The sequence below is a fragment of the Natrinema sp. CRL1 genome, from assembly GCF_059162405.1.
This window is the reverse complement of the sequence record NZ_JBLVOY010000005.1, coordinates 113,774-334,311: the sequence shown is the minus strand read 5'-3', so window position 1 is coordinate 334,311 and position 220,538 is coordinate 113,774. Positions and strand designations below refer to the sequence as shown.

General features: G+C 60.7%; 180 protein-coding genes and 7 pseudogenes (1 of these 187 cut by a window edge). 119 read left to right on the top strand and 68 right to left on the bottom strand.

Annotated features, from left to right (window positions below; all coding sequences use genetic code 11):
• A pseudogene (locus ACJYUO_RS18180) lies at positions 1–95 on the top strand (IS5/IS1182 family transposase); the annotation flags it as partial.
• A 21-nt stretch (positions 96–116) separates the two neighbouring features.
• Here the strand turns inward: ACJYUO_RS18180 and ACJYUO_RS18175 are convergent.
• Together ACJYUO_RS18175 and ACJYUO_RS18170 are read right to left on the bottom strand one after the other, a co-directional pair.
• Entirely contained in the window at positions 117–1,268 is a 1,152-nt protein-coding gene (locus tag ACJYUO_RS18175) for a tyrosine-type recombinase/integrase (RefSeq protein WP_494346746.1), read from the bottom strand.
• A gap of 459 nt (positions 1,269–1,727) precedes the next feature.
• Positions 1,728–2,117 (bottom strand): helix-turn-helix domain-containing protein, encoded by a 390-nt coding sequence (locus tag ACJYUO_RS18170; protein WP_494346745.1) that lies wholly within the window; start codon positions 2,115–2,117, stop codon positions 1,728–1,730.
• Positions 2,118–2,335: 218 nt separating this feature from the next.
• On the opposite strand from ACJYUO_RS18170, the gene ACJYUO_RS18165 reads away from it, so the two are divergent.
• Both ACJYUO_RS18165 and ACJYUO_RS18160 read left to right on the top strand, forming a co-directional pair.
• Positions 2,336–3,283, top strand: coding sequence for an NAD(P)/FAD-dependent oxidoreductase (locus tag ACJYUO_RS18165; RefSeq protein ID WP_494346744.1), 948 nt, complete (start codon positions 2,336–2,338; stop codon positions 3,281–3,283).
• Positions 3,283–3,981, top strand: coding sequence for a class I SAM-dependent methyltransferase (locus ACJYUO_RS18160; protein WP_494346743.1), 699 nt, complete (start codon positions 3,283–3,285; stop codon positions 3,979–3,981). The genes ACJYUO_RS18165 and ACJYUO_RS18160 overlap by 1 nt, the downstream gene beginning before the upstream one ends.
• Positions 3,982–4,230: 249 nt before the next feature.
• Here ACJYUO_RS18160 and glpR read toward each other — a convergent pair whose 3' ends face one another.
• The gene (gene glpR, locus ACJYUO_RS18155) at positions 4,231–4,989 is read right to left on the bottom strand and encodes an HTH-type transcriptional regulator GlpR (protein ID WP_494346742.1); all 759 of its coding nucleotides are present in this window, start codon (positions 4,987–4,989) and stop codon (positions 4,231–4,233) included.
• 437 nt (positions 4,990–5,426) lie between these two features.
• Here glpR and fba point away from each other — a divergent pair, with 437 nt between their 5' ends.
• From fba to ACJYUO_RS18130, 5 genes are all read left to right on the top strand, one after another.
• Positions 5,427–6,431, top strand: coding sequence for a class II fructose-bisphosphate aldolase (gene fba / locus ACJYUO_RS18150; RefSeq protein WP_494346741.1), 1,005 nt, complete (start codon positions 5,427–5,429; stop codon positions 6,429–6,431).
• Positions 6,428–7,936: an FGGY-family carbohydrate kinase gene (locus tag ACJYUO_RS18145; protein WP_494346740.1), complete on the top strand. Its 1,509-nt coding sequence runs from the start codon at positions 6,428–6,430 to the stop codon at positions 7,934–7,936. The genes fba and ACJYUO_RS18145 overlap by 4 nt, the downstream gene beginning before the upstream one ends.
• 4 nt (positions 7,937–7,940) lie before the next feature.
• Complete coding sequence (locus tag ACJYUO_RS18140) at positions 7,941–8,978, top strand: 2-hydroxyacid dehydrogenase (RefSeq protein ID WP_494346739.1); 1,038 nt, start codon at positions 7,941–7,943, stop codon at positions 8,976–8,978.
• An 840-nt stretch (positions 8,979–9,818) separates the two neighbouring features.
• Entirely contained in the window at positions 9,819–10,205 is a 387-nt protein-coding gene (locus tag ACJYUO_RS18135; protein WP_494346738.1) for a DoxX family protein, read from the top strand.
• A 152-nt stretch (positions 10,206–10,357) separates the two neighbouring features.
• The gene (locus ACJYUO_RS18130) at positions 10,358–10,996 is read left to right on the top strand and encodes an NAD(P)-dependent oxidoreductase (protein WP_494346754.1); all 639 of its coding nucleotides are present in this window, start codon (positions 10,358–10,360) and stop codon (positions 10,994–10,996) included.
• Positions 10,997–11,006: 10 nt separating this feature from the next.
• On the opposite strand, the gene ACJYUO_RS18125 is transcribed toward ACJYUO_RS18130, so the two are convergent.
• Positions 11,007–11,642 (bottom strand): TetR/AcrR family transcriptional regulator, encoded by a 636-nt coding sequence (locus ACJYUO_RS18125; RefSeq protein WP_494346737.1) that lies wholly within the window; start codon positions 11,640–11,642, stop codon positions 11,007–11,009.
• A 134-nt stretch (positions 11,643–11,776) separates the two neighbouring features.
• Between ACJYUO_RS18125 and ACJYUO_RS18120 the strand changes: the two genes are divergently transcribed.
• A complete protein-coding gene (locus ACJYUO_RS18120; RefSeq protein ID WP_494346736.1) occupies positions 11,777–12,733 on the top strand; it encodes a DUF7351 domain-containing protein in 957 nt (318 codons plus the stop codon).
• 192 nt (positions 12,734–12,925) lie between these two features.
• On the opposite strand, the gene sod is transcribed toward ACJYUO_RS18120, so the two are convergent.
• Complete coding sequence (sod, locus tag ACJYUO_RS18115) at positions 12,926–13,528, bottom strand: superoxide dismutase [Mn] (protein ID WP_494346735.1); 603 nt, start codon at positions 13,526–13,528, stop codon at positions 12,926–12,928.
• Positions 13,529–13,730: 202 nt separating this feature from the next.
• Here sod and ACJYUO_RS18110 point away from each other — a divergent pair, with 202 nt between their 5' ends.
• The 10 genes from ACJYUO_RS18110 (at position 13,731) to ACJYUO_RS18065 (ending at position 26,937) form a co-directional block, all read left to right on the top strand.
• Positions 13,731–14,486 carry a pirin family protein gene (locus tag ACJYUO_RS18110; protein WP_494346734.1) on the top strand — a complete coding sequence of 252 codons (756 nt, stop codon included), beginning with the start codon at positions 13,731–13,733 and terminating at the stop codon, positions 14,484–14,486.
• A gap of 1,384 nt (positions 14,487–15,870) precedes the next feature.
• Positions 15,871–17,028, top strand: coding sequence for an MFS transporter (locus tag ACJYUO_RS18105; RefSeq protein WP_494346733.1), 1,158 nt, complete (start codon positions 15,871–15,873; stop codon positions 17,026–17,028).
• Between the two features lie 96 nt (positions 17,029–17,124).
• Positions 17,125–18,561 (top strand): SLC13 family permease, encoded by a 1,437-nt coding sequence (locus ACJYUO_RS18100; RefSeq protein ID WP_494346732.1) that lies wholly within the window; start codon positions 17,125–17,127, stop codon positions 18,559–18,561.
• A gap of 99 nt (positions 18,562–18,660) precedes the next feature.
• The gene (locus ACJYUO_RS18095; RefSeq protein WP_494346731.1) at positions 18,661–19,311 is read left to right on the top strand and encodes a helix-turn-helix domain-containing protein; all 651 of its coding nucleotides are present in this window, start codon (positions 18,661–18,663) and stop codon (positions 19,309–19,311) included.
• 116 nt (positions 19,312–19,427) lie between these two features.
• Positions 19,428–21,338, top strand: a complete 1,911-nt coding sequence (locus ACJYUO_RS18090; RefSeq protein WP_494346730.1) for an ABC transporter substrate-binding protein — start codon at positions 19,428–19,430, stop codon at positions 21,336–21,338.
• 14 nt (positions 21,339–21,352) lie between these two features.
• Complete coding sequence (locus ACJYUO_RS18085) at positions 21,353–21,535, top strand: hypothetical protein (RefSeq protein WP_494346729.1); 183 nt, start codon at positions 21,353–21,355, stop codon at positions 21,533–21,535.
• Complete coding sequence (locus ACJYUO_RS18080) at positions 21,532–22,527, top strand: ABC transporter permease (protein WP_494346728.1); 996 nt, start codon at positions 21,532–21,534, stop codon at positions 22,525–22,527. Before ACJYUO_RS18085 ends, ACJYUO_RS18080 begins: the two co-directional genes overlap by 4 nt.
• A complete protein-coding gene (locus tag ACJYUO_RS18075) occupies positions 22,524–23,444 on the top strand; it encodes an ABC transporter permease (protein ID WP_494346727.1) in 921 nt (306 codons plus the stop codon). The genes ACJYUO_RS18080 and ACJYUO_RS18075 overlap by 4 nt, the downstream gene beginning before the upstream one ends.
• On the top strand, positions 23,441–25,543 hold the full coding sequence (locus ACJYUO_RS18070) for a dipeptide ABC transporter ATP-binding protein (protein WP_494346726.1): 2,103 nt from the start codon (positions 23,441–23,443) through the stop codon (positions 25,541–25,543). The genes ACJYUO_RS18075 and ACJYUO_RS18070 overlap by 4 nt, the downstream gene beginning before the upstream one ends.
• A gap of 5 nt (positions 25,544–25,548) precedes the next feature.
• Positions 25,549–26,937 carry a hemolysin family protein gene (locus ACJYUO_RS18065; RefSeq protein ID WP_494346725.1) on the top strand — a complete coding sequence of 463 codons (1,389 nt, stop codon included), beginning with the start codon at positions 25,549–25,551 and terminating at the stop codon, positions 26,935–26,937.
• A gap of 15 nt (positions 26,938–26,952) precedes the next feature.
• On the opposite strand, the gene ACJYUO_RS18060 is transcribed toward ACJYUO_RS18065, so the two are convergent.
• The 6 genes from ACJYUO_RS18060 to ACJYUO_RS18035 all read right to left on the bottom strand — a co-directional run bounded on the left by ACJYUO_RS18060 (position 26,953) and on the right by ACJYUO_RS18035 (position 34,163).
• Positions 26,953–28,494: an ABC transporter substrate-binding protein gene (locus ACJYUO_RS18060; RefSeq protein ID WP_494346724.1), complete on the bottom strand. Its 1,542-nt coding sequence runs from the start codon at positions 28,492–28,494 to the stop codon at positions 26,953–26,955.
• On the bottom strand, positions 28,484–30,544 hold the full coding sequence (locus ACJYUO_RS18055) for a dipeptide ABC transporter ATP-binding protein (RefSeq protein ID WP_494346723.1): 2,061 nt from the start codon (positions 30,542–30,544) through the stop codon (positions 28,484–28,486). The genes ACJYUO_RS18060 and ACJYUO_RS18055 overlap by 11 nt, the downstream gene beginning before the upstream one ends.
• A gap of 2 nt (positions 30,545–30,546) precedes the next feature.
• On the bottom strand, positions 30,547–31,455 hold the full coding sequence (nikC, locus tag ACJYUO_RS18050; protein ID WP_494346722.1) for a nickel transporter permease: 909 nt from the start codon (positions 31,453–31,455) through the stop codon (positions 30,547–30,549).
• A complete protein-coding gene (gene nikB, locus ACJYUO_RS18045) occupies positions 31,452–32,402 on the bottom strand; it encodes a nickel ABC transporter permease (RefSeq protein WP_494346721.1) in 951 nt (316 codons plus the stop codon). The genes nikC and nikB overlap by 4 nt, the downstream gene beginning before the upstream one ends.
• Before the next feature lie 913 nt (positions 32,403–33,315).
• The gene (locus tag ACJYUO_RS18040; protein ID WP_494346720.1) at positions 33,316–33,918 is read right to left on the bottom strand and encodes a DsrE/DsrF/DrsH-like family protein; all 603 of its coding nucleotides are present in this window, start codon (positions 33,916–33,918) and stop codon (positions 33,316–33,318) included.
• Positions 33,918–34,163, bottom strand: coding sequence for a sulfurtransferase TusA family protein (locus ACJYUO_RS18035; protein ID WP_494346719.1), 246 nt, complete (start codon positions 34,161–34,163; stop codon positions 33,918–33,920). The genes ACJYUO_RS18040 and ACJYUO_RS18035 overlap by 1 nt, the downstream gene beginning before the upstream one ends.
• Positions 34,164–34,415: 252 nt before the next feature.
• Here ACJYUO_RS18035 and ACJYUO_RS18030 point away from each other — a divergent pair, with 252 nt between their 5' ends.
• Genes ACJYUO_RS18030 through ACJYUO_RS18020 form a run of 3 tightly spaced genes read left to right on the top strand, consistent with a single transcriptional unit; the run spans position 34,416 to position 36,684 of the window.
• Positions 34,416–35,609, top strand: a complete 1,194-nt coding sequence (locus ACJYUO_RS18030) for an MBL fold metallo-hydrolase (protein ID WP_494346718.1) — start codon at positions 34,416–34,418, stop codon at positions 35,607–35,609.
• Positions 35,610–35,615: 6 nt separating this feature from the next.
• The gene (locus ACJYUO_RS18025) at positions 35,616–36,173 is read left to right on the top strand and encodes a YeeE/YedE family protein (protein ID WP_494346717.1); all 558 of its coding nucleotides are present in this window, start codon (positions 35,616–35,618) and stop codon (positions 36,171–36,173) included.
• Between the two features lie 49 nt (positions 36,174–36,222).
• Positions 36,223–36,684 carry a DUF6691 family protein gene (locus ACJYUO_RS18020; RefSeq protein ID WP_494346716.1) on the top strand — a complete coding sequence of 154 codons (462 nt, stop codon included), beginning with the start codon at positions 36,223–36,225 and terminating at the stop codon, positions 36,682–36,684.
• 56 nt (positions 36,685–36,740) lie between these two features.
• Here the strand turns inward: ACJYUO_RS18020 and ACJYUO_RS18015 are convergent, their stop codons facing one another.
• Positions 36,741–37,586 (bottom strand): universal stress protein, encoded by an 846-nt coding sequence (locus ACJYUO_RS18015; RefSeq protein ID WP_494346715.1) that lies wholly within the window; start codon positions 37,584–37,586, stop codon positions 36,741–36,743.
• Positions 37,587–37,934: 348 nt separating this feature from the next.
• Here ACJYUO_RS18015 and ACJYUO_RS18010 point away from each other — a divergent pair, with 348 nt between their 5' ends.
• From ACJYUO_RS18010 to ACJYUO_RS18000, 3 genes are all read left to right on the top strand, one after another.
• Positions 37,935–38,084: a DUF7512 family protein gene (locus ACJYUO_RS18010; RefSeq protein WP_494346714.1), complete on the top strand. Its 150-nt coding sequence runs from the start codon at positions 37,935–37,937 to the stop codon at positions 38,082–38,084.
• Positions 38,085–39,125: a sulfite exporter TauE/SafE family protein gene (locus tag ACJYUO_RS18005; protein WP_494346713.1), complete on the top strand. Its 1,041-nt coding sequence runs from the start codon at positions 38,085–38,087 to the stop codon at positions 39,123–39,125.
• Between the two features lie 103 nt (positions 39,126–39,228).
• On the top strand, positions 39,229–39,636 hold the full coding sequence (locus ACJYUO_RS18000) for a helix-turn-helix domain-containing protein (protein WP_006433078.1): 408 nt from the start codon (positions 39,229–39,231) through the stop codon (positions 39,634–39,636).
• Between the two features lie 64 nt (positions 39,637–39,700).
• On the opposite strand, the gene ACJYUO_RS17995 is transcribed toward ACJYUO_RS18000, so the two are convergent.
• Together ACJYUO_RS17995 and ACJYUO_RS17990 are read right to left on the bottom strand one after the other, a co-directional pair.
• Positions 39,701–39,859, bottom strand: a complete 159-nt coding sequence (locus ACJYUO_RS17995; protein ID WP_494346753.1) for a hypothetical protein — start codon at positions 39,857–39,859, stop codon at positions 39,701–39,703.
• A 45-nt stretch (positions 39,860–39,904) separates the two neighbouring features.
• Positions 39,905–40,133: pseudogene (locus ACJYUO_RS17990) on the bottom strand (CNNM domain-containing protein); the annotation flags it as partial.
• Between the two features lie 405 nt (positions 40,134–40,538).
• Between ACJYUO_RS17990 and trxA the strand changes: the two are divergent.
• A complete protein-coding gene (gene trxA, locus ACJYUO_RS17985; protein WP_494346712.1) occupies positions 40,539–40,895 on the top strand; it encodes a thioredoxin in 357 nt (118 codons plus the stop codon).
• Between the two features lie 162 nt (positions 40,896–41,057).
• On the opposite strand, the gene ACJYUO_RS17980 is transcribed toward trxA, so the two are convergent.
• The 8 genes from ACJYUO_RS17980 to ACJYUO_RS17945 all read right to left on the bottom strand — a co-directional run bounded on the left by ACJYUO_RS17980 (position 41,058) and on the right by ACJYUO_RS17945 (position 47,339).
• On the bottom strand, positions 41,058–41,444 hold the full coding sequence (locus ACJYUO_RS17980) for a DUF7521 family protein (protein ID WP_494346711.1): 387 nt from the start codon (positions 41,442–41,444) through the stop codon (positions 41,058–41,060).
• Positions 41,437–42,192 carry a DUF7344 domain-containing protein gene (locus ACJYUO_RS17975; RefSeq protein ID WP_494346710.1) on the bottom strand — a complete coding sequence of 252 codons (756 nt, stop codon included), beginning with the start codon at positions 42,190–42,192 and terminating at the stop codon, positions 41,437–41,439. The genes ACJYUO_RS17980 and ACJYUO_RS17975 overlap by 8 nt, the downstream gene beginning before the upstream one ends.
• A gap of 397 nt (positions 42,193–42,589) precedes the next feature.
• Complete coding sequence (locus ACJYUO_RS17970) at positions 42,590–42,721, bottom strand: hypothetical protein (RefSeq protein ID WP_494346709.1); 132 nt, start codon at positions 42,719–42,721, stop codon at positions 42,590–42,592.
• 78 nt (positions 42,722–42,799) lie between these two features.
• Positions 42,800–43,207: a hypothetical protein gene (locus tag ACJYUO_RS17965; protein ID WP_494346708.1), complete on the bottom strand. Its 408-nt coding sequence runs from the start codon at positions 43,205–43,207 to the stop codon at positions 42,800–42,802.
• On the bottom strand, positions 43,204–44,967 hold the full coding sequence (locus ACJYUO_RS17960; RefSeq protein WP_494346707.1) for a serine hydrolase domain-containing protein: 1,764 nt from the start codon (positions 44,965–44,967) through the stop codon (positions 43,204–43,206). Before ACJYUO_RS17960 ends, ACJYUO_RS17965 begins: the two co-directional genes overlap by 4 nt.
• A complete protein-coding gene (locus ACJYUO_RS17955) occupies positions 44,964–45,665 on the bottom strand; it encodes a class I SAM-dependent methyltransferase (RefSeq protein ID WP_494346706.1) in 702 nt (233 codons plus the stop codon). The genes ACJYUO_RS17960 and ACJYUO_RS17955 overlap by 4 nt, the downstream gene beginning before the upstream one ends.
• Positions 45,666–45,876: 211 nt before the next feature.
• Entirely contained in the window at positions 45,877–46,791 is a 915-nt protein-coding gene (locus ACJYUO_RS17950; RefSeq protein WP_494346705.1) for an ArsR/SmtB family transcription factor, read from the bottom strand.
• Positions 46,792–46,901: 110 nt separating this feature from the next.
• Positions 46,902–47,339 (bottom strand): DUF6653 family protein, encoded by a 438-nt coding sequence (locus ACJYUO_RS17945; protein WP_494346704.1) that lies wholly within the window; start codon positions 47,337–47,339, stop codon positions 46,902–46,904.
• Between the two features lie 191 nt (positions 47,340–47,530).
• Here ACJYUO_RS17945 and ACJYUO_RS17940 point away from each other — a divergent pair, with 191 nt between their 5' ends.
• Positions 47,531–48,034, top strand: coding sequence for a DUF8159 domain-containing protein (locus ACJYUO_RS17940; RefSeq protein WP_494346703.1), 504 nt, complete (start codon positions 47,531–47,533; stop codon positions 48,032–48,034).
• 88 nt (positions 48,035–48,122) lie between these two features.
• On the opposite strand, the gene ACJYUO_RS17935 is transcribed toward ACJYUO_RS17940, so the two are convergent.
• Positions 48,123–48,749: a DUF2238 domain-containing protein gene (locus tag ACJYUO_RS17935; RefSeq protein ID WP_494346702.1), complete on the bottom strand. Its 627-nt coding sequence runs from the start codon at positions 48,747–48,749 to the stop codon at positions 48,123–48,125.
• A 175-nt stretch (positions 48,750–48,924) separates the two neighbouring features.
• Here ACJYUO_RS17935 and ACJYUO_RS17930 point away from each other — a divergent pair, with 175 nt between their 5' ends.
• Positions 48,925–49,785 (top strand): universal stress protein, encoded by an 861-nt coding sequence (locus ACJYUO_RS17930; RefSeq protein WP_494346701.1) that lies wholly within the window; start codon positions 48,925–48,927, stop codon positions 49,783–49,785.
• A 313-nt stretch (positions 49,786–50,098) separates the two neighbouring features.
• On the opposite strand, the pseudogene ACJYUO_RS17925 reads toward ACJYUO_RS17930, so the two are convergent.
• Both ACJYUO_RS17925 and ACJYUO_RS17920 read right to left on the bottom strand, forming a co-directional pair.
• Positions 50,099–50,353, bottom strand: a pseudogene (locus ACJYUO_RS17925) (DUF5518 domain-containing protein); the annotation flags it as partial.
• Positions 50,354–50,647: 294 nt separating this feature from the next.
• The gene (locus ACJYUO_RS17920) at positions 50,648–51,751 is read right to left on the bottom strand and encodes a CNNM domain-containing protein (RefSeq protein WP_494346700.1); all 1,104 of its coding nucleotides are present in this window, start codon (positions 51,749–51,751) and stop codon (positions 50,648–50,650) included.
• A 214-nt stretch (positions 51,752–51,965) separates the two neighbouring features.
• Between ACJYUO_RS17920 and ACJYUO_RS17915 the strand changes: the two genes are divergently transcribed.
• Both ACJYUO_RS17915 and ACJYUO_RS17910 read left to right on the top strand, forming a co-directional pair.
• Positions 51,966–52,421 (top strand): DUF8162 family protein, encoded by a 456-nt coding sequence (locus tag ACJYUO_RS17915; RefSeq protein ID WP_494346699.1) that lies wholly within the window; start codon positions 51,966–51,968, stop codon positions 52,419–52,421.
• A 100-nt stretch (positions 52,422–52,521) separates the two neighbouring features.
• Positions 52,522–52,872 carry a helix-turn-helix domain-containing protein gene (locus ACJYUO_RS17910; RefSeq protein ID WP_494346698.1) on the top strand — a complete coding sequence of 117 codons (351 nt, stop codon included), beginning with the start codon at positions 52,522–52,524 and terminating at the stop codon, positions 52,870–52,872.
• A gap of 234 nt (positions 52,873–53,106) precedes the next feature.
• On the opposite strand, the gene ACJYUO_RS17905 is transcribed toward ACJYUO_RS17910, so the two are convergent.
• Entirely contained in the window at positions 53,107–53,514 is a 408-nt protein-coding gene (locus tag ACJYUO_RS17905; RefSeq protein ID WP_494346697.1) for an ArsR/SmtB family transcription factor, read from the bottom strand.
• A gap of 221 nt (positions 53,515–53,735) precedes the next feature.
• Between ACJYUO_RS17905 and ACJYUO_RS17900 the strand changes: the two genes are divergently transcribed.
• Complete coding sequence (locus ACJYUO_RS17900; RefSeq protein ID WP_494346696.1) at positions 53,736–54,320, top strand: response regulator transcription factor; 585 nt, start codon at positions 53,736–53,738, stop codon at positions 54,318–54,320.
• 7 nt (positions 54,321–54,327) lie between these two features.
• On the opposite strand, the gene ACJYUO_RS17895 is transcribed toward ACJYUO_RS17900, so the two are convergent.
• From ACJYUO_RS17895 to ACJYUO_RS17880, 4 genes are all read right to left on the bottom strand, one after another.
• Positions 54,328–55,959, bottom strand: coding sequence for a bacterio-opsin activator domain-containing protein (locus tag ACJYUO_RS17895; RefSeq protein WP_494346695.1), 1,632 nt, complete (start codon positions 55,957–55,959; stop codon positions 54,328–54,330).
• Positions 55,956–57,047 carry a sensor histidine kinase gene (locus ACJYUO_RS17890; protein ID WP_494346694.1) on the bottom strand — a complete coding sequence of 364 codons (1,092 nt, stop codon included), beginning with the start codon at positions 57,045–57,047 and terminating at the stop codon, positions 55,956–55,958. The genes ACJYUO_RS17895 and ACJYUO_RS17890 overlap by 4 nt, the downstream gene beginning before the upstream one ends.
• A gap of 528 nt (positions 57,048–57,575) precedes the next feature.
• Positions 57,576–58,001, bottom strand: a complete 426-nt coding sequence (locus ACJYUO_RS17885; protein WP_494346693.1) for an EamA family transporter — start codon at positions 57,999–58,001, stop codon at positions 57,576–57,578.
• A gap of 149 nt (positions 58,002–58,150) precedes the next feature.
• Positions 58,151–58,315 (bottom strand): hypothetical protein, encoded by a 165-nt coding sequence (locus tag ACJYUO_RS17880; protein ID WP_494346692.1) that lies wholly within the window; start codon positions 58,313–58,315, stop codon positions 58,151–58,153.
• A 1,576-nt stretch (positions 58,316–59,891) separates the two neighbouring features.
• On the opposite strand from ACJYUO_RS17880, the gene ACJYUO_RS17875 reads away from it, so the two are divergent.
• Positions 59,892–60,362 carry an ABC transporter permease subunit gene (locus ACJYUO_RS17875; RefSeq protein WP_494346691.1) on the top strand — a complete coding sequence of 157 codons (471 nt, stop codon included), beginning with the start codon at positions 59,892–59,894 and terminating at the stop codon, positions 60,360–60,362.
• A gap of 66 nt (positions 60,363–60,428) precedes the next feature.
• On the top strand, positions 60,429–62,087 hold the full coding sequence (locus ACJYUO_RS17870) for an ATP-binding protein (protein ID WP_494346690.1): 1,659 nt from the start codon (positions 60,429–60,431) through the stop codon (positions 62,085–62,087).
• Positions 62,088–62,213: 126 nt separating this feature from the next.
• On the opposite strand, the gene ACJYUO_RS17865 is transcribed toward ACJYUO_RS17870, so the two are convergent.
• Positions 62,214–62,459 carry a TM2 domain-containing protein gene (locus ACJYUO_RS17865; protein WP_494346689.1) on the bottom strand — a complete coding sequence of 82 codons (246 nt, stop codon included), beginning with the start codon at positions 62,457–62,459 and terminating at the stop codon, positions 62,214–62,216.
• Between the two features lie 576 nt (positions 62,460–63,035).
• Positions 63,036–63,836: an SDR family oxidoreductase gene (locus ACJYUO_RS17860; protein ID WP_494346688.1), complete on the bottom strand. Its 801-nt coding sequence runs from the start codon at positions 63,834–63,836 to the stop codon at positions 63,036–63,038.
• 167 nt (positions 63,837–64,003) lie between these two features.
• On the opposite strand from ACJYUO_RS17860, the gene ACJYUO_RS17855 reads away from it, so the two are divergent.
• Complete coding sequence (locus ACJYUO_RS17855) at positions 64,004–64,600, top strand: helix-turn-helix domain-containing protein (RefSeq protein ID WP_494346687.1); 597 nt, start codon at positions 64,004–64,006, stop codon at positions 64,598–64,600.
• Positions 64,601–64,810: 210 nt separating this feature from the next.
• On the opposite strand, the gene ACJYUO_RS17850 is transcribed toward ACJYUO_RS17855, so the two are convergent.
• Positions 64,811–65,203, bottom strand: a complete 393-nt coding sequence (locus ACJYUO_RS17850; RefSeq protein WP_494346686.1) for a hypothetical protein — start codon at positions 65,201–65,203, stop codon at positions 64,811–64,813.
• Between the two features lie 212 nt (positions 65,204–65,415).
• On the opposite strand from ACJYUO_RS17850, the gene ACJYUO_RS17845 reads away from it, so the two are divergent.
• The 6 genes from ACJYUO_RS17845 to ACJYUO_RS17820 all read left to right on the top strand — a co-directional run bounded on the left by ACJYUO_RS17845 (position 65,416) and on the right by ACJYUO_RS17820 (position 69,432).
• Positions 65,416–66,000, top strand: coding sequence for an LURP-one-related family protein (locus tag ACJYUO_RS17845; protein WP_494346685.1), 585 nt, complete (start codon positions 65,416–65,418; stop codon positions 65,998–66,000).
• Positions 66,001–66,107: 107 nt separating this feature from the next.
• Complete coding sequence (locus ACJYUO_RS17840) at positions 66,108–66,608, top strand: hypothetical protein (protein ID WP_494346684.1); 501 nt, start codon at positions 66,108–66,110, stop codon at positions 66,606–66,608.
• Between the two features lie 11 nt (positions 66,609–66,619).
• The gene (locus ACJYUO_RS17835; protein WP_494346683.1) at positions 66,620–66,907 is read left to right on the top strand and encodes a hypothetical protein; all 288 of its coding nucleotides are present in this window, start codon (positions 66,620–66,622) and stop codon (positions 66,905–66,907) included.
• Between the two features lie 106 nt (positions 66,908–67,013).
• Entirely contained in the window at positions 67,014–68,144 is a 1,131-nt protein-coding gene (locus ACJYUO_RS17830; protein WP_494346682.1) for a hypothetical protein, read from the top strand.
• Between the two features lie 88 nt (positions 68,145–68,232).
• On the top strand, positions 68,233–68,667 hold the full coding sequence (locus ACJYUO_RS17825; protein WP_494346681.1) for a DUF5518 domain-containing protein: 435 nt from the start codon (positions 68,233–68,235) through the stop codon (positions 68,665–68,667).
• Positions 68,668–68,766: 99 nt separating this feature from the next.
• The gene (locus tag ACJYUO_RS17820) at positions 68,767–69,432 is read left to right on the top strand and encodes an HD domain-containing protein (protein ID WP_494346680.1); all 666 of its coding nucleotides are present in this window, start codon (positions 68,767–68,769) and stop codon (positions 69,430–69,432) included.
• A gap of 201 nt (positions 69,433–69,633) precedes the next feature.
• Here ACJYUO_RS17820 and ACJYUO_RS17815 read toward each other — a convergent pair whose 3' ends face one another.
• From ACJYUO_RS17815 to ACJYUO_RS17805, 3 genes are all read right to left on the bottom strand, one after another.
• Complete coding sequence (locus ACJYUO_RS17815) at positions 69,634–70,305, bottom strand: hypothetical protein (protein WP_494346679.1); 672 nt, start codon at positions 70,303–70,305, stop codon at positions 69,634–69,636.
• A 261-nt stretch (positions 70,306–70,566) separates the two neighbouring features.
• Complete coding sequence (locus ACJYUO_RS17810; RefSeq protein ID WP_494346678.1) at positions 70,567–70,812, bottom strand: DUF6199 family natural product biosynthesis protein; 246 nt, start codon at positions 70,810–70,812, stop codon at positions 70,567–70,569.
• Positions 70,813–70,924: 112 nt separating this feature from the next.
• Positions 70,925–71,404 carry a hypothetical protein gene (locus ACJYUO_RS17805; protein WP_494346677.1) on the bottom strand — a complete coding sequence of 160 codons (480 nt, stop codon included), beginning with the start codon at positions 71,402–71,404 and terminating at the stop codon, positions 70,925–70,927.
• Positions 71,405–71,692: 288 nt separating this feature from the next.
• Between ACJYUO_RS17805 and ACJYUO_RS17800 the strand changes: the two are divergent.
• Positions 71,693–72,995: pseudogene (locus tag ACJYUO_RS17800) on the top strand (RNA-guided endonuclease InsQ/TnpB family protein).
• Between the two features lie 81 nt (positions 72,996–73,076).
• On the opposite strand, the gene ACJYUO_RS17795 reads toward ACJYUO_RS17800, so the two are convergent.
• A complete protein-coding gene (locus ACJYUO_RS17795) occupies positions 73,077–73,658 on the bottom strand; it encodes a helix-turn-helix transcriptional regulator (RefSeq protein WP_494346676.1) in 582 nt (193 codons plus the stop codon).
• 145 nt (positions 73,659–73,803) lie between these two features.
• Here ACJYUO_RS17795 and ACJYUO_RS17790 point away from each other — a divergent pair, with 145 nt between their 5' ends.
• Both ACJYUO_RS17790 and ACJYUO_RS17785 read left to right on the top strand, forming a co-directional pair.
• A complete protein-coding gene (locus tag ACJYUO_RS17790) occupies positions 73,804–74,526 on the top strand; it encodes a hypothetical protein (RefSeq protein WP_494346675.1) in 723 nt (240 codons plus the stop codon).
• 331 nt (positions 74,527–74,857) lie between these two features.
• A pseudogene (locus ACJYUO_RS17785) lies at positions 74,858–75,379 on the top strand (IS200/IS605 family transposon protein TnpB); the annotation flags it as partial.
• A gap of 747 nt (positions 75,380–76,126) precedes the next feature.
• On the opposite strand, the gene ACJYUO_RS17780 reads toward ACJYUO_RS17785, so the two are convergent.
• Positions 76,127–76,834 (bottom strand): creatininase family protein, encoded by a 708-nt coding sequence (locus tag ACJYUO_RS17780; protein ID WP_494346674.1) that lies wholly within the window; start codon positions 76,832–76,834, stop codon positions 76,127–76,129.
• A gap of 200 nt (positions 76,835–77,034) precedes the next feature.
• Positions 77,035–77,712, bottom strand: a pseudogene (locus ACJYUO_RS17775) (IS6 family transposase).
• Between the two features lie 299 nt (positions 77,713–78,011).
• Here ACJYUO_RS17775 and ACJYUO_RS17770 point away from each other — a divergent pair.
• The 9 genes from ACJYUO_RS17770 to ACJYUO_RS17730 all read left to right on the top strand — a co-directional run bounded on the left by ACJYUO_RS17770 (position 78,012) and on the right by ACJYUO_RS17730 (position 90,376).
• Positions 78,012–78,305 (top strand): HalOD1 output domain-containing protein, encoded by a 294-nt coding sequence (locus tag ACJYUO_RS17770; RefSeq protein ID WP_494346673.1) that lies wholly within the window; start codon positions 78,012–78,014, stop codon positions 78,303–78,305.
• Between the two features lie 524 nt (positions 78,306–78,829).
• Entirely contained in the window at positions 78,830–80,338 is a 1,509-nt protein-coding gene (gene pabB / locus ACJYUO_RS17765; protein ID WP_494346672.1) for an aminodeoxychorismate synthase, component I, read from the top strand.
• The gene (locus tag ACJYUO_RS17760; protein WP_494346671.1) at positions 80,338–80,907 is read left to right on the top strand and encodes an anthranilate synthase component II; all 570 of its coding nucleotides are present in this window, start codon (positions 80,338–80,340) and stop codon (positions 80,905–80,907) included. Before pabB ends, ACJYUO_RS17760 begins: the two co-directional genes overlap by 1 nt.
• 584 nt (positions 80,908–81,491) lie before the next feature.
• Positions 81,492–81,872, top strand: a complete 381-nt coding sequence (gene tnpA, locus ACJYUO_RS17755) for an IS200/IS605 family transposase (protein ID WP_494346670.1) — start codon at positions 81,492–81,494, stop codon at positions 81,870–81,872.
• Positions 81,869–83,143, top strand: a complete 1,275-nt coding sequence (locus tag ACJYUO_RS17750) for an RNA-guided endonuclease InsQ/TnpB family protein (RefSeq protein WP_494346669.1) — start codon at positions 81,869–81,871, stop codon at positions 83,141–83,143. Before tnpA ends, ACJYUO_RS17750 begins: the two co-directional genes overlap by 4 nt.
• A gap of 434 nt (positions 83,144–83,577) precedes the next feature.
• On the top strand, positions 83,578–84,471 hold the full coding sequence (locus ACJYUO_RS17745; protein WP_494346668.1) for a bifunctional methylenetetrahydrofolate dehydrogenase/methenyltetrahydrofolate cyclohydrolase: 894 nt from the start codon (positions 83,578–83,580) through the stop codon (positions 84,469–84,471).
• Positions 84,472–84,650: 179 nt separating this feature from the next.
• Positions 84,651–87,203 carry a GcvT family protein gene (locus tag ACJYUO_RS17740; protein ID WP_494346667.1) on the top strand — a complete coding sequence of 851 codons (2,553 nt, stop codon included), beginning with the start codon at positions 84,651–84,653 and terminating at the stop codon, positions 87,201–87,203.
• Between the two features lie 27 nt (positions 87,204–87,230).
• Entirely contained in the window at positions 87,231–88,469 is a 1,239-nt protein-coding gene (gene ilvA / locus ACJYUO_RS17735) for a threonine ammonia-lyase (protein ID WP_494346666.1), read from the top strand.
• A gap of 278 nt (positions 88,470–88,747) precedes the next feature.
• On the top strand, positions 88,748–90,376 hold the full coding sequence (locus ACJYUO_RS17730) for a BCCT family transporter (RefSeq protein WP_494346665.1): 1,629 nt from the start codon (positions 88,748–88,750) through the stop codon (positions 90,374–90,376).
• 474 nt (positions 90,377–90,850) lie between these two features.
• Here ACJYUO_RS17730 and glyA read toward each other — a convergent pair whose 3' ends face one another.
• Positions 90,851–92,101, bottom strand: a complete 1,251-nt coding sequence (gene glyA, locus ACJYUO_RS17725) for a serine hydroxymethyltransferase (protein ID WP_494346664.1) — start codon at positions 92,099–92,101, stop codon at positions 90,851–90,853.
• A gap of 139 nt (positions 92,102–92,240) precedes the next feature.
• Here glyA and ACJYUO_RS17720 point away from each other — a divergent pair, with 139 nt between their 5' ends.
• Both ACJYUO_RS17720 and ACJYUO_RS17715 read left to right on the top strand, forming a co-directional pair.
• Complete coding sequence (locus ACJYUO_RS17720) at positions 92,241–92,621, top strand: Rid family detoxifying hydrolase (RefSeq protein WP_494346663.1); 381 nt, start codon at positions 92,241–92,243, stop codon at positions 92,619–92,621.
• A gap of 228 nt (positions 92,622–92,849) precedes the next feature.
• Positions 92,850–93,011: a hypothetical protein gene (locus ACJYUO_RS17715; RefSeq protein WP_006433187.1), complete on the top strand. Its 162-nt coding sequence runs from the start codon at positions 92,850–92,852 to the stop codon at positions 93,009–93,011.
• A gap of 165 nt (positions 93,012–93,176) precedes the next feature.
• On the opposite strand, the gene fdhF is transcribed toward ACJYUO_RS17715, so the two are convergent.
• From fdhF to ACJYUO_RS17695, 4 genes are all read right to left on the bottom strand, one after another.
• Positions 93,177–96,512, bottom strand: coding sequence for a formate dehydrogenase subunit alpha (fdhF, locus tag ACJYUO_RS17710; RefSeq protein WP_494346662.1), 3,336 nt, complete (start codon positions 96,510–96,512; stop codon positions 93,177–93,179).
• Complete coding sequence (locus ACJYUO_RS17705) at positions 96,509–98,035, bottom strand: NADH-ubiquinone oxidoreductase-F iron-sulfur binding region domain-containing protein (RefSeq protein WP_494346661.1); 1,527 nt, start codon at positions 98,033–98,035, stop codon at positions 96,509–96,511. Before ACJYUO_RS17705 ends, fdhF begins: the two co-directional genes overlap by 4 nt.
• 223 nt (positions 98,036–98,258) lie before the next feature.
• On the bottom strand, positions 98,259–100,025 hold the full coding sequence (locus ACJYUO_RS17700; protein WP_494346660.1) for an aldehyde ferredoxin oxidoreductase family protein: 1,767 nt from the start codon (positions 100,023–100,025) through the stop codon (positions 98,259–98,261).
• A 109-nt stretch (positions 100,026–100,134) separates the two neighbouring features.
• On the bottom strand, positions 100,135–102,708 hold the full coding sequence (locus ACJYUO_RS17695) for a GcvT family protein (protein WP_494346659.1): 2,574 nt from the start codon (positions 102,706–102,708) through the stop codon (positions 100,135–100,137).
• Between the two features lie 450 nt (positions 102,709–103,158).
• Here ACJYUO_RS17695 and ACJYUO_RS17690 point away from each other — a divergent pair, with 450 nt between their 5' ends.
• The gene (locus ACJYUO_RS17690; RefSeq protein ID WP_494346658.1) at positions 103,159–103,602 is read left to right on the top strand and encodes a GlcG/HbpS family heme-binding protein; all 444 of its coding nucleotides are present in this window, start codon (positions 103,159–103,161) and stop codon (positions 103,600–103,602) included.
• A gap of 206 nt (positions 103,603–103,808) precedes the next feature.
• Here ACJYUO_RS17690 and ACJYUO_RS17685 read toward each other — a convergent pair whose 3' ends face one another.
• Positions 103,809–104,546 (bottom strand): creatininase family protein, encoded by a 738-nt coding sequence (locus tag ACJYUO_RS17685; protein WP_494346657.1) that lies wholly within the window; start codon positions 104,544–104,546, stop codon positions 103,809–103,811.
• 79 nt (positions 104,547–104,625) lie between these two features.
• On the opposite strand from ACJYUO_RS17685, the gene ACJYUO_RS17680 reads away from it, so the two are divergent.
• The 4 genes from ACJYUO_RS17680 to ACJYUO_RS17665 all read left to right on the top strand — a co-directional run bounded on the left by ACJYUO_RS17680 (position 104,626) and on the right by ACJYUO_RS17665 (position 109,099).
• Positions 104,626–105,576 (top strand): succinylglutamate desuccinylase/aspartoacylase family protein, encoded by a 951-nt coding sequence (locus ACJYUO_RS17680; RefSeq protein WP_494346752.1) that lies wholly within the window; start codon positions 104,626–104,628, stop codon positions 105,574–105,576.
• Between the two features lie 273 nt (positions 105,577–105,849).
• Positions 105,850–107,133, top strand: a complete 1,284-nt coding sequence (locus ACJYUO_RS17675; RefSeq protein ID WP_494346656.1) for a DUF8073 domain-containing protein — start codon at positions 105,850–105,852, stop codon at positions 107,131–107,133.
• A 411-nt stretch (positions 107,134–107,544) separates the two neighbouring features.
• A complete protein-coding gene (locus ACJYUO_RS17670) occupies positions 107,545–108,678 on the top strand; it encodes an aromatic ring-hydroxylating oxygenase subunit alpha (protein ID WP_494346655.1) in 1,134 nt (377 codons plus the stop codon).
• Positions 108,679–108,739: 61 nt separating this feature from the next.
• Positions 108,740–109,099 (top strand): hypothetical protein, encoded by a 360-nt coding sequence (locus tag ACJYUO_RS17665; RefSeq protein ID WP_494346654.1) that lies wholly within the window; start codon positions 108,740–108,742, stop codon positions 109,097–109,099.
• 93 nt (positions 109,100–109,192) lie between these two features.
• On the opposite strand, the gene ACJYUO_RS17660 is transcribed toward ACJYUO_RS17665, so the two are convergent.
• The gene (locus ACJYUO_RS17660; protein WP_494346653.1) at positions 109,193–109,990 is read right to left on the bottom strand and encodes a hypothetical protein; all 798 of its coding nucleotides are present in this window, start codon (positions 109,988–109,990) and stop codon (positions 109,193–109,195) included.
• Positions 109,991–111,127: 1,137 nt separating this feature from the next.
• Entirely contained in the window at positions 111,128–111,775 is a 648-nt protein-coding gene (locus ACJYUO_RS17655) for a helix-turn-helix domain-containing protein (protein ID WP_494346652.1), read from the bottom strand.
• A gap of 334 nt (positions 111,776–112,109) precedes the next feature.
• Here ACJYUO_RS17655 and rdfA point away from each other — a divergent pair, with 334 nt between their 5' ends.
• Together rdfA and ACJYUO_RS17645 are read left to right on the top strand one after the other, a co-directional pair.
• A complete protein-coding gene (gene rdfA / locus ACJYUO_RS17650) occupies positions 112,110–112,718 on the top strand; it encodes a rod-determining factor RdfA (RefSeq protein WP_494346651.1) in 609 nt (202 codons plus the stop codon).
• An 80-nt stretch (positions 112,719–112,798) separates the two neighbouring features.
• The gene (locus tag ACJYUO_RS17645) at positions 112,799–114,757 is read left to right on the top strand and encodes an archaea-specific SMC-related protein (protein WP_494346650.1); all 1,959 of its coding nucleotides are present in this window, start codon (positions 112,799–112,801) and stop codon (positions 114,755–114,757) included.
• Positions 114,758–114,808: 51 nt separating this feature from the next.
• Here ACJYUO_RS17645 and folP read toward each other — a convergent pair whose 3' ends face one another.
• Complete coding sequence (folP, locus tag ACJYUO_RS17640) at positions 114,809–117,223, bottom strand: dihydropteroate synthase (protein ID WP_494346649.1); 2,415 nt, start codon at positions 117,221–117,223, stop codon at positions 114,809–114,811.
• A gap of 321 nt (positions 117,224–117,544) precedes the next feature.
• On the opposite strand from folP, the gene ACJYUO_RS17635 reads away from it, so the two are divergent.
• From ACJYUO_RS17635 to ACJYUO_RS17625, 3 genes are all read left to right on the top strand, one after another.
• Positions 117,545–118,750, top strand: coding sequence for an alanine--tRNA ligase-related protein (locus ACJYUO_RS17635; RefSeq protein WP_494346648.1), 1,206 nt, complete (start codon positions 117,545–117,547; stop codon positions 118,748–118,750).
• Between the two features lie 318 nt (positions 118,751–119,068).
• Positions 119,069–120,046, top strand: a complete 978-nt coding sequence (locus ACJYUO_RS17630; protein WP_494346647.1) for a formyltetrahydrofolate deformylase — start codon at positions 119,069–119,071, stop codon at positions 120,044–120,046.
• 293 nt (positions 120,047–120,339) lie between these two features.
• Positions 120,340–121,470: a CobW family GTP-binding protein gene (locus ACJYUO_RS17625; RefSeq protein WP_494346646.1), complete on the top strand. Its 1,131-nt coding sequence runs from the start codon at positions 120,340–120,342 to the stop codon at positions 121,468–121,470.
• A 228-nt stretch (positions 121,471–121,698) separates the two neighbouring features.
• On the opposite strand, the gene ACJYUO_RS17620 is transcribed toward ACJYUO_RS17625, so the two are convergent.
• From ACJYUO_RS17620 to ACJYUO_RS17580, 9 genes are all read right to left on the bottom strand, one after another.
• Positions 121,699–122,856: a glutathione-independent formaldehyde dehydrogenase gene (locus ACJYUO_RS17620; RefSeq protein WP_494346751.1), complete on the bottom strand. Its 1,158-nt coding sequence runs from the start codon at positions 122,854–122,856 to the stop codon at positions 121,699–121,701.
• Positions 122,857–123,653: 797 nt separating this feature from the next.
• Positions 123,654–124,664 (bottom strand): aromatic ring-hydroxylating oxygenase subunit alpha, encoded by a 1,011-nt coding sequence (locus tag ACJYUO_RS17615; protein WP_494346645.1) that lies wholly within the window; start codon positions 124,662–124,664, stop codon positions 123,654–123,656.
• 430 nt (positions 124,665–125,094) lie between these two features.
• Positions 125,095–125,589, bottom strand: coding sequence for a DUF7970 domain-containing protein (locus ACJYUO_RS17610; RefSeq protein WP_494346644.1), 495 nt, complete (start codon positions 125,587–125,589; stop codon positions 125,095–125,097).
• On the bottom strand, positions 125,586–126,428 hold the full coding sequence (locus ACJYUO_RS17605; RefSeq protein ID WP_494346643.1) for a ParA family protein: 843 nt from the start codon (positions 126,426–126,428) through the stop codon (positions 125,586–125,588). Before ACJYUO_RS17605 ends, ACJYUO_RS17610 begins: the two co-directional genes overlap by 4 nt.
• Before the next feature lie 1,196 nt (positions 126,429–127,624).
• Positions 127,625–128,875: an RNA-guided endonuclease InsQ/TnpB family protein gene (locus ACJYUO_RS17600; RefSeq protein WP_494346642.1), complete on the bottom strand. Its 1,251-nt coding sequence runs from the start codon at positions 128,873–128,875 to the stop codon at positions 127,625–127,627.
• A 174-nt stretch (positions 128,876–129,049) separates the two neighbouring features.
• Positions 129,050–132,139: an FAD-binding and (Fe-S)-binding domain-containing protein gene (locus tag ACJYUO_RS17595; RefSeq protein ID WP_494346641.1), complete on the bottom strand. Its 3,090-nt coding sequence runs from the start codon at positions 132,137–132,139 to the stop codon at positions 129,050–129,052.
• Positions 132,140–132,916: 777 nt separating this feature from the next.
• Positions 132,917–134,014, bottom strand: a complete 1,098-nt coding sequence (locus ACJYUO_RS17590; RefSeq protein WP_494346640.1) for a Gfo/Idh/MocA family protein — start codon at positions 134,012–134,014, stop codon at positions 132,917–132,919.
• Between the two features lie 252 nt (positions 134,015–134,266).
• A complete protein-coding gene (locus ACJYUO_RS17585; RefSeq protein ID WP_494346639.1) occupies positions 134,267–135,091 on the bottom strand; it encodes an IS5 family transposase in 825 nt (274 codons plus the stop codon).
• 462 nt (positions 135,092–135,553) lie between these two features.
• A complete protein-coding gene (locus ACJYUO_RS17580) occupies positions 135,554–136,318 on the bottom strand; it encodes an IclR family transcriptional regulator (RefSeq protein ID WP_494346638.1) in 765 nt (254 codons plus the stop codon).
• 282 nt (positions 136,319–136,600) lie between these two features.
• On the opposite strand from ACJYUO_RS17580, the gene ACJYUO_RS17575 reads away from it, so the two are divergent.
• The 5 genes from ACJYUO_RS17575 (at position 136,601) to ACJYUO_RS17555 (ending at position 141,407) form a co-directional block, all read left to right on the top strand.
• Positions 136,601–138,085 (top strand): extracellular solute-binding protein, encoded by a 1,485-nt coding sequence (locus tag ACJYUO_RS17575; protein WP_494346637.1) that lies wholly within the window; start codon positions 136,601–136,603, stop codon positions 138,083–138,085.
• Positions 138,086–138,170: 85 nt separating this feature from the next.
• A complete protein-coding gene (locus ACJYUO_RS17570) occupies positions 138,171–139,130 on the top strand; it encodes a carbohydrate ABC transporter permease (RefSeq protein WP_494346636.1) in 960 nt (319 codons plus the stop codon).
• Positions 139,123–140,040 (top strand): carbohydrate ABC transporter permease, encoded by a 918-nt coding sequence (locus tag ACJYUO_RS17565; RefSeq protein ID WP_494346635.1) that lies wholly within the window; start codon positions 139,123–139,125, stop codon positions 140,038–140,040. Before ACJYUO_RS17570 ends, ACJYUO_RS17565 begins: the two co-directional genes overlap by 8 nt.
• 4 nt (positions 140,041–140,044) lie before the next feature.
• Complete coding sequence (locus ACJYUO_RS17560) at positions 140,045–141,223, top strand: ABC transporter ATP-binding protein (RefSeq protein ID WP_494346634.1); 1,179 nt, start codon at positions 140,045–140,047, stop codon at positions 141,221–141,223.
• Positions 141,224–141,230: 7 nt separating this feature from the next.
• Complete coding sequence (locus ACJYUO_RS17555) at positions 141,231–141,407, top strand: DUF8005 family protein (protein WP_494346633.1); 177 nt, start codon at positions 141,231–141,233, stop codon at positions 141,405–141,407.
• Positions 141,408–141,558: 151 nt separating this feature from the next.
• On the opposite strand, the gene ACJYUO_RS17550 is transcribed toward ACJYUO_RS17555, so the two are convergent.
• Entirely contained in the window at positions 141,559–143,607 is a 2,049-nt protein-coding gene (locus ACJYUO_RS17550) for an RICIN domain-containing protein (protein ID WP_494346632.1), read from the bottom strand.
• A 151-nt stretch (positions 143,608–143,758) separates the two neighbouring features.
• Here ACJYUO_RS17550 and ACJYUO_RS17545 point away from each other — a divergent pair, with 151 nt between their 5' ends.
• From ACJYUO_RS17545 to ACJYUO_RS17525, 5 genes are all read left to right on the top strand, one after another.
• Positions 143,759–145,423, top strand: coding sequence for a glycoside hydrolase family 28 protein (locus ACJYUO_RS17545; protein WP_494346631.1), 1,665 nt, complete (start codon positions 143,759–143,761; stop codon positions 145,421–145,423).
• Positions 145,424–145,513: 90 nt separating this feature from the next.
• The gene (xacF, locus tag ACJYUO_RS17540) at positions 145,514–146,953 is read left to right on the top strand and encodes a 2,5-dioxovalerate dehydrogenase (protein ID WP_494346630.1); all 1,440 of its coding nucleotides are present in this window, start codon (positions 145,514–145,516) and stop codon (positions 146,951–146,953) included.
• Positions 146,954–147,119: 166 nt separating this feature from the next.
• Positions 147,120–147,632: an LUD domain-containing protein gene (locus ACJYUO_RS17535; protein WP_494346629.1), complete on the top strand. Its 513-nt coding sequence runs from the start codon at positions 147,120–147,122 to the stop codon at positions 147,630–147,632.
• Positions 147,632–149,857, top strand: a complete 2,226-nt coding sequence (locus ACJYUO_RS17530) for an LUD domain-containing protein (RefSeq protein WP_494346628.1) — start codon at positions 147,632–147,634, stop codon at positions 149,855–149,857. Before ACJYUO_RS17535 ends, ACJYUO_RS17530 begins: the two co-directional genes overlap by 1 nt.
• Positions 149,858–149,929: 72 nt before the next feature.
• Positions 149,930–150,766 (top strand): fumarylacetoacetate hydrolase family protein, encoded by an 837-nt coding sequence (locus tag ACJYUO_RS17525; RefSeq protein ID WP_494346627.1) that lies wholly within the window; start codon positions 149,930–149,932, stop codon positions 150,764–150,766.
• A gap of 3 nt (positions 150,767–150,769) precedes the next feature.
• On the opposite strand, the gene ACJYUO_RS17520 is transcribed toward ACJYUO_RS17525, so the two are convergent.
• Positions 150,770–151,639: an amidohydrolase family protein gene (locus ACJYUO_RS17520; RefSeq protein ID WP_494346626.1), complete on the bottom strand. Its 870-nt coding sequence runs from the start codon at positions 151,637–151,639 to the stop codon at positions 150,770–150,772.
• 200 nt (positions 151,640–151,839) lie between these two features.
• Positions 151,840–152,871, bottom strand: coding sequence for a zinc-dependent alcohol dehydrogenase (locus tag ACJYUO_RS17515; RefSeq protein ID WP_494346625.1), 1,032 nt, complete (start codon positions 152,869–152,871; stop codon positions 151,840–151,842).
• Between the two features lie 297 nt (positions 152,872–153,168).
• Here ACJYUO_RS17515 and ACJYUO_RS17510 point away from each other — a divergent pair, with 297 nt between their 5' ends.
• From ACJYUO_RS17510 to ACJYUO_RS17495, 4 genes are all read left to right on the top strand, one after another.
• The gene (locus ACJYUO_RS17510) at positions 153,169–154,374 is read left to right on the top strand and encodes an enolase C-terminal domain-like protein (RefSeq protein WP_494346624.1); all 1,206 of its coding nucleotides are present in this window, start codon (positions 153,169–153,171) and stop codon (positions 154,372–154,374) included.
• Positions 154,375–154,377: 3 nt separating this feature from the next.
• Positions 154,378–155,409 (top strand): LLM class flavin-dependent oxidoreductase, encoded by a 1,032-nt coding sequence (locus ACJYUO_RS17505; protein WP_494346623.1) that lies wholly within the window; start codon positions 154,378–154,380, stop codon positions 155,407–155,409.
• Positions 155,410–155,613: 204 nt separating this feature from the next.
• The gene (locus tag ACJYUO_RS17500; protein ID WP_494346622.1) at positions 155,614–156,759 is read left to right on the top strand and encodes a mandelate racemase/muconate lactonizing enzyme family protein; all 1,146 of its coding nucleotides are present in this window, start codon (positions 155,614–155,616) and stop codon (positions 156,757–156,759) included.
• Positions 156,760–156,817: 58 nt separating this feature from the next.
• Positions 156,818–157,123 carry an L-rhamnose mutarotase gene (locus ACJYUO_RS17495; RefSeq protein WP_494346621.1) on the top strand — a complete coding sequence of 102 codons (306 nt, stop codon included), beginning with the start codon at positions 156,818–156,820 and terminating at the stop codon, positions 157,121–157,123.
• Positions 157,124–157,639: 516 nt separating this feature from the next.
• On the opposite strand, the gene ACJYUO_RS17490 is transcribed toward ACJYUO_RS17495, so the two are convergent.
• On the bottom strand, positions 157,640–158,569 hold the full coding sequence (locus ACJYUO_RS17490) for a dihydrodipicolinate synthase family protein (protein WP_494346620.1): 930 nt from the start codon (positions 158,567–158,569) through the stop codon (positions 157,640–157,642).
• A 143-nt stretch (positions 158,570–158,712) separates the two neighbouring features.
• Here ACJYUO_RS17490 and ACJYUO_RS17485 point away from each other — a divergent pair, with 143 nt between their 5' ends.
• The 6 genes from ACJYUO_RS17485 to ACJYUO_RS17460 all read left to right on the top strand — a co-directional run bounded on the left by ACJYUO_RS17485 (position 158,713) and on the right by ACJYUO_RS17460 (position 168,828).
• A complete protein-coding gene (locus tag ACJYUO_RS17485) occupies positions 158,713–159,789 on the top strand; it encodes a glycoside hydrolase family 88/105 protein (protein WP_494346619.1) in 1,077 nt (358 codons plus the stop codon).
• A 99-nt stretch (positions 159,790–159,888) separates the two neighbouring features.
• Complete coding sequence (locus ACJYUO_RS17480; RefSeq protein ID WP_494346618.1) at positions 159,889–160,731, top strand: NAD-dependent epimerase/dehydratase family protein; 843 nt, start codon at positions 159,889–159,891, stop codon at positions 160,729–160,731.
• 122 nt (positions 160,732–160,853) lie between these two features.
• Positions 160,854–161,276 carry a GlcG/HbpS family heme-binding protein gene (locus tag ACJYUO_RS17475; RefSeq protein WP_494346617.1) on the top strand — a complete coding sequence of 141 codons (423 nt, stop codon included), beginning with the start codon at positions 160,854–160,856 and terminating at the stop codon, positions 161,274–161,276.
• A gap of 1,217 nt (positions 161,277–162,493) precedes the next feature.
• Positions 162,494–164,749, top strand: coding sequence for an NADP-dependent malic enzyme (locus ACJYUO_RS17470; RefSeq protein WP_494346616.1), 2,256 nt, complete (start codon positions 162,494–162,496; stop codon positions 164,747–164,749).
• 191 nt (positions 164,750–164,940) lie between these two features.
• Entirely contained in the window at positions 164,941–166,635 is a 1,695-nt protein-coding gene (locus ACJYUO_RS17465) for a thiamine pyrophosphate-binding protein (RefSeq protein ID WP_494346615.1), read from the top strand.
• Between the two features lie 933 nt (positions 166,636–167,568).
• Positions 167,569–168,828, top strand: a complete 1,260-nt coding sequence (locus ACJYUO_RS17460; RefSeq protein WP_494346614.1) for an orc1/cdc6 family replication initiation protein — start codon at positions 167,569–167,571, stop codon at positions 168,826–168,828.
• A gap of 689 nt (positions 168,829–169,517) precedes the next feature.
• Here ACJYUO_RS17460 and ACJYUO_RS17455 read toward each other — a convergent pair.
• On the bottom strand, positions 169,518–170,942 hold the full coding sequence (locus ACJYUO_RS17455; protein ID WP_494346613.1) for an orc1/cdc6 family replication initiation protein: 1,425 nt from the start codon (positions 170,940–170,942) through the stop codon (positions 169,518–169,520).
• Positions 170,943–171,921: 979 nt separating this feature from the next.
• Between ACJYUO_RS17455 and ACJYUO_RS17450 the strand changes: the two genes are divergently transcribed.
• The 18 genes and pseudogenes from ACJYUO_RS17450 to ACJYUO_RS17365 all read left to right on the top strand — a co-directional run.
• Entirely contained in the window at positions 171,922–172,935 is a 1,014-nt protein-coding gene (locus ACJYUO_RS17450; RefSeq protein ID WP_494346612.1) for a sister chromatid cohesion protein PDS5, read from the top strand.
• Between the two features lie 279 nt (positions 172,936–173,214).
• Positions 173,215–174,345 carry a FecCD family ABC transporter permease gene (locus ACJYUO_RS17445; protein ID WP_494346611.1) on the top strand — a complete coding sequence of 377 codons (1,131 nt, stop codon included), beginning with the start codon at positions 173,215–173,217 and terminating at the stop codon, positions 174,343–174,345.
• The gene (locus tag ACJYUO_RS17440) at positions 174,346–175,266 is read left to right on the top strand and encodes an ABC transporter ATP-binding protein (protein ID WP_494346610.1); all 921 of its coding nucleotides are present in this window, start codon (positions 174,346–174,348) and stop codon (positions 175,264–175,266) included.
• Complete coding sequence (locus tag ACJYUO_RS17435; protein WP_494346609.1) at positions 175,263–177,152, top strand: ABC transporter ATP-binding protein; 1,890 nt, start codon at positions 175,263–175,265, stop codon at positions 177,150–177,152. The genes ACJYUO_RS17440 and ACJYUO_RS17435 overlap by 4 nt, the downstream gene beginning before the upstream one ends.
• Positions 177,153–177,226: 74 nt before the next feature.
• Positions 177,227–178,411: an ABC transporter substrate-binding protein gene (locus ACJYUO_RS17430; protein ID WP_494346608.1), complete on the top strand. Its 1,185-nt coding sequence runs from the start codon at positions 177,227–177,229 to the stop codon at positions 178,409–178,411.
• Positions 178,412–179,554 (top strand): ABC transporter substrate-binding protein, encoded by a 1,143-nt coding sequence (locus ACJYUO_RS17425; RefSeq protein ID WP_494346607.1) that lies wholly within the window; start codon positions 178,412–178,414, stop codon positions 179,552–179,554.
• The gene (locus tag ACJYUO_RS17420; protein WP_494346606.1) at positions 179,555–180,742 is read left to right on the top strand and encodes an ABC transporter substrate-binding protein; all 1,188 of its coding nucleotides are present in this window, start codon (positions 179,555–179,557) and stop codon (positions 180,740–180,742) included.
• Positions 180,743–181,912 (top strand): ABC transporter substrate-binding protein, encoded by a 1,170-nt coding sequence (locus ACJYUO_RS17415; protein ID WP_494346605.1) that lies wholly within the window; start codon positions 180,743–180,745, stop codon positions 181,910–181,912. It abuts the gene before it with no gap.
• Entirely contained in the window at positions 181,909–183,087 is a 1,179-nt protein-coding gene (locus tag ACJYUO_RS17410; RefSeq protein WP_494346604.1) for an ABC transporter substrate-binding protein, read from the top strand. The genes ACJYUO_RS17415 and ACJYUO_RS17410 overlap by 4 nt, the downstream gene beginning before the upstream one ends.
• Entirely contained in the window at positions 183,084–184,277 is a 1,194-nt protein-coding gene (locus ACJYUO_RS17405; protein WP_494346603.1) for an ABC transporter substrate-binding protein, read from the top strand. The genes ACJYUO_RS17410 and ACJYUO_RS17405 overlap by 4 nt, the downstream gene beginning before the upstream one ends.
• On the top strand, positions 184,274–185,473 hold the full coding sequence (locus ACJYUO_RS17400) for an ABC transporter substrate-binding protein (protein WP_494346602.1): 1,200 nt from the start codon (positions 184,274–184,276) through the stop codon (positions 185,471–185,473). The genes ACJYUO_RS17405 and ACJYUO_RS17400 overlap by 4 nt, the downstream gene beginning before the upstream one ends.
• A 2-nt stretch (positions 185,474–185,475) precedes the next feature.
• On the top strand, positions 185,476–186,657 hold the full coding sequence (locus ACJYUO_RS17395; RefSeq protein ID WP_494346601.1) for an ABC transporter substrate-binding protein: 1,182 nt from the start codon (positions 185,476–185,478) through the stop codon (positions 186,655–186,657).
• Positions 186,658–187,842 (top strand): ABC transporter substrate-binding protein, encoded by a 1,185-nt coding sequence (locus ACJYUO_RS17390; RefSeq protein ID WP_494346600.1) that lies wholly within the window; start codon positions 186,658–186,660, stop codon positions 187,840–187,842.
• Entirely contained in the window at positions 187,843–188,016 is a 174-nt protein-coding gene (locus ACJYUO_RS17385; protein WP_494346599.1) for a hypothetical protein, read from the top strand. It begins immediately after the preceding gene.
• A gap of 9 nt (positions 188,017–188,025) precedes the next feature.
• On the top strand, positions 188,026–189,159 hold the full coding sequence (locus tag ACJYUO_RS17380) for an ABC transporter substrate-binding protein (RefSeq protein ID WP_494346598.1): 1,134 nt from the start codon (positions 188,026–188,028) through the stop codon (positions 189,157–189,159).
• On the top strand, positions 189,156–190,067 hold the full coding sequence (locus ACJYUO_RS17375; RefSeq protein ID WP_494346597.1) for an NAD(P)/FAD-dependent oxidoreductase: 912 nt from the start codon (positions 189,156–189,158) through the stop codon (positions 190,065–190,067). Before ACJYUO_RS17380 ends, ACJYUO_RS17375 begins: the two co-directional genes overlap by 4 nt.
• A 218-nt stretch (positions 190,068–190,285) precedes the next feature.
• Positions 190,286–190,642 (top strand): metal-dependent transcriptional regulator, encoded by a 357-nt coding sequence (locus ACJYUO_RS17370; RefSeq protein ID WP_494346596.1) that lies wholly within the window; start codon positions 190,286–190,288, stop codon positions 190,640–190,642.
• A 133-nt stretch (positions 190,643–190,775) separates the two neighbouring features.
• Positions 190,776–191,000, top strand: a pseudogene (locus ACJYUO_RS17365) (IS6 family transposase); the annotation flags it as partial.
• A 300-nt stretch (positions 191,001–191,300) separates the two neighbouring features.
• Here ACJYUO_RS17365 and ACJYUO_RS17360 read toward each other — a convergent pair.
• The gene (locus ACJYUO_RS17360; RefSeq protein WP_494346595.1) at positions 191,301–192,155 is read right to left on the bottom strand and encodes an IS5 family transposase; all 855 of its coding nucleotides are present in this window, start codon (positions 192,153–192,155) and stop codon (positions 191,301–191,303) included.
• 127 nt (positions 192,156–192,282) lie between these two features.
• Here ACJYUO_RS17360 and ACJYUO_RS17355 point away from each other — a divergent pair, with 127 nt between their 5' ends.
• Positions 192,283–192,711, top strand: a complete 429-nt coding sequence (locus tag ACJYUO_RS17355; protein WP_494346594.1) for a universal stress protein — start codon at positions 192,283–192,285, stop codon at positions 192,709–192,711.
• A gap of 387 nt (positions 192,712–193,098) precedes the next feature.
• On the opposite strand, the gene dpsA is transcribed toward ACJYUO_RS17355, so the two are convergent.
• Positions 193,099–193,644, bottom strand: a complete 546-nt coding sequence (dpsA, locus tag ACJYUO_RS17350) for a DNA starvation/stationary phase protection protein DpsA (protein ID WP_494346593.1) — start codon at positions 193,642–193,644, stop codon at positions 193,099–193,101.
• Positions 193,645–194,838: 1,194 nt separating this feature from the next.
• Between dpsA and ACJYUO_RS17345 the strand changes: the two genes are divergently transcribed.
• On the top strand, positions 194,839–195,909 hold the full coding sequence (locus tag ACJYUO_RS17345; RefSeq protein WP_494346592.1) for a glucose 1-dehydrogenase: 1,071 nt from the start codon (positions 194,839–194,841) through the stop codon (positions 195,907–195,909).
• Between the two features lie 1,006 nt (positions 195,910–196,915).
• Positions 196,916–197,983 (top strand): Gfo/Idh/MocA family protein, encoded by a 1,068-nt coding sequence (locus ACJYUO_RS17340; protein ID WP_494346591.1) that lies wholly within the window; start codon positions 196,916–196,918, stop codon positions 197,981–197,983.
• Positions 197,984–198,016: 33 nt separating this feature from the next.
• On the opposite strand, the gene ACJYUO_RS17335 is transcribed toward ACJYUO_RS17340, so the two are convergent.
• Positions 198,017–198,814 (bottom strand): HpcH/HpaI aldolase family protein, encoded by a 798-nt coding sequence (locus ACJYUO_RS17335; RefSeq protein WP_494346590.1) that lies wholly within the window; start codon positions 198,812–198,814, stop codon positions 198,017–198,019.
• 231 nt (positions 198,815–199,045) lie between these two features.
• On the opposite strand from ACJYUO_RS17335, the gene ACJYUO_RS17330 reads away from it, so the two are divergent.
• The 7 genes from ACJYUO_RS17330 (at position 199,046) to ACJYUO_RS17300 (ending at position 206,507) form a co-directional block, all read left to right on the top strand.
• On the top strand, positions 199,046–199,504 hold the full coding sequence (locus ACJYUO_RS17330; RefSeq protein ID WP_494346589.1) for a universal stress protein: 459 nt from the start codon (positions 199,046–199,048) through the stop codon (positions 199,502–199,504).
• Between the two features lie 268 nt (positions 199,505–199,772).
• A complete protein-coding gene (locus tag ACJYUO_RS17325) occupies positions 199,773–200,774 on the top strand; it encodes an ABC transporter permease (protein ID WP_494346588.1) in 1,002 nt (333 codons plus the stop codon).
• Between the two features lie 5 nt (positions 200,775–200,779).
• Complete coding sequence (locus ACJYUO_RS17320; RefSeq protein ID WP_494346587.1) at positions 200,780–201,547, top strand: ATP-binding cassette domain-containing protein; 768 nt, start codon at positions 200,780–200,782, stop codon at positions 201,545–201,547.
• A gap of 193 nt (positions 201,548–201,740) precedes the next feature.
• Positions 201,741–202,805 carry a substrate-binding domain-containing protein gene (locus ACJYUO_RS17315; RefSeq protein WP_494346586.1) on the top strand — a complete coding sequence of 355 codons (1,065 nt, stop codon included), beginning with the start codon at positions 201,741–201,743 and terminating at the stop codon, positions 202,803–202,805.
• Positions 202,806–203,161: 356 nt separating this feature from the next.
• Positions 203,162–204,232, top strand: coding sequence for a 2,3-butanediol dehydrogenase (locus ACJYUO_RS17310; protein ID WP_494346585.1), 1,071 nt, complete (start codon positions 203,162–203,164; stop codon positions 204,230–204,232).
• A 313-nt stretch (positions 204,233–204,545) separates the two neighbouring features.
• Complete coding sequence (locus ACJYUO_RS17305; protein WP_494346584.1) at positions 204,546–205,301, top strand: hydroxypyruvate isomerase family protein; 756 nt, start codon at positions 204,546–204,548, stop codon at positions 205,299–205,301.
• Positions 205,302–205,409: 108 nt separating this feature from the next.
• Positions 205,410–206,507: a Gfo/Idh/MocA family protein gene (locus ACJYUO_RS17300; protein WP_494346583.1), complete on the top strand. Its 1,098-nt coding sequence runs from the start codon at positions 205,410–205,412 to the stop codon at positions 206,505–206,507.
• A 351-nt stretch (positions 206,508–206,858) separates the two neighbouring features.
• Here the strand turns inward: ACJYUO_RS17300 and ACJYUO_RS17295 are convergent, their stop codons facing one another.
• Positions 206,859–207,662 (bottom strand): sugar phosphate isomerase/epimerase family protein, encoded by an 804-nt coding sequence (locus ACJYUO_RS17295; RefSeq protein ID WP_494346582.1) that lies wholly within the window; start codon positions 207,660–207,662, stop codon positions 206,859–206,861.
• 1,092 nt (positions 207,663–208,754) lie between these two features.
• Positions 208,755–209,522, bottom strand: coding sequence for an IclR family transcriptional regulator (locus ACJYUO_RS17290; protein ID WP_494346581.1), 768 nt, complete (start codon positions 209,520–209,522; stop codon positions 208,755–208,757).
• Between the two features lie 208 nt (positions 209,523–209,730).
• Here ACJYUO_RS17290 and ACJYUO_RS17285 point away from each other — a divergent pair, with 208 nt between their 5' ends.
• The 7 genes from ACJYUO_RS17285 (at position 209,731) to ACJYUO_RS17255 (ending at position 219,971) form a co-directional block, all read left to right on the top strand.
• Entirely contained in the window at positions 209,731–211,233 is a 1,503-nt protein-coding gene (locus ACJYUO_RS17285; protein ID WP_494346580.1) for a CoA-acylating methylmalonate-semialdehyde dehydrogenase, read from the top strand.
• A gap of 701 nt (positions 211,234–211,934) precedes the next feature.
• Entirely contained in the window at positions 211,935–213,173 is a 1,239-nt protein-coding gene (locus ACJYUO_RS17280) for a mandelate racemase/muconate lactonizing enzyme family protein (protein ID WP_494346579.1), read from the top strand.
• Between the two features lie 128 nt (positions 213,174–213,301).
• A complete protein-coding gene (locus tag ACJYUO_RS17275; protein WP_494346578.1) occupies positions 213,302–214,351 on the top strand; it encodes an LLM class flavin-dependent oxidoreductase in 1,050 nt (349 codons plus the stop codon).
• A gap of 338 nt (positions 214,352–214,689) precedes the next feature.
• The gene (locus tag ACJYUO_RS17270) at positions 214,690–215,931 is read left to right on the top strand and encodes an RNA-guided endonuclease InsQ/TnpB family protein (RefSeq protein ID WP_494346577.1); all 1,242 of its coding nucleotides are present in this window, start codon (positions 214,690–214,692) and stop codon (positions 215,929–215,931) included.
• A 67-nt stretch (positions 215,932–215,998) separates the two neighbouring features.
• The gene (locus ACJYUO_RS17265; RefSeq protein WP_494346576.1) at positions 215,999–217,741 is read left to right on the top strand and encodes a thiamine pyrophosphate-binding protein; all 1,743 of its coding nucleotides are present in this window, start codon (positions 215,999–216,001) and stop codon (positions 217,739–217,741) included.
• A 111-nt stretch (positions 217,742–217,852) separates the two neighbouring features.
• The gene (gene iolM, locus ACJYUO_RS17260; RefSeq protein ID WP_494346575.1) at positions 217,853–219,007 is read left to right on the top strand and encodes a scyllo-inosose 3-dehydrogenase; all 1,155 of its coding nucleotides are present in this window, start codon (positions 217,853–217,855) and stop codon (positions 219,005–219,007) included.
• Between the two features lie 160 nt (positions 219,008–219,167).
• Positions 219,168–219,971 (top strand): sugar phosphate isomerase/epimerase family protein, encoded by an 804-nt coding sequence (locus ACJYUO_RS17255; RefSeq protein ID WP_494346574.1) that lies wholly within the window; start codon positions 219,168–219,170, stop codon positions 219,969–219,971.
• Between the two features lie 179 nt (positions 219,972–220,150).
• Here ACJYUO_RS17255 and ACJYUO_RS17250 read toward each other — a convergent pair whose 3' ends face one another.
• Positions 220,151–220,538 carry the 3' portion of a Gfo/Idh/MocA family protein gene (locus tag ACJYUO_RS17250; RefSeq protein ID WP_494346573.1) on the bottom strand. The gene runs 305 nt beyond the window's last position, so 388 of the gene's 693 nt are visible here — the last part of the coding sequence; its start codon lies beyond the right edge, outside the window; the stop codon is at positions 220,151–220,153.

The following is a 220,538-nucleotide window of genomic DNA, read 5'->3' as shown; positions in this document are numbered from 1 at the left end:
GCGACGCCGTGCGTGCGCGAACCTGGTACGGAGAATTTCGTGAACTCGTCCTGATGTGTGCGGTTCACAATATCAAGCAGTCGCTGAACCCGTGAAATCAAGCTACGTCTGGCGATTCACCACGGCCCTTCGATCCGATCCGCGAGCCGTTTCACGGCGTCGTCGTACGTGCGGTACCAGAACCGTCGCCCGTACTGTGGCGTCGCCTTTTCACCCACGCCAGCCCGCTCTGCGAGTGCGTTGAACCGGGCCGTGATCGTATTCGGAACGAGATGGCCACTCTCGGCAATCGCGCTCGGAAAGAGATAGCCGTTCCACCCGTCGCGGTCGACGAGTTGGCCCCACCGATCGGCGAGCGTCTCGAGGCCGTACTGGACCGAGACGCGTCCGGGACCGTTCTTTCGGCTGTCGCCGAAGATGATTCGCGGGTCTGCAGCCTCGAAATCGAAACTTCCGTCCTCGTCGATCGGTTTAAACTGGTCGGCCGAGAGCGCGGCGACCTCCCCGCGTCGAAGCCCCCATGCACACGTCGCGACGACGAGCAAACGCTCTTCGACCGACTCGCACGCATCAGCCATCGCCCGGACGTCTGCGGCCTCGAGCGCAGGCGGATTGCGATCGTCGTCATCCGGCGTTGCTCCCTTCCAGCGGTTCTCGTGGGGCGCGCCGAGCGCCGGGTTGTACGCCGCGTCGCGATCTGTCTCGAGCCAGTCGTAGAAGACGCGGACGTCAGTCGCATGCTTGAACTTCGATTCGGGGCTCGAGAGTTCGTTCTCGAAGGTATCGTAGACCGCCCGAACGCGCTGTTTCTCGTCGCGTCGGGGGATATCGTCTTCGCGAACGCGATCGACGATGTTTGCGGCGTCGTGGAGGGCAGCATAGGTCCGGACGTACCGCGCGAGCCGAGACCGTTTCGACGTGATCGTCGTCTCGGAGTGGCCCGACCGCTCGAGGTAGGTGTGCAGATACAACTCGAGCTCGTGGATCGTCGTCTCGTCGTCGATCCCCCACTCATAACCCTGGTCTTCGCCGGGGTCGGGGCCCGGATAGCCGACCGTCGCGAGAAACTGCGAGAGCGTGAGGTCGTGGTGTTCGCGCAGCGCACGCGCGATTCCCGAATATCCCGCGTCGGTGATCTCCTCGTAGGTCGGCCGCGTCTCGAGGTCGAGGCCCTCACGAGCGAGGGCCGGTTCGATATGAGCGTTCCAAAATGACTGGAGCTCCTCGAGTGACTTTCGAGACCAGTTGATCTGTTCTCGCTGGCTCATGCTCTCACCGGCTCGAGAAGCCTGTTTTCTCCGTCATGGACCGATTCTAAGAGCCGCATTTTCGTACGTTTCGATGATGCTGACAGACACATAATACTACCGCTTAGTTACTTGTCTCGTGTAGACAAACAAGATAAGCGATATCGCGGGGCTGTCGCCAGCAAACTTCATAAACCAATTAATGCTATATCAAATCCGAGATGCGGATGATTACACAATTTCAGAGAATGGGGCCATTTTCGCATGGTTACACGGCTAATTGTGGCATGAATGGCTTATATTGACGGTGCATGAACCACCTCTCTCGGTGAGCTGTCATCGAATACACGAAAACAGCGTGAACTACCCCACCCCAGAACGTCTCAACTTCATTGGGTCGACTGAGAGGTTCGTCGCAAAGACCGCTGTTCCCTCTCGTCTTGTCCTGCTGCCAAATATCATATATGAAGACAAATTGGCCTATTCTGGAGAATGGTCTTCGGGATACGTATCACGGAACTCCTGAATAAGTTGTCCAGTTTCAGCGTACCACTGGTTGAGCATTCGTTGGAGTTCGTCCGCTATCTCGTCCGGGTCAGCGGCTCGATACACGTGGTGATAGCCTCCTTTTGGACAACTTTCCTGTTCTTGCACGACAACTCCGGTCTCTTCGAGCCGTTTGACCGAACGGTACGCGGTCGTCCGCTCTTTCTCGATGAACTCTGCAATGTGATCCACAGTAAGCGGTTCAGAAGATTCCGCTAACAGTCTAAAGACTCCTCTGTCGAGTTTGTTCAATCCGAGCATACTGTCAAGAAGGTCCTCCCACTCCCGCTCATTCTGGAGTTGCTTTTGTACGGCGTCTGGCATTGTTGTCGAGGATTGGTACTACCCCAACATAAAGTTTGCACTAATAGTGCAGTCTTTTACAGACATCGATTCCATCTGAGCAATTGTATAGACTCACCGAAATCGAATACACCATTGAATTCTTCCGCCATAGGCGATGTAATCACGATTCAATTCATTTGACGACTTTCATCGCCGATGGCGACAACCTTATTGCTGCCGTCCTCATTGCACTAGACATGCAAATAACTGATGGCGCGGATTTGGAATGCGACGCTCTCATCATCGGAGGCGGGCCTGCGGGCTTGAGTGCAGCCCTCCAGTTAGGACGCTCACTCCGCAGTGTCTTGGTCTGTGATAACGGCGAACCGCGTAATGGCCCTGCAACTGAAGCCCATGGGTATCTGACGAGAGATGGTATTCCCCCGGAGGAACTCCGTCGGCTCGGTCGTGAGGAAGTTGTGAAATACGGAGGCGAATTCAGAGAGACGAAAGTAACGGATGTCAGTAGAGACACCAACGGATTCACCAGTACCTTAGATTCCGGTGAGACCGTCACGAGCCGGAAGGTCGTACTAGCAACTGGTGTCAGGGACAATCTTCCAGATATCGACGGATTCGAGGAGTTCTGGGGGAGTGGCGTGCATCACTGTCCCTACTGCCACGGCTACGAAGTTCGTGGTGAACCCCTCGGCGTGATGGTCACGGACGAGCACATGGTCCACTATGCGAAGCTCATCTACAACCTAAGCGATGATCTCGTTGTGTTCACTGATGGGCATGACGTCTTCGATGAAGAATCACGGTCGGAGTTCGTCGAGCGAGGAATCGAAATCGAAGACGAACCGATTACCGCACTTAACGGCTCTGATGGCGATCTCGAAAGCATCGCCCTCGCGGATGGCCGCGATGTAGCCCGCCACGCGCTATTCTACCCTCCGCCAATGGAGCAACACAGCGAGCTCCCAGAACAGCTCGGTCTCGAAGTGAATCAGGCCGGGCTCGTCGATGCAACGCAGTCTCAACGTGGAATGGGGTTCACATCGGTCGAGGGGCTGTTCATCGCTGGCGACGCCTCTAGCGGGGGTCCTCCGTCTATCCCGTCCGCCGTCGCTGATGGATACGCAGTCGGCACGACCGTGAATATGGAACTGTCCACGGAAGACTTCGAACAGGGGTGGCAATAATGGACGAATCCCTCGAGGACCTCGCCGATCGCTTCTCACAGGTCGCTGAGCACTACGACGACAAGCACGGCAGCGAAGAGAAGCCGATCTACAATGCATGCGCCTCACTCGTCATTGAACTCGCTGACCCTCGCCCCGACGATGTCGTCCTCGATCTCGGAACGGGGACGGGCCTAATTGCGCTCGCGTTGGCTGAGGAAGCTGGTCACGTCGTCGGTCGAGATATCAGCGACGGGATGATTGAACAGGCCCGGTCGAAGGCCGCCGACAGCGGTCTCGAGAACGTGGAGTTCGGCTACGGTGAGTTCCGTGACCCGCACTACGACGGTGAGGTAGACACCGGGTCGTCGGAGACGCCCCGAGCCGACGCTCGCGATGCTCGCGTCGACATCGTGGTCTCGAATTTCGCTCTACACCACCTCTCCGATGAGGAAAAATGCGAGGCGATCGAGGCCATCGCCGATCTGGGCGCGCGTAGATTCGTCCTCGGTGATGCGATGTTCTTCGGATCGCCCGACCCTGAAGAACCACTATTTGACCATGGGGTCGATGGGGCTACCGTCGGGATGCTCGTGGACAGACTCACTGCTGTCGGATTCGTGGTCACGGCAGTCGAGCGTGTGCATGACCAGGTGGGCGTCTTGGTCGCCGAACGAAGTGATGAAGAGTCGGCTTACGACTCTCAAGAGGATCAATAACCCCGATGTGTCGAATGTTCGTGTTGCGGGGCACCGTTAGCTGTCCGGTATAGGAATCGTTGACGAATGCCGACCAATCGCTTCAACGGCTGAGCGGGGTTATTCCATCCTCCGAGGTTGTGGATGATCGGACGAGACACCCGATAGACGGACAGAGGACGCAGATTCCGGCAGATCAGGGGACTGAAGACCGAGCGAACCGACAGTCGGGCGTTCGAATGCAACCGCGATGAGGCCTCACCGCCGCTGTCACGAGTCCGCGTTGTCGACGATTTCGACCCCCGCTGCAGCGAGTTCGTCGCGGATCGGTTGCGAGACGTCCGCGTCGGTGATGAGCGAATCGATCGAGGAGTGGGACGCGAACTGAAATGCGTGTTTGTCACCAAATTTTGAGTGATCAGCGACGAGGACGATACGTTTCGCGTTGGCAATTAGCGTACGCTTGCTCTGTGCTTGCTGGACGTCTCGAGCGGTCACTCCCTCCTCGTCGATTCCGTCGGTGCCCAAGAAAAGCAGATCCGCGTTCAGTTGTCGAACGCGTTCTTCCGCCCACGGCCCGACACACGAGTGGCTCTCGGTCTGGTACGTTCCGCCGGTGAGGTGCACCTCGTGGCCCCGTTCGGAGAGTTCGGACGCGATCGCGGGCATTCGAGTGACCGGCGTAATCGACAGCTCCGACGGGACACGCTTCGCTACCTCGATGAGCGTCGAGCCGCTGTCGAAAGAGACGACCTGTTTCTCGTGGATTTCCTCGATGGCTCGCTCGGCGATAGCACGCTTCTGGTCGATGTTGTACACTTTCCGTTTCTCGTAGGGCTTCCCGTGGCTGACGACCGGCGTCGCGCCCCCGTGGGTCCGTTCGATAAGACTCCGTTCCTCGAGATCGCGGAGATCGCGACGGATCGTCGCCGCCGAGACGCCGATCTCGTCGGCTAACTCGTCGACGGAACAGCCGTTCCGGTCGTTGACTAGATCGACGATCGTCTGTTGTCGTTGTTTCGGGAGCATACGGGACCAATCGGGTCCGGCGGGATATACTTTTACGGTGTGTTTCGCTGGAGACATCGGTATCGCGATCGAACCGGATATTTTGTGTATCAGTGGGTTGGATTAATATATAGAAATCAGATCTATTCCGCGGAGTTGTTTACTACCCTATTTTTGTAAATCTCCAATCGAAGGCTAGCAAACAGCTGGGTAAAACGAGACAATACTGCGACTCGAGGCAACCACCGATTCGATCGCTTTCGAACAGCTGTGTTCATTTCCCCCATACAGGGAATGGTATCTCTTGTTCTAATCAGAAATAAAAATTCGGCTCTAACGTACAAATGGCATTGCCAGGCCCATTCAGTGGCCAGACGAGATGGCAAGACGAGACGACACGGCCTCGAGAGCGTCGTTCGAACGGTAACGATAAGGGATCCCGCCGGTATGTACCCGGTATGTCACGCGAGTCCGCACCGACGCTACGCGAGTGTTACGCACAGGCCAGAGACGGGAGCTACGGGTTCTTCGCGAGCAACGTCACGCACTTCGATATCCTCGTCGGACTCCTGCGGGGGAGCGCAAGCGTCGACTCGGATCTCGTCGTCCAGCTCGGCGAAGAAGAAGCGGCCTTCTTCGGCGACGGCGATCCGGCGCTCGGCGTTCGCGTCTTCGGGGCGTGTCTCGACACGTTCGCCGAACGCTACGACATCGAAGTGTTCTGTAACATCGATCATATCCACCTGCCGGACAGCTTCGATTTCCTCGAGGCGGCGGTCGACTCCGGGGTTCCCGACTCGGTGATGGTCGACGCCTCCGCGGAATCGTTCGAGCGGAACGTCGAGTTGACGGCCGAAGCCGTCGACCGAGTCGACGGGGACGTACTCGTCGAGGCCGAACTCGGACGGATCGCCGGCGTCGAGGGCAGTACCGATACGCCCGCCGACGAGGCGTTCTATACCGACCCCGAGGCCGCCGTCGAGTTCGTCGACCGAACCGGGTGTGACCTCCTCGCGGTGTCGATCGGCACCCAACACGGCGTTGCCGCGGGCCGCGACCTCGATGTCCGCCCGGATCTGGCCGCCGACATCAACGACGCGCTCGTCGACGCCGGTCACGACACCGCACTCGTCGTCCACGGCGCGTCCGGGCTCTCGGACGAACGGATCGAGGAACTGCTCGAGGCCGGCGTCTGTAAGTTCAACAAGAATACGCGATACCAGTACGAGTTCGCGCGGACGGCCGCGGACTTCTACCACGAACACGCGGAGGCGATTCGGCCGCCCGAGGGCGTCGACGACGACCGGGAGGGGTTCTTCGCGGACAGCGACTGGGAGCCCGAAAAGGCGTCGTTCCATCCCCACGTCGTCTCGGAGGAAGCCCGGGATCGCATCGCGTCGGTCATGCGCGACCTCTGTGAACTGACCCGAAGCGCCGGGAAGACGATGCACGCCGACACATGAGTGACGCGCGCCCCGTCCTCGTCGGTGTCGACGCCGGCCTCACCAACATCACGGCGACGGCGTTCGACGACGCGGGCGGCGAACTCGCGAGCGCGTCGCGGGCGACGCCGACGGTCGAGGCGGCTCGCGGTCGCGACGAGCAGCGCCACGACCGACTCTGGGACGCCGTCTGTGAAACGATCGCTTCGGTCCTCGAGCACGAGGCCGTCCTGACGGACGCCATCGCGGGCGTCGGCGTCGCCGGCCACGGGCACGGACTCTACGGGCTCGACGCCGACGGAGAGCCGGTCTGTGGCATCAAATCGACCGACAACCGCGCTCTCGATACCTTCGAGGAGCAGCCCCCGGCGGTCCGCGACTCGGTCGTCGACCGACTCGGCTGGACGCCGTTCGGTGCCGATCCGCTGAGCCTCCTCGTGTGGCTCCGCGAGCACGAACCGAGCACGTACGACCGCCTCGAGACGGTGTTGTTCTCGAAAGACGTGCTCACCTACCGGCTTACGGGCGAGCGGTCGACGGACCCGTCGGAGGGGAGCGTGTTCTACGGACCGAGCCCCGAGTACGACGAGCGGGTGTTCGCCGACCTCGGCATCGAGGCTGCGTTCGACGCGCTCCCGCCGATCGACTCGAGTACCGGCGTCTGCGGGACGGTCACGGAGACGGCGGCAGCCCGGACCGGCCTCCCGGCGGGCACCCCGGTCGCCACGGGACTCCACGATGTCGCCGCCTGTACGTTGGGCGCGGGCGTGGTCGAGCCCGGAAACGGGCTACAGATCCTCGGCACGTGGGGACAGAGCGTCGCCGTCTTGGAGTCGTCTGACGACGGCGACGACGGCCTCCCACGGCGGTACTTGGACGGATGGCTTCGCTACAAGGGCATCAGATCCGGGGCAGCCTGCGTCGAATGGTTCGTCGAGAACTGCGGTAGCGACTGGCGTCGGGAAGCCGACGAGCGCGGCGTCTCGCCGTACGTCGTCTACGAGGAAGCAGTGACGGACGTGCCACCCGGGGCGGACGGGTTACTCTTTCACCCGTTCCTCAAGGGATCGACCGACAACCCGAACAGCACCGGCGGGTTCTACGGGCTCCAGCTGGAGCACACGAGCGCACACATGCTTCGGGCAATTTACGAGGGCATCGCCGTCACGCAGACGAGCGCACTCGAGTCGATAACGACCGGCCTCGAGTCCGTTCGGTTGACCGGCGGCGGCGCACAGAGCGAGGCGTGGGCGCAGATGTTCGCCGACATCTCGACGCTCCCTGTGACGATTCCGACCGAGCGCGAGACCGGCGCGCTCGGCGCAGCGCTCTGTGGCGGCATCGCCGCGGGCGTCTATCCCGACGCCGAGACGGCGGTCGAGCGGACGATCGGGACCGCAGCACAATACGATCCGAATCCGGAGACCGAACCGCGATACCGAACGCTTACCGACACGTTCTCACAGGTGAGCGACGCGATGGAGCAGCCGTGGGAAACACTCAAGACGGTTGGTGAAAAATCATAGCTCGATGCAGGTACTACTCTGTGGGGACCCACAGCAGCCAAGCGAGTACATGTACGAAGCCCTCGGCGGGTTAGAAGAACACGGCGTGACGTTCGACCGCATGGACTGGCTCGGCGACGCGTCGCCGACCGAGTTCCGCAATGTCACGATGGACATGGAGTCGCTCGGACCGGGCAGCTACGATACCGACGAGATCGCCGCGAACCTCGATGGCGTCGACGCCCTCGTCGTACACAAAGCGCCGGTATCGCGTGAACTCATCGAGGGTGCCGACCTCTCGCTCGTTGCCGCGGCTCGCGGCGGGACCGAAAACATCGACCTCGAGGCGGCGGCCGACAACGACGTGACGGCCCTACACGCGCCGGGCCGCAACCGAGACGCCGTCGCGGATTATGCGGTTTCGATGCTGCTCTCGCGGCTCCGCGAGATTCCGTTCACCCACGCCGACCTCTCGGACGGCGAGTGGAACCAGGTCTTCGATCCCGACCAGCTGCCGCCGGACGTCAGAACGACGACCGTCGGGATCGTCGGTTTCGGCCACATCGGCCGCGGCGTGGCTCGCCGACTCGCCGGGTTCGACCCCGAACTGCTCGTCTACGACCCCTTCGTCGACGACGACGACATCCGCGAAGCCGGCGCGGAGCCGGCCGCCCTCGAGACACTTCTGAGCGACTCGGACGCCGTCACGCTGCACGTCCGCCTCTCGGAGGACACCGAGGGGATGATCGGACGCGAAGAGTTCGAGCAGATGAACACCGACGGCTACCTCGTCAACACCGCCCGCGGCGGCCTCGTCGACACCGACGCCCTCGTCGACGCCGTCTCGAGCGGGAGCATCGCCGGCGCGGCCCTCGACGTATTCGAGGAGGAGCCGATTCCGGAGGGACACCCGCTGTTCGACCTCGACGGCGTCGTCCTGACGCCACACGTGGCCGGCTCGACCCGCGACGCGGTCCTCGGCGGCCCCCGCATCATCGCCGCGCAACTCGAGGACTACCTCGACGACGAAACGCCGGCACACGTCGTCCAAGCCGACCGGTAAGCGCCGAATTTCGTCGCCACACTCGCCGCTGTGACTCGAGGCTAGGCCGGTGGCGCACTGAACGACTTCGAGTTTCGTATTACTTATATGTATATCATTTTCGAGAGGTGAAAATTCAGGCAGAGCGAGGTATCTGAGTATCGAAAAAGTATTCGAACAGCTATTGTTCTGGTAAATAGTCTGCAGACCGAGATATCTTCAGTAACGGCGCATCCGCACAAAGATGACTGGTTCGAGCTATCGAACGATGGATTCTCCATCGCGGTGCTGAACAGTTTGAGAGCGAAGAGCGACAGTACGAGGTTGTGCAAAAACGACCTAAAAGCAGCCAGAATTGCTAATTAGTTGTCTCTCTCGTTGAGGACGGACCGAGAACGATATCCCCTCACCGCTGACGATCCAGTTGACGATCGGATTTTCGACCCCGTTGTCGGTGGATAGCTGAGCACTTTTTAGGCGGACACCTAGAGTACTCGAACAGCATTCAAAGGAGACACATTTTAGCATAATAGCGGATTTCGATCGTCACTGTCGACACGATTTTGATATATAAAATTCTGGACTGGATCAGTCAGTCTTCAGTCCACGCTGTCGAACGCGGAACTGACGCATAGTGTGGAGTCGAGTCTGACTCGACTGAGAGGAGCAGAACCGGCTCCGAACCGAGACTCGAGCGGTTCGGTATCGCCGGCACCGATCCTGCGGTCGGGTATCCGGGTCCAATCGCCCGGAGAATACGGTAGTGAATTTAAGAAAGAAGAAAATATCTTGGTATTCGGACTCATCACAGTTGCCTCGGGAAAAGAAGAGTTAACTCGACGGAAGCCATCGAACACAGTGATGTCTGAAACGACGGACGATAGCACGCCGTCTCGGCTCGGCCGACTCCTCTTTGCAGGTGGGCTTGCACTACTTGCAGTTCGAAATCTGATGAATCTTGACGGGCGCATCGCCTATGCCGACGCCAAGGGTGTTCCGTTCGCAGAGACGCTCGTTCCGGCCTCGAGCGGACTCCTCCTCGGCGGCAGCCTCGGAATCGGCTTCTGGAAATCCCCGAAGCTCTCCGCGGGAAGCATCGCGACGTTCTTCGCGGGAGTCACGCCCGTCATGCACGACTTCTGGGCCGTCGATTCGGAATCGCGCGACGAGGAATTCACCTCGTTCCTGCAGAACCTAACACTTCTCGGTGCTGCGATCGCCTTCTTCCGGCGAGCAAGCAAAACGTAACGGCGGCCGCGTACCGGCGATGATAGCTGATACGATTCGATCGATTCGGACCTAACTCTTTTGGGTCTGTCTCCCGCCGAAACCCGCAAGGGAATCTGGTTGGGAAAGGGCTATTGCGCCATCGGCGCTACTAACACGCGATGAGCGAGTCCATGGACGTCTTGCTGTTGGGCGCGAGCGGACGCATCGGCAACCGAATCGCGGACGAGTTACTCGACCGGGGACACCGAGTGACCGGCGTCTCGCGCAGCGGGACGATCGAGGGCCTCGAGGACCCCGAACTGGTCACGATCGCCGGCGATGCGACCGACGCCGACGATATCGCGAAACTCGCGACCGGTCACGACGCGGTGGCGTCCGCGCTCGGACCGAGCGACGACGAGTCCCCCGAAATCCTCACAACAATGATGAAGTCCGCCATCGAGGGGCTGCGACGCGCCTCGGTCGACCGGCTCGTTTGGACCGGCGGCGCCGGCGGGCTCAGGATCGGCCCCGAGACGCGACTCATCGAGAGCGATGACTTCCCCGACGAGTGGGAACCGGTCGCGCGAGCGGCGATCGACGCCTTCGATATTCTCACCGACGCCGACGACCTCGAGTGGACCTACCTCGCGCCGGCCGCGATGATCGAACCCGGCGAGCGAACCGGAGAGTATCGCACCGCTGCGGGCGAACTCGTCGCCGACGAGGAGGGAGACAGCTACATCACGATGGAAGACTTCGCGATCGCCTTCGCCGACGAACTCGAGGAGGCGAACGCGGTGCATACCTACCTCGGAACCGGGTACTGATCGGCCGGAATCACGCTCGGTTGTCCGAAGCGGACTGCGGGCGAAGCGCGGGGAAGACGAACTCGTCGACCGCACGCAGCGCCTGTTCGGGGGCATCGTCGTGCCCGAGCGAGATTTTCCTGGCCCGTGCGGCGTGGATGACATCGGTGATGAGTTGTGCCATGTCTGCGACATCAACATCACGAAAGTCGCCCTGCTCGATGCCGATGCGAAGCACTCGAGCGATGTTCTCCCGGAGTTCGTCGTAATGTTCGTTGAACGCCTCGCGGTGGCGGTCGTTGTGCTGGGCCTGCGAGAAGAGTTCGTGGTAGACTTTCATGCGCTCCCAGTGGTCGAACTCCGCGCCGAGGTCGGGCCCGAAGAGACATTGTTCGATACGGACGTGTAACGCCGCCCATGGATCCGCCGTTTCGTCCACGTCGGGTTGGTCCTCGTACTGCTCGACGAGGTACTCGAGAAACGAGGAGATGAGATCGTGTTTCCCGTCGAAGTGGTAGTGGATGAGCGTTCGGCTCTTGTCGAACTCCGCACCGATATCCCGCACGCGCAGGTCCGTCGAGCCGTGCTTGCTAAGCGCTCGGAACGTCGCCTCCATGATCGCCTCTCGCGTCTCGAGAGACGCATCCGGGTCGCGTGACGAGGTCATACCGACGGATACGAGCGAGTGCCTTATCAGTCTCGTGGGACGCCGCTCGGAGACGGCGTTCCGGATGGCTGACCACTACCGACCCCGGAGCAGGTTTCGGTATCCTTTACCGATCGGTCAACGAATTCGTCTCTATGAGCCAGTTCGATCGAACCGCCGACGCCGGGACGGGAACAGAGGGGGACATCGACCGCGACGGCGGCGGCAAACCGGTCGCCCGGACGGAGTCACAAATGGTCCCCGCGGACGTATTTGCCGTCCTCGGGAACGACACGCGCGTCGAAATCCTCCGTGCACTCCTCGAGCTCGGTGCCGACGACGCTCCCGTCCGCTTTACGGAACTATTCGAACGGGTGGACATCACGGACAGTGCGAACTTCAACTACCACCTCCAGAAGCTCACCGGCCACTTCATCAAGCAGAGCGACGACGGCTACGCGTTCCGCTACCCTGGACGGAAAGTCGTCAGTTCCATCTTTACCGGGACGCTCACCGAGCGCGCCCAACTCGGTTTCTTTCCCGCCACCGGCTCCTGTTACGCCTGCGACGGTCCCCTCCACGGCTGGTACGTCGACGACACTCTCACCATCGGCTGTACCGACTGCGGCACCATCCAAGTGAGCTATCCGTTCCCCTCGGGCGGCCTCGACGATCGCACGACGGACGACCTCCTCCAAGCGTTCCATCATTACGTCCGCCACCACTACTGTCTCGCCGCCGACGGCGTCTGCCCGGAGTGTACCGGCCCGGTCGAAACCGACCTCGTTCGCGATCCCGACGATGAAGACCTCGAGGTTGCCGTCGAGCACGTCTGTCAGCGCTGTAGTTACCGGCTCCAGTCGACGGTCGGCGTCACCCTTCTCGACAACGCCGAGGTTCTCGTCTTCCACTCCGAACGCGATGTCGATCTGAACACCGAACCCTTCTGGCACTTCGACTGGTGCGTGAGCGATAGCCGGACGACAGTCACCGAAACGGACCCGTTGCGCGTCCGAGTGACCATCCCCTGTGGGGACGACGAACTGCAGGTTCTCCTCGACGACTCCGTCTCGGTCATCGACACCGCTGTCGTCGAGCAACTCCCCGAATAGGGCGCTCGGTAGAGGGAGGCCTCGAGCGAGCGTGTGACGTGTCGTTGTACAGGCGGTCTCTCGACTCAACTGTACTCGAGTACAGAAAACGTCCGCAACGCGGCCAGCGGACGAAAGCCCACGGGACCCATCGATTTCTCGATGGGGTGGCCTCGATAGGCCGGGAACCGCGCGATCGTCGCGTGTAGCCGCTTATTCGAAGCGTTCGACGGCCGCTTCGTAGCGGCTCGAAGGTTCGTCCCAGTCGACGACGTCGAAGAAGCTCTCGACGAAGTCGCCGCGGGCCGGCCCGTAATCGTGGTAGTAGGAGTGCTCCCAGACGTCCAGTGCGAGAATCGGGTGGCTCCCCCAGAGCGCACCTTGGTCGTGCTTGTCTACGACGACGTTTCGCAGCTGTTCGCTGTGACTGTCGTAGACGAGCAGCGCCCAGCCGCCCGCGGCGGACGCGGCGGCCTCGAATTCGCCCTTCCAAGCCTCGTAGGAACCGAAGTCCTCGGCGATGCGGTCAGCGAGGTCGCCCTCGGGCTCGTCGCCGCCCTCGGGGCTCATGGACTCCCAGAAGAGCGTGTGCAGTACGTGTCCGGACCCGTTGTGGGTGACGTTGCGGAGCGCGCCCGCAGAGGAAGAGAAGTCGCCCGCCTCGCGGTTCTCCGCGAGCGTTTCCTCGGCTGCGTTCCAGCCGTTGACGTAGCCCTGATGGTGCGTGTCGTGATGCCAGGTCAGTACCTGTTCGGACAGGGCCGGCTCGAGTGCGTCGTAGTCGTACGGCAGCGGCGGTAGTTCGTAGTCGCTCATGTTTCCGATCATGGCTACACACGCCGTAACTATGAACGTTCTCTGTATCGTGTTCAAGTAATCGAACTGGTATTCCGTATTGTCCGTTACAGGCCACAAATACTCCGCATGAGACAAAACGAAGGAAACGGTATATTTTCACTGACCGGATTTCGATTCCGCATACGGGATGCTTATCAGGAGTGAGAGCGTCGGGTCGTATATGACAACAGATGAGGCCGAGCAGCGTGTCGACGAACCGCTCCCGGGCCAACGCGTCCAGCACGGAACGGGCGTCAACTCGAACCGCGCGTTCCCGACGAACGAGTACCAGGCGAACCTCGACCCGTTCGTGCTCTTCGAGCGCTTCTATATCGACCCGGACAAGGGCTTCCCGATGCACGCCCACAAGGGCTTCGAGATCGTCTCCTACATGATCGAGGGCGGGATGGACCACGAGGATTCGCTGGGCGTCGAGCACACCGCCTACGAGAACGACGCCATGCGCATTACGACCGGTAGCGGGATTCAACACTCCGAGTTTCCCGCAGACGGCGCGGCCTGTAACGGCCTCCAACTCTGGGTGAACCTACCGCGCAATGAGAAAGAAGCGGACCCGGACTACATCGACGCATCGGCGGAGGAACTCCCCACCACAGCGGTCGACGGCGCGACCGTAACCACCGTCGTCGGCGACGGCTCGCCGATCGACCTCCACACGGAGATGGAGTACTTGGACGTCCGCGTCGACGACACGTGGACGTGGACGCTGCCCGACGGCTGGTCCGGCTTTCTCTACGGCGTCACCGGAGCAGGTACCGTCGACGGAGACAACTTCGAGGAAGGCGATGTCCTCCCCGTCACGGACACTCGAGAGATCGTCATCGAGAACGACAGCGACGATCCGTTCCGTCTCGTCGCCGTCTCCGGGCTGCCACACGAAGAGCCGATTCGCCAGCAAGGGCCGTTCGTCTTCTGATCACTCGGTGAATCGGGTTTGCGGTGGGTGTTTTCCGTTTCGTTCGTGGACTGATCCCTTCCGCGAGAGCGATTTGCCTCGCGCCCGATCGACTCCCCGAGATGGGAGAGCATCGAGTTTCCGAACGTTACAGGAGAGCATCAGCAGTCTCGTATTGAACCGAACCCGCTTCGTTCCGTAGTCACCTGGCCCACAGCAGCGTTTCGAGGACTTCGATTGCCTGGACCCCGGACGATTTCGACTCGGTTTTGACCAAATGGTACATCTCGGATTTACAACTGTAGGGGTGTACAGCGAGAACTCGTCAACGGAAGAGGATGAAATACCCATCTCCCATCTCGATTATCCCTGTAATAGAATTATACCGATGGGGAAGACGATAGTACTGCCCTCGAGAGAACGACGAGATGTGATACTCGAGTGCCATACCGAAACACCACTATCTGTTGAAACAGTCTGTTTCATATATTACTCTGAATTTTTATGAATTGGGTAGTAGTCGGAATCGGAACGGCAGTCGTCTTGGGTCCGTGAGATCAGCAACGGTTGGTGGTGGCGGGTCGCTGACTAACGGGTTGATCAATCAAATACTATTTAGCTTCCGTCATAGCAGCAGACACGGCACCTTCAACAAAAATGTGATTTTCTACCGGAGACGACTCAATTCGGCAACTCTGGGTATGTTTATAGAACGTGTTCTGTACAGATATCTCGACCGAGGACATCTCGAGGAGCCGTACCCACCGACGAAACGGTGCGGGAGTATGCTCTCGAGCGCAACCGATACGGATTCCGACAGCGGTCGTGAACGGGGAAGATCCAATTCGCTCTTGGTCTATATTCTATCCGAGAAGATATCGATAGTATATTTTCCCATATGTATTTTTTCGTACGAAGGCGATGGCTGCTCGATAGGAATATGAAACTCCGCTGCCAGGGAATGAGACGAGATCGCGATAGTCACACTACCCAGTCGAGCTAGCAGACGCGTTCAAGAAACGCCGAGCAAGCGATTGTGACGAAGCGGTGGTGAAATCCTTGAGGAGTAAAGCGACAGGTCGACGGTGGGAGGGGGACCCACCGTCGGGGCCACAGTAGGGTGATGGTAGGTGGCTGATTGGATCGCGGTCTGTCGCGCACAGCGGGTTGCGCGACGAATAACATGTTCGGGGATGCCCTTATCAACTTCTATCCGATTCCCAGTTACTCGAAATCGTCCTCGCCGACGACTGACTCGTTTCTGATGAGGGCTGCAGGGCGAGAACTGCGCTCGAGTAGACGGCTCCTCGAATCGGACTCAAGGGCCACCAGCGGAATCGGGAGATACCAGCGGAAGACAGTCCGGATTCGGAACGCTTGAGACCACCTGTCGGAAAGAGCGACTGTGACCCGCGCTCGACTCTTCGGTTCCCTCTGTGGATTCGTCTTCTTCATCAATCTCGCGAGGATCATCTTCGCGCCGTTGCTGGACGTGTTCATCGCCGAGTTCCCGATTGGCGAGGCAACCGCGGGGCTGATCGTGACGCTCGCGTGGGTCGGGAGCGCGTCCCTTCGACTGCCCACCGGTTGGCTACTCACGAAAGCCCCGCGACACCACGTCGTCGTCGCGTCCGGAATCGTGCTCTCCGTTTCCGCCGGCATCGCCGCGACCGCGACGACGGTCCGCTCTCTCATGATCGGTGCCTTCCTGATGGGGATCGCCTCGGGGATCTATTTCGTCTCGGCGAACCCGCTTTTGAGCGAACTGTATCCCGCGCGGGTCGGGCGCGTCATGGGAATCCACGGCGCTGCCAATCAGCTCGGCGCGGTGGCCGCCGCCCCGTTCGTCGCGGTTACGCTCCTCGTCGATTGGCGACTCGCCTTCTGGATACTCGCCGGTGGCGCGGCGCTGGTGACCGGGTACACGTGGATCGTCGCTCGCCGGACCGAGATCCCGAGGGCGGGCCGCGACGATCGCGACTTCGTCGCCGGCGCGCTCTCGGAGTGGCGACTCATCGTGACGGCGTTGGCACTGGTCGGACTCGCCTCGTTCGTCTGGCAGGGCGTGTTCAACTTCTACGAACTGTACATGCGATCGAAGGGGCTCTCGGATCGGGCGGCAGGGACGATGCTGACGATCGTCTTCGCGGCCGGTGTTCCCGCATTTTACGTCGGTGGCGATCTCGGCGACAGGCTCCCGCACGTCCCGTACCTCCTCGGAATCGTCAGTCTGTTCGCCGTCACCCTATTCGTCGGCACGCTCGTCGACGGCCTACTCGCGCTGATCGTCCTCTCTGCCGCTCTGGGCTTCGTCACCCACGCCTTGTTTCCAGCCACCGACACCTATCTCCTGGACACACTCCCGGATTCGACGCGCGGCAGCGCCTACGCCACGTTCAGTTCGATGTGGATGCTCACACAAGCGCTCGGCTCCTCCGCCCTGGGCATCGTTCTCGAGCGCGGCCACTCGTACGGCTCGGTGTTTCGCACTGCGGCCCTCGTCCTCGGAGCGGTAGTCGCTCTCCTGTTCTTCCTCGAGCGATCCGGGCGATTGCCGAGTTGAAACGGCGACGGACAGTTCCCGGGGTGGGGGTGACGCCGAACAGCAGCAGTCGCCGTGTCACCACATTCTTCAGCGGAAACGGCAACGATAGCTGTAATGAGGGATTGGCTCGAGGGACGGTCAGGAGGAAAGACGAGACTGCCATCCCGGCAAGCAGTGGGACTTCTCGTCGCGGTTTGTGTTCTCACCGGCGGCGCGACGCTTTCCCCGCCGCCAGCGCTGACCGTGGACGGACAGCGCACGCTGGCAGTTTTCGTGGCCGCGCTCGTCCTGTGGCTGACCCGACCCGTCCCGTACGTCGTCTCGAGCGTTCTCAGTGTCGCGTTGCTGTTCGCGTTGGGGACCGTCGATTCGTTTTCCGCGGCGGCGACGGGATTCACGTCGACGCTCGTCTTCTTCCTACTGTTGCTGCTCTTGTTGGGAGATGCGACGGCGAGCGTCGATCTCGACCAGCAGGTGGCGCGGCGACTGCTAACCGCGGACAGTACGCCGCGTGGAACGCTGCACTCGGTCGCCGGGAGTCTGCTCGCCCTGGCGCTGGTGATGCCATCTGCGATGGCCCGCGCGGTAACGTTCATTCCGATCGTGAACCGACTCGGCGGTGCGTTCGAAGTCGAAACAGACGAGCGGTTCAAGCGTGGGGCGTTTCTCGTTCTCGGCCACGTCAACCCGATCGCGTCGATGGCGCTCATGACCGGCGGCGGAATGGCGTTGGTCACCTCCGAAATCGTTGGGACGACGGTTCGACCGATAACGTGGGTCGAGTGGGCCGTGTTGATGGTGCCGCCGACGATCCTCCTCTACGCGTTGACGACCCTCTGTGCGGGCCTGTTCGCGTCAGTCGACGGCGAGGCGACGATCGGCACGGACAGCGAGATGCGACTGGAGACCGACGGCAACGGAACGTCTTCGCTGACTCGTGAGCAGCGACTCGTCGGGATCGTCCTCATCGGTGCTGTCGTAAGCTGGATCGTCGGATCGTTCGTCGGGATTCCAACGGTACTCCCGGCTGTCGCCGCGGTTACGGTGCTCTCCGTGCCGTCCGTCGGCGTCATTACGGCGGAAGATATCGCGGGGGTGAACTGGGGGATCATCTTCCTCATCGGCGCGATGTTGTCGATCCTCGACGTACTGGACACGACCGGCGCGATCGAGGCTGTTATCGACGCCCTCACGCGGTGGGTTCCGTTCGAACTGCTCGTTCACTGGCAGATCATTGCGGTGCTAGTCGCCATTGCCGTCGGGATCAGGGTCATGTTCTCGACGGGGTCGGCGGCGATCGTCGTCGCGCTCCCGATCGTCCTCGAGTTCGCGGACGCGTTCGGCATCGACCAACTGCCGCTCGCGCTGACCGTGTTGCTGGTCGTCGGTTCGACGACGATCCTGCCGTTCAACACGACGGCGGTGCTGGTCTCGATGGATCGAGGGCCGCTATCACACCGCGATGTCGCTTCGTTCGGCATCGTCACGATGGTACTATCAGCGGGGGTCGCCGCCCTGTCGTGGCTCGTTTACTGGCCGCTGATAACCTGATCCGGACAAGCGTGAGCTATATATGGCCGGACCGGACTCTTCCCAATAGGTTGGTCGCCAATTCTACGCGTTGAGTTCACTACTGTCCCGACGGGCGTGATGGCGAAGCTCCAGCGGGAGCTAGACGACGTCCGAAGCATCGAGCTCGACAACGCGTTCTACGTCGAGGACGGCACGTGGATCGAGTCGCTAACCGTCGCGTCGAACGCCGGGTTCGACCCCGAAGCGGTCATCGAAGACATCCCCGGCGCGACCCTGTTCTACAGCAGCGAGATTCCGACCGGATCCGACGAACTCGAGATTCGCCGGCTCACGATCCTATCCAACGAGTCGTATCCGTTTATCCTGAGTCTCGTTCTGCGCCAAGAGGCGATTCCGAACCGCATCGTTCTCCAGAACGGCGTCTTCGAAGTCGTGACGACGACGCGCGACTGGGACCAGTTCCGGTCGATGGCCGACGAAATCCAAGAGACACTCGGCGAGTTCGAACTCCTGTCGGTGACCCAAAACGAGGAGCCGGGCGAACCGCTCGATAGCGGACGATTGACCGAGGTCCTCGTCTCGAAACTCACCGACGAACAGTTGGCGGTGCTCGAAACGGCGTACAACAGCGGCTATTTCGATGTCCCTCGAGAGGCGTCGGCGACGGATCTCGCCGACGAACTCGACGTCGCTCAGTCGACGGTGAGCGAACGACTTCGGACCGCCGAACGAACGTTGCTCGAACTAATCTACGGTCCCCGAGAGTAATCGGATAGCCGCGTTCGCTTCGAGAGCGCTATTTGTCCGCCCCGATATAAAGTATGATAGCTATCGAGGGCGATAGGGAGTAAACCGAACCTAGTGAGCCCGTAACGTGGGGCTGGATGACGACGCAAGAAAATCATGAGGGTTCGGCCACAGGGGTTGGCAGCGGACTCACGCGACGTGGCTATCTCGTCACGGCTGCCGGGGCGCTCGGAACGAGCGTACTGGCCGGCTGTAACGCCAGTCGCGGTGAGAGTCTCGAGCCGGAGGTTCCCGAGGGCGTCCCGGAAACCGTCGGAACGAAGTACTGGCGCGAGTGGGAGACCATCGACGCGGACTCGCCGCCGCTGGACTACAGCGCGACGGCCGGCGCGGTGCTCGACCGGTTCCCCGTCGAGTTCTCGAGCGAAGACGACCCGTGGATGCGCGAACACGCGCTGATGGTCCAACGCGGTCTCAACGATCTCGGGATCGCCGTCTCGCTCAACGACCGCCCGTTGAACCAGCTGTACGCACAGAGTTGGACGGTAGCGGGTCTCGAGGCGGTTATCTCGATGAGCACGCACGGGCCCGACCCGCAGCGGGGGCTCGATCCGAACCCGCTGTTGATGCGCGCAACCGAGGGATCGCTTTCGAACTACGACAATTACTACAATCCCGAGTTACAGGAAGTCCTCACGGAACAGGCCCAGACGACCGATCGTGAGGAGCGCGAAGAACTCGTCGACCGCGCACAGGAACTGTTCGCCGAAGACGTCGGGGCGCTCATCACGCTGTACCCGAACATCATCACGGCGGTGAACACGGAGCGCTGGAGCGGCTACGTCGAGACACCGGGCAACGGCCCGACGATGGACTCGTTCGTCTGGACCGAAGTGAACCTGCAACCCGAGACGGACAGTCGAACGTACGTCAAGGGCGTCACCACGTCGATGAACTCGCTGAACCTGCCGTGGGCTGCCGGCGGCGCGGAGGCGAAGCGACTCACGTTCATTTACGACGGCCTGTTCGACGCGACGCCGGATCTCGACGTGGTCCCCGCGCTGGCGACCGGCGGCGGGTTCGTCGACGATACGACCGTCGAACTCGAGCTCCGCGAGGGCGTCGAGTGGCACGACGGCGAGGCGTTCACCGCCGAAGACGTGAAGTTCACCGTCGAACTGTACGACGAATACGCCTCGACGAGTCAGGTGCCGTTCTACGAGCCGATCGAATCCGTTGAGGTGCTCGGCGATCACGAAGTGCGGTTCAACCTGTCGAACCCCGACGCCTCGTTCATGACCCAGCGGGTCGTCCGGAGCGTGATCCTCCCGAAACATCGGTGGGAAGACGTCGATAACCCGTCCCAACACAACCCGGACGCTCCCGTCGGAACCGGCCCCTTCCAGTTCGAAGACTGGGAACAGGGAACTCGGTTCGAGGCCTCGCGCAACGACGACCACTGGATGTTCGACGACGACTGGCGGGCCGACGCGCTCGGCGAGCAGGCCGAGCGCGGCCCCGGCGTCGAGAGCGTCATCTGGATCAACGTGAGCAACGTCGACGCGCTGATCGGCTCGCTCGAGAGCGGATCGATCGACGCCATCGGGACGAACCTCTCGGACCTGCAGGCCGACCGCGCGGCCAACACGGACGGGATCGAGAAGATGTCCGTCGGGAGTTACGCGCCGCTGAACGCGAAGCTCATGTTCTCCTGTCCGCCGATCCGGGACAAGGAGTTCCGCGTCGCGCTGGCGAAAGCGATCGACTCGGAGGGGTTCGTCGAGGACTTCCTCCAAGGGCAGGCGACCGTACCGAACGGCGAGAACCTGATCTCGTCGCTCACCCAGTGGCACAACCCCGACACGACCGACTACAGCTACGACGTCGAGGAGGCGCGAACCATCCTTGAGCGAGCGGGCTACACGTGGGACGGCGACGGTAATTTGCGGTTCCCCAACGGCGACGCGTGGGGCGCGTTCGTCGAGCGACTCCAGCCCGAAAACACCAACGAGCGCCGCTCGGACCTCGACCAGCCAAATTTCTCATGAACGGCCAGACACCAATGGACCACACCACCGACCGCGTCCCGCGACCGCCGCGGGGGCGGACCCGATTCGAGGCGAACCGACACCCCGACCGCACCGCCGCTCGAGCCCCGTCAGAGCGCACACCGCTCAAGCGCGACGGCGCGGCCGGTGCAAAGACGCGGCCGGCGACCGGTATCGGAGGAGGTGCGAACCGATGAGCAAATTCCAGCGGTTCCTGCTCAAGCGGCTCGCGATCTCGGTCCTCCTGACGCTGGTCGCCGTCTCGGTCATCTTCGTCGTTCTCCGGCTCCTGCCGGGGAGCCCCTTCGAGGCGCTCGTCACCTCGGGGAACCTCAATCAGGAGCAGATCGACGAGATCCGGGCGATGTACGGGCTCGATCAGTCGATCTGGAAACAGTATATCAACTACCTCGGGAGCCTGCTGACCTTCCAGTTCGGCTACTCCATCCTGCGGAGCCAGCCGGTCTGGGAGGTCCTCGAGCCGCGGCTGATCAACTCGCTGATCCTGCTCGTGCCGGCGCTGGTGACCACGGCGATCCTGAGTTCCGTGTTGGGGATGTACGCCGGCTGGAACCGGGGCAGCCGCCTCGAGAAGGCGAGCATCGTCTCGACGACGCTGCTGCGCTCGACGCCGGTGTTCATTACGGCGATCTTCTTCATCATCGTCTTCGCGTACAATCTGGAGATCGTCCCCGCGCTCGGAATGCGGTCGATCCGGGCGACGCCGGACGGCTACCTCGAGACGTTCGTCTCGCTCGACTTCCTCCATCACTACCTCTTGCCGTTTACCGTCGCCGTCCTCTACTACAGCGGCGACTTCCTGCTGTTGGCCCGCAACGGCGTCGTCGAAAAACGCGGCTCGGAGTTCCTCAAACTCCATCGGGCGAAGGGACTCACCGAGATGGAGCAACTGGCCCGCGCGGGTCGCAATTCGATGCTGCCCATCCTGACCTACTTCACGCTCCGACTGGGCATGATCTTCCAGGGGTTGATCCTGCTCGAGGTGGTCTTCAGCTGGCCCGGTATCGGTCGCGAACTCGTTTTGGCCATCCAGCAACAGGACTACCCGCTGGTCCAAGCAGCGGTCTTCATCATGGCGCTGGCGGTCATCATCGCGAACCTCGCCGCCGACGTCCTCTACGCGTACTTCGATCCGACGGTGTCGACTAGCGGAGGTGGCTCAGCATGAGTACCGAAACGAAACCCAAGGCGGAGCTGTACAAGCGCGTCGACGCATTGTGGACGACGGTTCGGGATCAGTTCGCGTTCCTGCGGCAGGATCCGATGGCCTTCGGCGGCATGCTCGTCGTCGGAGCGTTCGTGTTCCTCGGGCTGTTCGGGCCGTTCCTCGCCCCTCACGATCCGATCGAGCACACCGTTCGCGGCGACGGCGGCTCCGTGCTCCGACTCGCCGCTCCGAGCGCTGACGCGTTCTTCGGGACGACGGCCTACGGCAAGGACGTGCTGAGCCAGTTCCTCGCCGGTGCGCGGCCGACGCTCATCGTCGGCCTGTTCGGCGGGCTGGGCACGGGCGCGCTCGGCTTCACCGTCGGCGTCGTCAGCGGCTACTACGGCGGCTGGGTCGACGAACTCCTGATGCGACTGACCGACCTGACGTTCTCCCTGCCGTTCATGCCGATGGCACTGTTGCTGCTAACCTTTATGACGCCGAATATCTGGCTGATCACGGCGATCATCGCCGCGTTCCTCTGGAAGATGCCGGCGCGAGTCGTCCGCTCGGAGGTGCTGTCGGTCCGCGAGCGAACGTTCGTCAGGTCCGCCCGAGCCAGCGGCGCGAGTAATCTGCGGACGATGCTGTACCACGTCGCGCCGAACGTGTTGCCGATCGGGTTCCTCTACACCGCCTACGGCGTCGCGTGGGCGATCGCCGCGCAGGCGAGTCTCGCCTTCCTCGGCTTCGGCGATCCGACGATGACCAGCTGGGGTCGGATGCTCCGGCAGGTGTTCGCATCGGGCAACATGCGCGTCGCGTGGTGGTGGGTCCTGCCGCCCGCGATCGGTATCGCCGCGATAACGACCTCGGTGTTCCTCATCGGCCGCGCCTACGAGGAAGTCATCAACCCCGAAATCCAGACCGACCAATGACGCTACTCAACGTCGAAAACCTGAAAGTCACGTACGCGACCGACGACGAACCAGTCCATGCCGTCAACGACGTCTCGTTCAGTATCGACGAGGGCGTCAACTACGGCCTCGCCGGGGAGTCCGGCTCCGGGAAGTCCACCGTCGCGGAGGCGCTGCTGGGACTGCTGCCCGGCAACGGCACCGTCGAGAGTGGGACGATCGAGTTCAACGGAACCGACCTCACCTCGCTCTCGGCGGCCGAACGACGTGATATCCTCTGGGAGGATATCGCCTACATCCCCCAGAGCGCAATGGACTCGCTCGATCCCGTGATGTCGACTGGCGACCAGATCGCACAGGCGATCCATACCCACCGCAACGTCAGCGATACGAAGGCTCGCGACCGCGTCCGCGAACTGTTCGAGATGGTCGGTCTCGATCCCGATCGGATCGACGACTACCCCCACGAGTTCTCCGGCGGGATGCGCCAGCGGGTCACCATCGCGATGGCGCTGGCCCTCGAGCCGGATCTCATCATCGCCGACGAGCCGACGACCGGGCTGGACGTCATCGTCCAGGACAAGATCATCGACAAGATCCTCGAGATCCAAGAGCGGATGGACAGTTCGCTGTTGCTTATCACCCACGAGATCGGCGTCATCGCCGAGACCTGCGACGAGCTGTCGATCCTCTACGGCGGGAAGGTCATGGAGCAGGGCAGCGTCGACAACGTGCTCGTCAATCCGACCAACCCCTACACGATGGGGCTGAAAAACTCCTTCCCGGAGATCGAAGAAAACGAAGACCCCGTGGCGATTCCCGGCTCCCCGCCGAACCTGAACGGGGAGCCGACGGCGTGTGTCTTCGAGGATCGCTGTCCGTTCGCCACCGAGGAGTGCGGACAGTCCCATCCCGAACTGGTCGATCTCCCCAACCGGAACCACCGCTCGGCCTGCCACCGGGTCAAGGAGGCGGCCCAACTCCGGCGGGACGCCGACGAACCGGAGACGTGGAACATTCCCGACGAAGGCGAGGCCGACTCCGACCGCGGCGAGGTCATCCTCGAGACCGACGACCTCGAGAAACACTACGAGCAGAGCCAGCCGCTGCTCGACAAGGTCCGCGGCGAGGATCCCGACTACGTCAAAGCCGTCGACGGCGTCTCGCTGTCGGTCCGCCGGTCGGAGGTGCTCGGGGTCGCCGGCGAGTCCGGCTGTGGGAAGTCGACCCTCGGCGAAACGATGGCCCTGCTTGAGGAGCCGACCGGGGGCGAGTTCACGTTCGACGGGGAACCCTACGAGTACTATCAGGGCGGCAACCTTCAGGAGTTCCGACGGAAGGTCCAGATCATCTTTCAGGACCCGTTCGATTCGCTGAATCCACGCCAAACCGTTCGGAAACTCGTCGGCGAACCGCTGACGATCCACGACTACCGCACCGACGAGAAAGAGCAAGCCATCGTCGAGACCCTCGAGAAAGTGGGACTGACCCCGGCCGAGACGTTCCTCGATAAGTACCCCCACGAACTCTCCGGTGGACAGCGCCAGCGCGTGGCGGTCGCAAAGGCGCTGGTACTGGACCCGGACTTCCTGATCTGTGACGAACCGGCGTCGATGCTCGACGTCTCGCTGAAGGTCAACCTGCTGAACCTGCTGCGAGGATTGGCCGACGCGGAGGACATCGGGATCGTCTACATCTCCCACGACCTCGCGAGCCTGACGCAGGTATCCGATCGACTGGCGATCATGTACCTCGGCCGCGTCATCGAGGAAGGCGAGGTCGACCGCATCGCGACCCAGCCAGAGCATCCCTACACGGCGTCGCTGCTCTCGGCCGCACCGGAGAAGGACCCGACGGCCGATCGAACGCGTGTCTTGCTCGAGGGGGAGCCGCCGGACCCGGTCGACCTGCCCTCGGGTTGTGCGTTCGCCCCGCGCTGCCCGAAGGCTGAGGAGTCCTGTTGGGAGACCGAGCCGGCCATCGACGAAACCGGCGACGAGGGCCACCGAGCGGCGTGTTACTTCCCGGAGAGCGAGGACGGTCCCGTCCCGACGGAGGCGTCGGCAGGAGAGGAAACAGAGTTCCCGGGGTCGGCGAACACCGACTCAGTGGGTGACTGACTGCCATGTCCGGCCTCGAGACCGCGGTGGGGACTGCTCTCGTCGACGGCGATAGCGCGGCGCTCGTCTCGGGAGCCGTCGGCGTCGACCCGTCAACGAACCTCGTGGCCGGTGTCGGCATCGGAACGCTGCTGGTGTTACTCGTGCTGTCGGGGTTTTTCTCGTCGGCGGAGATCGCAATGTTCTCGCTGGCCCATCACCGAATCGAGGCGCTCGTCGAGGAGGGGAGACCGGGTGCAGGGACCGTGCAGGCGCTCAAAAGCGACCCCCACCGGCTGCTGGTGACGATCCTCGTTGGGAACAACCTCGTCAACATCGCGATGTCGTCGATCGCGACCGGGCTGTTCGCGATGTACGTCGGACAGGGGCAGGCGATGGCGGCGGCAACCTTCGGCGTGACCGCCGTTGTCCTCCTCTTCGGCGAAAGCGCGCCGAAATCCTACGCGATCGAGAATACGGAGTCGTGGGCCCTCTCGGTCGCTCGACCGCTACAGGTCTCGAAGTACGTGCTGTACCCGCTGGTGGTCACGTTCGATACGTTGACCCGGCTGGTCAACCGCCTGAGCGGCGGCGGAACCGCCGTCGAGTCGTCGTACGTGAGCCGCGAGGAAATCCGGGAGTTGATCCGGACTGGCGAGAACGAGGGAATCATCGAAGCCGACGAACGCGAGATGCTCCAACGGGTGTTTCGGTTCAACGACACCATCGCAAAGGAAGTGATGACGCCGCGGCTGGACGTGGCCGCCGTCGCCCGCACGTCGACGGTCGACGCCGCCGTCACGAAGTGCGTCGAGAACCGCCACACCCGCCTGCCGGTCTACGAGGGCGACCTCGAGACGATCGTCGGCGTTGTCGAACTCGGCGACCTCGTTCGCGACGATCGGTACGGCGAGTCGGACGACGACGCCTCGCTCGAGGCCCACATCGAGGAGACGTTACACGTGCCGGAGAGCAAATACATTGACGAACTGTTCCGCGAGATGCGCACCGAGCGGGTCGAACAGGTCGTCGTGATCGACGAGTTCGGGACGACCGAAGGGATCGTCACGACCGAAGACATCGTCGAGGCGGTCGTCGGCGAGATACTCGATACGCAGGAAAGCGAGCCCATCGAAGTCGTCGACGAACGGACGGTGCGAGTCAACGGCGAGGTAAACATCGAAGCCGTCAACGACGTCCTCGAGATCGAGTTCCCGGAAGGCGAAGAGTTCGAGACGATCGCCGGCTTCGTGTTCAACCGTGCCGGGCGACTCGTCGACCCCGGCGAGACGTTCGTGTACGACGGTGTCGAACTGACCGTCGAACGCGTCGACGAGACGCGGATCAAACGCGTCCGAATCGAGGAACCCGATCCGTCGATGGCCGACGATTCGAGTGTCGCTGCCTCGAGTTAGCGAACCGGTTCCCCGTCACTCGTTTTCGAGGGAGACAGACTCGAGTCCGTACTGCAATTCCGTCGGGTGAGGGGTGTAGCCGGTGACTTCGGCCGCGGTCGCGATGACGGTAGTGTAATCGGTGATGACCGCGATCGGGACTTCTTCGGCGATGATAGCCTGGATCTCGCGGTAGCGCTCGCGCCGGGCCGCGTTATCGTCGAGCGCCCGCGCCTCCTCGAGAAGCGTATCGACGCGATCGTTCTCGTAGCCGTGGTGTAGCGTCGCCGCCGTCGAGTGGACCATCTGGGTGAGGCGGTCGGGATCGGGGTACCAGAGGGTACCCCACGACGTGAAGTAGGCGTCGAACGAACGCTGGTCGACTCGATCGGCCATCGCGCTGTACTCGAGGACCGTCACGTCGACGTCGATCCCGACGTCGGCGAGGTGGTCTTGCATCACTTCGGTGATGATCGGGAGGTTTCTGGCGTCGAACGTGAGGAACTCGACGGAAAGCGACGTTCCGTCGCGGGTTCGGACGCCGCTGGAGCCGTCGATCCACCCGGCGTCCGAGAGCAACGTCCGGGCCCGCTCCGGATCGTACGGATTCCGGTCGAGATCCGGATTCGCCCACTCCGTGATCGACGGGGAAAACGGGGACGCGGCGGGGTCAGAGATGCCGCCGAGGATCGACGCCGTGATCGCCTCCCGGTCGATCGCGAGCGAGACGGCCCGCCGAACCCGCTCGTCGTCGAACGGCTCCGAGTCGGTGTCGAACGTGAGAAAGCGAATCCGGGGAATCTCCGGCGTGTAGACATCGATTCCGTCGGTCGACTCGAGCGAGTCGACCATCTCGTGGGGAAGAATCCGCGCCATCTCGAGTTCGCCGTTCTCGAGTTTCAGCCGACGGGTCTGCTCGTCCGCGACGACCTCGTAGCGGACGGACTCGAGGGTGGGCGACTCCCCGTAGTAGTCGTGGGGGACGGCCCGAATCTCGGTTTCGGGTTGGAACGAATCGACGGCGAACGGGCCGGTAGAAAGCAGGTCGGTGACCGATCCGTCCGCGTCGACGGCGTCGGGGCTGACGATTACTGCTTCGTTTCGCGAGAGGTGTGCCGGCAGGGGAGCGAACGGCGTCGCCGTCGTCACGGCGACGGTCGTTTCGTCGACCGCCTCGACGGTCTCGATCGGGATGTCCGCGAACGCGGCGGCGTTGGCGGTTCGACGGAGCGAGGCGACGGCAGCCGTCGCGTCGACGGCGGTCCCGTCGTGAAACGTGACCCCCTCCCGAAGCGTAAACTCCCACCGCCGGTCGTCGAGTCGCTCCCACTCGGTCGCCAGTTCGGGAGCCGGAGCGGCGTCGCCGTCGACGCCGACGAGTGCCTCGGTGATGCCGAGTCGGCGAAGCATGCTGCCGCCGTCGAGGGGGTCCCGGGTCGGCTTCCACGGACCGCCGATCCGGAAGTCGGCCGCGGCGGATTCGCTCGAGAGACAGCCGGCGATGGCGATCGTCGCGGTCCCGAGCGTCGTTTGCAGTGCGGTTCGGCGGTCCATCGAGAGTCGTGCGTTACGTGTCATTGCGTGGGAAGTCGTCAGTAGCCGGAATCGCGTCCAGCAGCGTTTGCGTGTAGGGGTGTGACGGCGTCGAGAGCACCGAGCGAGCGCGACCGGTCTCGACGAACCGGCCGCGATCCATCACCGCGACCCGATCCGCGACGTGGTGAACGACCGCGAGGTCGTGGGAAACGAACAGATACGCGAGGTCGAGGTCGGCCTGCAGATCGGCGAGCAGGTTCAGGATCGTCGCCTGAACCGAGACGTCGAGAGCGGCCGTCGGCTCGTCCAACACGAGCACGGACGGCTCGAGTGCGAGCGCGCGGGCGATCGCGACGCGCTGGCGCTGCCCGCCGGAGAGTTGCTTCGGATACCGGTCGCCACAGTCGGGCGAGAGGCCGACCAGCGAGAGCACCTCCGCGACGCGGTCGGTGCGCCGTTGCTTCGACCAGCCCGCCTCGAACAGCGGGTCCGCGATCGACTGGGCCACCGTCCGCTTCGGATCGAGACTCCCACTGGGATGTTGGAAGACGACACCGAGTTCGGCGAGTTGGGCGCTCGTCCGCGCGTCGACGCCGACGACCCGCTGGCCGCGGAGTCTGACAGCTCCGTCGTCGGGTTCCTCGAGTCCTGCGATGAGTTTCGCGAGCGTCGTCTTGCCGCAGCCGCTTTCGCCGACGAGACCGACGGTCTCGCCGGGAGAAAGCGCGAGCGACACGCCCTCGACGGCCGGAATACGCTCGTCCGAACCGAGGAGGCGGTCGAGGAGCGCGTCGGACTGTCGGAACGACTTCGTGACACCCTCGAGTTCGATAATCGGCTCGCTCGAGCGAGCGGACTCTGCAGCGGGCTCTCGGCCGTCGGACTCGGTCATCGGCGAGTCGGCGGTCGCGCGGCCAGTTGCCGGCGAATCGACCGCTGGGTCATCGACGGGCGTGTTCACTGCGGAGGCGGCCGTGCCGCCGTCGACGGCCAGCGCCGACGGATCGGACGGTCCGCTCGACGGCTGCGTCGTCTCCGTCGCCCGTCGCCGGTCGTGAGCCGACTCGAGCGAGGCGTTCCGCGCCGCGGGCACGTCACACCGAACCGTCCGCTCCGGACCGGCCGAGACGACGGGCGGGTCCCGCTCGCGACAGTCTTCGGTCGCGAACGGACAGCGTTCGGCGAACGTACACCCCGCTGTGGGAGCGGTGGCGTCCGGCGGCGTTCCCTCGACCGTCGGAAGCCGTGAGCCGGGATCTGCACGGCCCGGCAGACACTCGAGCAGCGCTTTCGTGTAGGGGTGGGCGGGATTCGATCGGATCTCCTCGGTCGGCCCGCGCTCGACTACGACGCCGTCGTACATGACGACGACCCGGTCACACAGCGCCGAGACGACGTCGAAATCGTGGCTGATCACCAGCATCCCCATCCCGCGGTCCTCGTTGAGCGCGGCCAGTCGCTCGAGGATGGCTGCTTGCGTCGTCGTATCCAGCGCCGTCGTCGGCTCGTCGGCGATCAGCAGGGACGGTCGTCGGGCGAGCGCGATCGCGAGCATCGCCCGCTGGCGCATGCCGCCGCTGAACTGGTGGGGGTAGGCGTCGATCCGCTCGTCGGGACGCGGGATGCCGACGGTCTCCATGAGCTCGAGAACCTCCGACCGGAGGTGCGTCGATCGGAGGCGAGAGCTCATCCCGAGGGCCAACTCCTCGAGGAGCGGCTGGCGATCCGGCTCGCGGTGGATCCGCAGCGCCTCGGCGATCTGCTCGCCGATCGGGTACACCGGGTTCAGCGTCGCCGACGGGTCCTGAAAGACCATCGCGAGCTCCCGACCGCGAAGCCGCCGGAGCGTCCGGTCGTCGGCCGTCGTCAGCTCTCGGTCGCCGTAGCGAACGCTGCCGTCGACGATCTCGCCCGGCGACTCGAGTCGAACGATCGAGCGCGCGGTAACCGACTTTCCGCAGCCGCTCTCGCCAACGAGACCGACTGTTTCGCCGGGTGCGATGTCGAACGATACGCCGTTTACCGCGTGGACGGTGTCGGATCGGGTCCGAAACCGGACGTGGAGGTCGTCGATTCGAAGCGTGTCTGCCATCGTTACGTTCGCCTCCGTTGGCGGTCGTCGAGGTGATCGGGATCTAATACGTCTCGCAGGCCGTCGCCGAGCAGGTTGAAGGCGATGACGGTCAGCATGATCGCAACGCCGGGCGCGGTGACGAGCCACGGTGCCGATCGCAGGTAGGTACGGCTGTCGGCGATCATCGACCCCCACTCGGGCGTCGGGGGCTGGGCACCGAGCCCGAGATACGAGAGGCCGGCGGCCGCGAGTACGACCGTTCCGAGGTTGAGCGTCGCGAGGATCATCACCGGACTCGCGACGTGGGGGAGCAGGTGCCGGCGGACGAGCCGGTGCCACGGCGTCCCGTAGAGTTTCGCCGAGCGGACGAACGGCCGCTCCTTAATCGAGAGGACACAACTGCGAACGACCCGCGCGTACGACGCCCAGCCGACGATCGAAAGCGCGATGACGACGTTTCGCAAGCTCGGCCCGAGGACGCCGGCGATCACGAGCGCGAGCACGAGTCCGGGGAAGGCGAGTTGAATATCGACGAGTCGCATCAGGAGGGTGTCGACGACGCGGCTGCCGGTCGCGGCGAGCAAGCCGACTGTCGTCCCGATCACGAGGCGCACGACCGTCGCCCCGAGCGCCAGCGCAAGCGAGAGGCGGGCCCCGTAGGCGAGTCTGGTGGCCACGTCGCGGCCGAGGGCGTCGGTCCCGAGCGGATGGGCGAGCGACGGCCCCCGTAATCGGGCCTCGAGGACCTGCGCCGTCGGATCGTATGGTGACACCGCCGGACCGACGAGGGCGAGAGCCACGAGCAGGAAGACGAGCCCGCCGCCGACTCGGATCGAGGTGTTCGTCCGCGGGACGAGTCGGCGAGCCCGCTCGAGGAGGGCGGCCAATCGAGTTCGGTCGAGGACGCGCTCGGCGTTCGCGTCGCTCACGGTCGCTCACCTCCGCGTCCGCGTTCGATGCGGGGATCGAGCGCGATGTACGCGAGATCGACGAGCTGGTTGGTTACGGCGAACGCGGCCGCCGTCACGACGACGACGCCCTGAACGATCGGGTAGTCTCTGGCGAAGACGGCGTCGACGAGTAGCGTTCCCAGCCCGGGACGCTGGAAGACCGCTTCGACGATGACCGCGCCGTTGATCACCGTGCCGAACTGGAGGCCGACGATCGTCACGACGGGGACGAGCGCGTTCCGGAGCGCATGTTTGTACACGACGAGCCGCTCGCGGACGCCTTTCGATCGCGCGGTATCGACGTACTCGGCATCAAGGACCTCGAGCATCGACGTTCGAACGAGCCGCGTCACGATCGCGGCCATGCCGGTGCCGAGCGTGAGCGCTGGCAACACGAGGTGACCGAGGGTCCCCGCGCCGCCGACGGGCGTCAGGCCGAGCCACAGCGAACACACGAGGATCAGCAGGTAGCCGAGCCAGAAGTTCGGCATCGAGACGCCGATCAGCGCGGTGATCTGGCTGGTCCGGTCGATCCAACTGCCGTGGTGGACGGCGCTTACCACGCCCATCGGAACGGCGACCGCCACCGAGACGGCCGTCGCCGCCAGCGCGAGCTCGAGCGTGTTCGGCAGCTGTGCGAGCACCAGCGAGGTGACGGGCTCGGACTGATAGTAGGAGGTGCCGAGATCGCCTTGGAGCGCGTCGGTGAGCCACGATGCGTACTGGACGAGGAACGGATCGTCCAGTCCGTGCTCGGCGCGGAAAGCCGCAACTTCGGAGGCCGACGGGGAGCTCTGACGCTGCTCTCTGAGGATCGTGTGCGCCGGGTCGCCCGGCGTGAGAAACACGAACCCGTACGTGATCATCGAGACGCCGACCATCACGGCCGACAGGGATCCGAGTCGGGCAGCGAGGGCGCGCAACATCTCAGTGGGAGGCGTCGACGGACAATCGCGCTCGAGCGCCGCGAGGGGTGACGCGACGGTGGGATCGCGCGGACGCGGTCGTCCGTCGGGCGCGGTCGATTCCGGGCGACCGACGACGGGACCCGTCGCCCGCCGCCGGAGCAGTAGTGAACGGGGAATTCATACAAGTTTGGTTGAAGTACTGAAGGTTTAGTTGTAATGGTTCGGATTTCGTCGCGGCCGGGCCGTCCGATTCGATGATGCGGGTCGGCCCGCATTCGAAACCGGAGGACAGCAGTACGACTCGAGCGGGCTCGTCACACCCGACCGTTCGAGACCGACTGCGGTTGGTACCGGCACAAACCGAGTCGAGCGCTAGTCTGCTCGGGTCCGCGCTCTCGACACGCTCGGCGAGCAACTCGATCGGAGTTGCTATCGTTAGTCCCATTGTTACTAACACTACATTCTTAGAATGGAATTATAAATAACATTTGTATTGAAGTTAATAACTTTCAGTCCAACGGTCGCCGCGGTTCGCCTACGAGAGTACCGGCGGGGAACGCGGTACAAGCCGAGTGTTCGCGAGGCGCGCGCTAACGTCCGAAAGGCGGACGCCGACCGAAATCCGAACCGACGGCCGAACTCATTCGGTGGGTCACTCCCTCCGAAACGGCTCCGTATCCGCAACCTACTCGACGGTCCGCACGGCGAACGTGACTGATACCGATTGCTGTACCGATTTACCGGCGCAACCGCGACCCGGGCGGCGGTTGCGCCGAAAATGGCTTACAGTAAACCGTATGAGAGAATGATTGCGGCCGCTCGCGGAGCTCTATCGAAGGAGAGAGTGGTCGTTTCCTATCGCACCCGCATCGTGCGCGTTTTCGCCGAGCGGTCGGCGCGGCCGGTCATCGAGGCGTAGCGAACTGACGGGTCAAACGAGGATTTGAACGTCCGATTCGGCCATGTGTTGCAGGGCGGTCGCAGCACCGACGCCGACGGTGACATCGTCGTAGAGGTCGTCCTCGTCGTACCCCAGCAGATCGACAGTCATCTGACAGGCCTGGAGATCGACGCCCTGCTCGAGGGAGAGGTCGATGAGTTCCTCGATCGTCGCGGTGCCGTTCTCGTCGATTTTCTTTGCCATCATCCGCGTCGCCAGCCGGTCCATTCCGGGAAGGGCGGCGATCGAGTTCGGCAGCGGCATGTTCGGGTTTCCGACCGCCGACAGCTGCAGTTCCCTCGACTTCTCCTCGTGAAGGATGTCGAGCCCCCAGAACGTGTGGAAGACGACGACATCCCAGCCGAAAGCGGCCGCCGTGCTCGCGAGGATCAGCGGTGGATAGGCCATATCGAGGCTTCCCTTGGTCGCAACGATGGTCATCTTCTTGTGATCGTCACCCGCGTCCGCGCCGGCGAGCGACGCCTCGAGTTCCTCGACGCGCTCGCGCAATGCCTGCAACTCGGCGGCGTCGAATTCGGGGTCGGGCTCCGTGTCCGCCCCGTCGGCCGATGTCGTCGGGTTGTCCGTGCTCATTATTCGGTTTTCTTCACGTAGTGGGTGTAGCGACCATCCGCCTCGACCTGCTCGAGGAGTTCGACGCCGCCGGTGCCGTCGGCCCACCCCTGAATGTCGCTCACGCTGCCCGAGTCCGTCGCGACGACCTCGAGCACGTCACCGGCCTCGAGATCGTCGATCGCCTGCTTGGTCTTGACGACGGGCATCGGGCACGACTGTCCTATCACGTCTAGCGTCTCCGCGGTCTGGTAGTCCGAACTCATTGTTTTGTGCCCCGTATTGGAGCTACCACACAATATTGTTTGCGGCGTTATAAGGACACCGGTTATTGTACAATACACGAACAACACTTCCAATGCCGAAACAAGAATATGCCGCCATAGAGCCCCCTGTTCCGAGCCAAATTAGGTAGGCTAGCATCGATATATGCCCTTAGCGAGCAGATTGTATTGCACATATTGTGAAATACCATGGGAATCCTTAAGTGCCCGTAACCGGTACTGGACTCCGACGACATGGACGACATGGATCTACCGATGCCGGATGCCGAAGTCGAATCGGTCAGCCCGGGCAAGTTGAAAGAGCGTATCGACACAGGAGAGACAATCACGCTCCTCGACGCACGCATGGAATCGGAGTACGACGAGTGGCATATCGACGGCGAGACCGTCGAGTCGATCAACGTCCCGTACTTCGAATTCCTGGACGAGGAGATCGACGCCGACGTTCTTGAACGGATTCCCGACGATCGCGAAATCACAGTGCTCTGTGCGAAGGGGGGCTCGAGCGAGTTCGTCGCCGCGACGCTGCAAGAACGGGGGTACAACGTCGATCACCTCGAGGATGGGATGAACGGCTGGGCGCGCATCTACGAGCGCGTCGAAGTCGAGCGCTACGACGGTGCTGGAACGCTCTACCAGTACCAGCGCCCCTCGAGTGGCTGTCTCGGATACCTCGTTGTCGACGGGACAGAGGCGGCCGTGATCGATCCGCTGCGCGCGTTCACGAGTCGGTATCTCGAGGACGCCGACAACTTCGACGCGGAGCTAACGTACGCGATCGATACGCACATTCACGCGGACCACATCTCAGGGATCCGCGCGCTCGACGCCGTCGGTGTCGAAGGCGTTATCCCCGAGGCGTCGGTCGACCGGGGTGTTACCTACGCCGACGAGCTGACGCTGGCCGCGGACGGCGACGAGTTCGCGGTCGGCGACGCGACGATCGAAACGGTCTACACACCCGGCCACACCTCCGGGATGACCTCGTACCTGATCGACGATTCGCTGCTCGCCACCGGCGACGGTCTCTTCATCGAGAGCGTCGCACGCCCCGACTTGGAGGAGGGTGACGACGGCGCACCCGAGGCCGCCAGTCAACTCTACGAGTCGCTACAAGAGCGCGTGCTGACCCTGCCCGACGACACGCTCGTCGGCGGCGCACACGTCAGCGACGCGGCCGAGCCCGCCGATGACGGCACCTACACGGCACCGATCGGCCAACTCGTCGAGCGGATGGACGCCCTGACGATGGACGAAGCCGAGTTCGTCGAGTTGCTCCTCTCGGACATGCCACCCCGCCCGGCCAACTACGCGGACATCATCCCGACGAACCTCGGCCAGCAGGAAGTCGACGACGAGGCGGCGTTCGAACTCGAGCTCGGGCCGAACAACTGCGCCGCGAGCCAGGAATCGCTCGCCGGTGACTAACGTCCGATGGTAGCTGACCTAGTCACGCTCGAACTGGTCGCCGCGCTGTTCCCCGAGGGAATCAGCCGCTACGCCGTTGGCGGGGTACTCGTGGGCCTCGGCGCGGTCGTAATTTATATCGGGACCGGGATCCCGGCCGGGGCGAGTACGTTCCTCGAGTCGACGCTGTCGTACGCCTCCGAGCAGTCACGTTTCCAGCAATACGTCTCGTCCCGGGACTGGCGCGTCGTGTTCACGCTCGGCATCGTCTTGGGCGGACTGGCGTTCGCAGCGACGGTCCAATCCGGGATGATTGCGACCTCGCTCTACCAGCCCGGAACGACGGGCGAACTGTACGAGGTCGGCGGCGTGACGCTTTGGTCGACCGACGTGCAGGCCTGGCGGCTGTTGATCGGCGGCGTGCTCGTCGGGATCGGCACCCGAATCGGAAAAGGGTGTACGTCCGGCCACGGCGTCTGCGGCGTCGGCTCGGCGTCGAAGACCTCGATCATCGGCGTCGTGACGTTTCTAACGGTCGCGATCGTGACCGCACAGTTCGTCGCGATGCTGGGGGTGAGTCCGTAATGTGCGAGACAATCACATCTCGAGATGGCGAACGGCGAGGTGAGGAGCCGTGAGTCGGAATCGACATCCCCTGTTCATGCCGTTGGTCCTCGTTGGCGGCCTGCTCTTCGGGTTCGGACTCGGGTTCAGCCAGATGGCGCGTCCGGAAGTCGTGCTGAACTTCCTGCAATTCGAGGACTTCGGACTGCTGTTCGTCATGTTCGGCGCGGCAATCGTCTCCGGAATCGCGTTCGCCGTAATGCCCCGGCTCCGAGACAACGCGCCGCTGACGGGCGACCCGTACGAACGCCGACTGAAGCCGTTCGACCGGAACGTCCTGATCGGCGGCGGGATCTTCGGCGTCGGCTGGGGGCTCTCGGGAATCTGTCCGGGCGCTGCCTACGCCAGCCTCGGCGTCGGCAACGTTTCCATCCTGTGGGCGCTTGCCGGCATGTTCACCGGCGCGTACCTACAGGGAGTCTGGCGCAGCAAGCGCGCCGGAGCAGACGCGGCTCCGGCGAGTGCCGACTAACGTCTCTCGTCGCGAGCGCTCGCGGTGTGCCGAAACGATTCGGTTCGTCGCTGGTGTCAGGCCGTTCGCTCCGGCGGGACGAGCAGTACGTTCCCGTGTGCCCGCGCCACGATGTCTTCGGAGACGCTGCCGAGCAACAGCCGGCGGAGCCGGCTGTGACCGCGTGAGCCGACGAGGACCGTCGTCGGATCGTACTCGGCCTCCGCGGCGAGAATCTCGTCGGCGGGATCGCCCCGCCGGACCTCGGTTCGCGTCTCGATGCCCCACTCCTCGAGTCGCGTTGCCAGTTCCGCCAGTCGGGCTTCGGGATCGACAGCCTCCGGAAGCGCCGGATCTTTCGGCGTTTCGACGTGAACGAGCGTCGCCTCCCGCGTCGCGTGACGAAGATACGAGAACGCCTCGAACGCCCGCTCGGCGTTCTCCGAGAAGTCCGTCGCGTACAGCAGCCGTCGGAACAGGTGTTCGCGGAGGATATCCGGCTCGTCCGTCCCGCGTTCGACGCGGTTGACGAGCAGCGGAACGACCGTCGTTCGCGCGAGATTTCGCGCGGTCGAGCCGATCACGCGGTTCTCGAGCGGGCTCTCTCCTCGTGAACCGACGATCGTAAGGCTAGCGCCGATCGCCTCCGCGACCCCGTTGAGACGACGGTGGGGTGTGCCACGGACGACGTGTGCCTCCACGTCGAAGCCCGCGTCTTCGATGACACGACGGTAACGCCCGAGTGACTGCTCGCGTCGCTCTTCGAAGTCGATTCCGGGCATTCCAGCGTGAACGTTCGACGGAATCACGGTCACGAGATGGAGTTCCTCGACGCCGATTCGGCCGAGACACTCGAGGCAGGTCTCGCTCTCGATCGTCGCCTCGCTGGCGGCGGAGAGGTCGGTCGCACAGATCGCTTTCATACGGATCGTAAGAATCAGCGCCATAATATTGTTTGGGTTAGCCAATATTAATTCCGACTCACGATCGGTTCCGATTCGTCGGCTCGCGGTGACGTTCGTCACGACAATCTGTAAGACGCAATAATATTTGGGCCGAGTCGCGTCATCCGCGCCCCAGTAACGGCGACGGTCGACCGTCCGGTACCAGTATTTCCGTAACGTATCCGAATATTCTCGTTGGATAGTCGTGAGATAGACTGCAGTAATATTGTATAGTATTCCCAAAAGCGTTATACCCGTCCTCCGGGTAGACGATACCGAGCAGAAAACCATGCTACGCACACAACCGAACCGTGGTGGTCGATCCCGATGATCGACCTCGCCGCGTCTTCGTCGACAGTACAGGCAAGCGCACTCGTCGGCATCGTCCTCCTCGAAGCGTTCGTCCTCTACATTGGGTACGGCGCACTCGAGTCCGTCGTCGCAGCCACTCTCATCCAAGCGATCGAAGACAAATAGATGGAACTCCTCGGAATCGCACTCACGACGCTCGTGCTATTCGTGGGCTTTGGCTTTATGGTCGGCATTCTGTTCGGGTTCTTCGGAATGGGCGGGTCGTTCCTCGTCACGCCTGCGCTGCTCGTGATGGGGTATCCCGCCAGAGTCGCCGTCGGGAGTGGTATGGCGTTCGTCTTCGGAACCGCCGTCATCGCGACGCTGAAACACCGCGACCTCGGACAGGTCGACTACAAGCTCGGCGCGCTGATGATCGCCGGAACGACGACCGGCATCGAAGTTGGCAGCCGACTGGTCTATCACCTCGAAAAACTGGGGCTCGCCAGCGGCGCGATCGGTGTCACGTACGTCATCCTGCTGGGTGTCGTCGGGCTATTCGTCACCCGGAACGCGATCAAAAACGACGGTGAAGACGACTCGAGCGACGGTACCCACGAGCGGTCGGACGAAGCGTTCGATCCGGACGCAATACCGGATATCGCGAAGACGATTCAGTCCTACCGCGTGCCGCCCATGATGACGGTCGCAGGCGGGATCGAGGTGTCGCTGTGGGTGATTCTGGTCGTCGCGTTCGCGACGGGCCTGCTGTCGGGCTTTCTCGGCGTCGGCGGCGGGTTCATCAAGATGCCCGCGATGGTCTATCTCATCGGCGTCCCGGTTCCCGTCGCAGTCGGAACCGATCTGTTCGAGATCGTCTTCTCGGGCGGGTTCGGGGCGTTCACCTACGGACTCAACGGCGGCGTCGACCTCTCGATCGTCGCGCCGCTGCTCGCCGGGAGCGCGCTGGGTGCCCGGATCGGCTCCGCCGCGACGACCATCGTCGACGAAGACGACATCGAGATCTACTTCGGGCTGATGCTGCTGGGCGGATCGGTCGCCGTGGCGTTCCAGCAGGCCGGCGACTACTTGGCGATCGAGGCGTTCAACACGGTCGGTTTCGCCCTGATCCTGCTCTCGGCGTTTGCGGTCAGCGGGGCCGTAATCTACAGCACCGTCACCGCGGTCCGAAAGCGGTCGAAATCGTCCGCGGCGTCCACAGATTGACGTCACAGCGGACCGCTCGTTGCCGTCCCATGTCGGCTCATTGAGATTGCACAATATTCACACAACCCTTATGCCGGCACGGGCCCTACCACGCGGTAGTAAAATGGCAAACTCGATGGCAGAGCAACTACAACAGGACATGGAGTGTGAGGGGCTGCTGGAGTGTATCCACGGGCTCAAACAACTCGACAAGGACTGCTTTCGCGTGCTGGTCGAGAGCGAGGAAGCGCTGACGATCGACGAGGTCGCCGACCGGGTCGACCGCGAGCGTTCGACCGCGTACCGCTCGATCCAGCGACTGCTCCAGAGCGGGTTCATCCAGAAAGAGCAGATCAACTACGAAAAGGGCGGCTACTACCACGTCTACTACCCGACGGATCCGACCCAGATCGCCAACGATATGCAGCGGATGTTAAACGACTGGTACGCGAAGATGGGGCAACTCATCCAGGAGTTCGAGGACAAGTACGAACACGCCGAGGCCAACACCGAAGTCCCCGCCGAGAGCTGACCGGATCGGCCGCTGAGAAACCGAGCGAGCCACGAAAATACAACCGGTCCGTTTCGATCGGCGCTTATCGGTGCCGATCCGCGACGAAATCCACCGTGTCGAGCGGATCGTCGAACGCGCCGACCAGTTCCTCGAGGGCGTCCGTCGCCGTGAGTAGGCCGACGATCTCGCCGTCGGATTCGACGAGCGCGAGTTCCTGATGGGGCGCTTGGAAGTCGTCGATGGCGTCACTAACGGGCGTCTCGGCGACGAGCGTGTTCGGCGGCGTCGCGAGGGCCGGTTCGGCGACGATGCCGACGGCGATACTCGTCGCACTGATTCCGACTTGACAGCTCGTGAGGTAGATCTCGAGGTCGCCGGAGCCCCGGTTCATCGAACGTCGATTCCGGGTACTGTCTGACCCGAGTGAGGGCGAACTCGATCGCGACGAAGAAGGCGTTCGCGAGTATCAACCCCATTCCGGCGAACAGCCTGAGACCGATTTCGAGGGGGTTCACTCCGGCGGGGCCTCGCCCCAGTGTCGCAAAGAACACCGTCAGTCCCTGCGCTCTGAGAACGCCGTCGCCGGTGGCACCGATCGATCCAACGCGTACACCATGAGTTGCCCGGCATGGACAGCAGTGATGTCCCCACCTGCCTGACGGCAGCGGACTCGAGTTCACCGATCACCGCAGAACGCAGGAGAGTACTGTGTACGATTTGATGCGTAGTTGCTAATTAAACGCACAACAATAGTCGAATTTCGCAAAAAGATGGACCCCGTATTTCACGTTATTGTCCGATAGTACCGCCGTAGTCGTCTCAGTTGCGAACGAAGACAGTGCGCACACGTCAGCTCCCGACGCCACTGTATTGTGCAATACGCACAAACTTTAAGCGCCTTGGGTCCGTACGTGGAAGTGATGACAACTGATACACGCGGCGGTTCTGACCAGTCGATGAACGATCCACTCCCCATCGAGGGCGAAGACCACCTCGAGGCGGTCACGGCGGAACACGACGTGGTTCTCGTCGACTTCTACGCCGATTGGTGTGGTCCCTGTCAGATGCTCGAGCCCGTCCTCGAGGGACTGGCCGACGAGACCGAGGCCGTGGTCGCGAAAGTCGACGTCGACAGCCACCAGCAACTCGCGGGATCGTACGGCGTCAGAGGCGTGCCGACGCTCGCGCTCTTCGCAGACGGCGAACAGGTCGAACAACAGACTGGCGCGCTCCCGGCGGATCGGCTCCGCGGGCTGATCGAGCGCTACACCGAATAAACAGAGTCATCGATCCGAGAGACGAATCCGTCGGTCGGCCAGTACCCGATGCCCGCTCTTATTCTCTGGCACACCTCGACCGTCGTCTCCGTCTCGAACGCTCGTCCGAAAGAATGGGGACCGTGGGGATCAGCCAAATTGAACCAGTTCGTAGAACACTGCTTAGTCGTCATCCCGCGGGTCGTATCTCCAGGCTCGCTCGTCATCGTACGAAACGGCATCCGCCGTCGACGGCGTCGCCGACCCGTGGTGGACAATCGCATAGAAGAGCGCGCCGAGCCCGGCCGCGAACAGGATATCCTCGCTGAACTGAAGGAGTAACAGTTCAGCGAGCGTCAAGTGGCGGTCAACCGATATTCGGAAGAGAAAGACCGGGTCGATGAGCGTTCCCAGCAGAATCAGGGCGAAACCGATGGCCGCAAACCGGTATGACGGCTGCTCACTATTTCGTCGATACGCGAGAACACTCAGCCCGGTCAAGAGACCGCCGGCTACGATCGCCCCCATATTGCTGAGCAGATACGCCCACAGCTCCAGCGAGTTATCCATTATGCGGCTCACTCCAGAAGTGTGGCCAGTCGACCCGATCGTTCGTTCCTCGACTCACGTCTCGATAGGAGTTCGCCAATCCGCCAAGGAATCCATCCAATCGATCGACGGGCGAATCGTCCCAGTCGAAAATGATTGCAAAGACTTGCTCGAGGACGGGATGGTCGACCGGAGCGACCTGCCCGGTGGACGGATCGAAGTCGAGGAGAGACAGTTCCTCGAGTTTCGGGAGATGGACGTGATGGAGCGAACGGGAAATCGCCTCGCTCGAGGGCACCGCAGACCGGACCGAGTCCGGGAACCGGCGGCGAATCGCTCGTGTGAGGTCGGCTCGTGATTGCGTCCGGTCGGCACCGAGTTCCGTCAGGACGATCCGCCGATAGTCGTGAGCCAGCGCCGAAAGGACGGCGTCTAGTTCGTCGGCTTCGAGCTCGAGCAACTGTTCGAACCGCGGGTCATCGAGCGCCGGGTGTGCGGTCGTTCGAACGACGTCGGCGTCTCGGTCCCACGAAACGAAGTTTGCAGCGGCCAAAGCCGGCAGATGAACGTGAGTGAGTCGGGTGTACAGCACCTCGGCCGCTGCGTCGCTGGGCGATGCGGTCCCCTGCGTCGTGGTGGTAAGGTGGGCTGTAAGTTGCTCCGTGGAAACCGCTGATTCCCACCCGTTGAGGGCGCGGAGGCTCTCTCGGCGGGTTCGGGGTGCGATACACTTGAACGTCGGATTTTCCGGATAGACCCCCGTTGTCATTGCACTACGAAGCGATTACATCGGCTAAAACCTTGTCACAGCATACTCATACCGTCGGGATATCGTGTTTATCGGTTCCACTGACAGTACCATCGTAAGGGTCCGAATCGAAACCGAGACACCCGATTACTCGACCATCGTGGTTAAGTCGGGTCGATGGCACGGCCTGTGAGGTGCAAGCGGATACCCAAGCACACCACGCCTCCTTGCGAGGCCCGACGCACTACTCACAAACCACAGCCGAGACCCCGATGGTCTCGGTCAGGGTGCCTTCGGGGACGCACGACCGACGTGCTGTCCCACGAGGGAATCCTCACCCTTCAGGGCAGGGAGGATGTCAATCACGGCGGAAAACAGAGCTGTCAGAACCGGCACCGAGCCGCCGTTTTCGCGGCCGCTACAGCTGGAATTCGAAGCGGGCACCGCCGCTCTCGCTGTCTCGAAGCACGGCGTTGTTGAGCAGGTTTTCCAGCAACGAACTGAGGCGGCTTTCGTCCGCCTCCACCGCGATCGGCTCGTCCTCGAGCACCAGGGTCGCTTGACCCGACTTCGTTTCTGTGCGTTTCGTGTTTCAGTCGGTCAGGTGGTCTCGCGGTAGCCGACGCGGTCAGAACGGGAGGAATCCGAGTCTCGAGAGTTGCCAACTGAACGCGAGTCCCAACAGCGCCAGTATCGTCTGGTGGACGCGTGCGGACAGCGACCAGTACCGATACCGCCACGCGAGTACTGCACCGGCGGTCGTGACGAGCGTGAGGACGCCGATGAGAAACGGGAGAACAAGGGCGATCCGCAACGGGAGCGGGCGCGTGAAAAGCGTGAGTTCGCCGCCGGTTTCCAAGACGACCACGAAGAGCGCGACGAACGCGATCGAAACGCCGCTCAGCCCGACGCCCGCCGCACGGGCGAGCCATGGGAGACTGGTCAGGCGACGGTCGAGGCCGCGCGGAATCCCACTTCGGCCGTCGTTCTCACGCGCACAGCCGAACGACTGCTGTGTGGAGTTCTCGTCGCTCATTGGGGATCCCCCGTGTCCGACTCGTCCTCGCTTCGGGACCCGTTCCAGCGCCGCCGGACGCTCGAGCCGGCCCGCCCGGTCAGGGAGAGCGCGAAGCCGGCCAGCGCCGTTCCGAGGACGCCACCAGTGACGAATCGCCGGTCGTGTAGCGGGACGGGTTCGTAGACGCCGGTGGGGTCGCTGTTCAGGTGTGCCGCTTCCACGTCGCCGTCCGAGACGTCGAAGGCGAGGATGTCGCGGCCGTCGACCTCCCGATAGACGTACGGTTCGGTCTCGACCCACCGCCGAGAGGTCCCGCCGAGCGAATCGGTGACGAGTCGGCCGTCGTCGGCGGGGTCGACGAGCAAGCGCTCGAGCACGTCGACGACTTGGAGCGGGCCACTCTGGGGGAGAGACGTGAGGCTGTACTCGCCGGCGACGGTTGTAGCGCGCTCTCGCCCGCCCGCTCTTGCCGTGGGGCGGGGCGATTCCGGCTCCGGTTGGAGATCGTACTCCGCGACGATCTCGTCGACGACGGCCGCGGGCGGCTCGCTCGAGTTGCTGTTATAGGCCACGAAGATACCGGCGTCGCGGTCGGGAGCGAGCAGCAGGTGGCTCGCGAAATGTACCGTGGCCCCCGAGTGGGCGATCAGATCGGCGTTCGGTTCACCGTACTCGTGGAACCCGTATCGCCAGTTGGTGACTGCCGGGTGACGAACGTGGTGGCGGTCGTGCATTGTATCCGCCGTCGCCGCGTCGAGAATCCGCGCGTTGCCGACCGTGCCGTCGCCGAGGTGTGCGCTCATGAACGCCGCCATGTCCGTGGCCGTCGTGCTCAGCGACCCCGCGGGCCGCATGTCGATGTACACGCCGTCGGCCGGGACGAACGATCGGCCCTCGCGGACGTGTGGTGTGGCACGGTCACCGGGCCGTCCCGATGGAACGGGCTGGGCAAACGTGCTGTGAGTCATGTCGAGCGGATCGAAGAGTTCCGACTGGACGAACGCCTCGAAGGGGGTCCCGTGGGCTTCGGCGACGACGTGTCCCGCGAGCGCCGCGCCGTAGTTGGAGTAGCCGACGCGGTCGCCGGGCGGCCGAACGCGCGAGCGCTGCTGATCGGTAAGAACCGCCTCCAGCGGTGCCAGCTCGTCCGGATCGTCGACAATGCCCGGATCGAGCGTCGATTCGAACCCGGCGGTGTGCGTGCCGAGGTGCCGGAGCGTCACGGGGTCGTCGTACGTATCCGGGACCGTGACGGCGGAGTCCTCGAGGTACGCGTTGACGTCCGTATCGAGGTCGAGCACGTCCCGTTGGACGCCTCGCATGACCGCGGTGAAGGTGACGAGTTTGCCGACCGAGCCGACCCGGAACACCGTCTCGTCGGCCCGGACTGGAACGTCGGCGTCGACGTCGGCGGACCCGTACCCGCGGGTGAGGACCGGCGTCTCTCCGCTGACGATCGCGACGGTCGCACCGGGCGTCACCGTTCCGATGCGTTCGGCCATCGCCTCGTCGACGAACGCCTCGAGTTCGTCCGGGCTCGCGAACGGCTCGTCGTCCGACCGCGAGTCGCCGGCTCTCGGGCTGGTAGTTTCGCTCGGTTGGCCGGCTGCAGTATCGAGACCGACAACTTCGAGGCCACCGAGGCCGCCGAAACCGGCGAGAAACGACCGTCTCGAGGTGCTAGTGATGTCGCCGTTCATCGTGGGATGGGTCGGAAGCATGTGGAGTTGACCGGGTGTCGAGGTTGCGGGGGCGTGTGCATGACATTGGTCGCTCACCTCGGCGTCGCGTCGATAGCGGTGACGAGACCGAAGAACGCGGTTGAGACGTTCTCGACCTCGAGTCCAGCTCGATCGACCGTCGCGAGCGGGTCGTGGTTCAACCGGCAGCCGTTGTGCTCGTACTGTGATTCGGCACGTCGCTCTTGGAGTCGGGCGAGCAGGGAGCGGTCGCTGGGACTGTGCTCGAGCAGTCGGATCTCGCCGTCGGCGGCACAAACTCGCTCCATCTCCCGCAGCGCCGCGATCGGATCGGGGAACGTACACGTCGAAAACGACGAGATGACTGTGTCGAAGCGATCACTGGGGACGGCAAGTGACTGAGCGTCCATCCGGTGGACGGTGCCGTCCAGCCCGAGTCGCTCGAGTTCGTCGCGAGCATGGACGAGCAGTTCGTCGCAGATGTCGATGCCGACGACCTCGCTCGCCGACGAGAGATACCGGAAGTTGCGTCCGATGCCACAGGCGACGTCGAGAACGCGACCGGTCGCGTGCTCGAACTGCCGGCGGCGATAGCGACCGGCGAAGAGCCGGTCGAGGTACCGCCACCGAGCGAGGTCGTCGGCGACCGCCGCGTACGCGTCGGCGATCTCTTCGGCCGACAGCGAATCGCTCCCGCTCGATCGCTGTCGGTCTGGCTGTGGTCTGGCCGTTCGATTCGGCCGGTCCGTCGATTCAGGGGAGTTCCTCGAGTGCATGGTGTGTCTCGTCTCCGTTGACTGCGAGTACGGGTCGGGCCAGCGATACCGATAAAAGTATCGGACATTTGATAATTTGTCGGATTCGATTCAAAAGCAGTATTGAGCGGAAACTCGAGCAACGACGCGCTGCAGATCAGGATGCAGCGGAGCTCCCGCTCAGTGCTGCCAGCCGCTCAACGATGATTTCGTAAGACTTCTGTCACGAACGTCAAAACGCGTCGGTTTCGCGTCGCACGCGCTCGGTCTGCACCACCGTCGCACTCGAGTCGAGGGAGAGCCGAATCGCGTCAGTTCCGTGGCGTAACACGACCTCGTACTCGTCGGGATCAAAGCCGACCCGGTCGGACGTCCAGCGACCCTCGCGGACGTATTCGTGAAACTCCCAGAGACCCTGTGCCGTCAAATCGATCCCGCGATCCCAGTGGAACGCGATCGACGCCGGATGAGAGGCGACGCTGTAGGTCAACGGGCTCGTGTACTCTCGCAGACACGCCTCGCAGGTGCTCGTCACGACAAACGAGTCGGCATCCGGCAGCGGACTCTCCGGCACCGGAACGACGTCGGCCGAAAGGGCTGCCCGACATTCCGGACACATCCCCCGTCGGATCTGCCTGAAATCCACCGTACTCCGGAATTGCACGCTTCGAATCAGTTCGTCACCGTCGCGCGTCTCGACCTGTGCAGGCGTTATCGGCTGCCCCGTTACCTGCTGGTCACAGGCCGTACAGTCGATACGGAAGAACTGGTGGGACAGCCTCGCCTCGAGCGCGTTCGCCCCGCAAAAAATACACGTGCCGGCGACCGGTTCGGGACCGAACGACGCCGGCCGCTCGTAGTTCCGCGAGAGAATGAACCGAACGATCCGTTCTCCGGCGTGGGAAAGCGAATACCCGTCGTCGCGTTTCCGCAGGTAGGTTCCCGCGAGTTCGCCGAGGTGGTACGAGAGTTTCGACGTGTTCTCGACCGCAACCCGCTCGTAGATTTCGGAAAACGCGAGTTCAGCGGCCCCCGAGCCGACCCGCTCCCGTTCGGACTGTGCGACGGCGACGGCGCAAAGAATATCGATCCGGGTCTCGTCGGCGAGCAGGCGAAAGATATCCGCGGCGGAACGATCCTCCGTCATGGGTCTGGTAGTCGCTTCCACTTCCGCGTCGGTATTGAAACCACCTGCCGGTCCCCGATAGACAGCGGCCGCTCGTACAGCGGAGCGACCAGCGAGCGCATCGTTAGGGGCTAACGGTCGGTCTCGGCGTCGTACTCGCGGACGAGTTCGCCGACGTACCAGAATTTGAGCAGCATCGACCCAGCTCCGGCGAGTGCGGTTCGAAGCGGTTGCCGGCGATAGGCTGCGATAATCGCGTAGAGAGTGACCGGGATGTTGACCGCGTTGAGAACGTTCGGATACGTGATTCCGATGACACCGCGGTCTCGGTCCTTCCACCATCGCTCGGCGAGGACCACGCGAGTCATCCACGAGTCGTCGGTTTCCGGCGGCGAAAACAAAAGCGGGTTGAGAATCGTAAAGACCACCGCGGCTGCCGCTATCTTCCACTCCCGGTGGTAGATCGCGTAGAGTATCGCCGGGAGCACTACCGTGCGACTCCACCCGCTCTTCGGATTCGAATGTCGCCGCCAGAACGTCTCCTCGAGTCGGTGTCGATCGGATACCACAGCACTAGTCGGATACCGGCCGGCCGAGCATATATCCCCCTGTCGCCACTGACGACCTGCGCTGTTGGCGAACGGACCTCGAGCACCCAGTTTCACGAATCGATCGGTCGCCGATGACACGCGATCGAACGCACGTTTTTAAACGGTTGAGTCCGTAGCTCAGACAGAGCCGATCGAACGGAGAACATACCGTGCAAGAAAAGCTATCTACCGCGGTCGAGGGCGTATCGCGACGAGCAGTACTGACCGGCGGGGCCGCCGTCGGCGTCGGAACGATTGCAGGGTGTCTCGGTGAGACGGACGAAAGCGGGGAAGGAACCGACCCTGAAACTGATGACGGCGACCAGCGGGGCGATGTCGGAAGCGACGTTAGCGACGAAACGAGCGCGCTCGCGGCGGAGATGGTCGACGCGATCGACGACGATCTCTCGGTAGCCCAATGGCAGCTACACGATATGTTTGTCCCCCAGTACACCGACAGCACCGGCGTCGACGGAGACATCCGGATTCTCGGCGACGCATACACCGACATCGTCGATCAGGGGTTCGACCGGCGGTCGATGCCGACCGCTCTCGATGAAGACGGGATAACGGATTTCATGTTCTATCTCGAGCCCGAATGGGCGACCGCGTATCTCGACGGCGACCTGACGAAAGAAGAGTACTACGCGGAAATCGAAGCATCAAAGCACTGATCGAAACCCGGACCGTGCACCCGGTCGGCGTCGATCCGGGATCACCTCGAGAAGGAAGGTACGGCAGTGAGAGACATGGTCGCGGTCGTCAGTTCTCGTTCCCATCCGAAACGACGAGATTCCCCAACCCGTCTCGGCCGAACCGGACGACGATCGCCGCCCCGAACAGATCGAAGACGAGATCGACGACAGTGTCGAACCGCCCGTAGTGGACGAGCAAGGGTTCGAATCCGACCCGGTCGCCGACTGCGTGGACGACGTACTCGAGTCCCTCCCAGATGATGCCGAGTCCGAGCGTGGTTCCGGCGACGAACGCGGGTCGGGATCGGCTCGAGAGTCGACGCTCCGCGCTGACAGTGGATCGATACAGCACGTCAGCAGCGCCGGCGATGACGACGCCTGAGAGCGTGTGCGCGAGGTGGTCCCACCACCAGATGCGGTCGTACGGGCCGAGCATGCCGAGCGTGTGGACCAGCGCCGCCGTCGAGATCCAGCCCCGCTGCCACGGGCGAAAGCGAACGTCGTACCGGCGCTCGACGTATTTTGGAAGTGAAACGAACAGCAGCGAGAGGACGCCGTTGACGATCACGCTCGGGTCGCGCCGCCGGAGTCCCGCCGCGAGTCCGGCGACGACCCCGCCCTGCAGGAGGCGGTTCGCGACCGTCCAAACGCCGGTGTCGACCGGCAAGCACACCCGCACAGAGGGCAGTGTCATCGATAATTCGGTACCGTTCCGTGGCAGCACCGCGGGCAGCATAATCGTTGGCCGTGTTCCTGCAGTCTCCGGTGAGATCGCGTCGTAGAACGATCCGTCGGCACGCCCTTCGGATGTCGACTCTCCTCCGAGAGGTCAAGGTGTATACCGGACCGGAACGTAGACACCGACCGTCATGTACGACCGCATTCTTGTTCCCGTCGACGGGAGCGATTCGGCGACAGTGGCGCTGGACCATGCACTCGAGGTCGCAGACGACCACGAGTCGACCGTTACCCTCCTCTACGTCGCGGACACGAACGAGCCGAGTCAGACCCGGATCGGGACCAACGTCGTCGACGTCCTCGTGCGCGAGGGCGAGGAAATCGTTTCTGACGCCCGCGAACGGGTAGCGGACCGCGACGTTCCCGTGACCACGGACGTCGTACAAGGCGGGCCCGCTGACGCGATCGTCGACTACGCCGAACGGAAGGATGTCGATCTCGTAGCGATGGGAACCCACGGCCGGGACGGCCTCGAGGGCTACATCATCGGAAGCGTTGCGGAGCGCGTCGTCAACGCAGCGCCGATGCCAGTACTGACGGTTCGTGCGACTGACACCGTCCCAACGTACCCGTACGAATCCGTCCTAGTCCCGACCGACGGAAGCGACCACGCAGGGGTTGCACTGGAGTTGGGCGCGGACATAGCAACCCGAAACGACGCGACCGTACATCTGCTTACGGTTCTCGAGGAGCAACTGGTCGGCTCGCTCACCGATCAAACCGACCGTGAAGATCACGCAGCGGATCTCCTCGCGGACGCCGAATCGACGGCGGCCGATCTGGGCGTCGCCGACGTCGTGACCGCCGTCGAAACGGGATCAGTCCCGGAACAGATCACGTCCTACGCCGATAGAGAGGGAATCGATCTCGTCGTCATGGGGACACACGGCCGGACCGGGCTCGACGAACATTTTCTCGGGAGCATCACCGAACGAGTGCTTCGCAGCGTCTCGAGTCCCGTTCTGACGACGAACCGAGACCCGGACGCCTAGCAGTAGTCGGTAATTCGGTTTCGGTATTCAGGGGAGAGGATGTGAAAATCACGTTCAGTATAGGCTGTGCAGTGGGCACACTACCATCCACTGAACAAAGCGAAGGGGTTCACTGCTGGCGAGACCGGAGAGCGAGCCAGCAGCCTTTTAGCGTAGATTTTTGCGATGAGTGGATCCCGCAGCGAACGCAGTCAGCGAGGAAACCCCTGTGAGAAACAGTAGAGGGAAGTCGTAGCGTGCACTCATTTCACGAAAATCGCTACATGATACAGAGAGTTTCAACAGGGACGATGCTATGCCGCTACAGGTAAATTCAAGCGGATTTCTTCGAGATCCAATGACCAGCAAAGTCTCCGATACCACCGAACAATAAACTCATACCGATCATAAATGGGTAGACTAGGAGGAAACCGAATGCATATTGGAGAACAGTAGACTCCAGCGTGAACGCAGTCGGTCGAGTACCGATACGAAGGACGAGTGCTGCTGGTCCGAAAACGAGAATCGGTAGCCCACCGGCGTATCCACCGACTTTCAACGCGTCTCGCCGCGTACCAGTATGAAGATAGCCAGCAACGACTCACCCAATGATCTGGCCGGACCCAGCCGATGGGCCGGACGGATTAAATAATGCAGCTAGATTGTATTCCAACTCTACGATATTTATTAGCGTACAAAGTACTACGGCCCAAAACATAGTCGCAGGAAACTTCCTATCAAGGACGTAATATTTTATTAAAACCGTGACCGTATCAGCCATGTCTTACCTATTACTGGTAATTAAATAAATCCTGTCGGTGGAAATGAGCCGTACTCGGAGCGGTTGGAGCACCCGCGCTCGCAAGAGTGCGTCGGGTCGCAGTCACTCGAGTTGCCCGTTGTCGAGCGGGTCCTCGAGGTCGCCCATAATCGCTTCGAGGAGGTCCGTCACGGTCACCAGTCCGACGACATCGCCGTCGTCGGACTGCGTCCGACTGCTCGAGGAACGTCGTTCCTCGCTGTCTTCGATCACGAACGCGAGTTCTTGGCGTTCGGTTTGGAACTGATCGATGGCATCGCTAACGTCCGTATCTGGGGAGAGCGTCATCGGCGGTGCGGCCAATTCGGTGAAGTCGATATCGCCGTCGGCCAACTCCTGACGGTGTCTGACGAGGATCGGAGTATAGACGATACCGCGAAAGTCGGTCGGCTCCTCGCCGATCAACGGATAGCGCGTATGCGGCCGCTGTTCCATCTTTCGGAAGTTCGCTTCGGCGCTTTCGTCAGTTGACAGCGCGACGATCTCCTCGGGCGGCACCATCAGTTCGCTGACCGGTTGATCGCCGATCTGGAATGCGTTCAGTACCTCTTCGCGACGCTCGTCGGGGAGATCGCCCTCGTCGAGAACGGAGCCGAGTCGGTTCCGCATATCGGCTCGAGATTCGATCACGTCCCGTTCGGTATCACGCCACGCGCCCGTCATTTCGATACCGAACAGGCCGAGCGTTCCCTTTGCGACTATATCGCCGAATTTGATCGCCGGGGCGAGCACCTTCGCGAACCAGTACAGCGGCCGTGCGCCGTATCGACAGACCTGCTTCGAGCGTTCGACGCCGAGGTACGTCGGCGTCTGTTCGCCGTGCGTGAGATGGATCAGATTGATGAGGGCGAAGCCGAGCAGCGAGCCGGCACCGACTGACGCCAGCGCCGTGTTCGCAAACAGCGGTTCGAACAGGGCCGCCAATCCGGGTTCAGCGACGATCCCGAGGGCGATACTCGTCCCTGAAATCCAGATCTGACACGTCGTCAAGTAGAACTCGAGGTCGTCGGTCATCTCCCACGCGAGTTGCAGGCTCGGGGTATCGAACTCCGATTCGGGGTACTGTCTGGCGCGGGTGAGTCCGAACTCGATCGCGACGAAGTACGCGTTCAATCCGATGAGGATGATACCGGCCAGTATCCGAGCGCCGATCTCGAGTGGTTCCATCACCGACGTATCGAACCTTACGTTACAAAGTAATGTCTGATCAGTTCTGCTGTCTTTTCGACCTGTTAACAAACCGGAAATCGAGAGTCAAGAGAGGGGAGTGTGTTCGGCACGAGATACCGTACTGCATTCTCGTGAGAGTGAGCGAGCGATTCGTATATCTGATGGAGAAACACAGAAGAATTGATATATGCCGAGGGGCACAAGATCGGGTATGGCGTTCGCCGAATTAGGGATCATCGGCGGCTTTGCGACCATCGTTTTGCTGTTCTGGTCCCCGCTCTTAGCGATCAGACAACTTCGGAATTTGTTTCGGTGGCCAACCCGGTGGTTCGTTGCGAACTATCTGCTTCTCGGAAGCGGCCTGATCGTGGCACAGTGTCTTTCGTATCTCGCTGTCGCGCTCCTCGTTGCCGGAACCGGGCCGATCACGGGCGGCAACGCAGCGAGTATCGTCGTCGGCGTCCTCGCCGCCAATGTATTCCTCCCCGCAATCGGAGTATTCGCCGCCGTGCGTTTCTCGTCCGCAAACAGCGATCGAACGACCGAGACGGCGGGACGAAGCGGTCGGATCGCGCTCGCGATCGGGGTTATTTGGTATGCGATCGTCGCGTCCGGAACTTTCGTTCTCGGGAGCTTGGCCATCATGTTTGCGAACCTGCCGACGTGACAGGTTCCGCTGATCGCTCCGTACTTCTAGAGCCGTGCGACCGAGACGAATAGGATAGCTAGCACCGCCATCCAGTGTGACGGGTGGTGTTCTCAGTAGTATGGCTGCTCCCCTCGGAACGTCACAGTCGAAACGCCGAAACGATCGACCGGAAAGAGATGGCCCCACGACGGCTGAACTGCTCGATCTCTTTGGGGATGAATACACCCGCCGCGTGTACGAAGTCATCGTGGAGCAACCACGAGGCGGCCGTGCCGTCGCCGACGCCGCGGAGATATCGCGACCGACCGCCTACCGTCGCCTCAACGAACTTCACGATGCTGGTCTCGCACGACGGGAAACGACGATCTGTGACGACGGACACCACCGGGAGAAATTCGAGGCCGTCGCCGTGTCGCTCTCCGTCTCATTCGACGACGAAGTAGCGGTCGCAGTCGACGTCACAGAATGAAGGGGCGAGGGTCGATTCGTTGCCCAGTGCCGCGAGGATAGCGGTCCTCTGTTTCTCCCTTGTGTTGCGAGGAAGTCGTCGGTACGGCTCGTTCTCGCCGTGCTATTCGAGCAATTTCCAGGCGTACGACCGGATTGCAGCCCTACTCGGTATTAGAATCATGAAAGGGATTGTACAGTTCGGACGGCCCTGTCGTCACTCGCTCCGAATTAGTTACCCAACCGACACATACTCTTAACGGTACACCGTTGAGTCGTTATCGCATCTGCGGTCACCTCGAGCGCTACCCTCGATCGTGAGTCCGTCGCTGTCGAAACCGAGGCGTACTCGATCGACCGCGATACGGTATCGCTGTCGGTGGTGACCGTTTGCCTGCACGCTGATCGAACTCCGGACGATCCCAGCGGACTCGAGACTGTCCAGACGCCGGTACACGGTGGCGCGGGAACTATCCAGACGTTCGACTAATTCGCTCGCCGAACGCGGGGCCTCGCAGAGTTCGTCTACCACGCTCCGGGCATGATCGTCGCTCAGGAGTTCGAGCACCGCCTCCGCATCGATCGTCGGTTCGTCGTTCTCGAACGGGGTTCCGCGTCGCCCGTTCGGTCGTACCCCACTGTGAGACGGCCGTGATCTCGACATCGGTGGTTGTTGGTTGGACGGGACGGTCCCTGTACGATGACGCTACTAGTCCCAACGATGTCACGGAGCCACTCTAGCTATTGGCAGGCGTCCAACCGACTCGATACGCCGTGTCGTGCTCACCGTTCGGTTCGGGGACAGACGACTGTGCGTCGGCGCGTGGTCACCACGTCCCGCTCGTGCCGGGATATTAGTACGGTGACAGTCTACCGACCGGTAGGATGGGAAACGTGATGCGCGTATCGGAGCCCCGGATCCTGATGGTCGACGACGAGAAGAAAGTGGCCGACGCGTACGCGCTCCGCCTCGAGGACGTCGCCGACGTGACCGTCGCGTACGGCGGCGAGGAAGCGCTCGCGGTCATCGACGACGGACCGGTACCCGATGTCGTCTTGCTCGATCGGCACATGCCCGACCTCTCGGGGGACGAGGTACTCGATCGGCTCCGGGAACGGGATCTCAAAACGCGAGTCGTGATGGTGACGGCGATCGATCCCGGGCTGGATATCGTCGATATGCCGTTCGACGACTACCTCTCGAAGCCGGTCGAACGCGAGGATCTCCGCGCGGCCGTCGACCAGCAGTGTCAGGTCCTCGCGTACGAACTCCTCGGCGAGTACTTCCGTCTGGAGTCGACGCGAGCGGTCGTCGACGCCGAACTGCCCGCCGCCGAGATCGAGAGCGACGATCGGTTCGCTGACCTCGAGGCGCGCCGCAACGCCATCGAGGAGCGAGTGCTGGGGCTGCTCCCGGAAAGCGAGGAGTTACTGGCCGAGTTCTCCGGCATCGACCGCGGACGGTATTGACGCCGACCTACCGGTCATCAGTCACGTCCGCGTCCAGATCGGAGGGTCCCGCCCTCGAGTCGGCATCGAAAAAGGCCTCGACGAGTGTTTGCTCCGCCCGCCGGAGGTGATAGAGCATTGTCGACCCAGCGATGTCGAGCGTCTCCGCTACCTCCGCCGAGGTGCTCCCGCGCGGCGAGGTAAAGTAGTCCGACAGGTGGGCGGTCCGCAGCACCGTCCGCTGTCTGTCGGTCAGTTGCTCCTCGAGGGCGTCCCGAAACGCCTCGGCCGACGCTGGCGTTCGAGCGGTCTGCTCCTTGGCGACGAGTCGGGTCTCCGCGACGACGGCGTCGACGGCTTCGATCAGCCGCCGAACGTCCCCGTCGGACGGGAGTTCGGCGACGAATCGGGCCGATCCAGCTCCGTACTCGCCGCCTTTGATCGTCGCACCCCACGCCGCGAGTGCGGTCACGGGCGTGTCGTCGACGACGGTCGCTTGGAGGAGTGGATCCGTCTCCGACCGTATCCGTCGTGCGTCGACAACGCCTTTACGACCGGAAAGCGATTCGGCAACGCCCTCGAGCGACCCGTCGGCGGTAAGATAGCAGACGACGGTACCGTCGCCGCGAGGGATCGCGCCGTCCAACGACAGGGTTCGATCGGCTGCGGTCGCAGCGCCGACGAACGGGACCGTCTCGTCGCGAACCTCGACGGTCACCTCGGTACCTGTGTCAGCGACCAACAGGTCCTCCTGGTGGCCGGCCTTGATCGCGAACCCCGCAACGCTTCCCAGCGTCTCGAGGCCGACCCGTTCCTGTTCGCTGAACCCGTCTTCCTGTCCGGAGTACACCGTTACGACGCCGTAAACAGTACCCTGGTAGGCAAGCGGGACCGCAAGACACGACCGAAGCCCGTGGCCAAACGCCGCTCGACGGATGCCGTGGGGGACGGCGTCGTCCTCGGCAATCGCCTCGACGTGTCTGGTCTCGCCCGATGCGACGGCTGCTTGGCCGGGAAGGGGGTACTCGTCGTCTAGACTCTCGTCGATTCGCTCGCGAAGGTCGGCCGCGTCGCCCGCCGCGGCGAGAACCCGCAGGTGCTCCTCGGAAAACGCCCGGTCGCCGACCCACGCGAACCGGTAGAGGTCGGTCCCGCCCAGTCGCTCGCAGACCGTTCGAGCGATGTCTGAGCGGTCCGACGCGCCGATGACCTGCTGCAACACCGTCGCGACCAGCGAGTTGATCCGCTGGACCCGCTCGAGGTGTCGGTCCAATCGATCGACGGTCTGCTCGAGTTCCTTGCGCGGCGTGTGGTTCCGGACGTAGACGAGCACCCCCTCGTCGACGCGGACGTCGACCGCGAGCCATCGGTCGATCGGCGGGTAGTACTCTTCGAACGACGCGGGGGTCGGCGACGTGCCGTCAAAGGCCTCCCGCAGCGTCCCGGCGGCCGACCGTGGAAACTGCTCCTCGATCGCCGCCCCACACAGTGCGGCCGGGTCGGCTTCTAACAGCCTCGCTGCAGCGTCGTTCGCGTTGACGACGACCCCGTCGCTCGTCGTTTCGATGACCCCGATCGGGGCCTGTCGTAGTCGCTCGTCCATCGCGTCTGTATCGCCGCCGTTGCCCTCCGTATTGATGTCGTTGTGCCGTTCAGTCATCGTTCGCGGATCGGTTGAAACTCGAACTTTGCGCCGCCACGTGACCCCTCCGAGACCGAGACGGTCCAGTCGTGTGCGCGAGCGATCCGTTCGACGATGGTCAACCCGAGCCCGGTTCCATCCCCTGACTCGGTCGACGAATAGCCGGGCTCGAACGCTCGTTCGCGTTCGTCGGCCGGAATTCCGGGGCCATCGTCGGCGACGGAGAATCCGCTGCCGGCGCTTTCGACACGGACTCGGACCGGGTCGGTCGCGCCCTGACTCGCATCCTCATCAGGGCTCGTCGAGCCATGCTCGACGGCATTCCGAAACAGGTTCTCGAGCAGCCGTTGGAGCCGATCGGGATCGGCGTCGACCCGCGGCAGATCATCGGCGACAGAAAGCGACGCTGCTCCCGTATCAACGGTCGTCCACGCGTCCGACGCCACGGCGTCGATTGTGACGCCTTCGGTCACCTCGAGCACGTGCTTGCCGCGGGCCAGTGCGAGCGCGTCCCGAATGATCCGTTCCATCCGATTGTGGGCGGCTGCGACCTGCTCGAAGTGGTCCGCGTCGCCAGTCTCTTCGGCCGCCCGGAGGTGAGCCTTCGCGATGTCGAGCGGGTTCCGGAGGTCGTGAGTAATGACGCTCGCGACGCGGTCGAGTTCGACGGTACCGGCGCTCGTCGGCACTAATTCCGTCACGAAGACGTAGCCATCGACCGTATCGCCGCCATCCGCTCCGTCGGCGGTGCCACCGGTGCTCGAGCCGTCGATGCTGTGAAGTCGCACCGGTCGTCGTTGGGCGTCAGTCTCGGTGGCTGAATGGATGCCGATTTCGACATCGATCGCGTTCCCGTCGGCGAGCCGAGAGCAGGCGTCCGCGACCGTCGCCTCGTCGACCGCGCGGTTCCGAAGCAGCCACTCACGGACGCTGACACCGGTCGATGTCGCGTCGAACGTCGCATCGAACGCCTCGTTCATCGCTGCGATCCGCGGCGTACCGTCCACGGTTTCGTAACCGACAACCGGCTCCGGAACGGCATCGATCGCGACGACATCGGCCTCGAGCGCTCGAGCGTCCTCCCGGTGGTCCGTCACGACGATCACCGGCTCCCGGCCCCGAGAACGACGCACTCGAGACCATCTATACGGAAAATCACGCCTGCCGCCCGAACCGCAGTCCGGCGTACTGCTATCGAGGTCATATGCTCATCGTTGGGCTCTGTACGCATAGACGCACACTCTAGTAATAGCGAAACTCGATCTGAAACGTGTTTCGGGTGTCCGACACGACGCCGCAGCGATCGGAGCCGAACCGGCTGTAGGGGACGGTCTGCAATTCTCCGTCCTCGAGTCTCGTCGATCGCAGTCGTTGGGAATACTGTTTGGCATCCAGAGAGCCGGAAAATCGCAGTCAGTATCGGTAACTGATCAAATCCTGCAGCGCCCATTACGCTTCGTCATGGTTCGAATCCACGAGCGGGTGGCAGCGCTGCATGCCCGGAATTGTAAGGGCGAAAATTCTGCAGGTTAGAATCGACGCAACCGCTATCGAGAGTGCCGTACTGAGGACAGGGAGAAAATCCGACTTGTTTGAGAATCTGCCCGACCGTCCACCGATTGCGGAGGGCATATTTACTGGGTAATCAACACGACACCGATAGCCGCGAACGCGATCCCCGCAAGCCGTGCTATCGTCACTTCGTCTCCGAGGACGACCATACCGATGATAGCCGCGATGACGAAGTACATCGCACCGAGCGTAGAGACGGTTGTCGTTGACCCGCCGGAAAGGCCGATGTACATCGAAATCAGGCCGATCCCGGTGAACAATCCGGCCGTGCCAGCGAGCAGTCCTCCCTTCGCAGTAATGACGAGCGAGGCGTCTGAAACGAGGATGAATCCGAGTGCGAGGGGTCCCGCAACGAGATAGGAGATCGCGGCGGCCGTCCGCGGATCGATAGACTCCGACGCAGCGTTGCCCAGGACGACCCAGATTCCCCACGTCACCATCGTGATCGTTCCAAAGAAAACAGCCGAATCGATCTCAGGGAATCCCATCAGTATGTGCTCTCCATTGCCACTGCAAAACAATTCTCCCTATACTATCTGTGATTGTTAAATAGCCTCTAGTCGAGAGACGCTCGATCACAATTACGTCACTGGACGGTCTCGGCTCCAAACCGTACTACTGGTTGGATCGATTCGGTCTACGCGACGGCGATTCCTGCACCGACGAAGAACGCGACGGCCGCGAGCCCAAGCACCGCCAGAGATCGGTTACTCTCTGTCGGTTCTCGCTCGAACGTCTCCCACTCGAGCAGAGTTCCGAGACCGATGGCGATGGCAGCACAGCCGCCAACGAAACCGGCCATTGGCCATACCGACGCGCCGCTTTGGACGATCGTACCTGCGGATTCGAACGCGAGCAAAATCCCCGTGATCAACGGTGCGGTACCAACTGACTTGCTGGAGGGCATACGAGAAGAATTGTGTTCCAATGACATATAATACCTGTCATTGGATACGTCTCGTTGTCTGGGTTGCGTGCTGTGTATACTCATTTAGCTCTTTGAAATCCTATTCCTCGTATGTATTTTAGCGTAAGATGAATATTCACTACACGTCCGCATATAACGAAATCATAAGGAGACATGATATTGTTGTAATGGTATGGATCGTACCGAATTGTTTCTCGCCCTGATCGTGTACTATTGGCTGCGCTTGTTTACTGTCTGTACCGCTGGAGTACAATCCAGCCGAGAGACACGATTCCAACCAGTAGGAAAGCTACAGCAAAGAATATAAACTGATTACCAAGAAGACTTGAAAGACCGAGTAAATCTGTTCGGTTGATATATCCGAGACCAAAGAATATACCTAAAACTACGGCTGCAGCCCCAATTCGCATTCCCAAGTCCTTCAGGAAATTTCCGAAGTTCAGGTTACGAGCCATCAATTCTGGCGTCTAATTCCGTACACTTGGCCTTGTTGAAATTCTACTTCTCAGATGCGACGCTCGGTGAAATAGCCAATAGATTAGCTCTGCTGTACTTACCGCAGGGGAGGGGAGCCAAACCTATCCTATTTTAAGGATTTCAACAGACTCCGAGCGATAGCTATCCGATTTCGAGTGCATCGACGGCCTCGAGCGGTTCGACGTCGTGATCGATGAGGCGATCGGACCTCGAGGAACGCCGAGCGAGTATGATCTCACAGGGATGGTGGGACGATTCTTGCTCACTCGGAATCGGGGCGGCGTTGATATAGGTCAAGGCGAACATATTCACTGTCGCGTTCCCCACAGGCGCGACACGAAATCAGCACCCAACCCCACCCCAACCATGTCCCGTATCCGCCCGGCGGCCATCCCCCTGTGCCCATCCGGGCGGCCTTCTGAGGTCTTTCTCGAGATAATCAAACAGTGAGCGATGTCTCTATTAAAATCTCATTTTTCATACACACTATGTCGTGAAACGATCACTCACTACACCTGCGAATGGAACGTTGCGGACGGACCCAGAATCCGCGAGCGAAGCGAGCGGTTCACCGCCGGAGCGGGGTGAAACCCCGCGACGGCGGCCTTTTGCCATCAACGGGTTTTGCCGGGGGTTGAGGCTGGCGTCTGCGACGCCAGCCGATTCCTCCGGTAAAAGGTTGCTGTACTTACCGCAAAGGGTGCCAAACCTATCCTGTTCTAAGGATTTCAACAGACCCACTCATTTCCAAATCGAGAACGGCTTTCGTGATTTGAGTTGAAGAAACAAGGCACGGTGTTACTACTGTTACCGCTGGTGTGCAACGGACGGTGTTTCTCAGCGTGACACGCAGCGGCGATCGTTTTTCCCCCGGTGTTCGAAGCCGTGGCTATGACGGCGATCGCTGCCGACGGACTGTCGAAGCGGTACGCAACGGTGACGGCGCTAGATTGGGGTACCGACGCTCCTCGGGTTGTCGATCGCCGGACTCTACGCGGCGCTGCGGTACGGGACCGAGGGCGCGACCGCATATCCGTGGTTTCTGTTTGCGACCGCCCTCTACGGCGCGTCGTTCGTCGCGGTCGCCGTCGCACTCTCGGCATCGACTGCGAACGACCGCCGAATCACCCACGGTGCGGTCGTCGGCTACCTGTTGCTGGTGGTCCTCTGGCGCAATCTCGCTGCGTTCGCCGTGGCGTTTCTCCACCGGTTCGACCCCGGAATAGGGATGCCCGACTGGGCGCTGTTGGTCCAGTTAGCCCAACCCAGCGAAGCGTACGCCCGCCTCTTAGACGTGCGGTTCGATATCGACCGAGCGAGTCGGTACGTCGGAGACAGTGCACCGGCGTTCGTCGACTGGTGGGCCGCACTGGCGATACTCGTAGTCTGGATCGCGGCGTCGCTTGCCGTCGGCTACCGGCGGTTCGAATCCGGAGATCTGTAACCGGATCCGGAACTGTGGATCACTGGGTTCATTACAGTTGGCTGTCAAAACACGGGCGAAAGATCGATGTCGCTCGCCGGGACGGTCGCGGCCGTTGCCCTCGACGCGGTAGCGGTGGCGATACTGGGCTGGACGACGTGGCTCGCCGTCCAGTCGCGAGACCGGCCCAGCGCTCCACCAGTCATCGCCATATTGGGCCTCCTGACGATCATGGGGGTCCTCTCGGTGCTGGCGGAACTGCCCGGCACGTCGGCAGTCCCGTTGCTCTCAGCGATTATCGACCTCGGTCAGTTCGGCGTCGGAATCGTCCTGCCGGGCGCCTGGGTCGTGTATGCGCTCAGTTACACTGGTCGGGGAACGGGACTGACTCGGTGGCGCGTCGCCATGTTCGTGGGCATCGCGATACCGATCGTCCTGAGCGCCGTCGTCATCGCTGTGAGACCGCCGACCGCCGTCCTCGAGCGACTGATCGCGTCGTTCATCGGGACGGAGATCCTATTGCTGCTGGGACTGTTCACGTACGGAACGTATCTCCTGCTCGGGCACGGGTGGAACCACGCCCGCATCTCGAGGGCACAGATCGCGATCGTGATCTCGGCGGGCGCTGCACCGTATCTCGCGGGCGGGATGGGAAGTAGCGAGCCCGTCGCAGACGGCGTGACCGTGGGCCTCCTCGTCGCCGGCGGACTGTTCGCGGTCGCGGTACAGCGCTATCCGGTGATGACTGGCTTCCCCAAGGCCGATTACGTCGCCCGAACGCGAGTCGTCGAGGCGCTCCGAGAGGCAGTCATCGTCCTCGACTGGGAGGGCCACGTACTCGACGCCAACGCGACGACCGCGGAGTTGTTCGACCGGGCCCCTGCGTCGATGATCGGCGAGCCGATACACTCGATCGTCGACGGCCTCGAGGAGAGCGACCTCTCGGCTGGTGCAACGGGGACGGTCACCCTCCAGACGACGAAGGGGCGCCGGCGGTTCCAGTTCAGCGTCTCAGCGGTCGACGATGCCGAAGCCGACGCTGACAGCGGGGCCGATCCGGTTGCGAGGACCGTCCTGTTGCGGGACATCACCGACCGCCGGACCCGCGAACAGCGGCTCTCGGTACTCAACCGCGTCCTCCGACACAACGTCCGGAACGAGCTCGACGTCGTCCTCGCGTACGCCGACCGCATCGACGACGAGGACGTGCGGGACGGCATCCGCGACAGTGCGACAGATCTCGTCGAACTCAGTACCAAGGCCCGGGAGGCCGAGGACGTAATGACCGCGAGCGCGGGTTCGCCGGACCCGGTCGACCTCGCAGCCGTCGCACGGGAGGTCGTCAAAGAGTATCGAACGTCGGACCGTCCGTGCGAGGTCTCGCTTTCCTGCCCGGACGAACTGGTCGTCTCGTCGCACCGATCCGTCATCCGGCAGGTGCTTTCGGAACTCGTGGCCAACGCGATCGAACACGGGGACGCTCCCCACGTCGATGTTACCGTTCGGGCGGATCCAAGCGGAGCCATAGAACTCGTCGTCGCGGACGACGGGCCGGGGATTCCGGACCGAGAACGGACGGTTCTAGGGGACGGGACGGAGACGCAACTCGAGCACGGCAGCGGCATCGGACTCTGGTTCGTCAACTGGGCCGTCACCCAGTTAGGCGGCGAGCTGTCGTTCCGCGAGAACGGTCCGACGGGAAGCGTCGTGACCGTCCGTCTCTACGACGCCGAGTTCGAACCGTGATCCGTCACGGAAAAGCAGTAGGGGTCGGTGACGACTGTGGCAGTCGGGACGGTTCCGGTCCGCCCTCGAGGAGACCGACGATTCGCGTGAACCGTCGGTCGAGCACGTTCCGTAATCGTCCTCGAGTTAGACGCCTCGTTCGTTTCGGGCACCGGTAATGATCGTGTACACGTGGATCGGGACGATCACGATGCCAAACAACAGGTAGTTGAGCGTGAGGAGATTGATCACTGCCAGCTTCGTCCGGCCGACGTAGTAGTACGCGGCCGGCGACAGCACGAGTGCCAGCAGGAGTGCGACGGGCATTGACTTGTCCGCGATTGCCTGTTCGTGGCGTCCGGTGTCATCAGCAGGGGAACTATTCGTCACCATGGATGTCAGAGGTTGCTCGAGCGGCGTCGAGAGAGCGCATAACCGGCTGCGGTCGTCACTGCGACGATGCTCGCAATCCTCGTCTTGGTCACCTCCATGGTGGGTCGGTGGGTCGGCACCCAAATAGGACCCGAGGCAGTATCTCCGACTCGGAAACACGTCTCGAGGATTTCGTACGGGACGCCGACTCTCCGCGATCCTGAGAGGCCGGACAGACTAGTGGCCAAACGGTACAGACACCGATCGCACTCGAAACGCGACTGGTGGTTACTGCTGTGTGTTCGATAGTGGGGGAAGTCACAGAACGGTTCTCAGGGAATCATTTACCCATATGTCATTGAACCGGCCGAGACGTAGGTGTGCAAATTGACCAGTGAGATTATTCCCAGTTTCAGATATTGTCCGGCGAGTCGTGCTGAATACAGAGGGTTTATCAGTCATAGTATTGGTTCGGTCAGCACCACCGCTTCCTCCCAGTCGGAAGACCGGCGCTGCGTCGTGAGCCACGTATGTGCATCCTCAGTCACAGAGGACTGATTACTGCGGCGAGAAGCAGGTCTATCGCCCAATTAGTAGTTACGTGGACGACTGGGTATTGGCAGTCGTTTTTCCTGCCCTACTCTCATACCGCTCCGTGAGCCACTCTTTCCAGGAGACTGTTCCGACAGTATGTTCGGGACAGGTTGCATAACCGGCGCGAAAACTCGCCGCGGTTTCTCCCGGTAGCGGGAACCTGATAATAGGACGTCGGAGGCCACGCACATCGCGGTAGGTCTGTGCGAGTTCCCCCACTGAGTGGACCTTCGGACCACCAACTGGGTCAATTCGACCATTCGATACCAGCGTAGCGTGATCAACAATGACATCAGCAAAGTCGCCGACATCGATGGGCTGAACCTGCATCCTCGTTGGCAGAGGCCATACGGGAAGCTTCGCCACATAACCGAGTAGTTCCGCAACGAACGAATGGAACTGTGTTGCACGAATGATGGTTGTCGGTACACCACTGGCTTCGATTGCCTTCTCAGCGGCGCGTTTGTGTTCGTAGTAGGGGAAGTCAATATTGTCAATTCCAACGATAGAAGGATAGAGGAAGTTCGTCACATCAGCTGCCTCAGCTGCCGCTATAAGTTGTTTCGTCCCTCGGACATCAACCCCTTCCGTGTCTCCTCGTGGGGCCGTCGCAGCGTGAACAACGACATCGATATCTGCGAGCGCTGAATTGACACCTCCGCCGTCAATAAGATCGAGTTCGACCCATTCGATATCTTCGCCGCTCTCTTCCGGAGGTTCACGGCTCGCCGCTCGAACGATGTGATCTGTCGCTGCGAGCCGTGATCGGAGGGCTGTCCCTAGCGTTCCTGTTGCGCCGGTCACCAGTGTTCGAATCACAATTCTTGATTCGTTTCCGAGGCAGAATGGATACTGCCGAAATTGCTCGGCGTATTTAAGTGCAAGTCATCATACTCCCCTCTATGAAACACGTCCGGGTTCGTATCACGGCTCACGGGCGAGAGGGAGACATTCACCCGATGTATGGCGTGATGACTAAGGCTCTGTTCATTGAGCGGGCGACGGCACTGCAGTGGAACTACACCGGTGACGCTTTAGGAATCCTCCACTACGTTGTGGGAGACACCGATGCGCTTGAGGCGGCGATACAAGAGATACCAGAGGTCGTCGGCTACGATATAGAACGTATCAATGAGCAGTCTTGCTACGTGTACGTTCGAGATTCTACAACCGATCGTCTTCAGGAGATGTTTCGCCCCATTTCCACCGGTGGGCTTGTCGTTGTTCCGCCCGTAGAGTATAAAACCGACGGGACGGTTGCGTTCTCGATCTTCGGTCCAGATGAGGAAATCCAGGATGCGGTAACGAATATTTCCGTTCCAGTTGATGTGACTATCGACGCAGTGGGTGGTCTCGCCAGAACGAGGGCTGCCGTTCAGGCACGTCTCACGGAACGCCAGCGAGCCACTGTCAAAACGGCACTAGAACTGGGTTACTATGATATTCCTAAGAAGGCCACTCAGGAGGATATCGCCGCCAAACTCAACTGTGCGCCGAGTACCGCCGCAGAACATCTGCAGAAAGCAGAGTCGCGGGTACTTCGTGCACAGTTCGCCAGAGAGATATAGTCTTCAAATCAGTTTTCCGGAGAAGGAATTGTTGCGAAGATGATGACGGCACCACAACGCCTTTGACTGCACTGAACGATCAGTATAGATGCGAATTGAACTCTATGTTTCTTGCTAGTTTCAGAAGAAGTACGGCAAGTAAGCTGGATACAGGGCGTATAGTTACTATACTGGCAACTACAAGACTATCGAGTTAGTGGTACAAACTGTTCATCGATGAATGAGTGTCCCCGTTGAATCAATACCAAACACCAAGCTCTCATTGTCGTCGTTGTTGGGCGGGTAGTAGTGGATGTGGTCGTCGTCGGTTAGTTTGTCGTTGTTCTCGTACACGCTATACCGGACAAGATACGGACGGGCCTCAGCAATATTCTCCCGTCGTGCCTGCCCCTGTGATTCTACATCAATGCTCGTGTCGTATACCGTTGCCTCACTACGAGACAAGTCATTACCCCCTCTAAAGAGGCTCATTTCAATCGTGTATGGACTGTCAGCGTGACTGAATACAGTTATAGTAAGCATTGAGGAGGAGGACAATGTCGAACAGCCGGCCAGTCCGGTTATTCCAGCCATAGCTCCAAGGAGGACGGTTCGACGTTTCATAGACACGTCATTTTTTACCCTCAATAAGTATCTTTCCGATTTACTAGCTCCCGCTTCTATACCTACCGATCGTTTGGGAGTCACACAGTGTATGTAAATCGGTCTATGACGCCCTCTATCTAATAATATCAATTCCCACAACGGAGACGATGGCGTTTCACGACGAGAGATACCGCGGTCTCTTTCTTGTCGACGCAGCCGTACCGGCGTTTATGGGCACATCGAAATACGATATCGCGGGGCTCGATCTCTCGGACGACCACTACATCGTTGAACAGAATCTCGTTCGAAACAAGTACAAGGCACTGGACAACTGCGGAAACACGGTCCTCGAGGGGAAACAGGAGACATTCAAGCTCAAAGAGAAATTCACGTTTGTCGATGAGAACGGCGAGGACGTATTTATGGTACATGCCCAACAGATCAGGGACTACGAGGGACAGTACGTTCTCACGGACACCCGCAGCGGCGACGATATCGTCGTGCTCGATCACGAGTACTCGCTGCTCGAGCAGATAACAGGAGCGACGTGGCGGATCCGTGACCCCGAGACCGACGCCGAACTGGCTGCAATCATGTCCCGGAAGTTCGTCGGATTGGTTCGACGGGGGCTGCTGGGTAACCTGATTCCTCACTACTACGAGATCACGGACGCCGACGGCGGTCACGTGGGGTCGATCTCGGGTCAGCTGTCGATGAAAGACCGGTACGACATCCGAATCGACGACGCCAGCACCGTCCCGCGGGAACCCGTCGTGGCTGCCGCGATGGTCATCGACGCGATCGAAGGGCACTGACTCCCCAGAGCTACGGGTGCTGACTCCCGCGAAGGTGTTTCTCGTCGAGAGAACCGTCGTCTCCGTTTACTGTACTCCGATCGATTGTTCAGGCCAGGAACGCCAATATGACTGCGCAGATACCCGACGGCGGCGGTTCGCTCTCCAGACGCACAGTACTTACAGCGGGCGCCACAGCGGCACTGGCGGCAACAGCTGGCTGTACGGCCGTGATGGATTTCATCGGGAACCAGCTGCTCGAGCAGGTCAACGTGTTCAACGAAACCAACCAGCGAGTCAGCGGCTCCATCGTCGTCGTCGATCCCGACGGCGACACCGCGCTCGACGAGACGTTCGATATCGCACCATCGGACTCCGAGGACAACGAAAGTAACGGAGACGACGAACAGTCGGTCGCGGTATACGACGACGTGTGGGACGGGGCGGGAGACTACGAGGTAACCGTCGAACTGGACGACACCGAAATCGACGGGGAATCGGGTGCGAGCGAGACGGTGACGATCGACGATCCCGAAGAGGAGATGCTCGCCGTCGCGCTCGGCTCCGAGGAAGTCGACGAACCGATCGGCTTCCGCGTCGGTGAGAGCCTCTCGGACTTCGGACAGTGAGAGGACTGCTCGTGACCGATTCGTCCGTCCCGAGTGCCATCCGGTCTGCGATCGAACGGTACCGCCGACTGTACGCGGCCATCCGCGTTGAGTCGCCGTGGCGGCGAGCAGTCGGCGGCGGGGTCGCGGGACTGTCGGGAGCGATCGCTGCGGAGACGCTTGTCGATGGTCTTCCGCTCCGACTGGTCGTCGTATTCGTCACCACGGCCGCCGTCGCGCTCGTGGTTTCGGCCCTCTGTACCTCTCTATCGCGTCTGCTTGCGGACTGCGTCGGTTTCCTCACCGACCGTCGACGATAATAGTGGTCCCTTCCAGTCGCCGACAGTGGCGATTTCCCGCGAGTGTTTCTGGCGCTGAAATTGTGCGTACGGGTTAATCATCGAACAGTTGCAATCCCGAATCGGAATGGTTCCCCCCACGACGAGACGACGGTACCTCAGCGGACTCGCTATCGCGGCCAGCGCCTCTCTCGGCGGCTGTCTCAGCAATGCTGTGACGAACGACGACGATCCCGACGCGGACGCGGATGACGCGCCGACCGACGAGTCCGAACCCGACAGCGAGACACAACCCTCGTCCGACGACATCTCCGGAACGCCCGAAACGCTGCTCCGACAGTACGTCGAGACCAGCGCCGAGGCGACCGACCCGGCCGAGGTCGGTGCGTACTTCCACCCCATCCACCCGTTCCATCCGGACACCCTCGAGGCCGAAACCGCCGAAGCGTGGCTGCTGAAAGACGATCCCGTGTCCGAGATCGAGACCGAGACCACCGACCGGGACGTGACACCCAGCGCCGTCCTCTCGGCTCCGGTCTTACAGGCCTCGAGCATCGAACGTGACGCGGTCGCCGACGCGCTCGAAGGAGAGCGGACCGCAGTCGTCGATGTCTCGGTGACCGACGAGAGCGGTGAGACGACCGAGTTCAGCGCCGTAACCGTCACGGCAGACGGCGAGTGGACGATTCTCGCACAGGGAATCGAAGCCACCGACGGGTCGAAGACGCCGTCGTCGTTCGATGCGCGCGTCGTCGAGGACATCGAATTCGACCCCGAGGCCGACCGCGCTCGCGTTCAGTTAGTCGACTCACCGGTGGCCGACAGCGTTACCGCCAAAGCGGAGACTGCCTACTCGTCCAGATCGTCGAGTACGCCGACGGTGATCGACTACTTCGATCTCTCGCTCGATCCCGACGGCGACGAAGTCGTTGTCACCGCCACGGTCGACGGCGAAACGCGACCCGTCCACCGCGAGCAGTACCCGGTTGCCGATCGGGCCGTGGACAAGGTTTCGTTCGACGAACGACCCGATACCGAACTGTTCGACGCGACCGCTCGAGTCGAGTTTACGGGCGAGCAGACCGGCGACCGGATCGTCGTCGCATCGACGGTTCAGGGCGACGAAGCGTCGATCGAACCCGCGGACACTGCGACGCACCTCACGGTCGGTATCGACGCGGAAGGCGACGAGATCGTCGTGACGCTGACGGACAGCGAGGAGCGCGGAGAGATCCACCGCGAGCGCTATTACCCGTAGCATGTTCGAGCGGCCCGATCCGTCGACCGATCGACCGCCGAAGTATAAACCCACAAATGTTATACAGACAACTATTGAACACGTGACTATGATTGGATTCCGTTCGAACGAAACGTGGCAGTACGCCCTCCTCGGGGGCCTCGCTTCGATTCCGTTTACTGCAGCCAGTTATTGGCAAACGGGGTCGGAACTGTCGCTCGCACCAGTGTTCTTCGGCGCTCTTCTCGCCGGCTTCCTGGCCGAGCGCGCGACCGGATCGAATAGCGGTGTCGGCGTCCGTGCCGGCCTCATCGGTGGGCTACCGGCAGCCTGGCTCCTCGTCGACCTCCTCGCCGCCTCGAGCGGCTTGGGCGGTCCCGCGTGGTTCGTCGCGCTCGGACTTGCCCTCTTGCTCGGGTTCGCGGCTGTCGTCGGCATACTCGCGTTCGGACTCGCCGCGCTCGTCGGTATCGCTGGCGCACGAGTCGGTGGCTGGCTCGCCGACCGCGGTAGTCGCCGTCGCCCGCCCGCTGCCGGCGGTTGAGACGACATCCTGCCACCGACGCGTCGTTTTGTCACCGGGAAGGTATCCGAACATTCATAGTTACTATACTGTCTGAAGAGTAACTGTTCCTCGTCTCCAATGACGCTGAAGCTCGGCCCCCTCGCTCGAGAGTTGTCCGTCCCGTACTACGAAGATGCCCTCCCGGCACACGATCGATTCCACGCCAAGCGAGTCCGTGATCTGGCGATTCGGTTAGCAAACGAGTGCGAGGAAGACGTGGATCGAGACGTACTGTCGGCAGCGGCCTGGGTACACGACATCGGCCGGCCGCGGGAACGAACTGGAGAGATCGAAAACCACGGGCAGTGGGCCGCAGCTGAAGCGACGGAACTGCTTGCGGCCGAATCAGTCCCGGCCGACGAAATCGAGGCGATCGAACACTGCCTGCGATCGCACAGCATTCGAGCCACCTCCCCGGAGCCGGAGTCGATTGAAGCGAAGTTACTCTTCGACGCGGACAAATTAGACGCGATCGGAGCGCGCGGACTCGTTCGACTGGCCTGTATCGTCGGAGAGCGGTCGGGTCGCGCGGGCGGGGCATACGCCGTCATTGACGATCCGTCGCAACTCGGTATGGAGCCCGCCGACAGACCTGACGTTTCGCTCCTCCGAGAGTGGGCCAAAGAGCGACTCGAGGCCCTGTACACGGAACCCGGTTGCGAACTCGGAGCGTCCCGGTGGGAGTTCGTGACGGAGTTTTTCACACGGTTTAATGCGGAAATCGGTGTCGACGGGGAGCGATAATCCGACGGGTTTCACCGATAGCACGCCGTTGTATACGCCAGCCAAGTCGGTGGCGAAGGCAACGAAAGGAAAGGTGAGATGCCGAGATCGGGGGTTTGGTCGGTTGCGTTGGCGTCTCGCTGGCGACGAGATGACGTACGGCTCAAAGACAGGGGAAGAGAGGTGACGGCCGGTGGTAGCGGCAGTCGATTTCAGTTGTTATCAGCCGGTCTCATCCCCAGGCCCGATCGGAAAGATTTCCTCGATGGACGCATTGGAGGACGTTTCGTCGCCGGTACTGATTTGGATAGAGAACGTTCCCGCTTCGACGGACTCCATCGAACTCTCACTGAGCGAGAGTTCGGTCACCCGGTCGGCGGTATGGTTGGTTGCGTTCTCGTCACCGTTCGCATCATCGTGGTCCGGATCCGGTTCGTGGCCGTCAGCCGACACGATGTCGTAGTCAGTGTCATCGATCGAGGTCGAGTTCATGTCCGAGGCGTCGATCGTCACTGCTTCGTCAACCGACGTGACCGTCCCCTGGTCGATATCGACGTGGGCGATGACGAGCGAGCCTTTCGTCGGGTCTTGTGGCGACACCTCGACGCGGACGATATCGTCGTCAGACTCAGAGACTGAAACCTCGAAGCTGACATCGTCGCCGTCCTCGAGGGCGCTCCGGACGTCGTCGTTCGCCCACGCAGTCTCGATCGCGTGGTCGACCTCCGCATCGCTCACCGCGTCGGGGGTGCTGACATCGACGGTGTAGTTAGCTGGCAATTCGGCTGCCGACGCCGCGTCGGCATTCGGGGAGTCGATACTCGCGGCGGCGACACCGCTTGCACTGAGAGCAAGCACTGCCACGACCGCGAGCGTGAGTACGGTGTTTCGCATGGGTTCGAATTTGGCGGCGAACCGAGACGGGAGAGCCGATCTCCGCGTGTCGGTCAGCGGGGGACCACGGCCGTGTCGTCCCGATTCGCCTCGCTTACACATCGTCTGAAAGACCTCATAGTCCTTGATTGAAAGAGGGACGAAAGCCGTTCAAAACGCGTTTGAAAGCTGTTTTGCTAGCCTACGAGACTGTTGAGTGAGACTAACCACTGGAAAACAAAGCACACCAGATCGCTGGTCGCCGATTCGATCAGTGCTGTTTCAGGGAAATATCACACGACTCCCAAACGCCATGAGGAGAGCGATAGCCGCGACAAAGATGCCCATGAGACGCGTCATGAGAAGACGCATCCGACTCGGTTCGAGTTGTGTAGTACTGTCGGGGCCACGCATCTGCCATCGGGTCAGCTGACGAGGAAACGCAGCCATCGCAAGCGCGAAGACTGCGATGAAGAGGGCTATTAGCTGGAACACTAACTGGAACAATTGGAAGCCTGTAGGGACCATGCCGGTGGGTATTCTATTCAGATAAACAGAATTTTTCGATATACGTTATCAACCTATTCCTTACAATTCAGCCTCTCACACATCAGTAAAAACTCGTCTCGGTTAGGCTGCGTTATTGTGTCTCTGATGGTGTTTGAGTACCGGTGACATCATGAATTTCAATGTATTCGTCTTCTTTTGAGTATGAGGCTTCCACACGGTCGTAGACTTGTGCCTGATTGAAATTATTGCGATCTGTGAAGTCGTTGCGACACCCCGTGGAATCGCCGGTGTCCCACTGGTCGCTACAGACGCCGATTACGTACCAGAGCTGATCGTACGTCTGACGTAATTCGTCGTGAAACATCTCCGAGACTGTCGGTCGATCGGGGTTATCGACGTACTCGGTCCACGGCTCGTAAACGTGGCCGTTCACGCTTTCTTCGCGATCGCTATATGCGATATCCAGTACGGTCTCGTTGCTGCCGTCCAGCCGCCAGCCCTCAATACTTTTGAGTTGGACGTATCCGTTCACAGTGTCGGACGCCAAACAACCCGACACTCCGGTAGCTCCCGCTACGATGCCTGCAAGAACGTCTCGTCTGGAGGGCATACACGGGGGGGTCTATCCGAAGTGCAAAATGTGTTGTTATATTGTAAGAAGGCGGTGGGAGACAGTGTAGTTGGATGGCTGGACACAGCGTCAGTAACAAAGGGAACAGGCTGTCAGTTCCCTCTTAACTGGATATTCAGCATAATTCGAGGTGGAGCCTCCGACCTCAAGGAGCGAGTGAAGCGAGCGAGTAGGTCGGAGAGGAAACCGATAAAGGACGACATAACCGCACGACGGTAGCCACCCGACTCCCAAGCGTATAAGTACCATCCGACAGTAATCTGAAACATGGAGGTTCGTCGAACCGCGCCGGTCAAACTCATTGTTCCCGATGAGCGTCGCAACGACCTCCACGAATCCGCCCGTCAGTTCCTCCACTGTGCCAACCGCGCCGCCGAGTTTTGTTGGTCCAACGCCTCTTACACAGAGTGCATCACGGCCAATACGACCGCACGGGACGCGCTCTACGACGAACTCCGCGAGGAAACCGATCCTCACCGCGAACCTCGTTCAAGAAGCCATTCGACGCGCCGTCCAAGCTGTCAAGGGATGCGTCGAACGGTGGAAGGACGGGAAACGAGTGAGCCAGCCGGAGTTCACGTCATGGAGTATCCTCTATGACAAGCGAAGCGCGACCTTTTACCGCGACCGCGTGTCCCTCTCAACCGTCAACGGGCGCGTCGAGTGTGCCTTTGAACTTCCCTCGGACAGCCCCACACCATACGAACGGTACGTGCTGTCCGAGGAGTTTGAGTTCCGGGCGAGCACACTGCAATACGATAAGGCGACCGACGAGTTCTACTTCCACATCACGACTCGGAAGCACGATTCGGACGATGACGAGTCCGAGGTTTCGGAAGATACTGAGCACCAAACAGTCCTTGGTATCGACCTCGGCGTCAACAGCCTTGCAGTCGCTTCGACCGGGCGCTTCTGGCAGGGAGACGACTACGACCATTGGTGCCGTGAGTTCAAGAAGCGACGCGGTGATCTGCAACAGCGTGGAACGCAAGCTGCGCACAACGCGCTTCTTCGCCTCGGCAAGCGCGAAGAAGCGTGTCGAAAGCAGTACCTCCACACAGTTGCTAACGAGATCGTTACGGAAGCCGTCGAGAACGGGTGCGACGTGATCGTATTCGAGGACTTAACGGACATCCGTGAGCGGCTTCCACAGGCGAAGTGGCACCACTTATGGGCGTTCCGTCGCCTGTTCGAGTATGTCGAGTACAAGGCCGCCGAACGCGGCGTCGCGGCGAAGCAGGTTGCGCCGAACCACACGTCTCAACGCTGTTCTCGGACAGACTGTGGGTTCACACACGAAGCGAACCGTGACGGCGAACACTTCGAGTGCCAGAAGTGCGGCTACGAGGTGAACGCGGACTACAACGCAGCGAAGAATATCGGGCTCCGGTACGCCCGGAAGCGGAAACACAGACTCCGTTCCTCGCCCAAGTCGGGGAGCGGAGACGTCTTGGAAAGCGAAGCTTTCCAATGGTCAGGAAATCGGAGATTTCCTTCGACACCAGTAGACGTGCGTGTGAATGGTGGGATGTTGAACGGCGAGAGTCACCGGCCTATTGCCGGAGACTGATTGTCAGGAGTCCACATCAAAGCCCTCCCCTCAACGAGCGAACCCCCTATGGGGTAAGCGAAGTAGGGTAGGGTAGTTTACTCACTGCAGTCGGATCGTATTCCCCATGCCGTTCCGCTGTCGCTCCACGAGTTCCCGGTACTCGAGTTTGTCGAGGGTGCGGCTAACGGTCGCCTTCGAGAGGTCGGTTTCCTCGACGAGTTCCTGCTGTGGCAGTTCGCCGTCGGACTCGATCAGCACCGCGTAGATGGTTTCTTGATTGTTCGAGAGGTTTTCGAGCGTCTCTTCCCACCGCTTTTCGTCCGCTACCGGTTGCTCGCCTGGACTCTGTGGTCGCTCCGATAGCGTTGTGCCACCGTTCGTCTCGAGACGCGGCTGTGTCCGTGCTCCCGTCGGCGTCCGATCCGGTGAGGCGAGTACGTGTGTCTGATCGTGAACGACGAGGTACGTGCCACTGGCCCCGCAAACGAAGGCAGCAACCACGACGACAGCTACCTCGCGGTAGGTGAAATATTCGCCGACGCTCGTCGCCTGTGCGCCGTTTTCACCGGGCGAGACCATTACCGGAGAGGGAGTAATCAATTGGACGGCCAAAACGAGGACGGCGGCGAGAAAGACGACAGCCGCCAACAAATGTGTCTGTTGGAGGGACCGGAAATCCATGGCGAAACGATTCGATACCGGAACTTTATGTCTACCGATTTATATGGCCTCGAGCAGCCGTGAAACGGGTATGAAACGCGTTTCCAACTGGTTTCGAACGCGTGTATCCCAGCGTTGATGAGGGCTTTCACCCAAAGACGTGAGTATGAACGAAGTCGTTCGCTCGCGCCTGCTGGTTCTCGTCGGGTTGGCCGTGATCGGCGTCGGATTAGCCGGAGTGGGGACTGCCTTGGGCGTGGCCGAACCGCTCGCAACGACGGGAACGTCGGCCGAATTCGTCGTCGCCGAGGACAACGTCACGTTCGCGACGGGTGACGAATCGGAAACCGTGGTGGACGATCTCTCCAACGTGAGCGAGATAACGATCGAAGAGACCGATACCGGCCAGTTCACGGTTCAAACAACCGAAGAGCAACCGCTGACCGACAGTGAACGCGAACGGGCGCGGACGATTGCAATGACGAACGAAACAATGGAAAACGCACTCAACGAGATGGATGCGTACGAACTCTCGGTCGAACCGATTCAGAAGCTGACCGCTGATGATTTCAGTCAGAAATCGTACGATGTCGCCACCGGTATCAACGAAACGGACGGCGAGATGACCGTCATCAACACCACTGACGACAGCGGAGACGGGTCAGTAATCGTCGAGCGCGATCCCAGCTACGTCCAGGATCGTGCAAACGTGCGTATCCGACAGCCCAACGCCACCGATCGCCGCGAGCTACGATATACGGTTGACATCGATTTAGCGAACGGGACGGTCACGGATATCACCGATTGGGACGAGATTCGGCGGGATTCGCCGACGGTCACGATGACTCACGAACTGAATTCGTCGGAGACGGTCGATCTCGAGAACTGACAGCGCCGTTCGAAACCGTCCGAGTTTCGCTTTGCCACGAGGGGCACGTTGTCGGTCGGATCGACCGAAGGGTGACTGTATTTCGATAACGGACACACCGCAAGATCACAGACCGGTGGCTGACGATTCCAGAGGAGGAACCCGACTAGATCGTGGGAGTACGAGAGCCACCCAATCGGGAAACGTACGAGCAGACGAACGGCTCGAGCGAATTACGGAGAATCAAGGAGATGAATCCGACAAAAACGTTCACAATCAACCGACGATAGCAGGGCCGAGTCTCCAACGCTAATCTATACCCTTACAAACCAACATTTCGTATAGATGATTGATGAAGCGAACCAACCAGTTCGATGTTCGCCCTCGCTCCGCGAAAGAGCGGGAGGTGTTTGTTCGCTGGTTGGATGCTTCTGCGAGTCTCTGGAACGAGACAAACTACGCCCGTCGCCAAGCGTTCCTCGAAGACGACGAAAACGTCTGGAACGCCGACACCGGCAGTCTCGAAGGCAAATACAAAGGCGTCCTCAGCAGTTCGGTTGCCCAACAGATCATCCGAACGAACTCGTCTGCGTGGCGGTCATTCTTCAGTAGCAACGAGAAGTACCACGCCGGGAAACTCGATGAACGACCGTCGCCACCGGGATACTGGGGTAACGAGGGAGATGGACGAGTCCTCCGAACCTACGTTCGCAACGACCAGTACACACTCGAATACGGGAAGCGTTCCCGACTCGAAGTTCCGATTGGCTCCGAGTTGAAAGACGAACTGGGGTTGAATCGGAACCAGCGCCTTCGCGTTGAAGTTGCGGGCGACCCGAAATGGCGCGGCGAGCAAGGCCGCCTCGAACTCGTTGACGGGACGGGAGTCGACGCACAAGAACGATCTCCCGCCGCCACGGGATCCCGGTGAAGAACGAACGTATCGGATCGACATCGTCCGCAGGAATTCGGAGACGGTAATCGACTCGATCACAGTCGAACTGAGACGAACCGACGACTGACATCGGACTATCGACTCCGATCCGCTATCGAAAGGACAGCAGACCCGACCGATTCACTGCTGTGAGAGGAGTTTTCGCATATGCAGACCTCGAGTGGACACGGAACTCCGCTGTTCTCGCGTCCGATACGTGTCCCAGTCACGGGAGCAGTCACTGCTCGAGAAGGAACCAGAGCGGGTCCGTCAGAACCACAAAGGCGCCCGGCGGGTCAGGGGTAGCAACCGTCGCCGGGCGAGCTGTGGACAATGCCAGGTGGGATGATGGTTGGATCGGCCGTGTCACGCGGTGAGCGCGACGGTGGATATGTTCGGCGATGAGACTATCAACCCCTTCCCGATTCCGAGTGACTTGGAATCGCCCCTGCATATCACTATACCTACGATACTGTGTGAACCGGACGGTCACTAGAGTCGACAGCGAACACCGAATGCTGCTCGATCGTGCGGAGTAATACGTGTGATTTGGTTCCCGAAAAATCCTGACCACGGGAGGTTCGACTTCGATGCCGACCGACCGTTTCATCCCGGGCGGATCGCCGTTCCAGTATCATCGAACGACCGCTTTGACACCCTCATTAGGTCCAGGTCGGGTCGACCCGGTCACGACTGCTCGGTTGCAACTCGGTCGAGAAACGACACGAGCGCGTCGACTGCGGTCGCAAATGTTTGCTCGCCCTGCTCTGTGGAAGCGCCCGTCGCGTCGCCCACCGCGCCGTTCTCGCTGAACTCATCGGTGAAATGATGGAGGGTCCCGCCGTCGACCGTACTCGCCCACGTCGGTGCGTCGCCGGCGACCGGCTCCCCGACATCGTCGGGACACAGATACAGGAGGATCGATGTCTCGAGGGTCCCCGCGTGCCCGACGTGGTCGTCGACAGCGCGCATCCACTCCCAGCGGAACACGTCCATGTCGATCGATTCCAGTTCGGTCAGCTCTCGAGCGAGATGAGACAGTGTCTCGCCGTTTCCACCGTGTCCGTTTACGAAGACGACCGTCTCGATACTGGCACTCGAGTCCGAGATGGATTCCACGACATCGCGGGCGTACCGGCGAAGCGTCTCCGGCGAGACCGACAGCGTTCCGGGAAACCGACCGTGGTACGGGGCGACCCCGACCGGCAACGGCGGGAGCACGGCCGCGTTCCCGTCCCACTCTCGATCGGCCGCAGCGGCGAGCGAGCGAGCAATGATCGTGTCGGTCCCGACCGGCGCATGGGGCCCGTGCTGTTCCGTGCTGCCGACCGGCAGGAGCGCCGTCGTCGGCGCTGCCGACTCGATCTCCGTCCAAGAATTTCTCTCGAGATCCATCTACATGTGGATTCGATTGGTGACCCGCTTAATAGGTCCGAAGGAGTTTCCCTGCTGTGATTCGGCAGGAGTTCACCGGTCACAGCATATCCACCATGCAACTGCTCCTGCAACCGAAGAACGTCCAGCCACCTACAGTCCGGATCGGTGCCGATGTCCACTATCTTTCTTCGAGGAGAGAATCCCGCCGTTGGTACTGTCTAGTTCAGCACCTCCTCGACTGGTGTCTTTCCGCCGAGAGCTTGATGCGGTCTCTGACGGTTGTAGTAATGCATGGATTGTTCAAGCCACTTGCGAACGCTTGTCCGACTGCCTACCCACGAGTTATGGAAGCGGTCGATCCGCATTTTGAGGGTATGAAACTACTTTTCGATCAGATTTCGGTCGGTATAGTTGGCCCGACCGCTCAATCCTAACCGAGCAAGGGCAGTCCGATAGCCGAATTGATCGACAAGAATCTCAGCCTCGGAGAGATCGTGTTTCTCGTCGAGTTGATGCAGAAACGCAGCCGCTGGATCAGTGCCATCTCGACCAAATAACGCGACATCAAGAATCAGTTTTGTCTCGATGTCTATTGCAGCGTACAACCAAGACAACTCGCCGTTTATTTTGACAGCGGTCTCATCAACTGCGACCCGCTTCGGCTGCGCCTCTGGCAGGTCGCAGCCACTGTCAGCCAGCCGATGCACCCAATTCCAGAACGCCCCATGAGATCGTTCAACGCCTAATTCAGCGAGAATCGTTGTTGTCTCTCGAAGTGAACAGCCAGTTTCGTGGAGGCGGGCGGCGAACGCCCTGACGGGCGTCGCCGTCCGCTCGTTCTCCCACAATTCTTCTAAATCCGCATCATCGCTCTTACTGAGCAGGTCTGCGAGCATCTCTAGACAAGTTACTCAACGACCTGCTCACTTCTCAAACTGACTCAACTAGTGGTTCTTCAGCCGTGAATAGATGCATCAAAACCAGCAGACGAGAGCAGTCCTGTACTTATCGATTGGATCTGGAAGCAACACTAGACAGTGCCGGGTGGCTCGATTTGTTTCCGTTCCAATAGAAGAAGGAATTCGAACAGATGGCAGTTGCAGGCCGACGTTCGGATCCGGTATCGAAACACGTCTTAAACCCCCGTAATATTACGGGTTAATTGTCATTGTTTCTGAATGCGGATGGTATTCGTATGAGTAGCAGACCCAAGGAGCCAGTGACCGACCAAACGACCCATCATCTCCGCCATGAGTGGCAGGGAACAGAATTAGTAAGCGATCAGATCGTGGAAAAGATCGCAGAACACGAAAACGCGGATCCCGGAGAGTTGCCGTCCCTGAGCAAAAGCATCAATCCGACGGCGCTCAATACGGCATTCGAAGCACCCGACGACGATGCGACTATGGCGGGCTGTATAACGTTTTCCTACTATGGCTACACCGTACTCGTTCAGAGTACCGGCCAAGTGCTGATCAAGAAGAGCTAATCAGGATACTGTGGCAGAGAGTCCCCCACGATCATCGGTGGTGACCTGGACTGGCTCCTTGTAGACTGGGTGTACCAACACGGATAGACTCCACGTCACACCGCCTATCTGACACCACGAGTTTTCACTTGGACGGTCCGTGATTCCTCGGCGGTTCTGACCCAGACGATTTGTTTTCCGTCGAAAATCGTTCGGCTATCCGCTCGAGAACGTCGGAGACAAACTGTACTCCCCCGACATCTCGACCCACGAATCACCGGTCGTTGGATTCCAGTACGCGGGTTCGATTCTCCCGAAAGGTATAGTAGCCACTGAAAGTCATTGCACACCTGATTGCACGACTGCGTCGCGATCAGTGTGTAAATCGTTTCAGTGGCTACTATACTGCTTCGGTACCTGTATTGGCTATTGCTCACGTGGGTTTCTAAGTGCGGTCGCGGCAGCACTAACCTTTTAGCCCCCACACCCGCTCTATCCACACCGTACTGCGGGACTGGGAGCTTCCCGGTGGAGGAGACACGCACATGAGCCAACCGACAGTCGTTACCGAGAGGGAGTCGTTCCTCGCTACTGCCGAGGGTGCACTGCCAGAAGCGAGAGTACCGATCGAGGTCCGCGTCTCCGTTTCTGACCCGTTCGCGGCGTATCGGCGCGCTCGAGATGGGTCCAACGGGTTCTACGTGGAGACGACCGGGGGACAGTCGGGATGGGGGTACTTCGGCGTCGCTCCAGTCGAGCAGATTGAGGTCCCTCACGACACCGCATCGGAGGATGACGGAAGCCCGTCGATAGCCGCAATCGATACCGTTCTCGACCGCGAACAGCTGGTCCGCGGAGGCTGTTCGGTCCCGTATCCGTGCGGCGCGTTCGGGTGGCTATCCTATGACATCGCCCGCGAACTGGAGACGCTTCCGGACACCACCGTCAACGATCGAAAGCTACCGCGTCTGCAACTGGGCGTATTCGATCGCGTGGCCGCCTGGCGAGAACCACGGGATGACGGGACAGTCACCCTCCACGTTACCGCGTGTCCCGTCGTCGGCACCGATCCGACCGCCGCGTACGAATCGGGCCTCGAGGATGCGATGGAACTCGCACGGGCGGCGAGAGAGGGGACAGAACGCCAGCGTACGCCACCCACGACGGCGGAGCGGGCCACGTTCGAAAGCGAGTGCGGCAGAGCGGAATTCGCGGATCGTGTCAACGCTATCAAGCAGTACGTTCGCGACGGGGAGACGTTCCAAGCGAACGTCTCTCACAGATTGGTCGCGCCCGCCGCCGTTCATCCGGTCGACGTGTTTAGCGCCGTCCGACAGGTAAACCCCGCTCCATATTCGGGCTTACTGGAGTTCCCTGGGCTCGATCTGGTGAGCGCGAGTCCCGAGCTCTTGCTCGAAGTTCGCGGCGACGAACTCGTCACGGAACCGATCGCGGGAACTCGTCCTCGAGGGACGACGGCCGAAGAGGATCAGACTCTCGAAGCGGACCTCCGGGACGACGAGAAAGAGCGTGCCGAACACGCGATGCTCGTCGATTTGGAACGAAACGATCTGGGCAAGGTGTGTGAGTACGGCACGGTTGGGGTCGACGAATACAGACGAGTAGACCGTTACTCGGAGGTCATGCACCTCGTCTCCGTGGTACGTGGCCGGCAACGAGACGACGCGACCCTCGCCGACGCGGTTTCGGCGGTGTTCCCGGGCGGGACGATAACCGGGGCTCCCAAGCCCCGGACGATGGAGATCATCGACGAAGTCGAAGCAACCCGACGAGGACCCTATACGGGCAGTATCGGTCTGTTCGGATTCGATAACCGAGCAACACTCAACATTATCATTCGAACACTTGTGCGCCACCACGACGAGTACTCGCTCCGTGTCGGTGCGGGGATCGTTCACGATTCCGATCCCGCTGACGAGTACGCCGAAACGTTGGACAAAGCCCGCGCGCTCGTTACCGCTGTCGACGAAGCGCTCGGCGATCAGGCGACGTTCGCTGTCGAAACGGCACCGGGCGTAATGGGGGAACGCTGATGTTCCTGCTCATCGACAACTACGACTCTTTCGTCTACAATCTCGTCCAGTACGTCGGCGAGTTTGCCCCTGTCGAAGTCCGCAGAAACGACGAAATCGACCTCGAGGGGATTCGATCGCTCGATCCGGACGGGATCGTCGTCTCGCCGGGACCGGGGAAACCCGAAGATGCGGGTATTTCTGTCGACGTGTTCGCCGAAACCGACTACCCCGCGCTGGGTGTGTGCCTGGGACACCAGGCGCTGTGTGCCGCTCACAACGTGTCAGTCGGCCACGCCCCCGAAGTGATACACGGGAAGCCGTCCGAGGTACGCCACGACGGTGCTGGACTATACGCTGGCCTCCCCGATCCGTTCGAGGTAGGGCGATACCACTCGCTTGCCGTCGAACAAGGGTCGTTGCCGTCTTGTCTCATCGAGACGGCCTGGACGGACGATGATCGCGAGATCCTGATGGGCGTCCGGCATGCAAACAGACCACACGTCGGCGTCCAGTTTCACCCCGAGAGTATCCTCACCGACGCAGGGAAGCGGATCGTCGAGAACTTTTGCTCGATGGCCGTCCAATAACCGGTCTTTGCTACGGTATCTCGTTCGCTGCGACGTTCACGGTCGCGAATGAATCGCCGACTCCCTATCAGTATTTCACAGTGATATCACTGTTATTCTATCGCCCTCTGGAACAACCGTCTATCTACCGTCGACAGAAAGAGGGCTGCGAGACAGGCGGTCTTCTGTCCCGTTCGATCAACGAGTTCCGTCGCGTGCTGACGGGTGTCGACGACCGTCGACAGCCACTGATCAAAGCGCTCGATGTTCCGAAACACGGTGTTACGGACGACTGGAAAGTTGAGGATCGATCGATGGCTAGGCTATCGCAAGGGCACCGATAGGAGCTACCGAAACGAATCATACACCGATCGAAACGCTGTCTGGCGGTCAGGTGTGTAGTGACGTTCGGTGGCTACGATAGTAGAACGGTTGTTTCGTCGCTACGACTGTGGATGAGGGGGTCTAGTTACGGAAAATGCGAGGCGAAAGCCTCGCCCTTCAGGGCGGGGATGAAGCCGACCAACAGTATTCAACCGCCGACGATGGCATAGACGGGGTTCCAACGCAATCTTTAAGCCGTCCGATCATGATAGTATGCATAGATGGTAAAGAGTACCCGTCATGCGAAATACGAACTCTACTACCACATAGTGTTCGTGCCGAAATATCGGCGTCCGCACCTGACGGGGAAGACGAAGGAACGTCTCGAAACCATCTTCGCGGAAATCTGTGAGGACAAAGACCTCGAACTGGCCGAGTCCGAGGTCATGCCCGACCACGTACACCTGTTCATCGGGAGTCCACCGAAGAACGCCACGTCACTCATCGTCAACTGGGTCAAGGGCATCTCGGCGCGGAAGGATAACCAGCGGTACGACGACCGCGTGAAGTGGACTCGTTCCTACTACGTCGGAACAGCGGGAAGCGCGTCGAAAGGCGCTGTCGAACAGTACATCGCTGAACAGGAAAGTGACGACGAATGAAGCGCGTCAACACCTTCGAGGTGGTTCCACAGACCGAGAACGACAAAGAGTGCCTTCTACGGCTACTCGACGCCTCCGCCTCTCTGTGGAACGAACTGACCTACGAACGTCGTCAGAACTACTTCGGTGACGGCGACGTGTGGGACACCTCCGAGTACCGAGGACGCTACAACGGCGTTGTCGGAAGCGCAACTGTCCAACAAGTCACGCGCAAGAACAGCGAAGCGTGGCGGTCGTTCTTCGCCCTCAAGGAGAAAGGCGAGGACGCCAACCCACCGTCGTATTGGGGCAACGAGGAAGACGGACGCGAACTCCGTACCTACATCCGAAACAACCAGTACACGATTCAGTGGGGCAAGCGTAGCCGTCTCGAAATCCCTGTCGGGCAAGAACTGAAAGACGAATACGGACTCGGATACCACGAACGACTCCGCCTCGAAGTCCGAGGCAACCCGAAGTGGGACGGCAAACAGGGTCGTCTGGAACTTGAGTACGACGAGGTTAGCGACACGTTCAGGGCTTTTCAGCCAGTCACCGTGCCTGATTCTCGACTGGATTCACCACTGGCTTCCGAAGAAGCCGCCCTCGACGTTGGCGCGAACAATCTCGTCGCCTGTTCCACGACCACTGGGAACCAGTACCTCTACGACGGCAGAGAGTTGTTCGGACGGTTCCGCGAGACGACCGACGAAATAGCCCGCCTACAGTCAAAACTCCGAGAGGGACGCTACAGTTCCAAACGGATTCGACGGCTGTACCGACAGCGGACGAAACGCCGTGACCACGCACAGAATGCGCTGGTACGCGACCTCGTTGAACGGCTGTACGACGAGGGCGTGGCGACGGTGTTCGTGGGTGATTTGACCGACGTGCTGGAAACGCACTGGTCGGTCAGGGTGAACGAGAAGACGCACAACTTCTGGGCGTTCAAGAAGTTCATCCACCGTCTCGCGTGTGTCTGTGAGGAGTACGGCATCTCTCTCGAAGCCGAGTCGGAAGCGTGGACGAGTCAGACGTGTCCCGAATGTGGCGACCACGAGGAGACAGTTCGCCACGGGGATACGCTGACGTGCCCATGCGGCTTCGAGGGGCGCGCCGACCTCATAGCGTCAGAGACGTTCTTTCGAGAAAACAGCGATACAGAAGTCAGGCCGATGGCACGGCCCGTGCGATTCGAGTGGGACGACCACGAATGGTCGGGGAAACCACACCCTCACGAAAGTCCCAAAGAAGTGCGCACGAACCCGCAAGTTGCCTCCGTGGGTCGGTAGCCGAACCCCCAACGGAGGAATCCTCGCGCTTTAGCGCGGGGAGGATGTCAACGGGACCCGTGTTGGTCCGTGGCTGAGGAGGGCGCTACGAGATCCGGGACAGTCCGCGGTCGGGAACGACCGTTGGAAGGATCCAGATTCCTCATCCTGTGTAGGCACCGGGTGAGGTGCCATGTCACGTGTTACTCTATTGCTTAAAGTAACTTCACGTGGATAGTGACGGGATTTTATACGATCATGCCGGCAGCGGTGGGCACACCACCCCGCTTTTCCCGCAAACGAGGATGGAGAATCCGGTCGTCCTCGCTACCCGTAAAGTAATTACAGCTACCGAATGACCCTGCAACCGCCGACGCTGCGGGTACCCGCTCAGCGCCGACCGCCAGCTGTGGGTACGGTACGGTCACTGCAGAGTGACACTCGGAGATAAACCAATGACAGAAATTATCGATGGAAACGAGATTGCGGATCGAATCAAAGCAGAATTGAAAGTGTGCGTCGAAACACTCGGCGATCACGGCGTCACACCCGGTCTCGCGACGGTGTTGATGAGCGATGACGGCGCGAGCGAGACGTACGTGAACATGAAACAGCGGGCATGCGAGGAGATCGGGATCGAAGGGCGTCACCACGAACTCGAGGCCGAGGCGTCGTCGGACACGTTGGAAGGTCGGATAGAGGCGTTGAACGAAACCCCGGACGTACACGGCATTCTCGTCCAGATGCCGGTCCCTGACCACGTTGACGAGCAACCCATTCTCGAGCGGATCGATCCGATGAAAGACGTCGACGGGTTCCATCCGGAGAACGTCGGCAAACTCGTCACGGGCGATCCCCGACTCAAACCGTGTACGCCACACGGGATCCAACGACTGCTCGCCGAAACGGGTGTGGAGACGGCAGGAAAAGACGTCACAGTCGTCGGCAGGTCCAACATCGTCGGGAAACCGATGACGAACCTCCTCGTCCAGAAGGACGATCTCGGTAACGCGACGGTGACGACCTGTCACTCCCGAACGGATGCGCTCGCAGAAAAAACGAAAAACGCGGACATCGTTATCGCCGCCGCCGGCGTCCCGGAACTGATCGACGGGTCGATGCTATCGGAAGACACCGTTGTCATCGACGTGGGCGTCAACCGTGTCGACGCCGATACGGAGAAAGGGTACGAACTCGTCGGCGACGTCGAGTTCGAGAGCGCGAAGGAGAAAGCCAGCGCGATTACGCCCGTCCCCGGCGGCGTTGGCCCGCTGACGATTGCGATGTTGCTCTATAACACCGTCAAGGCGGCCAGCCTGCAGGAGAACGTCGACGTTGATCTTCCCTGACCAGCAGTGGCTCGCGCTTCCCGAAAGTAACACATAAACTTCATTTTGTGGACCGTTTGTAACATTTCTAGCTAGTAGTGGAGTCGCCGACCCTATGCCGTAACTCAGTGCCGTCAACCGGTTTTGACTTAAATGACCGTTGCACTTATAAGAGAATCCACCGGATTGGGATGTGTTATATGAGCACAGACAGCGTTCCGTCACGAGCAGATACTGTCGTCATCGGTGCGGGTGCCGTCGGGTGTAGTGTCGCATACCACTTGACCGAACTCGGGGCGGAAGACGTCGTCGCCCTCGATCAAGGACCGCTTCCGGTGACCGGTGGCTCCTCGACGCACGCTCCGGGGATCATGTTCCAGACGTCACCGTCGAAAATCCAGACGAAGACGGCTCACTACACGAGCCGGCTCCTGAAAGACGCCGGCGTGTACACGGAAGTCGGCGGGATCGAAGTCGCACGCTCGGAAGAGCGCATGGACTTCCTCGAACGTCGTGTCGAGTGGGCCAAGTCCTACGGGCTCCCCGATCCGCAACTCCTCGAGCCCGAAGAGGTCGTAGAGCACCTGCCGCTCGTCGACGAGGACGAGATCCTCGGCGGGTACTATTCGCCGACGGACGGGCAAGTGGCCGGCACTGACGCTCTCCAGTGGTATATCAACGAGTCGGCGGCCGACTTCTACGGAAATACCGAAGTGACGGACATCGAGACGACCGACGGCGAAGTGACGGCTATCGAAACGGACCGGGGGCGCATCGAGTGCGATCGATGTGTCCTCGCGACGAACAACTGGGCGTATCAGACCGGACAGATGGTCGATCTCGACCTCCCGATTGCGCCCGTCGAACACCAGTACGTCGTCACCGAGTCGTTGCCGGAACTCGAGGGGAACGCCTCGTCGCTCGGTGACGCGACGGCCGGTCTCGAGGTTCCTGGAGACCGAACCATCACCGAGTCCATGTCCCAGCCTCCGGATCGGCCTGTTGGCCGCGACCAGGATCATTCGCTGTACTTCCGCACGCACGGAGACGGGTACGGGCTTGGGTCCTACAACCACGAATCCTTGGTCGTCGACCCCGAGGAGATGGGGAAAAACACCGACGAGAGTCAGGCATCGGTACACAGTTTCACCGAGAAACACTGGACGAAAGCGACTCATCCAAACCGGGACAAATCACCGCAGCAGGCGTTCGACGAACTCCTCCCCGCCACACAGGACAAAGAGTTCCAGGTTACCGAGAACGGTATCTTCGTCTACACGCCCGACGGAATGCCCGTCATCGGCGAGACGCCCGAGATCGACGGCCTCTGGACCGGCTTAGCGATCTGGTGGACGCACTCGGGCGGGTACGGTCGAATTCTCGCGGAGTGGATGGAAAACGGCGTTCCCCGTCTTCCGTCCGGGCCAGTCGATACCAGTGGCATCCACGTCGCACGGTTTGCACCCCACGCGGGGAACAAGGAGTTCTTCATGGACCGCGGTGGAAAGCGCTACGAGCAGGTATACAGCATCGTCGAGCCTCGCTGGCAACCGGACGAGCACCGAGGACTGCGCGAGAGCCCCTTCTATCCACAGCAGGCGGAACTCGGTGCCGAGTTCTTCCAGAGCGGCGGCTGGGAATCCCCACAGTGGTACGAGTACAACGAGGACCTCGTCGACGAGTACGAAGACCAGATCCCCGAGCAAGACGAGTGGCAGGGGATCAACCGGTCGCCGATCGAGGGCGCAGAGCACCTCCATACCCGTGAGAACGTCTCGATGTACGATATGACGACGTTCAGTTCGATCATGGTGGAGGGCGATGACGCCGGCGAGTTCCTCCAACAGGTCTGTAGCAACGACATGGAGATCAGCGTTGGCCGAGTTCGCTACACCACGCTGCTGAACGAGGGTGGCAACGTGATCGCGGACCTCACCGTGGCTCGCCTCGACGACGACGAATACATGGTGACCACGGGCGGGGGCAACTCGCCGGGGATCCACGGCTCCTGGCTACAGGAGCACGCCCCGGAGACCGTCTCCGTCACCATCGAGGAGTCGGCGAAATGCACCGTCGGGCTGTGGGGGCCGAAGTCCCGGCTGCTGCTCCAGCGAGTCACCGACGCCGACGTCTCGAACGATGACTTTCCGTACTTCAGCTGTAAGCGCATGTACGTCGGCGACGTGCCGGTCATTGCACTCCGGGTGTCGTACGTGGGCGAACTCGGCTGGGAACTGTGGGCCCCATCGGAATACGGGCGGAAGCTCTGGGACACCCTGTGGGAGGCCGGCCAGGATCTCGATGTCAGGCCGATCGGCGACGGCGCGCTCGAGTCGATGCGACTCGAGAAAGGGTTCCGTCTGTGGGGGACGGACATCGACACGGACGTCAATCCGCTCGAGGCTGGCCTTCCCTTCGCCGTCGATCTGGATACCGAGTTCATCGGCAAGGAAGCGCTCGCCGAGGCCAAAGCGGCGGGCATCGACACCGAGGTCGCCTGTCTGACGCTGGACGAGTCGACCGACGCGATGCTCGGCGGTCGACCGGTGCTCGCGAACGGTGAGGTTCTCGGATACGTGCAGGCCGGCGACTTCGGCTACTCGGTCCAGGAGTCGATCGCCTACACGTACCTGCCCAGCGAGTACGCCGAGGCTGGTACCGCGGTCCAGATCCAGTGTGAGGGCGAAACGTACGACGCGACGGTCCGCGACGAACCGCTGTTCGACCCCGGGCGCGAGAAGATCATCCGGTGATCGAACGATGTCGATAGACTCTACACCATGAGCGAATCACGCGAACGGCAGGTACGATACGAGGATATTCAGGAAGCACACGACCGGTTGGACGACGATACGGTCGTCAAGCGCACGCCGGTCGAACAGAGTACGTCCCTTGGCGAGATGGTTGGCGGCGAAGTGTACCTGAAGATGGAACACCTCCAGTGGACCGGGTCGTTCAAGACGAGAGGTGCCTACAACAAGATATCTCGGTCTGTCGAGGAGGGTGTCGATGAGTTCGTCGCAGCCAGCGCCGGAAACCACGCACAGGGCGTCGCGCTGGCGGCGACGGAGTGTGGCGCGGAGTCGACCATCGTCATGCCGAAGACTGCCCCGCAGGCGAAGATCGACGCGACCCGCGGCTACGGTGGGTCCGTCGAACTCGTCGGTCAAGACTTCCAGGACGCGATGTCGTACGCCCAGTCCGAAGCCGAAGGCGGCGACGCGGAGTTCGTCCACGCGTACGACGATCCGCACATCGTCGCCGGGCAAGGGACACTCGGGATCGAGATGGACGAGGACTGCCCGGACCTGGACACCGTCGTCGTCCCGATCGGCGGCGGCGGACTCATCAGCGGGATCTCGACTGCCTTCGCTCACCGGTCGCCCGACACGCGGATCGTCGGCGTACAGGCGGAGGGCGCGTCGACGGTCCACGAGAGCCTAGACAAGGGAATGCCGGTCACACTCGACGAAGTCGACACGATCGCTGACGGGATCGCGACCGGTGGCATCTCTGACTTGACGCTCGATCTCATCGACGCCCACGTCGACGAGATCGTGACCGTCTCCGACACGGAGATCGCAAAAGCGATCTTGCTACTGCTCGAGCGCGCCAAGCAGGTCGTTGAAGGCGCTGCGGCGGCGTCCGTCGCAGCAGTGCTGAGCCCCGAACTCGACGTTCGGGGAGAAACGGTCATGCCGCTACTCTGTGGCGGGAACCTCGACATGACAATGCTTCAGACGGTGCTCATCCACGCGCTCACCGACCGAAAGCAGATCCTTCGGTTGCGCGTCCGGATCAACGACGCCCCGGGAAAGATGGAAGATATCTCCGGAATTATCGCAAACCACGGCGCGAACATTCACGATGTCCGCCATGACCGGGCGGTGGAGAATCTCAGCGTTGGTGATTCCTATCTCGTCTTTCGGATCGAAACGAGCGGTGCCGAACACGCCGAGTCGATCATCCGGGCGATCGAATCAGAAGGATACACCGTCGAAGACATCAACCAGACGTAAAAATAAAATTATACGTAGTGGAAGCATCGCTCCGGAAAGGAGTGGATTCCTTCTGATGTATTGTCACAATGTGTTCAGTGACAGTCACTACCAGGGGTTTATACGCCACTACGAGATTTTAGCAGATGGGAGAGACCCCAATGCTATCACGAGACAAGGGTACCGCGCGAGCGGGTAGACCGCGAAACGAGAATACACGAGCAAACAACGTCGCGAGATCTGATGGATTCGTATCGGGACGGACAACACGTAATCGAGGCAAACAGTGGTGACTGTATATGGTCGATTCTAAGCCAAACGGTCGGTTCGCTCGGTTCACGGACGAACTCGACGGTCCCGTGTTTCTCGTCGGGTTCCTCACAGCGTTGATAGCAGTCGTCGCGTTCGCGCTGACACCGGACAGAGCCGCCGAGGCTGTCAACAATGTGAACTCGTTCCTGTGGCAAAACGTCGGCTGGGTGTACATCCTCGCGATGTTCTTCATCGTGGTGTTCGCGTTGTTTCTGGTGTTCGGTCCGTGGGGGAACATCAAACTCGGCAAGCCCGACGAGGAGCCAGAGTACAGCTTCCTGTCGTACTTTTCGATGTTGTACTCAGCCGGGATCGCGGCAGGAATCGTCTTCTGGGGGCCGGCAGAAGCGATCTTCCACTACGATACGGTCCCGCCGTTCGTCGGTGCCGAGTCACAGACGGCCGACGCAGCGGTCGGTGCTGTCCAGTACACGTTCTTCCACTGGGGACTCTCCGCGTGGGCCGCGTACGCCATCATGTCACTTCCCATCGCGTTCTATACGTACCGGCACGACGCGCCCATGCGTATCTCGACGGTACTCGCTCCGTTCTTGGGCGTCGACAACCTAGACAGCGTCTGGGCGAAACTGGTCGATATCCTCGCAGTGTTTGCCACCCTCGGCGGGATCGCGACGACGCTGGGGTTCGTCGGGAGCCAATTCCTGACCGGCATCGAGTACACCACCGGGGTATCGGTCGGTGACGCTGGGACGGTGCTGGCGATCACCGGCCTGACGATCGCATTTACGCTGTCCGTAACGTTGGGTATCGAGAAGGGGATCCGTCGGGTCTCCCAGTTCAATATGGGGCTGTTCATGCTCGTCATGCTGCTGGCGTTCGTACTGGGGCCGTCAGTGTACATCATGACGGTCACGACGGAAGCGCTCGGGCAGTATATCAATCAGTTCGTCGCGATGAGTTTCTTCCTGAACGCGGGCAACGGCGCGAGCTGGGTCGGTAGCTGGACCGTCTTCTACTGGGCGTGGTGGTTCTCCTGGACGCCGTTCGTCGGCCTGTTTATCGCCCGCGTTTCGCGCGGTCGGACGATCCGGCAGGTCGTCGCCACCGGCGTCCTGGCGTCGACGGCGATAACGATCCCATGGTTCGGCATTATGGGGAGTACTGCGATCAAGTTCCAATCGACCAACGCGGCGGATATCCTCGGCGTTATCTCCGAGTACGGCGTCGCCGGCTCCGGCTATCCGCTGTTCGAGGCGCTCCCCCTCGGTGGCATACTGAACCTCCTGTTCTTGCTGTTGATCACGACGTTCTTCGTTACGTCGGCGGACTCCTCGACGCTGGCACTAGGGATGCTCACGACCGGCGGCGAACTCGAGCCGTCGACGGTCAATCGCGTGATCTGGGGCGGACTGGTCGGAGCGCTGGCATCCCTGCTAATGGTCGTCGGCGGTGTCAACGCGCTCCAGGCGGCGTCGATTATCACCGGCGGGCCGTTCGCCATCATTACGCTCCTCGCGGTCGTCGCGATCATCTACACCTGCCGGGATATACGACCCATCTTCTTCGACAGCCGTCACTCGGATACCATGTCGGGCTCGTCCACGAAATTCGACGCTCCGGACGACATGTCAGCCGAAGGGGCAGACGACGATTGATCGCTATTCGACGGCGCTGGGATCCAAACGGTCGAAACAGACCTCACGGAGACACTACCTGACGACGAGAGCGGTCACATCGAGCGGAACGATCGGCTGATAGAGACTCGATCGTCCTCGCAGTGAAAGGGAAGTGCAGCAGCCGTAGCCCCGGCTCTCCGTCTGCTGCTTGTCCATAGTGACCCGTCCTCGCTGTGGGTCATAGTTCACCGCGTTTCTTTGCATCGTAGAGAGACGCGCTGTCCCGGCCGACAGAGTGGTAGAGAGCGGCGCGCAGTTCGGTGAGAGTATCCGCCGCTCGAGGCGGCAGGCGTTCGAACCGCAAGTACACGATAGAACTTCGAGCGCACGCTGCAATCACGGAGTCGTCGACCCGTCCGGACCGTCTCACACACGGGTCCGCCGGCGTGACTGCCCGATCGTTCCCGAAAAAGAGTCGTGCGTACTCGATCGCTCGAGGAGAGCCCCTGTCGGCTATCCGTAGATCGGGAACTCCTGGCAGAGGTGTTCGACCGTCGACGCGGCCCGGTCGTGAACCGCCTCGTCCTCGGGATTATCGAGGACGTCCACGATGAGGTCGGCGACGGTCTTCATTTCCTTTTCTCCGAATCCGCGGGTCGTAAGCGCCGGCGTCCCGACGCGGATTCCGCTGGTGACCATCGGCGATCGCGTTTCACCGGGTACGGTGTTCTTGTTGACGATGATGCCGACGTCGGACAGGAGTTCTTCGGCCTCCTCGCCCGTAATGTCGGGGTGGGAGTCACGGAGGTCGACGAGCATGAGGTGCTTGTCCGTTCCACCGCTCACCAGCGAGAGTCCGCGGTCGATGAACTCGTCGGCGAGGATATTCGCGTTCGCGACGGTCTGCATGGCGTAGGACTGGAACTCGTCGGTGGTCGCTTCCGCGAAGCCCGCAGCCTTGCCGGCCACGCTGTGCATCAGCGGCCCTCCCTGTGCGCCGGGGAACACTGCCGAGTCGATATCGTCCGCGAACTCCTCGTCGCACATGATGATGCCGCCGCGGCCGGCACGGATCGTCTTGTGTGTGCTCCCGGTGACGAAATCCGCATGGTCGACCGGCGAGTCGTGGACGCCGGCAGCGACGAGCCCCGTCACGTGAGCGATATCCGCGAGGTGGTACGCGTCGACCGCGTCCGCGACATCGCCGATCCGTTCGTACTCGAATTCGCGGGGATACGCCGAGGAACCACTCACGATGATGTCCGGGTCGAACTCGCTCGCGTGGCTCTCGAGTTCGTCGTAATCGATGTACCCCGTCTCGGGGTCGACCTCGTACTGTTCGACGTCGTAGAGCTGCCCCGAGAAGTTGACGTTGTGGCCGTGAGAGAGGTGGCCGCCGTGGGACAGCGACAGCGACAGGATCTTGTCGCCGGGCTCGAGCACGGAGAAGTAGACGCCCATGTTGGCCTGCGTCCCGCTGTGGGGTTGTACGTTGGCGTGGTCGGCCCCGAACAGGTCCTTCGCGCGTTCGATGGCGAGTTCTTCGACGGTATCGACGTGTTGGCAGCCGCCGTAGTATCTCCCGCCGGGGTATCCCTCGGCGTACTTGTTCGTGAGGACGCTCCCTTGTGCTTCGAGCACGGCTTTCGAGACGTGATTCTCGGAGGCGATCATCCCCAGCGTCGATTCCTGCCGTTCGCGCTCGAGGTCGATAGCTTCGGCCGTATCCGGATCTATCTGCTCGAGTGACTGTTTGAACGCCATAGCTAGATGTCGATTATAGACGGTAAGTATCTTGCGTGCAGCCGGTTTGCAACCTCAAAGAGTAATATATGCGAGACAATGTGGTGAGATATCATCACACTACCTGGCTTTAAGAGACAGGAACGGCTATCGTGTGTCGATGAAGCGTACAATCAGTACCGACGATGCTCCGGCAGCCGTAGGCGCGTACAGTCAGGCAACGACCAACGGTGAACTGCTGTTCACCGCGGGCCAGCTCCCCCTTACGACGGATGGCGAGCTCCTCGACGACGCGCCGGTCGATGAACAGACTCGGCAATGTCTCGAAAACGTCACCGCGATTCTCCAGTCCGAAGGGGGATCGATGGACGACGTCCTCAAGACGACCGTGTTCCTCGACGATATCGATGACTTCGACGAGTTCAACCACGCGTACAGCGAGTTCTTCGACGAAGAGCCGCCTGCAAGAAGCGCCGTCGAGGTCGGCCGCGTTCCCAAGGGGGCAGCGGTCGAGATCGAAGCAGTCGCCGTACTCGAGTAGTCGCAGTCGACGAGGAAAGACCGATCGTCCGTAGCGTGAAACGGGAGTTTGCCACAGTCACACGATCGGAATCCAACCCGACTTCGCATACTGGTCGACAACACGGTCACACGGCCGCGCCAGCAGTTTTCCGACAGTGAGGGACACCCGGCGCCTCGACGCTGGTCCAATCGGTCGGTGCTCGGGGTGACCGATACGCCTTTTTCAGCGGGCGGCATATGATCGTCCATGTGTCAGTACTGTAGCTACCGGTACCACGACGGCTGGACCCAGTTATTGCAATATGATACTGTGTACCAGAACACTATCAGTGCAGAGTCAGAGTCGACGTACGGCTTCCACGAATCGTGGGACGAACTTCGAGAGGAAGTCGGCTACGGCGCGCCCTAATGAGTCGATTCGGCTGAGTTTTCCGTATCCGCGGTTCGCTGGACAGCGTTCGGTTTCCGCTCGTGTGACTCGATAGAGACCGAACCGGGTAGTGACTCCGTGATGGCTCCGAAACAAGAAGTTCACGCGGACAGAAACAGTCGGCGCTCGAGACGACTCCGACGCTCAGTCGTCGCTGGCCGAGGTGCTGGGGCCGCTGTCGGCTCCGGCGTCGGGTACCCGCAGCACGTCCGGGTCGGCGTCCGATCCGAGCGGTTCGACACGGACGCTAGACACCTTGTACTCCGGAATTCCGGTGTGCGGGTCGAAGTTCTCTTGGGTAAGCTTGTTGACCGCACCGGCAGCGAAGTGCATCGGGATGAACAGCGTCCCCTCGCCGATGCGGTCGGTCACGGTCGCCTTGACGACGATGTCGCCGCGGCGGGACTCGACCCGGACGTACTCGCCGTCGGCGACGCCGAGTTGGTCGGCCGTCGACGGGTTGATCTCGACGAAGCTCTCGCCGACGTGGCTCATGAGCCCCTCGACGCGCCGGGTGATCTGGCCGGTGTGCCAGTGGTAGAGCACCCGCCCGGAAGTAAGCGTGAGTGGATATTCTTCGTCGGGCAGTTCACCGGGATGTCCGCCGTCCGCGGGCACGAACCGCGCCATGCCGTCGTCGAAGTTGAACGCCCCGTCCTCGTAATCGTAGAGGTACGGCGTGCCGGGGTGATCTTCGTCCCAGCAGGGCCACTGGAGTCCGTGCTCGTCGCCCGACTCGAGGCGGTCGTAGCTGACGCCGCCGTAGATCGGGACCAGGTCGCTGATCTCGTCCATGACCTCCCGCGGATGGTCGTAGTCCCAGTCCCACCCGAGCCGGTTGGCCAGGTCCTGCGTAATCTCCCAGTCTTGGCGCGCCGTCCCGGGCGGTGTCGCAGTTGGACGCACCCGCTGGACGCGGCGCTCGGTGTTGGTGAACGTGCCGTGTTTCTCCGGCGACGTCGCTGCGGGCAAGATCACGTCCGCGTGCGTCGCCGTCTCCGTCATGAAGATGTCTTGGACGACGAGGAACTCCAATTTCTCGAGTGCTTCTTCGGCGTGCTGGATGTCAGGTTCGGACAGCGCGGGGTTTTCCCCGACGACGTACATTCCCCGCAGGTTCCCTTCGTGTGCCTCCGAGAGCATTTCGGGTACCTTGAGCCCCGCCTCCTCGGGCGGACGCTTGTCCCATGCGTCTTCGAACTTCTCGGCGACTTCGGGGTCCGCTGGGTCCTGATAGCCTGGAAGGCTTCCGGGGAGTGTCCCCATGTCGCCACCGCCGCCCTGTACGTTGTTCTGTCCCCGGAACGGTGAGAGTCCGGCACCGGGTTTGCCGATCTGGCCGAGCGTGAGGGCGAGATCGGCCATCGCGAGGAGGTTCTGCGTGCCGTGGCTGGACTGGGTCATCCCCATCGCCCAGCCGAAGACGACGGTCTCGGCGTCGGCGAGCGTCTCGGCCGCGGACTTCAGCTCTTCGGGCGGGACACCCGCCAGTTCTTCGACTTTCTCGGGTGTAAATGCCTGTACCTTCTCTTTGACTTTCTCGAATCCCTTCGTGTTGCGCTCGATGAACGCCTCGTCGTGGAGATCGTTTTCGACGATATATCGGATAAGCCCGTTGAGCCAGGCGACGTCGTACCCGGGTTTGGTCCGGGTGTATTGGTCTGCATGCTCGGCGATGCCGACTTCACGGGGGTCGAAGACGACCAGGTCGGCCCCGTCTCGGACGTTTTGCTTGATGCGGGTCGCCAGAACCGGGTGCGACTCCGTCGTGTTCGACCCGGAGATGAGGTAGGCGTCGGCCTCGCCGACATCCTCGTTGATACGGTTGGTCATGGCACCGTACCCGAGGGTCCGTTGCAGCGCCGCCACCGTCGTCGAGTGACAGAGCCGCGCACAGTTGTCGATGTTTTTCGTCCCGAGCACCTGTCGGGCGAACTTCTGGACGAGATACGCCTCTTCGTTGCTCCCCTTCGACGACGCGAGACAGCCGACCGCGTCGACGCCGTGTTCGTCCTGGATCCCGCGCAGTTCGCTCGCGACGCGATCGAGCGCCTCGTCCCAGGACGCCGTCTCGAACTCGCCGTCGTCGGTTCGCACGAGCGGTTTCGTGATCCGCTCGTCGCTGTTGGCGAACTCGTGTCCGAACTTCCCTTTCACGCAGGTCGAGAAGTTGTTGGCGGGCGCTTGAGCGGGATCGTCGACGGGTTGGACGCCGATCGCGTCCCCGTCTTTGCCCCACATCTCGAACCGGCAGCCAACGGCACAGAATCCACACGTCGTCTCCTCCGTGTCGATCTTGCCGAGTCGGTAGTCGCTGACGGCCGATGCAACGTCGAACAGTCGTCCCTCGGGGAGTACCGAGGCGGCGACGTTCTCGGCGGTGTGTTCGCCGGCCAGCATGGCTTTCCGACCGTACTCCGTGGCGAGGTCCGACACGCGGCGCCTGCTTTGGGCCATGAATCGGGCGACGCCGCTTCGATCGGCCGGGCTCACGCTGGGGCTGGCTCCGACCTGCCTCTCTCCGCCGGGGTCGGGCGAGCGATTCGGTGCCGTCGTGTCGTCGAGCGTTTCGGCCGCCTCGTGTTCCATGACCGTTCCGATGGAGTTGCGCTGTGTGAATCCCGGAAGCGGAAGCGTCGCAGCGCCACCGATATCCTTCTCGGTCAACGCGCCAGTCGGACAGACGGTCGCACAGTGACCACAGGAGACGCAGTCGGAGTCGGCCATCGTCTCGGCGTCGGACTGGAAGCCGATGCGCGTGTCCTCGCCGTGGCCCTCGATGCGGAGCACGCCTTCGACCTGCACGTCGTTACAGCCCTCGACGCACCGGTTACAGAGGATGCACTTGTTCCGGTCGATCTGGATGAACGACGAACTGTCGTCGAGGGGTTCGTACTCGTCACGGTCGTCGAAGACGCCATAGCGCGGATGGTCGACGCCCTCGCTGATTGCGGTATCCTGCAGTTCGCAGCGGCCGTTGCCGTTGCAGGTCGTACACCGGAGGTTGTGATTCGAGAGGACCAGATCGAGGTTGACGCTCCGCGCTTCCTCGGCGTCGGGGGTATCCGTCTGCACGGAGAGCCCGTCTTCGGCCGGGAACGAACACGAGGGAACGAGACCGTGCTCGTCGGTCTCGACCATACAGGTCCGGCACTCGCTTCGCGGTCCGATCTCACCGCTGCAGTCGCCGTCGCGGTCGTAGTAGCAGAGTGCGGGGACATCGGCGTCGTCCTCGACACCGTCCGCATCGGGGTCGACGCTAACCATCTCGTCGCTGACGGCCTGCATCGCGTCGATAACGGTTGAATCCGGCGGGACGGTCACCGGGGTACCGTTGATCGTCACCGTCGTCGAGTCGTCGCCGTCGGTACCGACGGCCGGATCGTTCGCGGTGCCGGTCTCAAAGGTAGCGGAGACCGGCGTATTCGGTTGCGAGTCTTCGATATCGGGAACGCTCGGAAGTGTGTGGTCAGTGCTCATAGGTTCTCAGTACAGGTGCCGCTGGGACAGCGACCGTCAACGTGTGCGTGAAACTCGGATTCGAACTCGTCGAGCGCAGTTATCACGGGACGGGGTGCGTGAGCGCCGATCTGGCAGTTGCTCGAGCGTGCCATCACGCGACCCAGTTCGCGGATCGCGTCGGCCTCGAGCGATCCCTGATAGACGTCTCGCAGGAGTTCGGTGAGTTGTGTCGTTCCTTCGCGGCCAGGCACACAGCGGCCGCTGTTCTCGGTGGACGCAAATCGGACGCGCTTGCCGACGTTAGCGACCACGCACCGGTCGTCGTTCAGCAGTTCGACGACGCCGTCGGTCCCGAGACCGGCCGCAGCGAGCGACTGTGCGGTCGGGGCGACGTCGAGGTCCCGGGTGATACCGCCGAGGATCCCGCCCGCGCAGGCCATCTTGAACGATCCGATCAGTTCGACGGCGTCTCGTGCCACCGAAAGACTGCTGTCCGACGGGAGTTCGATGGTCGCCGGATCGGCGACGTCGCCGGCGACGGTGAGCAGCCGGGTGCCCGGATCGGCGGTGTTCGCGCCGAACGCGTCCGGATCGCGAATAGCCCGCCGTACCTGTGCGAACGTCCGCGGCGTGTGAACGACCGTCGGCCGTCCGTAGAGACCGTGCGTGGCGGGTGACGGCGGCTGGAGGCGCGGTTCGATGCGGTCGGCACCTTCCATCGCCTCGAGCGCGGCCGTCGGGGCACCGGCCCGGTACTCGTCGGGGCCGGCGACCAGCTGCGGAACGACCGGCAGTTCGTCGGCGACTGCATCGATCGCCTCGCGGAGGTGGCGATGGAGGTGGCGATCCCCCTCGTTCAGGTAGACGACGGCGTCGTCGGCACCCACGTACTCGGCGACGGCCGCGATCCCGTCGAGGACGGCTATCGGCGCGCCGCCGAGCAGCACCTCGTCCGCTCGCTGTTCATCGCGTGTCTCGTTCGCATTGGCAACCACGACCGGGTCTCCGTCCGCGTCTCGGACGGTCTCCCAGACGTCGGCGACGGGGTCATCGGCGGCGGCGTCGCCGCGCCCCCGACCGAGGAGTCCGGTATCGGTTACCGCCTCGGCGGCTCGATCAGACGAGACGATCGGCCACTCGTTGGGCTCGAACGGATCGGCCCAGCCACACCGGCTGAGCACCGATCGCTGGCCGATCGAGAGCGGTCCCGTGTTCGGGAGCGGGAGCGACGGCATCTCGGGCCTGTGTTCGACGACCGCATCAGCGTCAGCCGCTGGGATAGAGCCGTCTTCCAGCGTCGCGACGAGGGCTCGAGCGGTCGACGGCTCCGGTTTGACGAAAAACGCCGTCCGCCCCTCGTGCGTCGTCATGACGAGCGGTTCGCTCCCCGTCACACCGGTCGATCCCGTGCGGACTACCGGTATCGACTCGGATTCGTCTCGCATCGCCGTCACGACCTGTTCGTCGTCGTCGTTCGTCGCGAGGTCGATCGCGACGCGGACGAGAGGTGAGCGACAAGCGGTATTTGTATCCCGTTTCATTAGGTGTACCGTTGAATCGCAGGGATAAAAAATCTCATAACCAAATTACTGTAATTATTTTTATATTATCTGGGAGCGGAACCCACGACTGACGCTATGGCAGCGCCATACTTTGGCTTTCGGGGGGGTGGTCGCCACGAGCGCGATTCCGGGAACGACGGTTCGACTGCAACTGCTGGCCGAGACGGCCCGGCGTCCTGACGGAGTAGTGGCCGTTGGACGATCACGGCCGTTCTATCGGTTGCTCGGCCAGCGGCGTCTCGTCGTCGACGACCTCGTCCAACCCGAGACGATCGGCCGTTTCGCGGGCCGGGCGACCATCGGCACCCCACCCGCGCTCCGCGTAGTAGGCCTCGAGCATCGCCTCGAAACGATCCTCGTCTACCGACTGCCCGTCGTTCGGCCCCGACTCGAGGGGGGTTCGGAGCGCGAGCGGTAGTTCGTCGTCCGCTCGAGAGACGCCCTCGCGAACGTTGAACAACCGGGTGAGCGTCCAGATGCGCTCCCCGATCGTCCGTAAGTCTCCGTCGGTGTCCAATCCCACGGCGTCTAGCCACTCGACACCGAGATCCTCGAAGACGTCGCCGACGAAGTCGTCGACGATCAGGCTCCAGAGAATCGATCGCTGGTCCTGTTCAGTCGCGACGATGCGGGCGGCCCGCTCGGGACTCCAGTCCTCGAAGACCTCCCGCTCGATCGGGATCGCTCGCCGGTGGCAGGCGCCGCGATCGCTCGTGGCATAGGCCAGCGCCATGCTTTCGGCGCCTCGAGGATCGTACGCGGGCAGTTCCATCGCCTTGACCGTCGGCACGAGATCGTCGCCGCCGAACCGCTCGGCCGCCGCGTCGACTCCCTCCGCCAGTACGTCGCCGAGCGGCGTCTCTCGGGTTGCGATGTCGCGGAGCAGCGATCGCGCATCGTCGGGATTACCGAACGTGAACGAGTGATCTAGTAGGCTCGCTTCGCTGGCACGGACGGCCCACGCGACGGTGTTTCCCGCGCTGATCAGATCGATACCGAGGCGGTCACACGTCGCCCCGAGTTCCGCTACGGCGTCGAAATCGTCGATGCCCAGGCCCGCGCCGAGCGTCATCGCCGTCGCACCGCGGGGGACGCTCTCGCCCGCGTCGGTCTCGACTCGGTATCCGCCGGGGTCGTCGTCCGGGTACTCCCGCTCGCGGGCCAGTTCGCGGACGGCGGCGATGCCGATGTCGTCCGCGCCCTCGAACTGCCCGTCTTGCCAGCCCCGCGTCGGGAGAACGCCGGTCTCGTTGGCGAAGTCGACCGTTTCGACGGTGCCGCTCGCTTGCAGCCACGTTCCGGTGTCAGATTCGCGATAGCGTTCCGCATACCGCTCGCGTAACTCCTCGAGGCCAGACGGGGGGTCGCCTCGGGCGACAACGGCCTTGAGCCGCTTGGCACCCATTACGGCGCCCGCGCCGCCCCGACCGGCGTGGTGGTCGCCGGCGTCGGACGAAATGGTCGCGTAGGCGACCTGATTTTCCCCGGCGGGACCGACACAGGCGACTGCAGCGTCGGAGAACTGCTCGTCGGTGGTGACGGTATCCGCACCCCAGGTCTCGGCTGGCTCGATATCCACGGCACCGTCAGCCACGACGAGTCGGACTGGCTGTGACGCCTGACCGGTGACGAGGATCCCACTGGCGTCGCCTAACGCACCTGCGAGCACTGCCGGGAAGGTCCCGCCAGCGTACGAGTCGAGGAAGCCCCCGGTCAGCGGGGACTTCGTGATCGCCGCATAGCGACTCTCTCCCGGAAGGAGCCCCGAGACCGGGCCGAGCATGAACAGCAGGACGTTGTTCGGCCCGAGTGGATCGGTACCGGCGTCCAGTTCCTCGTACAGGTACCGCGCTCCGAGACCCTTGCCGCCGACGTAGCGTCGTCGCCACTCGTCGGGAACGGAAACGCGGTCTACCGACTCCGTCGAGAGATCCACGCGGAGGAGTCGGTCGGGCGCGCGAAGGTGCATTGGTTGGACGTATCCCCTTACGGTGTAAAAAGGTACCTCGTCTCCGGAGTCGGGGATCGGGCTCTCACGTCAGACGCAAGATCGCATTGCGCCGCCGAGTGCGCTCTTTCTAGTCGAGCAGCGGTTCCTCGCGAACGGTGGCGTCGTACCGGTCGCCCTCGTACTTGATCTCGAGGTCGGTCCCGGGCTCTGCGTACTCCGGTGGGAGGTACGTGTAGACGACGCAGGCGCCGACCGTGTACCCGTACTCGGCGCTGTGGACGTAGCCGATCCGTTCGTCACCGTCGAAGATCGGACGGTGAGGGAGGATCGTCGCCGCTTCGTCGTCGAGGGTCAGACACGCGACCTTATGATCGATGTTGTTCCCCTCTGCCGCTTCGACGACCGCTTCCTTCCCGATGAAGTCGGTCTCGAGGTCGGTGGCCCACCCGAGGTCCGCTTCGTAAGGGTTGTGCTCGGTGTGGAGGTCCTCGCCCCACAGCCGGAAGCCCTTCTCGATGCGCAAGGCGTTCAGCGCACCGTTGCCGTACGGGCGAATGTCGTGCTCTTCGCCGGCCTCCATGAGATGTTCCCAGAGTTGCTCGCCGTACTCGGAGGGCGTGTACAGCTCCCAGCCGAGTTCGCCCGCGTAGGACACTCGGAGCGCGGTGACGGGCACGTTCTTGACGAAGAACTGCTGACTCGTGAAGAACGGGAACGCCTCGTCGGAGAGATCCACGTCCGTCACCTTCGAGAGCACCTTCCGCGCGTTCGGACCGGTACAGACCATCGCCGCCAGGCTCGAGGTAACGTCGTTGACGACCACGTCCTCGGGGGACTGCTCGCGGACCCACGCAACGTGGTTGTTTCCGACCTCGCGACCGGTCGTCAGAATGAGGTAGCGGTCGTCGTCGACGCGCGTGACGGTGATATCCGCACGGATGCCACCCTCCTCGTTACACATGAGCGTGTACCGGACGTCGCCGATGTCGAGGCTCATGTCGTTCGTACAGAGGCGCTGAACGAAATCTCCGGCATCGCTGCCGACGACCTCCATCTTATTGAACGACGTCATGTCGTGGAGGCCGACCTTGTTACGGACGTGGAGCGCCTCCGCGCCCTCGATGGGCGACCAGTACTTGCCCTCCCAGCCCTCACGGTCCGGAATCTGCTCGCCGTACTCGGCGAGCAGGTCGGCGTTGGACTCGAACCACTGCGGTTCCTCCCACCCGGCTTCGGCCCACAGCTCGGCGTCGAGTTCCTTGTGGCTGTGGTACATGGGCGTGCGGCGGATGTCGCGCTGGTGATCCGTCCAGACCCACTTCGGGTGCATGATGTTGTAGACGATGCGGTACTCCTCGCCGCCGATGTCCCGTGCGAAGTCCCAGCTGCCTTCGTGGTCGTCGAACCGATTGACATCACAGTGCCGGAGGTCGATCGGGCCGTCGGAGAGACGGGGGACGCCGTTTTCCATCCACTCGGCGAGCGCCTTGCCGGCACCGCCGGCATGAGTGACCCAAATGGCGGCCGCGGACCAGAGACCGTCGTACTGCTGGACGGGACCCATCACCGGCAGGCCGTTGGGAGACTCCGCGAACATGCCGTTGTACTTGTGTTCGAGTTCCTTCCCCTCCGTGGCCGGCAGCAGTTCGTTGCTGGCCTGTCGGGGGGCCTTGTCCGGCCGATCCGGGTGGGTCGCGTTGTTCATATGGTACTCGGTGAATTCGTGGACCGAGCCCTGTTCGCCGCCCTCCTCGTTGCCGCCGAGCTCCCGCGGGTCCGGAACGACGGGTTCGTGGTTGTACGACCCGATTCCGTACGAGTCCCCGTGGGTACGGAAGTACATCGCGTTGTCCTGATCGCGGAGGATCGGCCGGTCGGGGCCCGCGAGAAGGCGATCGGTCTTCTCGCCGGAAACGTCCTTGTAGCCCTCGTACAGCGGGTGATCGCTGACGTCGATCTGGTTGTCGGCGAGCTCCTCGAGCGGCTCGGTCATCGTGTACTGGTGCTCGACCGGCGTCACCGGGAGGTGAACGTCGAGTTTCTCGCCGAGCTGACGCGCCCAGATGTTCGTCGCGATGACGACTTCGTTACACTCGATCGTCCCGTTTTCGGTGGCGACCGAGGTGACCGACCCGTTCTCCGTTTCGATGTCTTCGGTGCGGGTATGTGGTACGAACGTCGCTCCCCGGTCCATGGCTTCCCTAGCGAGGGCAGCACAGGCGACGACGCCAGACACTTGGCCGTCAGTCGGGGAGTAGTACCCACCCTGGATCACGTCGCTGTCGACGAGCGGCAGCTTTTCTTCGACTTCCTCGGGCGAAAGAATCTCCGGGTTCGGGAGCCCCCAGGAGTTGGCCCACTCGACGCGGCGCTGAAGGTAGTCCATCCGCTCGTCGCTCCGTGCGACCTCGATGCCGCCGACTTCCTTGTAGGCCTGCACCCCGTTGTCGTCCTCCAGGTCCGAGTACAGATTACGGCTGTATTTGGCGAACTTCGAGAGAATCTTCGACTCCGAGGTCTGAAACATGATCCCCGGCGCGTGGCTGGAAGAGCCACCAGTGGTCGGCATCGGTCCCTGATCGACGACGACGACATCGTCTCGGCCGAGTTCAGTGAGCTGGTACGCCAGGTTGCACCCGACGATACCGGCACCGACAATAACAGTGTCTGCTTGGTCCGGCAAGCTATCATCTGCGTTCATAAGTGTACACTTCGTGGTGCCAGTCGAGTACAAATATAAGTATCGCTCACCCCGGTCTTCACCAGATGTTGGCAGGAGGATTATGATTAGAGTTTCGAGAGAGCTGTGAGTAACGATGATATCACTGTTATTCTACGGCACTACCGCCAAGCGACGGCGCTCGGTTCCCGCTCGGGTCTGTGCACGGACACGCCACCGTCCATCAGCGGCATCGATACGGTCAAAGAGAAGCACAAAACATCATTTTAATGCCAGGATTGGCGATAGGAACGGGACATCGGAGGTGACAGCTTCCAGTTGCAGCTACTCGTCCCAATCAAGCAAATACGAGGATATCCACACACAGAGGACCTACCAAGACATAATTCTGAACGAGAGGTTCGAAATTATATCGGCTATCGAAGAAATAACGACAACTTATTTCATGGTAACTCTGCACCTTCCGCTTGCATGGTAGAATCCATTCCGCTGGAGACAGCGACGGAGTTGATAGAAGCGGCAGAAGAGAAAGCAGACGAGATCGACAACCCGATGGTGATCACGATCGCAAACAGCGAGGGGAACCTCATCGCTCAGCACCGTATGGACGGCGGCTGGCTGGCCTCCGTGAGCATCTCGCGTAACAAGGCATACACGTCGTCTGCCCTGGAGATGCCGACACACGAACTGGCAGAGCCCTCCGAGCCGGGCAACTCGCTGTACGGCCTCCAGACGACCGACGACGATCAGATCGTCATCTTCGGTGGCGGCTATCCGCTCGAGCGAGACGGTGAAGTCGTCGGCTCGATCGGTGTCTCCGGCGGTGCCGTGAGCCAAGACCGCGAGGTCGCCGAAGCCGGCGTCGAACGGTGGAACGAACTCGTCGAAAAAGAAGCGATCACGGCAGACGACTGATCGGCGATCACCGGGTGACACTCAGGCGGTGAGCGACTGATCGGACAGCTCCCAGTCGCTCCGTTGTGTCTCCGCCAACGTGCAGTCCTCAGACGGTTACCAAGCAATTGCTCGGAATACGACAGCGGTCCTCCTGTCGAATTGTACTGTCCCGCTGAAACACTGCTAGAAGCGGTATCCGGAACGGATCGCCCGTGTGCGTCGTATCACCGATGGGGAGGACGGTCCGTATCGTGCTCGGCGACGGTCTCGAGCAATTCCACGAGCGCGTCGGTCGCGGCATCGAGAAGTTCCTCGCCTAGGTCGGCGCTTGCCTCGCGCGGATCGCCGACGACGCCGTTCTCGGTAAACTCGGCTGAGTCGAACGCGAGATTGACCCGTCCCTGCCACTCACCCCATCGGTCGCTGGCTTCCGCTGCCGCGTCGTCGAGGCGATCCTCGCGCACACAGTCCGGGTTCGCGTGCTGGAGCAATGCTGTCTCCAGCGGCCCGCCGTGTCCCATGCGAGACGCGTGGTCACCGACCTCGTCGAACCAGGTGAACGGGACCGCGTACGCATCGTCGTGGCGTGTGATCGTTCCCGCGACTTCCCGGAGCGCAGTGATGTTTCCACCGTGACCGTTCACCAGCACGACGCGATCGAAACCGTGTGACGCCAGACTCCTGACGATGTCACGGACGTACGACCTGAACGTCGATTCGGACGTCCAGAGCGTTCCGGAAAACTGTCTGTGTTCCTCAGCGATACTGACTGGGACTGCCGGCGATACGACGACGGGGTCGGCGAGCCGTTCGGCGGCGGACTCAGCGACCGTTTGGGCGTTGAGCGTGTCGGTACCCAACGCTGCGTGCGGGCCGTGCTGTTCCGTGCTACCGATCGGGACCATCGCTAGATCCGTCGCGACGGTATCGACGTCGGTCCACGTCGTGCGCTCGAGGTGCATGTACTGGCTGGTGTTCGCGGAAGCGCATAAAAACCTGTCCTCCCCGACACTTACAAGCCGTGACACCCGGAGATGCAGTATGAACCGCAGCCGCGTTACGCATACGGCTACCGAGCGCCGTCTCGTTCGATTGCCGTCCGGATCCGACATCTCTGTTACCGTCCACCGATACGAGGGTAGCCCGGGTCCAACAGTGTACGTGCAGGCCGCACAGCACGGAATCGAACTGAACGGAACTGCCGCACTACGACGACTCCACGATCACCTGCTGTCTACCGAAATCGCAGGGACAGTGCTCGTAGTGCCCATCGCGAATCAGCGTGCGTTCGACCACCGATCGTACGTCACCCCGCAGGCCCTCGACGCGGTCAACTCGAATATGAATCGCGTCTGGCCAGGCAACAGCGAGGGAACGCTGCAGGAACGCGCAGCCAGACGACTGTGGTGTCTGTTCGAAGATGCCGACGCCGTACTCGATCTCCATACCGGGGCCGCAGACATGCTGGAACACGTCCGCTTCCACGACGACTCGAAAGCGCTCGCAGAGGCGTTCGGTACCGAACACCTTCTCGTTGACACCCTCGAGGAAGGCGCAGCCGATCGTGATTTCAGCGGAAAGCTACGGACGGCCGCTGCACGAGCAGGTATTCCAGCGATCACGCCGGAACTGTCGAACAGCAGGCAGGTAGACCACAGCGCGGTACAGCGGGGAGTGGCGGGAATCCGGAACGTACTTCGCGAAATGAATATTTTAGACGGCGAGCCAGACACTCCTTCCACTCGGACCGTGTTTCGGAGTGACGATGACTGCATCAGGGCCGAAAAGTCCGGTTTCTTCGAGCCCAACCCCGACATCGAAGTCAGCGACCAAGTGTCACCGGAGACGGCGCTGGGGGCAGTGTATAATCCATCAACTTTCGAGGAACTGCAAACGGTGACAGCGCGCAAAAGCGGAATAGTCTACTCACTCACGAGAGGAGCTGCCGTCGCAGCCGGTGAGAAACTCGCCCATATCGCGGAAGTCGCCTGAACGGTGCGGATACAAGATGACCGGCAGCGTCGAACGTAGTGCATATAGTAGCCACTGAAACGATTTACACACTGATCGCGACGCAGCCATGCGGTCAGGTGTGCACTGACTTTCAGTGGCTACTATAGTTCATGTCGATGTCCCCTGCAACGACCGCAACTGGACTCCGTCCTGAGAAGCACGTGCCCGACACGGAGGAGCGGACTATCTTCGTTCGATTATCTCCCCCTCTGTAAACACCCCCCATATAAACGGATTCTTTATTTCGCATTTATGCTTATATACCCGAGGAATGGAATGAGATGTAATACCATGGGCGTCAGTACCTCATTCAAAGAACTTTCCCAAGTGGTCGGGCGATACGAATCGGATGGCGGGAGGATCCGACGTATCGAAGCGGAGTTGCCCAACCAAGACTCCGAATCCGGGTTAACGGCCACACTCGACGTTCCGCTCTCCCCGTGTTCGGGAGAGGAATCAGGAACGGAGACATCGCCACAGACAGCAACGATCACAGACGACGGTGGGGTGCAAATAGAGTTCTCCCGGTCGATGCTCCCGGAGATAGACGAGTACGTTCCCAAAGGAGTGTCAACTACCACGGAAGACGCTCGCGTGACCGACGACGGCACAGTAGTAGCGACGCTCACGCTCACTTTCGAGGCAGAGGGGGAACACCGGCGTTCCGAATCAGCAGCCACCCAACACCGCAACTCTCAGTCCCGTCCAACAGCAGTCACTACCGAGAGCGACGACGTGATCAACGACGAGCCAGAACCCGTCGACGCGAGTACTGCGACGGCGGCTCGCGGAGAAGCGGTTGACGGCTCAGACGGTATCGATGAACACGGAAACGCCCAGACAGCGACCGAGGAATCGGCGAGCGGTCAGGACGAGATCGCAGAGAAACTCGACGCCGCACGGTCGGCGGACCTCCCACCGTATGAGGACGACGACTACCTCCAGTGTCTGTACGATTCCTTCGACACGTTCGCAGAGATGGCCGAACACATCGAGATGGACGTCGCCTCGGAGACCGTTCGTCGGTACATGACCGAAGCCGGCATCCACCAACCGATGTCGTACGCAACGGCCGACGAAACCGAGACGGCAGACGAGGCCGAGATGGACGACTGCACGGCAGACGGCAGCGTAGCGGCGGACACCGGTGACACAGTCGACGGGACAGACGAGCCGGCAGCCGAGACGGAGTGTTCCGAGGACTCACAGTCGTCATCCGGATCGACAGCAGAACAGGATCTAGCAGCCGAAGAAGATGACCCGCTCGAGAGCGTCTCCAATACACAGCTCGCTGCCGACGGGCTCGGTCTCCCGGACGGCCTCACGATCGAAGAGGTGGTGAGTGCCATCGAGTCATCGATGACGCTGTACGACGTACAACGACAACTCGACCTCAACCGGGAACGCACACAGAAGTTGCTAAAACAGCTCGATCTGATCGATCTCGCCATGCATCGACTCTCGCACGACCCGGATCAGGAAGTCACCCGCGAAGAGATCGCCAGCCGGATCCGCAGCAGTGCCATCAGCGGCTGATATCGTGATTCTTCGTACACGCCATCGCCGCAGTGGATCAATCAGCGAGACGGGGATTTCGCGAAGCGAGACTACGCTCGACGAGACATATCTATTCTGAAGTGCCTCCCCTGAGACTGCCGCTGTAACTCCGTACTATAGTAGCCGCTGAAAGTTATTGTACACCTGATCGCACGACTGCATCGTGATCAGTGTGTGAATCGTTTCAGCGGCTACTATAGGAATCGTACCGACACCGCACATCTGGACTGCGTCGACTGATCGCCAATCGAAATCAACAGTGCGCTTTCCGCTTCCCTCTGTGGCTCGTGTCCCGTCCATTCGTCCCCGCCCTGACTGCTCACCGGTTTATATTGAGGTTCACTATCACAGGTTAACTGTTTTGAATAGGTATGTCAATTGCTGTCTTGTATGACACAGTGGGACGAATCACAAACGCAGGCAGTGAGTTCAGATATTACGGAGAAGTCGAACGCATTACCGGCGAAGTATTTTACTGAGCCGGAGTACCTCGAGGTAGAGAACGAGAAGGTGTTCGGCGAGTACTGGGTATACGCCGGCCACGCCAACTGCATCAAGGAAGCAGGTCAGTACTTCACCCGGACGATCGGCGGTCGGCAACTGATCGTCGTCCGCGGTCACGACGGGGATATCAAGGCGTTCGACAACGTCTGTGCCCACCGCGGCTCGAAGATGGTCGAGGACACGCCGATGACCGACCCCGGTGATGCAAAGCGAATCAAATGTCCGTACCATCTCTGGACGTACGACCTCGAGGGGGAACTCAAAAGCACACCCAGGAGCTTCGACGAAGCCGGTCTGAATCCCGACCTCGAGGACGAGGACGTCCAAGAGTTCGACGCCGAAGAGAACGCCCTGAACGACGTCCACGTCGACACCATCGGCCCACTGATCTTCGTGAACCTGAGCGAGGATCCAATGGCGCTGGCCGAACAGGCCGGCGTCATGAAAGACCGGCTCGAGGCGCTCCCGCTCGGAGAGTACGAACACGCGACCCGAATCGTCTCGGAAGTCGAGTGTAACTGGAAGGTATTTGCGAGCAACTATTCGGAGTGTGACCACTGTCAGGCCAACCATCAGGACTGGATCAAGGGCATCTCGCTCAACGAATCCGAACTCGAGGTAAACGATTACCACTGGGTGCTTCACTACACCCACGCTCAGGACGTCGAGGACGAGATGCGGATTCACGACGAACACGAGGCGCAGTTTCACTACCTCTGGCCGAACTTCACGGTCAACATGTACGGCACCGCCGACGGCTACGGCACCTACATCATCGATCCGATCGACACCGATCGGTTCCAGTTGATCGCGGACTACTACTTCCGCGACAGCGAACTCTCCGAGGAAGAACGCGAGTTCGTCCGCACCAGCCGCCAGCTCCAGGAGGAGGATTTCGAACTGGTCGAACGCCAGTGGCAAGGGCTCAAGACCGGCGCGCTCGCGCAAGCCCAACTCGGCCCCAACGAACACACCGTCCACAAGTTCCACCAACTCGCACAGGAGGCGTACGACTCGTGATCGCACCGACGACCGACCAACGCTCACCAGCACTCGAAACGGAATCAGCTATTCGACACCTATGAGCACGCAAGACCAAGCACCGTACGTTGCGGCCTGTCCGGAGTGTGACGTCGATCTGCAAAGCGAGACGCCAAACGAGATCGTCGAGTTCTACCGGCGTCACTATCGCGTGACGGGACACGACGTGGAGTTCGAACGTGCACAGATAGAGTCGGCCGAGGACGTCACGAGCGACGATCTCAAGGAGGTCATCTGGCAGCTACAAGATCAGTACGAGAACGGCGTCCCGATCGGCGTCGTCGCGGCGGTGATGGCCGACCACGGGGCCTCGATCGGTGAGACGTTAGACGAGATCCACGATGTGCGGATGACCGGCGGCCTGTACGAACCCCAGGACGATCACCTCGGTGCGTTCTGACCGACTGCTCCCGTTTGTCCCACGGAATCAGCGGCTCGCGTTCGATTTGAAACGCCAGATGTCTCGGCTCTTCGTCGCCGCTCGTCGCGACAGTTATTCTTCTCGATCGGTCGTGTCCGTCTCGGGCCACTTTTCCTCGGGATCGACCGGTTCCACCGCGCGAACGAGTTCGTCTTCGGTGTAATCGCGGTCCTCGAGTCGCATGCTCCGGATCCGCCACTGGCGGCTCAGTTCCGGTTCGCCCTCGGGCCCGACTCGTCCGCCGTGTGTCCTGAAGAACGCTCCGCCGCGGCCCAGCCGCTTTCCCTCGTACGTGTGCTGGTCGAAGACAGCGTCGTACGTTCCGCCGGGCTCGAGTTCGTCGCCGGGATAGTCGTAGCGGGGCTCGCGGCCCTCCTCGCGTGCGACTGCACGGTCTTCGGAGAGTTCGCCGAAGTAATCGTCGGCGTGTGCGGCCTCCCGGGACGACGGTGCTCGAGCAGCCGCCAATGCCGCGTGGACCGCACAGAGCCGTCCGCGCCAGGAGTCCGGCGACCACCGTTCGTTGGCCAGTTCCTCGTACCGAGCCACCGTGAGCGCGACCTCGTGGCCGGCACGCAAGTCCTCGACGACGTAGAGGTTGATTCGGTCCCAGAAGTTCCAGGCGTATCCCGAGCGGGCCAGTTCCCACGCGGCCCACGCCGCGACCTCCTCGTCGGATCGCCGAACCGCCTTCTGGAGGAGACTCGAGACGACGTAGCGGTTCGCCCCGGATTTGGTCTCGTTCTCCTCGAGTTCGTCGCCGAAGTCGTCGCGCTCGGGACCGGAGTCGGAATCGTCGTCCGTCGCGTCCTTCTCGTCGGTTCGGAGTTCTCCCTCGGTGCCGAACGTGGCTTGTTTTCTGTCGTCCATACTCGGTTCTCTCGTCCGTCGACCGAAATAGCTGACTGCTTCAACCGACGGCCAGGCACCGACTCACGCCGGCCGACCATACTCGACGATCGGGATCGGCACCGCACTGATCGCGAACTGACCGAGCCCGCACGATCAAGCGGGTCGGGTGCGCTCGTGAAACCCATCGTGTCGGCCAGATTATCGCTTGAGTTTACGACCGCCGCGAAGCAGTGAGTGGTCTCCATGAGGCCTCGTTTCCCTCGCGAACACGGGCACGCCAGCTGATTCGAGTCGCGAAACCGGGCTGATTTCGAACACGGCCGTATGATCCTCGATTGCGAAATCGATTGCTCGTCGCTCGCGGCTGGTAACATGACGGCCCGATCGACCGGAAAGCACCGCCAGAACTCCGGCGCAGAAGAGACCTTGCAGTCCGGACTTCAGTTTCTGCTCGTCGTGCCGAATCAACCTCGAGGATCGGGTCGAACAGTCAACGGCTGATAGTGCGCTGTTCTCCCGGTCTCAGTTTTCAATTCGGTGACCGGCCTCTATGTGGCACTCTCCCGTCCGATTACGGCGCATGGTCTACCTCGACAGATCCATTACATGCTTATGCTTGTAATTCCAATGCGTTACGACTGCTGTCTCACTGGTGAATCCGAATACAGTATCAAGACGTTGGCCGGAGAGTTCCCGTTCCATCAACGAAATGTGCGATTTCGAAGATGTTGTGTTTCACAATCCCATCTCGCGAAGATTTCACAGGCGGTACGAGGCGGATGCCACGGGGCTTGACCCCGAGGCAGTTGACGTACAGCAGTAACCACCGGACAGACAGACGATCCTATGTAACGCTCACTTCGAGTGGATTGAACGACAACGGTACCAGTTCCCCGACCGTCAATCCGCTCCGAGCGCCGGCACGTGCCCACAGAGATTGTATATCGGCGTGGGTCGTTCGTGCGGTTCGCCCTCGTCTATTTGAGTTTGGACAGCGCATCTCGTGCTCGCTGCCAACCTGGCATATGATACTCGTAGCGGTATGAAATGACGAGGCAACTGCATCGGAGAGGCGATATGCTTGATAACATGAGACACCTGTCATCGGCAAATTCGTGGTCAAGATAGCTGGTCATGAGCCGAAACCCGGCTGTTCTACTCTTCGATAAGTGTGGACGACAGTAAATTTCTCATTCCTCGGCGCAGCCGGCCGCTCATCGCTGTCGAAGAGACGCCGACTTCGTCGGCAACGTCCTCGAGTGACATCTCACGCGGTTCGCTGAAGTATCCCTTTTCGTACGCGATCTCGAGGGCCATCTGTTGTTCTTCTGTCAACCCGAACGAACTATCGGAGCCGCCCCGCCTTTTTTCGTAGAGTTCGAGCAAACTGAAACTGATGTCGTTTTCCCTCGCACGTTCCCACACCGTGTGAAGTGCGTCTCGGCTCGGTAGCTGTGCCTGAATCAGCCATCCTTTATCTTTCGTCTCTGCTTGCAAGAGGAATCCGTTCACTTGGGTTACAGCCGGGCTGATCAGTTTGGCTTCGTCTGTGTGCCGTATATTATATATGGTTATGCCATCAGTATTATCTATCTGTTCGTAATCGCTTACAGTATGATCCGAGTCGAGTGCGGCTTCTAGCGCTTCGATATCGTCGTACTCGATCACGAACGGGAACGTACCGGAATCCGGATCAGTCGTCGCTTGGTGGATCACCCGAATACGGACGCCATCGAGTTCGTGCAGCGTCGGAACGAGCGCGATATTTTCGTGTTCGATGTATGATTTCGCTGTTATTGGCATGTTAGTATCCGTTTTCTACTCGAAGAGGGATGAATGGAATCGCTGGTCGAATACCATATGGAACTGCCTGTTTGTTGCTGTCCAAAAACTATTGCTCTCATTATTGACGGTATGCTCGCAGTTTAACTACTTCCTGTATCGGTACCAACGCTCTGAGAACATAAATCACTATGATATGACGGGCCTACCTCCGGAAGCGCGGCGGAGCGGTTCAGTATACCGGTATCGTTATCTGGGGGAGAACCCAATGACGGACCATGCGACGATCCGTTTTTTGTACCGTGAGTAAATCGATTCTGGACCCGATGTACCACACGAGTGCTACAGGTAGCTGATGTCTGCTGACGATACTCGGACGTGCAAGATAGATCGAGTGTGTGAAAAGTGGGGGCTCAACGGCGTCGACACGAAGCTACGGGAACGGCGACAGCATTCCGATGCGAGCCTTCGAGACCTCGAGCGGTACTTCAATCAGCGAGTTCTCGAGGCTGCGATGCGAGACGCTAGAGTCGAAATAGTCGAGGGCGAAGTCGAGAATATATATCACCTCCTCACTGCCGACGACGTGAGCTCGGGTTCGAAAGTCGAAGTAAACGACCGGCTCAGACGATCGGGGGTAGATCCGGAAGCAGTCAGGGCAGACTTTGTTAGCTACCAGACTATCCGAACGCATCTACAAGACTGTCTCGGAATGGACACGTCTCACGACCCGACTGTGAATATTCCCGATGCAAAAAATACAGTCTTGAAACTATTATCTCGGACGGAGGTCATCACCGAGCGGACGATCGACCGACTTCGCTCTGCTGGTCATGTGAGGATCAGCGACGTGGACGTAACGTTGAGCCTCCGAGTTGCCTGCACGAAGTGTGGAGAGGAATATACGTTCTCTCGGCTGCTAAAACGGGGCCGTTGCAACTGTGCTGCTGATCCCGAGCAATGACTGGTTGCATAAGATTGAAGATTATGGAGTTTTAGTATTCGGGTAGTGACGTGTCGCATACTATCGAATGCTGAACTACCATGTCATATAATAATACGACAGCAACCGATCACACTGCCGTAGAACTCGGTGATCTTCGTATCCACGTTCGTAATATTGGAGGGATATCGGAGGGCAAAGCGACGCTCTCACCCGGTGTCACGCTACTCTCGGGAGAAAACGCGTCGAACAAATCGTCCTTTTTACGCGCACTGTCTGCTGTTCTCGGGGGGAACGATCCGAAATTGAAGAGCGATGCTGACGAGGGGTACAGCAAACTCGAAACCGACCGCGACGACTACTACGTCAACGTAACGACGGAGGACGGAAACTCGGTTGTCTCCGATGCCAACCGCGTGTCCGATCGGAAGCAACTCTGTGAACTGTTCGTCTCGCTCGATGAAACGAACCCTGTTCGACGAGCTATCGTCAACGATGATGATTTGTATGACTTACTGATGAGACCGGTCGATACCGAGGAGATCGAATCGGAGATCGATCGCCTGCAGGCCAGAAAAAACGAGATCGATAGCCGCCTCGAGGAAGTAGACCGGATGGAAGATCGCCTTCCGACGCTCCAGACGGAAGCCGAGAGCGTGCGAGAAAAGATACGGAACGTCGAGGACTCGCTAGAGACAAAACGCGAGGGTATCGAGCAAAGGGATGGGAGCGGAGGGACAGGCGAGGGACAACAGATACTCGAGAAACTTAAACAGAAACGCACGGAGCGGGAGACGATCCGAGACCGAATCCGCACACAAAAAGCGGCGTTGGAATCGCTTCGTGACGATCTCGATGAAAAATCGGAAAAATTGACCGAGCTGCAAGGTGCCGACGAGACGCAGGACCTCGACGAGATCGAAACCGAGATCGAGCAGTTCCACCATCAAAAGCAGCAGTTGACGACGACGATCAACGCGCTGAGTCCGATCGTCGAGATGAACGGACAACTGCTGGACGATGAGACCGATATCCCCGATCAGATGACGTCCGACGATATTATCAGCGAACTCGATCCGACGACCCGGACGATCACGTGCTGGACGTGCGGGAACACCGTCGAACGGTCGGAGATCGCAGAGCAGGTCCGGGTCGTCAAGCAGATCCTCGAAGAAAAACGAAACCAACAGCGTCTGCTCACTGATCGGATCGAGTCTCTGGAAGGCCGGAAACAACAACTCGAAGCGCAACGCGAGAAGCGCACCCGGCTCACAGACAACAAACAGTCGATCGAAGAAGAGATCACGCATCGAGAGCAACAACTCGAGGAGCTCGAGGATGACCGAGCGGCGCTCCAGACCGAGATCGAGGAGCTGCAAACGAAGGCCGAAGAAATCGACGAGGGGAACGACGAACTCGTCGAACTACACGGCGAGGTAAGCGATCTCGAGTACAAACGCGGCCAGCTCGAGAACGAACTCGCCGACATCGAGACGGAGATCGAACGGATCGAGTCAGCACGCGCCGACCGTGACGATCTCAAGGCCGAGCGCGAGTCAATATCCACGCAGCTTCAGGAACAGCGCGATCGGATCGAAACGATCGAGCGCGATCTCGTGTCTGCGTTCAACAAATCGATGCAGCAGGTGATAGACGAGTTAGCGTACGAAAACATCGAGCGCGTGTGGATCGAACGGCTCAGGGATACGACGGCGCGATCGACTTCTCGGACCGATTTCGAACTACACGTCGTGCGGTCGACTGCCGATGGGGCTGCCTACGAGGATACGATCGACACGCTGAGTAAAAGTGAACGCGAAGTTATCGGTCTCGTCGTCGCGCTCGCTGGGTATATCGCACACGACGTGAGCTCGGAGCTCCCGATCGTCGTTATCGATGCCGTAGAGATGCTCGACGCGGACCGTATCGACGGTCTTTTGACGTATTTCGAACAGCACGCTGACTACGTCGTCGCAGCGGTTCTCCCCGAGGAAGCCGACGAACTCGACGCCAGGTTTCCGTCTATTCTTACCACCGCGTCGTTCGATACAGTAACGTAAGTACGGGCGTCGTCTCGATCGATTTTCCGTCTCGGCACTCGTATCGTCTTCCTACCGATCCGTAGTGGTCATTGCTCGAACCGTCCGGATCGCAGCGACGTTCTCCGCGACGTCGTGGACGCGAACGATATCCGCACCTCGCTCGGCCGCCATAGTCGTCGTTGCGACCGTTGGCAGGAGTCGTTCATCGAGACTACAGTCAACGCGCTCGAACATGGACTTGTGGGAATGACCGACCATGATCGGGCAACCGAGGGCACGGAGTTCACCTAGCCTGTCGACTAACTCGAAGCACTCTGTGGCGGACTTGCCGAAGCCGAGTCCGGGATCGACGATGATCTGATCGCGATCGAGTCCCGCCCGTTCGGCGAGCAACACTCGGTGGCCGAGTTCACGGATGACGTCGTCGACGACGTCATCGTACGTCGTCGATCGGTCCGGATCGACCGGGGCATCGACGCTGTGCATTACGACGACCGGCACGTCGTGGTCGGCAGCGACAAACCGCATATCCGGATCCGCCAGTCCGGAGACGTCATTGATTATGTCCGCACCCGCCTCCAGGGCGGCGTCTGCGACAGCCGCCCGTCTCGTATCGATAGAGATTGGCACGTCTGTCCCGGAGATACGTTCGATAACCGGGATTACGCGCTCAAGTTCCTCCTCGACCGTAATCGGATCGGCTCCGGGCCGAGTACTCTCGCCGCCGACGTCGACGATGTCCACGCCCGAGGAAGTCATTTCACGGAATCGTCGGACGGCATCTTCCACCTGATCGTACTGGCCACCGTCGTAGAAACTATCCGGAGTGACGTTCAGGATACCCATGACTGCCGTGTCAGCATCCCAGGGATACTGGTCGGCCTCCTCGCCCTCGCTGATGAACTCTCCGAACCGTTCCGAAACGTACGAAAGCCCCAGTTCACTGTTCTCGATCGCGTCGGACAGACGGTCGTACTGAGCGACAGTTCCGGAGAGGACGACGGAGACATGTCTCCCAGGGGAATCGATCTCCGAGACGGCACACGTCCCACCGATAGATTGCATCGTCTGCTGGAGATACGCTGCCTGTTTCTCGCGCAATCGGGTTTTGAACGTATGGGTGACAGTGTCTTTAGCGACGTGGTCGGTGAACCCGTCTTGAACGGAGGCTTCCGAGAGGATAGATCGCGCGGCGTCGAGTGTCTCAGCTTGTTTTGGGATCTGGAGCTGCGTCCACCGATCGCGGGCTTCGGCAACGACGTACAGCGAACCGGTGACGAGCACGCAGTCGTCGGCGTCCGCCGAGTCGAGCGCTCGTTCGACCGCCGTCTGTACCGTCTCATCCCGCTGGATCTGGGTTGCAGACGTCTCGAACGCACCCGTCAACGTGTCGAAGGACGCGGCCCGGCTCACAGCCGGCTGACAGAGGTGAAGCACGTCCGATTCGGGCAGTGCTGCCGCCATTCTCGAGTGGTCCTTCTCTTTCATCGCGCCGAAGACGAGGTGGAATCCATCGAACTCGTACCGGTCGACGAGATCGGTGAGCGTCTCGCATGCGGCCGGGTTGTGAGCACCGTCGAGGATCACCAGCGGGTCGGTCGACATCACTTCGAACCGGCCAGGCCAGTGAGCACTGCGGAGTCCGCGCTCGATCGCCCCGGTCTCGACGGTTGCGACTTGTCGGGCGAGAGTCGCCGCGATTCCGGCGTTCGTCGCCTGGTGCTGGCCGAGCAACGGGCTCTTCGTCGAGACAGTCCACTCCGGACCACGTATCGAGACGGTCGTCTCGACCTGTGAGGTCATGTCGCCCTCTCGAGCGATGATGTCGGTCTCGGCTTCGCCCACAGTAACGACCGCCGTCTCGGTTCGGATCGCCTCGAGCGCGTCGCCAACGGCACTCGTTACGAGCCGTTTTCCCTCCGGTGAGACTTGGGCTTTGTCTCGGGCGATCTCTTCGACCGTCTCGCCGAGGACATCGGTGTGCTCGAGGCTCACGTTCGTGACGGCACTGGCCACCGGCTCCACGACGCTCGTCGCATCGTGCCGACCGCCGATACCGACTTCGAGGATCGCGACGTCGACGTCTTGGCTGGCAAAATGCTGGAGTGCGAGTACGGTAAGTACCTCGAAGTATGTCGGGGAGTCACCGTCGCCGCGCAGTCGAGAGAGATACGGTTTGATTTCCTCGGTGAACGATCGGACGAAGTCCTTCGGGACTTTTTGCCCGTTGGTCCGGATCCGCTCGCGGAAGTCGTTCAGGTCCGGAGACGTGTACAGACCGACATCGAGGCCGGCCTCCCGCAGTACCCGCTCGAGCATCATCGCTGTACTCCCTTTCCCGTTTGATCCCGCGATCTGGACGCAGTCGACTCCCTCGTGTGGGTTTCCGAGAGCGGATAGCATCCTCGCGGTCGTCTCCGTCCCGAGTTTTGGCCGGGAGCGATCCAGACGTTCCAAATAGTTGACTGCCTCGTGGTACTCCATGTCAAATACGGGTTCGGTATCGGTATTAATGTATTGCCGCACCGGTATTTCGGCCGGCTACATCGACGATCTGGCGGCTCTACCGAGAAAATAGGCCTCGAGTCACGGTCGGCTCTACGCAGCATCCACAGGATGTAATGTATTTTGAATATTTGGTTTGGGTACCATCGTTGTCCGATCCCGCTCCGAAGTCGCTTTTCGCGCCGTCTCTGCTGGTCTTTCGGCACCACATTCTGAAAGAGTGCGACCCTCTGCCGGCGAATTGGGCCACCGCGTTACGCGCATCGTATTGTTTATCAGAGTGTATGGCGAGACCACACTATGGCCACCGATTCGACGACCACTTTAGCGGCCACAGAGCCGTACGTGACGGAGTTCGAGGCGACTGTTCGTTCCGTTGACGGTCGGGCGGTCCGCTTGGACCGGACGTACTTCTACCCGGAAGGTGGCGGGCAACCGGCTGACAACGGGACGCTGGACGGAATTGATGTCATCGACGTGCAGAAACGAGACGGGGGAATCATCCATACGCTCGCGACCGAGCCCGACTTCGAGACAGACGAGGCTGTCACGGGTCGTATCGACGAAGCGTTCCGGACCTACTGTATGCGAGCGCACACGGCGAGTCACGTGGTGTACGGTGCGGGACGGAAACTGTTCGAGGATCCCGGATACGGCGGGTTCGATATCGGGTCGGAGAAAGGTCGCTTGGACTTCAAAACTGACCGCGATCCGGACGACGTGAACGCGATCACGCTCGAGCGGATGGTAAACGAGGTCGTCTGGGACTCTCGGGAGATTACGTGGAACGAAATGAACAGTGAACGCGCCCGTCAGCGCGACGACGTGGTTTTCAATCTGACCGACAACAGCGAACGGTCCGAGACAGTTCGCGTGGTCGAGATCGATGAGTGGGATATCGCGGCCTGCGGCGGGACGCACGTACAAAACACCAACGAGATCGGGCCAATAGCGGTGCTGGACGTCTCGAATCCGGGGGCTGACCTCATCCGCGTCGAGTACGCCGTCGGCCCCACAGCGATCCAAACGCGGATCGATGAGAGAAAGAACGCAAAGCGTGCGGCGGACGTACTGGAGACGAGCGTCGACGATCTTCCGGAACGCGCTACCAGTCTCGTACAGGAGAACGCGTCCCTCAAAGAAGAGATCGATCAGTTACACGAGCGGCTGTTGGACGGGCTCCTAGAGACCCTAGCGGACGAAGCCGTTTCGAAGAACGGTGACGATTGGATAGTCGGCGAAGTCGAGGGGGTGGGGCCGAACGACGTTTCCGAGCGAGTCAGAGCCCTCGCTGGAGACGCGGGAGACGTGATCGCACTGACCGGCGTCAACGGTGACTCGTTCCTGGTCGTCGCGACGACCGGCGACCCCGACGCCAGCGAGGTCGTCGACGATGTCACAGCGGAGTTCGGCGGTGGCGGCGGCGGCGGTTCGACCTTTGCACAGGGCGGCGGGTTGGACGAAGAGCCGGCGACCGTCGTCGAATATCTTCGGGAGCAGGCGTAATCGCTTCGGCGGACCTCTGTCCAGAGCGACTGCGCTTCCGCCGTCTCAGTGTCCCGGACAGCGTACGCCGTCCTTCTCGAGATGTCAGAATAGTTCGACATATTGCGACGCCGAAACACATCGTATCCCCGCCCTTTCAGGAGGAACAAAGTTAATTACCGGAGGACGGGAAGTAGTGTCCGAAATGCCTCTCAAAGACCGCGAGACGTCCGTTTCGGTGGCCGACAGATCACTGCGACGTAACTGCGAAGCCTCGCTCGACTCACACCGGCGGAAGACGAGTGCAACGACCGACGACAGTAGCTGGAGGGAGCTGGTATGACTCGCGAGTGGACCGAGATAACGGTCGTCGGCGAAGACGATACCGGCCTCATCGCTGAGGTGACCTCCTTCCTTTTCGAGCGCAACGCCAACATCGTGGACCTCGATCAGGCCGTTCGGGACGGTACGTTCCGGATGACGATGGAAGTCGACACGACGGAAATGGTCACTACGCAACCGAAGTTCCAAGCGGACCTCGAGGAGCTCTGTGACGGGTTCGGCGTTGACGTTCAGGTGCGGTTCCCATCCGACTGCGAGAACCAGTCCGTTGCCGTCCTCGTCACCAAGGAGAGCCACTGTCTCGAAACGTTGCTCGAGGCCTGGAATAGCGGCGAACTAGACGCTGACATCGAGGTCGTCATCGGGAACCACGACGATCTGCAGCCGCTCGCGGCGCAGTACGATGTCCCCTTCCACGATATCGGAGACGAGAAGGGAACCCCGGACGAGGAAGAACTGCTCGACCGGCTCTCCGACTACGACATCGATCTGATCGCGCTGGCTCGCTACATCCGTATCCTCTCACCCGAAGTCGTCTTCCGTTACGAGAGTCGGATCATCAACGTCCATCCGAGTCTGCTTCCGGCGTTCCCCGGTGCCGCCGCGTACAGACAGGCTCTCGAAGAGGGGGCCCGTATCGCCGGTGTCACCGCTCACTACGTTACGACCGATCTCGATCAGGGACCGATCATCACCCAGCGAGCGTTCAACATCCCGACGGATGCGACGGAGGCAGACCTCAAGAAGCGAGGCCAGCCGCTCGAAGCCGACGCCCTCCTCGAAGCGATACGGCTTCATCTCGACGACGAACTCGACGTACAGTTCGGACGCACCGAAATCGAAAATCCCGAGGAGGCTGACGCGCAACTCGGCGCTCCCGAGGAGCTCGACCGACTGATCCCCGATCAGCCGGTCGACGGCTTCGATGCGGTGGCTGCCAGCGAACCGGATGAGACGGCAACGGCGGATGACTGACTCACGGTGTCTTCCAATTCCGACATCGAGGTCAATCGAAGCGGCGACGAAATCGGATTGCGGGACCCTATTGGGCTAAACGGACTGGATCGTTTTCTCGTACTCCGCATCACATACGCTATGTAACCTGTTGAGGATGGCGCGGCCGAGTCGGTAGGGATGCCATCGTTCCGAGCGCTATGCCGGCCCCAGACACAGAACGACGACAACGGCACCTGTCGCTCCGATATCGAAGGAGATGACGAGCTACCACTTTCGCTGTCGACGGGAGATTCATTAGACGTCGAGACGAGATGACAGACGAAATGGTCACGTCTACAGCCGAGATCCCGATCACCGTTATCAGCGGCCCGCTGGGTGCGGGCAAAACGACGCTGGTCAATCGACTGCTGAACAACCCCAACGGGAGTCGAATCGCCGTCATCGTCAACGACATGGGCGAGATCAACGTCGACGCGGAGTTGATCGCCGACGAGACGGAGGACGGTGTCGTCGACCTCTCGAATGGCTGTATCTGCTGTCGACTCCAGGACGACCTCGTCACCCAGGCGACGCGACTAGCCGAGGAACGCTCGTTCGACTACCTCGTCATCGAGGCGTCAGGAATCAGCGAACCGATTCCCATCGCCCGGACGCTCACGACGGGGACCGAATCGGACAGCCTCCCGGACCGGTTCCGCCTCGATACAACAGTGTCGGTCATCGACGCCTATGGCTTCTGGAAAGCGTTTGATTCGGACGAATCCCTCCCGGATGCTGCCCCGGATCCGGAGCGGCCGCTGACCGAGGTGTTAGTCGACCAGATCGAATTCTGTGACGTTTTGCTGTTGAATAAGTGTGATATGGTTCCCGAGGAGACGCTGGCCGCTATCGAGGCCGCTATCGGCGAACTCCAGCCGCGTGCGACGCTGCATCGAACGACGCACAGCGATATCGACTCGAGTGCCGTTCTCGACACGGGATCGTTCGACTTCGACGCGGCACGGCGACAGCAAGGCTGGAAGCAAGCCTTGGCCGGAGAAACAGCAACCGAGCATTCGGATCACGACCACGGTGACGATGCCGTTTCGGCAGCCGAGGCACACGGCGTCGAGTCGTTCGTCTATCGTCGAGAACGTCCCTTCCACCCCGGACGGTTCGACGCGTGGCTCGACGACTGGGACGGCGAGATCATCCGTGCGAAGGGGTTCGCGTGGGTAGTGAGTCGCCCGGAGACGGTTCTCGGCGTGAGTCAGGCCGGTCCGTCCGTCCAGGCTGGTCCGATCGGCGAATGGGGAGACGACGAACCGGCGACACGGTTAGTGTTCATCGGTAGCGACATCGACGAAGCGGCCGTGACAAACGAACTCGACGACTGTCTGGTGGCAGCTGACGAACAGATCGACGAGTACGCTACTGATCCCTTCCCCCGCGGACCTGCGTGATTTCCGCTCGAGGCCGGGATTCGTTTGGTAGTCGTTTCAAGGTCCAGAGATCCCCACAGTTGACGGTTGCCACCGCGGTGATTCCCCGATCGATGGACGGCGTTCGATCAGTGCGTACACCGTTTCAGCGACTCTATAGTGTCCAGTATTCCACAGAATGGTGTGTTAGCTCAGGGCACGAGAAGGTGACGTACTGCCAAAAAACGGAGGCGTCCAATCGCGCGAGGGTTACGGTTCCAGCAGGACCTTCGTGACACCTTCCTCGCGGTTGTCGAATCTTTCGTACATCTCCGGTGCTTCCTCCAGGTCGACGCGGTGTGAGACGACCCAGCTGGGATCGGCACGCCCTTCGATGATCATGTCGCGGAGTGCGCGATTGTACTCCTTGACGTTGCACTGACCGGTACCGAGCGCCTGTCCCTTCTCGAAGAGGAGGCCGAAGTCGATGCCGAGACGTCCTTGTGCGGCCATGTCGTCCGGTGCGCCGGGGTCGTCAGGGACGTACAATCCCGGAATCCCGAGTTCACCGGTCGGGCGGACCGTTCGGATGAGATTATTGATGACGACAGCCGGGTTCTCGCGAGCGGGGTCGTACGCATCGTCGGCTTGCTTGTCCGGGTCGATCGCCTGATATCCGACGGCGTCGACGCCCTTGTCCACGCCCCCGCCGTGGATGTCCTTGATCTGTTCGACCGGATCGCCCTCCTCGAAGTTGATCGGCGTCGCGTCACAGTGTTCCTCGGCCAGTTCGAGGCGGCTGGGAACGCGATCGACGACGTAGATCTCCGCGGCACCCTTGAGCTTGGCGCTGTAGGCCGCCATCAGGCCCACCGGGCCGGCGCCGTAGATCGCGACGGAGTCACCGGACTCGAGGTTGGCGAGTTCCGTGCCGTGCCAACCGGTCGGGAAGATGTCCGCGAGCAATGCAAACGAATCCTCGTGTTCGTCTCCGTCGGGTAGTTTGAGCGCGTTGAAGTCCGCGTACGGAATGCGGAGTTCCTCGGCCTGACCGCCCTGATACGGCCCCATCGCGACGTATCCGTACGCGCCCCCGGCGAATCCGGGATTGACGTTCGTACAGAAGCCCGTGTAGCCGTTCTCACAGTTCTCACAGAAGCCACAGGCGACGTTGAACGGCGCGACAACGCGGTCGCCCTCCTCGAGGGAGGTCACCGCATCGCCAACTTCGGTCACGATTCCCATATTCTCGTGTCCGAACACGATCCCCGGCTCTGCGGCCGTCCGACCCTCGTACATGTGGAGGTCAGACCCGCAGATGCACGTCGTCGTGATGTCGATCAGGACGTCGTTCGGGTGCTCGATTTGCGGCTCCTCGACTTCTTCGACCGATACCTCGCGTTCGCCTTTGTAAACGACGGCATCCATTGACATTGATCGAAATCTCCACTCCAACCTGCAATGGGGTAGTACTTATATTCGATGTGTGGAGGATTGGTTAGAACACAAAATGTGAAATTCACAACCGATAGTGGGAGAGACCGTGTATATTTCCCATGCGTTTCATGCATGCTTCTCGAAGTCTGACACGACGAGTCAGAGCGTAGCCACACAAGTAATATATTTATCATTTTGGGCAGGGAAACAGTCAGTGGCGACAGCAGAGACACGCTTTTGACTACCGGTTGCGCAACGATGATAGCGGACAGGGACAGTCCAACACGCGGAGAAATCCTGTTTGAGTCGCGGAATTCACTGTGGCCTCGCGTGCCCTCTGTCGAACGCTTCGGTCGCCGGTATGTACAGCACTCGCACCAAGCAACACGAGCGGAGATTTGAGAGTGAGAAGATATTGCTACTCAATATATCAAATGTAAAATTTTACCATCAAGTCTCGACTGACTGTGCTTTTCTTTGAGATGCGCTTTCTCTCCGACTGTCCAGTAGGAGACGGACCAGAACGAACCATCAGAACGCCCTCTATTATCATAGATCGACCAATTTCACCGAGAGCAGGATACTCCGTGGTAACGTCGAAGAGACGGCCGAATCAGTACTGACTCTGAACTGATTGCTCCATCATCTTGCGACGGATCTGGTGTCGAAAGAAAACTGTACAGAGTTGACGTTCGTCCAGCCAATCACACACACAACATCAACCGTCGTTATTCACTTGCGGGTAGCTCTCGTACTCTCCGTTAGATCCGAAAAACAGCGTCTTCAGTTCAATTGTTGTAGGCTTCCTGTGCGAGCTGGTGGAACTTGTGGACGGTGTGTTCGTTGGGGCCGAGTTGAGCCTGTGCGAGCGCGCCGGTCTTGAGCCCTTGCCACTGGCGTTCGACCAGTTCGAAGTCCTCTTCTTGCAGTTGGCGACTCGTCCGGACGAACTCCCGCTCTTCTTCGGAGAGTTCGCTGTCGCGGAAGTAGTAGTCCGCGATGAGTCGGAAGCGGTTGGTATCGATCGGTTCGATGATATAGGTGCCGTAGCCGTCGGCGGTACCGTACATGTTGACCGTGAAGTTCGGCCAGAGGTAGTGGAACTGCGCCTCGTGCTCGTCGTGGATCCGCATCTCGTCCTCGACGTCCTGAGCGTGGGTGTAGTGAAGCACCCAATGGTAGTCGTTCACCTCGAGTTCGGAGTCGTTGAGCGAGATGCCTTTGATCCAGTCCTGATGGTTGGCCTGGCAGTGGTCACACTCCGAATAGTTGCTCGCAAATACCTTCCAGTTACACTCGACTTCCGAGACGATTCGGGTCGCGTGTTCGTACTCTCCGAGCGGAAGTGCCTCGAGCCGGTCTTTCATGACGCCAGCCTGTTCGGCCAGCGCCATTGGATCCTCGCTCAGGTTCACGAAGATCAGTGGGCCGATACTGTCGACGTGAACCGACTCCGATTCGTCGAGTGCGGCCGGATCGACCTGTTCGGGATCGGTCATCGATGCGTCTTCGAGGAGCGCCGCGCCGTCGCGAGCCGAGAAGTTCTCGACGGCGCGGATCTCACCGTCGCCGTCTCGAGCGACGATCAGCTCACGGCCGCCGATGGTCCGCGTGAAGTACTGGCCGGGCTCGCTTATGCTGTTAACGTGGCCAGCGTAGATCCAGTACTGGCCGAACACCTTCTCTTTCTCCATCTCGAAGACATCGTCTTCGGTGAAGTAGCGAGCCGGCAACGCGTTTGATTTCTCCGTGATGTCCGAACTAACCGGCTTCGTCTTGGCGTCGTTCCACTGCGTCATACAGTAGCACAATTGAGTGAATTAGTAAAAAGGGTTGGCCAGTTATATAGAATCCCATTATATGGTCGGTCGTGGCGTCGGTGACCGATATCGATGGCGGAATGAAATACGTGATAGAGGGCCGGTACCGATTCGTCTTTCATAGGCGGTCACTTCTGCCGGATTTCGAACCGCCCCGTCCGTCGACGAGGACGTTCATTTCATTTCTATCGGGTCGCGCGCCACAGCGGACGAGACACCTAATCCGCTCCGAAGAGCGAGACGGAATATCGAACTAGCCGATCAAAATCGATCGTCATTCGTTGAGATGGCAGTATGAATAGTATAGAAAATATCGTCAGGTTGTCACTATTTGATTCTGTACTACCTCAACTGCCGTCCTGTCTGAGGGTTATCAGTCTCTGACGGTTATAGTAATACCAGACGTTTGTCAGTCCTCCGACTCGAAGCCCCACGCCTCGAGTCGGTCGACGACCTCGTCGACGTTGTGCATCGCCGCCTCGTAGGCCGCTTCCCGAACGTCGGTCTTCGAAACGTCGGTCCCGAGTTCGTCGCTGACCGCATCGACGAACTCACCCTCCGCGTCGACAACGTAATCCCGGAGATAGAACTGGACCATCTCGCGGTCCTGCTTGACCGTATCCCGGACGTAAACCCAGGGAACGCCGCCATCGTCAGCGCCGTTTTGTGGTGGCTCGCCGATGATCCCCTCACTCGAGTCAGCGGTGCTCTCATCATCCCGATCCGTCTCCGTCTCAGACTCAACTTCAGAGTCCGCGTCTTCGGTGACCGGCTGCTCTGGTTCGGGGTCTGATTCGGACTCGTCGTTGGTGGGCGTCTCTTCGGTCGTCTCCGTTTCCGCGTCAGCACCCTCCGCTTCCTCTTGGACCTCTGCGAACGGATCGCTCCCGGATCCCTTCTTCATCGGTCGTCAACCTCCTCGATCTCCGTCGCCAGCTGATCGATCTTCTCGAGTGTCTCCATCTCGTGGTCGCGCTGCCGGTCGCGGTATTCCTCGACGTAGTGTCGCGGCGTACACTGTTGATCCCAGCAGCCTTCGAAAAGAGACGAGCGCTCGCGGATCGCAACCGGGGCAGGATAGCCGCGGTCGCGGATCTCCGTGAGATACCGCTCCTGAGCGGACGTCCGACCGACGCCGTTCGGAACGGCCGCGAGGACGCCGATCTCGGCTTCGAGTCGATCCTCAAGCCCGTCGACGAGTTCCTCTAATCCGAGGACGCTCTGCATTCCCTTGCCGGTGGGCTCGACGGGGATCACTAAGCTTCGCGTGGCCGACACGGCGTTGTAGAGGTGGGGGCCCGCGGTCGCCGGCGGATCGACGACGATCACGTCGTACTCCTGTGGAATACTGGACTCGAGAAGCACCTGTCGAAGCCGGTCGTAGGGATCGAAGTCATCGCCCTCGCCGAGATCGTCGGCCATCTGCTGTGCGCGATTGAGGAGGTCCTCGAGGTTCTCGAGCATGTTGTGACTCGGGAGGAGATCGAAGCCGGACTCGGTTTCGTAAATGAGATCCTCGAGGGGCCCCTTCGGTCGGTCGATCAGATGCCGAACGATGTTGTCCGCCTGACTGTCGTCGCGGGGGGCGTCGATGTCGAGGAGGTAGGTGAGCGAGCCGTTTTGCTGGTCCATATCGATCGCGAGCACGTCGAGCCCGTGATTGGCGTGGGCCTCGAGCAGCGCTGCACCGATCGTCGACTTTCCGACGCCGCCGGCCTCCGAGTAGGTCGTATATGTGAGCATACGAGTTAGTTAGGCTTCTCGAATATAATACTTCACCATACGTACTCAGTAGTCCGTTCGGTTAGGCCGATTGGTTAGCCTAACTAAACGGCCCCCTTCAGCGAGTATCCTCTCCCAGCCGAACCGGAGAGAACGAGGAGAACAGCCCCCGAGTGAGTCGATCGGGACGCAGAGAACTGCGCCGGGTAGCGGATTCGATACGGCTAACCGGAGGAAAAAGAGTAATACCAGTTAGGCCATTCAAGTAGGCCATTTGAATAGCCGAAATGGATTAACTAATGAAGTAGCTTATAGAGCCTCCCTCACCGGACTTTGGCCTAAATGGCCTATTCAGATCACCTATTCGATTAGCCCATTCGAATAGGCCAAAGAAGATAACTAACAAAGTAGCCTATAGAGAGCCCCCTGCTTGGCTTTGAACCCAAGAACCTATTCGGTCCGCCTATTCAGGAAGCCTAACCGAAAAACAGACAGCCTAGATGGGATTGTTAGATGGCCTAACTAGCAAGACTAACTTTATACCCTAACTGTCTCGACTGACTAAGGTTACCGATAAGCCATTCGAAAGAGAAAGACGAGTTGGGTGTACTGAATTGGCACGTTGTCGAGAGCAGATTGCTCGCCGGCCTCACCTGAAAGCATAACTGGTTAGCCTAATGAGATAGTCTAATCGATGTTTCCCGACGCTGGTGGACATCTAACCGGAAGTCACAGCGAACACACCGACCCGAACGACAGGAATCAGCGGACTGAACGATCGGAAGTTGTGGATGTGGCTGGTGCTCCCGATAGCTGGATCGGTCGACTCGAGTAGTCGGATACCCGATCGGAACACACCTGCAACTCTCAGAGAGATTCGATCGCTCGAGGTCTTGCAGAACGTGCGTTCGGATCGCTGGTTAACAGGGTAGGTCGCAGCTAGTTCGGAGAGGACCTATCCAATAAGATAGTCCAATTAGTTAGACTTATCGGTTAGCCTATCTAGACAAGATATCGAAATGGCCGAAACGGGATGATATACTCAAGCGGTGAATCGAATTCCTACTCTCGTTGATCGAACGCGATCTAGTTCGAAGACTGGCACCCGCTCAGTAGAAGCGAGAGGGAACGCGAGTATCAGTGACCGAACCGCCTCAATCGCGTCCGAACGGGTTCATTGACCCGTGCTCGGCAACACAACGGTGAACTACCCCACCCTACTCAGCCGCTGGTGCGGCTTCATTGAGGGTAGGGCTTCCTGTTTCGATGACGTGCTTTGCAGACACCGAATGGGTGTCCGTAGGGAGCGCAGTCTCCACAGGCGTGTCTTCGGGCCATCCCGTCCCTAGTTCAGAAAAGCCGCGCTTGAGGACGTTCATCGCCGCGTTCGCGTCTCGATCACACTTGAACCCACACGACGGACAGGAGTGTTCTCGAACCCAGATGGGTTTCGCCGTCTCCACATTACACTTCGCGCACTCCTTCGTCGTTCCTGGTGCTTCCACCTGCATGACGTGACAGCCATACAAGTCTGCCTTGTATTCGAGGAGAGTGATGAACTGACGCCACGCCGCGTCCTGCTTGTTGCGAGCGTTCTGTGACTGCTCCAACATCCCCTTCACGTCCAAGTCCTCGACGAACACAGCATCGTACTCGCGAACGAGCCACGTCGTGATTTTGTGCTGGTAGTCTAGCACCTTTCGACGGATGTGTCGCTTGACCTTCGCCACTTCTCGGCGTTGCTTCTCGTAGTTGTTCGACCCTTGCTCTTTCCGCGAAAGCTTGCGTTGCTCGTGACGGAGTCGGTCGTACTCGTCTTCGAGGTTGAGCCAATCCACAGTCGTACCGTCTGAGGTGTGAATGTAGTTGAGGATACCAAGGTCAAGACCCACGCTATTGTTCGTATTGAGCGAGTTCACGTCGGGTTTCTCGGTCAGGTCGGCCTCATCGGTTTCCAGCCCGAAGGAGACGAACCAGTCGCCAGTTGTCTCCTTCTTGATCGTGACTTCTTTGATATCGGCTTCATCGGGGATTTCGCGGTGGTAGCGGATCGGGATGTCGCCGATTTTAGAGAGCCAGAGCGTCGCGCGTCGGCCACTCGTGTTTTTGAGTTCGAAGCCAGACTGCGAGTACGTCATACTCTGGAATTCCTTTGGTGACTTCCACTTGAGCTTCCCGACCTTGTGTCCGTTTTGTTTCTGCTCGGAGAGTCCGTTGAGGTTCTGGTAGAACCGAGTGACGGTTCGTTGCAGTGCTTTGGAGTTAACTTCCGCGAAGATGGGGAATTCGTCTTTCCAGTCGGTGAGTCGATAGTGGTGTTGGTACGCGGAACAGATGTCGTCGATGTCCACGTTTTCGTATTCGTAGAGCGTATAGTTGTACGCTTGGCGATGAATGTCGATGTGAGAATCCAGTGCAGCCACTACCTGTTGTGTCGGGTATGCGGGGTAGCGGTGACTGTATTCCATCGCTATCCCTTGATTAGAGATGTGTTCACTTAATGGCTTGTACTGTCGTGCGGCGATTCATCCCCTCCCTACTCGCTCGCAATACTCGCTCCTTGAGGAAGGAGCCTTCTCGCCTCAATTCTGGTAAAATTATCGTTATTTGTGAAGGTAACCGATAGCACCGATCGAAACGGGTTATCGGGGAAGCGCGTGTGCGAGCAGTTCGATTGGGGTCGGAGGCGTATCGCCATCGAGCGCGGTGCCAGCGAGAGTACTGCTGGCGGGGACCGGTTCGATCCGACTGTCGCCGAGTTGCGTCCGGCAGGACGTTCCCGGCGCGGCGACGACCTCGGCACCGCTGTCCTCGATCTGATCGAAGAGGATATCACCGATGGACTGGCTCAGCGAGTAGTGTTCGGCCTCGTAGCCGAACGTACCGGCCATGCCACAACAGCCCGAGTCGAGCGGATCGACAGCGTAGCCGGCCCGACGGAGCACGCCGACGGCGTGGTGGTCTTTCTTCTCCGCCTTCTGGTGACAGTGACCGTGGTAGACGACCGAGTCGGCGGGTGCTGCCCACTCGACTGCCTCGTCGAGTCGGAACGTATCCAGATACTCACAGAGGCCGTAGGCGTTCGCGGCGAACGACTCCACGGCCTTGCCCGACCGCAAGTCGAGAGCATCGGACTGGAACATCACGGCGTCGGACGGCTCGGCCACGACGATATCCCAGCCCTCGCGGATCCGCGGCTCGAGTGCAGCCACGTTCTTTTCGATGGCGTCGCGGGCGGCGTCGACGAACCCTTTCGAGAGCGCCGGCCGGCCGCTGTCGGTCCGGTCGGCCACGTCGACGTGGACACCCGCGGCCTCCAAAACATGCACCGCCGCCTTGCCGACTTCCGGATGACTGTAATTCGTGTAGGTATCCGCGAAGAGGACCGCTTTGCGCTCAGCCTCGGCTTCAGAGACGCGCGAGCCGCCGCGCGCGTCGAACCAGTCCTGAAGCGTCTCACGGCTGAATTCGGGCAGGGACCGTTCGCTCGCGATTCCGACCGTCTTCTCGGCGAGCACGTCCGATCCGGGGAGCGACTGGGTAAGGTTCGAGACCGGTGCCAACGCACTGCCGACGGCGGCGAGTGTATCGAAGTTAGCGAACAGTTTGTCCCGGAGGCTCGCGCCGTGTTCCTGATGGCGCTCGTGCATGACCTCGGTCTTGAGCTTCGCCATGTCGACGCCGCTCGGACAGTCTCGCTTGCAGCCCTTACAGCCGATACAGAGGTCCAGGACCTCCTCGGCGAACTCGTCGTCGGTGGGATCGTCTGGAAGATCGCCGCTCATCGACTGCCGGAGGAGGTTCGCCCGGCCGCGAGTCGCCGTGATCTCCTCGTCGGCCGCCCGGTAGGTCGGACACATCACGCCGCCGGTGGTTTCCTGCTCGCCGCGACAACCACCACAGCCGTGACAGAGTTCGACCATCCCCTGCATGCCGTTCTCGTTGTCCCAGTTCAACGACGGCTCGAGCCCGGCGTCGTACTCGTAGTCGCCGTCGTACCGGAGGTGTTCGGTCATGTCGTGGTCGCCACAGACGTTGCCCGGATTGAGCAGCCAGTCGGGGTCGAACGCGGTTTTCAGATCGCGAAAGGCCTGCCAGAGGTCGTCGCCGTAGAGTTTGTGGTTCCACTGGGTTCGAGCCCGGCCGTCGCCGTGCTCGCCGGAAACGCTACCGCCGAACTCGACGACCATGTCCGTCACTTCGTCGGCGATAGCAACCATGTCTTCGCGATCCCGGTCGGCCTTCGTGTCGACGAGCGGACGGACGTGAAGCACGCCCGGCCCGGCGTGGGCGTAGAACGCCGCGTCGTCGTCACGGCCCTTCTCGGCCAGCAGCGACTGGAAGCGCTCGACGAACTCCGGGAGATGTTCGGGCGGGATCGCACAGTCTTCGATGAAGCTGATGTGCTTCTCGTCGGAGGTCCGCGAGAGCAAGATCGGCAAGCCGGCCTTCCGGAGCGTCCAGAAGGTCTCGCGTTCGGCCTCGTCGTGGGCCTCGAGCCCGGCGAACGCGATCGTTTCGTCGATTGCCGGTCGATCCTCGGCCGGCGTCCCCTCGGTCTCGGTCCCCGGAACCCGGTCTGCGAGGAGGCCGGCGGTCTGCTCGCGGCCGTGATCGTCGTCCTCGGCATAGAATTCGACCAGCAGCCCCGCCTCGGCCTCGTCGGGGACGAGCGACGCCGCCGCCTCGAATTCAGTCGTCTCCCGGGCCAACCCGAGGAGCACGTTATCGATGAGCTCGACCGCGGCCGGTTCGTGCTCGAGAACGTGCTGGACGTCGGTCACGGCATCGAGTACGCTCTCGTAGAATAACAGAGAGACCGCCTTAGTCTCCGGGACCGGCTCGAGGGACACCTCGGCTTCGGTGACGACGGCCAGGGTTCCTTCGCTGCCCGCGAGCAGGCGCGCGAGGTTGACGGTTCCAGTCTCGGCTTCGTCGATGAGGACATCGAAATTGTAGCCCGAAACGTTGCGCTTCAGGTCGGGGAATCGGTCTCGGACCTCGTCACCGTCCTCGTCGATGATCCGGACGACTTCCGCGTGGATCCGCTCGAGGAGCGAGCCGTCAGGATCGGCGGAGTCACGGAGCTCAGCGACGGTTATCTCGCCGAGCGTGGCGACAGTGCCGTCGGCGAGGACGACCTCGCATTCCTCAATATAGGCGTCTGTCTTGCCATAGACCAGCGAGTGTGCGCCCGTCGAGTTGTTCCCGATCGCACCGCCGATCGCGCTGCGGTCCCCGGCCGCCGGATCGGGCGCGAACTTCAAGCCGTGGGTGGTGAGCGCGTCGTTGAGTTCGCCGAGGACTGTCCCTGCCTCGACGTGGGCTCGTTGGTGATCGGGTTCGATCGAGACGACGCCATCCATATGGCGAGTGAAATCGAGGACGACGGCCTCATTGACCGCCTGACCCGCGAGGCTCGTCCCACCGCCGCGTGGGAGGACCGGAATCTCGCGGTCCGCACAGTACGAGACGGTCGCGGCGACATCGGCAGTCGACGTCGGGTAGACGACGCCGATCGGCGTCAGTTCGTATGCGCTCGCGTCGGTCGCGTACAGTTGCCGCGTGTAGGTATCGAACCGGACGTCACCCTCGACACGGTCGCGGATCTCGTCGACCAGTGCGGGTCGATCTACGTCCGGCGAGACCAAATCATACGTGGCCCGCTGATCGTCGATTTCGGCCTCGGTCTCGCCCCCTGCGTCGAATGCGGTGTTGGATCTCGCAGTCATTCAGCTACCCCTTCGAATGAGTCGTCATACGGTTCACAAAGATAAAGCGTTCGACAACGCGACGAGCGATCTACTCGGTGTCGTTTCGTGCTCGATCCAAGTAGCTATTCGATACTTTTCTCGAGATACTATCGGTTTAGTATATGTATCGAAAGTCATAGAGGTCGGTAGTGATTGAGGTGGAAAAGAGTTCGTGAGTGATACGGCAGTCCGATCGATAGCCCACAACTATCGCGATTCGATTAATGCCATACTCGATGAAACCGTTTTCAGATCAGGTGCTATCAGTATCCACAGTATGATACGGATATAAACGTATATATCCACATACAAGTTCTATTCAGGCCACTTTGTTCATTTTCGTGGGATAGTCCATACGATAGCTCCTCGAGGAGGGCACACTAATAACCGATAGCACATAACGCCTCCAAATTTCACCCGTCACTATGAATACCGGTTGACGACAGGGAGGGAATTGGAAACCGGCAGTATTCTAAACGTATCTTTTGAGATATGAGAAGTCTAATTTCTCTACTTTCAAATCATTTTAGACGTGCAACGTTATGGGGCGGAAACGCGACATCAATTCGTCTACCGGCAATGCGACACCCGACCTACGACCTGCCGACGTTCCACGAGTTTCGATTCCACTCTGACCATTGGCCATGTGAACCGAGCGCCGTCAGACAGGAAATCGGCGTTTTCCGACGGATGAAAGAGTGAAAACACCTCGGATGTGTGACTTCGAGGCGGTTTACCTGCGGAGGCAAGACAGTGCTACCAAGACGTGATCGTGACCCCGCGGAGTGGTTGTGGGAGGGGAATATCGATCGTTCCCCCCGTGTTGTGCGACAGGTAGAGTCCGACGATAATCTCGAGTGATCGAATCGCCTCGCGTCCGGGCGATCGATTTTCTTCATCACCGTTCAGCATGTCCTCGATGTGATTAGCGGCGTTTGCAAACGACTCCGTGTAGTCGTCTTCCCAGGTCCACGCGCCGTCGATTCCGGGTAACTCGGTTTCGACGTGTTCGCCGTCCTCGAGTGTCCAGTATCGCCACTCGCCGTCGTCGTTGTTCAGGTACAGTTTCCCATCGGTTCCGAGGAACTGGAGTGTCATCGAGGACAACGCTCGTGGAATCGTACAGTCGACAGTGACGAACGTGTCATCATCCATCACGACGTGTCCACCGCCGCCGGAATCGGTGATATTCCGTGAGACGTCGAGCGAGTCGACCGCTTCGTTCTCACCGGTGATATACCCGCTGACCTGCGCTGCACGAGCATCGAGGAGGTATACCAGCGTATCCAGTACGTGCGTCGAGTTACGCAGGAGTTCCATGCGGTACTGCGTACTCACGGAGACGACATCACCGAGAATATCGTCCGTCCGAACGAGTTCTCGAAGTTGTCGGAGTTTATCAGTAAAGCGGAAGGAGTGATTGACGAGAAGTTCGGTATCGGTTTCGTCGCAGACATCGATCATCGTGTCGGCGGCACTGACCTGCGAAGCGATCGGTTTCTCACACCAAATGACATCAGGAGCCGCCGCCGACCGAGCGGCGTCAATAGTGTGTTCATCGTGAAGGTACGAAGGAGTACAGATCGAAACCACGTCGAGCGTCTCGGACTCAAGCATTGCTTCATGACTGAGATACTGTCGTTCGGACGGGATATTCCACGCGTCGCCGAACTGCTCGAGGGCCGCTTCGTCGACGTCCGCAACGGCGACTAACTCGATTTCGTCAGCGGTTTCGTAACCGCCGGCGTGGCTGGCTTTGATCTTCTCAGTACCGATCACCTCCTTGTCGTGCATTCCGAGGATTCCCATTCCAGCGATACCACCTGTCCCGATGATGCCTGCCTTATATGCCATTGTGAAATTTGCTCGGCCGTGACCACAGCGTCGAGACGAATACATGGATCGAACGATGACGCGTTCTCGAGGTACGATTGGCAAATCGATAGCGCTTGTAATATATCTTCAGGATCCGTTTGGAGCGCACTGTTCGGGCTTCGCGTGGATAGTCGATACGTGAGCCACCGGCCTCTACCGGATATCGGGACGGTAGATCCGTCTTACCAGTTCAAACGACCGTGGTGAATCGCCATACGACGTTGGATTTGCCTAGCTCACAGCACGCTTGATGTTGTAGACGGCACACATCAGAACGATTTCACGGAACTCTCGATACCAGCTTCGCGCACGCACGGCGTCGCCGAGCGTGCGCTTGATTACGGAGAAGACGGTCTCAGACAACGCTCTCTGGCCGTAGAGAGTCCCATCGATCCGCGCATTATGCGCGTGATCGATGGGACGGAACTCTCGATGCTTGATCAGCGGTCTTACGCCCTCTTCTCGGAGTTTCTCACGTAATCGTTGCCAATCGTAGCCTTTGTCGGCAGCGAGGCTGTGCAACTCGCCCGCGTTGCGGCGGGCGAGTTGCCAGCCGATCTGCGTGTCGTGACGTTTCTCGGTCGTACAGTGTACGTCGAGAACAGCTTGTGACTCTGTATCGACGAGAGCGGTCGTCTTGAGCGTCTGCACGCGGTAATTCGTCCGTCGGCAGTAGTGTTTGCTGGCGTTTTCACGGTCGAAAAACGTCGCATCCATCGCAACGTGACCAGACGGCTCGTGCAGCTGCGCCGACAGGCGCAGCAGCACTCGCCAGACCGCCATCTTGATCCTATCAAACGCCTTCACTAGCGTCGAGTGATCTGGGAGATCGGCCTTCTCAAGGCCAATTTCCGCCAGTATTTGTGGCATTTCACTCAGGAGATCAAGCGCCTCCCGGTAGGACTTCTCCAAGTAAATCCGGAGACAATGCAACGAAACAACGGCGTAGTCGGCGAATCCGCCGCCACCCTGCGGGGCGGCGGATTCGCCTCGACCACCAACAGCATTTTTAGCCAACGTCACGACCTTCCCGGTGAAGCGGGAGATTTTGGACATAGAGCATCCGCGGTTTCCCGCTTCACCTTCCTAGATTTGACGGTCGAAGTCCGTGCTGTCTGGCGATTCACCAGAGCCGTTCAAACACGTCTTCCGTATTATTTCATGGAATCTGCCGAGGAGAACTGTACCCATGTCCGACTCCGTTGTACAGTCCAATTCGTTCGATTTTGTTCGGTGATACCGGAAACAGGTGTGATGGGGCGCTACTCCTATAACATACATATGTTTGTAAACCATGATCGCGGCGTCACTACTGGTGATTCAACTCTTTTAGAGCCGATTACAGATGATATTCAATCGATGTACGTACAGCTACCTGTAAAATCACCCCGGAGAGATAGCGTCGCTACCCGGATCGCGCAGAGTGATACGGGTTGCAACTCGAGGATCGGCGCTTTCTCCCCGAACTGGTGTATATTGCGGGTGATCATCACACCAGTCCGGTAATACCGGAAAAGGCTACGAGTAAGTCATGTTCACCTCGATTACGTTTGCAGTGCTCAAGACTGTCTTCGGGATCTCAGTAGCGAACGTGTCGTCGTCGAATCGGTTCGTCGGTCCCGAGACGCTGATCGCACCGATGGGTTTCTCCTCGGTATCACAGATCGGTGCTGCGACACAGCGCATTCCGGGCACTCGCTCCTCGTCGTCGATCGCATAACCCCGTTCGCGTACCTTCTCCAGTTGGGTCTTCAATTCGTCGGCGCTCGTGATGGTCTTCTCGGTTACGCCCGGCAAACCGTGTCGGTCGATGATCTCATCGACGTCCCCTTCAGGGAGTCTCGAGAGAATCGATTTTCCCAGTGCAGTCGTATGAAGATGCACTCGCTTGCCGATATGCGTATCCAGATTCACTGCGTCACGGCCTTTTGCCTTATTGAGGAAGATCCCTTTCCCGTGTTCTTCGATCATGAGATTGGCGTGTTCCCCGGTTTCGTTCGCTAACTTCTTGATTTCAGGAGTCGCGATCTGGTACAGTTTCATCTGGCTACGGGCGAATCCACCTAACTCGAGGAAGCGCGCTCCGACGTGATAGGTCCCGTTTTCGTTAACCAAGTATTCGGCGTCGGTCAACGTCTGTAGGTGGTCGTGGACCGTGCTCTTTGGCATCTCGAGTTCGGCGGCGAGCTCTGAAACGCCCGCTCCATTGAGTTCGTGAAGCGTTTCGATGACCGTGAACGTCGTCGCAGCAGCTTGGACTGGACTACGTGATTGATTCGGCATAGTAGTCTATTACGGCAGGTCCTATTTAACAGTTGTCCGGCGATGCCGGATACCTTGGCAGCATCGCCGTCGGTGGTGAGAAACTACGTGACTGATCACCGGTCCTGCAGGGCAACGTCCACTCAAAGAGGAATAAGTAGTAGGCTGTGTGTCGGTGATTGATTGTCGATGATAGGACGAATCCCCGTGCGAGCGCTCGTGAACGGAAAGCAATCGGTTGCTAACGGGCCGCCCACCAAATAAATGGTTATATTTATATAATGGTCTACTCATTGGATAACCATGGCAGGTAGACCCAACCATAGGCTGAAGAGTAGAGTACGAACTGATAGCGCGGTCTCTCGGCGGCGATTCGTCGCGGCAGCGGGGGTTGCAGGGGTCGTCGGAACCGCTGGCTGTATCGGCGGTGGCGAGGACGAAGAACTCAACCTATCGGAGTACGACGGCGAGGAGGCGACGATCGAATACAGTACTGCGCCGCTGTTCGGAGATATCGAGGACCAACTGAAGGAATCGATGCGAAACGCCGGTCTTCACGAGAACATCGACGTCGAGTTCTCGACCGGTGTCTGGGGAGCGGACGATCAGGAGGACCGGTACAACCAGATCCTTCAGGCCGGCCGATCCACGCCGGACATCATGCTGACGAACTTCTCGTACACCTCCTCGTTCGCGCCGCGGGGATGGCTGGTCGATCTGAACGAGGCGCTCCCACAGGAGAAACTCGACGAGATCGAGAACGACTACCACCAGGTGATGGTCGATTCGATGCGGTGGGACGGCGGTCTCTACGGCATACCACAGTTCGTCGACATCCCTGCGATCCTCTACCGGAAAGACTACGTCGAGAACGCTGGCTACGACCCCGAAGGCGAAGACTGGGCGACGGAACCGATGGAGTGGGACCAGTTCGCCAACATCGTCAGCACTACCGTGGAGGCAAACGACATCGATCACGGCTATACGACGACGCTCAACCAGCGGACGATCGGTCACCAGACCGGCTACGAGAAGGTCGTCACGATGGGTGGCAATTACTTCGGCGACATGGACAACCAGCACGGGCCCATTGGCGACCGACCGATCACGATTGACGACGAACCGGTGATCGAGGCGCTGCAGTTGCTGCGGACGTTCATGCACGGCTCCGACGACGAATACGCGTTAGACGGAATCACCGGTGACATCCTCCCCTCGGAGGCGCTTGGCTGGGACACGCAGCCGTCCCAAGAATCGTTCGCTGCCGGTGAGGCGGCCTTCCATCGAAACTGGTCGTACGCGATCGCGCAGTTCGCGGGCGACGACGCGTTCGGCGACGACATCGGCCTTATGCCGTTCCCCTACGGCGTCAGCAAGGAGGACGCAGAGTACGCGGGAACCGGTGGGACGAACTCGACGCTGGGCGGCTGGCACCTCTCGCTGAATCCGAACTCCGAGAACCTCCCTGCCGCCGTCGAAGTGTTGAAGGCGATGACCTCCGACGAGTTCTACCTCGATATCTTCGAGTTGGCCGGATCGACGCCGCCGAAGCCGGAACTGTACGAGTCGGAGCAGGCACAGGACGTCCCGGTGATGAACCGCTATCTCGACACCCTGCAGCTCCAGTCGGAGAATCAGTGGGTCCACCCAATCAACCAGATCTGGGACTCCCAAAAGAACGCCATCGCAAGCGAGTTCCACGCCTGTCTCAACCAAGAACAGTCGCCCCAAGAAGCTGTTGCAGCCGCACAGGAGGCCGTCGAGGAAATCGAAAATTCCGATCTCTAGATCGCTCTCAATATCTTCCCCTCGGAACTGGAATAACGAAACTTACAAGATTGTTCGTGAACCCCATGCAAAGTAGGTTACCACAATGTTAAAGAAGGTATCCCGCGCGGTATCGCCCATCCTGTACAGGATCGAACGGTTAGACGAGGACAAATACGGCTATCTCCTCATCGGCCCTATGCTCTTCGTCCTCTCGGTTCTCGCGTTCTATCCGCTGCTCAGAACGCTGTGGGTCTCGCTTCACAGCGACGACCTCTACGGCGAGTATCCGGTCGGCGAGTTCGTCGGGCTCGATACGTACACCGCGATACTCAACGGTGACATGAACATCATCCTCAGCGATCCGTTCATTAGCCTGAGTAATCCGCTCTCGAGCGCGCTCGTCATTACGCTGCTCATCACGGCGGTGAGCGTCAGCATGGGGACCGGGCTCGGGCTCGGCATGGCGCTGTTGCTCAACAAGGAGTTCCGAGGGCGTGCAGCCGCACGCATGATCGTCCTCCTGCCGTGGTCGATCCCGATCGTCATTCAGGGGATGATCTTCTACCTGATGTTCCAGCCCTCGATCAGCTTCCTCGTCGAGCCGCTGCACAGCCTCGGGCTCATGTCGGCGAACCCGCTCGTCAGTACGCGCGATTCGATGCTCGTGGTCATGCTGGTCGACGTCTGGCGACGAGTGCCGTTTATCGCACTCATCATCCTCGCCGGGCTCGCCAGCGTAGACCAGAGTCTCTACGACGTGGCCGAGGTCGCCGGCGCATCGAAGTGGCAACAATTCAAGCTGATCACGTTCCCACTGATCAAGCCGGTCGTGTTCATCGGCATGATCTTCTATACGATCAGCTCGATGAAGGTCTACGGCATCGTCGAGGCTTCCGCTGGCTGTAGCACAGTCCCGACGCTGACCTGCCTCGTCGTCGATACGTTCCGCATGCAGCGGTGGGCGACCGCGTCCGCGATCGCCTTCCTGACGGCGCTCATCATCGCGGGGATCGTGATGGTGTATCTCATCCAGTTCCGCAACGAGGTAACCACCAATGAGTAACGTCCAAGACGAATCGCGAAGTCCCGTGGGTCGAGTCGTCGACCTGTTGATCAACAACCCCTACGACACCTACAGGATCCTCTTCTACGTGGGTCTGACATCGTTTATCACCGTCACGCTGTTCCCGTTCTACTGGCTGTTCGTCCTCGCGATCACGCCGAGCGATCGGCTATACGGGATGGGGATCCTCCCCGAGGGGACCAATATCGGGGTGTTCGTCGAGATCTTCCAGCAGTATCCGATCCACCACTACATTTTCAACAGCATCATCATCGCGCTGCTCACGGTGGTCATCTGCCTGCTGATCGGCAGTCTCGCGGGATACGCGTTCGGTCGCGTCGACTTCCGCGGTAAAGCCCCGCTGATGTTGTTATTGCTCGTCGTCTCGTATTTCCCCGGGATCGCGTACCTGATCCCGCTGTACGAGATGCTGACGGGAACGTTGACCGTCGGTCCGTTCATGACGCCGGATCTCTACAACACGCCGTGGTCGATGGCGTTCCCGTTCACGATGTTGACCCTTCCGATCACGATCTTCATCCTGACGACGTTCTTCAGCCAGATCCCCGACGGGCTCGAGGACGCCGCCAGAGTCGAAGGGACGACGCGACTCGGTGCGCTGTTCCGGGTCATCCTTCCGCTGTCGGCCCCCGGGGTCACGACGGCGGCGATCATCGTCTTCATCAGCGTCTACCGGGAGTTCTTCTTTTCGTTTATGATGACCGACGGCGAAGCTGACAACTGGGCGGTCCTCGTCTACGGGATCCTCGAGTTTGAACAACAGGGCGGACAGCTGTACAACATGATGGCGGCAGCGAGCATCGTAGGGATCATCCCCGTCGCGCTGCTCGTCGTCTTCGCACAGAAACATATCGTTAGAGGCTTAACTCAAGGCGGACTAAAGGAGTGACAACATGGGACACGTTAACCTAAATAACACGACAAAGCGGTACGACGCGGTCGTCGCGGTCGACGAGATGAACATCGGGATTGAGGACGGCGAGTTTCTCTGTCTCGTCGGTCCGTCGGGCTGTGGAAAATCGACGACGCTGGAAATGATCTCGGGGCTGACGCTGCCCTCGAGCGGCACGGTCGAGATCGCCGGCAAGGACGTAACGAACGAGCCACCCAAGGACAGGGATATCTCGATGGTCTTCCAGAACATCGCCCTGTTCCCCCACATGGATATCTACGAGAACATCAGTTTCGGGCTCCGACTTCGGGACTTCGACAAAGACGAGATCGACCGCCGAGTCGAGAAGGCGGCAAAGACCGTCCAACTCCAGGGCATGCTCGATCGCAGCCCGAGCGAACTCTCGGGCGGCCAACAGCAACGTGTCGGCATCGCCCGCGCGATCGTCCGTGAGCCGGAAGTGTTCCTCATGGACGAGCCACTGGCGAACCTCGACGCGAAGCTGCGTGTGCACATGCGGACCGAGATCCAGCGGCTCCAGAAGAATCTGGGGATTACGACGGTGTACGTGACCCACGATCAGGAAGAGGCGATGACGATGGCCGACCGCATCGCCATCATCAACAAAGGTACGCTCCAGCAGTGTGCACCGCCGCTGGAGTGTTACAACCGACCGACCAACGAGTTCGTCGCGAGTTTCATCGGAAGTCCCTCGATGAACATCTTCGATGGCACGATGAACGGGGACGCCATCGACCTCGAGCACTTCCAGCTCCAACACACACTCGGGGCCGAACACGATGGCAGCGACATCAGGGTTGGCATCCGACCGGAAGACGTCTACCTCGCCAAGAGCGACGACGAACCCGCGACGGCCAGCGCCTCGTTCGAGACCGTCGTCGACGTGCTCGAGCCGGTGGGCGATCAGACGTACGCCTATCTGGTTCCCCGGGGTGCTGGGGTGGACAAGGATGAACTCATGGGGACGGACGAAGCGGAGTTGCTCGTGACCATCGACCCGGACACCGAAATCGAGGAAGACGAACTGGTCGAGGTCGTCCTCGATCGGGACAAGGTGCACCTCTTCGACGGAGCGACCGGCGACGCGATCGCTCACTCGCTCGTCGAGCAGATCGCGATGGACACCGAAGCGAGCTCGTCCGAAGAGATTCAGGGGTGACTGATCGATGGTGACGACTACCGGCGTCCTGTTCATCGTCGCCGCAGTCGTGCTGTTTTTCTTCTGGATCTACGGGATCGTCTCGTTCTACGTCGATCTGCGGTATCAGTTCGTGCCGGCCGCACGGCGGTACCTGCGCGACGACGAGCAGGACGATCGTCCCGATCCGGAAGACTACATCTAGCAGACTCCGGTTTTCGTCGCCGATTCGACCCGTCGTCACCAAAAGTCGAGGCTGTACAGTACACGACAGGTCTCTGCACGGTATTTCTCGAGCGAGTCGTGTGGGTCGCGAAAAAGAACGTCGCCGTCGGCAGTCGATCTCGAGTCGCCAGCTACAGTCGTTCGAACCGCCAGATCTGGTTCGTCTCACCCTGCCACTCGCCAGCGCGGACCGGCGCACCCGCGGCCCTCGAACCGTCCGCGACCTCGAGTCGGCCGTCCGGAACGTCGATCTGGAAGCCAGTCTCGTATCGCTCCATCCGGTACTCCGTGACGCTGCCTTGCACCGCTTGCTTCCCGGAGAAGCTGATCCCCTTCTCGCTGTGTGCCGCGGCGAGCGTGAAGTAGCCCTGCCGACCGTCCATGCTGCCGTCGACCATCCATCTCTGGTGGGGCTCGTCGGCCCACTCGCCTTGCTGAATCGGCGCACCCGAGGCTGTCGAGCCATCCGCGACCTCGAGAACCTTGTCGCTGTGTTCGGCGACGATCCGATAGGTCCCGGATTCGATCGACTGGACGGCCGCCTCCCAGAGCGCGTCTCTGTCTATCGAACGGCCGATCGTCGCGCGGGGCTGGTCGACGATGTAATCGACGTCGACGTCCGCGCCGGGATCGGTCCGCCACTCGAAGACGAGGTCCCAGGAGTTGCCGTTCCACTCGGGGTACTGCTCCCACGCGGCCGCCGCACCCGCCTCACCGACTGGCGTCGTGCGGGCATCGAGCGTCGATCGATAGTGCTCGGAAACATCAGTGACGCGGGCGGCCGGCGAGGAATCGGACTCGAGGGTGACGGTTCCCTGATCGAGACCGCCGCCGACATTGCCGTGGACGACGGTCGTCTCGGAGGCGACCCGGATGAGCCCCTCGGTCCCGCCGTCGCGGACATCGTTATTGATGAACTGGTTGTGCAGACAGGCACCGTCCTCCCTGATCGCCCACGGCTGGACGGGATCGTCGCGGTCGTCGGTGATCCGCAGGTTGGCGAGCGTGATCCCCTCGTTGATCTCCGAGGCGGAGCCCTGCAGCCCGAGCGACCAGAAGTTGACGCCGGGGCCGTCAAAGTTCTTGATGACGCCCCCGAGGATCTTGACGTTCCTGACGTCGACCAGCAGGATACCGGCCTTCGAGCCGCCCTGAATGTTTACCTCGCCGACAGTAACGTCCCGCGTCCCCGTGATGATCGACAGCCCGCGGACGCCGCCGCGGCTGACGACGCGGCCGACCGACACGCTCCGGCAGCCGTTCGCGAGGCGAAACGTCGCGTAGTCAAACGAGGGGTTCTCGCCGACGACCTGGCCGACGGTTGCGTCGAGCGTTTCGTTCAACAGCAAGACGCAGCTTCCCGGATCGACGCCGATCACCTGTCCGATCTGAATTCGCTCGACGTCGTAGGTTTCGATCCCGTGGTGGCCGGTGTTGGTCACGTAGGCGGTGTCGATCTGAATATCGGCGCTGCCGCCCTGAATCCGGACGCCTTGGACGGTGACACCGTCGATCCACAGGCGACCGATCGCCAGGCCCGAGCAATCGTCGGCGAAGATCGCCTGACTCGCCGCGCCCCTCACTGTCAGACGGGGAACGGCGACGTTCTCGACACTCTCCAGCGAGAGGACCGGGCCGGTCTCGCCCTCGACCGTCACCGCGCCCGCGATGTCGAGTCTGGTGTGACTCGGCACGTCGACGCCCGTGCGTTCGTGGTCCTCGCTTACCGCGAGGTCTGCCACGACGTGGACCGTGGCTTTCGTCGTCCGATCGGCCTCGAGTGCGTCGACGGCCGACTGGACGACTGGCATCGGCTCTTCGCTGCTCGCGACCGTCTCGTTCCCGCCATCGGCGTGGTAGACGCCGTCGTCGTCGCGCCAGACGAGAACGTCCGCCTCGCCCGCATCCGTGTACGTATGCGATACGTCGAGGGATTCTAACCCGTACAGACCGTTCCCGCCCGCGTCGACGTCGGCATCCCACTCGTACCACGGCTGGTTGCCGGTTTCCGGACCCCCTTTTTCGTTCCCGCTCTGTGCGCTCGTTGTGTCGGCCAGGGTCGTTCCGAGTCCGGCGGCCCCAAGCACTGCCATCGCTCCGCGTCGCCCCATCGAAGTCGAGGCGTCAGTCTCCGCTCGAGACGGCTGTTCCGTTCGCCGCTGATCGCTCTCGTTGCTCATGACAAACACTGTCGCGCTATTGCGACACAACGACAGTCAGTATACGTGAACTTAATTCTTTACCTCCAGCTATAGCGAAAGGCGATCACTGATCGATGAGACGGCGGCGAGCGGAGGGATTTAGACAGTCCGTGCCGATAACTCGGACGAGATGACCGAGCACACCGAATCGACCCCGCCGTTCCGAATCGAACCGCTGACCGAATCGAGTCGCGATATGGAGGCGGCGGCTAACCTTGCGACCGAACGCCTCCAGGGCGCGATCGACACCTGCTACGACACCGGCGGCGGGACTGTCACCGTTTCGAGCGGGGAGTACGCTCTCGGGACCGTCCACCTCCGCAGCGACGTGACGCTCCGTCTCGAGGCGGGGACCCGCCTGTACCCCGCCGAGTCGAAGTCGGCGTTCATCGATCGCCACGTCGGCCCCGACGGCGAGCGCCCGTTCGTGCTCGCGGAGGGCGTCGAGAACGTCGCCATCGTCGGGGAAGGAACGATCGACGGTCGCGGAACAGAACGTACGGACACCGACGAACCGATCCGCCAGCACTCCGGCGAGAGCGAAGGGCATCCGCTCGTCTCGAACGCCGCCCATCGCGCCCGACAGGGCGAGGCGTACCTCGAGCGGTCGGGCGCGACCGACGAGTGGCCGGTCGCGAAGCCGTCGTTCCGACCCGGGCCGATGATTCATCTCGTCGATTGTGCGGGTGTCTCGATCCGCGATCTCACGCTACGGGACATGCCCGCGTGGACGCTCAGCTTCGACGACTGCACCGACGTCGACGTCCGCGGGGTAACGATACGCAACCACATGCAGATCCCGAACTGCGACGGGATCGCGATCGGCAACTCCCGGAACGTTCGCGTCACCAACTGCGCGATCGAGGCCTGCGACGACGCGATCACGCTCGTCGCCCACGACGACCGCGAGCGACCCTGCGAGCACGTCACCATCACCAACTGCACGCTGGCCTCGAGTGCGTGTGCGATCAAACTCGGCTCCGAGACGAGTGGCGACATCCGCCACTGTACGATCGACAACTGCATCGTCTACGGCTCGAACCGGGGGCTAGGGATCCAACACCGCGACGGCGGTGCCATCGAGCACGTCCTGTTCTCGAACATCACCCTCGAGACGCAACTGCGTCCGGGGCCGTGGTGGGGGAAAGGCGAGCCGATCTACGTGACCTCGGTGCCCCGCGACGAGGACACCGACCTCGGCGCGGTCAGGGACGTTCGGTTTTCGAACGTCGTCGCGGACGCCGAGAACGGCGCGCTTCTCTACGGCCACGCGGACGCGACCCTCGAGGACGTCCGCCTCGATTCCGTGTCGCTGTCGATCGATGCAGGCCGTCACGCCGACACGGTCGGCGGGAATATCGACCTGCAGCCGACCGCGGTTACGGCCCCGATCGACGCGGCCGAGATCTCGGGAGTCCACTGCGAGTGCGTCGCCGATCTCGAACTGGTCGACATCGCGCTCGAGTGGGGCGACGACCCGCCGGAGTACTTCGTACACGGCGTTCGCTGCGTCGACGTCGACGGAGTCGCCATCGACGGCTTCGCGGGACGGCAGGCGCGACCGGCGGAGGATAGGGAGACGGCGTCCGACGGGGCAGCCGCCGCGATCTCCCTCGAGGGAACGGCGGCGAGTACGATCAGGAACTGTCGAGCGGGTCCGGGCACCGGGACCTTCCTCTCGACGACGGCCTGCGACGACGCGCGCCTGTTCGCGACCAACGACTGCACCGCCGCCGAGACGCCGATCGACGGTGATTGCGGACACCGGACGACGGGCAACCTCCCGCCGCTCTGAAGCCCACGCGCGGCCGGTCGTACCGACATCGCGGCAGCGCGACGCTCGACTACCGAAATCGTTATGCATCAGTTCGAGTACTAATCGATGATGGCTGTCGAGCAACGCAACTACGTCGACGGAGAGTGGATCGAATCCGAAACTGGCGAGACCGTCGCGGTCGAGAACCCGGCCGCGCCGGACGAGATCGTCGCACGCTACCAGCAGTCGAACGAAGCCGACGCCGAACGAGCCGTCGAGGCCGCGGCGGCCGCGGCCGGCGAGTGGGCGGCGACGCCGGGCCCGGAACGGGGCCGAATCCTCGCCGAGGCCGGCCGGATCCTCGCCGATCGAAAAGACGAACTGACGGAACTGCTTGTCCGCGAGGAGGGGAAACTCCGCGGCGAGGCCGCCGGCGAGGTACAGCGCGCGATCGATATCTTCGGTTACTACGGCGCGAAGGCCAGCGATCTCGGCGGCACGGTTAAAAGTCCGAGCAGCCGGAACACGACCCTGTATACGGTCAAAGAGCCCCTCGGTGTCGTCGGCCTGATCACGCCGTGGAACTACCCGATCGCCATTCCGGCGTGGAAGCTCGCGCCCGCGCTGGCGACCGGCAACGTCGCCGTGCTCAAGCCGGCGTCGCTCGCCCCGGGCGTCGCCCACGCGATCTTCGAGGCCCTCGACGACGCGGGGCTCCCCGACGGCGTCGCCAACTTCGTGACCGGGCCCGGCAGCAGCGTCGGCGAGGAACTCGTCACTAACGACTCGGTCGACGCGATCTCCTTTACCGGCTCGACCGCGGTCGGCACCAGCGTCTACGATCGGGCGACCGAGGACGGCAAGCGCGTCCAGCTCGAGATGGGCGGCAAGAACCCGACGATCGTCGCCGACAGCGCCGACGTCGAGGAAGCGGCCGACATCGTCGCCGCGGGTGCGTTCGGCGTCACCGGTCAGGCCTGTACCGCCTGCTCGCGCGCGATCGTCCACGCGGACGTCTACGACGAGTTCGTCGACGCGATCGCCGACCGCGCCGCGGCGATCAAACCCGGGCCGGGGCTCGAGGAGTCCAACATGGGCCCCCACGTCAGCAAGTCCGAACTCGAGGGCACCCTCGAGTACGTCGATATCGCTCGCGACGAAGGAGCGACGCTCGAGGCGGGCGGGAACGCCCTCGACCGCGACGGCTATTACGTCGAGCCGACGGTCTTCTCGGACGTCGAGCCGTCGATGCGCCTCGCACAGGAGGAGGTCTTCGGCCCCGTCCTCGCCGTCCTCGAGGTCGAGGACTTCGACGACGCGCTCGCGGTCGCCAACGGCGTCGACTACGGGCTCTCGGCGAGCGTCGTCACGGACGACCACACCGAGGCCAACCGCTTCGTCGACGAGATCGAGGCGGGCGTCGCCAAGGTCAACGCGAAGACGACCGGCCTCGAACTCCACGTTCCCTTCGGCGGGATGAAGGGCTCCTCGAGCGAGACGTGGCGCGAACAGGGCGACCAGGGACTTGAGTTCTACACGATCGAGAAGACCGTCTACGACAACTACTGACGACCGCTCGAGACGGCGTCCCATAGCGACCGCCGCCGGGCGGCCGACGGCCGGCACGCCGGTTTTCGCGCCCCGACCGGGCCGACGAGTGCGCTCTTCGTCCGCGACAACGTGGTGGTCAATGACAAGATCCAAATCCGTGGCATGAGTTAGTGACGACCACGCAATGGCAACACAACTAGAAACGTTCGAAACGAACCTCGAGAGCGTTCGGACCGCCGTCACACGGACCTCGGCGGCCGCGTTTCGGGAGACGCTCGCCAAGGTCGTCGACCGGCCCGCCATCGGTGCGCCCCTCCACTTCGAGGACGTGTCCCTCGCGGGGACAGACGTCGTCCTCGACCCGACGCCCGACCAACTCCGCGAGGCGGCCTGTGGCGTGACGGCCGCCGCGCTCGGCGTCGCCGACTACGGCTCGGTCGTCCTCGAGTCGACGCCGGACGGAACCGAACTCGCCGGTCTCTTCCCCAATCGCCACGTGATCATCGTCCGCGAGCGGGACCTCGTCCCCGACATGGCCGCGGCGTTCGAGCGGCTGGGTGATCGGTTCCGCGCCGGGAGCGACGACGCCGTGATCGCGACCGGCCCAAGCGCGACCGCCGACATGGGCGAACTCGTCTACGGCGTCCACGGCCCGCGAGAGACCCACGCGATCGTCGTGGAGGACGCGGAGGAATAATGGCGAGCAAGCGATCTCGAATGGCCGAGCGAATCCGGTCCGTCATGGAAACAGAGGGCGACAGCGTCGAGCGAAACGCCCGCGGGTTCAACGAGGGCCGCTACGAGTCCGTCGCCCGACTCGAGGACTACGACGCGTACAAGGACCGGGCACGTACGATCAAAGAGGACGCGATCGAGCGACTCCCCGAACTGATCGAGCAGGTGCGCGAGACGGTCGAAGCAAACGGCGGCACCGTCTACGTCGCCGACGACGCCGCCGACGCGAACCGGTACATCCGCGAACTCGCCCGCGAACGGGCGGCAGAGACCGTCGTCAAGTCCAAGTCGATGACGACCGAGGAGATCGATCTCAACGAACAACTCGAGGTCGAGGGTTGTGATGTCTGGGAGACCGATCTCGGCGAGTTCGTCCTGCAGGTCGCCGACGAAGCGCCTAGTCACCTCGTCGCGCCGGCGATCCACCAGTCCCGCGAGGAGATCGCCGCCCTGTTCAACGAGTACTTCGACCCCGACGAGGAACTCGAGACCGCCGAGGAGCTGACCGCGTTCGCCCGAGAGTATCTCGGCGAGCGGATCGAGGACGCGGACATCGGCGTGACCGGCGCGAACTTCGTGACGGCGGATACGGGGACGATGGCGCTCGTCACCAGCGAGGGCAACGCCCGCAAGACGGTCGCCGTGCCGGAGACACACGTCGCGGTCGCGGGCGTCGAGAAGATCGTCCCGACCTTCGAGGATCTCCAGCCGTTCGTCGAACTGATCGCGCGGTCGGGGACGGGACAGGATATCACATCCTACGTCTCGCTGTTCTCGCCGCCGGTCGCGACGCCGCCGGTCGACTTCGACGACGACGAGCCGATCGGCGACGAGCCGACCGACCGGGACTTCCACCTCGTCTTGCTCGACAACGGCCGCATGGACATGCGCGATGACGACCAGCTCCGGGAGACGCTGTACTGCATCCGGTGTTCGGCCTGTGCGAACTCGTGTGCGAACTTCCAGTCCGTCGGCGGCCACGTCTTCGGCGGCGAAACCTACTCGGGCGGGATCGCCACCGGCTGGGAAGCCGGCATCCACGGTCGGGAGTCCGCCGACGAGTTCAACGACCTCTGTACCGGTTGCTCGCGGTGTGTCAACCAGTGTCCGGTGAAGATCGACATCCCGTGGATCAACACCGTCGTCCGAGACCGGCGCAATCGCGGGGCCGACGAGGGCGAACTCGACTTCCTCGTCGAGGGGCTCACGCCGGACGAGGAGCCCGCCGGACTCGACCTGCAAAAGCGCTTCTTCGGCAACTTCGCGACGCTCGCAAAACTCGGCTCCGCGACCGCGCCCGTCTCGAACTGGGCCGCCGACACGCGTCCGTCCCGGCTGCTCATGGAACGGATCCTCGGGGTCGATCGTCGCCGCGATCTGCCCGAATTCGAGCGCGAGACCTTCGTCGAGTGGTTCCGGAACCGCGACGTTCCCCGACCCGCCGACGCCGACTACCACGCCGTCGTCTACCCCGACCTCTACACGAACTACATCCGGACCGACCGCGGGAAGGCGGCCGTCCGAACGCTCGAGGCGCTGGGCGTCGCGGTCGAGGTCCCCGAGGTCGCGTCGTCGGGCCGCGCCCCCCTCTCCCAGGGGATGATCGCCACTGCGGAGCGCCACGCTCGCGACGCGACCGCCGACCTCGAGCCCTACCTCGAGGCGGGGTACGACGTCGTCGCCATCGAGCCGAGCGACCTCGCCATGTTCCGCGGCGAGTACGAGCGGCTGCTCGAGGCGGACCGCTACGAGACCCTCGCCGATCGCAGCTACGAGGTCTTCGAGTACGTCTACGGCCTGCTCGAGAACGGGGCCGACCTCGCGTCGCTGCGGAGCGCAGACGACGGGAATCGTCTCGACGCCGATATCGCCTATCACTCCCACTGCCAGCAGCGGACCCTCGAACTCGAGGCCTACACGACGGACGTCCTCGGACGACTAGGGTACGACGTCGTCACCTCCGATGTCGAGTGCTGTGGCATGGCGGGGAGTTTCGGCTACAAGAGCGAGTACTACGAACTGAGCATGGACGTCGGCGACCGGCTCAGAGAGCAGTTCGAAACCCCCGAGACCGCCGACCGGACGGTCGTCGCGAGCGGAACCTCGTGTCTCGAACAACTAGACGGACTCCTCGCTCGCCACCCGCAGCATCCGATCTCGCTCGTTGCCCCGGCAAACGACGACTGACCCGTCGATTTGGTTCGGCCACCGGGCGAAGCGAGAGAAAGATTCAAGATTCAAGAGGAGAATCTCGAGGTGATGCAATTCGTTCGATTCGCGACTAGCGGCGGCGTCAGCTGGGGCGTTACCGTCGACGACCAGTCGTATTCGCTGGACCGTTTCGGAGAACCGACGATCGAAGACCTCGCGACGCCCGGCTACCGCCGGCGGGTCCGCCGCGCCGTCGAGACGGGTGAACTGCCGGAAATTGACGAGCTCAAGGACCGGTTGGTACCGATCCCGTCGGTCGAACAGATCGTCTGCGTCGGGCTGAACTACTACGACCACGCCGAGGAGCAAGACGAGGAGATTCCGGACAAGCCGATGCTGTTCGCGAAGTCACCCGGAAGCGTCACCGGTCCCGACGCGCCGATCGTCCACCCCGACGACGTCGAGCAGGTCGACTACGAGGTCGAACTCGGCATCGTCATCGGCCGGACCGCCTGCGAAGTCTCGGCCGACGAGGCCGAGGAGTACGTCGCCGGCTACACGGTCGTCAACGACGTCAGCGCGCGCGACGCCCAGTTCGAGGACGGCCAGTTCTTCCGGGGAAAAAGCTACGACACGTTCGCGCCGATGGGACCGGCCCTGACCGCGCCCGAGGACATCGACGCCAATGACGTCACCGTCGAACTCCGACTCAACGGCGAGGTGAAACAGGAGTCCTCGACGGCGGAGTTCATCTTCGACGTCGGCGACACCGTCGAGTATCTGAGCCACAGAATGACGTTGCAGCCGGGGACCGTGATTTCGACCGGCACACCGGGCGGCGTCGGCGTCTTCCGCGACCCGCCGGAGCTACTCTCGCCGGGCGACACGGTCGAAGCCGAAGTCGAAGGGATCGGCACGCTCGAGAACCACGTCGTCGGCGAGTAACGGTCAGATCCCGCACAGTGCCCGCATCGAGCGGCCGGTGAGCCACTCCCGATCGTTCCGAGAAAGGCAGTCGACGTGGTCGAGCCAGCGCAGGCTCTCCTCGTAGCTCGCCTCGTCGCTGACGTTCGGAAAGTCCGAGCCCCAGACGACCCGTTCGCGGCCGAACGTCTCGAGCAGCCAGCGAATGTGGTCGTGCATGTCGGCGTAGGGAAACGACTCTTCCGAGCGGTGGACGACTTCGGAGATTTTCACCGCCACGTCGTACTCGTCGCCGGCGAGGGGCTCGAGCGCGGCGAGCGCTTCGGCGGGCGGGACCTCGGGACCGGCGTGACAGAAGTGATCGAGCGCGTAGCTGAGTTCCGGATAGGCGTCGACGAGGTCGATCACCTGCTCGAGCTGGTCGACGTGGGCAAGAACCTGGACCAGCGCGTCGGTCTCGCGGGCGACCGCCCAGAAATCGGTCTCGTCGATCGCCTCGCGCAGCCACTCGACGGTTGGATCGAACGTCTCCCACATCCGATCAGACGGGCAGATCGCTCCGAGGCGGACACCGAGCACGCCGTCGACGGCCATGGCCTCGCGCAACCGATCGGCCGCGCCGTCGGCGAACGGGTCGAGCATGACGATTCCCGAGAGCCTATCGTGGTCCTCCACACAGCGAACCGTGTATCGGTTGTCGGTCCACTCGCAAATCGGATAGCCGACAACAACCGCCTCGTCGACGCCGACAGCGTCCATGTCCGCGAGGAGCTTCGCTGCAGTGTAGACGGTATCGACGGTGAACTCGTCGACGGTCTCGACGAGCGGACCGTTGACCCACGGCTGGTCTCGGCTCGGTCGCGTCCACGCGTGCGTGTGAGTATCCAGCACCATCGTGTACGAACTCCGATGCGTCGGGCGGTACTAAACATTGCGTTGCCCGCGAACGCGGTGGGCCCGAGTGCGTACCCGAACCGCGGTGTAGTCGAACGAGTACGGCCGCGAGCGTGAGTAGGGTTGCTATGGGACCCGTTCGATCGACAACGCTCGAGCCGTCGAACGACACCGCAATTACGCAGTCGCCGTTGACTCCGTTACTCGGAAAACGAGAAGACCGGCTTACAAGTTTCCGACTCGAGGAACGCTTCGAACGCGGCGGTCGGATCGTCGACGCTGAACGATCGGTCGATTATCGCGTCGACGTCGATGGCACCGGCAGACAGCAGCCGGATGGCCTGCTCGAAGTTCTGCCACGTCGAGCCGTAGGACGTGTTCACGTCGACTTCGCTACGGACGACCGGCGTCATGAACACTTCGCTGGGAGCGCCAGGAAGACCGACGACGACGATCTGCCCACCTTTGCGAACGTTGTCGATGGCCATTTCGATGCCGCTCGCGTGGCCGGTCGTATCGAAGATTGTGTCGAAGCCGATATCATCAGTATGGGTCTCGATAACATCGGAGAGGTCGGTCGTCTCGATATCGACCGTCTCGATCCCGAGCTGTTCGACCAGCGGCAGCCGATACTCGATATCCTTGCCCAGTCCCGAGACGAGGACGTCGGCACCCATCGAGTCCGCGACGGCTGCGACGAGCACGCCGATCGGGCCGGGGCCCTCTACGAGGACCGTGTCGCCCGGCGTCACGTTGGACTGATCGAACACCGCCCGCGTCGCGATGCTGAGCGGTTCGGTGATGCTGGCGTGGCCAAGGGGTACGTCGTCGGGAATCCGGTGGAGATCTCGAGGACGGACAGTCGTATACTCGGTATACGCCCCGTCGTTATGCATGCCTGTGATCTCGAAATTCTGGCAGACGTTCGGCTGGCCGTTCTTGCACTGAAAACACGAGCCGCAGTCGTGGATCGGTTCTTCGACGACGTGGTCGCCGACTGTGAAGTCGGTGACGTCGCTGCCGACCTCGACGACTTCGCCGGAGTACTCGTGGCCCATGATCCGCGGGATCGGGATCCACTCGTAGCCGTCTTCGTACTTGTACGCGTGTGCGTCGCTTCCGCACAGTCCCGCCGAGTGCACGCGAACGAGTACTTCGTCGTCAGCGGGAACCGCTTTCTCACGTTCGCGAATCTCGATAGATCTGGGACCGGTATGGACTATGGCCTTCATGTAGGGTTACCTCGCTCTGGTCGAGCTATCAATAGGTGGGTGACTCTCATACATATAACTTTAGGTATGACACACGTCCGCTCGGAGCGGACTGACTCGATCGGGAGACTGCCATCGGCACCGCTCAATCAGATTATCGAACAGTCGTCCAATGCGGATCCTCCGCTGGCTTCGCGCTGGAGAGTGAGCTCGACCGGCCACAGATCGTCGGTTCGCGCTCGGGTCTGAGTACTATAAACACTTATGTGGCTGTTGAACACATCTCGAAGCGAGTCCATCGGAAGTGACCATCAACGTATGGAGATAACGGAAATCAACGTCACGAAGGTAAGTACCGATTCATGGGGCGAGTTCGTCGAATTCCCGCTCGTCACCGTCATGAGCAAGTTCGACGAGTACAACAATGCCGACGGCGACAACCCACAGGCCCGGCGGAATTGGATGGGGCCGGTCGGCGATGTCGTCGTGGAAGTCGAGACCGACGCGGGTATCACCGGCGTCGGCGTTGGCAACTGGGCGACGGGGTCGATCGAAACCATCGTCGACGAGACGCTCTCGAAGCTCATCATCGGCGAGGATCCCCACCAGCGTGAACGGCTCTGGGATATGATGTACCGGGCGACGATCCCCTTCGGCCGGAAGGGGGCAGCCATTGAGGCCATCAGTGCCGTCGACCTCGCACTCTGGGACATCGCCGGCAAGGAAGCGGAGAAACCGGTCTACGAACTGCTGGGCGGCCCGGTCTCCGATGAGATCCCCTGTTACGCGAGCAACCTCCACCCGGTCGACCACGAAAAACTCGCGCGCGAAGCACAGAACTACGCCGAGCAGGGCTTCGACGCGATGAAGCTACGGTTCCGGTACGGTCCGGAAGCCGGCCGCGAGGGGATGAAGGAGAACGAGAAAATCGTCGAGACGGTCCGGGACGCCGTCGGCGACGAACTCGCGATTGCCGGTGACGCCTACATGGGCTGGACCGTCCGGTACGCCAAGAAGATGCTCAAGCGCCTCGAGCGCTACGACATGGAGTGGGTCGAGGAGCCGGTCATCCCCGACGATATCGACGGTTACGCCGAGGTCCGCGAGGCGTCGAACGTTCCCATCTCCGGCGGCGAACACGAGTTCACCCGCTGGGGCCACAAGGAACTACTCGAGCGCGAGGCCGTCGACATCCTCCAGCCGGACATTCACCGCTGTGGCGGGCTGACCGAGTTGCTGAAGATCGACTCGATGGCCAGCGCCCGCGACGTGCCGGTGATTCCCCACTCGGGGACGAACCCGACGTTGCATTTCATTGCCGCCTCAACTAACGCGCCGATGGCGGAGTACTTCCCGATCCCGGAGTGGTACAAGGAACGCCAGGGCGAACAGGAGTCGACGTACGCCGACGCAATCTACGCCAATCCGCCCCAAGCCAAGGACGGCACCGTCTCGCTCCCCGACACCGTCGGGCTGAGTTCGGCAGTCAACGCCGAGGCGCTCGCTCACTACAGCGTGGATTAACTCATGACCGACGTTACGTTCGAGTACAACGTGCCGGTGTTTGCGGGCGCGCCTGAGTCGGGTACCGACCCGGTTCACCGCGATACGCCGTGTTACGAGACGCTCGACTGGGAGACGACGAAAAATGGCGTCCTGACGGCCGAGGAATTCGGCTTCGACGCCGCGTGGGCACCGGACCACCTCATGCTCGGCCGCGATCACGCCGAGTACGAGTGCTGGACGCTGCTGTCCGCGCTGGCGGGGCTCACCGACGACATCAATCTCGGCTCGCTCGTCCTCTGTAACGACTACCGCAACCCCGCGCTCGTCGCGAAGATGGCCGCGACGCTCGATGTCATCTCCGACGGCCGGCTCGAACTCGGCCTCGGCGCCGGCTGGCACGAGCCGGAGTACGAGGCCTACGGCTGGGAGTACCGCGACGGCTTCGAGCGGCTGATGCGCTTGGACGAGAGCATCCGACTGATGAAGGCGTTTTGGGCGACCGAACCGGGCGAGGCCGCCTCGTTCTCGGGCGAGCGCTACGAGATCGACGAGGCCTACTGCGATCCCGGCCCGGTGCAGGATCCTCATCCGCCGATCCTCGTCGGCGGGCAGGGCGAGGACGTGACGCTGAAACTCGTCGCGAAATACGCCGACGTCTGGAACACGGACGTGTTCAACGGGACGCCGGAGACGCTCGAGCACAAGATCGGCGTCATCGAGGACCACTGTGAGACGGTCGGCCGCGATCCCGACGAGATCGAGTACTCGTGGGACGGCCACGTCGTCTGTACGCGCGACCCCGAGAAGTACGAGCGCCTGCTCGACCTGATGATCCCAATCCAGTTCGAGGAGGAGTACGTCGATCAAGCCGACATCACGACCGAGGCGATCGCCAACGACTACTTCATCATGGGGACGCCCGAGGAGTGTGCCGAGGCGATCGAACGCCGGATCGACGCTGGCGTCACGAAGTTCCAGTGCTGGTTCGTCGACTTCCCCGATACCGGCGGCATGGAGCTGTTCGCCGACGAGGTCATGCCGCAGTTCCGGTAGTCGAACGGGTTCCGCTTCCTCGGCATCACCGTCCTCACTGTCGTCATACCCCGCCTCCCCACGTTCGTCAGTCCACGAGCAACGACTCGAGGGTGGCGTCGCTGTGACACTCGCGGATCATACTCGAGTCGCGGGAGTTAGAGCGGCCGACCCTTCGTAACCGAGAAACTATTTGAAACTACCCCGGAAACGGGTACTCGTATCATGGAAATCACCGAGCTAGCAGCGATTCCACTGTCACACGAACTCGCCGAGGGGCGCGCGTTCGGCGGCTCGCGCGGCATGACCGAGTCGCGATCGACGACGCTCGTCCGCCTCGAGACGGACGACGGAGCGGTCGGCTGGGGCGAAGCGTTCGCCTCGCCGCGGGCGGTCGCGGCGCTGATCGAAGACGAGTTCGCCGATGCCGTCGTCGGCAGTTCGCCGGTCGCGGCCGAGTCGTTAGCCGACCGCGTCTACACCGGCGACATCGGCGGCTACCACGCCGCTCGCGAGGCCCTCGCACAGTCCGCCCTCTCAGGGATCGAGGTCGCGATGTGGGACCTCCGAGGGAAGGCGGCCGGGCTGCCGATCCACGAACTGCTCGGCGGCCGCCGGGTCAAGTCGGTCGTCCCGTACGCGTCGACGATGTACCTCACCGAGTGGGGAGAAGACCCAGCCGAACCCATGGAAGACGCCGTCGAGGAAGGGTTTACCGCGGCGAAGATCAAGCTCGGCGGCGGCCGCGAGGACGATCGCCGGCGCGTCGAGATCGCCCGCGAGATCCTCGGCGACGACGCACACCTGATGGTCGATTTCAACGGCAACTACACGCCGAGAGGGGCGATCGCGTCGATCCGCGAACTCGAATCATACGATCTAACGTGGGTCGAAGAGCCCGTCCCGCCGGAGAACTACGAGGGGTATCGTGAGATCGGCGCGCGCGTCGACGTCCCCCTCGCCGCCGGCGAGGCCCACTACGGCCGCTTCGAGTTCGCGCGGCTGCTCGAGGACGGACTGATCGACGTCGTCCAGCCGAACCTCGGACGCTGTGGCGGCTTCGCCGAGGCCCGGTTCCTCGCGAAGTTAGCGACGACGGCGAACGCGATCGTTCGGCCCCATGTCTGGAACAGCGCGGTTGGGACCGCGGCCGCGTTGCAGTTCGCCGCGAGCCTGTCGACGTACCCCCACGCCGAGGGAATGGAACCCGGCCCCGTCCTCTTCGAGTTCGATCGCAGCGAGAACCCGCTCCGTGACGATCTACTCGAGTCCCCGCTGGATCCGACCGGCGGCGAACTCGCGGTGCCGCAGGACCCCGGCCTCGGGATTGACGTCGACGAATCGGCGGTCGACCGCTACCGTCTCGAGTGAACGCGCGATCGGGAGACGGGGGAATAGCTATGAGGGAGGCCTTCGATGCGATACTTGCATGCCACGCATTGCGTTCCACCTGAAAATTGCTGATGGACAGCGCGAGGCGTATCGCGAGGCACACGAGAACGTCCCTCAGTGGCTCGAGGACGCGTACCTCGAGTCCGACGCCGGCCTCGAGACCTACAGCGTCTTCGAGGCCGACGGCCACGTCTTCGGCTTCCTCGAACTCGACGACCCGGACGCGATCGAAGCGGTAATGGACGAGAGCGACGCACAGGCCCGCTGGGCCGAGGAGATGCAAGGGATCACCGTCGACGACGACTCGGATCAGTGGATGGACGAAGTGTACCGGATGATCTAATCGGACCGTCGGCGCTCGCTGACTCGAAAAGGGAGGTCGCGGATCGCGTTTTGTGGTCGGCCGATGGGGCAGCGGCGGCGCTGTCGTGACGGTGATCGGTTCGCTTCGGCGACCCGGTCATGCCAGAGAGTCGCATATGCTGTCCGGCACCACCGGATGTAGAGATGGATGCGGATCGACGGGGCGCTATCCGCCGAAATCGGTCTTTTTGACCGATCGCTTACAGAGCGTCGTTCTAAATTACAGGCATACGTTTGTAACTCTGTTCCCCAAACGGACCGGCGGCAGGGACCTAACTTCCGGTGTGGCCGGACGCTGATTCGTGGCCTCCTGCGAAATCGCCCGGGGGTCGCATCCGAGCGTCGATACTCGCCCCGCTCGGGTTCCGAAATACGGCCTTCCGACGATGGCGGACGGCCGCGGGAGCAAGAGCGGCCACGCTGGGTTCGATCGTGGACGGAACGAGCGGTTCGAAGAAATCGTGTCGGAAAAACGGACGGCGGTCGCGGCCCGGCCTCAGAGAAGGCGGTCGAGATCGGACTGGAGTTGCTCATAGAGCGTTTCGGCTCGCCGCTGGTCGGCCGCCGAGAGACCGACGATCGGCTCGCGGACCGCGCCGCCGTTGTAGCCCGCGAGCTCGAGCCCGTATTTGACCGCCGGAACGCTGATCGCGTCCGCGAGCGTGTTCTCCTCGCCGGTCCCGTTCCGGAACTGCTGGTACGGGACCGCCGCGTTCTGGAGGGCACGCGCCCGCTCCCACTCCTCGTCGCGCAGCGCTGTCAGCAGCGCCAGGCCGAGCCGCGGCTCGAAGTTCGTCACGCCCGCCGTGAATCCCTCGGCTCCCTGCACCCAGAGCGACAGCGCGTGGGGTTCTGCCATGCCGTCGACCCAGACGACATCGTCGTCGCCGGCCGCGACAGCCTGTCCGAATTTGACCGCGTCCGGGATGGCGTACTTGATTCCGGCCACGCCGTCGATCTCGGTCAGCGACGCGAGGAACGAGACGGACGGCTCGAAGCCGCGGATGTAGGGGACGATGCCGACCGCCGCCGCGTCGGCGAGCGCCTCGTAGTACTCGAGGAGCCCCTGCTCGTGGACGTACGTGTGGTCCGGCGGCATGATCATCATCGCGTCTACGCCGATCTCGTCGTAAGCGGCGACGAGGTCGCGTGCGGTCTTCGTGCTGCCCCCGACGCCGGCGAGGACGCACGCGTCGTCGGGCAGCGCCGATACGCCCGTCTCGGTGATGTCGATCCGCTCTTGGTGGGACAGCGAGTGGTACTCGCTGATGTTCGCACACGCGAGGAACGTACTGAGTCCGTCCCTCGAGAGGGCCTCGGCGTTGTCGGCCAGCTGGTCGTGATTGATCGCTCCGTCGTCGTCGAATGGTGTCAACAGCCCGGCTGCGACGCTTCGCAGACCGTCCTGTAGCTTCTCGGACGCCATGGATGCGAAATCGGATGGGTGACTCATAAACGTATCGTCATTCTCGCTCTCGGCGAATTGTCGAGTCGACGACGCGGTGGCGACGCCGCGCTCGACCCGTCAGCAAGATTTATGATCGATCCAGCGGAGGATTAGCTACCGTCATGACTCCGTCCCTCGACGAGACGATCGCGACTGTCGCAGCGTATACCATTGCCACGGACATGGAAAACGAGGTCTGGCAGAAAGGGGTCGCCATCAACGGACTGCTCGCCGCCGACCGCGACGACTGTACCGAAGCCGCGCGGGCACTGGTCGACCGCGCCGTCGAAACCCAAGACAGCAACGGCCAGCTCTCGTACGGCCCGAGCTACCCCATCGAGGTCTTCCAGCACGGACAGGAGTACGACGCCCACTGGGAGATCGACGAGCGGAAGGCGATGAACACGAACAACACGACCTCGATCGGCCACGGCGTCCTCGAGTTCTATCGCCGGACCGGCGACGAGTGCTATCTCGAAGCCGCACGCGGCGAGTACGAGAACCTCCAGTCGGTCGAGCGGACCGCGGACGGCGGCATCCCCCACCACGTCCCGGAACTGTCAGGCGTGAAGGGGCTCTGGATCGACTCGGTGTACATGATGTGTCCGTTCTTCGCCCGATACGGGGCCGCCGCCGACGAACCCGAGGCCTTCGACGAGGCCGCCAAGCAACTCATCGTCCACGCGAAACACCTTCAGGACCCGCACACCGGTTTGTTCCGGCACATCTGGCACGAACAGCCCAACAGCTATCCCCAGAGCACCTTCTGGGCCCGCGGCAACGGCTGGATACAGGCAGCGATCGTCGACGTTCTCGAGTTCCTCCCCGACGATCATCCCGATCGCGAGGAACTCGTCGAGATCTTCCGGGACGTCGCCTCGGCGGTCGTGGAGCGACAGGACGACAGCGGCATGTGGTACAACATCGTTGACGATCCCCACACCCCGCTCGAGAGTTCGGGCACGCTCATGTACACCTACGCGTTCGAGCGCGCCCTCGAACTGGGTATCGTCGAGGACGAGAAATACGAACGGGCGGCACGGGACGCGATGGACGTCTCGATCGGCCTCGTCGACGACGAAGGGGCCGTCCGCCGGGTCGCGGGGCCGCCGGGCGGACCGGGGGCGCCGCTGACGTCGACGTCGTATGGACAGGGGTTCTTCCTGCTCGCCGCGTCACAGTTTACCGACGGCCAGTAACGTCGGCCTGTCGCGGGACTCCCCCGAGACACCGGTTACGGCCCCGACGCCCGTTGCGTGATCCGAACAATTATATCACATGCGACAGACCCAACACCTGTGAACGTCCTACTAACCGGTGCGTACGGACGGTGTGGAACCGCCATCATCGACCACCTTCACGACGACCCCGACTACGATTTCACCTATCTCGACCGGAACGATCCGGACGACGGGGACGAGTATGGGGAGTACGAAACCGTCGTCGGCGACGTCGCCGACGCGACCGCCGTTCGGAGCGCGGCCGCCGACCAAAACGCGATGATCCACCTCGCGGGCTATCCCTTCACCGACGGCACGTGGGACGACGTACACCAACCCAACATCATCGGGGTACTGAACGCCCTCGAGGCCGCGCGGGCCGAGGAACTCGAGACGGTCGTGTTCGCCTCCTCGAATCACGTGATGGGGATGTACGAGTCCGAGAACGCCCCCGAACTCTACTTCGGGTCCGAGGCCCCGTTCCGACTCTCCCACGAGGATCCGGTCCGACCGGACTCCTACTACGGTGTCTCGAAGAGCTTCGGCGAAGACCTCTGTCGGTACTACGTCGAGAACTACGAGTACCCGAAACGAGCCCACGCGATCCGGATCTGTAGTGTGCGGATGCCCGAATACGACCATCCCTACGGTGACGCCGAACACGACGTCGATGACGGCGAATACGAACGCGGAAGCGACCAGTACGACCAGCAGGTCGCACGGATGAAAGCCATGTGGCAGTCCCGCCGGGACTTCGCACATATGATCGACTGCTGTCTCCAGACCGACGACCCCGGCTTCGAAATCTTCAGCGGTGTCAGCGATAACGATCGTCGCTGGTACAGCATCGAAAACGCCCGGGAGACGATCGGCTACGATCCGCAGGACAACGGCGAGACGTGGGATTCCCCGCCGCAGTAATACCCGGCAAACGCACTCCTCGCGCTTCGCTCGAATCGATTGCCGTCTCTCGAGCACCGATCGAATCGAGACCGCCCGATCCGAAGTCGATTTATAGTAGGCACATGCATAACTCACGTAGAATGCAAACCCAGCATTCGGTTTCGCTAGACGAATCGAAGGAGATACTCGACGCCGCCGAAGCGAAGGCGAACGAACTCGGTGTGCCGATGAATCTCGCCGTAACGAACAACGAGGGAAACCTCCTCGCGTTTCGCCGAATGGACGGCGCAAAGCTCGTGGCAGCGAGCATCGCACGCGATAAGGCCTACACCGCAGCGGCCGTCAAGAAGCCGACCGCAAACCTGAAAGAAGGATCCGAACCGGGCGGCGACGTGTACGGACTCCAGTCGACGGACGACAATCGCGTCGTGACCTTCGGCGGCGGCGTTCCGATCGAGCACGACGGCGAAGTCGTCGGTGCAGTCGGTGCCAGCGGCGGTGACGTTTCGGAAGACGTTGCGATCGCGAGCGCTGGCGTCGAGGCGTTTACGTCGTCGGAATGACGTTCAGTACCACGACGCTGCCATCGAACCGGAGACGCTGATCCACACGTCCCGGTCGTCTCGAGCGATCGATTCGGTCGTCGTGAGAAGGACGGCGACAATTCGTGACCGAGGTCGGGCCAGTTGTTCCTCGACCCCCTACTCATCTCACTCGGTCCTGAGATTCGGTTCGATGGTCTGCACATCTTTGTCGCTACCGCCAGTATAGTTATCTGACAAATGGTCGAGACACCAACAGTTATGAGAGCAGTATCCCTGTGGACAATATAAATAAGATATTCGTTAAAATCCGATTACATCGATAATTTCCGAGCAGATACAGCCGTCGTATAGGTGTGCATATTGAACGTCGCCATTATCGCCATATACATAGTATTTTCGAGAGGTAGCACAAAAGGTACGACACAAGTCATACATAACGGGCTATGCGGACGTGATTCGGATCAATCTAACGCCGTCCACGATGCCCTAGGTCAATAGTTCTATCGTGACGAATCGGGCGTATCCATAGACGCCAATTTCGCTGGCAGCATCAAAAATATTACCGAGCGGTCACTAGAATCCGAACTCGAGTACTCTCTGTTGGGAAGTCAACACATGATCGGACACTGCATACACGTTTTATCTCTTTCTTTGAGTTTTTCATCGAGTCCAAAATGTACAGCTTGTAAATGGTAAAGTAATCGAGGACCAGAATTGGTGATATATACGATATGAATAATAGTGTCTCATATTGCATAAATGTTGCAATGAGTGTCGGACTAAAGTCACGTCTCGACCCCGCAGTCTCCGATGGTCGAGTCACCGATTCGGTCGATGTGTTCGTTAATTTATCACTCGGGACTATGATCTCCCCGGAACCACGGTTCTCGTTATATCGACAGACAGTAGGCTTTCCCTCGACCAAAAAAGTGAGTGATTCGAATACGCTAATCGAAATTCGATCGAGAAGTCATTTATGCGAAGATCCGGGGACCTCCGCCGTAATCGTTGGCGAGCAGTCGGGCCAACCCAGCTGTAGTCTTGTTAGAATGAAACATATCTGTAGTGCCCAATAACTACACCAGCCACTTGATTTTTATATCCAGCTGAAGTGTTTAATCGGACAGTTCTTCAGAATTCGCTTGGCCATTTGCGACGCATTATCTCATATAGATGGGAACAATTGAGCGTAACCGTACACTTTTATCGGTACGCCGGAGACACTCGGGACGATAATGGACGAAGACGCGCTCGAGTATCACCGGACCGCCCCGCCGGGGAAAATAGAGATATCGACGACGAAACCGACGAACACGCAACGGGACCTGTCGCTCGCGTATTCGCCGGGTGTCGCCGCACCGTGTCGAGAAATCGATGCGGACGCGGGCGAGGCCTACCAGTACACGACGAAGGGGAACCTCGTCGGCGTCGTCTCGAACGGATCGGCCGTACTCGGCCTCGGCGACATCGGCGCACAGGCCTCGAAACCCGTCATGGAAGGCAAAGGCGTTCTCTTCAAGCGCTTCGCCGATATCGACGTCTTCGATATCGAACTCGATCTCGACGACCCGGACGCGTTCGTCAACTCGGTCGCCGCGATGGAACCGACCTTCGGCGGGATCAATCTGGAAGACATCGCGGCACCGGACTGTTTCACTATCGAGGAGCAACTCCGCGAGCGGCTGTCGATCCCGGTGTTCCACGACGACCAACACGGCACCGCGATTATCTCGGGTGCGGCGCTGCTCAACGCCGTCGAAATCTCCGGGAAGGACCTCGAAAACCTCGAGGTCACCTTCGCTGGTGCAGGCGCGGCAGCGCTCGCAACGGCCCGATTCTACGTCTCTCTCGGCGTCAAACGCGAGAACATCACGATATGCGATATCGACGGCATCTTGACGACCCAGCGGGCGGAATCCGGCGACCTCAACGAGTACAACCGGGAATTCGCTCGAGACCTCCCCGATGGAGACCTCGCGGACGCGATGGACGGTGCGGACGTGTTCGTCGGCCTCTCCGCCGGCGGCATCGTCAGTCAAGAGATGGTCCGCTCGATGGCTGCGGATCCGATCATCTTCGCGATGGCGAATCCGGACCCCGAAATCGACTACGAATCGGCCAAAGCGGCCCGCGACGATACGGTTATCATGGCCACCGGTCGCTCGGACTACCCGAATCAGGTCAACAACGTCCTCGGCTTCCCGTTTATTTTCCGGGGTGCACTCGACGTACGCGCCACCGAGATCAACGAGGAGATGAAGGTCGCGGCGGCGTCGGCGCTGGCCGATCTGGCCAAACAGGACGTTCCCGATTCAGTGGTCAAAGCCTACGGCGATCAGCCGCTGCAGTTCGGTCCCGATTACATCATTCCGAAGCCCCTCGACGCCCGCGTCCTCTTCGAAGTCGCGCCGGCGGTCGCACAGGCTGCGATCGACTCGGGTGCAGCCCGCGTCGACCTCGATATCGACGAGTACGTCGAGCGACTCGAGGCCCGACTCGGGAAGTCCCGCGAGATGATGCGCGTCGTCCTCAACAAGGCCAAGTCCGATCCCAAGCGGATCGCGCTGGCCGAGGGGACCGACGAGACGATCGTGCGAGCGGCATCCCAGATCATCGAGCGCGGGATCGCCGAACCGATCCTGATCGGCGACGAGGACGACATTCGGACCACGATCGCGAACCTCGGCCTCGAGTTCGAACCGGACGTGGTCGACCCCGAGAGCGGCGACTACGAGGGGTACGCCGACCACCTCTATGAACGCCGGAAGCGCAACGGCGTCACCCGCCGCGAGGCCGCGTCGATGATCCGCGACGACACCAACTACTTCGGCAGCGTCATGGTCGACCGCGGCGACGCCGACGCGTTGCTCACCGGCCTGACGAATCACTACCCGTCCGCGCTGCGGCCGCCGCTGCAGGTGGTCGGCACGGCTGACGACGCCGACTACGCAGCGGGCGTCTACATGCTCACGTTCAAGAACCGCGTGATCTTCGTCGCCGACGCGACCGTCAATCAAGCCCCCGACGAGGACGTCCTCGAGGAAGTCACCCGTCACACAGCCGAACTGGCTCGCCGGTTCGACGTCGAACCGCGTGCCGCGTTGCTCTCCTACTCGGACTTCGGCAGCGTCGACAACGAGGGGACGCGAAAGCCCCGAGAAGCGGCCCGTCGCCTCCGCGAAGATCCCGCTGTCGACTTCCCCGTCGACGGCGAGATGCAGGCCGACACCGCCGTCGTCGAGGAGATGCTGACCGGCACCTACGACTTTACCGACCTCGAGAAGCCGGCGAACGTGCTGGTCTTCCCGAACCTCGAGGCAGGTAACATCGGCTACAAGCTCCTCCAGCGACTGGGCGGCGCTGACGCCATCGGCCCGATGCTGGTCGGCATGGACGAGCCGGTCCACGTCCTCCAGCGGGGCGACGAGGTCAAAGACATCGTGAATCTCGCGGCCGTCGCGACCGTCGACGCACAGGACGACGAGTACTGAGCCGGCAGGTCGTTCGTCGACGGCTTCGACGGGTTCGGTTTCCTGTGTCCGCGATTTCCTGCCGGCCCTCCCCTGCCGTTCCCCCTCCAGTTGACCGTTTCGACGATGGCCGCTTTCGGACGGCGAGCGGGCAACCGAGAACGACCGACGGTATTTATTGCGCTGTGTCGCACCACACGAACTCGAAAGCGATGCTCCCAACAGATGACGGTCCAACGGCGCGACCCGGCAGTGAGAAGCTGTACGACGCCCTCGTCGACGCCGGGGTCGATATCCTCGTCGGGCTCCCCGGAACCCAGACGCTTCCGTTAGATCGTACCGTCGACCGGCGAGACGACATCAGATACGTGATGGCTCGACACGAGACCGCAATTCCGCACATCGCGTGGGGATACTACGAGTCCAGCGGCACTGTCACTGCGACGCTTACCGTCCCCGGTCCCGGCGACACAAACGCGATGCACGGGCTGAAAAACGCGCTCGACGACCGCGTCCCGCTGCTCCACGTCGCCGCCGACGCCGATCCGGCCGACCGCGGGAAGGGACCGATCCACGAAATCGAACCCGAAACGTACGACACCGTCGTCAAAGAAAACGTCTCGGTCGAGCGGCCGGTCGAGTTTCAACAGGCGATCCGGTCGGGGATCGAAACCGCACTCACACCCCCGCGCGGCCCGGTCCGACTCGGCGTTCCGAAATCACTTCTCGAGGCCGAGTTCCGCTCGCCGGCGGTAACGGTCGATCCACAGACGAGCCGGTTCGACGGCGACGCCGAGTACGAAGACGCAAAGCAACTGCTCGCCGACGCGGAGCGACCGGTCGTCTACCTCGGCGTCGGTGCCCGCCGATCGGGAGATCCGGACTCGATTCGGACCCTCATCGAGACGCTGAACGCGCCGGTCGTCGCGTCCTACAAAGGAAAGGGGGTCTTCCCCGAGGACGATCCGCGCTGGCTCGGCGTCACGGGCAGTCACCTCCCGTCGGGGGCAAAGAAGGCCCTCGAGGCCGCCGACGTCGTGCTCGCACTCGGGACTCGGTTCGACGGCGTGACGACCGCCGACTGGTCGTTACCGATGGGCGAGACACTCGTCCACGTGACCCTCGAGACGAGTCGCATCGATATCGCCTACGACGCCGATATCGCGATCGTTTCCGACATCGCCAGCGCGGTCGATCGATTACAGAAAGGGCTCCGTTCCGCGTCGCGTCCCGACGCCGCGTGGGACGGGGCGTCCATCGGCGACCGCGTTCGCTCGGAGTACGACGACAGGCTTCGTACCCACGGATTGCTCGAGGACGAGACGCCGATCGCGACGGCCGGCGCGCTTCGGACGCTTCGTGATGTCTTGCCGCGGGAGACCGTTGTGACGACCGATATCGGCGGCTTCCGGCTCTGGGCCAAGCAGACCTTCGAGACGTACGACCCCGAGACGTACGTTACTGCCGGATCGTGGGCGGGAATGGGCGTCGGACTGCCGGCTGCGATCGGCGCGAAACTCGCCGCGCCGGATCGGCCAGTCGTCGCGTTGACCGGCGACGGCGGGGCGATGATGTGCTTGCAGGAACTGCACACGGCGGCGGCGTACGACCTAGACGTAGTCACGATCCTCTTCAACAATCAGGACTACGGAATCATCAGTAAGTCTCCCGAAATCGATCAGTATGCGGAGGGACACCGGTTCGACTGGTCGTCCCCAGATTTCGCCGCCATTGCGGAGGGGTTTGGCTGTCGGGGCGAAACGGTAGGGACGCTCGCGGAACTCGAGAGCGCAGTCGATGCTGCACTGGCACGAGCCGACGGGCCGGAACTGATCGACGTTCGCGTCGATCCGGACGAGCCGACAGCCGCCGCCGTTTCTGAGTACGACTCGAGTGTGGAGTTCTGAACTCGAGGGGAACTGACCCGGTTTCGGCCTCAGTCCCCGCTTTCGGAGAAATTGAGGGGTAGAACGGAATCCAGGGAAAACGAGAAGTATCGAGTAGCATATTTGGTTAGGCTGACCAGTTAGGCTAACTTGTGAAGATAGTACAGTGACTCGGATTTGAGGCCCGCGGATGCGAGTGTCGACACTTGATGAGCAGTCCAGTGGAGTGAGGGATGTCGGGTCTGTCGACACCACACCACCATGTCCGTTGTTATGCTGACAATTCGACCGAAAACTGCGGACATGGTGGTGTGGTGTGGATTGAAGTAGCGGAACTCGAGAGGGGGTGGACGAAAATACGGACACCACGATGTCCGCTGTTCTGTGTGGCAGTTTGGGTGATCTTAGGGCTGGGGAGAGGAGAAACCCGGTGAGAGGGAGCGACAGTGTGCGCTGTTCCGAAAGGATAGAACGGATCAAGAGCAGCGGACACCGTGGTGTGGGAAAAATGCAGTCGGTGCCGTTGGTAGTCGGAAAGCACAGTTCGAGACGACCAGTTAATCGGGCAGGAGAGGAAGGAAAACGGGGTAAGAGACGGGAGTTGCGGCTACACTGCTGAGCTGATTCCGAGCGTCGACACACCCACCCCACCGTGTCCGCTGTTCTGCCGAACGAACGAGGGGTGCCCAATCTGGCCGCAAATATTTCAGATGTTTCTTAGTCTGAAATATTAACTACAGTTGCCATTTGGACTAGCTCTCAGTATATTATATTAAAGCTTCCCTAGTCTAGATACTCATCTCAGGCCACCCCCCACTCTCGTAGAACGATTACTGCGGACATAGTGGGGTGGGTGTGTTCCGCATTTTAATATAAGTGGAAAGAACTGCGGACACTCCGGACGTTGTGGTTTTATAAACCCTGCCGAGAGACACACTTCCAGAGACAGTTCGAATGAGCCTGTTCGAACGAGACACCGAAATATACAGAAATCGCGACGCGCTGCGGGAGGATTATCAACCGGCACAACTCGTCGGTCGTGACGAAGAAATCCAGATGTATCAGGCCGCGCTCCAGCCCGTGATCAACGGCGAACAGCCGAACAACGTTTTTCTCTACGGCAAGACCGGCGTCGGAAAGACCGCCGCGACCAGATATCTGCTCTCTCACCTCGAGGAAGACGCTAGCCAGTACGACGATATCGATCTCCGGCTCACGTTTCTCAACTGCGACGGTCTCACATCCTCATACCAGATCGCGACGCGTCTGGTCAACGAACTCCGAGACGAAACGAATCAGATCAGTACGACCGGCTACCCGCGAGCGACGGTCTACGAGATGCTTTGGGACGACCTCGATGACCTCGGCGGGACCAATCTCATCGTCCTCGACGAAGTCGATCACGTCGACGACGACTCGATCCTCTATCAGCTTCCACGAGCGCGTGCGAATAACAATCTTTCCGAAGCGAAAATCGGGATTATCGGTATCTCGAACGATTTCTCGTTTCGCGACGACCTCTCACCGAAGGTTAAAAGTTCGCTCTGTGAACAGGAAATTCATTTCCCCGCGTACGACGCGAGCGATCTACAGAAAATCCTCGAGCAGCGGGCGGCGGTCGCGTTTCACGACGATGTCTTGGACGATGCAGTGATTCCACTCTGTGCTGCCTACGGGGCGAAAGACGCCGGCGACGCCCGCCAGTCGATAGACCTCCTGATGAAAGCCGGCGATCTCGCTCGCGAGGAAGCCGAGACGACCACCGTCGCCGAAACCCACGTCGAGGCGGGTCGTCACGATCTGGAACGCGGTCGGATCGAAGAAGGCATCAGCGGGCTTACCCAGCACGGTCATCTCGTGTTGTACTCCCTGCTCACGCTGCATCTCCAAAACGAGACCCCGGTCCGTTCACGAGACGTCCGGCCCCGATACACCAATTTCGCACAGCGAGCCGGGCGGGACCCGCTCGTTCCGCGCCGGATGCGCGATCATCTGGCGGAACTCGCCATGCTCGGACTCGTCTCGGTCACCGAACGAAACGAGGGGCGGCGCGGGGGAACGTATCGCGAGTATACCCTTGATATGGACATCGAACTCATCCTTTCGGCACTCGACGAGGTCCTCGAGGATGTCGGTATTCACGACTCCATTCAGGAGCACCTCCTCGAGGAGGACGTGACCGACGAGAACACGTCACTCGCTCAATTTCAGTAATCCGGCTCCGTTGCGACACGACATCAGCGCATCGGGCTACTGGGGAACTCAACCCTCTAACCCCGGGTGGATTCGGTGAACATCAGGCCGATCGGTTAAACAGTGTCAAAAACCGCCGTTTCCACACCAGCATGTCCGGAGTAAAACCGGACTTGGGTTGGTTCTATCCGTAATTTTGCCAGTTCTACTGGAAATTACTTTTAGTAGCAAACCGACATCGTTTCTCTGCCCGCTTGCTTCCGACTCGATTTTCATCTGTCTGACTACAAGTCGATGTACTCTTCCGAAATAGCTCACCGCAGTACGGATACTAGATGTATATGACTGTGGATACGTTCGGGAGTAACACCACTTTGTCCGCCGTTCTTCTTTCATTTTTCTCGTAACAATTTCGGTCTGTCGCTGGAGCACGGAACACTTCGATAGAGGTGTGTCTGGTTCTCAGTTATTGAAAAAATCGGGAAGCCACGAAAGACCCCACGAATCGTTGGTAGCTGTAGTGTAAGCGCACAACCGAGGACAACAGCAAAATGCTGTTTTCGCGGTCTTCGGGCCATCTAAATGCATATTTCACATCGATAACGGTGTGTGGTGACGGGCCGGAATCGCGATCGCTCTCTCCGGGTTGGTCGACAGCAACGACGAACGCGGAGAAACACATCGATAGCGGGGTCTGTCGTGTCAGAATGTTAGGTTTCGTTTCGAACCTGTGCGGTGACGACGCTCGACACTTCGTCGACCGAAACCATCTCGAGGCGCGAATCTTCGCGCAGCGTTTCGAGGATTGTCTCGGGACGCTCACCGAACTGGAACTCGAGGAACATCCCCGAGCTCGGGCCGTGGCTCCGCCGTTCGAAGTCGACGAGCGAATACGTCGTCATCTCTTTCATCTTGTTGACGTAGGTTTCTTGGTGATACTGCTCGGCGTCGATCGCATCCGTGAGGAATTGGTACACGCGGTAGCCGGTCGTGCTGCGAGCGGATTCGTTGTCGGTCTCCGACGCGACGGCGGCCGTTGCGTAGAGACAGAGCTTCTTCTGCGTGCTGATACCGCGGACGACCTCGAGGACCCGGTTCTTCTCGACTTTGTCCTGGGCTTCGCGAACGTGTTCCTCGCGAACGCGCTCGTCGCCTTCTCGTTCCGCGAGCTCACCGGCGACTCGGACGAGATCGATCGCCTTCCGAGCGTCACCGTGGGTCTGAGCCGCGAAGGCCGCCGCCAACGGGATAACGTCCTCGTCGAGAACAGCCTCATAGAAGGCGTCTTGCCGGCGACGGAGAATCGACTGGAGCTGGGTTGCGTTGTAATCATCGAAGTGGACGTCTTCGGGGGTAAAGGAACTCAGGGCGCGGCTCCCCACGGACTCCATCATTTTCGTGTCGTTCGAAATCGCGACGACGGAGACGTGAGCAGTGAGGTCGTTGTTCGCGCCGGCTCGAGAGAGCTGGTAGAGCAGTCGGGAGAACGCGGGCTCCTGTTTGTCCCGTCGACCGACGAGCATATCGAGTTCGTCGAGGACGAACACCGCGGAATCGAAGTTTTCGTTGACGATCCGATAGAGTTCGTCCCACTTCTCTTTGGTCGCGACGCCGTGTTTTGGGACCTCTACCTCGACGGTCGCCTCATCTGCCGCGCGACTCGCGAGTTCGTAGACGGCGACGCCGAGGGTGTCGAGATCTTGGCAGTTGACCTCGATCGTTCCGAACCGAATATCCCGCGTCTCACAGATCGCGCTGATATTCTTACAGACGGCCTTCGTGATCAGCGATTTGCCGGTCCCGGAGGGGCCGTAGAGAAAGAGGTTGGGCGGTCGGTTGTCTCCCAGAGCGACGCGGAGCATCTTTGTGACTTCCTGTAGCTGTTCGTCCCGACCAACGATCCGGTCCTCGGAGACGATATGATTCGGGTCGAGAAGCGATCGATCGCGAATGAGCCCCTCCTGTTGGTCGAACTCGAGAAGCATGTCCTCGATCGACTGCGACTCGCCTTCTGTCGCCGAATCGGTCGAAGAGGTCGGCCCAGGGATCGGAGAATCAGACGAGGAGTCAGCCTGCTCCGTCGTGTCATCCTTCGATCTCCCCGCCTCGTCTCGAGGGTCCTCGAAGTCATCCATGCGGTGACCCATACGGGGGAGGGACAAAAGTGTTGTCCACCTCTATCGATGTGTATTTGTTCGATTGAGCGGACCGAATGTACTATTTCGACTTGGCAGAGGGAGGACACCGTCGAGAAGATGTTGACGGCCGACGATGTGTTCGAGCGTCGAATCCGTCGGGACAGACACCCCTCTATCGATGTGTTTCCTCTCACTCGAACGAGAGCGTCTTGATCCATCTGAATCGGCGTTCGATCGACGCGAGACCGATTCAGCACAGAGAAGTGCTGAAAAGGGGATCTATAGCTGTACTACCGCCCCATGTCTGCCAGCGGATACGACGGCCTCAAACCGACAAACTCCGTCCGGGTCGAAACACATCGAACACATCGATAGAGGGGTGTGTGAGTGTGTCGTCTAGAAAGCTAGAAGAAGAAAGAAGCAACCAGTCAGTGTAATCCCTGTAACTGACCCCTCGATAGATTTCCTCCCGTAATCCCTCGCGCTCTCACTCTTCTCGCGGTTTCCCGATCAGCAATCCCCCCTCCTGTTTGACGGGACAAACACATCGATAGAGGGGTGTCTGTGTTGTCGGCTACTCGCGCTGTCCGAAGTTCGAACTGTCGAAGACTGATCATCCCTCGAGTGTGCAGGATGCCGAGACACATCGATAGAGGGGTGTTCGATCGGGAACAGGGATATCGAACGCAGGTGATTCACGCCGAATCCGTCCGTCTCCTTCCTCGAGGTGCGAGTGATCTATTCGCACATACACTTCGATAGAGGGGTGCCCGGATCGGGGATCTACGGTTCGGGAACCTCATCGAACCGATGTCGTGGGACGGTGAGACGACGATTCACGTCTGGCGATCCACATTCGGCGGAATCGCGCCGATCCGCTCGTTGGACCAGTCACATTACTGCCCGCACCGACCAGACATCCAATGGATTTTATTGTTTGTCGGAATCGAATCTACCGATATACGCCGACGTAACTATGGACGATCCACCACAGCAGTCGTCTGTCGACCGGCTCGAGGACGCTCTCGACAGCGCCGCCTTCGAGGAGGCTGTCACGCAACTCGAGCGAGCCCAAACGCACGACATGGAGACGCGGAAAGCGGCGCTTCAAACGGTAACGCAGGTCGCCGAAACGCAGCCGGGCATACTCGAGCCGATCCTCGAGACGCTGACATCGTTTTTGACCGACGAGGAGCGATCGGTCCGTCTGACGACCGCGAAACTGTTCGTCGAAATCGCGGCGGCCGATCCGGACGGTGTCTCGTCGGTCGTTCCCCCGCTCGCAGCCCGATTAGCCGACGAGGACGAGTTCTATTACGTGCGCGCTCGATCGGCGGAGGCGCTGGGCTACGTCGCGTTGGAACACCCAGAGACAGTCGCCACGCCCGAGGTGCTGGCTGACCTGCGAATCGGACTGTCGTTCGACGAGCCCGAGGTCAGGGAAAAGCTCGCGAAAGCGCTCGAGTACGTCGCCTTAGGAGATCCGGATCGGCTCCGCCACCATGTCGAAACCCTGACCGAGTCGCTCGACGATCCCAACGAACTCGTCCGCTATCACCTCTGTACCGCGCTCGTCGTGATCGGTTGTACGAACCCCGATGCGCTATCCGAAAGCGTCGCTGCACTCTGTGAGCGACTGGACGACGAGAACCCTTACGTGCGCGGACGGGCAGTCGAAGCCCTCGGTGTGCTCGAGCAGTCGGACGTGGACGCGTCGATTCCGGACGTGACCGCGGCTGTCGACGACCCTGTGGGCGACGACGACCCCGAACAGTTTCTCGCCGCTCGAGTTCGGTTTGCGACCGGTGGAGACGACGACTCCGGAGACGCCGATCTCGAGACGATTGGGTCGATATCGGCTATTCGCGCTCGAACGGAGGAAATCGTCGCGGAGATCACTGCTCCGGACGGCGACGAGTGTCCGAACTGCGGACTTGCGCTTCCCGAAGCGAACGTTCCGATGTGCCCGCGCTGTGGCGTTCCGTACTGACTCGCCGACATGCCGGTGGGTGGTCTGTCTCGCCCGCCGGGTGGATTAGGCGGGCCTAAACCGGAACGGTTTTGTATTTTAGGCATACCTAAACCGGTATGGGTGGCAAAACCGGGGCGATCGAAACAGTCGTCCGTCGCGAACGTCGGACGGATAGCGTCGCAGTCAGTGACGGCGTGTCAGGTTCGCGGCGTGTGGAGCGAACCAGTGCCGAGCGGTCCGCCGGGCCGACCAGACGGGCAATTGCGGCTGGAATCGAACCGTCCGGTGTGGTCCGGTATGAGTAAGCGAAAGTCGACCGTCGGGCCGGACCGGACGGCTTCGTCGCGGGTAAACGAGACGCGGTTCGGGTGGCTCTTCGATCCGAACCTCATTACGGTGGTTTTCGGCAGTCTCGCTATCGTGTTCGCCGGCGGGCTCATCCAGGTAAGCTTCGGGGCGTATTCGATGACATTTGCTCAGGCATGGGCCGCAGTGTTCAATCCCAACGTCGTGTTCAATCCCCAGGCGTGGGACGCGTTCCTATTGGGCGAACGGATGCCGGAGATGAGCACTGAGAGCCTTATCGTCTGGAACATCCGCCTGCCGCGGGTGTTCGTCGCGGCTCTCGTCGGGATGAACCTCGGCGTCTCGGGAGCTATCTTTCAGGCGGTGACGCGGAACGAACTTGCGAGCCCGTTCATTCTCGGCGTCTCCTCCGGCGCAGGGCTCATGATCTTGCTGACGCTCGTCGTATTCGGGAGTCTGACCGCTTTCCTCCCGCTGATCGCCGCCCTCGGGGGTGCCGGCGCCTTTCTCATCGTCTACGTTATCGCGTGGAAGAACGGCACGTCACCGGTTCGACTGGTGCTCGCCGGCGTCATCGTCGGCACGGTCTTCGGCTCGCTGCAGACGGCGCTGTTTTTCTTCGCTGACGACATCGGTGTCGTCCAGTCGGCGATCGCGTGGACGACCGGGTCACTTACCGGGACCGACTGGGAGCAAGTCCGCCTCGTGCTTCCGTGGTCGTTCGTGGTCGTATTGCTCTCCGTCGCCGGCTCGAGGCAGATGAACGTCATGCTGTTGGGCGAGCAGACGGCGAAATCGCTGGGCATGTCGATCGAGAAGGTCCGCTTTGCACTCTCTGGGGTCGCGGTCCTCGCGGCGTCGGCCAGCATCGCCGTCGCCGGCATCGTCGGGTTCGTCGGGCTCATCGTCCCGCATATGGTGCGAAACCTCGTCGGGAGCGACTCGAAGAAGTTGATCGTCGGCTGTCTCTTCGTCGGGCCGGCGTTGATGGTCGGTGCCGACGTGGGGGCACGACTCGCGTTGAGCCCGACACAGATCCCCGTCGGCATCGTCACCGGGCTCCTCGGTGGGCCGTATTTCCTCTATCTCATGCGAAAACAGGAGAACATGGGTGAGATCTGAATGGCCCATCCCGCAACGGATCCGGGTCGGTCGTCCGAGTCGGGAGACGCAGCCGTCACCGACGCGGCGGCGAGTTCGCTTTCCGGTTCGGAGCTCGTGTTGCAGTACTCGAGTTCAGGCGACCCGATCATCGGGGGCGAATCCGTCTCGGCCGAACCGGGTGCGGTCACTGCACTCGTCGGCCCGAACGGGTCGGGGAAGAGTACGCTTTTGAAGGGGCTGGCCAACCAGCTCGCTCCCGAGGGCGGATCGGTACTGCTCGGCGGCGACGATGTCCAGTCAATGGGGACGAAGGCACTCGCCCGGAAGCTCGGCCTGCTTTCTCAAGAGAGCACGTCGCCGAGCAGTATCACCGTCGAAGACCTCGTCTACCACGGCCGCTATCCTCACCGCGGCTTTTTCGAGTCGATCTCCGACGCGGATCGGGAGGCGGTCGAGCGCGCGATCGACCTCGCGGGCTGTGGGCACCTCCGCGAGCGCGAGGTCGGGAGTCTCAGCGGCGGCCAGAAACAACTCGCGTGGATCGCGATGGTACTGGCACAGGACACCGACGTGCTCTTGCTCGACGAGCCGACGACGTTTCTCGATCTCCACCATCAGCTTGCGGTCCTCGATATCATCGAACGCCTGCGCGAGGACGGCGACATCACGGTCGTCGTCGTGCTCCACGACATCGAACAGGCGGCGCGGCTCGCCGACCGCATGATCGTTCTCGAGGACGGGGAGATACGGGCTCGAGGGGAGCCCGCAGCGGTCGTTACCGAATCGTTGCTCGAGGAGGTGTTCCGGATCGACGCCGACGTCGAACTAACCGAGCGCGGACCGCGGATCGATCCGCTCCGCGCCCGCAACGACGGTGCCGATCCGAATCGCGACGACGGGAAGGGCCGGCGGCGCGACGGCACGGGGGCAGCAGAGTGACCGAGCAGGAGCCGTTCGAGACGGAACTCGATGCCTACCGCGAGCGAGTTTCGCAGCCGTTGCTTCGACTGTTCCGAACGTACGGTCTCGGTGAGGCGCGCTGGCTCGCGCTCGGGTTGATCTCTAGCGTGATCGCCTACGGAACGGTCCTCGTGACGCCGCTGGTTCTCGGGACGACGATCGACGCGGTGTTCGGGACGGAACCGTACGCGCTTCCGCTCGTGCCCGGCGCGTGGCTGCCGACCGACCCGACTGCCCAGTTCTGGCTGTCCGCGACCGTCATCGGGGTCGCGCTGGCGGGCGGCGCGCTCCTCCAGTGGGTCCGGGGCGTAGCGATGAACTTCTTCGCCCACGGGGTGATGTACACGATTCGAACGGAGACCTACGAGAAGATGCAGCGGCTCGATATGACCTTCTTCGACAACAAGGAGACCGGCGAGGTCATGTCGATTCTGAATAACGATACCTCGAACCTCGAGGTGTTCTTCGATAACGCGCTGGGCGACAGCGTGCGGATCGGCGTCATCGTCGTCGGGATCACCGTCGCGTTACTGTACACGAACTGGCAACTTGCCCTGGTCACGCTCGGGGCCGTGCCGCTGCTGGTCGCGTTTACCTGGTGGTTCGTCAGGGTGATCGAGCCGCGGTACACCACCGTTCGCTCGACGATCGGCGATCTGAACACGCGCATCGAAAACGGTCTCAGCGGGATCGAGCTCGTCAAGACCGCCAGCACCGAGGAGTACGAGAACGGCCGCGTTCGCGACGTCTCACAGGACGTACTTGACGCGCAGATGGACGTCTTGAAGCTGAGTTACTTCTACCGGCCCGGGATGGAACTGATCACCGGTGTAGCGCTGCTCACGACGTTCGTCGTCGGCGGCCTGTGGGTGTTCTCCGGACCGCCGCTGTTCTTTTCGGGCGAACTCACGACCGGCGATTTCGTCGTCTTCATGCTGTTGACCCAGCGCCTGACGGGACCGATGGCGCAACTCTCGAGCATCGTGGACTGGTACGAGAACGCGAAGGCGTCGGGCAAGCGCATCTGCGGGTTGTTGGATGTGCCGGTCGGGATTCAGGACTCACCGAACGCGGCCGCCCTCGAGGCAGTCGATGGACGACTCGAGTACGACGACGTTCAGTTCAGTTACGAGGACGGAGACCCGATTCTCGCTGGGATCGACTTCGCCGTCGAACCGGGCGAGACGATCGCCCTCGTCGGATCGACCGGCGCGGGTAAGTCGACGGTCGCGAAACTGCTCTTGCGGCTGTACGACGTCGACGACGGCGCGATCCGCGTCGACGGCCACGACGTGGGTGACGTCCGGATTTCGGACCTGCGGGACGCGATCGGCTACGTGAGCCAGGACACCTTCCTCTTTGACGGCACCGTCGCCGAGAACATCCGCTACGGCCGCTTCGATGCGAGCGACGACGAGGTACGAGAGGCCGCCGATGCGGCGGAAGCTCACGAGTTCATCCGAGCGCTTTCGGACGGCTATCAGACGCGGGTCGGCGAGCGGGGCGTCAAACTCTCCGGCGGCCAGCGCCAGCGGATCGCGCTGGCCAGGGCGATCCTGCAGGATCCGGCGATCATCCTGTTAGATGAGGCGACCGCCAGCGTCGACACGGAGACGGAGTACCTCATCCAACGTTCGCTGGAGAGCCTGACCACCGATCGGACGACGCTGGTCATCGCCCACCGACTGTCGACGATCAAGGATGCGGACACGATCCTCGTTCTCGAGGACGGGCGGATCGTCGAGCACGGGACTCACGACGACTTGCTCGCAGCGGACGGGTTGTACGCGACGTTGTGGGGCGTCCAAGCCGGCGAAATCGATGCCGTTCCCGAATCGTTCCTCGAGACACCGCTCGAGAGGTAGTCGGCGACCGCTCTTGATTTAGGTCTGCCTAATAATCGGAGCGTTTATTATGTTTTAGGCAAGCCTAAAAGGTGATGGGAGACAAAACGAGAGGCAACGGCCCGACACGGCGAGATTTCGTGACATACGGTGGCACGGCCGTCGGAAGCGGACTGCTGGCGGGTTGTTCGGAGGTAATCGATCGCGGGAAATCGGAATCATCGGCGGAGACGGAGGGGGAATCCTACTCGGTGACGATGCCGCCGATGGGGGATGTCGAGTTCGACTCGGTTCCGCAGTCGTACATGTCCTACCGCGTCACCCACGCGGACATGGGGGTCGCTCTCGGTGTCGGCGACAGGTTGCAGGCGGTCTACAATCTCGGACAGTACCCCTTCGAATTCTACGACGAACTGCCGGGCGTCGATATCGATGTCGACTCGCTCTCGGAAATAGAAGTGAATTCGGACTACGAAGCCGACAAAGAGTGGTTCTACGAGATGGACTGCGACGTCCATCTGATGGACCCTGAATACCTGTCGCAGTGGCTGCTCACGCCCGACGATGTCGACGAAATAACGCGGAACGTCGGGCCGTTTTTCGGTCACTACGCGCGTCGCCGGATCGGCGAGGACCGCGACTATCCGTTCCTCTCGCTGTACGACATCTTCGAGCGCGTCTCGAGGGTGTTCCAGCGCGAGGACCGATACGCCGCGTTCGAAGCGCTTCACGACGAATTCATCGGCGGTCTCAAGGAGGAGCTTCCGCCCGAGTCCGAGCGCCCCTCCGTCGGGCTCGTCGCCACCGGACCCGAAATGGTACAGAACGACGAGTTCGGCGCGTACCACATCGATCCCGGCTACGGCAAAAAGCAGTACATCGACCTCGAGGTGAACAACGCCATGGAGGGAGTGGTGCCCGAAGACACGTCGTACGCGCAGGTCGATTACGAGACGCTTCTGGATGCCGACCCGGACATACTGATGATCCACAACGGAATCATTGGAACCGATTCTCGCGAGGACTTCATCGAACGGGTGATCGATCCGATGCGAGAACACGCTCTCGGAAACCAGCTCACCGCGGTCCAAAACGGCGATGTCTTCCGCGGCGGCAACAACACGCAGGGGCCGATCACGAACCTCTTCCAGACGGAGGCGGCCGCAAAACAGCTGTATCCCGATCTTTTCGGGGAATTTCCCGGATTCGGCCGAGTGTCCGACGAAGCCCAGCTCTTCGACCGCCAGCGCGTTGCGGATATCATCAACGGAGAGTACTAAATGGGTCACGAGAACACGCAGACGACGGCCGCACCGACGCGCAGAGACACGATCAAGTACGGCGCGGCGCTCGCAGCCGGCGTATCCCTCGCGGGTTGTTCGGAACTGGCTGGACAGGACGGAGAGCCCGGCTCGTCCGCCGGCGATACCTACTCCGTGACGATGGAACCGGTCGGTACCGTCGAACTCGCGTCCGTCCCGGAATCCGTCGCCACGTTCACCCCGGACTACATCGATATGATGGTCGCGCTGGGACACGGCGATGCGGCGGAGTCCGTCTGGTACCAGAATCGGTACAAGTCGATGCACTACGACGAACTGGACGGCGTCTCCATACAGACTGACGGCCTCACGCCGATCTGGAACGACGGCATCTCGAAGGAGTTGTTCTACGAACTCGACGCCGATCTCCACCTAATCGATCCGCACTCCCTGACCGACTGGATGGGCGAGTGGACGCAGGACGATATCGACGAGATCAGGGAGGCTGTCGCACCGTTCCTCGGTAACTTGATCTTCCGACGGACGGACGATTGGCACGACTACCGTTACTACTCGCTCTACGAGGCCTTCGAGACGGTCGCGGAGGTCTTTCAAGAGCGTGACCGGTTCGAGCAACTCGAGTCGGTCCATCAAGAGTTGGTTGCGGACGTCGAGTCGCGACTGCCGGCACCAGAGGACCGCCCCGAGGCCGTGCTCCTGTTCGCTGGCGAGGAACCCGAGACTTTCAGTCCGTACCGGCTCTCCGGCGAGGGCGCGAACAAGGAACACTTCCGGACGCTCGGATTGACCGACGGCTTTTCCGGAACCGGCATCGAGGGGTACTCGGGGTCGGAATCCCTCGACTACGAGGCGCTTCTGGAGGTCGATCCCGACGCGCTGATTCTCAGGTATCACGGCAACAAGAGCCGCGAGGAGTTCGAGAACACGATCGTCTCGTACCTGCAAAATCACCGCCTCGGGAGCGAACTGTCCGCCGTCCAAAACGAGATGGTGTTTCGCGGGAGCCCGATTTACTGCGGCCCGCTGCACAACCTCTTCATGATCGAGCGATACGCGACGGGACTCTTCCCGGAAGCGTTCGCGGAGGATCGACTGTTCGACCGCCAACGGGTTGCGGATATCGTCAATGGAGAGATCTAAATGAATCGCAAGAACACGGAGACGACGGCCGTACCGACGCGCAGAGACACCCTCAAGTACGGCGGGACGCTCGCCGCGGGAAGTCTGCTAGCCGGCTGTTCGGAGCTGGCCGGCCAGGACGACGGCGTCGCGGGAACCGACGGTCAGGGTGCGTACGAAGCTTGTATCGAACCCGTCGGCTGTCTCTCCCTCGAGGAGGTTCCGGAGAGTTGGATGGCGCTTACGGGTCCGTGGGCGGATATGGCCGTTGCACTCGGCCAGCGCGATGGGTTTCGGCCCGCCGGATGGTATCCAGAGTCGTACTTCTACGACCGCGTCGGCGTGTCGATGCCGACGGACGTTCCGAACCCGCTGGCCGGGGGCGGCTGGGACAAGGAGTTGTTCTACGAACTCGATCCGGATATCATCCTCTGTGACCCGAACTATCTCCACGGAACCGGTTTCGACGACTCGTGGGACGAGTCCGATACCGAGGAGATCGGAGAGACCGTCGCCCCGTTCTTCGGGAACAACATCGTTCGCCGACGCGAGTTCCACGACTACGAACTGTACTCGCTGTACGAGGCGTTTGATCGGTTGGCCGATGTCTTCGACGAGCGCGAGCGGTACGAGGCGTTCGTCGACGTTCACGACGACCTCTGGGCCGAGATCGACTCGGAATTATCGGGCGACCGCGACCGCCCCGAAATCGGACTCATCAATTTCGGATCCGACCTCGAAAGCGGCGAGTTCGCGGCGATGACGACTGATTCCGAGGGCCTCGAGATGAAGCAGTATCGCGACCTCGGCATCAAATCGGCGTTCAGCGACGAACAGACGGACGGCATGCTCGACTACGAGGCGATGGCCGATATCGACCCCGAAATCATCGTCGTCCATGGCGGCGTTCGCCTCACGGACGAAACCGGCGAGTTCTCCGCAAGCGCGTTTCACGACCAGTTCGTCGCGCCGCTTTCGGACCATCCGATCGGTCGCCAACTCACCGCCGTCGAGAACGACGCCGTCTACCCGGGCCCGTACTTCCAGCAGGGGCCGATCGTGAGCCTGTTCCAGACCGAACTCGTCGCGCGCCTGCTCTACCCCGAGACATTCGGCGCGTTCGATTCTGACCGATTCCCGGATGTCCCCGAAGACGAGCAGCTGTTCGATCGCCAGCGCGTTGCGGATATCATCAACGGAGAGATCTAAATGAGTCACAAGAACACGAATACGACAGCGGCACCGACACGCAGAGATACGCTCAAATACGGCAGCGCACTCGCGGCCAGTACCGTCCTTGCGGGCTGTTCGGAACTGGTTGGACAGGAGGGAGATCAGGGGACCGAGACGACCGAGAACGAGTCGTACTCGGTGTCGATGGAACCGATGGGAACGGTCTCGTTCGATCAGGTTCCCGAACGCTGGGCCGCATACGACGGCGGCTACGCCGATATGGCTGTCGCACTGGGGCAGGCCGACGGATTGGCCGGCGTCGGCGGCGCGGACCGGTACTATACCTACGTCTACGACGAACTGCCCGGCGTCTCGGTCGATCAAGACGTCCTCGAGCAGTATCCGGAGGTCCGGACCAAAGAGGAGTTCTACGAACTCGAGAGCGATGTTCATCTGTACGACCCCCAGATGCTGGTCAACTGGTTCGACTGGGGCGAGGGAGACGTCGACGAGATCGCGACGAACGTCGCGCCGTTCGTCGGGAACCTGATCTTTCGGCGCTCCGACGACTGGCACGACTACCGCTACTACACGCTGTACGAAGCCTTCGAGAAAGTTGCCGAGGTGTTCCAACAGCAAGCGCGCTACGAGGCCTTCAGCGACCTCCACGACGAGTTCATCGCGTCGATACAGGATCGACTCCCGCCGAGCGATGACCGACCGGATGTTTTCCTCACGTTCGAGGGGACCGAAGAGCCGGAGACGTTCTCGCCGTATCGGCTCGACGATGCGGGGACGAGCAAGAAACAGTGGCGCGATCTCGGTGTCCACGACGCGCTCGCGGAGACGGACATCGACAACCTCAGCACCACGAATCGCGGTGAACTCGACTACGAGAACTTACTCGAGATCGATCCCGAGGTAATTCTCGTTCGCGGGCACGAACGAAAGTCCGCCGCGGAGTTCCGGGATGTCGTTCTCGACTACATGCAGAGCCACCCCGTCGGGAGCGAACTCTCCGCCGTCCAGAACGGGCGCGTCTACCGCGGCGGCTACCTCAATCAGGGCCCGATTCACAACCTCTTCCTAACCGTGCGAGCGGCGAAGCAACTGTTCCCCGACGAGTTCGGGGACGTGACCGGCGACGACCAACTCTTCGACCGACAGGCGGTCGCGGACATCATCACCGGAGAGTTCGAACGATGAGTGACAATACCGACAGCACGACCGGAGATCCGACGCGCAGAGACGCATTGAAATACGGCAGTTCGCTCGCGGCCGGCGTTGCCCTCGCGGGCTGTTCGGATCTGGCTGGGCAGAGCGACGGCGACGAGACGGACGGAAGCGAGTCGTACACGGTGTCGATGCCACCGATGGGCGAGGTCTCCTTCGACGCCGTGCCCGAGACGTGGATGGCGTACTTCAGCACCTATGCCGACATGGCTATCGCGCTCGGTCAACTCGACGGCCTGCAGGGACTCATTTACACGGAGAACTGGCCGAGCGCGTTCTACGACGCGCTTCCGGGCATCGATGTCTCGTTCGACGACGTTCCGCAGCTCATGAGTGAGGGCGGAATCGATAAGGAGACGTTCTACGACCTCCAGAGCGACGTCCACCTGTTCGATCCGAACTTCATCAGCGTCCTTGATGACAGCTGGGAATCGGCGGATTTCGATGAAGTCGCGACCGGCATCGGCCCCATCGTCGGCAACTCGATTCGTCGTCGCGGCGACGACTGGCACGACTACCCGTACTACTCGCTGTACGAGGCCTTCGACGTAATCGCCGACGTCTTCCAACAGCGAGAGCGATACGAGGCGCTCAACGAGATTCATGAAAACCTCCTCTCGGAAATTCAGTCCGAACTACCGCCGAACGAGGAACGACCGACCGTCGGACTGCTATCGATCAACTCGAACTTCGAGAAGGGTGCGTTCTATGCCTATCCGGTTCACGACGGGAACGGACATAAGCAGTACCGGGACCTCGAGATGCGAGGCGCGTTCGACGACGAGATCGACGGGAGCTACGCGGAGTGGGACTACGAACGGCTCCTCGAGATCGATCCGGACGCGCTGCTGTTCCAGTATGGGTTTTCTCACGTCTCGACCGAACAGTTCGAGCAGCGAATGGATGCCATGCGCGAAGACCCGGTCGGCAAACGGCTCACCGCCGTCCAGAACGATCGGCTCTACCGCGGTGGAACCTCCTATCAGGGACCGATCATCAATCTGTTCCAGACCGAAGCTGCCGCAAAGCAGTTCTACCCCGAGACGTTCGGAGAGTGGAACGGTCTCGAAACACTGTCGAACGGCGATGAGCGCCTCTTCGACTACGATCGCGTTGCGGACATCATCACCGGAGAATTCGAACGATGACGGATGACGACGCGGTTCGACACGAGGCGGTGACGCGACGAGACACCCTGAAGTACAGCGGCACGGTCGTCGGCGGCGGGCTGCTGGCGGGCTGTTCGGAGTTGGCCGGACAGAGCGAACCGGGTTCGTCCGACGAGTCGGACGGTGCCTACTCGGTAACGATGGCTCCCGCTGGCGAGATCACGCTCGAGCGGCCGCCGGAGAACGTTCTCACGATCCTTCCGCATCACGCGGACATGGCGCTTGCAGCCGGCCACGGCGACGCCGTCTCGTCGATGCTGTACAACCCCGAGTACAACGACACGATCTGGAACAAGTTCCTCGAGCGGCTCCCGGGCGTCTCCGCGGAATGGGCCGACCTCCCTGGTACGTGGGATCCGGACAAGGAGTTACTCTACGAACTCGAGAGCGACCTCCATCTGGCCGATCCAGCCTATATGACGACGATGGGTGGCTGGAGTACCGAGGACATCGAGGAAATCGGGGAGACCGTCGCCCCGTGGTTCGGGAACACGTTCAGTAACGCGAACAAGGAGCCGCCGGCCGAGTGGGCCGACGGCTACGAGTACTACACGCTCTGGGAGATCTTCCAGCGGGTCGCACAGGTCTTCCAAGCGGAGGCGCGGTACCAGGCGCTCGCCGACGTTCACGCCGAGATGCTCGCGACCATCGAAGCGGAGCTTCCGCCCGAAGACGAGCGACCGAGCGCAGCGATGATCATCCTCAATCAGTCCGAGGACAGCATGTACGTCTACGCGCTGAACGGCCCCGGTTTCCTGACGGCCCACACCCGCCCCCTCGGCGCGACGGACGTCTTCGCTGACGTAGCGACCGAGTCGACGGTCGACTTCGAGGCGCTCATCGAGGCCGACCCCGATGTCGTCCTCTGTCTCGCGGGGATGTCCGAATTCAGGCACGTATCGAAGACTCGAGAGCGACTCGCGGACGATTCGACGACGGCGTCGGTCTCGGCCGTCGAAAACGATCGCATCTACACGCAGGGTGGGCGGAATCAGGGACCGATTATGAATCTCTTCCAGACCGAAATGGCGGCCAAGCAACTCTACCCCGATGTATTCGGGGAATGGCCGACCTACACCGAAGGGCCGTATCCGGAGATTCCCGAGGACGAACAGCTGTTCGACCGGCAGGACGTTGCAGACATTATCAACGGTGATTTCGGCGCATGAACGGTGACAATGACGGCACGATCGACGGATCGACGCGCAGAAACGTACTCAAACACGGCGGAACACTCGCGGTCGGGACGGCCCTCGCGGGCTGTTCGGAATTAGTCGGGCAGAGCGAACGGAGTGACGGAAACAGTGACGGAGCGCTCCCAGACTCGTGGACGGTACGGATGGAACCCCGAACGGAGGTTACCTTCGAGTCCGTCCCCGAATCGGCGGTTGTCTACCGGGCGGATTATGCCGACATGCTGATCGCGCTCGGACACGGAGACGCGCTCGTCGGGATGCAAGATTCCCAGAGCCTCCCGACGGCGTTTCTCGAGCAACTTCCGGGCGTCTCCGTCGATTCCACAGGGATCACCCAGCTTCGGCAGGGCGGCGAGTACGACAAGGAAATCTTCTACGAAATCGACGCCGATCTCCACCTCATCGACCCGAATAACGCGAAACACTACTTCGACTTCACCGAGGACGACATCGCGGAACTGGGGACCGCCGTCGCACCGTGGCTCGGGAGCTTCATCCGCCGTCCGCAGGCGGAAATCGGGCCGGGATACCCCCATTATACGCTGTACGAGGCGTTTGAGAAGGTTGCCGACGCGTTTCGGGAACGCGAGCGATACGAGACACTCGCGGCGATATACGACGATATGCGTTCGCGAATCGAAGCCGAACGGCCGCCGGCAGACGAGCGACCGAGTGTCGGACTCGCGTACCTCGTGCCCGGCGAAGACTACGTCGGTTCCGGAACCTTCTACCTCAACGACCCGACGCAGCCGGGAATGGCGATGAAACAGTACCACGACCTCGGTGTCGAGGACGCTTGGGCGGCCGCCGGTGTCGACGCCGACGGAAGCGTTGGCTACGAGACGCTGCTCGAGGCGGATCCGGACGTGATCATCGCGCACAACGCGTTCGGGTACACCGACTCGGAAGCACAGTTCGAGTCCGAGGTCGTCGACGTAATGCGGTCGGACAGCCTCGGGAGCGAACTCACCGCGGTACAGAACGGTCGCGTCTACCGCGGCGGTAAGAACGTCCAAGGGCCGATCACCAACCTCTTCCAGACCGAAGTGGCGGCAAAGCAATTGTATCCCGAGACGTTCGGCGAGTGGCGAGGGCTGGGCGAGATACCCAAAGCCGAACAGCTGTTCGACCGCGAGAAGGTTGCTGACATCGTTAGCGAGGCGATCTGATTATGCGTAATACAAACGATACGGAAACGTATAGCGCACCGACACGCAGAGAGACGCTGACGTATGGGGGTGCGCTCGCAGCCGGGACCATCCTCGCGGGCTGTTCGGAGCTGGCTGGACGGGAGACGACAGCAGGGTCGGATTCCGACGACGGGTCGTACTCCGTGACGATGGCACCGGCAGGTACTATCGAATTCGAGTCGCCCCCGGAATCCGTGTACACTGACTTGACCCATCACGCCGGGATGGCCCTCGCGCTCGGCCGAGGCGACGCCGTCAACGCAACCTGGGGTGGGGACCGCTTCGGTCCGATCTGGAACAACTACCTCGAGCGCCTCGAGGGCGTCTCGGTCGAGTGGAGTGACCTCCCGAACTCGTTCAATCCCGACAAAGAACTCTTCTACGAACTCGAGAGTGATCTCCATCTCGCGGATCCAGCATACCTGACCTGGATGGACTCACTCGATAGAGACGATGTCGAGGAGATCGGATCGACGGTCGCGCCCGTCTTCGGCAATACCTTCAGTAATTCCCACGGGACCCCTCCCGAGGAGTGGGCTAATCAGTACGAGTATTACACACTCTGGGAAATTTTCGAGAAGGTCGCACAGGTCTTCGGAGCCGAGGAGCGGTACGATGCCTTGGAAGCAGTCCGTTCCTCCCTGCTCGAACGTATCGTCGAGCGTCGTCCGTCGACAGCTGATCGCCCGTCGGCAGCGGTTATCCAGCCGTTTCAGGGCTCTTTCTGGGTGTACCACCTCAACGAGCCGGGGTTCCTGTACTCACACACTCGACCGCTCGGCGCGACCGATGCGTTTGCGGATGTCTTGGACGGCAGCGGGCAGGTCGATTACGAGACGCTGCTGGAGCAGGACCCGGACGTGTTACTCGTCACCGGTATGATGGGGCAGTCCGGAATCGAAGCGGTTCGGAACACGCTTACAGACGATCCGGTCGGTCGACAGCTTACGGCGGTCGAAACTGATCGCGTCTACGCCGGCGGAGTTCGAAACCAGGGACCGATTCTGAACCTGTTCCAACTCGAGATGACGGCAAAGCAGCTCTATCCCGATGCGTTTGGTGACTGGCCCACGTACGTGGATGGCCCGTATCCGGAGATCCCCCGAGACGAACAGCTATTCGACCGCCAGCGCGTTGCGGACATCATCAACGGAGAACACTAAATGAGTGACAACAGCGATCGCACGACCGAAACCCCGACACGCAGAGAGACACTGAAATACGGCGGCGCACTCGCGGCTGGGACCGTCCTCGCGGGCTGTTCGGAGCTCGTCGGACAGAGCGAGAACGGGGACGCCGGATCCGGCGACGGCACCTATTCGGTGACGATGGCTCCGATGGGCGAGGTATCGTTCGACTCGCCGCCCGAGAGTATATTCACGCGGCTGACCCACCACGCCGGGATGGCCTTCGCCCTCGGTCGCGGCAACGATGTCAACGCGATGCACGCACCGGAGTACTACGACAAACTGTGGAATCAGTTCACGCCACGACTGCCTGGGGTGTCGCTCGACTGGACCGGGTTGTACTCCTCGTGGGAACCGAGCAAGGAGAAACTCTACGATCTCGAGAGCGACGTTCATCTCGCCGATCCGGCGAGTGTCAACGCCCTCGATAGCTGGAACGCTGAAGACGTCGAGGAGATCGGCGAGACTGTGTCTCCGTGGTTCGGAAACAAGTTCAGCGACAGACACGACCAGCCGCCGTCAAATTGGGCCGACCGCTACGAATACTACGACCTCTGGGAGATGTTCGAAAAGGTCGCAGCCGTCTTCCAAGAGGAGCAGCGATACGAGGCGCTCGCGGAGATCCATACGTCCCTGTTGGACACGATCGAGGCGAATCTGCCCCCGAACGAGGAACGTCCGACCGTCGTCATGGCAGGGATGAGCGATATCGAGAGCATGTACGCCTACACGCTGGACACGCCCGGATTTCTGACGGCGCACGTGCGCCCGCTCGGCCCAATTGGCGCGCTGGGCGAGGACACCTCCTCGGGCGACGTGATCGACATGGAAGTGCTGCTCGAGGCCGACCCGGACGTGCTCTTCTCGCTGGGCGGGATGCATCCCGACACGGATCTGTCCGGAATTCGATCGTCGCTGCAGGACCACTCCGCCGGCAGCAGGCTCTCGGCGGTCCAAAACAATCGCGTCTACCCGCAGGGAGCCCGCTATCAGGGGCCGATCCTAAACCTGTTCCAGTTGGAGATGACCGCGAAACAACTCTACCCCGACGTCTTCGGCGAGTGGCCGACCTACACCGAGGGGCCGTATCCGGAGATTCCCGAGGACGAACGGCTGTTCGACCGGCAGGAAGTCGCCGACATCATCACGGGGGTGCAGTGAATGCGCGCTCGAGAGTGGGCGATCGCCGGTGCCTTCCGTGAACCCGAAGCGTACGACATCCCCGACCTGCCGTCGTGGCGCGTCCGCCGCAGTGAGTCCGGCGGACTCTCCTTCGCCGACGGGGACGACGAGCCGTTCATCGCCGCCGACCACCCAGTAGTAGTTAAACGTTAACAATACACTATGAGTGACAATTCCGATAGCACGACCGAGGAACCGACACGCAGAGACACGCTGAAGTACGGCGGCGCTGTGGTCGGCGGCGGGCTGCTCGCCGGCTGTGTGGCTAGCCCGGAGGACGAAACGAGCGAAACGGACGGATCGTACTCGGTGACGATGGAGCCCGTCGGCACCGTCGAGTTCGACGAGGTTCCCGAAACGTGGTTCCCGTACACGGGCGATTACGCGGACATGGGCGTCGCGCTCGGACAGGGCGACGGACTCTCGGCCATCGGCATCCGCGCCCGGTTCGCCTCACACCTGTACGAGGAACTCCCCGGCGTCTCCGTCGACGGAAGCGAACTTACCGAACTCTATCAGGACGGCACCGGCAAAGAGATCTTTTACGAACTCGATGCCGACGTTCACCTCATCGATCCGAACTTCATGGAGAATCGCCTCCAGTGGGAGCGGGCCGACGTCGACGAGATTCGAGACGCCGTCGCGCCGTTCGTGGGGAACACGATCTTCTCGCGTGTCTACGACTGGCACGACTACGCCGACTACACGCTGTACGAGGCCTTCGAAAAGATCGCACAGGTGTTCCAAGAGCAGGCTCGCTACGAAGCGTTCGCGGCGTATCACGACGAGGTGCTCGCGGATGTCCAAGCGCGCCTTCCGAACGAAACCCCGACCATCGCGGTTCTCTACCCGGAGGGAGTCCCGCCGGAATCGTTCTATCCGTACCTGATCGGCTCCGGGACACAGTCCAAACACTGGAACGATCTAAACGTCGAGGATGGTCTCGCCGAGAACGGTGTCGTGGATACGCAAGCCGGCGGGGGTACCATCGACTACGAAACGCTGTTGGAGATCGATCCGGACGCCCTCGCGATCAGGATGCAAGGCGAGATCACCCAGGAGTATTTCGACGCCGAAATCGTCTCGCATCTCGAGAACCACAGCGTTGCGAGCGAGCTTCAAGCGGTTCAAAACGACCGTGTCATCTACGGTGGCCTGACCTACCAGGGACCGATCATCCACCTGTTCCAACTCGAGCGGGCGGCTCGTGGACTGTATCCCGACGAGTTCGGAGGCGAACAGCTATTCGACCGCCAGCGCGTTGCGGACATCGTTACCGGTGAATTTCAGCAATGAGTGCGAGCGACACGAGCCACACGGACGCAGCGTTCGATCACGACGTCGTCGTCATCGGCGGGGGTCCCGCCGGATGCTCGGCGGGCATTTTCACCGCCCGGTACGGGCTGGACACGGTCATTTTCGACCGCGGACGATCCTCGATCCAGCGGTGTGCCGTTCTCGAGAATTACCTCGGCTTCCCCGCAGGGATCGACATCGAGACGCTGTACGGGCTGATCCACGACCACGCCGAAGAGGCCGGCTGTGAGATCGTTCCCGATCTCGTCGAATCGCTCGAGCGCGCCGAGGGCGGCGACGGGTTCGTCGTCGGCGTTCAGGAGGGAGAGCCGGTCACCGCTCGCCGCGTGATCGCGGCCACACGTTATGACGGCGAGTACATGCGCGGACTCGACGACGAGGCGGCAATGTTCGAGACACACGAACACGACGGCGAAGAACACGAACACTTCGACAAGGGGTACGCCGAAGGCGACGGGACGACGCCGGTCGAGGACCTGTTCATCGCGTCACCGTACGGAGCCACCGGCTACCAGGCGAGTATGGCCGCCGGACGCGGGACGCGGGTCGCGATCACCGTCGTCGAGGCCGTTCGGCGGGACCGGGGCTATCCCGAAGCCGTCGCGAATTATTATGACTGGATGCGCCCGGAGGCGGAACTCGACGAGGAGTGGAGCGACCGCGATCGATGGCGGGCGTATTTTGACGACCGACTGCCCGACGACCACGACCTCGAGGACGAGCGACGCCGCGAGCTCCGCGAACGGGAAGTCGATCGTCGACTCGAGACCTACCTCTCCGACGACGAGATCGACGCTCGCGTCGAACGCGGCCACGAGCGACTCCTCGAACACGTCGATGACGACCTGATACTCGAGGCGGCGCGCGAAATCGAGGCCGAGGACTGATTCCGGAGTGATCAATGGCTCTCCCTGTAAACACACCCCCAGAGCCCGACCGTGTGCCGAGTCTCACCGTCGCGGAGGCGAGTGAGAACGAGCAGGAGCCGCTCGAGCGCCTCGCAAAACGACGGCCGTTTCCGAGCACCGCATCGGTCCTGCTGATGGGGATTCGCTCGGATAGTCCCGTCACTACGACTCGAGACCGGGTATCGATTCAGTCATAAATGACCGGTGCTCCCCAATACCTGCTCGCTCTCTCCCTCGCCGAACGGCGCGACTCACCGCCGGTGTCTCCCGGCCACGTCGCCGATGTGGTCGACCGCTCGCCCGCGGCGACGACGGAGATGCTCCAACGACTCGAGTCCAGAGGGCTGGTGACGTACGAACCCTACGAGGGAGCGACGCTTACCGCTGCGGGACGGGATGCCGCCGACGAACTCTACGAAACCTACACCACTCTCTCGACGTTCTTTCACGAGGTACTCGATCTCGACGAGTACGAGCGCGAGGCGATGGAACTGGCGGGAATAGTCAGCCCGGTCGTCGTCGAGCGACTCGAGTCGGCCCTGCTCGCCGAGTGAGGCGTTTCGGGACAGCCGTCAGAACGGCTCGAGACGATACGGGACTCGTGATTGCCCGTCGACACATCGGCTGAGACGGCACCGTCTCGTTAGCGCGGTTTGAGAAGTGAGCAGGTCGTAGAGTTGGTTTGGAATGATGCTCACAGACCTGCTCAGCGAGAGCTACGCGGTGGAATTTGATGAATGTTGGAAGCGTGAGCGGACGGCGACGCCCATCAGGGCGTTCGCCGTCCGGCTCTATGCGACCGGTTGTTCGCTTCAGGAGACACAAGCGATTCTTCGCTCACTCGGCGTTGAACGCTCTCATCAAGAGATCTGGAACTGGGTACATCGGCTGGCTGACAGCGTGCCGGACCCGCTGACATCCGCGAGAGCAAAGCTCTCGTGCGGCCTCTTGGAGCGCTTTGCGCTCCAATGGTCGGCGAATCGCAGATTCGCCTCGACAACAGAACGCGAAGCGTTCCCGGAATCTCCGATCTTCTAGCGGTAGTAATCCGGATATCACAAACCCAATACTATCGCCTTCTTGCGTTCAACAGAGCAACCGAATCCCTGTCCATCAACAGCAATCAACGAACTCCTCGCTACTGGAAGTTACGACTGGTCGCGATGAGCGACACTACAATACGCGGCCTTGTTTAGACGCGTGATTTCACGGTTATGAGTGGCTAACGCTGAGTTCAATGTTTCTGACGGCGCATTTCAAGACGAGTTCGCGGAATTGACCAAACCACGTTCGAGCGCGAACGATTTCGCCGTATTTGCGTCGGAGCGCGAAAAACGTCGATTCGGCGTTTGAGCGTTGATGGTAGATCGTATCATCTTGCAAGATATTATTGGCGATGCCGTGCCAGCCGAACTCGCGGTGCTTGATCACCGGTTTAACGCCTTCTGCACGCAATCTTTGGCGAAGTAGCCACCAGTCGTAGCCTTTGTCGGCGGTGAGAATGTTCAGTTTGTCGAGGTTACGTTTGACCATCTGCCAGCCGATCTTGGAATCGTGCGGTTGTTTCATCGAGCAATGTATATCTAGAATTGCACCAGTCTTGCAGTCGATCAGCGTGGTGATTTTTACCGCCTCGAACGTGTAGTTCGTCCGTTTTGCGTAGTGTTGGCTGGCAGCGATCCGATCCATACCAGTTGCGTCGATCGCCTGAACATCGCCGGTATCGTGCAACTCCGCCGACAGCCGCAGCAGGACTCGCCAAATTCGCATTTCAAGATCCTGCTTGCGCGTACATACGGTGGTGAAATCGGGTAGCTCATCCACCGCCAGATCAAGTTTGGCGACGATCTCGTGCATCTCGTGAAGAACGTCCAGCAACCGCCGATACGGGTGATCGAGATACTCGCGGAGACCGTGAATCGCCACGATTACCCAGTCTGCGTAGCCGCCATCACCCTCTTGGAACGCTGGATCCGGCTCGCCGACGACGGCTTTTTGAGCGAGCGAGACAACCCGATCAGTGAAGCGGGCGAGTTTGCTGGACACAAACTCCTCTTCCCGCTTCACATTCTAGTAAGTTCGACATTTAGCCGCTCTTACTAGCGTCTAAACACGCCCCAATACGCTACTTTCGTAAACCAGTCCCTTCAACTAAACCCATATTTATTTACCCTCCAAAATCTAGTGATATCATATGACGATTATTGCTGCAGTCGATGACGAGGAGAGGTCGAAAGTAGTAGTGAAGGAAGCGGCGACGTTAGCCGACCGCTTTGACGAACCGCTTCACGTCGTTTCCGTGTATGAAGAGTCGGAGCACGATCATCTCCTCAATGAGAAAGTCAACATCGATGAAAAACCGACGGATGAGGACAGAAAAGAAAGCGCTCGAACGGTCGCCGAACGGGCTTCCGAGGAGATTTCGCGGGAACGCGAAGTGATCGGACGAACGGGAAATCCCGCCGAAGAAATCCTGAACTATGCTACTGAAGTAGATGCCCGATATCTCGTGCTGGGCGGACGGAAGCGATCGCCGGTCGGCAAGGCGCTATTCGGAAGCGTCACCCAATCGATCCTTCTGGATGCGGACCGACCGGTAGTCGCGGTAATGGACGGCAATTGATCCGCTCTGCCGTGTGATCTCCCCGGATCATCCGTTGGTTCACCAGAAGGCGTTCGACGACTCTGAGACGAACCGCGAGCTTTTTATTTTAGGCCTGCCTAAACACTGGCAATGGCTACCGGGACCCAGTCGTCTGCACCGTCCGACTCCGAACCGGCTACGAACCATGGACCCGAAATATCCGTCTGCGAAAGCAGTCCTACGAAGTCAGTCTTCATCGAATCCGGGAACACCGACGGATGGATTTCGAGCGATCACGTCGTCGATGTGAGCCGTTAGTCCCCTCGAGTTTCGATCCGATCTCGGGTTTTCGTCGGCTCGCTCGGCCGTCGGCCTACCTGCACCGACTGGAAAGCAGTTCGGTTCGGAACCGTCGAAGACCCGTCGTTAGTTCGTCGCGGACTCGAGGACGAGGGTGTCGTCTTCGAGGTAGTGTTCGATGTGGTGGGTGTGTTCTTCGATGGTCTCGAGTTGCCCGCGGAGGATCTCTCCCGTCGCGTAGTCGCCGAGTTGCTCCGCGAGCTCGATGTGCTGGCGGTAGCTCTCGATGATATCGCCCATCATCTCGAGGTCGTTGGCGAGCGAGGTTCGGATGTCGTAGACATCCTCGTCTTCGGGCTCGACCGTCGCGGTCTCTGCAAGCGTCGTCATACTCGCGTGCGGAACGCCGCCGAGCGCTTGGAGTCGCTCTGCCAGTTCGTCGGCCGCGTCTTCGACGTCCTCGTAGACCTCTTGGAGGAAGACGTGGACGTCGAGGAACTCCGCGCCTTCGACGTTCCAGTGGTGCTTGTGGAGCTGGTGGTAGAGGACGTAGGCGTCCGCGAGGTCGGTATTGAGCGCGTCGATGATCTGCTCGGCCTTTGCAGTCTCGAGTCGCAGCGCGTTCTCTTCGACGGTGTCCGCTTCCTGTCGGGTGCTCTTTTGCGTGTTCATCACGTTTCACTAGTGGACCCTCACCCTCTTATAACTTTTCAAATATTGGACAATTTTTCGTATCGCCTAAATCGTCGATCGGTCCACATCGTCGCGTCTCTCTTTGCAACCGCACTATAGTAGCTCTTGAAAGTCAATGCACACCCGATCGCAGGATAGCGGTGCGATCAGTGTGTAAGTCGTTTCGAGAGCTACTATAGAACACAGCCGAGAGTGCACGGCAACAAGTGATAGAATCTCCCATGTGACACTTGAGTAGATACAGTCGGTATCCGTCTGGAGTGTTCTTGACAGCATGGTAGGCGACACCACTCTCGAGTCATTCTCTTCTTTAATAATAAGAAAACGGTCATTTTTCTGTCCGAATAGTATTGCATTCTAAGAACACTATCTCTGTTGCCACCGATTCGTGATGGCCCGATCGGAATCTAGTAAGATAACCACTGAATCGCTCTGTAGCGTACGGATTCATCGAGACGCAGGATCGCTTTAGATAATGTGTTTCTCATACGATACCTTGATGATGGATTGGCTAATTGGCCGTTTTTGGCGGGTTCCCCGACTACTCGAGTGAGATTTGATCGAAGTGTGTACTAGGGCCGCACTGAATAAAATTGCATATCTAATACACTGCTATAGCCACCTCCAAATGACATATGGGCAAAATTTCATATGGCAGTAGTGCAAACCAAGATAACTACAATAGGATTACAGACGTAGATATGTAATTAGACTCCCTACAATTCATATCACGGGCGAAATCGCCAGTGAACGTCCTACTGCTGGCTACTGGGGCACTCGTATCGCCCATCGCGATCGCGTTCGTTGTTTGGACAGCTCAAACGCACCGGTCGGCGCTTTCCAATCAGCCTCGAGTAGTGACGCCGCTACTGCACCATCCGTCGATACGCCGTTCCATCGGGCCAAGTATGACCGAGAGTAGTTGGTTACCGAAGCTCCGTTTGCAACCATCAAACCGCCCGTCGTACGAGTGGGTTCGATGTATTTGGCTGCCAGTAACTGCGTTTCGCTCGAGGGGAACGCCGAACCGGTCTGCCAGTCCATCGCGAGCGAACATCGTCGTATACCCGATTCGCAGGGATCGTTCATCCGCTTTCGCGGATCCGAATCCGAATTCGTAACCGCTTCTCGGCCGGGAAAACCTATATATCCTCCAAGAACGGGGACAGAGACATGCAGGCTGTCGCACTCTTCCCGGACGAGCCGGAACTGCGCGTTATCCGGACGGAGAAACCGTCTCCGGCCGATGGCGAGGTACTGATCCGAACGCTTGCGGTCGGGATCGACGGGTCGGACAGGCGTATTGCGGCCGGCGAGATCGGCGGCGACGTTCCCGACGGCGACGACCATCTCGTGATCGGCCACGAGGCGGTCGGCGTCGTCGAAGACGCCAACGGGACCGCACTGAACGAGGGGGACGTCGTCGCTCCGCTGGTGCGCCGGCCGGTCGATCCGGGGTCACGATTTGCCGAAAACGGCGAACTCGACATGGCACCGCCGGGGTCGTTTCACGAGCGTGGAATCACGGGGATGCACGGCTACATGGCGGAATACTTCACGACCGATCCGTCTTTCCTCGTCTCCGTTCCCGAGTCCCGGGCCGAGTACGGGTTCTTCGTCGAACCGGCGAGCATCCTCGAGAAATCGCTCGACCAAGCCACTATGGCGCGGTCAGCGTTCGACTGGCGACCCGAGAGCGCTCTCGTGCTCGGAAACGGCAACCTCGGCCTGCTCGCGCTCGCCCGCCTCGAGACGGGCGACGAGTTCGCGCGAACGTACTGTCTCGGACGGCGTGATCGCCCGGACCCGACGATCGATTTCATCGAAGCCGTGGGCGGTACGTACGTCGATTCGCGTGAGGTCCCCGTCGCCGACTTCGCTGACGAGTACCCGCCGGCCGACTACGTGTTCGAGACCACCGGCTACCCGAAACACGCCGTCGACGCGGTACACGCACTGGCTCCGAACGGCGTCGCGACCGCACAGGGGATCCCGGGCGAGTCGGCCTCGTTCGATATCGACTGCGGCAAGTTTCATACGGAACTCGTCGTCAATAACAAGGCGCTGCTCGGCGTCGTCAACGCTCGGAAACCCCATTTCGAGGCCGCTGCGGAGTGGCTCGAGGACGTCCCGGAATCCGTCTTGGACGACCTCGTGACCGGCATCTACGGACTCGACGAGATCGAGGCGGCGTTCGACGACTCACCCGACACGCTGAAATCGGTCGTCTCGTTCGAGCGATAGGCTGATTCCCGTATGTCCCGTCTCGATTTCGGCCGACCGGTCAGCGAGACATAGTTAACCATTTAGGTGCCAGTGGTCAGCGTTACACTACGATGGATGTCGTTTCGGCTTTCGGACGTGACGCGCCGATTGCGGGATTACCCGAGACCGTGCCGATCCGTAACTCCGTTTGTGACGCTCGAACGCGCTTGCCATTTAACCGGGAATATTCCGACGGGATAGACAGTGATATGACTGTAAAGAGGCGTGCCCCGGAACCGACTCTGCTTTGACTGGTGTGAACCGAACCACACGGAGGTATCGGCGAACGGACCGAGCGACCGTGCTACGTCTGTCGATACGCTCGAATCGTGTAATTCCCGATCGGAGACGGGTTCCCGATTCCCGTTCGGAACCCACACTGGTATGAAAGCAGCCTACAGGCGTTCTTTCGGGAGACTGTGTTCACGTGTCACGAACGTGGTGGCCGATTGCGTAACTCGGTGGGTGACCACTGATCGGGCGACTTGAGCGAAACGGGCCGAATCAGTTGGACTCGCCGTTGTTCCGGAAGGGAGACTTGTCGGTGTGGCTGCTTCGTTCGCCTGTTTCTCTGGCACAGTCGCGTTTCCGGGAGCGCACGGGCGGCTGGGGAACGGCAGTAGTTCTCTGTTGCCGTGGTCGTCGAAATATCTTGGTCAATCTCCGAGATGACCGAAGACGGGAACGACGGATCACGTTCTCTCGTCGTGAATCGGCGTTGCCGCCCGCTCGACGGCGTGGATCGGCGTCCGGTGGTGCTACGCTGCGGATTCGTTGCTCGTGTCGGGTGAGGAGAGAGTACTCGCGAGACGAGTTTTCCTGTCGATTGCATTCGAGCCAGTTCGTTCCTCTCTCGGAGCGCGATCGTTTGACTGTGGCAAACACCAGGCGACCGACTATTGTCACGACTGTTTGCCTCCTCGAGATAGCGACCACGAACGGCGTCGGAGGAAGATTTTAGTCACCGCTCCGCCAACCCGGTGGCATGAAGTTCGGTATTATCGGCTGCGGAACCATTGCCCAGATCATGCACATCCCGAACGTTATCGAAGTTCCGGACGCGGAACTCGCGGCGATGTGCGACCCAGCGGAGAACGTAACGGCGACGCTCGGGGATCGGTACAACGTTCCATCGGACCGGCGCTACACTGACCCGAATCGACTGATCGAGGACCGCGCAACCGACCTCGACGCGATCATCGTCACGACGCCGATGCAGACTCACGCTGACATCGTCGAGACGGCGCTGAACGCCGGGTTGGACACTCTCGTCGAGAAACCGCTCGCCGTCACGCCGGCCGATGCTGATCGGTTGGCTGAGGCCGCCGCGCAAAGCGATGCGACGGCGATGGTCGCATACAACCGCCGATTCGAACTCGCCTACGAGCGATTGGCCGACGAACTCGCCGAAGTCGATCGGATCGACAGCATCACGGCCTACGCCGTCGACGCCGACTTCTCGAAGTCGCTCCCGGATATCTACGATCTGGTTGAACCGAAACTCGAGCCCGAGTTCATCGAACGGAGTTCCGAGCGCCGACTCGAGCAATGCAAGCGGGCTATCGGAACCGACGACGAGGACCTCGCCGCGGCGTATGACTTCCAACTCGAGCACGTCTGCCACGACATCAACGCCCTCCGCGGGTTATTCGGCGACATCGCCTCGATCGATCACGTCGATTTTGTCCGAGATGGGTACTTCGGTACCGCCCATCTCACGTTCGAAGGCGGCGAACGGTGCGTGCTTCAGACGGGCGATTCCGAACGCCACTGGCACGAGCAGTTCCTGCGGGTCGACGCGCCCGACCGGATGTTGCAACTCGACTTCGATCATCCCTTCGTCAAGTACAATTCGGCGACCCTCTCGATTCGACAGGGAACGGCGGAAACGGTCGATTCCACGTACAGTCCGACCCGCGAGGAAAGCTTCAAACGAGAGTTAGAGCGGTTCATAGCCTGTGTCCGCGGCGAAGCGACGGTCCCCACGCCGATCGCCGAGGCCCGCGACGACATCGAACTGATTGCGTCGCTGTTCATGCAGTCTCGCGACTAACATCTCGCCGCAAAATCACGTCAAAACAGTCCGTCAGTCTTCGCTCATCGTGGTCGCCGTGTGCTGTGACACCGCCTTTTCGTAGCGCTGCCGGATCTGTTCGTTGGCGGCTGAGAGGTGACTCGTGTCCTTCCCGACGATCAGGAAGTCGAAGTCCTGTTCGACGCGCGTTTCGATGTCGGTCGGATCGACGACGAGCGTTCCGACCGGAACGTCGGCGGCCTCGCCGGCGCGCACGACTCGATCGATCGCGGCGTCGAGGCGGTCGTTTTCCCACTCTCCGAAGATCCCGAGATTCGCCGAGAGATCCGCCGGGCCGACGAACACGGCGTCGATACCGTCGACCGCGGCGATCTCTCGAGCGTTATCGAGGCCCCTCTCCGTCTCGATCTGGACGACGGCCGTGACCGAGTCGTTGGCGTTTTCGACGTACTTCTGGAAATCGTCGCCGTACGCGGATGCGCGACCCGATGCGACGCCGCGAATACCATTAGGTGGATAGGTGACCGCTCGGACGATGTTTCGAGCTTCTTCGGCCGTCTCGATGCTTGGAACCATTATTCCGGCAACGCCGATGTCCAAGACCCGCTTGATTCGAACGGGGTCATCCGATGGGACTCGAACGAGCGTTTCTGTTTCCCCATCGGCGACATCGATAGCGCGGGACATGTTCTCGACTGTTTCCAGCGTCAACGGCGTGTGTTCAGTATCGATGAGAACGAAGTCGAAACCGCACATCGCTGTTACTTCTGCGACGGTGGGATGGCCGATCGAGAGCCACGCACCGGCGAGATTCGATTCAGCACTGAATTTACGTTTTATCATTGTCATAGTGTGTTCGAGATGTTCATCTCCCTAAGTAGTCAACAGGCTATTTTGCCTGTCGACGGAACTCGAGAGCACTTGGTTAGCTTGTGTGGCTACGTTTTTAGAGAATCAGGCATATATACTTATCCCTCATTGAACCCGTTGATAATACGCGCGCACGGACTCAAAAGCTTCAATAGATTTTCTCTCCAATTAGACCACAACACCTAATGTCTAAGCTGTTAAGATGTATGTATGGTGACGACGATTAACCGTGTCTTGGTAGCTATCGGCCCAGATGACCGTGAAAATGTTACAGAGATTCTCGATACAGTTGAAGCAGTTGCGGGTCCAACTCAGGCTGAAGTATACCTCTTGCATGTATTCACTCGAGAGGAATACGAGAATCTCACAGATCAGATGAGTTTAGAGGTGGGTTCAGGAGACTTAGAGCCCGCCGATCTTGCAAAACGGAACGATGACGTTCAGACACCTGCTGATAGGCTCGAGAAAAAAGGGATCGCTCATGAAATCCTTGGGACGGTCGGAGATCCCGAAAGCGAAATCGTACGCACAGTAGAGAAAATTGATGCTGATTTATTGTTTATCGGTGGGAGAAGCCGCTCACCGACAGGAAAAGCCGTCTTCGGTGATATTGGCCAACAGATTCTCCTCAGCGCTCCTTGTCCTGTGACGTATATCCGTCGAAATTAGTGACGTCTACCCAACTTCTTCGATAACTTGTGAACCAGTGAGAACTGTGAGTAGCCGCTAGTAATCCACAATTCACATCAAATTTTGGGGAAGGAACTGGGAGAGAATGTCCTCTATAGGAACCACGACCTCAGTTCGTAGAACACACTTTGCGAACAAGTGCTCTGTAAGATTTTCTAGCGCCGAGATTGGGGAACGACTTCACAGTATTCTCCTATCTAATATGGGATAAAAATATTTATATACCATAAGTCCATACGGTTCAGTCATGAGTGTGGAAACCAATTCCACAGTGTTGGATAGAGTGAAAAACCCGATAATTAAATACATAGTCGGATATCCTGTCCTTGCTGCGCTCCTGACGTGGTCAGGCGTTACCGCATTATTCCTTCTGCTGAACCCGACAGTGATGGTTCAGCCTGAAATCTGGGGGAATATTTTCCGGGAGACGGCACTGATTGCCCCAGTAGCAATCATGGTTGCCACTCTGATGATTGGTGGCGACTTCGACATGACTATCGGTGCCAACTATGCAATGTCAGCGATGTTCTTCATCCTGCTCATTAATCAGGGGATCCCCCCAATTGTCTCGATTCTTGTTACCCTTGCACTGGGTGGTACAATCGGTCTGATGAACGGGGTTTTAGTGACTGTCACCGGCATTCACTCATTTATTATTACGTTGGGTGGTTGGTTCTCTATTCGTGGGTTCTTGCTGTTAGTATTCAGTGGGAGTGCCACACTAGAAAGTGATCCTGGAATATTACAGGTGTTTAGTTACGAATTTGGGGCTAACTTCGAAGGGATGGTCCTTTGGATGTTTATCATCCTGGCTGGGGCATTGTATCTTGTCCATCGGACGACCTATGGGAATCACCTCTTTGCAGTCGGAAGTGATAGAGACGCTGCACGAGCGCGAGGTATCCGGGTAACCTGGATTCGAGTAACTGCGTTCATACTGACGGGGATGGCTGCCGCATTTGCCTCTTTGATGCACGTCGCTCGGTTCGGGTCGGCCAGACCTGTCCTACAGACAGAGCTTCCGCTTATCGCTATCGCAGCGTCCGTACTCGGTGGATGTGCACTATTTGGTGGCCGCGGGAGTCCGTACGCAGGATTCTTTGGTGCACTGACCTTCGGGACGTTCGGCGCGGGCCTGGTCGCGGCCGGGGCGAGTTCGGCCTGGTATCAACTCTTCGTCGGCATCGTCCTTGTTGGTGCAGTGATCTTCAACCGCTACATCGATCAAATACGGCAGAAAGAACGGTGATTACAATGAGCGAAAACACACCACTACTGCAGCTGAACAACATCACGAAAAGTTTCGGTTCAATCAAAGCGCTTCAGGATGTTTCATTAGAGGTGAATGAAGGAGAGGTCCTTGCGCTTGTAGGCGACAACGGTGCTGGTAAAAGTACACTCATCAAGAATATCGTTGGATACCACCAACCAGACTCAGGCGATATCTATTGGAAAGGAGAGAAGGTCTCCTTCCAAAACCCTGATGAAGCCTTAGATCAGGGGATTAGTGTCGTCTATCAGGATATGGAACTAATTCCATCCTTGACGGTCGCCCGGAACTTGTTCCTTGGCAAGGAACCGACAACCGGGTTAGGAAGACTCAACTTTGACCAGATGTACGAAGAAACGAAAGAGGTCCTTGACGAAATCGGGCTTTCATCAATGAATGATCCTCAGTTGCCGGCGGAAAACCTCTCTGGTGGGGAGGCTCAAAGCATCAAAATCGGCCGATCACTGCATTTCGATGCTGATTTACTAATTCTCGATGAGCCGCTTCGGAATCTCTCTGTGAAGGAATCCGAGAAGGTACTGGAGACAGTAAATAAAACAAAAGACCAGGGTCTTGGAACGATTTATATTTCACACAACATCTTCAACGCATATGAGGTCGCCGACCGAATTCACCTGCTGGATGGTGGGCGGACAGTTGATGAGTTTTCTATAGACGAAATAGACGGCCCAAAGGAACTGATTGACAAAATGAAAGCAGTTGCCACGGCGGAAACCGAGCCCACCCCATAACTGATCTAGATATCTCCATCTGGATTAGTTATCGGTATCGTGCAGTCCGCGTTTCATCTCGTATACTATTGGCTGTTTGATGTAGTAGCAAAATTAGATCTACTTTCTCTCCAATTTATATAATCCATCATCAATATACCTTGTAATACTATCCATCATATTTATATATGTGTAATCCATGGTATCATATGGTATGGATTCGAAACAAGCGGTTGATAGTGTAGAGTTTGGACAGATATCCCGCCGTCAGATGTGTGCAACACTCGGTGCGGCTGGGGCAGCAAGTCTTGCTGGCTGTACTGGTGTCTTCAGTGGCGGAAGCGATTCGTCTGGGAGTATTGATGCCACTATTCGGTACATCCCCCACGGTGCCCCGGGACAGGACCCGTTTTGGGATGCTCAAGCCCAGGGATGGGACAATGCGGTCCAACAACTAGGCGTAGATGGAAGCTACCAAGGTCCGGACGAATCGTCGAACTTCACCCAACAGGTTCAAAACATCGAGACTGCCATCGATTCAGGCGCAGACGCCATTGCTGTAACGTTGCCAGACCCGGATCAGTTCAGAGATACACTCGAGCGGGCCGCCGAAGAAGACATCTACGTCATCGTTACGAACGTCACGGAGCAGAGCTACCTAGAGGAAGACGAACAGTCAATGCCATATCAGGGCTACGTCGGACAGAACGAGGCTGCTGTTGGCTCAACGCTGGCAACCAACACCCTACCACTGTTCGAAGAAGAGGCAGGTTCCTCGCCAGAGCGGGCTGTAATACTTAATCAGGATCCCGGTCACTCGGCCCTCGAACTCCGTCAGCAGGGGATCGAGGATGTCCTTGATGAGCAAAATATTTCCAACGACTGGATCGAAGTACCGTCGGGTGACCCGTCAGGTGTGATTAGTCGACTCGACAGTCACCGCTCAAGCAACCCCAATACAAATCTCATCTTCAGCCTCGGTCCGGTGGCTGGTGAGCCAGCGATCGACTACATCACAAATGAAGGTCTCGAGGGTGAGGTATTCCACGCTGGTGTCGATATTTCCCAGAGCCAGGCCGAGGGAATCCGGGAGGGGTACAACCTGGCCCAGGTCGTCCAGCAGCCCGGATTGCAGGGCTATTTGGCGGGCCATTACCTTGCCTCACAGGTAGGGTGGGGGATCCTGACTCCGCGTCATACCCCGACGGGGCCCACTTTTGTCACCGCAGACAACGTAAGTTCGGTCGAAACGCAGATTGAAACGTTCGGTGTCGCCTGAGTGAGGAAGTCGTCTTCCAGCGTCTTCGACCGCTGTCCCCTTTGATCTTCGACCCCGAACCTCTCCTCGAGTAGGCCGTCAGTAGTATTATCGACTATTCAGACCTGAAGCATCGTATCCGAGAAGTAGAGGTAGATATTCCCGGAATATGGTGGACTCATGATGGACTGTCTTGAAGATACCCTAGTAGTGAAGAATTTGTGTGGTGAGCCGTGGAAGTCTCTTACATTGGTCCATCCGGAGAAGGGGTAAGTATTATGATGATTTATGGCTTCTTGACTCAAAAAAGCTTTATACATCGCCACAGATATATTTTATAGTGGTGTGCCATAACGAGCCACCCCACATGAGAAATTATGAAAGCTGCACGTCTTTACGACAAAGAGGACATTAGGATCGATAGGGACGTTGAACCAACTACTGTTGGACCAATGGATGTTCGGATTGATGTCAATAGTTGTGGCATCTGCGGATCCGATCTCCATGAGTACAGCGACCCAGAATTCACCCCCGAGGACACCCACCCGAAGACTGGAGCGAGTCGACCGATCGTTATCGGCCACGAGTTCAGTGGTGTCGTTAGCGAAATCGGTAATGAAGTAACTCGAGTCTCGGTTGGTGATCCCGTTGCGGTTCATCCGAATATTCCCTGTTACGACTGCGTCTACTGCGCAGACGGGGAGTACAACCGCTGTGATAACACGCTCGCGATTGGCTTCCAAACAGGCGACGGTGGATTTGCTGAGAACGCTGTAGTGCCAGAACAGCAAGTACACGAACTTCCCGACGAAATCGAACTCTGGGAAGGGGCGCTTATCGAACCGCTTGCTGTCGGGCTTCATGCTGTTCGTCGCTCTGGTATGCAGGCTGGTGACTCGATTGGGATCTTCGGTTGTGGCCCAATCGGTCTCACGGTAGTGCAAGCCGCTCAGATGGCGGGTGCGAAGGAGATATTCGTCTCCGAACCGAACGAAAGCCGAGGCGAAATCGCACGCCAGCTAGGTGCTGATGTTGTCCTCAATCCTTTCGAGGACGATGTCATCAAGATAATCACTGACGAAACTGAGGGCGGTGTCAACGCCGCGTTTGAATTCGCTGGGATTGACCCGGCATTCAACGCGGCTGTCCAGAGTACGCGACGTGGAGGTACCATTACTGTGGGCAGCATATCTGATGACGAAATCACCACGGATCTCAATGACATCGTGATGAATGAACGTACGGTTAAGGGAACCTACTGTTACGGGTTCCCACCTTCCTCATTCCGAAGCGAGTTCAACGCGATAATCAATTTAATAGCCAGTGGAAAGATAGATACTGATCCCTTTGTTACTAACCGGATCCCGCTAGAGAATATCGTTGAGCATGGCTTCGAAACGTTGTCAGATCCCGATACGGAACACGTTAAAATTCTTGTCGAACCCTGAACGGGGCTGTCACGGGCTCTACGCTGTCCCGGCTGGGTAACTTCTTGTGTTCTTCCGAAATCCAGGCTGACACTATTGGTAGCACGAATGGAATGCCATCGTACGATGTTATTTACTGCAATTACAGTATCTATTGGGTTGGCTTCGGGTCAGTTAGCGATCTGATGGAAATACTAATTAACCAGTGTATCATTAATGAACGTGTGAACGTGAGATCAACTAGTAACGATGGTCAAATCAGTCACAGAAATCGTGTACCGACACAAAATTCAGGGAGGGATCGATAGTAATGAGGCCGTCTATCTGTTTGGAAATGGTTTACGAGGACGAACCGTTCACACAACGGATCGATCGTATCGCGGATATGGGGTTTGAAGCCGTCGAAATTTGGACATGGACTGACAAGGATCTTGACGCGATTGAAGATCGTCTCAACCAACACGACTTGAAAGTCACAAACTTGGCAGGGATTACCGAACAATCTCGCCCAGAAGACCTACAGCGAGCGTTAACGAGTCCAGATGCGCGGGCTGCCGCTCTCAAAGACATCGAAGCCTCTATCGAGGTGGCAGAGCGCCTTGGATGCCCGTACCTCACCGTTCATCTGGGACCGAGGCGAGACGTTCCATATGACCAAATGTACGAGAGTGTTGTCAAGGGACTACGCGAGGCAACAACTGCGGCAGAGAAAACTGAGGTCACTCTCTTAATAGAACCGCTCAATTGGGCTGTCGATCATGATGGGTATTTCCTCGAGCAGTCAGAAACGGCCTACGAAATCGTAGAAGATGTCGCCAGTCCAGCGCTCGGAGTGCTGTTCGACATTTATCACCAGCAAATCACTGAAGGGAATATCATTGCGAACCTACGTCAGAACCAAAAATACATTGATTACGTTCATGTTGCGGATGTGCCTGGACGTCACGAACCGGGAACAGGGGAATTGAATTATCCGAATATCTTCGAGACACTTCGAGAGGAAGGATACGGCGAATATATAGGATTCGAGTTCACGCCCGAGACGGGCTCAGAAATGGCGTTAGAGACTATCGCACAACTTTCGATATGATAGATCCAACGTATACAGCCACGAGTTCGAGCATGATTTCCTCTGCTTGATGGTACGTTCGTATCGGTACTAAATCAAAATACGATCTGCAAACCACCACAACATAATATGGTACTGAAAATAGGATTCCTTGGGTATCGGTTCATGGGAAAAGCTCACGCAAACGCACTCGCTCGGCTACCGATGTTCTTCCCCGATGCGCCAGAGATCGAGCGGTCGGTCCTCATCGGGCGTACGACTGAAGCAGTCAAAGAGGCGGCCGATCGGTTTGGATTCAATACAGTCGAAACTGAGTGGGAAATAGCACTCGATGACATTGATATCCTCTACAACTTGGGGCCGACTCATATCCACGCTGAGCCAACGATAGCCGCGTTAAACCGAGACATACACGTATTCTGTGAGAAGCCGTTAGCACCACGAGCAGCGACGGCAGAAGAGATGGTAAGCGCTGCCCGCGCTAGCAAAGCGACTACTGCGACCGGTTTCAACTATCGGTACGTCCCGGCATTACAGCTTGCAAAGAGAATGTTAGATGCAGGCAAGTTTGGAAAAATCCAACGATTTCGGGGGCGATATCTACAGAACTGGCAAGCCGATCCCAACGCCGAGTGGACGTGGCGCAACGATGAGGCGTCAGCTGGGACTGGAGCACTCGGTGATCAAGGGTCGCACTCCTTTGATCTTGCTCAATGGCTTATCGATGATATCGACCGTGTCACCGGTCACCTCGAGACATTCACCACGGAGCGACCGCTTCCCGGTGAAGATGAGATGCGGTCCGTAACGACTGACGACGAGTATTCTGCGATTGCTGAGTTTCACAACGGAGCGACGGGTGTCTTCGAGGGATCAAGAGTCGCAAGTACCAGGAAAGGCGGAAACGAGATCGAAGTGTATGGTACTGAAGGCGGGTTTCGGTTCGATCTAGAGCGAATGAACGAACTCGAGGTCTATACAGAGAGCAATGACGGCTTCGAACGCGTTCTCGTTACGGCTGACGATCACCCGTACATGGATAGCTGGTGGCCAGATGGTCACATCATTGGATGGGAGCATATGTGTGTTCACCAGAATTACGAGTTCCTCTCCGCCATTGCTGATAACCGATCATATGAGCCAGACTTTGAAGCTGGATTAGCAGTCCAGCGAATCGTTGACGCCATCGAACGGAGCCACGAACAGCGGTCGTGGGTTTCCGTCTGAGTTCTATTCAAATCTTGCTTTGGCCCGAATGAGTGCCGTTACCGGTCATTTATAAATGTTCAAAACATCGTATTTGCAGAACTCCACTTAATCAGCGGTAGACAATCACATTGTGGTGTGGTTTAGCAAGATACCCATGGAATATAGTAGCCACTGAAAGTCATTGTACACCTGATCGCACGACTGCATCGCGAGCTGTGTGTCAATCGTTTCAGTGGTTACCACAGATACTGGGACGCAGATGAAAGCGAACAGCACACAGTACTGGGACCAGACTAACAGGAATTAGACCGTATCCGGACTGGTCTACTTTCTCTATTGTCGCGGATGCAAACCCGGCCAAACGGAAGACTATCTAATCCAATAGTCATAGTTCTCCTTGGCGTGGATAAGCGGTTGGCTGGTCTGATTCTCGATCTCGATAGTGTAATGCCCGTCGTAGCCAGCATCTGAAAATGCCGTATTGATTGCGTTAAAATCGATTATGCCGTCACCTAAATCCGTGAATGATCGGAAGTAATTGATGACGTTATCGAGGTGGAAGTCTGCCTCAGTGAGGGCATCCCGATTCGCCGCGAAATCTTTGACTGGATCAACGTCCTTGAGGTGAACGTACGCGATGTCGTCCGCGAACTGCTTGATGCCATCAGTTACATCGCCTGCGGGAAAATTATCGCTGTAGGGATAGTAGTGGGCAGTGTCGAACACAAGTTCGAGTTGGTCGATAGCGTCGAGGAAATGTCGGATCTCTCCAGGTTGTTCGATGGCTGTCGCCCCGTGGTGATGGATGGCTGGCCTCACCCCTGCATCGACAGCCGCGTTGGTAATCTGTGATAGCCACTCTTCGACGGTTGTGTCGTCGTATCGACCCCGTTGCGGTGGTAGTATTCCGATGAATTCGGCCCCAAGGTCGTCGATGGTCGGCATGTCGTCGATTACTCTCTGAACCGCATCCTCGCTCTCAATCCATTCGCTCATTGCGAGGTAGAAGTCCAGATTATACTTCTCGAGCAATTCACTGACGGCTTTGGGGCCGTTCGACCGGATTTTTTCGAGGCCAATTTCAACCCCGTCGTAACGACAGGCGGCAATATCGCTGAAGCCGTCCTCAAGATCTTCGCTATCGTACATAATTGTTGTGTAACCGATTCCCATAAGAAACGAAAATACTACCATCCAAAAATAGCTTGCGAAATTAATTGTCTCCGAGCCGATCTTGATACTGCATAGGTGTGTTACTCAGTCGACCGTCGCGAGTAGATCCCATACTCGTAGCCCACGGGTCGTCGAGGCTGTCGCAGATTATGATTTCGTATTGTCTCGAGGTTTTCCGGTTTCGTCGCGAATCGCGGCATTCAGACCTGATTTGAGGATCCACGGATTCCAATAAGTCAAGCGATGGTACGTGGCGCGGTTCGGGTTTCGAGCCCGACGCGATACGTCTTGCTCGAAACTGTCCGCAGTCATCTTCACAAGCGCCGTACCCTTCCCGGACAGCGTCCCTTAACCGTGCTCTGGTGATGACGCTGTCAGGATGCAGTCATCTCGAGGTACTGCCCGTTGTTAGTTGTCGTTTGACTCTCACGAAAATCGTTCAGTATCTGGTGTGGGAACCACAGTATTGAATCACCTGAAGCAGACTCGAAACCGATGGGAATGAACCGCCTTGACTCGCCGGTTCCACATCGAGTCCAGTCCGTCACTCTCGCTAACGTGTCGCGCGGCCACGCTATCGTCTTCGATCGTGAGGTCGCTGTGCGCCACGTTCTGAACTTTTCCCGATCAGCGATACATCTGGTAGCACCGATCGTACCCACCGATCGTACCGATCGCTCACATTGTCGAAGCCGACAGATATCTGGCTTCGGTCAGGCATGAGTCACTGCCGATCGGTCGCTCAAGACTAACGCGATCGACTGACCGACAGTTGTTCGACACTGATAAAACAACGTTTGCGACAGTCAAATTGGTTGGGTCACGCTGGAGACCTTCTCTACTTCGAATATGGTAACCGATAGATCTGGTTACAATCGTAGCGTTGTAAAATCCAGATACCAATCGAGTCTAAGATTCCGCGCTATTCATTATCAAGAAGTCGCATCTGCGGCAGGGGGCGATCGGATGGGTGTCAGTGTAGCGAGAACAATCTTATACCGGACGATCTCTGCCGACCGACGAACGGCCGCGAATAGAGACCGATGAACGGAACCTGTGGGCCACCGTTTGGATGTCGCAAACCGAAAGACCTCAGGAGAATTTGGCGTTGATGCCGATCACGTTCGCGGAGCGGGTGACCATGTTGGGCAGTTCCTCTCGGTACCGGTCGCCGGTCATCCGACTCGAGGGTCCCGAGACGCTTACGGCCCCGAACACCTCGTCTTGGCCGGCCTTCACCGGTGCTGCGACACAGCGCAGCCCTTCGATCTTCTCCTCGTCGTCGAACGCGTAGCCGCGCTCGCGGATCGTCTCGAGTTCCTTGAAGAGTTCCTCACGGTCGGTGGTCGTCTTCGCGGTATACTCCGGCAACCCGTGGCGATCGATGATCTCCTCGACGCGCTCTCGCGGATAGTGTGCGAGAATCGCCTTCCCAAGTGAGATGCAGTGGAGGTACTCCCGTTTGCCGATCGACGAGGCCGTCTGTACGGCCCGCTCGCTACCGTTTTTGTAGAGGTAGACCGCACGGCCATGTTCTTCCGTTGCGAACTGCACCAGTTCGTCGGACTGTTCGGCCAGATCGGCCAGTTCGTCGGTGACGGCGTCGTAGATTCCGAGCCGGTCTTTGACCCCCTCGCTGAGTTCGAGGTACCGCAGCCCGAGCCGGTACGTCTCTCCGTCTTTCACGACGTGTTCTTTCTCGAGCAGCGTCGCCAGATGGCAGTGAATCGTCCCCTTCGACCGGCCGAGTTCGTTCGCGATCTCCGTGATCCGCGCGCGGTCGTGTTCGTGCAGGTAGTCGATGATCTCGAGCGTGATCCCCACCGCCTGAATCGTTCTCGGTTTCGTCGTCTTTGCCATGTGGACTACTTACATACGAATCTACTAAATTGTTTGTGTCTGTCAAACAAAAATCGTCGTTTGACGCTCTCAAACGTTTTCGTCGATCACGATAGTGGAGTGGCGGAACTGTCAGCGCCGTCGAAGCGCAGCGATTGGAGCGGGTGACTCCAATTCGCACCATCATGAACGTAACGTATTTGTGTGCGTACCACAAGCACTAATTCGTATGTCCGAGCAACGAGAGCGAGCCGTTTCACCAGACGTTCGTAACCACGTCGACAATTACGTCGGCGGGCAGTGGAACACGCCCGCCGGAGAGACGTCCCAGCCTGTCCTCGATCCCGCAACGGGAGACGAACTCGCGACGGTCGAGTATTCGACCGTCGAGACCGTCGACGATGCAGTCCAGACGGCCGACGAGGCATTCGAGGAGTGGCGACGGACGCCCGTCGTCGAGCGCGTACAGTACCTCTTCGACCTGAAGACCGAACTCGAGGACCGCCTCGACGAGATCGCGACCGCGCTCTCCCGCGAGCACGGGAAGACGGTCGCGGAAGCCCGCGGCGAGATCAAGCGCGGTATCGAGAACGTCGAGGTGGCCTGTGGCATGCCGAACATGATGCGTGAAGGCAGCGGCAACGTCGAAGACGTCGCGCGTGACATGGACGAGTACGCCGTCCGCCAGCCATTGGGCGTGTTCACCGCCATCACGCCCTTCAACTTCCCGGCGATGATCCCGCTGTGGTTCCTGCCGTACGCGGTCGCGTCCGGAAACACGTTCGTCCTCAAGCCCAGCGAGAAGGTTCCGTTGAGCTCCCAGCTCATCTTCGAGGCCGTCGACGCGGCCGGGTTCCCCGACGGCGTCGTCAACCTCGTCAACGGCGGGGCCGACACCGTCAACGCCCTGCTCGAGCACGACGACATCGCGGGCGTCTCCTTCGTCGGGAGTTCTCCCGTCGCCAAGCACGTCTACGAGACCGCCGCCGAGCACGGCAAGCGCGTCCAAGCACAGGGCGGCGCGAAGAACTACGCCGTCGTCACCGAACACGCCTCGGTCGACGACGCCGTCCCGAACGTCATCGGCTCCGTCTACGGCAATGCGGGGCAGCGCTGTCTCGCTAACGACGTCGTCGTCGGCGTCGGCGACGTTTACGACGACCTCCGCGAGCAACTGATCGACGCCGCCGAGAACCTCACCGTCGGTGCCGGTGTCGACGAGGGCACCGACGTCGGGCCGCTGATCACGGGTGACTCGCGCGAACGCGTGCTCGACCTGATCGACAATGCACTCGACGAAGGTGCCGAACTGGTCCTCGACGGCCGGGACTTCGAACACCCCGAGGAGGACCTCGTCGACGGGCACTTCCTCGGCCCGACGCTTCTCGAGGGGGTTACGACCGACATGGAGATCGCACAGGAGGAGATCTTCGGGCCGGTGCTCTGTCTCGCCGACGCCGCGGATCTGGACGAGGCGATCGAGATGGTCAACTCGACGAAGTACGGCAACGCCTCCTCGATCTACACCGAGTCCGGCAGCGAGGCGCGCCAGTACAAGTACGAGGTCGACGCGGGGAACATCGGCGTCAACGTCGGCGTCTGCGCCCCGATGGGTTTCTTCCACTTCGGCGGCCGGAAAGCGTCGTTCTTCGGCGATCTTCACGCCCAAGGGGAGGACGCGGTCAACTTCTACACCGAGAAAACCATCCAGATCGAGCGCTGGTACAGCTAACCCTCGAGTATGCGGCCGCCGAAGCCGATGTGCACCCGATCGCGTGACCGTCGGACGATCGGCGCGTCTCTCGGGTCGGCGGCGACGATCGCTCCGCCGACCGTCGGAGCGATTCGGTTTCGGCGTCACAGTCGCCGTTTTCCGGTGTGACTCGTCGTCCCGTTCGATCGCGTGGTGGATCACGATTGGACTTCTCGACGGGTCCGCCGCGCGACCGGATATAGTAGCCATCGACAGTCATTGCACACCTGATCGAATGACAGCGTCGCGATCAGTGTGTACATCTTTTCAGTGGCTATAGATCGGGAGGAGAGCGACTGGTAACGGATCGCTCGGCGTCTCGTCGCTCAGCCGTCCGGGTCGGTCGATTGGGGCAAAGCCGTCCGGCTGTCCCGACCAAGCGATCACTCGCCTCCCTCACCCGGTCTCGGCCACCGGAAGTTATAACAGGTATCTCCCCAATCGAGTTGATAATGCGACTCGCTATCAACGCCTGCGACACGAGCCCCTGGGCCGGAGACGGAACCGGCCGCGCTCGAGGCGAGTTGCACTGCTCCGGTCCGGCCGCACGGAGAGACCGATGCGACAGCCGCCGTATCGGTCGGAAATCGCGGCCCCGTCGCGGGCGCGATCCGCGCCGCTGGGTCGACCCGCTCGAGACGACCGCAGACTGCCGACGACGCACACGCTGACACCAAACCATGTACGAGGACTTTGCATCCACGCTCGCAGCGACGATGTGGACCGACTTCGACGAAACGCCCGCCCGGGACGGGCCAACCGCCGAGATAACGGATATCGACTCCTTCGTTATCGACGGCAACTTCCCGTGGACGATCGTCACGCTCGAGACCGATCAGGGCGTGACGGGGATCGGCGAGGCCTACCCTTCGCCGGGCGTCCACGAGATCGTCACGGACTATCTCAGGCCCGTACTCGTCGGCGAGAACCCGCTCGACGTCGAGCGACTCTACAACCTCATGCGCGAGAGCCTCTCGGGGCGGGGCTCGCAGTGGGGCGTCGGGACGATCGCCATCAGCGGCGTTGAAATCGCGCTCTGGGATGCGGCCGGCAAGATCCTCGACCAGCCGATCTACCAGTTGCTCGGCGGGAAGACCCGCGAGGAGGTCCGCGTCTACGCTGACTGCCACGCGGGGGAAGCGATGGTCTCCTCGGCCGAGGAGGGCCAGGAGGAGACGACGTACGAACCCGAAGCGTACGCCCAGGCTGCCCGACTCGCGGTCGATGACGGCTTCGACGCGGTCAAGTTCGACCTCGACGTGCCGTCCGGCCGTGACATCGACACGCTCTCGCGGCACTTCGATCCGCCGGAGATCGAGCACAAGCGCGCCGTCGTCGAGGCCGTCACCGAGGAGGTCGGCGACGACGCCGAGGTCGCGGTCGACCTCCACTGGAACTTCAGCCCCGAAACCGCCGAACGGCTTTGTCGGGCCATCGAGCCCTACGACCTCGCGTGGGTCGAGGATCCACTCCCGCCCGAGAACACCGACGCGATGGTGGAACTCGAGGAGTCGACCGACGTGACGTTGCTGACCGGCGAGAACCGCTACGGGCGGCACGGGTTCCGCGACCTGATCGAGGAGCAAGCGGTAGACTTCCTCGCCCCTGACGTTCCGAAGACCGGCGGCATCGCCGAGACGAAGAAGATCGCGGACATGGCCGAAGCCTACTATCAGGCGCTCATCCCGCACAACATCGGGAGCCCGGTCGCGACGATCGCGACCGCTCACGTCGGCGCGACGGTCCCGAACTTCGTCGCCATGGAGTACCACGCTCGCGAGGTGCCATGGTGGGACGATCTCGTCGCGCAGGACGAACCGCTCATCCAGAACGGACGGATCGAGGTCCCCGACGGGCCGGGCCTCGGTATCGAACTCGACTGGGACGTCGTCGACGAACACCGGAAGACGCGGTCCTGACGGCTGTCCGGTCCGACCGGCAACTCGCTTCTCACGCTTTGCCGACGCTCCCGCGAGTCACCCGTCTCGTTCTCCTCGAGGCGGCGCGCGTTCCTCGGCTCGCTGGGGTCATCCGAGCACAAAACCTAATGCACGGTCCTCCGTACTGTCAGGTGACGATGGTCAGAATCGACTACATGGCACATCAGGAGCAGTACGACCCGTCGACGCTGTTAGAATACGGGGAACACGCCACGGACAGCGGCTACGAAACCGTCTGGACGTCGGATCACTTCCACCCGTGGTTCCACACGGAGGCGGAGTCGGCGTTCGCGTGGTCGTGGCTCGGTGCCGCCACCGAACGGCTCGAGGGCCCGATCGGGACGTGCGTGACGCCTGCGACAGGCCACTACCATCCCGGAATGATCGCACAGGCTTTTGCAACGCTCCAGCACCTCCACGACGATCGAGTGTTGCTCGGGCTCTCTACCGGCGAGGCGATGAACGAGACGCCGCTTGGCTTCGACTGGCCCGAGTACCCCGAACGGCGGGACCGCCTTGAGGAGTCCCTCGAGATCATCCGCGCGCTCTGGGGCGACGACGAGTGGGTCAGCGACGCGGTTCGCGAGCGCATCGACGAGGACGGGTTCGTCACCTTCGACGGGGAGCGGTTCGACCTCGACGAGGCCAAGTTGTACACGATGGCCGAGCGGTCGCCGGAGATCCACATCGCGGCCAACGGGCCGAGCACCGCCCGGCTCGCGGCGCGGTACGCCGACGGATTCATCACGGTCAAGAAAGGTGAGGAGTACACCGACCGGCTCTACCCCGCGATCCGTCGCTACGCCGAGGAGGAGGGGAACGATCCGGACGCGATCGAGACGACGCTGCTCGTGACCGCATCGTACCACCCCGACTACGAGCGGGCGCTCGAGGCGACGCGGCCGTGGCACGCGACGACCCAGAACGTCTTCGACCGGGCGCTGTCGGACCCGCGGGAGATCGAGGCCGAGGGCGAGAAGGCGACCCGCGAGGAGATCGAATCGAAGTTCCTGATCGCCGACGATCCCTCGGCGATCGCGGCGCAACTCGAGGAGTACGCCGAGATGGGCTTCGATCGGATCGCCGTCGGGAACACCAGCCCCGAACCCGAGCGGTTGTTCGAGGTCATGAACGACGAGGTCATCCCGTCGCTGTGACCGGCCGATACCTCGCTACGGTGTTGTTTTCTCCCGGCGCTCGAGCCGCTCGCTCGACTCGGCGGTCGGTGCAGAATTCGATTTCGGCGACCTCGAGGAGTCAAGACGTGAACCGCTGCGTGTGATCGCGATGCACTGTCGGAGTCGCCCTTGTTTCGACCGCGACAGGGGACTGACTGTCAGCCAGCGGTGAAACCCACATTCGAGGGCGAATATTATACTCTTCTGCGAGGCGAATACCTCGACCCACCGTGGTCGGAGATGAAGCCGACAACTCGTGATACAAACCATTACGACACAAACTATTAAGTGAATGTATTCTTAATAAAGAGACAGCGATGGAACACAGTCACCGCTACCACGCTTACCCGACACAAGAGGTAGCGGAAAGGCTGGAACACCATCTCGACGTTCATCGCCAACTCTACAACCACGTCCGCTGGGACTACACGAATAGCCCAGAGGACGACAAGCCGAGTGAGTACGACCAGAACAACAAACTCCCCGAGTGGAAGCGCAAGTGGCCGCTATTCAGCGAGCTCCACTCGAAGGCCGCACAAGCCACCGTCGCACGCTTCCACCACAACCTCTCAAACCTTCGCAAGAAGAAAGAGAAGGGATACAACGTTGGTCGGCTCAAGCGGCAATCACCCGCCGATTACCGAAGCGTGACGTACAGTCAGTCTGGTTTCGATCTCGATGAAAAGAGGGGCCACGACAAGTACGCGTACGTCCGCTTCAGTAAGATTGGGTGGGTGAAAATCCGGTACTCCCGACCAATCCCCGACGAAGCCATCATCAAAGAAGTCACGTTCAAAAAGGAGACGACTGGCGAATGGTTCGTCTCCTTCGGATTGGAAACCGATGCAGCTAACCTCCCCGAGAAACCCGATGTGGACTCGCTGGACGCGAGTAACAGCGTCGGAATTGACCTTGGTATTCTCAACTATATCCACACCAGCGACGGCAAAACGATAGACTGGCTTGACCTCGAAGACGATTACGACCGTCTTCAGCGTGAGCAACGCAAACTCTCACGGAAGGAGAAGGGGTCGAACAACTACGAGAAACAACGAGTGGAAGTCGCCAAGGTGAAGCGCCGGATTCGTCGCAAAGTACTGGACTACCAACACAAAATCACGACGTGGCTCGTTAAAGAGTACGATGCCGTGTTTGTGGAAGATCTCAACGTGAAGAGGATGCTTCAGGGCGACGGCAACGCTCGCAACAAGCAGGACGCGGCGTGGCGACAGTTCATCACGCTCCTCGAATATAAGGCCGAGTTGTACGGCACGCACGTCGTGCAGGTTGAGGCGCGAGGGACGACGAAGGAGTGTGCGTCGTGTGGTGTGGAAACCCAGAAGCCCATCTGGGTTAGGGAACACAGCTGTCCGAGTTGTGGATTCGAGACCGATAGAGATGCGAACGCGTCGATGAACGTGCTTCAACGCGGCTTTTCTGAATTAGGGTTGGGATGGCCCGAATCAATGCCTGTGGAGACTGTGACCGCTACGGACGCTGATGACTTCCGAGAGGTGTCTGCAAGTCACGTCATCGAAACAGGAAGCCTGCCGTCGTGAGAGTAGGATTCCCCGCGCCACCGTGCGCGGGGTAACATTCAAGTCACGCCGTGGTAATCCATTTAACATGCCCACGCTTACCGGTGGCGAGATTATTGCTCAGTATCTGGAAAAGGAGGGCGTCGAGTACCTGGTCGGTATTCCCGGACACGGGAGTACGAACCTGCTCGATGCGTTCAACGACTCCGATGTCGAAGTCATTCAGCCGCGCCACGAACAGGGGGCGACCCACCTTGCCGACGGCTACGCCCGCGCGTCCGGCGACCCGCTTGCGGTCTTCACTTCGATCGGACCCGGCGCGACGAACACCGTGACAGGTGCTGCGACGGCCTACGTCGACTCGATCCCGATGGTCATCTTCACCGGCGCACCGCAGACCCACGAGTACGGCCAAGGAATCCTGCAGGAACTCGACCGGCAGAAACCCGGCGACTTCCCGAGCGTGATGGAACCGGTAACCAAGCGGAGCTTCGTCGTCAGCGACGTCGAACGGCTCCCGCGGGTCCTCCGGCGCGCGTTCCAGATCGCCGTTACGGGTCGGCCGGGTCCGGTCCACGTCGACGTCCCGATGGACGTCCAAGGCGCTGCCGCGGACGTCGAGATTCCGGATCCCGAGGAGACGCGCACGCACAGCCGACCGGGCGGTGATCCCGAGTCGATCGAGGAGGCCGCGGAGTTGCTTGCCGACGCCGATCGACCCGTGATCGTCCCCGGCGGCGGCTGCATGCTCGGCGAGGCCTGGGACGAGGTCCAGGCCCTGGCCGAGCACCTGCAAGCGCCCGTCATTCCGACGTTCCAGGCGAAGGGGATCATCCCCGAGGATCACGACCTCTTCGTCGGGTACGCGGGCTGGATCGGCTCGTCGGCCGGCAACGAACTCGCGAGCAACGCGGACGTCGTCCTCGGGATCGGCTGTCGCTTTTCGGACCTGCACACCTCGTCGTTCGAACAGGGTGTTAGCTTCGAGATTCCGCCGAGCAAGCTGATCCACGTCGACATCGACAACACGGAGATCGGCAAGAACTACCCCGTCGAGGTCGGCATCCTCGGCGACGCCAAGGTCGTCACCGACCAGCTCCACGACGCCGTCTCCGAGCGCGTCGACGAAGTCTCGACCGAGGACAACGAGTACTACGACGAGATCCAGCGCCTGTGGGCCGACTGGCAGGAACAGGTCGAACAGCGCCACACCGACGAGGTGCCGATGAGTATCTCCCGGGCGCTCGCGAGCCTCCGCGAGGCACTGCCCCGCGAGGGCATGATCGTCTCGAGTGCCGGCCAGCCCCAGGAGATCACGAACCCCGAGTTCCCCGTCTACGATCCGCAGACGAACATCTCCTGTGGCGGGTTCTCGACGATGGGATTCGGCGTCTCCGCCGCGATCGGCGCGAAACTCGCCGAACCCGACCGACCGGTCGTCAACATCGAGGGCGACGGGAGCTTCCTGATGTGCAATCAGGAGGTCGCCTGTGCGGTCGAACACGACATCGATGTCACGTGGCTCGTGGTCAACAACAACGGCTGGAAGTCGATTCGCAATCTGCAGGTCGACAAGTACGGCTGGGATCGGGTCCTCAACACGGAGTTCGACGAGGACAACACCGTCGACTTCGTCAAGATGGCCGAGGCCTTCAGCATCGACTTCTCCGAACGCGTTGTCAAGCCCGAAAACCTCACCGCGACCCTCGAGGAGGCGATCGAGTACGACGGTCCCGCGTTCGTCGAGGCCGTCGTCGAACCGGACAACCCCGACTCCGGCGCGATCATCACCGGCGAGTGGGACCTCGCCGACCTCGAAGCGGACGACTGACCGCAGAGTCCGAGTCGCCGTAATCGAACGTTTTGATCGAGTGCCGTAGCTGCCGATCGGAGCCGAGACGGCTCCGATATTATTATATCGGATGCTGGTAAATAACGTGGTATGCAATCCCTTGTAGTGGACGCTGAGTGGGACCCCCGCGCAGCGTACGACGTTTCCGACGCCGAGCGCGAATCGAAGAAGGCTATGAACGCCTCGCAGGTGTGGCGAAATCCTGAACTCCGAGTCACCGAACGGGAACGGCCGACGCCGGACGACGACGAAGTCCTCGTCCGCGTCCACTATGCGGGCATCTGCGGCAGCGATGTCTCGATGCTCGAGACGGACGACGACGGCTACGTCCACTACTCGGCGTACCTCCGGCTGCCGAACGTGACCGGACACGAGTTCGCCGGCGAGATCGTCGAGACGGGCGACGACGCGCAACTGTTCGAGGCGGGCGATCTCGTCACCGCGGAGGTCACGGACTACTGCGGGCGCTGTAACATGTGCCGACAGGGCTTTAACGGCCACTGCGAGAACTTCGAGCAGCTCGGCTTTACCATCCCCGGCGCGTTCGCGGAGTACGTCGCCGTCCCCGAGAAACTGTGCTGGGACGTTTCGGCCCTTCGGGAGACCTACGAGACGGACGACGAGGCGCTTCGCGCCGCCGCGACGATCGAGCCGAGCACGATCACGTACCACGGACTGTTCGCTCGAGCCGAGGGAATCTTGCCCGGGGACTACCACGTCTATCACGGCGCGGGCCCGATCGGGTTGACCGGGATGAACGTCTCGCGGGCCGCCGGCGCGGGCGCGGTGATCGCGTTCGAACCGTCCGACGAGCGCCGCGAGGTCGCCCGCGAACTCGGGTTCGACCACGTCTACAACCCGATCGAAGACGATCCGGTCGAGACGATCGCGTCGATCACCGACGGCGAAGGGGCCGATGTCCACGTCGAGACCGCCGGCGCGGTCGCACAGACCTACCCCGCGATCGAAGACTCCCTCGCGGAGACCGCGAACGTGGTCCATATCAGCAACGCCGGCTCCGACCCCGGGATCGCGCTGCGGAAGTATCAGGGTAACAGCGCTCAGCTCTACGGGTCGGAGGGACACACCGGCCAGCAGGTCTACCCGCGAGTGGTCAGGCTGATGGCCGCCGGGAAACTCGACAACCGATCGATGATCACGTCGACGTTCGACCTCTCGAACGCCGACGACGCGATCCAGCAGGCCTCCGAGCGCGTCGACGGCAAAGTCCTCATCGAGATGTAGACACCGTCCGACCGCTGTCGATCGACCGGCGTCCTCGCTTTGTGCGGTCGTCACACCGACCGATCGATGTCGCTGTCGGCCGGTAGCGACGGCGACGATCCGAACTGCCATTCGTCACCAAACCCCATCATTTATTATTTAGCCCAGTCGTGCATCGTGTATGGGCGTAGGCTATACGACCATCATGTACGACCCAGCGGAGGTATTGTCCGAGGGTCTCGGTGACTTCGCCGCCTGTCGGTACGACGGCGTCGAGATCGGTCTCGGCAAAGTCAACTACATCGGCGTCGATTCCCTGCGAGACTCCCTCGAGGAAAACGGCCTCGACATCTACTGTGTCATGGCCGGGTGGCTCAACACCGAGGAAGACGTCGAGGCGGCGGTCGACGGGGCCGCGATCGCGGCCGAACTCGACGCTCGGTTCCTCGGCATCTTGCCGCCGCCGCGAGGCCAAGAGACCGACGAGACGTTCGACGCGTGGCTCGACCGGATCTGTACGGCCGCCGACGAGGCCGGCGTCACACCCGTTCTCCACCATCACGGCGCGTCTCACATCGAGAGTCCCGAGGAGATCGAGGAGTGGCTCGAGCGCGCACCCGACAACCTCGAGTTGTTGTACGACACGGCACACTACCAGCCCTACGGCGACGTGATCGACGGCATCCACCGGTTCGCGGACGATATCGCGTACGTTCACCTCAAGGATATCGACCCGACCGTGGACTTCCAGAGCCACGTCGATACCCTTTCGGCGGGGAACGTCCAGTACGACAGCCTCTTCGTGTTCCTCACGTCGTTCGTCGATCTCGGCGCGGGCGTCATCGACTTCGAAGCCGTCGACGAGGCGCTCGCGGAAATCGGCTACGACGGCCAGATCACGATCGAGATCGAGAACGAACGCAACGATAGGCTCGTCCACGCGAAGCGGAACATCGACCATTGGAAGGACGCGATCGACGCGTGAGACCGTCGGCCGTATGAAACCGCCTCGGTAGTCGAGTTGATCACCTGCTAACCACACCCGACTCCCACACTCCCTTCTGTCGCCGCCGTAACCGCCGCTGGCGATGGCCGGGTGACTCGAGCGCGACAGAGAATCAGTCCGTTCGACCGCGAAACGTTGGCGACGGAGAGCCGACCCGATCAGCCGTCGGTTTCGACCGCGAGCCGCTGTCCCCGTTCGTCACTTTGGACGATCGTGTCGACGATTCGCTGTACCGTCAGCGCTTCGTCGAAGGAGACGATGTCCTCGCCCTCACCCGCGACCGCGCGGAGGAACTCGTAGTTCTCGTGGACGACTGTGTGTTCCCAGCCGATCGTGTGGCCGGCCGGCCACCACCGGTCGCCGTACGGATCGTCCTTGTCGGTGACGAGGATCCGTTCGTAGCCCCGCCGGTCGGCGTCGTACACCTCGAGTTCGTTGAGCCGCTCGAGATCGAACCGGATCGCGCCCTCGGAGCCGATGATCTCGATCGCGTTGGTCGCCTTGTGACCGGAGGCTACGCTCGAGCCCTCGAAGACGCCGACCGCA

What these genes read in the sequence shown, in the direction of transcription:
- fba (WP_494346741.1), top strand. Translation starts at nt 5,427, where the DNA reads ATGTCACGCGAGTCCGCACCGACGCTACGCGAGTGTTACGCACAGGCC.
- ACJYUO_RS18095 (WP_494346731.1), top strand. Translation starts at nt 18,661, where the DNA reads ATGGCGAAGCTCCAGCGGGAGCTAGACGACGTCCGAAGCATCGAGCTC.
- ilvA (WP_494346666.1), top strand. Translation starts at nt 87,231, where the DNA reads ATGAGCGAATCACGCGAACGGCAGGTACGATACGAGGATATTCAGGAA.
- trxA (WP_494346712.1), top strand. Translation starts at nt 40,539, where the DNA reads ATGACAACTGATACACGCGGCGGTTCTGACCAGTCGATGAACGATCCA.
- ACJYUO_RS17655 (WP_494346652.1), bottom strand. Translation starts at nt 111,775, where the DNA reads ATGCCAATAACAGCGAAATCATACATCGAACACGAAAATATCGCGCTC.
- ACJYUO_RS17625 (WP_494346646.1), top strand. Translation starts at nt 120,340, where the DNA reads ATGACAGACGAAATGGTCACGTCTACAGCCGAGATCCCGATCACCGTT.
- ACJYUO_RS17600 (WP_494346642.1), bottom strand. Translation starts at nt 128,875, where the DNA reads ATGGAATACAGTCACCGCTACCCCGCATACCCGACACAACAGGTAGTG.
- ACJYUO_RS18120 (WP_494346736.1), top strand. Translation starts at nt 11,777, where the DNA reads ATGAGCCAGTTCGATCGAACCGCCGACGCCGGGACGGGAACAGAGGGG.
- ACJYUO_RS17455 (WP_494346613.1), bottom strand. Translation starts at nt 170,942, where the DNA reads ATGGATGACTTCGAGGACCCTCGAGACGAGGCGGGGAGATCGAAGGAT.
- ACJYUO_RS17900 (WP_494346696.1), top strand. Translation starts at nt 53,736, where the DNA reads ATGGGAAACGTGATGCGCGTATCGGAGCCCCGGATCCTGATGGTCGAC.
- ACJYUO_RS17670 (WP_494346655.1), top strand. Translation starts at nt 107,545, where the DNA reads ATGACACAGTGGGACGAATCACAAACGCAGGCAGTGAGTTCAGATATT.
- rdfA (WP_494346651.1), top strand. Translation starts at nt 112,110, where the DNA reads ATGTCTGCTGACGATACTCGGACGTGCAAGATAGATCGAGTGTGTGAA.
- ACJYUO_RS17690 (WP_494346658.1), top strand. Translation starts at nt 103,159, where the DNA reads ATGGTAGAATCCATTCCGCTGGAGACAGCGACGGAGTTGATAGAAGCG.
- ACJYUO_RS17820 (WP_494346680.1), top strand. Translation starts at nt 68,767, where the DNA reads ATGACGCTGAAGCTCGGCCCCCTCGCTCGAGAGTTGTCCGTCCCGTAC.
- ACJYUO_RS17395 (WP_494346601.1), top strand. Translation starts at nt 185,476, where the DNA reads ATGCGTAATACAAACGATACGGAAACGTATAGCGCACCGACACGCAGA.
- ACJYUO_RS18075 (WP_494346727.1), top strand. Translation starts at nt 22,524, where the DNA reads ATGAGTACCGAAACGAAACCCAAGGCGGAGCTGTACAAGCGCGTCGAC.
- ACJYUO_RS17305 (WP_494346584.1), top strand. Translation starts at nt 204,546, where the DNA reads ATGGTTTACGAGGACGAACCGTTCACACAACGGATCGATCGTATCGCG.
- ACJYUO_RS17535 (WP_494346629.1), top strand. Translation starts at nt 147,120, where the DNA reads ATGGCAACACAACTAGAAACGTTCGAAACGAACCTCGAGAGCGTTCGG.
- ACJYUO_RS17340 (WP_494346591.1), top strand. Translation starts at nt 196,916, where the DNA reads ATGAAGTTCGGTATTATCGGCTGCGGAACCATTGCCCAGATCATGCAC.
- ACJYUO_RS17720 (WP_494346663.1), top strand. Translation starts at nt 92,241, where the DNA reads ATGAAGCGTACAATCAGTACCGACGATGCTCCGGCAGCCGTAGGCGCG.
- ACJYUO_RS17500 (WP_494346622.1), top strand. Translation starts at nt 155,614, where the DNA reads ATGGAAATCACCGAGCTAGCAGCGATTCCACTGTCACACGAACTCGCC.
- ACJYUO_RS17680 (WP_494346752.1), top strand. Translation starts at nt 104,626, where the DNA reads ATGAACCGCAGCCGCGTTACGCATACGGCTACCGAGCGCCGTCTCGTT.
- ACJYUO_RS17495 (WP_494346621.1), top strand. Translation starts at nt 156,818, where the DNA reads ATGCCACGCATTGCGTTCCACCTGAAAATTGCTGATGGACAGCGCGAG.
- ACJYUO_RS17465 (WP_494346615.1), top strand. Translation starts at nt 164,941, where the DNA reads ATGCTCCCAACAGATGACGGTCCAACGGCGCGACCCGGCAGTGAGAAG.
- ACJYUO_RS17440 (WP_494346610.1), top strand. Translation starts at nt 174,346, where the DNA reads ATGGCCCATCCCGCAACGGATCCGGGTCGGTCGTCCGAGTCGGGAGAC.
- ACJYUO_RS17390 (WP_494346600.1), top strand. Translation starts at nt 186,658, where the DNA reads ATGAGTGACAACAGCGATCGCACGACCGAAACCCCGACACGCAGAGAG.
- ACJYUO_RS18145 (WP_494346740.1), top strand. Translation starts at nt 6,428, where the DNA reads ATGAGTGACGCGCGCCCCGTCCTCGTCGGTGTCGACGCCGGCCTCACC.
- ACJYUO_RS17965 (WP_494346708.1), bottom strand. Translation starts at nt 43,207, where the DNA reads ATGAGCGACGAGAACTCCACACAGCAGTCGTTCGGCTGTGCGCGTGAG.
- ACJYUO_RS17345 (WP_494346592.1), top strand. Translation starts at nt 194,839, where the DNA reads ATGCAGGCTGTCGCACTCTTCCCGGACGAGCCGGAACTGCGCGTTATC.
- ACJYUO_RS17645 (WP_494346650.1), top strand. Translation starts at nt 112,799, where the DNA reads ATGTCATATAATAATACGACAGCAACCGATCACACTGCCGTAGAACTC.
- ACJYUO_RS17615 (WP_494346645.1), bottom strand. Translation starts at nt 124,664, where the DNA reads ATGACGCAGTGGAACGACGCCAAGACGAAGCCGGTTAGTTCGGACATC.
- ACJYUO_RS17460 (WP_494346614.1), top strand. Translation starts at nt 167,569, where the DNA reads ATGAGCCTGTTCGAACGAGACACCGAAATATACAGAAATCGCGACGCG.
- ACJYUO_RS17555 (WP_494346633.1), top strand. Translation starts at nt 141,231, where the DNA reads ATGGTGACGACTACCGGCGTCCTGTTCATCGTCGCCGCAGTCGTGCTG.
- ACJYUO_RS17850 (WP_494346686.1), bottom strand. Translation starts at nt 65,203, where the DNA reads ATGAAACGTCGAACCGTCCTCCTTGGAGCTATGGCTGGAATAACCGGA.
- ACJYUO_RS17620 (WP_494346751.1), bottom strand. Translation starts at nt 122,856, where the DNA reads ATGGATGCCGTCGTTTACAAAGGCGAACGCGAGGTATCGGTCGAAGAA.
- ACJYUO_RS17805 (WP_494346677.1), bottom strand. Translation starts at nt 71,404, where the DNA reads ATGCCCTCCAGACGAGACGTTCTTGCAGGCATCGTAGCGGGAGCTACC.
- ACJYUO_RS17445 (WP_494346611.1), top strand. Translation starts at nt 173,215, where the DNA reads ATGAGTAAGCGAAAGTCGACCGTCGGGCCGGACCGGACGGCTTCGTCG.
- ACJYUO_RS17570 (WP_494346636.1), top strand. Translation starts at nt 138,171, where the DNA reads ATGTTAAAGAAGGTATCCCGCGCGGTATCGCCCATCCTGTACAGGATC.
- ACJYUO_RS17935 (WP_494346702.1), bottom strand. Translation starts at nt 48,749, where the DNA reads ATGACACTGCCCTCTGTGCGGGTGTGCTTGCCGGTCGACACCGGCGTT.
- ACJYUO_RS17780 (WP_494346674.1), bottom strand. Translation starts at nt 76,834, where the DNA reads ATGGATCTCGAGAGAAATTCTTGGACGGAGATCGAGTCGGCAGCGCCG.
- ACJYUO_RS17610 (WP_494346644.1), bottom strand. Translation starts at nt 125,589, where the DNA reads ATGAAGAAGGGATCCGGGAGCGATCCGTTCGCAGAGGTCCAAGAGGAA.
- ACJYUO_RS17330 (WP_494346589.1), top strand. Translation starts at nt 199,046, where the DNA reads ATGGTGACGACGATTAACCGTGTCTTGGTAGCTATCGGCCCAGATGAC.
- ACJYUO_RS18085 (WP_494346729.1), top strand. Translation starts at nt 21,353, where the DNA reads ATGGACCACACCACCGACCGCGTCCCGCGACCGCCGCGGGGGCGGACC.
- ACJYUO_RS17530 (WP_494346628.1), top strand. Translation starts at nt 147,632, where the DNA reads ATGGCGAGCAAGCGATCTCGAATGGCCGAGCGAATCCGGTCCGTCATG.
- ACJYUO_RS17580 (WP_494346638.1), bottom strand. Translation starts at nt 136,318, where the DNA reads ATGCCGAATCAATCACGTAGTCCAGTCCAAGCTGCTGCGACGACGTTC.
- nikB (WP_494346721.1), bottom strand. Translation starts at nt 32,402, where the DNA reads ATGTTGCGCGCCCTCGCTGCCCGACTCGGATCCCTGTCGGCCGTGATG.
- ACJYUO_RS17265 (WP_494346576.1), top strand. Translation starts at nt 215,999, where the DNA reads ATGCCCACGCTTACCGGTGGCGAGATTATTGCTCAGTATCTGGAAAAG.
- ACJYUO_RS17915 (WP_494346699.1), top strand. Translation starts at nt 51,966, where the DNA reads ATGGCGTTCGCCGAATTAGGGATCATCGGCGGCTTTGCGACCATCGTT.
- ACJYUO_RS17485 (WP_494346619.1), top strand. Translation starts at nt 158,713, where the DNA reads ATGACTCCGTCCCTCGACGAGACGATCGCGACTGTCGCAGCGTATACC.
- ACJYUO_RS17275 (WP_494346578.1), top strand. Translation starts at nt 213,302, where the DNA reads ATGCACGGTCCTCCGTACTGTCAGGTGACGATGGTCAGAATCGACTAC.
- ACJYUO_RS17565 (WP_494346635.1), top strand. Translation starts at nt 139,123, where the DNA reads ATGAGTAACGTCCAAGACGAATCGCGAAGTCCCGTGGGTCGAGTCGTC.
- ACJYUO_RS17980 (WP_494346711.1), bottom strand. Translation starts at nt 41,444, where the DNA reads ATGGATAACTCGCTGGAGCTGTGGGCGTATCTGCTCAGCAATATGGGG.
- ACJYUO_RS17285 (WP_494346580.1), top strand. Translation starts at nt 209,731, where the DNA reads ATGTCCGAGCAACGAGAGCGAGCCGTTTCACCAGACGTTCGTAACCAC.
- ACJYUO_RS17515 (WP_494346625.1), bottom strand. Translation starts at nt 152,871, where the DNA reads ATGAAGGCCATAGTCCATACCGGTCCCAGATCTATCGAGATTCGCGAA.
- ACJYUO_RS17795 (WP_494346676.1), bottom strand. Translation starts at nt 73,658, where the DNA reads ATGGATTTCCGGTCCCTCCAACAGACACATTTGTTGGCGGCTGTCGTC.
- ACJYUO_RS17930 (WP_494346701.1), top strand. Translation starts at nt 48,925, where the DNA reads ATGTACGACCGCATTCTTGTTCCCGTCGACGGGAGCGATTCGGCGACA.
- ACJYUO_RS18130 (WP_494346754.1), top strand. Translation starts at nt 10,358, where the DNA reads ATGGACGTCTTGCTGTTGGGCGCGAGCGGACGCATCGGCAACCGAATC.
- ACJYUO_RS17420 (WP_494346606.1), top strand. Translation starts at nt 179,555, where the DNA reads ATGAATCGCAAGAACACGGAGACGACGGCCGTACCGACGCGCAGAGAC.
- ACJYUO_RS17255 (WP_494346574.1), top strand. Translation starts at nt 219,168, where the DNA reads ATGGGCGTAGGCTATACGACCATCATGTACGACCCAGCGGAGGTATTG.
- ACJYUO_RS17630 (WP_494346647.1), top strand. Translation starts at nt 119,069, where the DNA reads ATGACTCGCGAGTGGACCGAGATAACGGTCGTCGGCGAAGACGATACC.
- ACJYUO_RS17475 (WP_494346617.1), top strand. Translation starts at nt 160,854, where the DNA reads ATGCAAACCCAGCATTCGGTTTCGCTAGACGAATCGAAGGAGATACTC.
- ACJYUO_RS17310 (WP_494346585.1), top strand. Translation starts at nt 203,162, where the DNA reads ATGAAAGCTGCACGTCTTTACGACAAAGAGGACATTAGGATCGATAGG.
- ACJYUO_RS18070 (WP_494346726.1), top strand. Translation starts at nt 23,441, where the DNA reads ATGACGCTACTCAACGTCGAAAACCTGAAAGTCACGTACGCGACCGAC.
- ACJYUO_RS18015 (WP_494346715.1), bottom strand. Translation starts at nt 37,586, where the DNA reads ATGAAAGCGATCTGTGCGACCGACCTCTCCGCCGCCAGCGAGGCGACG.
- xacF (WP_494346630.1), top strand. Translation starts at nt 145,514, where the DNA reads ATGGCTGTCGAGCAACGCAACTACGTCGACGGAGAGTGGATCGAATCC.
- ACJYUO_RS17335 (WP_494346590.1), bottom strand. Translation starts at nt 198,814, where the DNA reads ATGACAATGATAAAACGTAAATTCAGTGCTGAATCGAATCTCGCCGGT.
- fdhF (WP_494346662.1), bottom strand. Translation starts at nt 96,512, where the DNA reads ATGAGCACTGACCACACACTTCCGAGCGTTCCCGATATCGAAGACTCG.
- ACJYUO_RS17685 (WP_494346657.1), bottom strand. Translation starts at nt 104,546, where the DNA reads ATGCACCTCGAGCGCACGACGTGGACCGACGTCGATACCGTCGCGACG.
- ACJYUO_RS17380 (WP_494346598.1), top strand. Translation starts at nt 188,026, where the DNA reads ATGAGTGACAATTCCGATAGCACGACCGAGGAACCGACACGCAGAGAC.
- ACJYUO_RS17895 (WP_494346695.1), bottom strand. Translation starts at nt 55,959, where the DNA reads ATGACTGAACGGCACAACGACATCAATACGGAGGGCAACGGCGGCGAT.
- sod (WP_494346735.1), bottom strand. Translation starts at nt 13,528, where the DNA reads ATGAGCGACTACGAACTACCGCCGCTGCCGTACGACTACGACGCACTC.
- ACJYUO_RS17585 (WP_494346639.1), bottom strand. Translation starts at nt 135,091, where the DNA reads ATGTCCAAAATCTCCCGCTTCACCGGGAAGGTCGTGACGTTGGCTAAA.
- ACJYUO_RS17375 (WP_494346597.1), top strand. Translation starts at nt 189,156, where the DNA reads ATGAGTGCGAGCGACACGAGCCACACGGACGCAGCGTTCGATCACGAC.
- ACJYUO_RS17300 (WP_494346583.1), top strand. Translation starts at nt 205,410, where the DNA reads ATGGTACTGAAAATAGGATTCCTTGGGTATCGGTTCATGGGAAAAGCT.
- ACJYUO_RS17290 (WP_494346581.1), bottom strand. Translation starts at nt 209,522, where the DNA reads ATGGCAAAGACGACGAAACCGAGAACGATTCAGGCGGTGGGGATCACG.
- ACJYUO_RS17325 (WP_494346588.1), top strand. Translation starts at nt 199,773, where the DNA reads ATGAGTGTGGAAACCAATTCCACAGTGTTGGATAGAGTGAAAAACCCG.
- ACJYUO_RS17575 (WP_494346637.1), top strand. Translation starts at nt 136,601, where the DNA reads ATGGCAGGTAGACCCAACCATAGGCTGAAGAGTAGAGTACGAACTGAT.
- ACJYUO_RS17315 (WP_494346586.1), top strand. Translation starts at nt 201,741, where the DNA reads ATGGATTCGAAACAAGCGGTTGATAGTGTAGAGTTTGGACAGATATCC.
- ACJYUO_RS18165 (WP_494346744.1), top strand. Translation starts at nt 2,336, where the DNA reads ATGCAAATAACTGATGGCGCGGATTTGGAATGCGACGCTCTCATCATC.
- ACJYUO_RS17505 (WP_494346623.1), top strand. Translation starts at nt 154,378, where the DNA reads ATGACCGACGTTACGTTCGAGTACAACGTGCCGGTGTTTGCGGGCGCG.
- ACJYUO_RS17745 (WP_494346668.1), top strand. Translation starts at nt 83,578, where the DNA reads ATGACAGAAATTATCGATGGAAACGAGATTGCGGATCGAATCAAAGCA.
- ACJYUO_RS17840 (WP_494346684.1), top strand. Translation starts at nt 66,108, where the DNA reads ATGACTGCGCAGATACCCGACGGCGGCGGTTCGCTCTCCAGACGCACA.
- ACJYUO_RS17760 (WP_494346671.1), top strand. Translation starts at nt 80,338, where the DNA reads ATGTTCCTGCTCATCGACAACTACGACTCTTTCGTCTACAATCTCGTC.
- ACJYUO_RS17730 (WP_494346665.1), top strand. Translation starts at nt 88,748, where the DNA reads ATGGTCGATTCTAAGCCAAACGGTCGGTTCGCTCGGTTCACGGACGAA.
- ACJYUO_RS17910 (WP_494346698.1), top strand. Translation starts at nt 52,522, where the DNA reads ATGGCTGCTCCCCTCGGAACGTCACAGTCGAAACGCCGAAACGATCGA.
- ACJYUO_RS17430 (WP_494346608.1), top strand. Translation starts at nt 177,227, where the DNA reads ATGGGAGACAAAACGAGAGGCAACGGCCCGACACGGCGAGATTTCGTG.
- dpsA (WP_494346593.1), bottom strand. Translation starts at nt 193,644, where the DNA reads ATGAACACGCAAAAGAGCACCCGACAGGAAGCGGACACCGTCGAAGAG.
- ACJYUO_RS18035 (WP_494346719.1), bottom strand. Translation starts at nt 34,163, where the DNA reads ATGAGTTCGGACTACCAGACCGCGGAGACGCTAGACGTGATAGGACAG.
- ACJYUO_RS17955 (WP_494346706.1), bottom strand. Translation starts at nt 45,665, where the DNA reads ATGCACTCGAGGAACTCCCCTGAATCGACGGACCGGCCGAATCGAACG.
- ACJYUO_RS17490 (WP_494346620.1), bottom strand. Translation starts at nt 158,569, where the DNA reads ATGGCGTCCGAGAAGCTACAGGACGGTCTGCGAAGCGTCGCAGCCGGG.
- ACJYUO_RS17920 (WP_494346700.1), bottom strand. Translation starts at nt 51,751, where the DNA reads ATGGAACCACTCGAGATCGGCGCTCGGATACTGGCCGGTATCATCCTC.
- ACJYUO_RS18170 (WP_494346745.1), bottom strand. Translation starts at nt 2,117, where the DNA reads ATGCCAGACGCCGTACAAAAGCAACTCCAGAATGAGCGGGAGTGGGAG.
- ACJYUO_RS18000 (WP_006433078.1), top strand. Translation starts at nt 39,229, where the DNA reads ATGGCAAACTCGATGGCAGAGCAACTACAACAGGACATGGAGTGTGAG.
- ACJYUO_RS17605 (WP_494346643.1), bottom strand. Translation starts at nt 126,428, where the DNA reads ATGCTCACATATACGACCTACTCGGAGGCCGGCGGCGTCGGAAAGTCG.
- ACJYUO_RS17660 (WP_494346653.1), bottom strand. Translation starts at nt 109,990, where the DNA reads ATGGACGACAGAAAACAAGCCACGTTCGGCACCGAGGGAGAACTCCGA.
- ACJYUO_RS17425 (WP_494346607.1), top strand. Translation starts at nt 178,412, where the DNA reads ATGGGTCACGAGAACACGCAGACGACGGCCGCACCGACGCGCAGAGAC.
- ACJYUO_RS17770 (WP_494346673.1), top strand. Translation starts at nt 78,012, where the DNA reads ATGAGTAGCAGACCCAAGGAGCCAGTGACCGACCAAACGACCCATCAT.
- ACJYUO_RS17355 (WP_494346594.1), top strand. Translation starts at nt 192,283, where the DNA reads ATGACGATTATTGCTGCAGTCGATGACGAGGAGAGGTCGAAAGTAGTA.
- ACJYUO_RS17815 (WP_494346679.1), bottom strand. Translation starts at nt 70,305, where the DNA reads ATGCGAAACACCGTACTCACGCTCGCGGTCGTGGCAGTGCTTGCTCTC.
- ACJYUO_RS17825 (WP_494346681.1), top strand. Translation starts at nt 68,233, where the DNA reads ATGATTGGATTCCGTTCGAACGAAACGTGGCAGTACGCCCTCCTCGGG.
- ACJYUO_RS17700 (WP_494346660.1), bottom strand. Translation starts at nt 100,025, where the DNA reads ATGCACCTTCGCGCGCCCGACCGACTCCTCCGCGTGGATCTCTCGACG.
- ACJYUO_RS18055 (WP_494346723.1), bottom strand. Translation starts at nt 30,544, where the DNA reads ATGGCAGACACGCTTCGAATCGACGACCTCCACGTCCGGTTTCGGACC.
- pabB (WP_494346672.1), top strand. Translation starts at nt 78,830, where the DNA reads ATGAGCCAACCGACAGTCGTTACCGAGAGGGAGTCGTTCCTCGCTACT.
- ACJYUO_RS17550 (WP_494346632.1), bottom strand. Translation starts at nt 143,607, where the DNA reads ATGAGCAACGAGAGCGATCAGCGGCGAACGGAACAGCCGTCTCGAGCG.
- ACJYUO_RS17370 (WP_494346596.1), top strand. Translation starts at nt 190,286, where the DNA reads ATGACCGGTGCTCCCCAATACCTGCTCGCTCTCTCCCTCGCCGAACGG.
- ACJYUO_RS17295 (WP_494346582.1), bottom strand. Translation starts at nt 207,662, where the DNA reads ATGGGAATCGGTTACACAACAATTATGTACGATAGCGAAGATCTTGAG.
- ACJYUO_RS18135 (WP_494346738.1), top strand. Translation starts at nt 9,819, where the DNA reads ATGTCTGAAACGACGGACGATAGCACGCCGTCTCGGCTCGGCCGACTC.
- ACJYUO_RS17865 (WP_494346689.1), bottom strand. Translation starts at nt 62,459, where the DNA reads ATGGTGACGAATAGTTCCCCTGCTGATGACACCGGACGCCACGAACAG.
- ACJYUO_RS17810 (WP_494346678.1), bottom strand. Translation starts at nt 70,812, where the DNA reads ATGGTCCCTACAGGCTTCCAATTGTTCCAGTTAGTGTTCCAGCTAATA.
- ACJYUO_RS17830 (WP_494346682.1), top strand. Translation starts at nt 67,014, where the DNA reads ATGGTTCCCCCCACGACGAGACGACGGTACCTCAGCGGACTCGCTATC.
- ACJYUO_RS18080 (WP_494346728.1), top strand. Translation starts at nt 21,532, where the DNA reads ATGAGCAAATTCCAGCGGTTCCTGCTCAAGCGGCTCGCGATCTCGGTC.
- ACJYUO_RS17470 (WP_494346616.1), top strand. Translation starts at nt 162,494, where the DNA reads ATGGACGAAGACGCGCTCGAGTATCACCGGACCGCCCCGCCGGGGAAA.
- ACJYUO_RS17950 (WP_494346705.1), bottom strand. Translation starts at nt 46,791, where the DNA reads ATGACGGAGGATCGTTCCGCCGCGGATATCTTTCGCCTGCTCGCCGAC.
- ACJYUO_RS17845 (WP_494346685.1), top strand. Translation starts at nt 65,416, where the DNA reads ATGGGCACATCGAAATACGATATCGCGGGGCTCGATCTCTCGGACGAC.
- ACJYUO_RS17695 (WP_494346659.1), bottom strand. Translation starts at nt 102,708, where the DNA reads ATGAACGCAGATGATAGCTTGCCGGACCAAGCAGACACTGTTATTGTC.
- ACJYUO_RS17400 (WP_494346602.1), top strand. Translation starts at nt 184,274, where the DNA reads ATGAACGGTGACAATGACGGCACGATCGACGGATCGACGCGCAGAAAC.
- ACJYUO_RS18140 (WP_494346739.1), top strand. Translation starts at nt 7,941, where the DNA reads ATGCAGGTACTACTCTGTGGGGACCCACAGCAGCCAAGCGAGTACATG.
- ACJYUO_RS17385 (WP_494346599.1), top strand. Translation starts at nt 187,843, where the DNA reads ATGCGCGCTCGAGAGTGGGCGATCGCCGGTGCCTTCCGTGAACCCGAA.
- ACJYUO_RS17510 (WP_494346624.1), top strand. Translation starts at nt 153,169, where the DNA reads ATGGAGATAACGGAAATCAACGTCACGAAGGTAAGTACCGATTCATGG.
- ACJYUO_RS18010 (WP_494346714.1), top strand. Translation starts at nt 37,935, where the DNA reads ATGATCGACCTCGCCGCGTCTTCGTCGACAGTACAGGCAAGCGCACTC.
- ACJYUO_RS17270 (WP_494346577.1), top strand. Translation starts at nt 214,690, where the DNA reads ATGGAACACAGTCACCGCTACCACGCTTACCCGACACAAGAGGTAGCG.
- ACJYUO_RS18025 (WP_494346717.1), top strand. Translation starts at nt 35,616, where the DNA reads ATGGTAGCTGACCTAGTCACGCTCGAACTGGTCGCCGCGCTGTTCCCC.
- ACJYUO_RS17320 (WP_494346587.1), top strand. Translation starts at nt 200,780, where the DNA reads ATGAGCGAAAACACACCACTACTGCAGCTGAACAACATCACGAAAAGT.
- ACJYUO_RS18005 (WP_494346713.1), top strand. Translation starts at nt 38,085, where the DNA reads ATGGAACTCCTCGGAATCGCACTCACGACGCTCGTGCTATTCGTGGGC.
- ACJYUO_RS17880 (WP_494346692.1), bottom strand. Translation starts at nt 58,315, where the DNA reads ATGGCCGGTTTCGTTGGCGGCTGTGCTGCCATCGCCATCGGTCTCGGA.
- ACJYUO_RS17410 (WP_494346604.1), top strand. Translation starts at nt 181,909, where the DNA reads ATGAGTGACAATACCGACAGCACGACCGGAGATCCGACGCGCAGAGAC.
- ACJYUO_RS17750 (WP_494346669.1), top strand. Translation starts at nt 81,869, where the DNA reads ATGAAGCGCGTCAACACCTTCGAGGTGGTTCCACAGACCGAGAACGAC.
- ACJYUO_RS18100 (WP_494346732.1), top strand. Translation starts at nt 17,125, where the DNA reads ATGAGGGATTGGCTCGAGGGACGGTCAGGAGGAAAGACGAGACTGCCA.
- ACJYUO_RS18030 (WP_494346718.1), top strand. Translation starts at nt 34,416, where the DNA reads ATGGACGACATGGATCTACCGATGCCGGATGCCGAAGTCGAATCGGTC.
- glpR (WP_494346742.1), bottom strand. Translation starts at nt 4,989, where the DNA reads ATGCTCCCGAAACAACGACAACAGACGATCGTCGATCTAGTCAACGAC.
- ACJYUO_RS18065 (WP_494346725.1), top strand. Translation starts at nt 25,549, where the DNA reads ATGTCCGGCCTCGAGACCGCGGTGGGGACTGCTCTCGTCGACGGCGAT.
- ACJYUO_RS17450 (WP_494346612.1), top strand. Translation starts at nt 171,922, where the DNA reads ATGGACGATCCACCACAGCAGTCGTCTGTCGACCGGCTCGAGGACGCT.
- ACJYUO_RS18040 (WP_494346720.1), bottom strand. Translation starts at nt 33,918, where the DNA reads ATGAGCACGGACAACCCGACGACATCGGCCGACGGGGCGGACACGGAG.
- ACJYUO_RS17560 (WP_494346634.1), top strand. Translation starts at nt 140,045, where the DNA reads ATGGGACACGTTAACCTAAATAACACGACAAAGCGGTACGACGCGGTC.
- ACJYUO_RS18060 (WP_494346724.1), bottom strand. Translation starts at nt 28,494, where the DNA reads ATGACACGTAACGCACGACTCTCGATGGACCGCCGAACCGCACTGCAA.
- ACJYUO_RS17870 (WP_494346690.1), top strand. Translation starts at nt 60,429, where the DNA reads ATGTCGCTCGCCGGGACGGTCGCGGCCGTTGCCCTCGACGCGGTAGCG.
- ACJYUO_RS17635 (WP_494346648.1), top strand. Translation starts at nt 117,545, where the DNA reads ATGGCCACCGATTCGACGACCACTTTAGCGGCCACAGAGCCGTACGTG.
- glyA (WP_494346664.1), bottom strand. Translation starts at nt 92,101, where the DNA reads ATGGCGTTCAAACAGTCACTCGAGCAGATAGATCCGGATACGGCCGAA.
- ACJYUO_RS17525 (WP_494346627.1), top strand. Translation starts at nt 149,930, where the DNA reads ATGCAATTCGTTCGATTCGCGACTAGCGGCGGCGTCAGCTGGGGCGTT.
- ACJYUO_RS18090 (WP_494346730.1), top strand. Translation starts at nt 19,428, where the DNA reads ATGACGACGCAAGAAAATCATGAGGGTTCGGCCACAGGGGTTGGCAGC.
- ACJYUO_RS17280 (WP_494346579.1), top strand. Translation starts at nt 211,935, where the DNA reads ATGTACGAGGACTTTGCATCCACGCTCGCAGCGACGATGTGGACCGAC.
- ACJYUO_RS17975 (WP_494346710.1), bottom strand. Translation starts at nt 42,192, where the DNA reads ATGACAACGGGGGTCTATCCGGAAAATCCGACGTTCAAGTGTATCGCA.
- ACJYUO_RS17705 (WP_494346661.1), bottom strand. Translation starts at nt 98,035, where the DNA reads ATGAAACGGGATACAAATACCGCTTGTCGCTCACCTCTCGTCCGCGTC.
- ACJYUO_RS17790 (WP_494346675.1), top strand. Translation starts at nt 73,804, where the DNA reads ATGAACGAAGTCGTTCGCTCGCGCCTGCTGGTTCTCGTCGGGTTGGCC.
- ACJYUO_RS17545 (WP_494346631.1), top strand. Translation starts at nt 143,759, where the DNA reads ATGACCGAGCACACCGAATCGACCCCGCCGTTCCGAATCGAACCGCTG.
- ACJYUO_RS17855 (WP_494346687.1), top strand. Translation starts at nt 64,004, where the DNA reads ATGACTAAGGCTCTGTTCATTGAGCGGGCGACGGCACTGCAGTGGAAC.
- ACJYUO_RS17665 (WP_494346654.1), top strand. Translation starts at nt 108,740, where the DNA reads ATGAGCACGCAAGACCAAGCACCGTACGTTGCGGCCTGTCCGGAGTGT.
- ACJYUO_RS17740 (WP_494346667.1), top strand. Translation starts at nt 84,651, where the DNA reads ATGAGCACAGACAGCGTTCCGTCACGAGCAGATACTGTCGTCATCGGT.
- ACJYUO_RS17885 (WP_494346693.1), bottom strand. Translation starts at nt 58,001, where the DNA reads ATGGGATTCCCTGAGATCGATTCGGCTGTTTTCTTTGGAACGATCACG.
- ACJYUO_RS17405 (WP_494346603.1), top strand. Translation starts at nt 183,084, where the DNA reads ATGACGGATGACGACGCGGTTCGACACGAGGCGGTGACGCGACGAGAC.
- ACJYUO_RS18175 (WP_494346746.1), bottom strand. Translation starts at nt 1,268, where the DNA reads ATGAGCCAGCGAGAACAGATCAACTGGTCTCGAAAGTCACTCGAGGAG.
- ACJYUO_RS17595 (WP_494346641.1), bottom strand. Translation starts at nt 132,139, where the DNA reads ATGACTGCGAGATCCAACACCGCATTCGACGCAGGGGGCGAGACCGAG.
- ACJYUO_RS17715 (WP_006433187.1), top strand. Translation starts at nt 92,850, where the DNA reads ATGTGTCAGTACTGTAGCTACCGGTACCACGACGGCTGGACCCAGTTA.
- ACJYUO_RS18125 (WP_494346737.1), bottom strand. Translation starts at nt 11,642, where the DNA reads ATGACCTCGTCACGCGACCCGGATGCGTCTCTCGAGACGCGAGAGGCG.
- ACJYUO_RS18110 (WP_494346734.1), top strand. Translation starts at nt 13,731, where the DNA reads ATGACAACAGATGAGGCCGAGCAGCGTGTCGACGAACCGCTCCCGGGC.
- ACJYUO_RS18160 (WP_494346743.1), top strand. Translation starts at nt 3,283, where the DNA reads ATGGACGAATCCCTCGAGGACCTCGCCGATCGCTTCTCACAGGTCGCT.
- folP (WP_494346649.1), bottom strand. Translation starts at nt 117,223, where the DNA reads ATGGAGTACCACGAGGCAGTCAACTATTTGGAACGTCTGGATCGCTCC.
- ACJYUO_RS17675 (WP_494346656.1), top strand. Translation starts at nt 105,850, where the DNA reads ATGCTTATATACCCGAGGAATGGAATGAGATGTAATACCATGGGCGTC.
- ACJYUO_RS17590 (WP_494346640.1), bottom strand. Translation starts at nt 134,014, where the DNA reads ATGGCATATAAGGCAGGCATCATCGGGACAGGTGGTATCGCTGGAATG.
- iolM (WP_494346575.1), top strand. Translation starts at nt 217,853, where the DNA reads ATGCAATCCCTTGTAGTGGACGCTGAGTGGGACCCCCGCGCAGCGTAC.
- tnpA (WP_494346670.1), top strand. Translation starts at nt 81,492, where the DNA reads ATGGTAAAGAGTACCCGTCATGCGAAATACGAACTCTACTACCACATA.
- ACJYUO_RS17520 (WP_494346626.1), bottom strand. Translation starts at nt 151,639, where the DNA reads ATGGTGCTGGATACTCACACGCACGCGTGGACGCGACCGAGCCGAGAC.
- ACJYUO_RS17905 (WP_494346697.1), bottom strand. Translation starts at nt 53,514, where the DNA reads ATGTCGAGATCACGGCCGTCTCACAGTGGGGTACGACCGAACGGGCGA.
- ACJYUO_RS17415 (WP_494346605.1), top strand. Translation starts at nt 180,743, where the DNA reads ATGAGTCACAAGAACACGAATACGACAGCGGCACCGACACGCAGAGAT.